This window comes from Actinopolymorpha pittospori (genome assembly GCF_014873875.1).
Classification (GTDB): domain Bacteria; phylum Actinomycetota; class Actinomycetes; order Propionibacteriales; family Actinopolymorphaceae; genus Actinopolymorpha; species Actinopolymorpha pittospori.
On the sequence record NZ_JADBEM010000001.1, the window covers coordinates 857,296 to 1,086,086 of the forward strand.

The 228,791-nt window shown below is 67.3% G+C and carries 219 protein-coding genes and 19 pseudogenes (1 of these 238 running past the window's edge); 123 read left to right on the forward strand and 115 right to left on the reverse strand.

The genetic code is table 11. From position 1 onward, the window contains the following. A protein-coding gene (locus tag HEB94_RS03900; protein ID WP_192748670.1) for an alpha/beta fold hydrolase crosses the window boundary here: on the reverse strand, positions 1-210 show its 5' portion. The gene continues 45 nt to the left of window position 1, outside the view; the window shows 210 of its 255 coding nt (coding positions 1-210); it begins with the start codon at positions 208-210; its stop codon lies beyond the left edge, outside the window. Positions 211-308: 98 nt separating this feature from the next. On the opposite strand from HEB94_RS03900, the gene HEB94_RS03905 reads away from it, so the two are divergent. Then, positions 309-776 carry a hypothetical protein gene (locus tag HEB94_RS03905; RefSeq protein ID WP_192748671.1) on the forward strand — a complete coding sequence of 156 codons (468 nt, stop codon included), beginning with the start codon at positions 309-311 and terminating at the stop codon, positions 774-776. Between the two features lie 172 nt (positions 777-948). Then, positions 949-1,608 carry a DUF4352 domain-containing protein gene (locus tag HEB94_RS03910; RefSeq protein WP_192748672.1) on the forward strand — a complete coding sequence of 220 codons (660 nt, stop codon included), beginning with the start codon at positions 949-951 and terminating at the stop codon, positions 1,606-1,608. 11 nt (positions 1,609-1,619) lie between these two features. Here HEB94_RS03910 and HEB94_RS03915 read toward each other — a convergent pair. Together HEB94_RS03915 and HEB94_RS03920 are read right to left on the reverse strand one after the other, a co-directional pair. Continuing rightward, a pseudogene (locus HEB94_RS03915) lies at positions 1,620-2,277 on the reverse strand (helix-turn-helix domain-containing protein); the annotation flags it as partial. Positions 2,278-2,450: 173 nt separating this feature from the next. After that, positions 2,451-2,684 (reverse strand): IS110 family transposase, encoded by a 234-nt coding sequence (locus HEB94_RS03920; RefSeq protein ID WP_202896102.1) that lies wholly within the window; start codon positions 2,682-2,684, stop codon positions 2,451-2,453. A 982-nt stretch (positions 2,685-3,666) separates the two neighbouring features. Here HEB94_RS03920 and HEB94_RS54310 point away from each other — a divergent pair. Beyond that, a complete protein-coding gene (locus tag HEB94_RS54310) occupies positions 3,667-3,969 on the forward strand; it encodes a hypothetical protein (protein WP_192756218.1) in 303 nt (100 codons plus the stop codon). Between the two features lie 175 nt (positions 3,970-4,144). On the opposite strand, the pseudogene HEB94_RS54315 reads toward HEB94_RS54310, so the two are convergent. After that, positions 4,145-4,531, reverse strand: a pseudogene (locus HEB94_RS54315) (class I SAM-dependent methyltransferase); the annotation flags it as partial. A gap of 147 nt (positions 4,532-4,678) precedes the next feature. Here HEB94_RS54315 and HEB94_RS03930 point away from each other — a divergent pair. Continuing rightward, complete coding sequence (locus tag HEB94_RS03930; RefSeq protein ID WP_420481576.1) at positions 4,679-6,256, forward strand: IS1380 family transposase; 1,578 nt, start codon at positions 4,679-4,681, stop codon at positions 6,254-6,256. 445 nt (positions 6,257-6,701) lie between these two features. Continuing rightward, complete coding sequence (locus HEB94_RS54320; protein WP_420481515.1) at positions 6,702-6,911, forward strand: DUF2188 domain-containing protein; 210 nt, start codon at positions 6,702-6,704, stop codon at positions 6,909-6,911. Between the two features lie 1,187 nt (positions 6,912-8,098). Here HEB94_RS54320 and HEB94_RS03940 read toward each other — a convergent pair. Continuing rightward, positions 8,099-8,440 carry a YciI family protein gene (locus HEB94_RS03940; RefSeq protein WP_192748675.1) on the reverse strand — a complete coding sequence of 114 codons (342 nt, stop codon included), beginning with the start codon at positions 8,438-8,440 and terminating at the stop codon, positions 8,099-8,101. 468 nt (positions 8,441-8,908) lie between these two features. Then, entirely contained in the window at positions 8,909-10,270 is a 1,362-nt protein-coding gene (nhaA, locus tag HEB94_RS03945) for a Na+/H+ antiporter NhaA (protein WP_192748676.1), read from the reverse strand. Positions 10,271-10,493: 223 nt separating this feature from the next. Between nhaA (HEB94_RS03945) and HEB94_RS03950 the strand changes: the two genes are divergently transcribed. From HEB94_RS03950 to HEB94_RS50150, 5 genes and pseudogenes are all read left to right on the forward strand, one after another. Further along, positions 10,494-10,940, forward strand: a complete 447-nt coding sequence (locus tag HEB94_RS03950) for a CBS domain-containing protein (protein ID WP_192748677.1) — start codon at positions 10,494-10,496, stop codon at positions 10,938-10,940. Then, entirely contained in the window at positions 10,937-12,229 is a 1,293-nt protein-coding gene (locus tag HEB94_RS03955) for a sodium:proton antiporter (RefSeq protein WP_192748678.1), read from the forward strand. Before HEB94_RS03950 ends, HEB94_RS03955 begins: the two co-directional genes overlap by 4 nt. 321 nt (positions 12,230-12,550) lie before the next feature. Beyond that, the gene (locus HEB94_RS53305; RefSeq protein ID WP_192748679.1) at positions 12,551-13,327 is read left to right on the forward strand and encodes a metalloregulator ArsR/SmtB family transcription factor; all 777 of its coding nucleotides are present in this window, start codon (positions 12,551-12,553) and stop codon (positions 13,325-13,327) included. Positions 13,328-13,349: 22 nt separating this feature from the next. Continuing rightward, positions 13,350-13,733, forward strand: a complete 384-nt coding sequence (locus HEB94_RS03965; protein WP_192748680.1) for a VOC family protein — start codon at positions 13,350-13,352, stop codon at positions 13,731-13,733. A gap of 47 nt (positions 13,734-13,780) precedes the next feature. Further along, positions 13,781-13,855, forward strand: a pseudogene (locus HEB94_RS50150) (DUF1905 domain-containing protein); the annotation flags it as partial. A 32-nt stretch (positions 13,856-13,887) separates the two neighbouring features. Here the strand turns inward: HEB94_RS50150 and HEB94_RS50155 are convergent. The 3 genes and pseudogenes from HEB94_RS50155 to HEB94_RS03985 all read right to left on the reverse strand — a co-directional run bounded on the left by HEB94_RS50155 (position 13,888) and on the right by HEB94_RS03985 (position 16,459). Beyond that, positions 13,888-14,106 (reverse strand): hypothetical protein, encoded by a 219-nt coding sequence (locus HEB94_RS50155; RefSeq protein ID WP_192757183.1) that lies wholly within the window; start codon positions 14,104-14,106, stop codon positions 13,888-13,890. Next, positions 14,103-15,197, reverse strand: coding sequence for a serine hydrolase domain-containing protein (locus tag HEB94_RS50160; protein WP_192748681.1), 1,095 nt, complete (start codon positions 15,195-15,197; stop codon positions 14,103-14,105). Before HEB94_RS50160 ends, HEB94_RS50155 begins: the two co-directional genes overlap by 4 nt. 61 nt (positions 15,198-15,258) lie before the next feature. Then, a pseudogene (locus HEB94_RS03985) lies at positions 15,259-16,459 on the reverse strand (IS110 family RNA-guided transposase). Positions 16,460-16,960: 501 nt separating this feature from the next. Between HEB94_RS03985 and HEB94_RS03990 the strand changes: the two are divergent. The 4 genes from HEB94_RS03990 to HEB94_RS54325 all read left to right on the forward strand — a co-directional run bounded on the left by HEB94_RS03990 (position 16,961) and on the right by HEB94_RS54325 (position 20,576). Further along, entirely contained in the window at positions 16,961-17,818 is an 858-nt protein-coding gene (locus HEB94_RS03990) for a helix-turn-helix domain-containing protein (RefSeq protein WP_238361412.1), read from the forward strand. A 136-nt stretch (positions 17,819-17,954) separates the two neighbouring features. Further along, on the forward strand, positions 17,955-18,185 hold the full coding sequence (locus tag HEB94_RS03995; RefSeq protein WP_192748682.1) for a TetR/AcrR family transcriptional regulator: 231 nt from the start codon (positions 17,955-17,957) through the stop codon (positions 18,183-18,185). Positions 18,186-18,374: 189 nt separating this feature from the next. Beyond that, positions 18,375-19,664 (forward strand): choice-of-anchor P family protein, encoded by a 1,290-nt coding sequence (locus HEB94_RS04000; protein WP_192748683.1) that lies wholly within the window; start codon positions 18,375-18,377, stop codon positions 19,662-19,664. A 579-nt stretch (positions 19,665-20,243) separates the two neighbouring features. Continuing rightward, positions 20,244-20,576, forward strand: a complete 333-nt coding sequence (locus tag HEB94_RS54325; protein WP_192748684.1) for a helix-turn-helix domain-containing protein — start codon at positions 20,244-20,246, stop codon at positions 20,574-20,576. Between the two features lie 19 nt (positions 20,577-20,595). Here HEB94_RS54325 and HEB94_RS04010 read toward each other — a convergent pair whose 3' ends face one another. After that, positions 20,596-20,796, reverse strand: coding sequence for a hypothetical protein (locus HEB94_RS04010; RefSeq protein WP_192757184.1), 201 nt, complete (start codon positions 20,794-20,796; stop codon positions 20,596-20,598). A 184-nt stretch (positions 20,797-20,980) separates the two neighbouring features. Here HEB94_RS04010 and HEB94_RS04015 point away from each other — a divergent pair, with 184 nt between their 5' ends. Beyond that, complete coding sequence (locus HEB94_RS04015) at positions 20,981-21,271, forward strand: ArsR/SmtB family transcription factor (protein ID WP_337917457.1); 291 nt, start codon at positions 20,981-20,983, stop codon at positions 21,269-21,271. Between the two features lie 105 nt (positions 21,272-21,376). On the opposite strand, the gene HEB94_RS04020 is transcribed toward HEB94_RS04015, so the two are convergent. The 14 genes from HEB94_RS04020 to HEB94_RS04090 form a co-directional block, all read right to left on the reverse strand. Further along, complete coding sequence (locus tag HEB94_RS04020) at positions 21,377-22,366, reverse strand: alpha/beta hydrolase (RefSeq protein ID WP_192748685.1); 990 nt, start codon at positions 22,364-22,366, stop codon at positions 21,377-21,379. Positions 22,367-22,394: 28 nt separating this feature from the next. Beyond that, on the reverse strand, positions 22,395-23,387 hold the full coding sequence (locus HEB94_RS04025) for a zinc-dependent alcohol dehydrogenase family protein (RefSeq protein WP_192748686.1): 993 nt from the start codon (positions 23,385-23,387) through the stop codon (positions 22,395-22,397). A 511-nt stretch (positions 23,388-23,898) separates the two neighbouring features. Next, positions 23,899-24,342 (reverse strand): RidA family protein, encoded by a 444-nt coding sequence (locus HEB94_RS04030; RefSeq protein ID WP_192748687.1) that lies wholly within the window; start codon positions 24,340-24,342, stop codon positions 23,899-23,901. A gap of 321 nt (positions 24,343-24,663) precedes the next feature. Beyond that, positions 24,664-25,689, reverse strand: a complete 1,026-nt coding sequence (locus tag HEB94_RS04035) for an alcohol dehydrogenase catalytic domain-containing protein (RefSeq protein ID WP_192748688.1) — start codon at positions 25,687-25,689, stop codon at positions 24,664-24,666. A 30-nt stretch (positions 25,690-25,719) separates the two neighbouring features. Further along, positions 25,720-26,862 carry an MFS transporter gene (locus tag HEB94_RS04040; RefSeq protein WP_202896104.1) on the reverse strand — a complete coding sequence of 381 codons (1,143 nt, stop codon included), beginning with the start codon at positions 26,860-26,862 and terminating at the stop codon, positions 25,720-25,722. A 94-nt stretch (positions 26,863-26,956) separates the two neighbouring features. Continuing rightward, positions 26,957-28,252, reverse strand: coding sequence for an MFS transporter (locus HEB94_RS04045; RefSeq protein ID WP_273374859.1), 1,296 nt, complete (start codon positions 28,250-28,252; stop codon positions 26,957-26,959). A gap of 6 nt (positions 28,253-28,258) precedes the next feature. Continuing rightward, positions 28,259-29,080: an isocitrate lyase/PEP mutase family protein gene (locus tag HEB94_RS04050; RefSeq protein ID WP_192748691.1), complete on the reverse strand. Its 822-nt coding sequence runs from the start codon at positions 29,078-29,080 to the stop codon at positions 28,259-28,261. Between the two features lie 12 nt (positions 29,081-29,092). Further along, on the reverse strand, positions 29,093-29,479 hold the full coding sequence (locus HEB94_RS04055) for a nuclear transport factor 2 family protein (protein ID WP_192748692.1): 387 nt from the start codon (positions 29,477-29,479) through the stop codon (positions 29,093-29,095). 278 nt (positions 29,480-29,757) lie between these two features. Further along, positions 29,758-30,783, reverse strand: coding sequence for an alpha/beta fold hydrolase (locus HEB94_RS04060; protein ID WP_192748693.1), 1,026 nt, complete (start codon positions 30,781-30,783; stop codon positions 29,758-29,760). Positions 30,784-31,266: 483 nt separating this feature from the next. After that, the gene (locus HEB94_RS04065; RefSeq protein WP_192756221.1) at positions 31,267-31,893 is read right to left on the reverse strand and encodes a TetR/AcrR family transcriptional regulator; all 627 of its coding nucleotides are present in this window, start codon (positions 31,891-31,893) and stop codon (positions 31,267-31,269) included. Positions 31,894-32,057: 164 nt separating this feature from the next. Then, complete coding sequence (gene nhaA / locus HEB94_RS04075) at positions 32,058-33,938, reverse strand: Na+/H+ antiporter NhaA (RefSeq protein WP_192748695.1); 1,881 nt, start codon at positions 33,936-33,938, stop codon at positions 32,058-32,060. 2 nt (positions 33,939-33,940) lie between these two features. Continuing rightward, positions 33,941-35,179: an MFS transporter gene (locus tag HEB94_RS04080; protein ID WP_192748696.1), complete on the reverse strand. Its 1,239-nt coding sequence runs from the start codon at positions 35,177-35,179 to the stop codon at positions 33,941-33,943. 215 nt (positions 35,180-35,394) lie between these two features. Then, a complete protein-coding gene (locus HEB94_RS04085) occupies positions 35,395-35,847 on the reverse strand; it encodes a GNAT family N-acetyltransferase (RefSeq protein WP_192748697.1) in 453 nt (150 codons plus the stop codon). Positions 35,848-36,014: 167 nt separating this feature from the next. Further along, positions 36,015-36,722: an RNA polymerase sigma factor gene (locus HEB94_RS04090; protein ID WP_202896106.1), complete on the reverse strand. Its 708-nt coding sequence runs from the start codon at positions 36,720-36,722 to the stop codon at positions 36,015-36,017. A gap of 492 nt (positions 36,723-37,214) precedes the next feature. Between HEB94_RS04090 and HEB94_RS04095 the strand changes: the two genes are divergently transcribed. From HEB94_RS04095 to HEB94_RS04110, 4 genes are read left to right on the forward strand one after another with little or no spacing between them, the layout of a single operon-like run. Next, positions 37,215-37,811 (forward strand): molybdopterin-dependent oxidoreductase, encoded by a 597-nt coding sequence (locus HEB94_RS04095; protein ID WP_192748698.1) that lies wholly within the window; start codon positions 37,215-37,217, stop codon positions 37,809-37,811. Beyond that, positions 37,781-38,521: a ferredoxin reductase gene (locus tag HEB94_RS04100; protein WP_192748699.1), complete on the forward strand. Its 741-nt coding sequence runs from the start codon at positions 37,781-37,783 to the stop codon at positions 38,519-38,521. Before HEB94_RS04095 ends, HEB94_RS04100 begins: the two co-directional genes overlap by 31 nt. A gap of 2 nt (positions 38,522-38,523) precedes the next feature. Beyond that, positions 38,524-38,817: a DUF6510 family protein gene (locus HEB94_RS04105; protein ID WP_192748700.1), complete on the forward strand. Its 294-nt coding sequence runs from the start codon at positions 38,524-38,526 to the stop codon at positions 38,815-38,817. Positions 38,818-38,839: 22 nt separating this feature from the next. Beyond that, positions 38,840-39,346: a cysteine--tRNA ligase gene (locus HEB94_RS04110; RefSeq protein ID WP_202896107.1), complete on the forward strand. Its 507-nt coding sequence runs from the start codon at positions 38,840-38,842 to the stop codon at positions 39,344-39,346. 572 nt (positions 39,347-39,918) lie between these two features. On the opposite strand, the gene HEB94_RS04115 is transcribed toward HEB94_RS04110, so the two are convergent. Further along, positions 39,919-40,662, reverse strand: coding sequence for an SDR family NAD(P)-dependent oxidoreductase (locus HEB94_RS04115; protein ID WP_337917458.1), 744 nt, complete (start codon positions 40,660-40,662; stop codon positions 39,919-39,921). A gap of 431 nt (positions 40,663-41,093) precedes the next feature. Here HEB94_RS04115 and msrB point away from each other — a divergent pair, with 431 nt between their 5' ends. Further along, entirely contained in the window at positions 41,094-41,573 is a 480-nt protein-coding gene (msrB, locus tag HEB94_RS04120) for a peptide-methionine (R)-S-oxide reductase MsrB (protein WP_192748702.1), read from the forward strand. 9 nt (positions 41,574-41,582) lie between these two features. Then, positions 41,583-42,089, forward strand: coding sequence for a peptide-methionine (S)-S-oxide reductase MsrA (gene msrA, locus HEB94_RS04125; protein ID WP_192748703.1), 507 nt, complete (start codon positions 41,583-41,585; stop codon positions 42,087-42,089). Positions 42,090-42,581: 492 nt separating this feature from the next. On the opposite strand, the pseudogene HEB94_RS04130 reads toward msrA, so the two are convergent. Beyond that, positions 42,582-43,163: pseudogene (locus tag HEB94_RS04130) on the reverse strand (MFS transporter); the annotation flags it as partial. 173 nt (positions 43,164-43,336) lie between these two features. Then, a complete protein-coding gene (locus HEB94_RS04135) occupies positions 43,337-44,389 on the reverse strand; it encodes an MASE1 domain-containing protein (protein WP_192748705.1) in 1,053 nt (350 codons plus the stop codon). Between the two features lie 7 nt (positions 44,390-44,396). Between HEB94_RS04135 and HEB94_RS04140 the strand changes: the two genes are divergently transcribed. Together HEB94_RS04140 and HEB94_RS04145 are read left to right on the forward strand one after the other, a co-directional pair. Continuing rightward, positions 44,397-44,642, forward strand: coding sequence for a hypothetical protein (locus HEB94_RS04140; protein WP_192748706.1), 246 nt, complete (start codon positions 44,397-44,399; stop codon positions 44,640-44,642). A gap of 572 nt (positions 44,643-45,214) precedes the next feature. Then, on the forward strand, positions 45,215-45,598 hold the full coding sequence (locus tag HEB94_RS04145; RefSeq protein ID WP_192748707.1) for a hypothetical protein: 384 nt from the start codon (positions 45,215-45,217) through the stop codon (positions 45,596-45,598). Between the two features lie 12 nt (positions 45,599-45,610). Here the strand turns inward: HEB94_RS04145 and HEB94_RS53310 are convergent, their stop codons facing one another. After that, positions 45,611-46,240, reverse strand: coding sequence for a TetR family transcriptional regulator C-terminal domain-containing protein (locus tag HEB94_RS53310; RefSeq protein WP_192748708.1), 630 nt, complete (start codon positions 46,238-46,240; stop codon positions 45,611-45,613). Between the two features lie 366 nt (positions 46,241-46,606). On the opposite strand from HEB94_RS53310, the gene HEB94_RS04155 reads away from it, so the two are divergent. Next, positions 46,607-46,972: a cupin domain-containing protein gene (locus HEB94_RS04155; protein ID WP_238361414.1), complete on the forward strand. Its 366-nt coding sequence runs from the start codon at positions 46,607-46,609 to the stop codon at positions 46,970-46,972. 146 nt (positions 46,973-47,118) lie between these two features. Here HEB94_RS04155 and HEB94_RS04160 read toward each other — a convergent pair whose 3' ends face one another. Beyond that, complete coding sequence (locus tag HEB94_RS04160) at positions 47,119-47,691, reverse strand: GNAT family N-acetyltransferase (RefSeq protein ID WP_192748709.1); 573 nt, start codon at positions 47,689-47,691, stop codon at positions 47,119-47,121. A gap of 491 nt (positions 47,692-48,182) precedes the next feature. Here HEB94_RS04160 and HEB94_RS04165 point away from each other — a divergent pair, with 491 nt between their 5' ends. The 3 genes from HEB94_RS04165 (at position 48,183) to HEB94_RS04175 (ending at position 50,480) form a co-directional block, all read left to right on the forward strand. Further along, on the forward strand, positions 48,183-49,028 hold the full coding sequence (locus tag HEB94_RS04165) for an NADP-dependent oxidoreductase (protein ID WP_192748710.1): 846 nt from the start codon (positions 48,183-48,185) through the stop codon (positions 49,026-49,028). A gap of 64 nt (positions 49,029-49,092) precedes the next feature. Next, positions 49,093-50,010 carry an NADP-dependent oxidoreductase gene (locus HEB94_RS04170; RefSeq protein WP_192748711.1) on the forward strand — a complete coding sequence of 306 codons (918 nt, stop codon included), beginning with the start codon at positions 49,093-49,095 and terminating at the stop codon, positions 50,008-50,010. Positions 50,011-50,078: 68 nt separating this feature from the next. Beyond that, positions 50,079-50,480: a YybH family protein gene (locus HEB94_RS04175; RefSeq protein WP_192748712.1), complete on the forward strand. Its 402-nt coding sequence runs from the start codon at positions 50,079-50,081 to the stop codon at positions 50,478-50,480. Between the two features lie 330 nt (positions 50,481-50,810). Here the strand turns inward: HEB94_RS04175 and efeB are convergent, their stop codons facing one another. The 7 genes from efeB to HEB94_RS04210 all read right to left on the reverse strand — a co-directional run bounded on the left by efeB (position 50,811) and on the right by HEB94_RS04210 (position 59,679). Beyond that, complete coding sequence (efeB, locus tag HEB94_RS04180; RefSeq protein ID WP_192748713.1) at positions 50,811-52,079, reverse strand: iron uptake transporter deferrochelatase/peroxidase subunit; 1,269 nt, start codon at positions 52,077-52,079, stop codon at positions 50,811-50,813. Continuing rightward, complete coding sequence (locus HEB94_RS04185; RefSeq protein WP_192748714.1) at positions 52,076-53,083, reverse strand: EfeM/EfeO family lipoprotein; 1,008 nt, start codon at positions 53,081-53,083, stop codon at positions 52,076-52,078. The genes efeB and HEB94_RS04185 overlap by 4 nt, the downstream gene beginning before the upstream one ends. A 472-nt stretch (positions 53,084-53,555) precedes the next feature. Next, positions 53,556-55,685, reverse strand: a complete 2,130-nt coding sequence (locus tag HEB94_RS04190) for an alkaline phosphatase family protein (RefSeq protein ID WP_192748715.1) — start codon at positions 55,683-55,685, stop codon at positions 53,556-53,558. A gap of 313 nt (positions 55,686-55,998) precedes the next feature. Next, positions 55,999-56,826, reverse strand: coding sequence for a phosphonate ABC transporter, permease protein PhnE (gene phnE, locus HEB94_RS04195; protein ID WP_192748716.1), 828 nt, complete (start codon positions 56,824-56,826; stop codon positions 55,999-56,001). Continuing rightward, positions 56,823-57,593 carry a phosphonate ABC transporter ATP-binding protein gene (locus HEB94_RS04200; RefSeq protein ID WP_337917459.1) on the reverse strand — a complete coding sequence of 257 codons (771 nt, stop codon included), beginning with the start codon at positions 57,591-57,593 and terminating at the stop codon, positions 56,823-56,825. Before HEB94_RS04200 ends, phnE (HEB94_RS04195) begins: the two co-directional genes overlap by 4 nt. Then, entirely contained in the window at positions 57,590-58,552 is a 963-nt protein-coding gene (locus tag HEB94_RS04205) for a phosphate/phosphite/phosphonate ABC transporter substrate-binding protein (RefSeq protein ID WP_192748717.1), read from the reverse strand. Before HEB94_RS04205 ends, HEB94_RS04200 begins: the two co-directional genes overlap by 4 nt. 29 nt (positions 58,553-58,581) lie before the next feature. Then, entirely contained in the window at positions 58,582-59,679 is a 1,098-nt protein-coding gene (locus tag HEB94_RS04210) for a TIGR03364 family FAD-dependent oxidoreductase (RefSeq protein ID WP_337917460.1), read from the reverse strand. A 237-nt stretch (positions 59,680-59,916) separates the two neighbouring features. Between HEB94_RS04210 and HEB94_RS04215 the strand changes: the two genes are divergently transcribed. The 3 genes from HEB94_RS04215 (at position 59,917) to HEB94_RS04225 (ending at position 63,249) form a co-directional block, all read left to right on the forward strand. Continuing rightward, a complete protein-coding gene (locus HEB94_RS04215) occupies positions 59,917-60,675 on the forward strand; it encodes a GntR family transcriptional regulator (RefSeq protein ID WP_192748719.1) in 759 nt (252 codons plus the stop codon). Then, positions 60,672-61,376 carry a phosphonatase-like hydrolase gene (locus tag HEB94_RS04220; protein ID WP_192748720.1) on the forward strand — a complete coding sequence of 235 codons (705 nt, stop codon included), beginning with the start codon at positions 60,672-60,674 and terminating at the stop codon, positions 61,374-61,376. Before HEB94_RS04215 ends, HEB94_RS04220 begins: the two co-directional genes overlap by 4 nt. Before the next feature lie 457 nt (positions 61,377-61,833). Continuing rightward, positions 61,834-63,249, forward strand: coding sequence for an IS1380 family transposase (locus HEB94_RS04225; RefSeq protein ID WP_192748721.1), 1,416 nt, complete (start codon positions 61,834-61,836; stop codon positions 63,247-63,249). Between the two features lie 808 nt (positions 63,250-64,057). Here the strand turns inward: HEB94_RS04225 and HEB94_RS04230 are convergent. Further along, positions 64,058-64,552, reverse strand: a complete 495-nt coding sequence (locus HEB94_RS04230; protein WP_192748722.1) for a transposase — start codon at positions 64,550-64,552, stop codon at positions 64,058-64,060. Positions 64,553-65,126: 574 nt separating this feature from the next. Between HEB94_RS04230 and HEB94_RS04235 the strand changes: the two genes are divergently transcribed. The 5 genes from HEB94_RS04235 (at position 65,127) to HEB94_RS04255 (ending at position 69,387) form a co-directional block, all read left to right on the forward strand. After that, complete coding sequence (locus HEB94_RS04235) at positions 65,127-65,426, forward strand: hypothetical protein (RefSeq protein ID WP_192748723.1); 300 nt, start codon at positions 65,127-65,129, stop codon at positions 65,424-65,426. Positions 65,427-66,294: 868 nt separating this feature from the next. After that, the gene (locus HEB94_RS04240; protein ID WP_337917461.1) at positions 66,295-66,414 is read left to right on the forward strand and encodes a mycothiol transferase; all 120 of its coding nucleotides are present in this window, start codon (positions 66,295-66,297) and stop codon (positions 66,412-66,414) included. 408 nt (positions 66,415-66,822) lie between these two features. Then, entirely contained in the window at positions 66,823-67,278 is a 456-nt protein-coding gene (locus HEB94_RS04245) for a hypothetical protein (RefSeq protein ID WP_192748724.1), read from the forward strand. Between the two features lie 920 nt (positions 67,279-68,198). Then, the gene (locus tag HEB94_RS04250) at positions 68,199-68,795 is read left to right on the forward strand and encodes a dihydrofolate reductase family protein (RefSeq protein WP_192748725.1); all 597 of its coding nucleotides are present in this window, start codon (positions 68,199-68,201) and stop codon (positions 68,793-68,795) included. Between the two features lie 4 nt (positions 68,796-68,799). Further along, a complete protein-coding gene (locus HEB94_RS04255) occupies positions 68,800-69,387 on the forward strand; it encodes a dihydrofolate reductase family protein (protein ID WP_192748726.1) in 588 nt (195 codons plus the stop codon). 596 nt (positions 69,388-69,983) lie between these two features. Here the strand turns inward: HEB94_RS04255 and HEB94_RS54335 are convergent. Both HEB94_RS54335 and HEB94_RS04260 read right to left on the reverse strand, forming a co-directional pair. Then, positions 69,984-70,118: pseudogene (locus HEB94_RS54335) on the reverse strand (hypothetical protein); the annotation flags it as partial. Between the two features lie 83 nt (positions 70,119-70,201). Then, positions 70,202-70,714, reverse strand: coding sequence for a response regulator (locus tag HEB94_RS04260; protein WP_192748727.1), 513 nt, complete (start codon positions 70,712-70,714; stop codon positions 70,202-70,204). A gap of 23 nt (positions 70,715-70,737) precedes the next feature. Between HEB94_RS04260 and HEB94_RS04265 the strand changes: the two are divergent. Beyond that, a pseudogene (locus HEB94_RS04265) lies at positions 70,738-71,220 on the forward strand (IS630 family transposase); the annotation flags it as partial. On the opposite strand, the pseudogene HEB94_RS50165 reads toward HEB94_RS04265, so the two are convergent. From HEB94_RS50165 to HEB94_RS53320, 5 genes and pseudogenes are all read right to left on the reverse strand, one after another. Further along, positions 71,218-71,438, reverse strand: a pseudogene (locus HEB94_RS50165) (IS630 family transposase); the annotation flags it as partial. The pseudogenes HEB94_RS04265 and HEB94_RS50165 overlap by 3 nt on opposite strands. A gap of 43 nt (positions 71,439-71,481) precedes the next feature. Then, positions 71,482-72,558, reverse strand: coding sequence for a CobW family GTP-binding protein (locus HEB94_RS04275; RefSeq protein WP_192748728.1), 1,077 nt, complete (start codon positions 72,556-72,558; stop codon positions 71,482-71,484). Further along, positions 72,558-73,067 (reverse strand): MFS transporter, encoded by a 510-nt coding sequence (locus HEB94_RS48975; RefSeq protein ID WP_202896110.1) that lies wholly within the window; start codon positions 73,065-73,067, stop codon positions 72,558-72,560. The genes HEB94_RS04275 and HEB94_RS48975 overlap by 1 nt, the downstream gene beginning before the upstream one ends. Before the next feature lie 1,257 nt (positions 73,068-74,324). Further along, entirely contained in the window at positions 74,325-74,543 is a 219-nt protein-coding gene (locus HEB94_RS53315; RefSeq protein WP_337918596.1) for an N-acetyltransferase, read from the reverse strand. Positions 74,544-74,589: 46 nt separating this feature from the next. Beyond that, positions 74,590-74,718 (reverse strand): annotated as a pseudogene (locus tag HEB94_RS53320) (hypothetical protein); the annotation flags it as partial. 205 nt (positions 74,719-74,923) lie between these two features. On the opposite strand from HEB94_RS53320, the gene HEB94_RS04290 reads away from it, so the two are divergent. Together HEB94_RS04290 and HEB94_RS04295 are read left to right on the forward strand one after the other, a co-directional pair. Next, the gene (locus HEB94_RS04290; RefSeq protein WP_192757185.1) at positions 74,924-75,082 is read left to right on the forward strand and encodes a hypothetical protein; all 159 of its coding nucleotides are present in this window, start codon (positions 74,924-74,926) and stop codon (positions 75,080-75,082) included. Next, positions 75,079-75,396, forward strand: coding sequence for a hypothetical protein (locus tag HEB94_RS04295; protein ID WP_238361943.1), 318 nt, complete (start codon positions 75,079-75,081; stop codon positions 75,394-75,396). The genes HEB94_RS04290 and HEB94_RS04295 overlap by 4 nt, the downstream gene beginning before the upstream one ends. Here HEB94_RS04295 and HEB94_RS04300 read toward each other — a convergent pair. Next, the gene (locus HEB94_RS04300; RefSeq protein WP_192748729.1) at positions 75,393-75,731 is read right to left on the reverse strand and encodes a hypothetical protein; all 339 of its coding nucleotides are present in this window, start codon (positions 75,729-75,731) and stop codon (positions 75,393-75,395) included. The genes HEB94_RS04295 and HEB94_RS04300 overlap by 4 nt on opposite strands. Before the next feature lie 93 nt (positions 75,732-75,824). On the opposite strand from HEB94_RS04300, the gene HEB94_RS04305 reads away from it, so the two are divergent. Beyond that, entirely contained in the window at positions 75,825-76,391 is a 567-nt protein-coding gene (locus HEB94_RS04305) for a helix-turn-helix domain-containing protein (RefSeq protein ID WP_192748730.1), read from the forward strand. A gap of 23 nt (positions 76,392-76,414) precedes the next feature. Here HEB94_RS04305 and HEB94_RS04310 read toward each other — a convergent pair whose 3' ends face one another. Then, positions 76,415-77,674: an IS701 family transposase gene (locus HEB94_RS04310; protein WP_192748072.1), complete on the reverse strand. Its 1,260-nt coding sequence runs from the start codon at positions 77,672-77,674 to the stop codon at positions 76,415-76,417. Between the two features lie 144 nt (positions 77,675-77,818). Between HEB94_RS04310 and HEB94_RS04315 the strand changes: the two genes are divergently transcribed. After that, a complete protein-coding gene (locus HEB94_RS04315; protein ID WP_202896111.1) occupies positions 77,819-78,607 on the forward strand; it encodes a transposase in 789 nt (262 codons plus the stop codon). On the opposite strand, the gene HEB94_RS04320 is transcribed toward HEB94_RS04315, so the two are convergent. From HEB94_RS04320 to HEB94_RS04330, 3 genes are all read right to left on the reverse strand, one after another. Further along, on the reverse strand, positions 78,493-79,431 hold the full coding sequence (locus HEB94_RS04320; protein ID WP_192748731.1) for a metal ABC transporter permease: 939 nt from the start codon (positions 79,429-79,431) through the stop codon (positions 78,493-78,495). The genes HEB94_RS04315 and HEB94_RS04320 overlap by 115 nt on opposite strands. Beyond that, on the reverse strand, positions 79,428-80,261 hold the full coding sequence (locus tag HEB94_RS04325) for an ATP-binding cassette domain-containing protein (RefSeq protein WP_192748732.1): 834 nt from the start codon (positions 80,259-80,261) through the stop codon (positions 79,428-79,430). The genes HEB94_RS04320 and HEB94_RS04325 overlap by 4 nt, the downstream gene beginning before the upstream one ends. A gap of 68 nt (positions 80,262-80,329) precedes the next feature. Then, positions 80,330-81,277: a metal ABC transporter solute-binding protein, Zn/Mn family gene (locus HEB94_RS04330; RefSeq protein WP_202896113.1), complete on the reverse strand. Its 948-nt coding sequence runs from the start codon at positions 81,275-81,277 to the stop codon at positions 80,330-80,332. 247 nt (positions 81,278-81,524) lie between these two features. Between HEB94_RS04330 and HEB94_RS04335 the strand changes: the two genes are divergently transcribed. From HEB94_RS04335 to HEB94_RS52215, 4 genes are all read left to right on the forward strand, one after another. Next, positions 81,525-82,010, forward strand: coding sequence for a Fur family transcriptional regulator (locus tag HEB94_RS04335; protein WP_337917462.1), 486 nt, complete (start codon positions 81,525-81,527; stop codon positions 82,008-82,010). 218 nt (positions 82,011-82,228) lie between these two features. Next, the gene (locus HEB94_RS04340) at positions 82,229-82,570 is read left to right on the forward strand and encodes an ArsR/SmtB family transcription factor (RefSeq protein WP_238361417.1); all 342 of its coding nucleotides are present in this window, start codon (positions 82,229-82,231) and stop codon (positions 82,568-82,570) included. A 14-nt stretch (positions 82,571-82,584) separates the two neighbouring features. Then, on the forward strand, positions 82,585-82,884 hold the full coding sequence (locus HEB94_RS50170) for a hypothetical protein (RefSeq protein WP_192748734.1): 300 nt from the start codon (positions 82,585-82,587) through the stop codon (positions 82,882-82,884). A 974-nt stretch (positions 82,885-83,858) separates the two neighbouring features. After that, the gene (locus tag HEB94_RS52215; RefSeq protein WP_273374876.1) at positions 83,859-83,990 is read left to right on the forward strand and encodes a hypothetical protein; all 132 of its coding nucleotides are present in this window, start codon (positions 83,859-83,861) and stop codon (positions 83,988-83,990) included. A gap of 21 nt (positions 83,991-84,011) precedes the next feature. Here the strand turns inward: HEB94_RS52215 and HEB94_RS04350 are convergent, their stop codons facing one another. The 5 genes from HEB94_RS04350 to HEB94_RS04370 form a co-directional block, all read right to left on the reverse strand. Beyond that, positions 84,012-85,322 carry a Dyp-type peroxidase gene (locus HEB94_RS04350; RefSeq protein ID WP_202896114.1) on the reverse strand — a complete coding sequence of 437 codons (1,311 nt, stop codon included), beginning with the start codon at positions 85,320-85,322 and terminating at the stop codon, positions 84,012-84,014. Between the two features lie 12 nt (positions 85,323-85,334). After that, positions 85,335-86,555 carry a copper chaperone PCu(A)C domain-containing protein gene (locus HEB94_RS04355; RefSeq protein WP_337917463.1) on the reverse strand — a complete coding sequence of 407 codons (1,221 nt, stop codon included), beginning with the start codon at positions 86,553-86,555 and terminating at the stop codon, positions 85,335-85,337. A gap of 71 nt (positions 86,556-86,626) precedes the next feature. Next, positions 86,627-87,238 carry a GerMN domain-containing protein gene (locus HEB94_RS04360; protein WP_192748736.1) on the reverse strand — a complete coding sequence of 204 codons (612 nt, stop codon included), beginning with the start codon at positions 87,236-87,238 and terminating at the stop codon, positions 86,627-86,629. Continuing rightward, positions 87,235-88,599, reverse strand: a complete 1,365-nt coding sequence (locus tag HEB94_RS04365; protein ID WP_192748737.1) for an ATP-binding protein — start codon at positions 88,597-88,599, stop codon at positions 87,235-87,237. The genes HEB94_RS04360 and HEB94_RS04365 overlap by 4 nt, the downstream gene beginning before the upstream one ends. Then, positions 88,596-89,294 (reverse strand): response regulator transcription factor, encoded by a 699-nt coding sequence (locus HEB94_RS04370; RefSeq protein ID WP_192748738.1) that lies wholly within the window; start codon positions 89,292-89,294, stop codon positions 88,596-88,598. Before HEB94_RS04370 ends, HEB94_RS04365 begins: the two co-directional genes overlap by 4 nt. Before the next feature lie 168 nt (positions 89,295-89,462). Here HEB94_RS04370 and HEB94_RS04375 point away from each other — a divergent pair, with 168 nt between their 5' ends. After that, positions 89,463-89,771 carry an STAS domain-containing protein gene (locus tag HEB94_RS04375; RefSeq protein ID WP_192748739.1) on the forward strand — a complete coding sequence of 103 codons (309 nt, stop codon included), beginning with the start codon at positions 89,463-89,465 and terminating at the stop codon, positions 89,769-89,771. A gap of 202 nt (positions 89,772-89,973) precedes the next feature. Here HEB94_RS04375 and HEB94_RS04380 read toward each other — a convergent pair whose 3' ends face one another. Further along, the gene (locus HEB94_RS04380; protein ID WP_192748740.1) at positions 89,974-90,480 is read right to left on the reverse strand and encodes a MarR family transcriptional regulator; all 507 of its coding nucleotides are present in this window, start codon (positions 90,478-90,480) and stop codon (positions 89,974-89,976) included. Between the two features lie 61 nt (positions 90,481-90,541). Between HEB94_RS04380 and HEB94_RS04385 the strand changes: the two genes are divergently transcribed. The 9 genes from HEB94_RS04385 (at position 90,542) to HEB94_RS04425 (ending at position 98,507) form a co-directional block, all read left to right on the forward strand. Continuing rightward, positions 90,542-92,374 carry a chloride channel protein gene (locus HEB94_RS04385; protein WP_337917464.1) on the forward strand — a complete coding sequence of 611 codons (1,833 nt, stop codon included), beginning with the start codon at positions 90,542-90,544 and terminating at the stop codon, positions 92,372-92,374. A 61-nt stretch (positions 92,375-92,435) separates the two neighbouring features. Then, positions 92,436-93,380, forward strand: a complete 945-nt coding sequence (locus HEB94_RS04390) for a cytochrome c oxidase assembly protein (RefSeq protein ID WP_238361419.1) — start codon at positions 92,436-92,438, stop codon at positions 93,378-93,380. A gap of 306 nt (positions 93,381-93,686) precedes the next feature. Then, a complete protein-coding gene (locus tag HEB94_RS52220) occupies positions 93,687-93,815 on the forward strand; it encodes a hypothetical protein (RefSeq protein WP_273374878.1) in 129 nt (42 codons plus the stop codon). A gap of 118 nt (positions 93,816-93,933) precedes the next feature. Further along, a complete protein-coding gene (locus HEB94_RS04400; protein ID WP_238361951.1) occupies positions 93,934-95,280 on the forward strand; it encodes a glycosyltransferase in 1,347 nt (448 codons plus the stop codon). 51 nt (positions 95,281-95,331) lie between these two features. Then, positions 95,332-96,204, forward strand: coding sequence for an SAM-dependent methyltransferase (locus tag HEB94_RS04405; RefSeq protein WP_192748742.1), 873 nt, complete (start codon positions 95,332-95,334; stop codon positions 96,202-96,204). A gap of 778 nt (positions 96,205-96,982) precedes the next feature. Then, on the forward strand, positions 96,983-97,408 hold the full coding sequence (locus HEB94_RS04410) for a hypothetical protein (protein ID WP_192748743.1): 426 nt from the start codon (positions 96,983-96,985) through the stop codon (positions 97,406-97,408). Then, positions 97,363-97,686: a hypothetical protein gene (locus tag HEB94_RS04415; protein WP_192748744.1), complete on the forward strand. Its 324-nt coding sequence runs from the start codon at positions 97,363-97,365 to the stop codon at positions 97,684-97,686. Before HEB94_RS04410 ends, HEB94_RS04415 begins: the two co-directional genes overlap by 46 nt. Positions 97,687-97,789: 103 nt before the next feature. After that, entirely contained in the window at positions 97,790-97,948 is a 159-nt protein-coding gene (locus tag HEB94_RS04420) for a hypothetical protein (protein ID WP_192748745.1), read from the forward strand. Between the two features lie 283 nt (positions 97,949-98,231). After that, positions 98,232-98,507 carry a hypothetical protein gene (locus HEB94_RS04425; RefSeq protein ID WP_192748746.1) on the forward strand — a complete coding sequence of 92 codons (276 nt, stop codon included), beginning with the start codon at positions 98,232-98,234 and terminating at the stop codon, positions 98,505-98,507. A 409-nt stretch (positions 98,508-98,916) separates the two neighbouring features. Here HEB94_RS04425 and HEB94_RS04430 read toward each other — a convergent pair whose 3' ends face one another. From HEB94_RS04430 to HEB94_RS04440, 3 genes are all read right to left on the reverse strand, one after another. Beyond that, complete coding sequence (locus HEB94_RS04430) at positions 98,917-100,188, reverse strand: PQQ-dependent sugar dehydrogenase (RefSeq protein ID WP_202896116.1); 1,272 nt, start codon at positions 100,186-100,188, stop codon at positions 98,917-98,919. Positions 100,189-101,555: 1,367 nt separating this feature from the next. Continuing rightward, positions 101,556-102,905, reverse strand: a complete 1,350-nt coding sequence (locus tag HEB94_RS04435) for an LCP family protein (protein WP_192748747.1) — start codon at positions 102,903-102,905, stop codon at positions 101,556-101,558. Positions 102,906-103,783: 878 nt separating this feature from the next. Further along, complete coding sequence (locus HEB94_RS04440) at positions 103,784-106,678, reverse strand: ATP-binding protein (protein ID WP_192748748.1); 2,895 nt, start codon at positions 106,676-106,678, stop codon at positions 103,784-103,786. Positions 106,679-106,961: 283 nt separating this feature from the next. On the opposite strand from HEB94_RS04440, the gene HEB94_RS04445 reads away from it, so the two are divergent. Both HEB94_RS04445 and HEB94_RS53325 read left to right on the forward strand, forming a co-directional pair. Further along, positions 106,962-109,268, forward strand: coding sequence for an ATP-binding protein (locus HEB94_RS04445; RefSeq protein ID WP_238361420.1), 2,307 nt, complete (start codon positions 106,962-106,964; stop codon positions 109,266-109,268). Beyond that, on the forward strand, positions 109,265-109,729 hold the full coding sequence (locus tag HEB94_RS53325) for a helix-turn-helix transcriptional regulator (protein WP_337917465.1): 465 nt from the start codon (positions 109,265-109,267) through the stop codon (positions 109,727-109,729). Before HEB94_RS04445 ends, HEB94_RS53325 begins: the two co-directional genes overlap by 4 nt. Positions 109,730-109,996: 267 nt before the next feature. On the opposite strand, the gene HEB94_RS04450 is transcribed toward HEB94_RS53325, so the two are convergent. Then, positions 109,997-110,824, reverse strand: a complete 828-nt coding sequence (locus tag HEB94_RS04450) for a sigma-70 family RNA polymerase sigma factor (RefSeq protein ID WP_192756232.1) — start codon at positions 110,822-110,824, stop codon at positions 109,997-109,999. A gap of 292 nt (positions 110,825-111,116) precedes the next feature. After that, positions 111,117-111,485: a hypothetical protein gene (locus HEB94_RS50180; RefSeq protein ID WP_238363310.1), complete on the reverse strand. Its 369-nt coding sequence runs from the start codon at positions 111,483-111,485 to the stop codon at positions 111,117-111,119. On the opposite strand from HEB94_RS50180, the pseudogene HEB94_RS52225 reads away from it, so the two are divergent. The 5 genes and pseudogenes from HEB94_RS52225 to HEB94_RS04470 all read left to right on the forward strand — a co-directional run. After that, a pseudogene (locus tag HEB94_RS52225) lies at positions 111,444-111,649 on the forward strand (alpha/beta hydrolase); the annotation flags it as partial. The gene HEB94_RS50180 and the pseudogene HEB94_RS52225 overlap by 42 nt on opposite strands. Positions 111,650-111,718: 69 nt before the next feature. Continuing rightward, the gene (locus HEB94_RS50190) at positions 111,719-112,039 is read left to right on the forward strand and encodes an alpha/beta hydrolase fold domain-containing protein (RefSeq protein WP_238361421.1); all 321 of its coding nucleotides are present in this window, start codon (positions 111,719-111,721) and stop codon (positions 112,037-112,039) included. Positions 112,040-112,156: 117 nt separating this feature from the next. Then, positions 112,157-112,774 carry an alpha/beta fold hydrolase gene (locus HEB94_RS04460; RefSeq protein WP_337917466.1) on the forward strand — a complete coding sequence of 206 codons (618 nt, stop codon included), beginning with the start codon at positions 112,157-112,159 and terminating at the stop codon, positions 112,772-112,774. A 299-nt stretch (positions 112,775-113,073) separates the two neighbouring features. Then, complete coding sequence (locus HEB94_RS04465; RefSeq protein ID WP_192748749.1) at positions 113,074-113,427, forward strand: VOC family protein; 354 nt, start codon at positions 113,074-113,076, stop codon at positions 113,425-113,427. 357 nt (positions 113,428-113,784) lie between these two features. Further along, positions 113,785-114,180, forward strand: coding sequence for a hypothetical protein (locus HEB94_RS04470; protein ID WP_192748750.1), 396 nt, complete (start codon positions 113,785-113,787; stop codon positions 114,178-114,180). A gap of 24 nt (positions 114,181-114,204) precedes the next feature. Here the strand turns inward: HEB94_RS04470 and HEB94_RS04475 are convergent. Continuing rightward, a pseudogene (locus tag HEB94_RS04475) lies at positions 114,205-114,866 on the reverse strand (IS30 family transposase); the annotation flags it as partial. A gap of 519 nt (positions 114,867-115,385) precedes the next feature. Between HEB94_RS04475 and HEB94_RS04480 the strand changes: the two are divergent. The 4 genes from HEB94_RS04480 (at position 115,386) to HEB94_RS04495 (ending at position 121,473) form a co-directional block, all read left to right on the forward strand. Next, a complete protein-coding gene (locus HEB94_RS04480) occupies positions 115,386-118,991 on the forward strand; it encodes a bifunctional YncE family protein/alkaline phosphatase family protein (protein WP_192748751.1) in 3,606 nt (1,201 codons plus the stop codon). Positions 118,992-119,160: 169 nt separating this feature from the next. Then, positions 119,161-120,117 carry an ATP-binding cassette domain-containing protein gene (locus HEB94_RS04485; protein WP_202896117.1) on the forward strand — a complete coding sequence of 319 codons (957 nt, stop codon included), beginning with the start codon at positions 119,161-119,163 and terminating at the stop codon, positions 120,115-120,117. Continuing rightward, complete coding sequence (locus HEB94_RS04490) at positions 120,114-120,989, forward strand: ABC transporter permease (protein ID WP_202896118.1); 876 nt, start codon at positions 120,114-120,116, stop codon at positions 120,987-120,989. The genes HEB94_RS04485 and HEB94_RS04490 overlap by 4 nt, the downstream gene beginning before the upstream one ends. Position 120,990: 1 nt before the next feature. Continuing rightward, positions 120,991-121,473, forward strand: a complete 483-nt coding sequence (locus tag HEB94_RS04495; RefSeq protein ID WP_192748752.1) for a hypothetical protein — start codon at positions 120,991-120,993, stop codon at positions 121,471-121,473. A 283-nt stretch (positions 121,474-121,756) separates the two neighbouring features. Here the strand turns inward: HEB94_RS04495 and HEB94_RS04500 are convergent. Both HEB94_RS04500 and HEB94_RS04505 read right to left on the reverse strand, forming a co-directional pair. Continuing rightward, positions 121,757-121,972: pseudogene (locus HEB94_RS04500) on the reverse strand (phytanoyl-CoA dioxygenase family protein); the annotation flags it as partial. A gap of 58 nt (positions 121,973-122,030) precedes the next feature. After that, the gene (locus HEB94_RS04505; RefSeq protein ID WP_192748754.1) at positions 122,031-122,537 is read right to left on the reverse strand and encodes a DUF421 domain-containing protein; all 507 of its coding nucleotides are present in this window, start codon (positions 122,535-122,537) and stop codon (positions 122,031-122,033) included. Positions 122,538-123,504: 967 nt separating this feature from the next. Here HEB94_RS04505 and HEB94_RS04510 point away from each other — a divergent pair. After that, positions 123,505-124,716 carry a globin domain-containing protein gene (locus HEB94_RS04510; RefSeq protein ID WP_192748755.1) on the forward strand — a complete coding sequence of 404 codons (1,212 nt, stop codon included), beginning with the start codon at positions 123,505-123,507 and terminating at the stop codon, positions 124,714-124,716. Positions 124,717-125,053: 337 nt separating this feature from the next. On the opposite strand, the gene HEB94_RS52230 is transcribed toward HEB94_RS04510, so the two are convergent. The 4 genes from HEB94_RS52230 to HEB94_RS04525 all read right to left on the reverse strand — a co-directional run bounded on the left by HEB94_RS52230 (position 125,054) and on the right by HEB94_RS04525 (position 131,241). Continuing rightward, positions 125,054-125,182, reverse strand: coding sequence for a hypothetical protein (locus HEB94_RS52230; protein ID WP_273374884.1), 129 nt, complete (start codon positions 125,180-125,182; stop codon positions 125,054-125,056). 179 nt (positions 125,183-125,361) lie between these two features. Beyond that, positions 125,362-126,069 (reverse strand): YHS domain-containing protein, encoded by a 708-nt coding sequence (locus tag HEB94_RS04515; RefSeq protein WP_192748756.1) that lies wholly within the window; start codon positions 126,067-126,069, stop codon positions 125,362-125,364. Between the two features lie 194 nt (positions 126,070-126,263). Beyond that, positions 126,264-129,383: an ATP-binding protein gene (locus tag HEB94_RS04520; protein WP_192748757.1), complete on the reverse strand. Its 3,120-nt coding sequence runs from the start codon at positions 129,381-129,383 to the stop codon at positions 126,264-126,266. 970 nt (positions 129,384-130,353) lie between these two features. Beyond that, positions 130,354-131,241, reverse strand: a complete 888-nt coding sequence (locus HEB94_RS04525) for a haloalkane dehalogenase (protein WP_192748758.1) — start codon at positions 131,239-131,241, stop codon at positions 130,354-130,356. A 234-nt stretch (positions 131,242-131,475) separates the two neighbouring features. On the opposite strand from HEB94_RS04525, the gene HEB94_RS48985 reads away from it, so the two are divergent. Beyond that, positions 131,476-131,790 (forward strand): ester cyclase, encoded by a 315-nt coding sequence (locus HEB94_RS48985; protein ID WP_337917467.1) that lies wholly within the window; start codon positions 131,476-131,478, stop codon positions 131,788-131,790. 38 nt (positions 131,791-131,828) lie between these two features. Here the strand turns inward: HEB94_RS48985 and HEB94_RS04535 are convergent, their stop codons facing one another. From HEB94_RS04535 to HEB94_RS50195, 4 genes are all read right to left on the reverse strand, one after another. Beyond that, on the reverse strand, positions 131,829-132,104 hold the full coding sequence (locus tag HEB94_RS04535) for an ATP-binding protein (protein WP_273374887.1): 276 nt from the start codon (positions 132,102-132,104) through the stop codon (positions 131,829-131,831). A 17-nt stretch (positions 132,105-132,121) separates the two neighbouring features. Continuing rightward, entirely contained in the window at positions 132,122-132,256 is a 135-nt protein-coding gene (locus HEB94_RS52235; RefSeq protein WP_273374889.1) for a hypothetical protein, read from the reverse strand. A gap of 314 nt (positions 132,257-132,570) precedes the next feature. After that, positions 132,571-132,885 (reverse strand): hypothetical protein, encoded by a 315-nt coding sequence (locus HEB94_RS04540; RefSeq protein ID WP_192748760.1) that lies wholly within the window; start codon positions 132,883-132,885, stop codon positions 132,571-132,573. A gap of 349 nt (positions 132,886-133,234) precedes the next feature. Beyond that, entirely contained in the window at positions 133,235-133,420 is a 186-nt protein-coding gene (locus HEB94_RS50195) for a hypothetical protein (protein WP_238361423.1), read from the reverse strand. Positions 133,421-133,755: 335 nt separating this feature from the next. Here HEB94_RS50195 and HEB94_RS04550 point away from each other — a divergent pair, with 335 nt between their 5' ends. After that, a complete protein-coding gene (locus HEB94_RS04550) occupies positions 133,756-134,520 on the forward strand; it encodes an ERCC4 domain-containing protein (RefSeq protein ID WP_337917468.1) in 765 nt (254 codons plus the stop codon). A gap of 297 nt (positions 134,521-134,817) precedes the next feature. On the opposite strand, the gene HEB94_RS04555 is transcribed toward HEB94_RS04550, so the two are convergent. Then, positions 134,818-138,159, reverse strand: coding sequence for a DEAD/DEAH box helicase (locus HEB94_RS04555; protein ID WP_192748763.1), 3,342 nt, complete (start codon positions 138,157-138,159; stop codon positions 134,818-134,820). Positions 138,160-138,856: 697 nt separating this feature from the next. On the opposite strand from HEB94_RS04555, the gene HEB94_RS54340 reads away from it, so the two are divergent. Beyond that, a complete protein-coding gene (locus tag HEB94_RS54340) occupies positions 138,857-139,120 on the forward strand; it encodes a putative quinol monooxygenase (RefSeq protein WP_420481577.1) in 264 nt (87 codons plus the stop codon). Positions 139,121-139,208: 88 nt separating this feature from the next. Here HEB94_RS54340 and HEB94_RS04565 read toward each other — a convergent pair whose 3' ends face one another. Then, positions 139,209-139,637 carry a nuclear transport factor 2 family protein gene (locus HEB94_RS04565; RefSeq protein ID WP_192748764.1) on the reverse strand — a complete coding sequence of 143 codons (429 nt, stop codon included), beginning with the start codon at positions 139,635-139,637 and terminating at the stop codon, positions 139,209-139,211. A 103-nt stretch (positions 139,638-139,740) separates the two neighbouring features. Between HEB94_RS04565 and HEB94_RS04570 the strand changes: the two genes are divergently transcribed. Next, entirely contained in the window at positions 139,741-140,682 is a 942-nt protein-coding gene (locus HEB94_RS04570) for a LysR family transcriptional regulator (protein WP_192748765.1), read from the forward strand. 233 nt (positions 140,683-140,915) lie between these two features. Here the strand turns inward: HEB94_RS04570 and HEB94_RS04575 are convergent, their stop codons facing one another. The 3 genes from HEB94_RS04575 to HEB94_RS04585 all read right to left on the reverse strand — a co-directional run bounded on the left by HEB94_RS04575 (position 140,916) and on the right by HEB94_RS04585 (position 143,748). Beyond that, positions 140,916-141,116, reverse strand: a complete 201-nt coding sequence (locus HEB94_RS04575; protein WP_192748766.1) for a DUF2188 domain-containing protein — start codon at positions 141,114-141,116, stop codon at positions 140,916-140,918. Between the two features lie 617 nt (positions 141,117-141,733). Continuing rightward, positions 141,734-143,134 carry a multicopper oxidase family protein gene (locus tag HEB94_RS04580; protein WP_337917469.1) on the reverse strand — a complete coding sequence of 467 codons (1,401 nt, stop codon included), beginning with the start codon at positions 143,132-143,134 and terminating at the stop codon, positions 141,734-141,736. Between the two features lie 167 nt (positions 143,135-143,301). Further along, complete coding sequence (locus HEB94_RS04585; RefSeq protein ID WP_192748767.1) at positions 143,302-143,748, reverse strand: hypothetical protein; 447 nt, start codon at positions 143,746-143,748, stop codon at positions 143,302-143,304. 67 nt (positions 143,749-143,815) lie between these two features. On the opposite strand from HEB94_RS04585, the gene HEB94_RS04590 reads away from it, so the two are divergent. Then, complete coding sequence (locus HEB94_RS04590; protein WP_192748768.1) at positions 143,816-144,277, forward strand: MarR family winged helix-turn-helix transcriptional regulator; 462 nt, start codon at positions 143,816-143,818, stop codon at positions 144,275-144,277. A 147-nt stretch (positions 144,278-144,424) separates the two neighbouring features. On the opposite strand, the pseudogene HEB94_RS53330 reads toward HEB94_RS04590, so the two are convergent. Together HEB94_RS53330 and HEB94_RS04600 are read right to left on the reverse strand one after the other, a co-directional pair. Further along, positions 144,425-144,608: pseudogene (locus tag HEB94_RS53330) on the reverse strand (arsenate reductase/protein-tyrosine-phosphatase family protein); the annotation flags it as partial. A 74-nt stretch (positions 144,609-144,682) separates the two neighbouring features. Further along, positions 144,683-147,478: a bifunctional YncE/alkaline phosphatase family protein gene (locus tag HEB94_RS04600; RefSeq protein WP_192748769.1), complete on the reverse strand. Its 2,796-nt coding sequence runs from the start codon at positions 147,476-147,478 to the stop codon at positions 144,683-144,685. 908 nt (positions 147,479-148,386) lie between these two features. Between HEB94_RS04600 and HEB94_RS04605 the strand changes: the two genes are divergently transcribed. After that, the gene (locus tag HEB94_RS04605) at positions 148,387-148,626 is read left to right on the forward strand and encodes an alpha/beta fold hydrolase (RefSeq protein WP_192748770.1); all 240 of its coding nucleotides are present in this window, start codon (positions 148,387-148,389) and stop codon (positions 148,624-148,626) included. A gap of 307 nt (positions 148,627-148,933) precedes the next feature. Here HEB94_RS04605 and HEB94_RS04610 read toward each other — a convergent pair whose 3' ends face one another. From HEB94_RS04610 to HEB94_RS04615, 3 genes are read right to left on the reverse strand one after another with little or no spacing between them, the layout of a single operon-like run. Continuing rightward, a complete protein-coding gene (locus HEB94_RS04610) occupies positions 148,934-149,980 on the reverse strand; it encodes an ABC transporter permease (protein ID WP_192748771.1) in 1,047 nt (348 codons plus the stop codon). Then, positions 149,977-150,108: a hypothetical protein gene (locus HEB94_RS52240; RefSeq protein WP_273374894.1), complete on the reverse strand. Its 132-nt coding sequence runs from the start codon at positions 150,106-150,108 to the stop codon at positions 149,977-149,979. The genes HEB94_RS04610 and HEB94_RS52240 overlap by 4 nt, the downstream gene beginning before the upstream one ends. A 50-nt stretch (positions 150,109-150,158) precedes the next feature. Beyond that, positions 150,159-150,884, reverse strand: coding sequence for an ABC transporter ATP-binding protein (locus HEB94_RS04615; RefSeq protein ID WP_192748772.1), 726 nt, complete (start codon positions 150,882-150,884; stop codon positions 150,159-150,161). Between the two features lie 87 nt (positions 150,885-150,971). Here HEB94_RS04615 and HEB94_RS04620 point away from each other — a divergent pair, with 87 nt between their 5' ends. Both HEB94_RS04620 and HEB94_RS04625 read left to right on the forward strand, forming a co-directional pair. Continuing rightward, entirely contained in the window at positions 150,972-151,631 is a 660-nt protein-coding gene (locus tag HEB94_RS04620; protein WP_192748773.1) for a response regulator transcription factor, read from the forward strand. Next, positions 151,618-152,691 (forward strand): ATP-binding protein, encoded by a 1,074-nt coding sequence (locus tag HEB94_RS04625; protein ID WP_192748774.1) that lies wholly within the window; start codon positions 151,618-151,620, stop codon positions 152,689-152,691. The genes HEB94_RS04620 and HEB94_RS04625 overlap by 14 nt, the downstream gene beginning before the upstream one ends. 75 nt (positions 152,692-152,766) lie before the next feature. Here the strand turns inward: HEB94_RS04625 and HEB94_RS04630 are convergent, their stop codons facing one another. Beyond that, complete coding sequence (locus HEB94_RS04630; RefSeq protein ID WP_192748775.1) at positions 152,767-154,146, reverse strand: sensor histidine kinase; 1,380 nt, start codon at positions 154,144-154,146, stop codon at positions 152,767-152,769. 23 nt (positions 154,147-154,169) lie between these two features. Then, complete coding sequence (locus HEB94_RS04635) at positions 154,170-154,823, reverse strand: response regulator (protein WP_192748776.1); 654 nt, start codon at positions 154,821-154,823, stop codon at positions 154,170-154,172. Positions 154,824-155,173: 350 nt separating this feature from the next. On the opposite strand from HEB94_RS04635, the gene HEB94_RS04640 reads away from it, so the two are divergent. After that, positions 155,174-155,614: a hypothetical protein gene (locus HEB94_RS04640; protein WP_192748777.1), complete on the forward strand. Its 441-nt coding sequence runs from the start codon at positions 155,174-155,176 to the stop codon at positions 155,612-155,614. A gap of 495 nt (positions 155,615-156,109) precedes the next feature. Next, on the forward strand, positions 156,110-157,222 hold the full coding sequence (locus HEB94_RS04645) for an NYN domain-containing protein (RefSeq protein ID WP_192748778.1): 1,113 nt from the start codon (positions 156,110-156,112) through the stop codon (positions 157,220-157,222). A 13-nt stretch (positions 157,223-157,235) separates the two neighbouring features. Here HEB94_RS04645 and HEB94_RS04650 read toward each other — a convergent pair whose 3' ends face one another. Both HEB94_RS04650 and HEB94_RS04655 read right to left on the reverse strand, forming a co-directional pair. Beyond that, positions 157,236-157,439: a DUF397 domain-containing protein gene (locus HEB94_RS04650; protein ID WP_202896121.1), complete on the reverse strand. Its 204-nt coding sequence runs from the start codon at positions 157,437-157,439 to the stop codon at positions 157,236-157,238. Beyond that, positions 157,436-158,425 carry a helix-turn-helix domain-containing protein gene (locus HEB94_RS04655; protein ID WP_192748779.1) on the reverse strand — a complete coding sequence of 330 codons (990 nt, stop codon included), beginning with the start codon at positions 158,423-158,425 and terminating at the stop codon, positions 157,436-157,438. The genes HEB94_RS04650 and HEB94_RS04655 overlap by 4 nt, the downstream gene beginning before the upstream one ends. A gap of 122 nt (positions 158,426-158,547) precedes the next feature. Here HEB94_RS04655 and HEB94_RS04660 point away from each other — a divergent pair, with 122 nt between their 5' ends. From HEB94_RS04660 to HEB94_RS04695, 8 genes are all read left to right on the forward strand, one after another. Beyond that, positions 158,548-158,865, forward strand: coding sequence for a hypothetical protein (locus HEB94_RS04660; RefSeq protein WP_192748780.1), 318 nt, complete (start codon positions 158,548-158,550; stop codon positions 158,863-158,865). An 82-nt stretch (positions 158,866-158,947) separates the two neighbouring features. Further along, the gene (locus tag HEB94_RS04665; RefSeq protein ID WP_192748781.1) at positions 158,948-159,178 is read left to right on the forward strand and encodes a hypothetical protein; all 231 of its coding nucleotides are present in this window, start codon (positions 158,948-158,950) and stop codon (positions 159,176-159,178) included. A gap of 213 nt (positions 159,179-159,391) precedes the next feature. Then, the gene (locus HEB94_RS04670; protein ID WP_192748782.1) at positions 159,392-159,853 is read left to right on the forward strand and encodes a hypothetical protein; all 462 of its coding nucleotides are present in this window, start codon (positions 159,392-159,394) and stop codon (positions 159,851-159,853) included. 113 nt (positions 159,854-159,966) lie between these two features. Next, on the forward strand, positions 159,967-160,113 hold the full coding sequence (locus HEB94_RS04675) for a hypothetical protein (protein ID WP_192748783.1): 147 nt from the start codon (positions 159,967-159,969) through the stop codon (positions 160,111-160,113). Positions 160,114-160,283: 170 nt separating this feature from the next. After that, positions 160,284-160,442, forward strand: a complete 159-nt coding sequence (locus HEB94_RS04680) for a hypothetical protein (protein ID WP_192748784.1) — start codon at positions 160,284-160,286, stop codon at positions 160,440-160,442. 298 nt (positions 160,443-160,740) lie between these two features. Continuing rightward, complete coding sequence (locus HEB94_RS04685; RefSeq protein ID WP_192756202.1) at positions 160,741-162,021, forward strand: IS701 family transposase; 1,281 nt, start codon at positions 160,741-160,743, stop codon at positions 162,019-162,021. Between the two features lie 158 nt (positions 162,022-162,179). Continuing rightward, positions 162,180-162,647, forward strand: coding sequence for a hypothetical protein (locus tag HEB94_RS04690; RefSeq protein ID WP_192748785.1), 468 nt, complete (start codon positions 162,180-162,182; stop codon positions 162,645-162,647). Positions 162,648-162,713: 66 nt separating this feature from the next. Continuing rightward, positions 162,714-162,947 (forward strand): hypothetical protein, encoded by a 234-nt coding sequence (locus HEB94_RS04695; protein ID WP_192748786.1) that lies wholly within the window; start codon positions 162,714-162,716, stop codon positions 162,945-162,947. On the opposite strand, the gene HEB94_RS04700 is transcribed toward HEB94_RS04695, so the two are convergent. Beyond that, positions 162,944-163,084 (reverse strand): hypothetical protein, encoded by a 141-nt coding sequence (locus HEB94_RS04700; RefSeq protein WP_192748787.1) that lies wholly within the window; start codon positions 163,082-163,084, stop codon positions 162,944-162,946. The genes HEB94_RS04695 and HEB94_RS04700 overlap by 4 nt on opposite strands. Positions 163,085-163,287: 203 nt before the next feature. On the opposite strand from HEB94_RS04700, the gene HEB94_RS04705 reads away from it, so the two are divergent. The 6 genes from HEB94_RS04705 to HEB94_RS04730 all read left to right on the forward strand — a co-directional run bounded on the left by HEB94_RS04705 (position 163,288) and on the right by HEB94_RS04730 (position 167,670). After that, entirely contained in the window at positions 163,288-163,863 is a 576-nt protein-coding gene (locus HEB94_RS04705) for a hypothetical protein (RefSeq protein WP_192748788.1), read from the forward strand. Between the two features lie 254 nt (positions 163,864-164,117). Then, entirely contained in the window at positions 164,118-164,303 is a 186-nt protein-coding gene (locus tag HEB94_RS04710; protein WP_192748789.1) for a hypothetical protein, read from the forward strand. Between the two features lie 81 nt (positions 164,304-164,384). Next, positions 164,385-164,777: a hypothetical protein gene (locus HEB94_RS04715; protein ID WP_192748790.1), complete on the forward strand. Its 393-nt coding sequence runs from the start codon at positions 164,385-164,387 to the stop codon at positions 164,775-164,777. Between the two features lie 4 nt (positions 164,778-164,781). Next, on the forward strand, positions 164,782-165,012 hold the full coding sequence (locus HEB94_RS04720; RefSeq protein WP_192748791.1) for a hypothetical protein: 231 nt from the start codon (positions 164,782-164,784) through the stop codon (positions 165,010-165,012). Positions 165,013-165,784: 772 nt separating this feature from the next. Continuing rightward, positions 165,785-166,435, forward strand: a complete 651-nt coding sequence (locus HEB94_RS04725) for a hypothetical protein (RefSeq protein WP_192748792.1) — start codon at positions 165,785-165,787, stop codon at positions 166,433-166,435. Beyond that, positions 166,432-167,670: an efflux RND transporter periplasmic adaptor subunit gene (locus HEB94_RS04730; RefSeq protein ID WP_192748793.1), complete on the forward strand. Its 1,239-nt coding sequence runs from the start codon at positions 166,432-166,434 to the stop codon at positions 167,668-167,670. The genes HEB94_RS04725 and HEB94_RS04730 overlap by 4 nt, the downstream gene beginning before the upstream one ends. A gap of 44 nt (positions 167,671-167,714) precedes the next feature. On the opposite strand, the gene HEB94_RS04735 is transcribed toward HEB94_RS04730, so the two are convergent. Continuing rightward, on the reverse strand, positions 167,715-168,902 hold the full coding sequence (locus HEB94_RS04735; RefSeq protein WP_192748794.1) for an RNA-guided endonuclease InsQ/TnpB family protein: 1,188 nt from the start codon (positions 168,900-168,902) through the stop codon (positions 167,715-167,717). 92 nt (positions 168,903-168,994) lie between these two features. On the opposite strand from HEB94_RS04735, the gene HEB94_RS04740 reads away from it, so the two are divergent. Beyond that, positions 168,995-169,798 carry an ABC transporter ATP-binding protein gene (locus HEB94_RS04740; protein ID WP_192748795.1) on the forward strand — a complete coding sequence of 268 codons (804 nt, stop codon included), beginning with the start codon at positions 168,995-168,997 and terminating at the stop codon, positions 169,796-169,798. Further along, positions 169,795-171,003, forward strand: a complete 1,209-nt coding sequence (locus tag HEB94_RS04745) for an ABC transporter permease (RefSeq protein WP_192748796.1) — start codon at positions 169,795-169,797, stop codon at positions 171,001-171,003. Before HEB94_RS04740 ends, HEB94_RS04745 begins: the two co-directional genes overlap by 4 nt. Positions 171,004-171,127: 124 nt before the next feature. Here HEB94_RS04745 and HEB94_RS04750 read toward each other — a convergent pair whose 3' ends face one another. From HEB94_RS04750 to HEB94_RS04760, 3 genes are all read right to left on the reverse strand, one after another. Next, a complete protein-coding gene (locus tag HEB94_RS04750) occupies positions 171,128-171,712 on the reverse strand; it encodes a carboxymuconolactone decarboxylase family protein (RefSeq protein WP_202896122.1) in 585 nt (194 codons plus the stop codon). Then, positions 171,709-171,993, reverse strand: coding sequence for a carboxymuconolactone decarboxylase family protein (locus HEB94_RS04755; RefSeq protein WP_202896123.1), 285 nt, complete (start codon positions 171,991-171,993; stop codon positions 171,709-171,711). Before HEB94_RS04755 ends, HEB94_RS04750 begins: the two co-directional genes overlap by 4 nt. A gap of 681 nt (positions 171,994-172,674) precedes the next feature. Then, a complete protein-coding gene (locus HEB94_RS04760) occupies positions 172,675-173,853 on the reverse strand; it encodes an AcrVA2 family anti-CRISPR protein (RefSeq protein ID WP_192748798.1) in 1,179 nt (392 codons plus the stop codon). Positions 173,854-174,016: 163 nt separating this feature from the next. Between HEB94_RS04760 and HEB94_RS04765 the strand changes: the two are divergent. The 7 genes and pseudogenes from HEB94_RS04765 to HEB94_RS54345 form a co-directional block, all read left to right on the forward strand. Beyond that, positions 174,017-174,979, forward strand: a pseudogene (locus HEB94_RS04765) (ISAzo13 family transposase); the annotation flags it as partial. 580 nt (positions 174,980-175,559) lie between these two features. Then, entirely contained in the window at positions 175,560-176,987 is a 1,428-nt protein-coding gene (gene ltrA / locus HEB94_RS04770) for a group II intron reverse transcriptase/maturase (RefSeq protein ID WP_192748800.1), read from the forward strand. A 64-nt stretch (positions 176,988-177,051) separates the two neighbouring features. Then, the gene (locus HEB94_RS04775) at positions 177,052-177,408 is read left to right on the forward strand and encodes an ISAzo13-like element transposase-related protein (RefSeq protein WP_192748801.1); all 357 of its coding nucleotides are present in this window, start codon (positions 177,052-177,054) and stop codon (positions 177,406-177,408) included. A gap of 246 nt (positions 177,409-177,654) precedes the next feature. Continuing rightward, the gene (locus tag HEB94_RS04780) at positions 177,655-177,945 is read left to right on the forward strand and encodes a hypothetical protein (RefSeq protein ID WP_192748802.1); all 291 of its coding nucleotides are present in this window, start codon (positions 177,655-177,657) and stop codon (positions 177,943-177,945) included. 1,019 nt (positions 177,946-178,964) lie between these two features. Next, positions 178,965-179,621: an HNH endonuclease family protein gene (locus HEB94_RS04785; protein ID WP_337917470.1), complete on the forward strand. Its 657-nt coding sequence runs from the start codon at positions 178,965-178,967 to the stop codon at positions 179,619-179,621. A gap of 63 nt (positions 179,622-179,684) precedes the next feature. Beyond that, positions 179,685-179,891 (forward strand): hypothetical protein, encoded by a 207-nt coding sequence (locus HEB94_RS04790; protein ID WP_202896125.1) that lies wholly within the window; start codon positions 179,685-179,687, stop codon positions 179,889-179,891. 702 nt (positions 179,892-180,593) lie between these two features. After that, positions 180,594-180,941 carry an ArdC family protein gene (locus HEB94_RS54345; RefSeq protein WP_420481516.1) on the forward strand — a complete coding sequence of 116 codons (348 nt, stop codon included), beginning with the start codon at positions 180,594-180,596 and terminating at the stop codon, positions 180,939-180,941. Here the strand turns inward: HEB94_RS54345 and HEB94_RS04795 are convergent. The 3 genes and pseudogenes from HEB94_RS04795 to HEB94_RS54350 form a co-directional block, all read right to left on the reverse strand. Then, a complete protein-coding gene (locus tag HEB94_RS04795) occupies positions 180,862-181,377 on the reverse strand; it encodes a hypothetical protein (protein WP_192748804.1) in 516 nt (171 codons plus the stop codon). The genes HEB94_RS54345 and HEB94_RS04795 overlap by 80 nt on opposite strands. 1,074 nt (positions 181,378-182,451) lie before the next feature. Further along, positions 182,452-182,820 carry an efflux MFS transporter permease gene (locus tag HEB94_RS48995; RefSeq protein ID WP_238361425.1) on the reverse strand — a complete coding sequence of 123 codons (369 nt, stop codon included), beginning with the start codon at positions 182,818-182,820 and terminating at the stop codon, positions 182,452-182,454. Positions 182,821-182,888: 68 nt separating this feature from the next. Continuing rightward, a pseudogene (locus tag HEB94_RS54350) lies at positions 182,889-183,305 on the reverse strand (MFS transporter); the annotation flags it as partial. Between HEB94_RS54350 and HEB94_RS04805 the strand changes: the two are divergent. Then, complete coding sequence (locus tag HEB94_RS04805) at positions 183,280-183,528, forward strand: MerR family transcriptional regulator (RefSeq protein ID WP_202896128.1); 249 nt, start codon at positions 183,280-183,282, stop codon at positions 183,526-183,528. The pseudogene HEB94_RS54350 and the gene HEB94_RS04805 overlap by 26 nt on opposite strands. Before the next feature lie 9 nt (positions 183,529-183,537). Here HEB94_RS04805 and HEB94_RS04810 read toward each other — a convergent pair whose 3' ends face one another. Both HEB94_RS04810 and HEB94_RS04815 read right to left on the reverse strand, forming a co-directional pair. Further along, on the reverse strand, positions 183,538-184,182 hold the full coding sequence (locus tag HEB94_RS04810) for an FUSC family protein (RefSeq protein ID WP_337918507.1): 645 nt from the start codon (positions 184,180-184,182) through the stop codon (positions 183,538-183,540). Between the two features lie 5 nt (positions 184,183-184,187). Continuing rightward, positions 184,188-184,355 (reverse strand): annotated as a pseudogene (locus tag HEB94_RS04815) (IS1380 family transposase); the annotation flags it as partial. A 392-nt stretch (positions 184,356-184,747) separates the two neighbouring features. Here HEB94_RS04815 and HEB94_RS04820 point away from each other — a divergent pair. From HEB94_RS04820 to HEB94_RS50205, 3 genes and pseudogenes are all read left to right on the forward strand, one after another. After that, positions 184,748-185,704, forward strand: a complete 957-nt coding sequence (locus HEB94_RS04820; protein ID WP_202896129.1) for an IS110 family transposase — start codon at positions 184,748-184,750, stop codon at positions 185,702-185,704. Positions 185,705-185,910: 206 nt separating this feature from the next. Next, entirely contained in the window at positions 185,911-187,002 is a 1,092-nt protein-coding gene (locus tag HEB94_RS04825; RefSeq protein ID WP_192748806.1) for an IS110 family RNA-guided transposase, read from the forward strand. A 16-nt stretch (positions 187,003-187,018) separates the two neighbouring features. Beyond that, positions 187,019-187,318, forward strand: a pseudogene (locus HEB94_RS50205) (IS110 family transposase); the annotation flags it as partial. On the opposite strand, the gene HEB94_RS04830 reads toward HEB94_RS50205, so the two are convergent. After that, positions 187,289-187,729, reverse strand: coding sequence for a hypothetical protein (locus tag HEB94_RS04830; RefSeq protein WP_420481517.1), 441 nt, complete (start codon positions 187,727-187,729; stop codon positions 187,289-187,291). The pseudogene HEB94_RS50205 and the gene HEB94_RS04830 sit on opposite strands and share 30 nt — an antisense overlap. A 161-nt stretch (positions 187,730-187,890) precedes the next feature. Next, on the reverse strand, positions 187,891-188,289 hold the full coding sequence (locus HEB94_RS04835; RefSeq protein WP_192748807.1) for a hypothetical protein: 399 nt from the start codon (positions 188,287-188,289) through the stop codon (positions 187,891-187,893). Between the two features lie 293 nt (positions 188,290-188,582). Here HEB94_RS04835 and HEB94_RS53335 point away from each other — a divergent pair, with 293 nt between their 5' ends. Next, entirely contained in the window at positions 188,583-190,337 is a 1,755-nt protein-coding gene (locus tag HEB94_RS53335) for a glycoside hydrolase family 15 protein (RefSeq protein ID WP_337917471.1), read from the forward strand. 63 nt (positions 190,338-190,400) lie between these two features. Here the strand turns inward: HEB94_RS53335 and HEB94_RS04845 are convergent, their stop codons facing one another. Next, positions 190,401-190,559, reverse strand: a complete 159-nt coding sequence (locus tag HEB94_RS04845) for a multicopper oxidase domain-containing protein (protein ID WP_202896130.1) — start codon at positions 190,557-190,559, stop codon at positions 190,401-190,403. A 105-nt stretch (positions 190,560-190,664) separates the two neighbouring features. Next, positions 190,665-190,943, reverse strand: a complete 279-nt coding sequence (locus HEB94_RS49000) for a PEP/pyruvate-binding domain-containing protein (RefSeq protein WP_202896131.1) — start codon at positions 190,941-190,943, stop codon at positions 190,665-190,667. Positions 190,944-191,699: 756 nt separating this feature from the next. On the opposite strand from HEB94_RS49000, the gene HEB94_RS04855 reads away from it, so the two are divergent. From HEB94_RS04855 to HEB94_RS04875, 5 genes are all read left to right on the forward strand, one after another. Continuing rightward, positions 191,700-192,617 carry a phosphate/phosphite/phosphonate ABC transporter substrate-binding protein gene (locus HEB94_RS04855; protein WP_192748809.1) on the forward strand — a complete coding sequence of 306 codons (918 nt, stop codon included), beginning with the start codon at positions 191,700-191,702 and terminating at the stop codon, positions 192,615-192,617. Next, a complete protein-coding gene (phnC, locus tag HEB94_RS04860; RefSeq protein WP_192748810.1) occupies positions 192,610-193,461 on the forward strand; it encodes a phosphonate ABC transporter ATP-binding protein in 852 nt (283 codons plus the stop codon). The genes HEB94_RS04855 and phnC overlap by 8 nt, the downstream gene beginning before the upstream one ends. Then, on the forward strand, positions 193,458-194,270 hold the full coding sequence (gene phnE / locus HEB94_RS04865; RefSeq protein WP_192748811.1) for a phosphonate ABC transporter, permease protein PhnE: 813 nt from the start codon (positions 193,458-193,460) through the stop codon (positions 194,268-194,270). The genes phnC and phnE (HEB94_RS04865) overlap by 4 nt, the downstream gene beginning before the upstream one ends. 127 nt (positions 194,271-194,397) lie before the next feature. Continuing rightward, on the forward strand, positions 194,398-195,003 hold the full coding sequence (locus HEB94_RS04870) for an HD domain-containing protein (RefSeq protein WP_202896133.1): 606 nt from the start codon (positions 194,398-194,400) through the stop codon (positions 195,001-195,003). Between the two features lie 33 nt (positions 195,004-195,036). Beyond that, positions 195,037-195,966 carry a YbfB/YjiJ family MFS transporter gene (locus HEB94_RS04875; RefSeq protein ID WP_192748812.1) on the forward strand — a complete coding sequence of 310 codons (930 nt, stop codon included), beginning with the start codon at positions 195,037-195,039 and terminating at the stop codon, positions 195,964-195,966. Between the two features lie 42 nt (positions 195,967-196,008). Here HEB94_RS04875 and HEB94_RS04880 read toward each other — a convergent pair whose 3' ends face one another. Continuing rightward, complete coding sequence (locus tag HEB94_RS04880) at positions 196,009-197,460, reverse strand: multicopper oxidase domain-containing protein (RefSeq protein ID WP_192748813.1); 1,452 nt, start codon at positions 197,458-197,460, stop codon at positions 196,009-196,011. Positions 197,461-197,870: 410 nt separating this feature from the next. On the opposite strand from HEB94_RS04880, the gene HEB94_RS04885 reads away from it, so the two are divergent. Further along, complete coding sequence (locus HEB94_RS04885; protein ID WP_337917472.1) at positions 197,871-198,356, forward strand: ABC transporter permease; 486 nt, start codon at positions 197,871-197,873, stop codon at positions 198,354-198,356. Positions 198,357-198,449: 93 nt separating this feature from the next. Beyond that, entirely contained in the window at positions 198,450-198,776 is a 327-nt protein-coding gene (locus HEB94_RS04890) for a hypothetical protein (protein ID WP_192757186.1), read from the forward strand. 176 nt (positions 198,777-198,952) lie between these two features. Here the strand turns inward: HEB94_RS04890 and HEB94_RS04895 are convergent. Both HEB94_RS04895 and HEB94_RS04900 read right to left on the reverse strand, forming a co-directional pair. Next, positions 198,953-199,259 (reverse strand): annotated as a pseudogene (locus HEB94_RS04895) (ISL3 family transposase); the annotation flags it as partial. Between the two features lie 94 nt (positions 199,260-199,353). After that, the gene (locus HEB94_RS04900; RefSeq protein ID WP_337917473.1) at positions 199,354-199,869 is read right to left on the reverse strand and encodes a VOC family protein; all 516 of its coding nucleotides are present in this window, start codon (positions 199,867-199,869) and stop codon (positions 199,354-199,356) included. On the opposite strand from HEB94_RS04900, the gene HEB94_RS54355 reads away from it, so the two are divergent. Beyond that, a complete protein-coding gene (locus HEB94_RS54355) occupies positions 199,844-200,710 on the forward strand; it encodes a transposase (protein WP_202896134.1) in 867 nt (288 codons plus the stop codon). The two genes, HEB94_RS04900 and HEB94_RS54355, sit on opposite strands and share 26 nt — an antisense overlap. Positions 200,711-200,810: 100 nt before the next feature. Here the strand turns inward: HEB94_RS54355 and HEB94_RS04910 are convergent, their stop codons facing one another. Beyond that, positions 200,811-201,824 (reverse strand): phosphotransferase enzyme family protein, encoded by a 1,014-nt coding sequence (locus tag HEB94_RS04910; protein WP_192748816.1) that lies wholly within the window; start codon positions 201,822-201,824, stop codon positions 200,811-200,813. 91 nt (positions 201,825-201,915) lie between these two features. Here HEB94_RS04910 and HEB94_RS04915 point away from each other — a divergent pair, with 91 nt between their 5' ends. Next, a complete protein-coding gene (locus HEB94_RS04915; RefSeq protein WP_192757187.1) occupies positions 201,916-202,176 on the forward strand; it encodes a hypothetical protein in 261 nt (86 codons plus the stop codon). Between the two features lie 547 nt (positions 202,177-202,723). Further along, on the forward strand, positions 202,724-204,595 hold the full coding sequence (gene pknB, locus HEB94_RS04920; protein WP_192748817.1) for a Stk1 family PASTA domain-containing Ser/Thr kinase: 1,872 nt from the start codon (positions 202,724-202,726) through the stop codon (positions 204,593-204,595). Between the two features lie 378 nt (positions 204,596-204,973). Here pknB and HEB94_RS04925 read toward each other — a convergent pair whose 3' ends face one another. Then, positions 204,974-205,180 (reverse strand): SDR family oxidoreductase, encoded by a 207-nt coding sequence (locus tag HEB94_RS04925; protein ID WP_192756241.1) that lies wholly within the window; start codon positions 205,178-205,180, stop codon positions 204,974-204,976. A 71-nt stretch (positions 205,181-205,251) separates the two neighbouring features. Between HEB94_RS04925 and HEB94_RS04930 the strand changes: the two genes are divergently transcribed. Continuing rightward, the gene (locus tag HEB94_RS04930) at positions 205,252-205,539 is read left to right on the forward strand and encodes a putative quinol monooxygenase (RefSeq protein ID WP_192748818.1); all 288 of its coding nucleotides are present in this window, start codon (positions 205,252-205,254) and stop codon (positions 205,537-205,539) included. 162 nt (positions 205,540-205,701) lie between these two features. Here the strand turns inward: HEB94_RS04930 and HEB94_RS04935 are convergent, their stop codons facing one another. The 3 genes from HEB94_RS04935 to HEB94_RS04945 all read right to left on the reverse strand — a co-directional run bounded on the left by HEB94_RS04935 (position 205,702) and on the right by HEB94_RS04945 (position 210,040). After that, on the reverse strand, positions 205,702-206,814 hold the full coding sequence (locus tag HEB94_RS04935) for a hypothetical protein (protein WP_192748819.1): 1,113 nt from the start codon (positions 206,812-206,814) through the stop codon (positions 205,702-205,704). A gap of 510 nt (positions 206,815-207,324) precedes the next feature. Beyond that, entirely contained in the window at positions 207,325-208,131 is an 807-nt protein-coding gene (locus tag HEB94_RS04940) for an MBL fold metallo-hydrolase (RefSeq protein ID WP_192748820.1), read from the reverse strand. A gap of 214 nt (positions 208,132-208,345) precedes the next feature. Further along, the gene (locus HEB94_RS04945; RefSeq protein WP_192748821.1) at positions 208,346-210,040 is read right to left on the reverse strand and encodes an alpha/beta fold hydrolase; all 1,695 of its coding nucleotides are present in this window, start codon (positions 210,038-210,040) and stop codon (positions 208,346-208,348) included. A 190-nt stretch (positions 210,041-210,230) separates the two neighbouring features. On the opposite strand from HEB94_RS04945, the gene HEB94_RS04950 reads away from it, so the two are divergent. Further along, a complete protein-coding gene (locus tag HEB94_RS04950; RefSeq protein ID WP_192748822.1) occupies positions 210,231-211,622 on the forward strand; it encodes a sensor histidine kinase in 1,392 nt (463 codons plus the stop codon). A 58-nt stretch (positions 211,623-211,680) separates the two neighbouring features. Here HEB94_RS04950 and HEB94_RS04955 read toward each other — a convergent pair whose 3' ends face one another. After that, positions 211,681-213,285 (reverse strand): alpha/beta hydrolase, encoded by a 1,605-nt coding sequence (locus HEB94_RS04955; RefSeq protein WP_192748823.1) that lies wholly within the window; start codon positions 213,283-213,285, stop codon positions 211,681-211,683. Between the two features lie 244 nt (positions 213,286-213,529). Between HEB94_RS04955 and HEB94_RS04960 the strand changes: the two genes are divergently transcribed. After that, positions 213,530-213,970 (forward strand): hypothetical protein, encoded by a 441-nt coding sequence (locus HEB94_RS04960; protein ID WP_192748824.1) that lies wholly within the window; start codon positions 213,530-213,532, stop codon positions 213,968-213,970. Between the two features lie 139 nt (positions 213,971-214,109). Here HEB94_RS04960 and HEB94_RS04965 read toward each other — a convergent pair. The 3 genes and pseudogenes from HEB94_RS04965 to HEB94_RS04975 form a co-directional block, all read right to left on the reverse strand. Further along, positions 214,110-215,538 (reverse strand): annotated as a pseudogene (locus tag HEB94_RS04965) (IS1380 family transposase). Positions 215,539-215,776: 238 nt separating this feature from the next. After that, positions 215,777-216,184: an antitoxin YezG family protein gene (locus HEB94_RS04970; RefSeq protein WP_192748826.1), complete on the reverse strand. Its 408-nt coding sequence runs from the start codon at positions 216,182-216,184 to the stop codon at positions 215,777-215,779. Positions 216,185-216,194: 10 nt separating this feature from the next. After that, the gene (locus HEB94_RS04975; protein ID WP_202896136.1) at positions 216,195-216,722 is read right to left on the reverse strand and encodes a DNA/RNA non-specific endonuclease; all 528 of its coding nucleotides are present in this window, start codon (positions 216,720-216,722) and stop codon (positions 216,195-216,197) included. Between the two features lie 503 nt (positions 216,723-217,225). Here HEB94_RS04975 and HEB94_RS52255 point away from each other — a divergent pair. From HEB94_RS52255 to HEB94_RS04990, 3 genes are all read left to right on the forward strand, one after another. After that, complete coding sequence (locus tag HEB94_RS52255) at positions 217,226-217,669, forward strand: YbaB/EbfC family nucleoid-associated protein (protein ID WP_192748827.1); 444 nt, start codon at positions 217,226-217,228, stop codon at positions 217,667-217,669. Between the two features lie 3 nt (positions 217,670-217,672). Beyond that, positions 217,673-218,008, forward strand: coding sequence for a WXG100 family type VII secretion target (locus HEB94_RS04985; RefSeq protein WP_192748828.1), 336 nt, complete (start codon positions 217,673-217,675; stop codon positions 218,006-218,008). A 61-nt stretch (positions 218,009-218,069) separates the two neighbouring features. Continuing rightward, complete coding sequence (locus HEB94_RS04990) at positions 218,070-218,552, forward strand: WXG100-like domain-containing protein (RefSeq protein WP_475555075.1); 483 nt, start codon at positions 218,070-218,072, stop codon at positions 218,550-218,552. 17 nt (positions 218,553-218,569) lie between these two features. Here HEB94_RS04990 and HEB94_RS53340 read toward each other — a convergent pair whose 3' ends face one another. The 3 genes from HEB94_RS53340 to HEB94_RS05005 all read right to left on the reverse strand — a co-directional run bounded on the left by HEB94_RS53340 (position 218,570) and on the right by HEB94_RS05005 (position 222,329). Further along, positions 218,570-219,793: a histidine kinase gene (locus HEB94_RS53340; RefSeq protein WP_192748830.1), complete on the reverse strand. Its 1,224-nt coding sequence runs from the start codon at positions 219,791-219,793 to the stop codon at positions 218,570-218,572. A 26-nt stretch (positions 219,794-219,819) separates the two neighbouring features. Next, positions 219,820-221,223: a cytochrome P450 gene (locus tag HEB94_RS05000; RefSeq protein ID WP_192748831.1), complete on the reverse strand. Its 1,404-nt coding sequence runs from the start codon at positions 221,221-221,223 to the stop codon at positions 219,820-219,822. A 116-nt stretch (positions 221,224-221,339) separates the two neighbouring features. Continuing rightward, a complete protein-coding gene (locus tag HEB94_RS05005; protein ID WP_192748832.1) occupies positions 221,340-222,329 on the reverse strand; it encodes a helix-turn-helix domain-containing protein in 990 nt (329 codons plus the stop codon). Between the two features lie 178 nt (positions 222,330-222,507). Between HEB94_RS05005 and HEB94_RS05010 the strand changes: the two genes are divergently transcribed. Then, positions 222,508-223,194 (forward strand): alpha/beta fold hydrolase, encoded by a 687-nt coding sequence (locus HEB94_RS05010; protein ID WP_192748833.1) that lies wholly within the window; start codon positions 222,508-222,510, stop codon positions 223,192-223,194. Positions 223,195-223,417: 223 nt separating this feature from the next. Then, complete coding sequence (locus HEB94_RS52260) at positions 223,418-225,187, forward strand: inositol monophosphatase family protein (RefSeq protein WP_192748834.1); 1,770 nt, start codon at positions 223,418-223,420, stop codon at positions 225,185-225,187. 33 nt (positions 225,188-225,220) lie between these two features. Here HEB94_RS52260 and HEB94_RS05020 read toward each other — a convergent pair whose 3' ends face one another. Further along, the gene (locus HEB94_RS05020; protein WP_202896137.1) at positions 225,221-226,975 is read right to left on the reverse strand and encodes a carboxylesterase family protein; all 1,755 of its coding nucleotides are present in this window, start codon (positions 226,973-226,975) and stop codon (positions 225,221-225,223) included. A 259-nt stretch (positions 226,976-227,234) separates the two neighbouring features. On the opposite strand from HEB94_RS05020, the gene HEB94_RS05025 reads away from it, so the two are divergent. Then, the gene (locus tag HEB94_RS05025; protein ID WP_192748296.1) at positions 227,235-228,494 is read left to right on the forward strand and encodes an IS701 family transposase; all 1,260 of its coding nucleotides are present in this window, start codon (positions 227,235-227,237) and stop codon (positions 228,492-228,494) included. The last annotated feature ends 297 nt before the right edge of the window (positions 228,495-228,791 follow it).

The window sequence follows — 228,791 nt, forward strand, 5'->3', positions numbered from 1 at the left end:
GGCCTGCAATTTACGCAGCTGAGACTCGATCGCAATTGTGTGGCTGTTGTCGAACGCCGCCAAGAAACGCTCCAAGTCACGGGTGCGCTGTTCGCTACGCAAGTGCGGCCGAAGATAGGTCTCGATGTCGGTATCCGAAACGTCCTCGGGTCGTTCGTAGGCGACACCGAGTGCATCAGGGGAACGATAATTCGCCTTGTCATCGAACATAGCGTGCGGATTGCGCGCTCGAGCGAAACAAGAACAGCTGACGGAGCAGCTTCTTCCACGATATCTCTCGCGGCATTGACCTACGGCGTCATCGACGCATGGCCCCGGGTACACCAACGGCCACATCGACCGAGGAGGTCGTCGGCGCGGACTGGCACCTCTACTGCGATGAGGAAGCCAAGCTCAAGCGCCTGCCACCGAAGGTCCGCGCGACCGTGCTGGCCCGCGAGCTCGGCTGGCCCCGGGGCGAGGAGCTGTGCGACCCGGCGATCTTCCTCGGCAACGGGCCGGAGGGAGCCGAGGCTGACGTGCCGGGCTTCGTGCTGGAACTTTCGGCGAAGGACGGTGCAACCGAAGGGGGTGACATGAGTAAGGAGAGTGGGGGTCGGCACAGAGCACCGACCTCGCACCGGGTCCGAGCAGAGAAGAGACGGCTGATCCGCGAGTCTGCGGGTCAGCCGTTTTGGCTCTCAAGAGTGTTGGCCGGGCCGTGGTGGCTGATACGCGTCCTGGGCGTGATCATTTTGTTAGCGGGGGGATCTCTTACTGGCGCTGACTGGGGGTGACTGCCTGCTAGCCTCCATCCAGCGTTGACCCGGCTCGGGGAGGAGCCGGTCAACTGGGGGTTTTGCAGGGTGGGGTGCCTTGGTGTGACTACTGGCGGGTTCGATTCCCGCCCACCTCGCGCTGCCCACTCACGGAGAGTGGGAGCACATCTGAGAGGACAGACGGATCACCATGAGTGACCAGACCGCGCAGCCCAAGAAAAAGGGCGGCTGCTTCAGGCTCATCGGTATCGGCGTCGTCGCGTTCGTCGGGCTGATCGTCTTGATCGTCATCGTCTCGCAGCTCGGCGGCGGGGGCGACGACAACACCAGCACTACCGAACCGGCAGCGAGCGAGACCACCGCAGCGACCGATGGTGGCGCACCGGCCGACAACCGGCCCGCCACCACGGACAACAAGGCCGAGGAAGACAAGGGCGACGACAAGCCGAGGACCGCTGGGCTGAACCAGCCCACCAACGACGGCAAGTTCACCTTCACGGTCACCAAGATCGAGACCGGTAAGAAGCAGATCGGCACCGAGTACCTGAACACGAAGGCGCAGGGACAGTTCGTCCTCGTGCATGTGAAGGTCGCCAACAAGAGTGACGAGCCGCAGACGTTCTTCGGCGACAACCAGTACCTCTTCGACACCCAGAACCGTAAGGCCTCGGCTGACACTGAAGCCGCGATCTACATGGGTGAGGAGTCGCAGTCGCTCTTCGAGGAGATCAACCCGGGCAACAGCCTGTCCGGTGTCATCGTGTTCGACATCGCGGCAGACGCCACGCCGGACCACATCGAACTGCACGACTCCGCCTTCTCCGGCGGCGTGCAGGTCAGCCTGAAGTAGGCATCCATGGCCGCGGTCTCATCGGGCAGGTGCTCGGTGTAGACGAGCCGGGAGAACCCGTCAACCGCCGAATGCAGGAACACGTACCCGACTTTGGCTCCACCGTTGTTCTTGGCTATGACGCGCTGCTTGGCGCTGGCGCGCCGGGCGGCCCGGTGGGCTTCGCTGTCGCGTCCATGGGCCCACCAGCCGCCGCCGTCGGGGATCCGGCCGACCTTCTTCACGTCCAGGTGGACCATGTGGCCGGGGTAGCGGGCGGTGATCGTGCCCGGCCGCCGGTTGCTGGTGCCAGTGGGGTCGAGGTCGCGGCGGCGGTTGATGCCCAACCGGACCAGCCAACGTCCCACCGTCGCCACAGAGATCCGATGACCCATCGCGGCCAGCTCGACCGCGATCTTCCGCGCGGACCACTTGTGTTCTCGCCGCCAGCCTTCGATCAGCTCCACCACCTGCGGCGGGATCTGGGACGGGCAGGAGTGCGGGGCGCTGGACCGGTAACCGGTCGGCCAGCCCGGCCTCACCGGCAGCCCGGTAGCGATTCACCCACTTCGACAGACACTGACGTGACACGCCGGCTTCGGCGGCCACGTGAGCGATCGGACGGGACTGGCACCGGGTAACTAGACGCAGCCGGCCGGCAGGAGTCAACGAGGCGCTAGCGTGTGACACGAGGGGTAGGTCCCTTTCAGCGGAACAGGACGGTTGGTCGCACTTCCATCCTGCCGCCGGGTGATCTACCCCTCCCTCACACCCCGACCACCGTCAACAACTTCCCAATCGGGTTTGTCAAGCCGCTAGCGCGACCTGAGTAGGTGGCGCATGGAACTGTTCTCCGTCTCGGATCATTGCCCCACAGGACGTTGAGTTGCCGGCGTGCGAGCGCCAGCAGCGCTTGCTTGTGCATCGGGCCGCAGAAGACCATCCTGCGAGATCTCCAAGACATCGCTGATAAGAGCTAGGAGTTCGCCTTCGTCGTTCTTGACCCGCCGCGACAACAAGCGCTTGCCGTCTACGTCGATGACCACTGCGTGATGATGCGTCTTGCCGATGTCTACTCCGGCCCAGATCTGGGGCACGGCCACCTCCGTGAGCTCGTCGAATTTGCGGACCCGCAGACGACCTCGCCGACGTTGTCCTACAGCAGCGATCGCAGTCGCATATCCCAATTGGCAGTCGAGTCGTCGCGGGGTTCCGGTGGCCAAGTTGTTGGAGCCATCACAGCGGCAACCTCATGACAGCCATGCCCGGAGCCCCTGGGCTCTCCGATCGTACGAAGGACCAGAGCAACCGCTACTAAGAGGTAGGACCTCATGATCCACAACAGCTAGTCACTATTCCGCGCCGGCTCCGCTCACTCGTTGACCGGCAGCTTCCCGACCGGCAAGACTTGGACCCGCATGGTGGTCGCCCCGTCCGCTCGGCCGACTTCTCGATGTCGGAAGCGATCCCGCCCGCCCTCGCCTTCGGCAGCTCTTCGGCGACGACGATCCACTGCTGGTTCGGCGCGTTCTGCCGCCAGACGTTCCACACTTCCCGGTCGCCGTCCCCTGATCGGTGACCAGGCGCAGCCCGCGACCCTTCGGCCGCCACATGGCCTGCCTGCCGAAGGGGTGGCTGGCTGCAGTGAGCGAAGCCAAGATCTACCGCGCTGTCGCCGAACGCGAGGACGGGTGGTGGATCGTCACCGTCCCCGAACTCGCGCCGTGACCCAGGCCCGCCGAGTCGACCAGATCGAACACATGACCCGCGACCTCATCGCCGTGTGGCTCGAGGTGGACTACGACACCGTCGCGGTCGACGTCAACGTGCAGATTCCCTGCCGATGGCAGGAGGAGTTCCGGGTGGTGGAGCAGGCACAGGCCGAGGCGGTGGCCGCTGCGGAGGCTGCGCCTCGTCAGATGCGCCTCCGCGTCCCTCCTCCACACCCAAGGCCTCACCGTCCGGGACGTCGGCTACCTGCTCGGTGTGTCGCCGCAGTGGGTGTCGCAGCTTCTACAGGACTCCCCCGGTTCCGATCAGCTCCCCCGACGCAAGGCGTCCTGACCCCGGACGCTCTACATCCAGCTCTTCTACGCCGGGCTCCTCGATCTCGACGACCTGAGGCACTTCCGCCGGTGGGGTAGCCGCACACCCGGCCACCCCGAAGTCGCACCACCTACCAACTGGGCAGGGAAGTCGGCGCGGTGCGACCCCCGCCACTGCCGGCTGACTCAGCGAAGTTCCACCTCGGTGGATGACCGCGACGTGCCGGCGGTGCGTGCGGCATCCTTCTCTGCACGTTCGGGGCGAACCACCCTCGCGGCCGCCGGGCGCGCCCCTGTGGAGGTGGGGCGGGGCGTCGGAAGGAACCCCGAGCGCTGATCAGCGATCCCAGCCGCACCTGGGACCGCGGTGCCGCTTCACTCAAGATTCGCGCAGTACGCAACAGTCTGTCGATCGGGTCCATGCTCGCGAAGAGGGTCGATCGGCTACCCCGAAGGATTCGGCGTGCGGCGGGCGGCGAGGCCGCCTTGTGGCGTGACGGACGTACCGCCTCGGCCAGCGCCGCCTGCTGATCCGGCACCGAGCACCGCACCATGGCGAACACCACGGCGTGCATGCTCGCATCGGCGGCCGGCAGCAGTTCGGCTGTGCCGGCGTGAACTTCGACAGGCACGGGCGCCCTGGCCGCGGCAGCCTGGGACAACCCACGCAGCTGTACCTCCGGATCGATCGCCAACACCTGCTCGACCGTGGACGGGTAGTGCGCGAAGTTGGCGCCGTCACCGGACCCGACCTGCGAACCTGCCCACGGAGGCCCGCCAGCTGCGTCGACCGTCGGTCGCCCATGCCGCCTGCGTCCATGGCCCGCGCCAATCAGTCGCAGTAGACGACCGACGCCCAGGCCGCGGCGATTGCGCTCGTCGCGTCGATCGGGGGGCATCCGTGGCCAGCGCAGGTCACCGTCAACTAGCCCTTGACCAAGCGTGTCGGCTGGGCTGGATGGCCGTTTTCATAGGCAAAGGCCTTATCTTGCTGGGTTAGCGCTCACAACGCAGTCCGGCAAGAAAAGGCCTTTGTGGTGAAGAAGATATCGCATGTTCAGAGTCGGCGGAACGCGGCGCGTCGACGACGCCGGGTTGCGGCGCGTCACGGGTTGGCGGGGCACTGGGGCGAACAGCCGTCCCCGATGCTGGGCTCGGGGACTGTGTCCTATGAGGTCGGCGGGAACCTCGACGCGACTTGTTTCGGCGGGATCGCCGCGGTGCACCGGCTGGTGACCAAGCTGGGCCTGGTTGACCAGATCAACGAGGGTCTGCACCTGTTGAAGGTGCACCTGCCCTACCACGAGTCCGACCATGTGCTGAACCTGACCTACAACGTGATGTGTGGCGGCACCCGCCTGGAAGACATCGAAGGCCTCCGGCACGACACCGCCTACATGAACGCCTTAGGCGCGGACCTGATCCCAGACCCCACCACGGCCGGGGACTTCTGCCGCCGCTTCGCCGAGACCGATGTGGTGGAGTTGATGGAAGCGATCAACGCGGTCCGCCCACAGTTGTGGGCGGGTCGGGGAGGCGATCTGCTCGGCCCACTCGCCTACATCGACGCCGATGGCACGATCGTCCCCACCTCCGGGCGCCGTAAGGCCGGCATGGACATGTCCTACAACCGGATCTGGGGGTATGCGCCGCTGATCGTGTCGCTGGCCAACACCAAGGAAGTGCTCTACCTGGTCAACCGGCCCGGCAACGCCCCCAGCCACCAGGACGCGGCGACCTGGATCGACAAGGCCATCGACCTCGTGCAACCGCACGCACCACGGGTGTGTCTGCGCGGTGACACCGACTTCTCCCTGACCGCCCACTTCGACCGCTGGGCGGCCCGGGTCGACTTCGTCTTCGGCATGGACAACAACCACGCGCTACGAACCCGCGCCGAGGCGCTGGCCGAGACCTGCTGGACCCGGCTGCATCGAGACGCCACCGCCCAGAACGCCACCGCCCAGAACGCCACCGCCCAGAACGCCACCGCCCAGAACGCCACCGGCCAGAACGCCGCCGGCCAGATCCGGGCTCGCCGGGACAACCACAAGCAGGCCATCGTGGCCGAACGCGGCTACCTCAACCTGGAGCTCAACTACGAAGACGTCGCCTGCTTTGACTACCAGCCCGGCAAGTGCGACCGCTCCTACCGGGTGGTCGCGCTGCGCAAGAACATCAGCCGCAGCCGCGGTGAGCAGGTGCTCATCGATGAGGTCCGCTACTTCTTCTACATCACCACCCGCACCGACCTGAGCGCCGAACAGGTCGTGGCCTGCGCCAACCAGCGCTGCGACCAGGAGAACATCATCGCAAGCCTCAAGTCCGGCGTCGGCGCACTGCGGGTGCCGCTGCACGACCTGGTCTCCAACTGGGCCTACATGGTCATCGCCGCGCTCGCCTGGAACATCAAGTCCTGGTTCGCGATGATGATGCACCGCAAAGCTGACCGCCGCGACTACATCCGCATGGAATTCCGGCGCTTCTTCAACACCATCATCCTCATCCCCGCCATGGTGACCCGCCGAGCCCGCGCCATCACCATCCGACTCATCGGCTACAACCCCGCCCTGGACCGGCTCTTCACCGCCTGGAACACCACCGAACGAACCCGCTTCGGCTGACCCACCCCAACCCCCACCCCCGGCCCGACAGCGCCTCACACCGCCGACCACCACCGGCGGCGACCACGCCTGCCCAGACACCAAAAACCGGCGCCGAACACCCCCACACAGCCCCCGACCAGGCCACTCCGACCCCCCACCGACACCCTCAGACGTCCCACCGACATGCCCGACACGACAGCCGACATGATCAAATCGCCTTCGGCCACCGCCATCGAGCCGACTCGCTTATTTGAGGACTAGCGGTCGAACCGACCGGCCACCATCAGGTCGGCCCGCTGGTCGTGGTGGAGATCCGCGCCGAGATTGTGACCGAAGGGCCGGCGGTGGCGGCACGCTGTCCGAATGCTGCGGGTCCGGGACATCGCCCCCTATGAGGTGTCCCTAGACCTCGACTTGGGGGGTGATTGTGGGGTGACGATGGAAGCGGAGGGGGCGGACTGTTATGGATCATGCTCGGGACAGATACGACGCGAAGCTCTACCGAGTGACGGCCGAGTGCGGGCGGTGGAAGCTCAGTCAAGGGGATGAGGAGATCCTCTGGTTCGACACCAAGGACGCTGCGGTCGAAGAGGGACGGAAGCGGGCCGGCGCGGATCGGCCATGCCAGCTCGTCATTCGTGACGGCACGATTGAGGTCGAAAACATCTTCTAGCCCCTTCATCGACACTCGTTCGAGCCAGAGTGCAGTTGTGGGCGGCAGTGCAGGTGGGGCTGGTCTCAAGTCCGGGACGCACAGTCGATCCAGCGCGCCGTCTACGAACCACCACTGCAAGATCGAAGACGAGCCCGCCCCCAGAAGATCGTCTCCTTCGCATGGGGTAGCGCGTGAGACCGAGGGTCGCGCTGAGGATGAAGACCGGTGTAGCCCCCGCACTCCTGGTGGGAGGGTGCTACACCGGCCGCTGTGAGCGGTGCACCGCGCTACGCCGAGCCCCCACGATCCGCTGGTCTGGCGCGTGTGCGTGGCTGTGCTCGCACCGCTTCTGGACCGACCTGACCGCCGTCGCCATCCCGGCGGGAGCGCGCCAGGTCGGCCTCACTGGGCGGACCCCCGTGAACGATCTCGAACAGACAAGCCGCGAGCGCGTGCCCGGGATCAACCCAGTGACGGTGATATCCGACCCCATGGCACCCTGGGTCCTCGCAAACCGGACCATCCCTCGTTGGGCCCGCAGTCATGCGCTCCCTTGTCGTCTTTCCGGCACTGTAGGCACCGGCACGTGTCTATAGAGCAGGAGACGACAGGCCCGAACCGGCCGGGACGTACGGTGTAAGCCTTTGCGGCCGCGGGTGCAGCCTTGATGAGTCCGCAGGGCAGCAGGTGCCGGGCAGCGGTACGACAGATGGTGAAGGTGCCCCGCCCGCCGACTGAAACGCGAGTCGAGCTCCCTTCCCGCCCATATCCGCCCACCGCAGGCCACCGCTCTTCGGGTCCCGGGCCAAGCGAGGTGTCTAAGGCCTCCGGCCCGGCGCCGACCACGCACCCAGTCTGCGGCGCGGGACGTGAGGAAGGCCGCCAGTCTCTTGGCGTCCTTCTTGGCCTGCGCCGCGGCGGTACCGGTAACGCGGATCCGCCGGCGTGGTGCCGAAGTCTTCGATCGGCGAACCTGCAGGTGGTATGCAGATCGTCGCGTCCGAACGTGCGGCGCTCAGGCGGCAAGTTCGCCGGGTGGGAGCACACTGGCCAGTACGGGATCGGCCATGACCTTGAGCGCACCCCCACGCCAGTCCCAGCCATCTGAGTGCGGCCGGGAGGAAGTCGGCGTAGCTCGGCGTCTCATCGTCCGTGGCGGGGCCGCGCACGGACAGCACGCACGGCCCCACCGTGATCTCCTTCGATCAGACGGCCGGGTCGTGCGGGAACTCGCGGACGTCCTGCGCGCAACGGCAGGCGACCGCGTTCTTTGCAGCCCACTCCAGGGCCGCCTCCTGGGTGGGGACGTCGAGGACCATCATGCCGCCGATGAACTCCTTGCTCTCCGGGTAGGGGCCGTCGGTGATCGTCCCGTCGGTGGCCACCACCTCGTACTCCGCGTCGAGGGGCAGGCCGCCAGCGAAGACGAAGACGCCGGCGTCCTTGGCCTCCTGGACCACCGCGTGGGCGTCCTTGGCCACGTCGGGCAGGTCCTCAGCGGAGACGTCCATCGCCCCGTTGTTGAACGAGATCAGGTACCGCGCCATCTCATGACTCCTTGTCCCGGCGGCCACCTCTACCTGCTACGAACGCCTCGCCCCGAATCCGACAGGCTGCCGATAGAAAACACGGGACCTCCGCCGCCAGCGGTCGCCGTCACGCGCTCGGCGGCAGCTCGACGCAACCGCGGAGCTCGAGCGGATCAAGCTCAATGACGAGGACATGGAGCAGGCCGCGCAGCTCCTCGCGGACCTGTGGATCGTCCTGCACGCGTACGGCGCGTTCGACGGCTGCATGGCGGACGTCGCCAATGTCCCCAAATGGGCGGTCCTGACGACCCAGGCCGTGAGGCGTCACGACCGCGCTCTCGCGGCAGTCGCTGACCCGGCGACCTACAACCCCTTCGTGATCTCTGGCCCCTTGGCGCATCCTGCCGTTGGGCAGACCCGCTCAAGGCCGCGGAACAGGCAGGGGATGGGAAAGCTCAACGGGATCGATGACGCGACATTCCGAGATCAATGTTCGTCGTTCTCTGCCTTCCCGCCGCTCAGGCATCTTTCCTCCGTGGCCTGGCTTGGCTCGTAAACGTCTGGGATGCCGTCGTTGTCGTGGTCAGCTGTTTCGGCTTCTTGAAGGAGGCGGTAGGTGCGGTTGCGCAGGCGGAGGAAGCCCGTCGCGATGAGTGCCGCGGCAAGTGAGCCGGTCAGGACAGCGATCTTGACGTGGTTTTCGCGTTGGCTTCCGATCCCGAAGGCCAGTTCTCCGATGAGCAGGGACACGGTGAAGCCGATGCCGGCCAGGATGGACAGTCCGACGACGTCGATCCAGGCCAGGCCCTCGTCGAGACTGGCTCGTGTGAAGTGGGCTACCAGCCAGGTAGCTGCCAGGATGCCGATCGGCTTGCCTGCGAGGAGCCCGATGATGATGCCCACCGCGATCGGGTCGGTCAGGGATGTCGCCAGGCCATTGATTCCACCGATGGTGACGCCTGCGGACAGTAGCGCGAAGAGCGGCACGGCAAACCCGGCAGAGAGCGGCCGGAAGCGGTGTTCGAAGTGTTCAGCCAGGCCAGGGCCGTCTTCTGGGCCACCGGCCTTGTGGCGCCGCGCGACCGGCACCGCAAAGGCCAACAGCACCCCGGCAACCGTGGCATGTACCCCTGAGGCGTGCACGAGCGCCCAGGTGGCGACCGCCAAGGGAAGCAGCAGCCACCACGAGCGGACCCGACGCTGCACCAGAACCGTGAAGATCACGAGCGGGGCCAGTGCCGCCAGCAATGGGATGGCTGAGAGGTGGTCGGTGTAGAAGATGGCGATGATGAGGATGGCCAGCAGGTCGTCGACGACGGCGAGGGTGAGCAGGAAGGTGCGCAGCGCGGAGGGCAGGTGACGGCCGATGACGGCGAGCACCGCCAAGGCGAAGGCGATGTCGGTTGCTGTGGGGATGGCCCAGCCCTTGCCCGCGCCGCTGCCGGTATCGAGGTTGACCAGCGTGTACAACAGGGCTGGGACGATCACTCCGCCGATCGCGGCGGCGATCGGCACGGCCGCCCGGCGCGGATCGCGCAGGTCCCCAGCCACGAACTCTCGCTTGAGTTCAAGCCCGGCGACGAAGAAGAAGATCGCCAGGAGTCCGTCCGCGGCCCATGCAGCGACTGTGAGATCCAGGTGCAAGGCTGCCGGGCCGAACGTAAAGTCGCGAACGGCCTCATAGGTGCCCGCCCATGGCGAGTTCGCCCAGATCAGGGCAACCACCGCACCCGCCAGGAGCAGTGCGCCGCCGATGGTCTCCTGGCGCAGGATATCCGCGATGCGACGGGCCTCGCCCCACGAACTCCTGGCGAATAGGCGCGGCGAGAGACGCGGACCGTTGGTCATGGAGTCTCCGTTTCGGGGTCGGGACAGCCAATTGCCGACCAGACTTCCCGGCGCACCTGACATCACCCTATGGGACAGGCGCCAACCCACTGCGCGGCGGTGGCGTCCGCGGCTGGATCATGTCCACCGCGGCGAGAGGAGATGGCTATGCAGTAGGCTCCAGCCCTGGTGTGCCGGGAAGTCTGGTCGGCGTTGATAGTGGCGACGGCGAAGGAGCTTTCCGATGCGGGCACGAGATTTGGTCGCGGACTTCCCAACCGTCCGTGTGGATACTCCGGTCCTCGAGGCTGCCCGTTTGTTGGCGGGTCAGGATCTGCCGGGTCTGGTGGTGGTGGATCACAGGGGCAGGCCGGTCACCGTGTTGCCGGGGACGCAAGTGCTGCGGCTGGGGGTCCCGGCCTACTGCCAGGAGGATCCGGCGCTGGCCCGTGTGGTGGATGAGGCGCACGCCGACGTCTTTCTGCGGGAGTTGGCTGATCGAACGGTGGCGGAGTGTCTGCCTGAACGGCCGCGTGAGCTTCCGGTGGTCGACTCCGACGCGACGGTCCTGGAGATCGCCGCGTTGATGGCACGCACCCGCAGCCCGCTCGTCGCGGTGGTGGACCAAGCCGGAGCGCTGTCAGGTGTGGTCACCCTGGATGCGTTGCTGGACCGGATGCTGGCGACGTGAGCGCGACCGCCTGGATCGCGATCGCGGTCTTCGCCCTGGCCTATGTGCTGATCGCGACTGAGTGGGTGCACCGGCTGGCCGCCGCGATCGGCGGTGCCTGCGTCATGCTCGTGCTCGGTATCACCGACCCCGATCACGCTTTCTTCTCCCCACACTCGGGTATCGACTGGAACGTCATCTTCCTGCTGATGGGGATGATGCTGATCGTCGCGGTTCTCAAACGGACGGGGCTGTTTGAGTTCCTCGCGATCTGGGCGGTCAAACGTGCCCGCGGTCAGCCGTTCCGGGTGATGGTCATCCTCGTCCTGGTCACGGGCATCGCCTCGGCGGCCCTGGACAACGTCACCACTGTGTTGTTGATCGCGCCGGTGACGTTTCTGGTGTGTGGTCGGCTCGGTGTGCCGGTGGCGCCGTACCTCATCGCGGAGGTGATGGCCTCCAACATCGGGGGTACGGCGACGCTGATCGGGGATCCGCCCAACATCATCATCGCCTCGCGCGCCGGGCTCACCTTCAACGACTTTCTGATTCACCTGGCACCGTTCGTCGTTGTGGTGCTGGTGGTCTTCGTCGGCCTGTGCCGGCTGCTGTTCCGTTCCGCGTTCGCCGTGGATGCGGAGCGGGTGGCGTCGGTGATGGAGCTTCGCGAACGCGACGCTATCCGCGACGCACGTCTGCTCGTGGTTTCGCTGGCCGTGCTGGGAGTGGTGCTGCTGGCGTTCGTGACCCATACGATCCTGCACCTGGAGCCCTCGGTGGTGGCTCTGGTTGGTGGACTGGCGTTGTTGGCGCTGTCGCGACTGGACGCCGCCGAGGTGGCCCGTGATGTGGAGTGGCCCACGCTGGCGTTCTTCGCCGCCCTGTTCGTCATGGTGGGTGGACTGTCGGCGACCGGTGTGATCGACACGGTGGCCAAGGCGGCCACCGACGCCATGGCCGACCGGCTCGGTCTGGCGAGCATGGTGCTGCTCTGGGGGTCGGCGGGCCTGTCGGCCATCGTCGACAACATCCCCTACGTCGCCACCATGTCGCCGATCGTCGCGGACCTCGTCTCGGCCAGTGACGCCGGAGCACGTGGGCAGGTGCTGTGGTGGGCGCTCGCCCTCGGTGCCGACCTGGGCGGCAACGCCACCGCCATCGGTGCCTCGGCCAACGTCGTGATGCTCGGTCTCGCCGAGAAGGCGGGCCGTCCCATCTCCTTCTGGGAGTTCACCCGCTACGGCCTGGTCGTCACCGCCGTCACCATCGCCCTGGCCGTGCCCTACCTCTGGCTCCGCTACCTCCTCTGATCCCGGTGAGGGCGTACGGACGACGAAAGGTGGAGGAGCGAACAGGGGCACACCCCACACGAGCTACCAGACTCCCTTCCCACTCCCCCTGGGAGGCACCGCAATGTCCGTCCGCACTTCCCGCGACCCGACAGGCCGCCCTCGACACTCGGCTGAGGACTCCCGCTCGCCGACGATGTGTTTGCTCGCGACATCGCGATCTACGCTGCCCAGCTCGACATCGGCTGCGGGAAGCCCATCGGGCGCCGTCGCGGGCCCGCCGGCCCCGCTAGGGAGCCACAGGCTTGACAGGAAACCAAAAGGTTTCCTATTGTGCGTGGTGTGGAGCAGGTGTTCAAGGCGCTGGGTGACCCGACCCGCCGGGCTCTACTGGACGCGTTACTGGAGCAGGACGGGCAGACCCTGCTGGCCCTGTCGGCACGCTTCCAGATGACCCGGCCGGCCGTGGCCAAGCACCTGGGCATCCTCGAGGAAGCCGGTCTCGTGGTGGCCCGCCGCCGGGGTCGTGAGAAGCACCACTTCTTGAACGTCGTACCGATTCGGCGGATCCATGACCGGTGGATCACCAAGTACACCGAGGACTGGGCGGCAGGCCTGTCCGACCTGAAGAGGGACCTGGAGCAAGGCATGGAGAAGGTGTTCGAGATCTACGTCGACACCACGCCCGAACGGCTGTGGCACGCGATCACCGACCCGGTCAGTCGGGCCAAGTACCACTTCGGCGCCGCGGTCCATTCGGACTGGACCACGGGCTCGTCGTTCACCCTCGAACATCCCCACGCGGAGCACCCTCTCGCGGAAGGCGAAAACCTCGTGGTGGATCCGCCCAGGCGACTGGTGCAGTCCATGCGGACGCTGTGGTCGGAGGGAGCGGAGAAGCAGGGCACCACCAGGGTGACGTGGGAGATCGAGGCCGTCGGCGACGCATGCCGGCTCATCGTGACCCACGACCAGCTGGCGGGCGACGCGCCCCCCGAGCTGTACGGCGGCTGGCCGATGATCCTCTCCGGGCTGAAGACGTGGCTGGAGACGGGCCGGACGCTGACCACTCCGGGTTTGCTGATGTACGGCGGCAGCGACCCGTCGAATCCCGCATGACCCGTACCCAAGGAGAAGGCCCATGACCACTATCACCGACGTACGCACGATCGGCATCACCGTCGCAGACCAGGACCGGGCACTGCGGTTCTACCGCGACACCCTGGGTTTCGAGGTCCGCCTCGACGGGATGGCGGGGAAGATGCGGTGGCTCGAAGTCGCACCGCCAGGCGCCGTGGTGTCGCTGGCATTGACCGCGTCCACCGGCGAGGCCAGCTCGAGGCGAGAGACCGGAATCAGGTTCGTGGTCCCGGACGCCACGGCCGAACACGCCTCGCTGCGGAGGAGCGGTGTGTCCCTGGGCGAGTTGCTGGAGTGGCCAGGCGTACCACCCATGTTCACCTTCGACGACCCCGACGGGAACCAGTTCGTGGTCGTGGAACAGGTCGAGGAGGCCGCACCGTGAGCACCAGAACGACGAGAACCCAGCTGGACCACACGTTCACCGCCGTCGTGGAGCGAAGCGACGCCAAGGGCGGGTGGACCTACCTACGCACAGACTGGAGCGCCGAGTTCTTCGGCACCCGCGGTCTGGTCAAGGTGGCCGGGACGATGGATGGTCACCCGTTCGAGGCGTCGTTCATGGCGTTGTCGATGGCTGTGTGGGTCGCCCCCGGAGTGCAGTGCGAGCTAGGCCGGCTCCAGCGCATCTTGTCGCGGCTCCTCTTGGCGCGCAGCGACAGCATGACTTCACGGCCGAGGGCGAGGTCGAACACGGCAGCGGAGACCCACTCGGCCGGTGTGGGCCGCACCCTCACGTGTCGGAGGTCGGTGGTCATCGCTTTCCCGCCTCCGCGTTCTCGGCCTGTGCTTTTCCATTGCCGCACATCGCTTGCTGCTGGAACGTCGACAACGCGTGGTCGATGGGGTGCGGCTGCGGGATCCCCGAGGAGTCCGGCATGTTCCACCTCGCGAGGTTCATCGCGACGGACATCTGCCGCTTGCCATCAGCGCGGGTCCAGGACATCGTGACGGCCCCCCACGCCGAGCCGTCGTGGCCCCAGAGGATGCCGCAGGGGGACGTGGCCTTCGTCAGACCGAGGCCATACTCGATCGGGTACCCTTCCTGGCTGATGACCGAGACCACGCGCTTCATCTGCGCCAGCGACGACCGGTTGACGATCCTGCCGGCAAGCAGCTCGTCGTAGAAGCGGTTGAGATCCTCCATGGTCGAGACCAGACCGGCCCCCATCATGACCCAGGACATGTTGTAGACGCTGTAGTCGCGCGGCGGGTCGACCAAGCCGAAGAACGCCTCGTACATCCGCGAGTGCGGCCCCTTGATGCGGGGCCTGTCCGGAAACTCGGTGTGCTTGAGCCCGGCGCGCCTGATGACGTTCTTGGTGATGTAGTTCTCTGCCGTGGTGCCGGTCACCTTCTCCAGGAGTCGGCCCAGGAGCAGGTAGTTGGTGTTGGAGTACACCCCCGGAGTGCTTCCCGGTTCGCCGGCGGCGGGCGCACTCAGCCCCATCTTGATCAGCTCAGCCGGGTCGAACTGCCTGAACCGGTTGTCGTCCAGGCTCTCAGGGGACATGTCCGGCAGTGAGGGCCACTCCTTGAGTGAGGGGAACGCATAGGGAAGGTATTCGGGGATGCCGCTGGTGTGGTTGAGCAGCATCCGAACTGTGATCTTCACGCCGCGCTGTCCAGGCACCAGCTGCGGCAGGTAGCGGCCGATCGGCGCGTCGAGCTGGATCCGACCCTGCTCGACCTGCTGCATGACCGCGGCGGCGGTGAAGGTCTTGGTGATGCTGCCGACACGGTGCCGCATGTGCGGCCCGACGGGACGGCCGGTCCTCACATCGGCGACCCCGGAAGCGCCGCGCCATACCTGGCCGGCATCGCGCACCTCGGCGAATACACCCGGCATCCCCGCGCGGTGGACTTTGTCCAGTGCGGACGTCAGCTCCGCAGGATTCTCAATGAAGTTGTCAAGCCTCTTGAGCAGTTGGTGGGTCGATTTGAAAGACCCGGTTGTCGCGGAGTAGAGCCCACAAGACGTCGACGCGGCGTCGGGCCAACGCGATGAGTGCTTGGGTGTGTTTGAGTCCCTGTCCACGCTTCTTGAGGTAGTAGGCGCGGTTGGGTCCCTCGCGCATCATGGCCGCGGAGGCGGACAGGTAGAACACTCTGCGCAGCTTGCGTGAGTAGCGCATCGGCCGGTGCAGGTTCCCGGTGCGTCGTCCGGAGTCACGCGGAACGGGTACGAGCCCGGCAGCCGAGGCGAGCCGGCCGGCGTCGGCGTAGCCGCCCAGGTCCCCGGCTGCGGCGATGATCTCGGCGCCCAGGATCGGGCCCATGCCCGGCAGGGACTCGATGATCTCGGCCTGAGGGCGCGCGGAAGGTAGTGGTGATGCGGGCGTCCAACTCGCTGATCCGAGTGCCGATCGCCAGGATCTGGGCGGCGAGGTCGGCCACGATGCTGGCCGCGACGTCTTGCGCGGGCACAACACTCTGCTGAGCCCTGGCTGCGGCCAGGGCAGCGGCTGCGATCTCCTCCGCGCTGCGGACCTTCGCCCTTGACCAGCCATGCCCGCAGCCGCGACTGCCCGATCCGACGGATCGCCCCGGGGATCTGGTAGCCGGTCAGTAGAACCAGCGCGCCACGGCTGTGGGCGTAGCCAAGGACCGTTCCAGGGCAGGGAAGTAGCCACTGAGTACGTCGCGGAGCCGGTTGACCATGCGGACCCGGTCGCCGACCAGATCGCTGCGATGGGTCACCAGCAGCCGCAGCTCGCTCACCAGCGAAGTGGAGACCTCCACCTCCTGCAGATCGCCGCGGTGTCGAAGCGTCTCAGCGATGACATATGCATCGCGGGCATCGGTCTTCGCTTCACCGCGGTAGGCGCCCGCCATCTGGTTCACGGTTCGACCAGGCACGTACCTGCCGCGCTGACCGTGCGCCGCCAACAGTGCCAGCAGGAGCCCCGACATGGTCCCGGTGACGTCGACTCCCCACACGACCTCCTCAGCCCGAGTAAGCACGCTGCCAACCGCGTCGAGGATCGCAGCCTCGTCGTTGATGACCTTCGCCGACCAGGCGGTCGCCCCGTTTTCGTCGATCAGACAGACCCAGTGATGACCCTTGCCGACATCGACGCCCACCCAGCCGAACGGGATCCGCTTCTTCATCAACTTCTCCTTCGAGCACACGAACATTGCCGTGGCCCGAAGGACTCCCCGCCGACAGATCCGTAAACAGCGACCAGGACACGCATCTCAATCAGCAGTCAAGGCGTCCCAGGAGGAGCCGGGCGGCCAATCCATGGGAGCCATCAAGGGCGATCAAGGCTCAGCCACACCCAGCCCTCCCGGGCCAACCAAGAACTTACGGATCGAGGCTGGTCGACGGGCTCGTGCTGGCAGCCAGCACTGCCCCTGTGGCTTTGGGCGCGGGAAGTGCCGTCGCCGTGCCCGCACCAACGCTCAGTAGGGCGACGCTTGCGCATACCAGTCGGATCCTCAAGACACCTGTCCTCTCAAGATCAATGCGTGCAGCGGTGCCGGCGTAGCTCGACGTTGCTCGTTAGTGCCTCCGCATCCGAAAGGGGGACCATGAGCCCACTGTCGCCATCCCGGCGTGCCATGGCTTGGACGAATGTTGCGGCCGGTCGGCTCGCATAGCATGTGACGATGCGGTCCACCGCGCACCAACGCGACGATCCGGCTACGTGGGACGTCGCACGTCCCGAGCGGGCCAGCCGAGTGGCTGGTGTCACCATGGCTGGCTTCGGTGTCCGTAACTTGGCCGCGCTTCGGATGGTCCCTCACCCGGCCTTGACGATGATTCTGGAGTTCGGTGCGGGCCAGCCCATCGTGGATGATGCCGCCGGACGGGAGCAGCGGGGAAGTCTCGTTACCGGACTCGGGTTCGGGTTCGCAGGCGCGGTTCGGGCGCGGGGTGACAACGTCGTGTGCGTGCAGGTGCGTCTGTCCCCGCCGATCGCGCGTGCGGTTCTGGGCGCATCCCCCGCTGATCTGCAAGGCGCCGCGGTGCCCCTGGAAGAACTGTGGGGCCGGGAGGCGACACGGATCCGGGAGCAACTGAGCGAGATCTCCTCCTGGCAGGAGCGTTTCGCGTTGACCGACGCGTTCCTCGCCCGCCGAGGCGAGGAAGGGCCGGCCGTAGACCCGGAGGTGGCCTGGGTCTGGGACCGGATCGTGGTCGGCCGTGGCCTGGTCCGGGTCGACAGCCTGGCGGCCGAGCTCGGATGGAGCCGTAAGCGCCTGTGGTCCCGGTTCCGGTCACAGATCGGTCTGCAGCCCAAGCTCGCCGCGAAGCTGGTCCGCTTCGACCAGGCCGTCCACCGCCTCGTCGCCGGTGAAGGCGCGGCCCAAGTCGCCGCCGACAGCGGCTACGCCGACCAGTCCCACCTGCATCGCGACGTCGCAGCGTTCACTGGAGTGACCCCGACGACCGTGGCCAGCGAACCGTGGCTGACGGTCGACGACACCGCATGGCCAGCCACGCGCGACACCCGCGCTCGCTAGCGCGAGTATGTGCGCTGGGCGCTCTCACCGCGCCCATTCCCCTGCCGAGGGGCTGATGGAGCACGCCTTCCTGCGGACGCTCACCCAGGTCGAGGCCGCAGCCTAAGCGCGGCAGAGGCCCCCCGGTGACCCGACCGTGCTGTCCCGTCAAAAGGTGCTCACCACCGCCCTGGGCCTGATAGACGAACAGGGGCTCGACGGACTGTCGCTGCGGGCGCTGGCCCGCCGGCTGCAGGTGAGTTTTATCTCGCTGTGCAACCACGTGGCCAGCAAGGACCACCCGCTCCACATAATTCACGAGGCGCCCCTCGCCGAGACCATACGGACGCTGGGTGGATCGGCCGCCTCATGGCAGGTCAGGCTCTGACATCTGGCCACTGGCTTGCGCACCCATCCCGCTGCGCTGCAGGCCTAGCTGTTATCTCGCACATCGACGATGACAGTTCCTTCACATGCAGGTGTCAACTGACTGTTGGCGGCTGCAGGACCTGGAACGCGACTACGGTCAGACATTACGCGATTACTCCGCATTACTTCATGTTCCAGGAAGGACACGATGCATCTAGCCACCCTCGCCAGACGTGGCACCGGCGTTCTCGTCTCCGTCGGCATCGCCGCCGCGCCGCTCGTCCCCGTCGCACCGGCGCAGGCTGCCACGGCCAAGCCTGGGTACGTCGCACAGGCATACGGCACCTACGTGTTCAACGGTGCTCAGACGGTCGTGAGCGGCCCGACGGCCTACAGCGACATCGCATGTGGTGCCGCACCAGGCACGACCGACTTCAACAACAGTTCGCTGGTCGTACTCCCGCTCACTCTCGGTCGCGTGTCAGCGCAGTTGACGCGTGTGCAGGCGCTCGAGTCCGGCAACACACGGACCGCGGTCGCGACGTCGCAGACCAACGGGATCAACCTGCTCGGCGGAATCATCACGTCGGGGCTGATCCAGACCTCGACGCGGACGACCTTCAACGGGTCGACCTACAGCGCCGTACAGAGCACCTCGATCGCAGACCTCAGGATCCTCGGCGTCAGCGTCGGCCTCAACCCGGCACCCAACACGAGGATCAACCTCGCCCTTCCGGTCCTCGGCACGGTGGGATACGTCGAAGTCAACCGGCAGATCAACCGGGTCGTCGACGGCGGTCGCGAGGCGATCACGACCGCACTCCACCTCGTCCTGTTGCCGAACAACCCGTGGGTGCCAGGCGCCGACTTCAACGTCTGGATCGCCAACGCCAAGGCACAGTTGACGAAACCCGCGGTTGGCTTCCTCAAGGGTCAAGGCTTTGCCACCCGGATCACCCTCGCCGACGGTGCGGTGAGCTCCGGACCGACCGCACTCGCCAAGGTGCCCTGCACAGGAGGCAACACCAGCAACACCATCGCTTCCATCCACCTTCCCGGCAACGTGGTTGTCACCGGCGCGGCGACCTCGACCGGGGTGGGCAGCACGACAGCCTCGAACGCGTCGAGCACGGTGACCGACACGATCGCCTCAGTCAACATCCTCAACGGCCTCATCCGGGCCGATACGGTCAAGGCGGTTGCCACAGCGACGCGGGCCGGCAGCGGTCCGATCCAACTCAGTGAAGCCGGGTCGGAATTCGTCAACCTCGTGATCGCCGGAGAAGCCTTGTCCTCGCTGAAGGTGAAACCGAACACCAAGGTTGAACTCCTCAACGGCGCCGTCACCGTGAACCTTTTCAAGATCAAGAGGGACGCCCGGACGATCGAGGTCACCATGATCGAGCTCGTCATCACAGGCGCCGGGACCGGTCTCCCGATTGGCTCCAAGGTCGAGATCGGCCGAGCTTACGCCGGCATCACCCCGGCAGCGGGCTAACACGGCCCCACATCCAGTCCCTGCTGACACCCGGCACGGACAGCCCCTGCAGCGGCGGCCCGCACCACCATGGTGCGGGCCGCATCGAGTCTCACCAGCCAGCCGTCGACGGGTTGTCAGTGCCGCCACTTGGCTTCGAACTCCGGCGTGACCAGGCGTTGCCGCATCGAGTTCAGTACCAGCCCAACACGTCGAGTCCTACCGCGGAGGGCCTGGCCCGACGAACCGGTCCGCGAGAATCTCGGTGTAGGTAGGTGCCAGAGGCACCGGCCGCTACCGGTTCAACTAGCTCCACCTGCCCTACGGCGGGTCCAGCTCATTGACGTCCTGGCCCCATCCGCGGTCGAGATATCTGGAGTGTTGGAGTCGCCGGCCGCACCCGCGTGAGGTGGCCGTCGAGGTCGCCGCCCAGCCCTTTCCCTCCCCCGCGTCGTTGACCAGGCACCGGGCAGCGCATCGCGTCGGCGCTCGCGCGGACCGCCTCAGTCATCACCTCGGACGCCTGATCGCCGACGAGCAACGCCGACCCAAGGCACAGACTCGGGGAGGCCGGGATTGGCACTGGTTGTCTTGTCGGTTGTGGAGCAGCGCCTGGACGCGGTGCGGGCGGTGTTGGCCGGCAGGAAAGTCACTGAGGTCGCGTCTCGGGCCGGGGTGCACCGGGCGAGCGTGCATCGGTGGGTGGGCAGGTATCTGGCTGAGCGGATCGGTGGGTTAGCGGATCGTTCACATCGGCCGACCTCGTGTCCGCATCAGGCTGCTGAGGTGGGGAGATCGCGGCCGCGGAGATGCGGCGGGCGCGTCCGCGGTGGGGTTAGCGGCGGATCCGGCTCGGGCTGCTGCGCAAGCCGCTGCGTGGCAGGACGAAGCTGTCGCGGCGCCCTCAGAGCGGACCATCGACCAGAGTTTTGATCCGTCACGGGCTGGCGCGTCAGCGGCCGCGCGAACGCCCGGCGTCCTCCTTCCAACGCTGCCAGCGGCCAGACTCAATGCAGCTGTGGGGCATCGACATCGTGGGTGGGATCAGGCTGGTCAACACCGCCACCGGCGAACTGCGAAAGGCCAAGATCGTCACCCGGGTCGACGACCATTCATGGTTTTGCGTGATGGCGGCCGTGGTCGAGCGGGCCACCGCGCCGACTATTCTTGATCTTGCTCCGGGAGAGGACCGGCTCGTGAGAGTCGGCCACAGGTGGTGGTGCGGCGTCCGTCTGGACCGCATATTCGATGACGGTCGTACTATGGGAGTAAGCCGCGCTGAAGGAGTTCCTGTGCCCCGTCCCCGTACCGCCCCACGGAGTGTGGAGCACCCCCCGGTGCAGGAGGTCTCTCTGCAGCAGTTGCTGGAGGCGCTGGCGGATCCGGTGCGGCGCGGAGCCGTGGAGCAGCTCGCGGCGTCGGGTGAGGACCTGAGCTGCGGGATGTTCGACATGCCGGTGTCGCGTTCAACCTCGACGCATCACTTCAATGTGCTGCGGGAGGCGGGCGTGATCCGGCAGTACTACGTCGGGACGACGAAGATGAACGCACTGCGTGCCCGGGAGTTGGAGGAGCGGTTCCCGGGATTGCTGTCGGCACTGCTGGCTGCGGCCCGACGCGAGCGTTAGGGCACCCTGGCGCAGAGCTGAACCGGAGTGCCCTGTGTCCTCGGCCCGGCGGCGGACGCCCCCAGTGCCGCGCCGTTTGGTCGCTCCTAGTGCCGGGCCGTCGGATCAGGGAGTGCCGAAGGCCTTGTGCAGAGTGGCGGTTGCCAGACTGATAGCGGACTCGGCGGCCTGGGTCTCCCGCAGGGGGTTGAGCATCACGAAGTCGTGGATGATGGCCTGGTAGCGGACCGCGGTGACCTCGACACCGGCCTGGCGCAGCTTGTTCGCGTAGGCCTCGCCCTCGTCGCGCAGCACATCGGCCTCGCCGGTGATGACGAGGGTCCGTGGCAGACCACTCAGCTGCTCCACGGTGGCGCGCAGCGGCGAGGCGGTGATCTGCGCCCGCTCGGCGGGGTCGGTCGTGTACTGGTCCCAGCACCACTGCATGAGGTCACGGCTCAGGAAGTAGCCCTCGGCGAACTGGTGGTAGGAGCCGGTGTCGAAGGACGCGTCCGTAACGGGGTAGAACAACACCTGCTGGACGAAGGTGACATCGCCTCGCTCTTTGGCCATCAGTGTCAATGCGGCGGCCATGTTGCCGCCGACGGAGTCGCCGGCGACTGCGAGCCGCGTCGGGTCCAGTCCCTTGCCCGCCCCTTCGGCCAGGACCCACTGCGCCACCGAGTAGTTCTGCTCGATCGCGACGGGATAGCGGGCCTCCGGGGAGAGGCTGAACTCGGGGAAGACCACGGCGGCGCCCGCGTCCACGGCGAGTTCACGCACGAGTCGGTCGTGTGTATGGGCGTTGCCGAACACCCAGCCGCCGCCGTGGAGGTAGAGAACCACCGGCAGCGCGCCCACGCTCCCTCGTGGGCGCACCAGGCGTACCCGGACTGCGCCGGTGGGACCGGCGGAGACGGTGACCCACTCCTCGTCGACGGCGGGTTTGTCGATCGCGCCCGACTGCACCTCGTCCACGGCCGCGCGGGCCTCGGCGGGCGGCATGTCGAACAGGTAGGGCGGGTTGGCTGCGGCACCCGCGAACGCGGCGGCAGCCCGCTCCAGCACGGGGGCCACCGGAGCCGCGGAACTCGCGGGATCGCTCTCCTGGGACATGACGGTTCTCCTTCCACGGGAGCTGGGGTCAGTGCCGGACGGTGATGACGATCTTTCCGACCTGGGCGTTGGACTCCATGTAGCGGTGGGCGTCGGCGACCTCGGTGAGGTCGAAGGTCTTGTCGACGACGGGAATGAAGGAGCCGGTGGTGAGGCCGGCGTTGACGAATGCGACGCCGCGGGCGAGGCGCTCGGGGTTGGCGGTGACCTCGAAGACGGTGTAGGTGCTGGTGGTCAGCGCGGGGAAGCTCTTGGCATTGGGCAGCGGGGTGGTGCGCGGGTCCAGGGCTCCGTAGACGATGAGGTGGCCGCCGGCGCCGATGCCTTCGGCGATGGTCTCGACGCCGGGGCCGGCGACGGGGTCGAACGCGGTGCGCACCCCGGTACCGCCGGTGATCTCCTTGAGGCGGGTGGGGAGGTCCTCCTCGTCGGTGACGATGACGTGGGGGGCGCCCGCGTCCAGGAGGCGCCGCTTCTTGTCGGCGGTGCGGGTGGTGGCGATCGGGACGGCGCCCAGGTGCAGGGCGGTCTGGATTGCGGCCAGGCCTACCGAGGAGGAGGCGGCCGTGATGAGGACGTGGTCGCCGGGGCGGACGTGGCCGTTCTCGGCGAGTGCGCCGTAGGCGGTGAGGTAGGCCATCCATACGGCGGCGGCCTGCTCGGAGGCGACGGAGGCCGGGCGGTGGACGGTGGCGGCAGCGGGGACCAGGACGTGGTCGCCGTAGGTGCCGTAGTCGGTCAGCAGGAAGGCGGGGACGACGCCGACCGTTTCCCCGGCGGTGAAGCCGGAGACGTCCGGGCCGACGGCCTCGACGACACCGGCGGCCTCGTAGCCCAGGCCGGAGGGGAAGACGGGCTGGTAGAAGTAGGCGCCCTCGCGATACATGACGTCGCCCCGGTTCAGGCCGATCGCGTCGACGCGGATGCGTAGCTCGCCGGCGCCGGGCTCGCCGACCTCCACCTCGCGCAGTTCGAGGACCTCGGATCCGCCGATCTTGTCGAACTTCACTGCCTTCGCCATGACTGTCAGCTCTTCCTTCGTCGCGTTCCGGGGCGGATGCACCTGCGGGGTGCAGGTTCAACTAACCTCAAATGTCGACAGGTGTCAAACTACGACGATCATCGAACTATGGCGTCGCTCGACGAGCACACCGAGGTTGGAACCTGTCCATACCGGACGGTGACCACGACCCGGCATCACCCTGGACGAGATCGCGATCGAAACCTTCTTCCCCGCCGACCCGGCCACCACACACCTACTCCGCTCGCTCGCGGACATGCGGAACGGCATGATCGCCAATCACACGATCCAGGCCGAGGAGCACTGATGGCCAAGACTGCTGCGATGCTCGCCGTCTTGCCGGCAAGCCGACGCGTTCACCTGGAGGTGGCGTGATGCTTCGCCGCCCACCTCGCGACCTTCGGCGGTTCGTGTGCCTGGCGCTGCGGTCCCGCTGGTCGGTGTCCCTGCGCGGCCACGGCTTAGGGGCGGGGGGATGGGCAGAAGGACGCTGTCGCGTTTCTCAGTCCGCTCATACCCGTGCGATCATCTTGATCTCGACAAGCTGCGCGGGAAAGGCCAGCCGCGGCGTGCCGACCAGCGTGCTTGCCACCTGTGGATCCTCGCGTCCGTATGCGGCCTTGCGCACCGGCCCGGCCACCCGAAATGCCGCGTCGATATCAAGCACGTAGAGGACTTCTTCCACGACATTGGCCAACGAGGCTCCGAACCGGCCGAGCAGCGTCTCGGCGTTGCGGTATGCCTGCTGCATCTGGTCGCCCATGTTCTCGTAGTCCGTGACCTTGCCGTGCTCGTCGAGGGGGGCTGGGGCCACGAGATCAGCACCGTCCTGCGCCAGCTGCCCGGAGATATAGATCGTGTCGCCGTGCATGATCGCCTGGACGTAACCGTAGGTTTTCTCGGCGGGAGCACCGAAATTTTCGGTGCGCCTGTTGGGTGCTTGAGCCGCCGGCATGGCTCTCCTTCGTGGTGTCGTGGCCGGAAGGTCGGGCGGCGAGATCGCCGCAGGCCCCGTGCAACCGTTCTACGGCGTCGGCGGCCTGGGCGTACGGCAGGCCCCTGCACTCTTGCCCAAAGATGGCGCTGGCAAACGGGCGGCGCACCCACCGGTAGCAGGTCTGGTAAGACACACCGAACACCCGGCACGCCTGAGCCACACCGACCTGAGCGCCTTGCGGCTGCGGGGCGACGACGCCCATTCCGCCAGTCGGAGTGCTACCGGCGGCTGCCGTTAGGGGCTGCGGGATATGCCCGCGCATGTTGCTGTTGTATCCGTCTAGCTGCGAGCAGGTATGAGGACACCCCGGAACCGCGTTGCTCCGGCGAGCACCTTGTCGAAGGCTTGTGGCGCGTCCTCGAGCGGCGCCTGCTCGGTGATGGCCCGGACCCCGGATTGTGCGACGAAGCGCAGCGTCTCCTCTACCTCCCGTGAAGTGCCGGCGTTATGGCCGCGCAGCGTCTTCTGCCCGGTGATGAGCTGCACGGGGCTGACTTCGATCTTCTCCGGGGAGAAGCCGACGACGACCATCTCGCCGTGGGCGCGCAGGCCATCGATGGCTGCTGTCATTGCCGCCGGGTTTGGCGCGGTGGCCAGGATGACGATGGCGCCACCGAGTGCTTGCAGCGCCTTGGGCACCTCTTGCACGGTGCTGTCGAGGTAGTGGCGGGCGCCGAGTTGCCTGGCGGTCGCTTCCTTCTTGCTACCGCGGTCGATGACGGCGACGTCGAAGCCCATCTTGTCGGCGAACTGGACCGCCAGATGCCCGAGTCCACCGAGCCCGAGGACCGCGACCAGATCGCCGGGCCAGGCCGAGGTGCGGCGCAGCGCATTGAAGACGGTCACGCCGGCGCAGCCCATGGGCGCGGCCTCGGCGAAGGTCAGCTCCTCGGGGATACGGGCCAGCGCGCTGGTCGGCACCACGGTCGACTCGGCGTACCCACCCGGATAGGCCAGCCCGGGCACCTGTAGGTTCACGCAGTTGATCGGGTCACCCTCGCGGCAGGACTGACAGGTTCCGTCGTTGCCGCCGTACCAGCCCACGGCCACCCGGTCGCCGAGCTGCCAGCCCTCGACGCCTTCGCCGAGCATGTCGATACGGCCGGCGATCTCGTGGCCGGGAGTGAGCGGGAACGGTCCGTCGCCGAACGAGCCCTGCACCATGGCGACGTCGGAGCCGCAGATGCCGCACGCCTCGACGGCGATACGGACCTTCCCGTAGCCGGGGCTGGGTTCGGGAAGGTCAACGACACCTAGCAGGGCGTTGGCCCGGCTTACCTGAACTGCGTGGATCATGCTGGTCATAGCGGACCTCCTTGGTGTGGTTTTCCATGACTACTCATCGGGCTGGCTGGTCGTGTTGGTGTGCGGGTTGCGTGCGGCGATGACAGTGAGCAGGGTGGCGAGGACGGCAAGTGCGCCGTACCCGAGCGCGATGTGCGGCACTGAGAAGACGTCGGAGAGTTGAGCGGAGATGAGGCTGGGAATGGTCGCGCCGCTGTAGCTGAGGAGATAGATGACGGCGAAGACCGAGGCCCGGTCGATAGGCCTACTCCCGTGGAGCAGGCCACGGGTGGCGGCGCTGATGGCGATGCCCTGAGCGACCCCGGCGACGATAGTTGCGGCGATGAACAACGGCAGTGCGCCGGTGGTGATCGCTGTGATCATGCCGATCCATCCGACCAGGAAGGCGATCATGCCGATGCGTTGAGCTGCCGCCGGTGAGAACCGGCCCCCAAGGGGAGCGCCCACAGCGCTGGGGCCCATGTAAGCGGCGAACACCAGTCCAAGGACGAGCGAGCTGTTGGTGTGAAGTTGATCTTCGACCAGTGCGGGCACGAAGGCCTGGTAGAAGGCCCCGGTCGCCCAGGTGGACAGGAACACCGCGGCCGCGACGGGGAGCAGATGCTTGACCCGTGCCGGTACGCGAACGCTGGGGCGCAGTGACCGCCAACCGCCCGGCGCCGCAGTCACGGTCTCCGCGCTGACGGCGATAAGCGCGGCAGACAGCAGGAGCAGACCGATGACAACCAGGAAGATGAGGTCACGCGGCCAGGGGCCGAACTGGACCAGGGCACCGGAGGCGACGGCACCGACAGCAAGACCGAGCATGACTGTCTGGCTGGAAGCGACGGAGGCCAGCCAGGCCGGCCTGGCCGGCGCGGCGTCAACGATGTAGGCGGTGAGGCTGCTGCTGGCCAGCCCGGCGCCAAGACCCATCAGGAGCCGACCGGCGATCAGGATGCCGATGGCGTGCACATTCAACAGCAGCAGACAACCCAGTACGAGCAGTCCGAGACTGGCGATCGCAATGGGCCGTCGGCCCACATGATTGGACAGCCGTCCCACCACGAGCAATGTGCCGAGAGTAGCCGCGGAGTAGGCGACGACGGTGAGCGAGATACCGGCGTTGGTAAACCCGTCCTCGGCTCGGTAAATATTGAAAAGAGGGATCGTCGAGCCCACTGCGGCAAACACGGCCACCAGGGAGACCACCCCAGATAAGAAGGCCAGCCGCAGCGTTCGGCGCCGGCTGACCCGATCGGTCGCTGGTGCCACGTCTTGCATCGAGTTATTCCCTCCGGGCGAGTGTGACGAACCGCGCCGCCACAGCGGCGAGCACGGCAGAGGCAAGGACGATGAAGCCCGCTGTGAGGAACACCGTCTGCAGGGTTGTCGACGAAACAAGAATCGCGCCGAGGCCAGACCCCGCCGCCACGGCTATCTGAAGGTTCGTCACATTCACCGCCGACGCGGCCTCCGGGGTTTCCGGGGCCGCGTCAAGTATCCAGACCAGCGTTCCCGGGTTCACGACTCCCCAGAACAAGCCCCACAGCACGAGCAACAGGCCAGCCAGCCAGGGTAAGGTGCCCACGCTCGCCAGCCCGATGAGCAATGCGGCCACCACTGTCGCCGCCCCGGCGAAGCTACCGGTCACTCCGCGCTTGAACAGTGATCCAGCGGTGAGTGAGCCGACGATGCCACCGCAGCCGTAGATGACGTACAGCAGGGAGATCGTGCGGCTGGACAGATGCGTGTGGTCCATCAGGAACGGGGTGACATAGGTCCAGGCGGCGAACTGTCCGATGAACACCGTCGCGCCCGCCGCCATCCCGAACCGGGCGGCCCGCCGCGTCACGACTCCCACGAGATCACGCACGTGCGTACGCCCGTCCGGCGGAATACCCGGCAGCACGACCGTCTGCACAACCACGACAAGCAGTGTCGCCGCCGCCGCAATGGCGAAAGTGAGACGCCATCCGACGAGGTTGCCGAGGAACTGTCCCGCAGGCAGGCCCACCACCGTCCCACCCGAAATACCGGCCGCGATGATGGTGATGGCGCGAGTTCCGCCGGCCCGGCCCACCAGCTTGGGCCCGACCGGTGCGACAACGGTCCAGAACGCTCCGAGGGTCGCGCCGAAGAGCACACGGGCGATCAGCACCACGGCGAAGTTCGGCGCCACCGCGACGACCGCGTTCGACACCAGCACCGACAGACCAAGGACGACGATGACCGAGCGCCGGTTGAAGCGGCCGGAGCGGAGGAAGAACAGCGGCGCCGACACCGCAGCGCCGACGCCCGGCACGAGCACCATCAGCCCCGCGAGGCCGAGCGAGACCTGCAGTCCGCCAGCGATCTGCGGTAGCAGCCCCACTGGCAGCGTCTCCGTCATGACGACGACGAACGCGCCGAGCGCGACCGCACCGACGGACGCCCAGCCCCGCCTGCTACCAGGCTCCGCAGCAGTGGCGGCCGCGCGGCCAGCTGCAGGCTGGCACGGGAGCGCCGCGGCGCACGACGATGCCGTGACCACGCGCACCTGCGGTGCGTGGTGTGTCGGCGTCGCCTCTTCGTTTCCGATCATGCCGTGTTAGCCCTTGATGAGGTCGATGATGTGGCCGAAGTTGAGGTTCGATGCGAGCGCCGTCAGGTCTCCCTTGGCGAGCTTCGCCGCAGCCACCTGTGTAGCCGCGAGGGCGTGGGTGTAGGGGTCGACCCCGAGGCTGATCCGGCGGACACCGAGCCTCTGGAGTTCCGCGAGGGTGGCCGCATCCTGGGGGCTGACGAGGAGGTTGACCGGCTTGGGCGCGACAGCGGTGATGACTGCGCTGATGGAGGCCCTGTCCGGCAGGTTCGGTGCGTAGAGGACGTCAGCTCCTGCCTCCGCGTAAGCGGAGAGGCGGCGGATGGTGTCATCGAGGTCGGAAATCCCCCACAAGAAGTTGTCCGTACGACCGGTCAGGACGATCCGTCCGTGCGCGGCCGCGGCGGCAGCCTCGATGCGGCGAACCGCATCACCGAAGTCACGAATCGGGTTGGCGGGGTCACCGGTCGTGTCTTCGACTCCGATGCCAGCGAGACCACGGGCAATGGCAGCGTCGACAGTGGCCCGGACATCTTCGGGAGTCTCGCCGTAGCCGTCCTCGAAGTCGCCGTTGATCGGCAGGCCACTCACGGAGGTGAGTAGGGCGGCATGGTCAAGGTGCGTGTCACGGCTGACGGCGTGGATGCCGTCGATCCGACCCAGCGTCGCCGCGAAGGCCGCTGAGGAGGTCGCGATGGACTTGAACCCGGCCTCCTTGAAGAGGAGGGCCGACGGGCCGTCCCATGCGTTGGGCATGATGAACGTGTCGGGGCCACGGTGGAGTTCGACGAACTGTTCGTAGCGCGCCTGCGCTGCAATATCAGACATGGCGGCGCGCGGTCAGGCGACCGGGAACGGATCGGGCGCGCAGGCTGCGACACACTCCCAGGTGCCGTTCCGCTTCTGGTACGTGTCCGTGTACAGAGCTTGTTTGGCCACTCCATCGGCGAGCGTGGTGAGTGTGACGCGGGCGTGGATCAGAGCAACGTCACTGAGGATGCGGATGTTAACGTCGTGCACAGCAAGATCCTTGAAGGGGCGCGGCTTGGCGATGTAGTCGAGGTACTCGTCACGATTGCGGGTGACGCCCTCAATCTGAATGATGAAGTCTTCGGCAAGGAATTCGCTGAAGCGCTTGACATCGTTGGTCTGGTCGGAGTGGATGTAGTCATTATTGAGCCGCTCGAGGATCGCCAGATCTTCGGCGGACTGCTTGGTGTCGTTCATTTCTCGCTCCTCCTTCATGTGGTTCGGTGTTCACTGCAGCCGGCTTGTCGTTTCCGTGCCGTGTACGCGGCGCTGGCGTGGACGTTGCTCCGCCTGATTAGTGTCAGGTCCGTCGCGCCGTCTTACTCGGTGGCCGTCCCGTTGTGTGGATCCCCTCGACCGTTCTGCCGCCAGGTCGCGCTGGTGGGATCCTGGTCACCACCAGCGCGACCCCACCGACGTCGGGGTTTTCCAGCCGTTTTGAGGGATCGTCGCGGTCCGTCCCTGGACGGTGACAGCTACTTCTGCAGGAAGGATTGCAGCATGGCCGTCACTTCGTGTGGCTTCTCCTCCGTCACGAAGTGGCCCGAGTCCTTCAGGACTCGTCCGTGGACGTTCACGGCGTAGTCACGCCATTGGTCGGCGATCGTTCCGCCGAAGGAGTCCTGGGCGCCGACCGCGAGGATGGGCATGGTCAGTTTGCCCCGTGCCTGGTACTCCTTGTTCTGCTGAACGTCTGCGCGAAGCTGACGGTAGACAGTCATCCAGGCCGTCGTGCGGCCGGGCTCCTTCAGGTAGTGGGCCCAGAAGTCGTAGTCCGACGACGTGAACGGTGACTTGTTGCCCGCCAGGTACTCAGTGATCATGTCCTGGACGAAGACACGCTCGTGACCGGCGATGAGGTGTTCGGCGAGAGGCAGCTGGAACATGCCGAAGTGCCACGCCGAGGGCTTCTTCGGGTCGGCGTTCAGAACCGGGAAGCTGTAGACGCCCTCATCTGGGATGGGAGCTTCCATCGCAGCCATGCGGCGCACCTCCGACGGCCATTGCGCCGCGTAGTCGTAGCCGACCCACACACCAATATCGTGGGCGACGACCTGGACGCCGTTGTTGAGCCTCAGCTGCGTCAGCAGCTGATGCACGTCCCTGGCCATCTGCGCGGCCTGGTAACCACCCTTGGTGACCTGGGAGCTGCCGGTGCCACGCAGGTCGACGGCGATCACAGTGTGAGTCCTGGACAGCGGGCCCATCTGCTGCCGCCACTCGGCCCACGTCTGGGGGAACCCGTGGATCATCACCACAGGCGAACCCTTGCCGCCCTGCAGGTAGTGCATCCGGAAGCCGTTCACTTCCGCGTACTTGGACCGAAAACCAGCAGGTGGTTGCGATTGCGGGTAACGCGACGACGACTGCGCGGCCCCGGAGCCATGCCCGCGACTCGCGCCCCATGCACCGGAGCTCGAGATCACCGAGACCACCAGGAGGGCTACCAAAGCCGCGATGATCGCGATGAGTCTGTTGGTCTTTGCTATTCCGGTGCCCATGATCCTCCTACCTGGAGTCGGTATCTCGTCATGCATCAAGGGGGCGCAGCTCGACGGCCCCGTTGGGACGTACGGTTTGTCCGTGGAAGTTGCTCATCATGACTTCGGTCGATCTGGACCGATTCGCCAGCCAGGCGACTCGCCGGACAGGTGCAGGCACGCGGATGCGCAGGCCGTTCCGGTTATCCATGACCCCATGGTGAGCACCTCACCAGCGGGGTTGCCACGACCGATCTCCTTGCAGCTGAGAGCCTGTTCCTCATCCTGTTTGGTGAGGCGTCGGCTGGTGATGCGGATCATGGCCCTGCCCTTCGACCATGGCCTCGCGGTGTTGGGGTAGGCGTTCAAAGTCGCGGGCCCGCTGGCAGAAGGACGCCAGTTGGCGTGGCAGGGCAGGCGCCGTGTCGTGATCTTGGACCGATGGGGCGGTCACGACGACGCACAGCAGCAGGCCGAGTGTGTGTCCACGCCGCCAACATGGGCTCAACCAGCAGACAGGCTCTCGATGTGCGCGAGCGCCATGTCAATGGAGGTAGCCATCGGTGTGACATCACGCGCAGTCTGGGCCAGCATGTACCCGCCTTGGAGGGCGCCCATAAGACCAGTCGCGAGCTGGTCGACCGGCGCCTCGGGCGGAAGCGCGCCACTGTCTTGAAGCCTGCGCAACACCCCTGCCAGCAGTCCCTGCCATTCGGTGAACAGGTGCGACAGGGCCCGACGGGCGAGATCGTCATGATCGGAAACCTCGGAGGCCAGCGAGCCGAGCGCACAGCCGTAGGCGCCATGCCGAAGGGCGTTGTTCGCTACCAACGCATCCCGCCAGCGTCGCAGCCCTGGGAGCGTCGAGACATGGCCGAGGGCATCGCGCTCACGCTCGATGACGCGTTGGCCTACGTGGTCAATGACGGCCCGTACGAGCGCATCCTTGCCGTCGAAGTGGTGGTACAACTGCGACTTGCTCACTCCGCTCGCGGCTAGCACTTCGTCGAGCGTGGTACCCCCGACGCCCTGGATGTACATCAGGTCGGCTGCCGCGGTGACGATCCTTGTCCGCGTCTTTGCACCGCGCGCCGTCAGGCGTCTGCCATTGTGCGAGTCAGCGGTCGTCATCACGGGTTCATGTTACTGATCGGGCTACTCCTCCCCGTTCTTGCGGGGATGTCGTCCTCCGGGTGGCGCAAAAGGCGCGAGCGCGACGCCGAGGGCTGAGTTGGGTGGCCAAAGGCCCTACACGATCTGACTCCGCGTGCTCCCTCCGTAACGCGCCGCAAGAGTCAGGCCCGCAGGATGTGTGTGTCGTTCGGGGCCGTCAGCGCTCGTAGCAGCGACTGCGCGTCGTAGGGGCCGACGTGCCGGCGGCCGTTGATGAAGAGGGTCGGGACGGCCGTGATGTTCATGGCCTCGGCGTCGAGTATGTCATCGGCCACTCGGCCGGTGACCTCGGCGGAGATGAGGTCCTTTTCGAACTGCTCGACGTCCATGCCCAGGTCGCGGGCGATGCGGATGATGTCGGACGGCCGCTGGTTGTCCTGGTCGTCGAAGATCGCGCGCGCGAAGTCGAAGAATCTGCCCTGCGCAGCCGCAGCCTCGGATGCCTCCGCCCCTGCGAGCGCGTTGGGGTGGATCTGTGCGAGTGGGGCGTGGCGCCACACGTAGCGGAGTCGGTCCCCGAGTTCGTCGCGCACCTCCAGGATGGAACCCGACGCCTTCAGGCAGAAGCCACACTGGAAGTCGCCGTATTCGACGATCGTGTAGGGGGCGTCCGGGTTCCCGAGTACATGGTCGCGTGCTGGGTCGACCGGGCGAGCCAGTATCTGACCTGAATCGTCGTCGGGGCGCACGGCATCCGAGATCCGGAAGATGATCGTCGCGAGCACGAAGGCGACGACGGATGCCGCGAGCACACCCACTCGCGCTTCGTTCTGCGCGAGCTCGTCGTGGACCGCGAGGTCGACGATGAACAGCGAGATGGTGAAACCCATCCCGCACAGCGCTGCACCGCCGAGGATGCGATCGAGGGTGAGTCCCGCTCCGAACTCGCCAAGTCCCAGGCGCCGGAGAAGCACACTCGAACCGAAGACGCCGAGGAGCTTGCCGACGACCAGGCCCACGACGATGCCCCGCGTCAGAGTGGAGCCGGCCGCCTCGGCAAGGATCTCGGGACTCAGCATGACGCCCGCGTTGGCGAGGGCGAACAGCGGAAGGATGACGTACGCGACGTAGGGGGCGTAGGCGGACTGGAGACGCTCGTTGATCGAGATGGATTCGCGCAGGCTGTTCGCGGCGGCGCGGGCGTACTCGGTGTTGGGTGACTGGCGGAAGGTGCGCACGAGTTCCATCGCGTGCTCGACGTCGGTGCGGTTGGGGCGATACACCGGGACCAGCAGTGCGATCACGACGCCCGCGAGGGTCGGGTGCACACCCGAGGCGAGGAAGGCCAGCCACACCACGATCGCCAAAGATGCGTACACAGGTCCACGGCCGCTACGGAGATAACGCGTGAAGTACACGCCGACGAGCCCGGCGGCGGCGATGAGGAGCGGCAGCGGGGTGAAGTTCTCGGTGTAGACCAGCGCGATGATGCTGAGCGCCCCGATGTCGTCGACGACCGCGAGGGCCAGGAGAAAGACCCGCAGGCGTCCGGGGACGCGCGGACCGATCAGGGCCAGGGCGCCCACGAGGAAAGCCGTGTCGGTCGAGATCACGACTCCCCACGCATGCTCGTTTCCAGAGCCCCTCGCGATAAGGACGAAAAGGAGCGCGGGCACCACCAGGCCCGCGATGGCGGCGACGACCGGCACCAGGGCACGGAACCAGCTCGTCAGCTCCCCGATCGCGAACTCCCGGCGCACTTCGAGCCCGACCGTGAAGAAGAAGATCGCCATCAGCGCGTCGTTCACCAGCGCGTGAAGCGTGACGTCTAGGCGCAGGTCGCCGACGCCGACCATCAGTTGGGTCCCCCAGAACGTCTCGTAGGACGCCAGGGACACGTTGGCCCAAACGATCGCCGCAAGCGTCGCGACGAGCAGGAGCAGAGCGCCGACCCTGTTCTGGCCCATTGAGCCGATCCGCGCGGCGATCGACGGGCGTCGACCAGCGCGGGCGGCGCCCTGCTCAGCATCGAGTGCGGTCTGGATGACGGTGAGGTTCGTCATGATTACTGACCGGGCTGGCTGTTCCCGGCCGTGTCGTTGTCCGGGTTGCGTGCAGCGAGGACAGCGAACAGGGTGGCGAGGACGGCAAGTGCGCCGTATCCCAGGGCGATCTGCGGAAGCGAGAAGATGTTGGAGAGTTGGCCGGAGATGAGGCTAGGGAAGGCGGCCGCGCTGTAGCAGATGAGGTAGATGACGCTGAAGGTCGGTGCCCGCTCGGCCAGGGTGCTGCCCTGCAACAGGCCGCGAGTGGCGGCGCTGATGGCGATGCCTTGACTGGCGCCGGCGACGATGGTGGCGGCGATGAACAACGCCAGCGTGCCGGTGGCGATCGCTGTGATGATGCCGATCATTCCGGCCAGGAAGGCGATCATGCCGATGCGTTGGGCTGCCGCCGGTGTGAACCGGCCCCCAAGGGGAGCGCCCACAGCGCTGGGGGCCATGTAGGCGGCGAACACCAGTCCGAGGATGAGAGGGCTGCGCGTCTGGAGTTGATCTTCGACCAGTGCGGGCACGAAGGCCTGGTAGAAGGCCCCGGTCGCCCAGGTGGACAGGAACACCGCGGCCGCGACGGGGAGCAATCCCCGGACCCTGGCCGGTACGCGAACGCTGGGGCGCAGTGATCGCCAACCGCCCGGCGTCGGAGTCACGGTCTCCGGGCTGACGGCGATAAGCGCCGCAGACAGGAGGAGAAGGCCGATGGCAACCAGGTAGATGAGGTCGCGGGGCCGGGGGCCGAACTGGACCAGGGCACCGGAGGCGATGGCGCCGACGGCGAGGCCGAGCATGACTGTCTGGCTGGAGGCGACGGAGGCCAGCCAGGCCGGCTTGGCGGGTGCGGCGTCGACGATGTAGGCGGTGACGTTACTGCTGGCCAGCCCGGCACCGAGGCCCATCAGGACCCGACCGGCAAGCAGGGTACCGACGTCACGCACGTTCAGCAGCAGCAGACAGCCCAGCGCAAGCAGGCCGAGGCTGGCGATCGAGGTGGGCCGTCGGCCCACATGATTGGACAGCCGCCCCATCGCCAACAGTGCGACGAGGGTGGGCAGGTCGTAGGCGACGACGGCCAGCGAGATGTCGGCGTTGGTGAACCCGTCCTCGGCCCGGTAAGTGTTGAAGAGGGGGATCGGCGCGGCCGACGCGGCAAACGTGGCCGCCAGTGAGACCACCGCGGACAAGAAAGCCAGCCGGAGCGTTCCGCCCCGGCTGACCTGGTTGCTCACTGGCGCCACGTCCTGCATCGAGCCGTGCCTTTCCCTTGTTCTGAACTAGGCCGGCCGCGAACAGGGCCACATGGCGACCCACGCGACATCGGGAAGCGAGAAGGCCAACGAATGGTGTCCTCCGTAGACCCGATCAGTGGCGATCCGTCGCGCAGTCCTACTTACAACGTCACGACTTCGCTCGTTCCTCGACGCCTTCCCGCCGACCACCAACGGGCCTGGAGCAACCAAGGTCATCGGTGGCCTCTGGCTACTCCTGGGTGCTTGGGGTCGATGAGGTCTGCGTACTCGGGGTGGCGCTCGATGAAGGTGTGCACGATCGGGCACATGACGGTGACCGTCTTTCCTTGCGCGCGCACGTCGTCCAGGGCGCGTCTGATCAGCTCGGTGGCGATGCCCTGTTTGCGGAACTCGGGGAACACCGAGGTGGCCAGCAACACGAGTCGGTCGTCGCCGGCGACGTGGTAGGGCAGGCCGGCGATCTCACGGTCGCCCACGATGGCCTCGTAGATGCCGGCTTTCTCGTCGTTGACGACTGCGAAGTCGAGCGCGGGAGCGTGGGGATCGTCGGTTACCTCGTCGATGAGGTCGATCTGATCCTGACTGGGGGTGCCTTTCCCGTCGGGGTATCCGGCCTCGTCGGGGTACTCGAAGGCGTATCGGGCCGGCTCAGTCGGGTCGGTCATGGCGGGTGTCCCTTCGTCGATACTTCGTTCGCCGGCCGAGGCCGCTCGTTCTTGTTCTTGGCGTCAGCCGATGCCGGACAGCTCCGCGTACGGGGGACGCGCTGCGGGCATAGACCGCGCGCCCGGTTGAAGCAGTGAGGGGCCGGCCCCGGACATCTTCGATGTGATCACACCTGCTGCTGTCCAGACAGGTAACCGCCACGGACGAGGGCGGAGCGAAGCCTCTTACGTGCGTCGAACATCGTCTTGTAGATCGCGTTGTGCGTCGAGTCGAGCCGGTTGACGAGGACGTCCATCGGCGTCTCCTCAAGCACCAGGGCGACAAAGACCGCGCGCTGCCTGGCGGTCAGTGATTCGTCGACGGCGTGTCGGACGGCGTTTGCGAGGTCGCGAGCTTCAGCCCAGTCTTCGGGGCCGCCGCCGACACGAGCGGGGAGTGCGTTCCAGTCTCCGTCCTCGAGTGCTATTGGGCCACGTTGCCAGAAGTGGCGCTTCAGCTTGACCGCCACCGCGAAGATCACGAACTTGTACGCCCATGTGGTGAACTTGCTCTCGCCACGGAATGTCCCCACCTTGCCGGTGATGGTGAGCAGCGCGTCTGCTGTGGCTTGATGAGCGAGGTCGTCCACCTCGGGGCCCGCGAGCCGTAGCCGCGATCCGATGCGCCGAGCTTCCGCCAAACTTGTGCGGAGCAGGAGTGCATACAGGCGCCTGCTGGCGCGTTCATGGATGTCTCCGGTCGCGCTGAGCCCGCGTACCCAGTCCTGATTCTCCCGGATGACCTCCGCCGTCCGAGCCCTTGCCCCGCTGCCACCGCCTGCTGTCGGGAAGCATGGCGTATCCGCTCGCGGCGGTCTGTCCTCATCGATCGGCATGGTTTCTCCTCGCACGGCGATCGTCACGTGGAACCCAGCCCGTTCCAGGCGCGCTGGGCCTCCAACGTACATGGACTATTTAGTCCACAACCATCCGGGATCCCGACGACGAGGTCTTCGCTCCCGAGCGCTGTCAGCGGGTCGCAGGACGCGGCCTGACGTGGGTGTATAGACGCGCGCCGCGCACGGAGGCCCCACCCGAGAAGTCGAAGCAACCCGGGCATTGGACGTCGATGTCCGCCGACTGACTGCGACAACGCGGGGCACACGCCGCAACTGGGCTAATCGTCGCCATCTTCTCGCTCGCTGGGGCGACTGGAGTTGCCAATCTGCTGGACTGTATCGTCCAAGTCGGTCGAGAAACGCCGGACATGGAGATCACAGGTGGACTCCACAGTCCACTTCAGTAAGGGTTCACATCGACATCCACCGGTCGGGTGGAGGCAGGAGTGGCGGCGGAATCGCGGCCGCCCGACACGCGAGGAGGGGCACATGGCCGTGATCACGCGCGGTTTCGGCGGCCGCAGACGCGACGACACCGATCTCCCGCCTGGCCAGTACCGCACTGACGACTTCCCGGTGCTGTCGGCGGGACCGACACCGCGCATCGGCCTCGATGAATGGGAGCTCTCCGTCGTCACTGAGGCCGGCGAGCGGAGCACGTGGTCATGGGCGGAGTTCACCGCCCTTCCTGCCGACGAACCGACTGTCGACATCCATTGCGTCACGCGCTGGTCGAAGTTCGACACGAGCTGGCGAGGCGTGTCGGTGGACACGTTGCTGGCCGACGTCGAGACTGCGGCCGAGTACGTCGTCGCCCACTCCTACGGCGGCTACAGCACGAACTTCCCGCTCGAGGACCTTCTCGACGGCCAGGCCTGGGTAGCGTACGAGTTCGACGGCGAGCCGCTGGTGCCGGTACACGGCGGGCCGGCGCGTCTCCTCGTTCCTCACCTGTACTTCTGGAAGAGCGCGAAGTGGCTGCGCGCTCTGGAACTGCGTCTGGACGACGAGCCCGGGTTCTGGGAGACGGTCGGCTACCACAACTACGGCGACCCATGGCGCGAACAGCGGCACTGGGCAGACTGACCTGGCAGCCGGCGACCATCGCCACCATCCGGGCGGAGGCTGCGACGGCGCGGACCCTGGTCCTCGAGGTCGACGGCTGGACAGGTCACGTGCCGGGCCAACACGTCGATGTCCGCTTGACGGCTCCCGACGGGTATACGGCGTATCGCAGCTACTCGATCTCGTCCGCTCCGGGCCCTGACCGGCTCGAGGTTACCGTCCAGGCGGTGGCCGACGGTGAGGTCTCGCCGTACCTCGTCGACGTGGCGGAGCCGGGTGACCAACTCGAGATCCGTGGACCGCTCGGCGGCTGGTTCGTGCGCCGACCCGCCGATCCGCGCCCTGCGTTCCTGATTGGCGGCGGGTCCGGCGTGGCGCCCCTGATGTCGATGGTGCGTGCGGCGACGAATCCCACCAGGTTGGTCTATTCGACCCGATCCCCCTCCGATGCGCTGTTCACCGCGGATCTTGCAACTGCACGAGCCGCTGGCGATGGGCGCGTCGCCGTCACACACGTCTATACCAGGGTCGCGCCCCCCGGCTGGCCGGACCCGCCCCGACGACTGGACGCCGACGCCCTCGCCCGCGTCGCCTGGACCCGCGATGCCGACGTTGTGGCGTTTGTCTGCGGCCCCACTGGATTCGTCGAGACCGTTACCGACCTCCTCATCGACATCGGCCACGATCCCGCGAACATCCGCACCGAACGCTTCGGACCCACCGGAGGATGACCATGACGACCACCAACCTCGGAGCAGACGACGCATTCTGGGTGGACGGTAACGCCCTCGCCGGACCGCTCCGCGAGGTCATGGGGACCGACCTCACCCTTGCCGAGCTCACCTGCGCCGGCTGCCGGACCACCCGTCCGCTGGCCGCGATGCACGTGTTCGACCGAGCGCCCGGCCTCGTCGCCCGATGTCCCGGCTGCGAGGACGTCGTTATGCGCGTGGTGCGCACGACCGACCGCGTCCTGGTCGACCTGCGTGGATCGCTCGTCCTCAGCCTCCCGGTGCCGACTGCCTGAACGCACCGACGAGAGGAATGTCATGGCCACGGTCGAGCTCACCGACACTGTGGAAGGGATCCCCCGGCCGGGCGCACCGTCCTGGCCGACGCCGTGGGGCCCGGCCGGCCCCGGCTGGCACCTGGGGTGCTCGACGATAGCGCCGACCTACCTCGGCCCGACGTTCGACATATACGGCGGCGGCACCGACATCGTGTTCCCGCACCACGAGCGCGAGCCGGCGCAATCCCGCGGCGCAGGTGACAGGTTCGCGCGCTACTGGCTGCACAACGGGCTGCTGAACCTCTGCGCGCAGAAGATGAGCAAGTCGATCGGCACCAGGTTGCTGATCACCGAGCTGGCCAAGCGGTGTCGCCGGTCGAGCTGCGCTACTACCTCGTCGCGCCGCGCTACCAGTCGGCCCTCGGGTACTCCGGGGAGGCACTACTCCACAAGGCCGCCCCGCGCCTTGTCAATGCCCGCCGTGTTGAGCAGTTCCGCCGGGGTGCCGGAGCCCGCATCTCGCGGACGCATAGGTGCACGGGGCTGAGTGTCGTGCCGGCAGGTAAAGCGCCTCGAGAATGGCCGACGCGACCCCGCCCTCGGCGGTGGTGGTCCTCGGCGACGACGAAATGACCGCCGGTCGCTGCGGAGACCGCGACCAGGGTGTCGACGTCGACCGGCTTGATCGAGTACAGATTGATCGCCCGTGCCCGGACTCTTCAGCGGCCAACTCCTCGGCGGCGGCCACGCATTCGTGCACCGTAACGCTCGCCCCAATCAGCGTGACCACGTCGTCGACGGGACCGCACTACCTTCGAGCCGCCTACCAGGACGTCTCGGCCTTGTTGTACACGACCGGGTAGGCGCCACGTGTAGTGCGCAGGCCGCGATAAGCTGCTGCTCGCCAATGACACTCGAGGTAGCGGCCGGGGTAGGCCTTGACGGACTGGCCGGCATGGGTGGAGTTTTTGACCTCACCATCGAGCGCGACCACGTGCGGGTCGGCCGAGCCACGGTCTCGCCGTAATTGCCGGTGGTCCCCCCGGGCGCGGGCTGCGGACGCGTACGGGCACGACCGCAGCCCACGCCGGCGCAATCCCGGCGTTTACGTTTCGGGGGTCAGTTGCGGCCGGCCATGATGCCGCCGTCGACGTCGACGATGGCGCCGGTCATCCAGCTCGACTTGTCCGACAGCAGGAACGACACCGCGTTCGCGATGTCCTCCGGGCTGCCCACCCGCCCCAGCGGGTGGAAGCTGTCGAAGCTGTCGACGGTTTCATCGAGCTTGTCCGCTGGGACGAAGCCCAGGTACAGGGGTGTCTTCACGACCGCGGGCGCGACCGCGTTGACCCGGATGCTGTGCGGCGCGAGCTCGATCGCGAGCGCCTTAGTGAACGAGTGCAGGCCGCCTTTTTGCACGGAGTAGCCGGAGTGCGGCGTCGCCGCGATGCCCTGGTGCGCCCACATCGAGCCGATGTTGACGATGGCGCCGCCCTGGGCCCCGGCGACCATACCCGCGACGACGGTCTGCGTGATGAAGAACAGCGCGCGGTTCAGTTCGTTGTACGAGTCGTAGAAGGCTTCGTCGTACTCGCTGAAGGCCTTCGGGATGAAGAAACCCGCGGCGTTGACGAGCAGGGTCGCGTCGGCGTGCTCGGCGGCGAGCTGCTTCCGGACCTCGGGTACCTGGTCGCGGTCGGTCAGCTCGGCCGTGATGCCCCACGCTTTTCCGTTCTGCGACAACGTTTCGACCGCGGACCGGACCCTGTCCTGGTCTCGGCCCGTGATCACGGCGGTGCCGCCCCCGGCGACGACTTGGTGAGCGGTGGCCAGGCCCATGCCGCTGCTGCCGCCGACGACCACGACCTTACGGCCCTCGAAGCCCTCACTCATGACAGTTGTTCCTTCCCCACCGAATCGAGATTTGGGTTGGCAGAACCGTGGTTCCCCGGGAGTGGCGCGACGTCCGGCGCCGGTTGGTCCAAAGTCGTACAGTTCGTCGCTAGAGGAGCGCACAGTCGGACGACCCGAACCTAGTCCCGATGGAACTGGTCGGTCAAGTCCACTTTTGAGGCCAAGCGGGTGCTGCGGCGAACGCGACGTACTCCAGACCACGTGCCGCAACCACGGCACCGACGCCAGCCCTAGGAACGTCTCCTTTGGACTAAATGGTCCACTAGTGTGGGGGCCCCCGCGGGAATACAACCGGCCCGGAGAGTGTCTGTACATTTACGCGTCCAGGCACGTTGACCTGGCTCCGCAGCTTCGCGCCGAAGGGCGAGGAAGGGAGATCTGTGCCCCAGCAGACCCAGTACCACAAGAACCCGGAAGCCGTTTCGCGGCTCAACCCGGAGCAGTACCGCGTGACCCAGCAGGACGGCACCGAGCATCCGTTCGCCAACGCCTACTGGGACAACCACCAGCCCGGCATCTACGTTGACGTCGTGTCCGGCGAGCCGCTGTTCGCATCTGTCGACAAGTACGACAGCAACTCCGGCTGGCCGAGCTTCACGAAGCCGATCGCCAAGACGAACGTCGTCGAGCGCGAAGACTCCAGCCACGCGATGATCCGGACTGAGGCCCGCTCGCTGCACGGGGACAGCCACCTCGGCCACGTCTTCGACGACGGTCCCGTCGACAAGGGTGGACTGCGCTACTGCATCAACTCTGCGTCGTTGCGGTTCATCCACCTCGACGACCTGGAGAACGCAGGGTATGGCGAATACCGCACCCTGTTCACGAGCGACACCAACCCTGACACCGACGACAAGTAGGGAGACGACGTGACCACCGAGAAGGCGATCCTCGCCGGCGGCTGCTTCTGGGGCATGGAAGAGCTGTTCCGCCACCAGCCCGGCGTCGTGTCCACGCGCGTCGGCTACAGCGGCGGCGACGTCCTCAACGCCACCTACCGCAACCACGGCACCCACGCGGAATCCATCGAGGTCGTCTACGACCCCGAGAAGACCGACTTCCGCGCGCTGCTCGAGTTCTTCTTCCAGATCCACGACCCCTCGACGAAGGACCGCCAGGGCAACGACATCGGCGCCAGCTACCGCTCGGCGATCTTCTACACCAGCGACGAGCAGAAGCGGGTCGCCGAGGACACGATCGCCGACGTCGACGCCTCGGGCCTGTGGCCCGGCAAGGTCGTCACCGAGGTCACTCCGGCGGGTGACTTCTGGGAGGCCGAGCCCGAGCACCAGAACTACCTGCAGACCTACCCCCACGGCTACACCTGCCACTTCCCCCGCCCGGGGTGGAAGCTCCCGAAGCGGGCGACGGCCTGACACCGCCGGCCCGCGGACCCCGGGTTCGCGGGCCGGCCCGGGCTGAGGTGGTCGGCCCGGACGAGGACTCGGCGGACGGGTGCGGGCCCTCCGCACCGGTGCCGAGCGAGACGTGGCCTTCGATGGGCTGCACGAGATGCTGGTGCGCGCGACATTGCGGGAGGTGCACCGGCGCGCAATGCCGCACCCCGGTGACAGGGCCTGGAGCTGACCGCCGTCGCCTGCCAGGCTGTGTCCGGCGCGATGGTGGCGATCCTCGCGAAGCTGGCCACGTTCCGTGGCCAGAGCCGCTTGATCACCTGGGCGTACCGTTTCGTCGTGCTCGAGGTAGCCGGCAAGCTGGCCCGTCTCGCGTCACTATTGGCGGCGCCCGGATGTGGCGCTCGACTGCGAGGAGTGGAGGGCTACCGGACTGGCACGCGCTGGATCCGGGCGCACACATCGAGTCTGCCGAGCTCGTCGCGGCGGTGCGCCGCGCGGTCGACGGCACACTCACACCAGCGGCGGGTGTTCGTCGCGATCGTGGTCGACGGCGTAGCGCTGGACGCGCTGATGGCGCGGCTCGGGGTGAGCCATAACGCACTTTACGAGGTCGTCTTCGACGCTCGCCCCAAGATCCGCTCCACGCTGGTCGCCGATGGGTACCTGGACGAGGGACGTGATGGCCCGTGAGCGGCTGGGAGATGCTCGACCGGTTCCTGACGACGGACCCTCGTGACGTCGGTCATGACCGGCCCTAAGGACACCAACGTCCGGATAGATCGGATCCTCGACGCGATCCGCACACCTGCGGTCGGTCGGGAGCTGCTCGCCGGTCCCGACATTGCCCGCACCGGTGGCCAAGGCGGCGGCGAGCCCGGAGGGCACCCGCGCGGCGAGCGTCATGCCGAGGTCGTTCGAGACCAGGAACAGATTCGCCGCGGCGGCCGCGAGCAACAGCGCGGTGCCAAGTACCGGCCTGCGACCGATCTGGTCGGAAAGCCAGCCGAGAGTGGGTAGCCCTATGACGGCGCCGATCGCGTATACAGCGAAGAGGACGCTGACCTCTACTGGCACGATGCCGTACGACCGCTCGTAGAGGACTAGAGCGGCATGGAATGGTCGAACCGAGCATCATGGTCCACAAGAGGAAGGCCGTGATTCCGCCATGCCCAAGGCCGCCCCCTTCCAACGCCAACGCCGCAGACGACAACGGACGTTGGGCGCCACGCCGCGCGTTCCACGACGCCCGTTGACGGGCGCGGTGGTCAGGTTCCCTCGTCCGCGTCGCTCCGCCGGTGAGCGATGTGTGAGCCGAGGGGTAAGGCTCTGTCGCGTACCCGGTCGAGGTGACCTATGGTGTCGACCAGCTGGGAGCAGGCGGTCTCGATCTCTCGTTGCGCATTGTTGCGTTGGCTGATGGTCACGGAGAGCAGGAGCGCGCTCAGCGCCGTGGCGCCGTTGAACACCTGCAGGGTGATCAGCTTGGTGTAGAGGTCCCCGCCGGCGAACAGGCCGGCGCCGTTGACCTCGGCGACGAGCGCCACCGTCATCGCTACCGTGACACAGGGCGCCGTCCCGGCGAGCTGGAACCGTAACGCTGCCCAGATCAGGAACGGGAAGACGAGGAACAGGACCTTGAAGGAAGTGGAGCTGGCCCACGCCGCGAGGAAGGTACCCCCCACCAGAGCTCCCGCTTCCAGCCATCGGCGCCAGTCGATGTGTCGGGGCAGCCGTGGGCGCCGAACCACGAGCAACAAGGGCACGACGACCAGCACGGCCATCGCGTCACCGGTCCAGGCCACCAACCAGAGGGCCCAGAAATGTGTGGACAGTCCGAAACTACCGAACAGGAAGCTGACCGATACCGCCTCGATCAGCGTGCCTGCGAAGGCTCCGAGGAAGACCAGCGTGATCGCGTCACGAAAGCGGGCGAGTCCGAGACGAAATCCGGCGCGGCGCATCAACAAATACCCACACAACGGAGTCACTACGTTGGCTACCGCGAGTGCGACCGCCGCTAATGGAGGAAGCCCGATCAACAGGTTCGCGGCCAAGGCAGCGACAGCAATACCCGGCCATCCACGCAGGCCCATGAACAGCACGCAGACCAAGGCGATCGCGGTCGGAACGCCGGCCAGGATGCTTGCCAGCCCGGCCAGGCCTATGTGACCGTCACCGATCGCCTCATCGAACTGGCCTGCTGCCGCCATCTGGCGGGTGACCGTCGCGACGATCAGATAGACGACGGCAGCCGTGACATAGGGCCAACTTCGCCAACTTCTAACCCACCGTCGCGGAGAACCTCGGACAGCCATCATGATTCGGATGCGGAACCCCTATTTCGCCTTTCTGAATTCACGTGAGAAAAAGGCGGGCGCGTCAGCCATCGATGCGCACCTGTTCAACTACGGTCTGTGTCGCACGGTTGACGGAATGCTGCAGCCGGGCGACGCGGATGGCCTCGACCACATGAGCGGACTGTTCAACGGCGGCGACTGGTCATGGCCGCGCCCGTTACCCTTTTTGTTAGTCCCTAGCCGGGGACTTCCCGGTCGCCCGGGCTCGGTATGACTTGCCGCCCCTGTCGTAGGCATGATCCAGGGGTGTCGTCGCCATGGCGTACCCGCTCGCGGCGGTCTGTCCTCATCGATCGGCATGGTTTCTCCTCGCGCGGCGCTCGTCACGTCGAACCTAGCCCGTTCCGGGCGCGCCAAGCCTCCAACGTACATGGACTATTTGGTCCACATCAATCAGGGGCACCCGATAACGAGGTCCTCGCTCACAAGCGCCATCAGCGGGTCGCAGGACACAACCTGACGTGAGCGTGTCGACGCGCCAACCGCGCACGTAGGCCACGCCCGAGGAGTTGAAGCACCCAGGGCGTTGGACTGCAACATCCGATAACCGGCCGCGACCGCGTTGAGAACATGGCGCAACTGGGCCGCTTGGCGCCATCTTCTCGCCCACCGGGCGACTGGAGTCGCCACCCTACTGGACTGTACCGTCCAAGTTGGTCAGAGAACCAGCAGACATGGAGATCACCAATGGGCTCTACAGACCACTACAGTCAGGGTTCATCGATGGACCGCGATGCATGCTTGCGCGCACGGGCCGTTGCCGACTCGCCCAGCAATGCCTCGGCCTTGGGAGGGTCGCTACTGCGCAGCCTGGACTCACTCGAGGACCTGGCCCGCTGGCGCGATGAGGTCATCAACCTGCACCGGCAAGCGATCCTCGGCATCTCCACGGTGCCCGATGTCGCCAGCTGCGCGTGCAACGGCACCGGGTCGCGAGTGACGTGTCCCGTCGCGGCCTCCACACTGGAGGCGTTGTTGGCAGCCGGCATCGCCCGAATGCGGGAGAACGGCGAACTGGCGGTCGACGCAGATCCGGCCAGACTGGCGATGGGCTTGACAGCCGCGTTGCGGGGCGGATCGCTGCTGGCGAAGACAACCCGTGACATCGCTCAGCTGGAAGCTGCGCTCGACCTGGCGCTGAGCTGTCTTCGCTCCCATTCCGCCGGGTGAGCACTGCACCTATCAGGCCAGGAGAAACATCCTGACATGATCGAGTGCCATGTCGAGCGCAATCTCCATGGGTGTGACGTCATGAGCGGCCTGGGCCAACAGGTAGCCCCCTTGCAGCGCTGCCATCAGCCCGATCGCGAGCTTCCGAGGGTCGGCGTCGGCAGCGAGTGTCCCGGCATCCTGCATGCGACGCAGGCCGGCCTCGATGAGTTTCTCCCACTCGTCGAAGGTCTCGGCCAGGGCCATGCGGGCGACCACGTCCTGGTCGGAGACCTCTCCGGCGATCGAGCCGAGGACGCAGCCGTATGCGCCCTTTTGCAGTGAGTTGCGCTGGACGAGTGCGTCCCTCCACCGAACCAGACCATTGAACGATCTGAGGCGTTGTAGCGCAGCATGCTCGCGCTCCATGATCTCTTTTGCGCGGAGGAGGACCACGGCGCGGACCAGCTGCTCCTTGTCGGCGAAGTGGTTGTAGAGCTGAGATTTGCTCGTGCCGCTCGCGGCGCGGACCTCGTCCAGCGTGGTCGAGCTGACGCCCTTCACGTACATGAGCTCGGCCGCGGCCTCGATGATGCGCCGCCTCGTCGCCGCACCGCGAGGTGTCCGTCTCGACTCCTCTTCGGCGCTCTCCGACCTGGTCACGAAGGCAAGGCTACCGGCCTAGATGATCGGGGCCGGTCCACCAATCCTCCGCGAGCTCGCCCGCCTCCGGCCGCTGAGGCTGGCGGGGGCGAAGGCGGCTCGCGGATGCTGCACCGACAGCAGCGACACGGCCTTCTCCAGGTAATCTCTTCCTTCCCCCGTAAGGCGTTCCCGAGGCGGGAGCGCAACGGGATTGCCCGTGACGAAATGTCGTCCCAGGGTGGGTCACCTCAGCGTAAACACTGTTGTGCGCCGACCCTGCGGACCGGGGCCGCTCCGGCGAAACCGAGTGCCCGGTGGCGGGCTGCGCGGAGCTAGCCTTGTCGTATGCCTGTTGTTGAAACGAACATGACGCAGAAGGACCTGTTGGAGGTCGAGCCGCCGTTCATCCCGCAGGGTGCGTTCGCGATGGTCCGACGCCTCGACCTGCCGCCGGGGGACCCCGGCATCGCTCCGCACCGTCACTCCGGCCCCGTCTTCGGCTTCATGCTCGAAGGGGAGATGCTGTTCGAGCTCGAAGGTGAGGCTCCTTATCCGATCAAGGCCGGAGAGGCATTCTGGGAACCAGGCGGCGATGTCATCCACTACACCATCTCGAACCTGCTCGCGGACAGCTGGAGCCGGCTTGTCGTCGTGATGCTGTGCGCCCCCGGCGTTGCAATGATCACTTTCGTCGACGACGAGGAGCTCGCGGCGAAGGAAAGCGCACGGATTCCCAGGCAGAGGGCCTGAGCGCTTAGCTACGGACAGCCAGCACCCGTCCAGGGACAGATGTCAGGGACGGACCGGACGGCCAACCCGAGCGTGCGCACGTGGTCGAGGGCCGCGGAGGAGAAGACCCCTCGCCCTGACCTTTCAGCGAGAGGCGGCCTCGCCCGTCATTCCGCCGCCCGTCCCGGGTCCTGGCCAGGCAGTGGTTTATCCAGATCCGCGGCCCACAAGCGATACACATGGAGCCGCAGGTCGTAGTACTTGTCCGTCTCACCAACCCACTCCATCCCGATCCGCCTGGCCATGGCGGCGGCCCGTGTGTTCGTGGGCCGCGCTACCGCGAATACCTCATCCACACCATCGTGCGCGAAGGCATGGTGAGCGACCCGGTGCCCTGCCTCGATGGCCAAGCCTTGCCCCCACACATCCGGCGCCAACTGCACACCGATCTCCAGGTCCTCCCCACCCGGCGGGAGATACTGCAGCGACACTCCGCCGACGACCCGGGCGTCTGTGGAGAGCTCGACCGCCCACCGCCCGGCCGGCGCCGGCGAACGCGCTTCGTCCAGATTCCAGCGCTGGAGTAGCAGCCTCATCGCGCTCACATCCGGCACGCGCTCCAACGCGGGAGTCAACCATCGGGCGACCTCGTTGTCACCGAATATCCGCAGCGCCGCCTCGGCGTCGCCCAGCCGCCAGGGCCGCAGCGTGAGCCTGTCTGTCTTCAGCACGTCAGTCACCGCAGGTCGCCTCCACCGAACCCGTACCGTTCCGCGACCACAATGGCACAGCGGTCAGCGGCCAGGCCGGCCGGGTTAGTTGGACCTGAAGGTCCAAGTTGCTAGAGTGACGGTGCGGCACGCCTACTGCCGTCAGACCTGCCGGTGAGGTGCGGCCGCTCCACAGAATCCCCCAGGCTGTCCCTGCGCGGAGCCGATCCAGGCGGAACTATCGACACCAGAGCGCCCCAGTTGACAACAGCCCACACCGAGACCCCCTAGTGGACCGTAAAGTCCAGTTGCACTCCCGGGGCGCATCCATGAGGTTCGGCCTCTTAGCTGGGAGAAACTCGGTCGTGGCAGCCCCTCTGGTGATGCGCTCACGATGGGGCTATCGACAACCAGAACGGTCTGCGCGTCCGCCTTGGCCTAAAACACCGAGGTCTGGTGCCACTAACACTGGCGAACCGAAAGTGCCGTGCAGGCGAGGACTGGGTAAGGGGAGGCGCCCGATGAAGGCGATTGTGGTGAAGGATGAGGCTGCGGGAACGGCCGGGATGACGCTCGTGGAGACCGCTGAGCCGCCGGCCGCGATCAACGACGTCGTCGTTCAGGTTCATGCCTCAGGATTCGTCCCGACTGAGCTGGAGTGGCCCTCGACCTGGACCGATCGCGCCGACCACGACCGAACACCGACGATCCCCGGGCACGAGATGGCCGGAGTGGTCACCACCCTCGGCTACGGCGCGACCGGTCTGTCGGTGGGACAGCGGGTGTTCGGCCTCACGGACTGGCATCGCGACGGAACGATGGCGGAGTATGTGGCCGTCGAGGCACGCAACCTCGCGCCGCTGCCGGGCGACGTCGACTTCACCGTGGGCGCGAGCCTGCCAATCTCGGGCCTGACCGCGTGGCAAGGGCTGTTCGAGCACGGCCGTCTTCAGGCGGGGCAGAGTGTCCTCGCGCACGGCGCGGCCGGCGCAGTCGGGGCGATGGTGATCCAACTCGCACGCGAGGCTGGCGCCTACGTCATCGCTACCGGACGCACCGCCGACCGTCACAAGACGTTCGACTTCGGGGCGCAGGAGTTCGTCGACCTCGACAACGACACCCTGGCAGACGTCGGCGCCGTCGACCTGGTCTTCGATGTCATCGACGGCGACATCCGGAAGCGGTCCGCAGGCCTGGACTTCGTCGTCGAGTCCGATCGCGCCCAGTTGGGTGAGATCGTGCAGCGGGTGCGGGACGGACGACTGCGGACGAACATCGGCGGCATCGCAGCCCTCGACGATGCTGCCGCGGCCCTCAACCCGGCCGAGCGGATCAGCGGGCAGACGATCATCCACGTTCGTTCGTGAGTGACACGCGCCCATCGATGCAACCTTTCCATCAGGGAGACAAATGACCGAGGAGACAATTCTTATGAAGGCGATTGTGGTGACGGACGAGGCTGCGGGGACGGCCGGGATGACGCTCACGGAGCGGCCTGAGCCGCCGGCAGCGATCAACGACGTCGTCGTTCGGGTTCACGCGTCGGGCTTCGTCCCGACTGAACTGGAGTGGCCCTCGACCTGGACCGATCGCGCCGGCCGTGACAAGTCTCCGTCGATCCCCGGGCACGAGCTGGCCGGAGTGGTCACCGCCCTCGGCTACGGCACGACCGGCCTGTCGGTGGGACAGCGGGTGTTCGGCCTCACCGACTGGCACCGCGACGGCACCCTGGCCGAATACGTGGCCGTCGAGGCACGCAACCTCGCCCCGCTGCCGGGCGACGTCGACTTCACCGTCGGCGCGAGCCTGCCAATCTCGGGCCTGACCGCATGGCAAGGACTGTTCGACCACGGCCACCTCCAGGCCGGGCAGAGTGTCCTCGCCCACGGTGCCGCCGGCGCGGTCGGGACGATGGTGACCCAACTCGCGCGCGAGGCCGGCGCCTACGTCATCGGCACCGGTCGCACCGTCGACCGTCAGAAGGCGTTCGACTTCGGCGCGCAGGAGTTCGTCGACCTCGACAACGACGCCCTGGAAGACATCGGGGCCGTCGACCTGGTCTTCGACGTCATCGGCGGCGACATCCAGAAGCGCTCCGCGGGCCTGATCCGCGCCGGAGGAACACTGGTGACCGTCGTCGGGCCACCCGAGGCGTGGCCCACCAACGGCCGGGCGATCGACTTCGTCGTCGAGGCCGATCGCACCCAACTGGGTGAGATCGTCCACCGAGTGCGAGACGGACGACTGCGCACCAACATCGGCAACATCGCAAGCCTCGACGACGCCGTCGCCGCCCTCAACCCGACCGAGCGGACCAGCGGGAAGACAATCATCCGCATTCGTCCCTGACCACTCGAGAACACGATCGTCGCGCGGCCAGCTGAGAGTTCGACAACCAACACGAAAAGGAGACCGCAATGTCCGATTCCTATGCACTCCCCAACAAACCCGAAGACGTCATCCCGTCGCTGATCGAGCGATTCAACTCCGGCAAGGTCGACGCGATGATGACCTTGTACGAGGGGGCCGTGCTCATCGCGGACGACGGGGGAACCGTCACTGATCGCGCTGAGATCGCTGCCGCACTCGAGCGCGACCTCAGCCTCGGCCTGCCGCTGGAGGCCAACGCGCGCCATGTCTTCGTTGCCGACGACATCGCGCAGATCGTGGTGGACTGGTCGATCGACGGCACGGGTCCCGATGGCAAGCACGTGCGTGTCGAAGGCACGGCAAGCGATGTCGCGCGCCGCGGCGCCGATGGCCTCTGGCGGTACCTGATCGACAATCGCCTTGGGACGGCGGTGCGTAAGCCTGCCTGACACGGGTGCGCCGCGGAAGCTGGCGGCCGGTCCAGCGGGCGGGATTGCGCCGACGGCAGCTAGGCATCGACACCCAGGCCGGCGCACCGTGCCTGGACCCGGTGGTTGGCGGAAGTCGCTCGCTCTGTTGGCTCATCGCGAAGTCGTACCTGGCGGGGTCGCGTGGTCGCGACGGACCCGCTCGGCCTTGGTCAGCGGCCGGCCTGGCGCTCGGCGCGCGTCCTGGTAGGCGAACCACAGTTGCCCCGTGACAGTTCGCCCTCGCGGAGGTCTGCCGGTGCGAGGTCCTTCTCGAGCAGTCGTTCCACGAGGTCCAGGTCGTAGATTCCGTTATCCGTACGAGCTCAACATGCCTCGTCCGAGCCAGTCGTTATCGTCGCGTGCGCCTGGCAGGGCGAAGAAGTAGCCGCCGCCGAACGGTGAGATGTAGTCGACGAGAGGCTCGTCGATGAGGCGCTTCTGAACCGTCACGAATTGCCGGTCAAGGTCCTGATTGAAGCAGGCGAAGATCAGCCCCATGTCGAGCTGGCCGTTGGGGTCGGTCCCGGCGCTGTAGTTGAACGAGCGCCGCAGCAACCTCTGGTCGTCGACGGTTCCGTCATGCGGGTTGGCGAGCCGGATGTGTGCGGTGACCGGAACAACATCGCCGTATGGGTCGTGCCGATAGTCGGGTAGATCGAACTCCTTGCTTCCGGTGAGCGGTGTGCCACTGTCGCGGTCGCGCCCGATCATGCGCTGCTGCTCCAGGACCGAGACTCGGTCCCAGAACTCCACGAACATCCGGATCAGCCGTACGACGTGGTAGGAGCCACCCTCGACCCATGCGGGCTCGTCACCGCCGCCCTTCGTCCACACAATCTGGTCGATGACCTCGGGGCTGTCGAGGACCTCCTTGTTTGCGGTTCCGTCCTTGAACCCCAGCAGGTTGCGTGGTGTGCCTGCCGGACGAGGGGGGCTGGTGAAACCCTCCTTCCGCCAGCGCACCTGCAGGTCGGCGCGCGTCGCGCGCATCAGGATGCGCAGCGCGTGCAGGACAGTGTCGTGATTGTTCGCGCAGATCTGGAGGATCAGATCCCCGTCACAGAAGCTCCGGTCGAGGACGTCGTTGGGGAACTCGTCCATTGGTCGCAGTCGGGCGGGCTTGGCTGACTTGAGCCCGAAGCGCTCGTCGAAAAGGCTGGATCCGACGCTCACCGTCACGGTGAGCCCGTCCGGGGCTATGTCCGGTCCGAGCACACCGTTCTCGTAGGAGGTGGACACCATGCCGTCGTAGGGCACCCCACGTCCGGTCATGAGGTAGCGGATCGTCGAGGTGAGGGTCTTCAGCATCTGCTGCAGTCGCGCGCGATCGGGCGAGGTCACCGTGAACGCCACGAACGCCGACGCACGCTGCGCAAGCTCCAGAATGCCGGACTGGTGCTTCCCCTCGAAGGGGTACGCCGCCGGCGGGGTCACAGGCACGCCGCCGTCGGCGGCCGCGGGGTTGGTGGTGAGGACCGTGACTGCGGCAACGGCGCCTGCCGACCCTGCGACGGCGGCACCGATGAAGCCCCGCCGAGTGACCCGGTCGCTCGGTTCTGGCGTCGGACGCCGGGTCATCGGGTGCCGTTCCGGGGCTCGGTGATGACGGCGACGTGGGACAGCAGCTCGACGGTTTGCTGAACGTCGGCGTTGAGCTCAGCCCGTTGGCCGATGGTGAGTGACGACAAGGGGATCCATCCGTCTCGGTGGTGGTAGCTCTGTACCAGCTGCTGTGTCTTCTTCAGCCACTGCTGGGTCTCGGCCAGGTAGGGGTCCTGCTTCTCCAGCAACGGCAGCAGCGGGTCTAAGGCGTGCCGTGTGCCGGTGAGGTTGGCGTTGACTGTGGCGAGTTCGGAGTGGCTTCCGGCGTCGCCGACACCGTTGAGGTCACTGCCGAGGGTGTCCTCGAGGATTTCGTGGGCGCGGATACCGATGTCGAGCGGTGTGATCGCGTTCGGCTTGATCAGCTCGGTTGCCAGCCGGCCCACCGCGGCGACGAGGGCATCGCCGTGCGGCGCGATCGCCTTCGCTGGCTTGCCCGCCCACAGCATCGCTTCGATCTTTCGGAAGCCTTCGAATTTCACAACCGCCGCCGGGTCGCCCGGCGGGTCGGCGTTGATGGCGTCGTCCAGGTCGCCGAAGGCGCGGTATGCGGCGCCGAGCGTCTCGTAGGTGAGGTGCGCGGTGAGCCAGTCGCGTTTCGCGGCCGCGACGTTGCCAGCGTGGAGGTCGGCCTGGAGCTGCTTCACCTGGCGGCTGAGGGTCGGCAACTGGCTCTGCACCCACGCGACGTACCGATTGATCGGAATGCGGAGGTCCAGCGGCGTCACTGGCGTCACGCCGTGCACCCTCTCGGGGAGCTCGTCGCCGGTGACGGTGACCGGCTTGCTGAACTTGATGGTGTAGGAGGTGATGCACACCCAGCGGTAGGAGGCCGGTGGCAGCGTCGCGGTGACCCGCCGGGTTGCGCCGCCGCCGAAGTTCTCCACCTCGAGGTAGATCTGCTCGGTCTTCACGTCCTGGAGGTAGACCTCCATGTCGTCGCCCTCGTCGTTGTAGACGACGAAGGTGTACGTGCCCATGGGGCCTCCGGCCCAGGCGTCGATGCACGTGGGCGAGCCGGCGTCGAGCGGGATATCCGCTGCTGTGGCCGCGGCTGTGGATGTGGCTGTGGATGTGGCTGTGGCGGTCGGAGGTGTCGCGGTCGGAGACGCTGCGACCGGATCGACCCGCGAACGGGTGTGGATCACTGCGGCTGCCACGGTGACCGCGGCGATTATCACGACCGCTGTCGCGATCCACCCTCGCCGACCCGTGCGCCTACGACCTGCCGCCAGTGTCTTCGGGTCACTCGCATCTTGCATCAGATCGTCCCTTCCGATCACCGCGATGACGCCCCGGCTGGCAAGGCGCCCGAACGTCACCCGGCCAAGGCTCAGGGCCGGCGTCTGAGCCGCGCGGCGGCAGCAGACCGCTGACCACAGCGACGCGCACCGCGTCGCGCCGGTCTGGCACGACGCGGTGGGCCGTCGAATAGTTGGAGACGGTGAGGGCTCAGGCCTGGGCCAGACGGCCGGCGTAGCGCTGGGTCCAGCCGGTTCCGGGGTCTGCGATGAGGATGACGTCGTAGTAGCCCTCTTTGGTCGGCCAGTTGACGACCTTCGAGGTGCCGCCGGCCACGAGGATGTCCAACTTGTCACCGAGGAAGTCGTTCCCGGTCAGCTTGAAGCGCACCGGGCGAGTCCCATCGCTGTGCAGGGTGAACTTCACCTTGCTGGAGGCGCCCCGACCCGTGATCAGGTCGACCTCGACGCGCGGGATGTAAGTGTCGTGCTCGCCCGCTGGGACGATCTGGCCGGCGAACGACCGGACGAACCGGTCCGGGCCGTAGATCGAAAAGGCGTACTTGCCGTCGGTCTGGGTCGCGTCCCAGGTGTAGTGGCGGGCTCCCTTGTTGCTGACCGTGTACGGGGCGCCGTACAGCTCCTGCGGCAGGTACTTGTCGGCGAACACCAGCATGCTGACGGCCTTGCCGTCGGGGCCGCCCTGAAGGCTCATCGACGCTGCGACAGATCCGGCCGTCCGGTCCTCGAGCAGAACAGCGTTGGCCTGGAAGGAAAGCGGGCGCACCTTGAGCGCGCCGTGGTTGGGCTGGACCGGCATGACCTGCTGCCCGACCGGCGGCTGCGGCACGGCCGGCAGCTTGGTGTCAGCGACGACGACGGCGGCGAGGCCGGCTGGCGCGGGCAGCTTCGGGAAGGAGTTGTCGAACCTGCTGAAGTCGATCGCCGACAACATGTCGCCGGAGACGCTGCGACGCCAGGCGCTGATGTGCTGGCAGATCGCCGGCTTGCCCATGAACGTGGTCCACTGCTCGATCAGCTTGATTGTCGAGGTGTGGTCGAACACCTCCGAGTTGACCCAACCGCCGCGCGTCCACGGCGAGACCATGACCAGCGGGACCCGGCCGCCGAAGCCCGGGGACAGGCCGGGCGCACCCTCGCCCGGGGTGCCGTCCTCAGGGACGGCCGGCAGGACGTGGTCGAAGAAGCCGCCCTGCCCGATCCGGTTGGCGCCGTTGGGCTCGTCGTAGTTGAGGATGATCAGCGTCGAGTCCCACAGTTCCGGGTTGTCGTGCACCGCCTTGATCACGCGGTCGACGTAGATGGCGCCGTAGTTCGGGGCGCTGTTCGGGTGCTCGCTCCAGGCGGAGGAGGAGGTGATCCAGGACACCTGGGGCAGCGTCCCCGCGGCGCAGTCGGCGATGAAGTCCTTCAGGACGTAGTCGATGTTGGAGGGGTCGTTGGCCACTCCGGCCGGCGGCTGCGTGTGCGTCTGCAGCACGTTGGCGCGGGCCAACAGACCCTCACCGGGCTTGGAGTTCTCCGGGGTCGCGTTCGCTGGGTTGTACGCTGCGAAGTCGCGCAGCAGGTTGTCCTCGAAGTCGCCGAGGAACCGGGTGGAGATGTCGTTGTTCAGGTACATCTGCCAGGTGATGCCGGCCCGCTGCAGCACCTCTGGGTAGGTCTCCCACTTGAACAGGAACTGCCCGTTCTGGCTGTTGTTGATCCGCGGGCCACCGCCCAGGGTGCCCTGCGGGTCGTTGGTGCCGGTCCAGAGCATGATCCGGTTCGGGTCGGTGCTGGTGTTCAGTGAGCAGTAGTAGTGGTCGCAGACCGTGTAAGCCTTGGCCAGCGCGTGCTGCCAGGGAATGTCCTGCTCCTTGAAGTAGAACATCCGGCTGCTGGTGTTCTGCGCGTTGTACTTCTTGGTGTCCGCGTGGTAAGGCAGCAGGTAGCCCTCCGCTCGGCTGGACGGCTCGTAGAAGTTCGTCTGGCCGTTCTGCCACACCAGTGCCTGCTTGTCGCCGAAGCCGCGGACGCCTGGCAGGTCGAGGGTGCCGAAGTAGTGGTCGAAGGAGCGGTTTTCCTGCATGACGATGACGATGTGCTTCAGGTCGGCCATCGTCCCGGTCCGGCCCTTCGGTGCGGCCTCGGCGGCCTGCTCCGGCTGGCCGATGGTCAGTCCTGTCGCTGCCGCGGCTACGGCGCCGGCCGTCAGGCCCGCGGCCTGCAGAACCCGGCGACGGGACAGCCTCCTGTTATCGGTCACCTCCGCTGCGGCGGCGCCGTCGCTGCTGTTCGACGCGTTCTGGGCGGGGGTTCCCAATTCTTTGTCAGACATGCGTTCACCCTGTCGGTCGTAGGGGTAAAGCCTTCGCAGTCAACTGCGCCGGCTGTGCGGGTTGTAAGCAAGGAAACGTGAACGTAGAAGGAAATCCCGGGCCCGATCAATTCCGGCCGAGTGGGCCGATTGGAGGTCCCTTTCTTCGGCGTCACCTCAAATCACGTACATAATCAGCCGAGCCGGTCCCTTAGCCTCCGTTCGCTGCGTTTACCCGCGGACAGATGGGGCTCCGGCGGTGTTACGGCAGGGCGGGGACTACTTCTCCATTTAGTCGGTGAACCGTGTACCTGGCCGTGCAACACTGACTGGTTCAGGGCCGCGCGAGCCGGTGGCGTACGACACCGCTGAGGAGGTCTACGGCGATGATGAAGACGAGCACCATCAAGATGTAGGTGAGCATCTCGTCGAACCGGAAGAGCGAGATCGACTGGTTGATGGAGAACCCGATGCCTCCGGCGCCGACCAGGCCGAGCACCAGCGAGGACCGCACATTCACGTCGAAGCGATAGAGCAGCAACCCGACGAACTGCGGCACCACACTGGGCAACACCACGTGCGCAGCGATCTGACTACCGCTGGCGCCCGCCGTGCGCAGAGGTTCCACCGCGCCCGGGTCGACCTCCTCCATCGTCTCCGACCACAGTTTGGCCATCACACCGGTGTTGTGGCAGATGATCGCCAGTACGCCGGCGAAAGGGCCGAGGCCGACGGCGGTGACGAAGATCAGCGCGAACACGATGTCGGGTACGGCGCGGAAGAACGACATGACTGCCCGGGCCAGCTGATAGACGAGGGGAGCGCGGGTCGTCGTACGGGCGCCCAGGAAGGCGAGCAGCAGCGAGAACGGGATCGAGAACGTCGTGCCGAGCAGCCCGATCGCCAGCGTGACCACACAGCCCTGCAGACCCTGCTCGACCACAGACCTGCTCAGATCGGGTGGTACGGCGTCGCCGATGAACTCGGCCATGCCGTGCAACCCGCGTGCCAGCTGGTCGAGCGCGAATTCGGTCTCGATCCACGCGACGACGTGGGCGGCCACGATGGGCACGGCGATGACCAGCCCGGCCACCACGGCGACGAGCCGGCGCCGGTTCGGCGGGACGGGAAGCCGGGAAGTCCGTGGCCTGACGTCGGTCACGACGCTTCCTCGGCGCGTTGATCCGGCTCGTAGAGTCTGTCCACCTCGGCCTGGGCGAGCGCGGTCGGCGAGGCGGTGAAGACGACCCTGCCCCGCAGCAGCCCGACGATCCGGTCGGAGTACCGGCGAGCAAGCGCCGGCTGGTGGAGCACGGCGGCAACGGCCATCCCGTCGTCGGCCAACGAGCGCAGGAGCGCCATCACCTGGTCGGCGGCAGCGGGGTCGAGCGCGGAGACCGGCTCATCGGCGAGCAGGACCTGCGCGCGTTGACACAGCGCGCGGGCGATCGCGACGCGCTGCTGCTGTCCACCGGAGAGCCGGCCGGCCCGCTCGTGTGGGCGTTCGGCGAGACCGACCCGGTCCAGGCAGGCCATGGCTTCCTCGCGCACCTCACGCGGAAACAGCCAGGTCGACAAGGAGCGGGTGTACGGCATCCGCGCCACCGCGCCCGCGCACACGTTGTCCAACACGCTGCGCCGAGCCACCACATGGATCTTTTGGAACACCATCGCCACCTGTGGCACCGGCCGCCCGGGTTCCACCTGGCTGCCAGCGACCTCGACCCTCCCGCGTGTGGGAGGCACCAGCCCGACGACGCAGCGAAGCGCCGTGGACTTGCCGGACCCGTTCGCCCCGAGCACGCTGACGAGCTCGCCGGCCCGCAGGTCGAGGTCGAGTCCGGACAGCACCGGCGTCCCGTCGTACTCCTTGACGAGCCCGGTGGCCGACAGCAGCACCCGAGGGGCCGTGAGGGTCGTGCCGCTCACAGGTCGTCCTGGGTCAGGCCGAGCGTGTGGGCGAGTTCGACCACCGGCTGGTAGGTGCTGTCGTCGACCTCCACCATGGGGCTCTTGCCCTTCGCCGGGGTGAAGTCGAGGTACTCACCGATCGGTGCGACCTGCTCTGGCTCCAGGTTGAGCAAGGCTTCCTTGACGGCGGTCTGGAACTCCTTACTCGTGTGCGGCGACACGGTGATCGGGTCGTTGGCGATCGGCGCTGACTTCCAGATCTGGGTGTACTCGTCAGGTTTGAAAGTGCCCTCGGCGGTCGCCGACGCGAGGGTCTGGGAGTTGATCTCGGCGGCGTCGACCTTGCCCTTGGTAAGCGCGAGGAGTGCCTCGGCGTGGCCGCCGGCATAGTTGGCGGTGACCTTCTTCTCGATTCCGGCGTCGACCAGCGCCTTGCGCGGCACCGCGTCGCCGGAGGTCGAGCCCGGCTCCGCCAGCGCCAGGGTGTGACCGGCAAGGTCGGCGAGCTCGGCGATGTCGGAGTCCTTCGGTACCCAGATGCCCCCGGTGTAGGAGGAGAGCTTGCCGTCCTCGCCGGCGAAGGAGACCAGCGGGATCGCGCCCGCCTGCTCCTTGGCGAAGACGAAGCCCAGTGGACCGAACTGGCCGATCTCCAGCTTGTCGTTCTTCATCGCGAGGATCTCAGCGGGGTAGGTGTCGGCGACGGTGACCTTGACCGGGCAGTCGAGCTTCTCCTCCAACGCGGCGCCGAGCTTCTCATAGATCGGGATTAGCTTCGCCGGGTCCTCGAAGGGCTCGACACCGAACCGGATCTGGCCGTTTGGGCAGGTGGCGCTCTCGGCGGTGTCGGCGGCCGAGGTCTCACCGCCGCAGGCTGCCAGGGTGAGGGACAGCGCACCGACGCCGACGAGCGCGGCGATCGTGCGGCCGTTGAGGCCGTTGAGGCCGTTGAGGCCGTTGAGGCCGTTGGCGAACATGACAGTCTCCTTCGCAAGGGCGGGATGAATCAGAGAAGTCCGTCAAGAACGACCGGCGCCAACCCGAAAGCCGTCGTCATGCCGATCCCGGAGGTGACCGACACGACCCTGACGCCCGGGTATGGCGCCGCCACCAGGAAGTCGGTCGCCGGCGCGTCGGCGTACACGCCCACCCAACGCCGACGGACGGTCAGCGGGGCGCCGAGCAGCCGGCCCCCTTCCCGCAGCACCAGCCCGGTGATGTCCTCGTCGTCGAAGGGCAGGTGGGTGCGGGCGTAGTGGTGGGTGTCGCCGAGGACGATGGAGCCGTCCGGACGCTGGGTGAGCATCAGGTTCATCGCGACGTCGACCAGCTCGGGTGCCGACTCCTCGAAATCGCGGCGGACGGCAGCCGCCGACGGCGTCGCCGCCAGGCCGCCGTAGCGGAGCATCGACAACCCCGAGAGCACGGCAGGGTCGATCCGTACGTCCGAAGGCGGTGCGACCTCGAGCATGCGCAACCGGCAGCGGCGAAGGCCGTACTCCTGCGCGATGCCGGGGAAGAGCCGGTCGGCGTCGTGGCCGACCGCGTGGACGATCCGCTCTGCGCGCAGTTCCCCACGGGAGCTGAGCAGCAGGCCGTCCTCGACCGTGCCGACGTGTGTGCCCCACCGGATCTCGACGCCTTCGCCCACCAGCCAGGCGGCTAGGGCAGGCAGCGCGGAGCGGGGATCGACGCGCAGGTCCAGCGGAAGGTGCGCCCCACCCACGACCTCGGCACTCACGCCGTCGGCGCATGCGGGCGGGAACAACCGCGCGAGGCCGGGCCGGTCCAGCAGCCGAACCTGGTCGACACCGCGAGCCGCGGCGAACTCCTCCAGCACGCCCATCTGGGCCGCGCTGCGGGCGACAACCACGGTGCCAGCCTCGGCGACCAAGAACCCGCCACTGGTTCCCAACCGCAGCCAACGTTCCCGGGCCACCCTGGCGTACTCCAGCGCGGCGCCGTCCTGGACGGTGGTGGCGATGTGGCCGAAGTTGCGGATCGACGCGCCGACGGCCCGGTCGTCGCGTTCGAGGACACAGACTCGCAATCCGCGGGCGACCGCCTCGGCGGCGTGCGCGAGCCCGACAATGCCCGCACCCACGACCGCCAGGTCAAATGAGTTCGCGAGGGGAGAAGTGGACGGCATGACCGCCACACTGGCCACCCCCTGGCGCGGTGGTCAACCATCGAGACGTCTTGTATGAACAAGTTTACCGGGCGTTTTCTCGCCCTCCCCCAACACATAGGGCTGTTGGTGCGGCATTCACCCGAGGTCGCCTGGAGCATGTCAAGGTTAGTTGTACAGTCAGCTCCGGGGTCCGCGATGGAGGAGAAGCAGATGGCCGCACCGCTCCACGCCCGAGTCGCTGTGGAGTTGCGGGAGCAGATCCAACGTGGAGAACTCCCGCCCGGCACTCCCCTGCCGTCCGAGGCACGGCTGTCCGAGCGTTTCGCCGCCTCACGCGGAACCATCCGCAGCGCACTCGCCGCGCTACGGCGCGAGGGCCTGATCGGCGGTGGCCAGGGCCGCCCGCCGGTGGTACGCGACACAGCTGTCGGGCAACCGTTCGAGACACTGCTGTCGTTCACCGCCTGGGCGGAGCAGATCGGGAAGGTGCCCGGCCAACGCACCATCGAGGTCGCCCGTCGCGGCGCCTCCACCGCCGCCTCGGAGGTGCTACGCCTCCAGGAGGGCACCCCCGTGGTCGAGGTACTCCGGCTGCGGCTGCTCGACGGCGAACCAGTCATGCTCGAACGGGCCAACTTCGTCCTGGAGGTCGGCCGGCTACTGTTCGATTTCGACCCGGACACCGGCTCCATCTACGCCCACCTCGCCGGTCAGGGAGTGGATCTGCACTCCGCACAGCACACCATGGACGCGGTTGCTGCCGACGAGACCGACGCCGAACTGCTCGGTATCAAGATGGGTGCGCCGCTGCTGCGCGAGCGACGCCGCGCCACCTCCGCCGACGGGGTGCCGCTGGAGTACAGCGACGACCGCTACCGCCCGGACCGGGTCACGTTCACCATCGACAACGCCCGCCCCGCCTCGTCTGGCATCACCCACGATCTGCGGATCCTGAAAGAGACCTCATGACTCCCGCGCCCATCCCAACAGGGTTCGACCTCGCCGCGCTCGACATGGCCGGCACCACCATCGACGAGCGAGGCCTCGTCTACCAGGTCCTCGAAGCCACCGTCGCCGACACCGTGGGCGCGCCAGTACCTGCCGACCTCCTGCAACGCTGGAAAGGCACCTCGAAACGAGAGGCGATTACCGGCCTGCTGACCGGCCTGGGAGCCGATGCCGACCAACCCGCCACTGACGCGGTGTTCGCCGCGTTCACCGAACGACTCCTCGCGACCTACCGCGAGAACCCGCCGACGCCGTTCCCCGGTGCGGTGGAGATGTTGGCGACGTTGCGCGCCGCCGCGGTGAAGGTCGCCCTGCAAACCGGGTACTCCGCCGAGATCGCCGGGGCGATCCTTGCCGGCCTGGACTGGGCGGTGGGCAGCGGCCCCTCCTCCGTCGTCGACGCGATCGTCACCTCCGACCAGGTGCCCGCAAGCCGGCCGGCGCCCTACCTCGTCTTCCGGTGCATGGAGGCAACCGCCGTCAACGACGTCCGACGAGTCCTGGTCGCCGGAGACACCCCCAACGACCTCCGCGCCGGTCACAATGCCGGCGCGGGCCTCGTCGTAGGCGTCGGCACCGGCTCGTTTACCCTCGACCAGCTCGCCGCCGAGCCACACACCCACCTGCTCGCCTCGACCGCGGATCTGCCGGCACTCTTGTGAGCCCGGACCGCCGTCCGGCGAGAGGCAACGGCGTCGCCTACCGACTTCTCGCAGTCGCGGCATCGCACGACGAATTTGTCACCAGCACTCAGTGCCATGAGTAACCCCACCACCTCACGCGATCGAGACTCGAGCGCCGCCCAGTTCCACCCGGCCGACGTGGACGCCGCCGGCGATCGGCCAATGCGCAGCCAGTCGGCCTCCGTCAAGTTCGACTCCCGCAGGTGCGGCAGGTCCACATTGCACTCGGCGGCGACCAAGCGCTCCGACATCCCTAGCGAGACGAACAAGGCGCCCTTGCCCGCGTGAGCTGCGGCCCGAGCCAGGTCGGCCCCTTAGCCTCAATCCGTGGACCGGGTGAGTGGGCCTCGGCGCGGTAGCAGGGAAAGTGCCTTCTGGATCGGGAGAATCTGGAGTGTCTAGGTCCTGATCCAACCCGATCCAAAAGGCACTGATAGTGAAACTACCGTACGGGTGGTCGCGAGCCACGCCGGTCTTCGATGAGCAGAACCTGGTGTCGTGCGCGGGGCTGGTGCCGGTGATGGCGTTGGCGGAGCGGGCGGGCCTGTCGGAGCTGGTGGGCGAACGGGTCGCGATCACGGAGACGACGGTGGCTTCGGCGGCGGCCAACCCGGCGGGCAAGGTGACCTCGATCATCGCGGGGATGGCCGCGGGTGCGGACTGTATCGATGATCTGGATGTGATCAGGTCTGGTGGGATGCGCCGGCTGTTTGGTGGGGTGTATGCGCCGGCGACGTTGGGTCAGTTTCTGCGGGAGTTCACCCATGGCCACACCCAGCAGTTGGCCTCAGTGGCGCGGGCCCATCTGGTCAACCTTGTCCAGGCCAGCGGGTTGTTGCCGGGTATCGAGGATCGGGTGTTCATCGATATCGACTCGTTGTTGCGCCCGGTGTATGGGCACGCCAAGCAGGGCGGGAGTTTCGGGCACACCAAGATCGCGGGCCGGCAGGTGTTGCGCCGGGGCCTGTCGCCGCTGGCGACCACGATCAGCACGATCCAGGGGGCGCCGGTGGTGGCCGGGATCCGGCTGCGCGCCGGACGGGCCGGCTCCGGCAAGGGCGCGGCGAGCATGGCAAAGGAGGCGATCGCCACCGCCCGCGCCGCCGGCGCCAGCGGGCAGATCCTGGTGAGGGGCGATTCGGCGTATGGCAACCACGCCGTGGTCGCCGCGTGCCTGAAAGCCGGGGTCCGGTTCTCCGTCGTGCTCACCAAGAACCCGGCGGTCACCGCCGCGATCGCCTCCATCGCCGAAGACGCCTGGACACCGGTGCACTACCCCGGTGCTGTCGTCGATGACGATACCGGTGAGTTGATTTCGGATGCTGAGGTCGCGGAGGTGGAGTTCACCGCGTTCACCTCCACCAAGCACCCGGTCACCGCCCGACTGGTCGTGCGCAGGGTCCGTGACCGCGCCCGCGACCAGGCCGGCGAGGAGGAGCTGTTCCCGGTATGGCGTCATCACCCGTTCTTCACCAACAACACCGAACCGACCGCGCAGGCTGACATCACCCACCGCCGGCACGCAATCATCGAAACCGTGTTCGCCGACCTGATCGACGGACCACTCGCACACCTACCCTCAGGCCGGTTCGCCGCCAACAGCGCCTGGGCGATCTGCGCCGCCATCTGCCACAACCTGCTCCGCGCCGCCGGCACCCTCACCAGCCCCCGCCACGCCGCCGCCCGCGGCGCCACGCTGCGCCGTCAGATCGTCACCGTCCCCGCCAGGATCGCCCGCCCTCAGCGTCGGCCCGTCCTGCACCTGCCCGAGCACTGGCCCTGGGCGGAACAGTGGAACACCCTCTGGCACAACGTGTTCCGCCCCGCGACCGGCCCACCACGCGTCGCCTGAAACTAGCCACCCGCCGCCAAGGCCCGACCGGAGACCCAAAGGAAAGCTGGGCAGACCAGCAGCCCCGCCTTGCCCACCCACCACCAACCGCGACCCACCCACAACCAAAACCATCAACCCAGCGAGTCCACGGATTGAGGCTTAGGCGGCGCGGACCTGGTTGCACCTGCTTGTGGGGTGCGCGGGGCACAATGGGCGTGTGGATGGTGACTGGGACGCTGTTTCGCGCGGTAGGCCATGGGCGCCGCGCTGGGGCTTTGACGCTCACCCGGTTCCCCCTGGCGGCCGCTGCTACAGCTCCTACCTGTTCCTAGCGGTGCCTGCGCCACCCGGAACCACGCCGGCTGTCACGGCGGAAGAGGCGATCGAGACGACCGGCACTTACATGCCGCATTGGCTTGCGTCCGGGCCCCCGGAGGTCGAGCTGATGATCGAGAACGGCGACTTTGTGAACCCCGACCCGGGTGGGATGCTGGTTGATCGGCTGGTCTGGGTGCTGACGTGGCGAGACGTCCAAGGGGGGAGCGCGATCGTGGACGAAGACTTCGCTCGCCATTGGATGTTCGTCGGGACTGCCGTCGTCGACGCAACGACCGGACAGTTCATCTCGGTAAGCAGACCACCGATCCACGGCCGGAGTAGGCCGCCAGAATGCTCGATGCCACGACCGAAGCTCTGCAGACCGCCGGTTCAGAGATCGTCGACGGACACGAGGAGATGCCCGAGCAGGTCATCTACGACATCGGCGTACGGCCTCCCAGGCCCGGTGCGCGTCTCGGACTTGCCATCACCCATGTCCCACACGACCTCATGACCTTCGACCGTCCGGAGCCTTGTCCTGCTGGGTCAACCGCAGCACCTCAGCAACCACGCCCGCCGGCAACGACGACTTACGACCGCGGCCCTTGGCGATCACTCCCACACCCTCTGGACCGGTCCCGCCAAACCGCCGACGCCACCTAAAACGGCGAGCGACCTCCTCATTGGCGACCACCTTCGGCAGCACAGCAACGCCTTCGCCTGAACCCACCGTTCGCAGGATCTCATTCGCCCGCCGCAGCTCACGATTCTCCCGCTCCAACTCCGCGATCCGGCTCGCGACCTCGCTGCTGCTGCCCGGCCGGACCCCGCCGTCGATCTCGGCCTGGCGCACCCATCCACGCAACGTCTCCCGGTGCATCCCCAACTGCTCCGCGATCCGAGCGATCGCACCCGCCCGACTCGCCGGGTCCTTACGCGCCTCCACCGCCATCCGGGTGGCCCGCTCACGCAGCTCGTCGCCGTACTTCCTCGGTGCCGCCATGACTCTCATCCTCCATGGATTGAGAGCCTCCACCAGACCCGGGGCGCTTCACCTATCAGGAGATCGAGCGCGCCTGTGTCCAACTCGCGGACGTGATGAGCATGCGCGACCGTGCCGCACACCATGCGAAGAACTGGACGGCGTCGCCGCACCGGCCGTGAATCAGGCAGCGAGTCCGGTCGGCCGTCGCGGCTGGGCGCGACAAGAGGGCCGCCAGAAGACTGGCGACGCTCATCAATGTCCCGCTCCGCAGGACCAGTTGCGTGGCTGGTGCCGGGCCGGAGGCTTTAGCCACCTCGCTTGGTCCGGGACCCTACGAGCGGCGGCCCACGGCGGGCGGTTACGGGCGGGCAGCCAGCTGCCCGCCTACGCCGGAAGAGGCTACGGGCCGCCACTCTCCCGGAGGACACCGGCCAAACCCTCCGACCCTTCCAAGCTCACACGGGTCGGGCTCGTCCCGCTGGATTACGTCGTGGTGACTAGTGCGTGACTAACGGTGCCCGTGGTCGTTGGGACAGGTAACGGCGCGCGGGCTCTCTGGGCGCGATCCAAAACGAAGCGAGAGGGGAAGCGAGTGACTAGGGACGAAGAGACACTCCGAGCGGCACGAGCTCGGATCGCAGCGACGCTGGAGGAGACGCGACGCCAGATCGCGCAGCCCGACGAGGAGCACGCGGGGCGCGTACTCGCCGATCTCTGGACGACGCTCGCCGCACACGGGGCGACCGACGACATGCTCCGCAGCGTCGTCAACCTCCCGGCACTCGCGATCTCGACCATCGACGTGCTAGCCCGCCGGGAGCGCGCACTCGCAGCACTCGGCGGCAAGTTGTCCGCCGCTGAACTCCTCGCCAGTCCAGGCCGGGCCACCTGAAGGAAGGAAGCACGACAGATCCCGCTCAGCAGAAGCCCGACCAGGCGCCCACGGCCGGACCGCGTATGGCCCGCAAACGCCGACTCGTCCAACGCCAATTGGAACGCCGGCCCTGGGCGCGATGGCTGCCACCCTTCGGCCAATGCCAGTTCGATCGCCGACGCGACTGTACGTGGAAGCACGACGCCAGCCGACATGTGGAGCCAGTTGCTTGGGTGCGCGCAGGGTAAAGATGCGACCAGGAGCGCACCCGCGTGCTCGGCCTGCTCGACCACGAAGGTCAGTGGATCCCCGAGTCCCTGGTCGTATGTCGGCCCGCCACGCACCTTCCAGCGATAGGCGATCCCACCGATCACGATCTGCCGGGATCTCTTCCTTGCCAGCGCCACGCCGAGACACTACGCCACGGCCATGACGCCACCGGTGACGCCAACCAACCTGCCCGAGCACGACCGCGAAGACACCGATCAAGATCATCACGAGCGTGATCCCGTACCCCGAGCCCGCCTGCCCAGACCTGAAAAGCAAGGTCGGCGGTTCGACCCCGCCCCTGCCCACCGCATTCCTGCAGGTCAGCAGCTTGCAGAGTCTTGAGCCGACAGGCGTCGGGTCCGGAACAATTGAGACCACCAGGGCTGAAACCTGAGACCATGGTGGCGTCATACCTGGTCAGCGGCCTTTCATCGGGTGTGCGCTGCCCGCGACGATGTGCCTGACTTGTACTGGACCGAGACTGACTGACAACGACGCCGACTTCAAGGGCATCGAGCAGCGACGCCGAGGCCGACCTGGACACCTACCGGCGCGAGATCGTCGCGACGCGCAAGGCCGTGGCTGACAAAGGCCTCGATGATGTCGTGCCGTTTCGGTGGGCGGCGCCGATCGCGACATCCGGTGGATCTACATGCACATGATTGAGGAGTATGCGCGCCACAACGGCCACGCCGATCTGATCCGCGAAAGCATCGACGGCGTGACCGGCGACTAGATCCGCCCGGCCCTGGCCGCCACGCCAGCCGTCGCCTGACCGGCTGCCGGGGCGGATGCGCCCGCAAGCCTGACCGCCGCGATGATCTGTCACCATGCCGCGGCCGAGGCATACCTGAAGATCGCGAACGCCTCTGGACAAGCGGATCGGGACCATCCAGCGCTGGCCGAGCAGCCGGGCCCAGCCTCGACCCTTTCGCCTGGTGTATCGGCGCGCAACGCACGGAAGCCCCCGTCCAGCACGACGTTGCCGCGCCTACCGAGCTTTGAAGATGGTGCCGAAGGAAGCGCGGGCTGAGTGCGTCGTCAAAGGTGCGTACCGGGATCGTCTCGGGGTGATTCCCGATGTGGGTGACTGTTGGGCAGACAAGGATTGGTCCGAGCACAGGCTGCCAACCGGAGGTGTCAGGTGAGGGATTCTCGCGGCGGTGTCCTACCCAGCCTCGGCACTCTCGCCAGGACCTGGCCGTGGATCACCTCGGTCATCGCGGCAGCGGTCGTCAACGCAATAGTCGGCACGGCGCGACACTTCGACTACCGCGGGATCGAAGGATTCAGCACGACGAACTACGGCTGGCTCGCCTTCACACTCGTTGGTGGGCTGGTGTTCGCCTGGCGACTGGCTCGACGCCCGTCATGGCTGGGAGCACTTGTCCGACCAGTCATCGCGGCAGCCGTCTCCTACGCCTTGTGCTTCGTCGCCGTCACGACCACGGGCCTGATCTTCCTGCCGGACCAAAGCCTGGCGGAGACACTGACCACGGACGCGCCAGGCCGCTCACTACCGGTCGCCGTGCTGGTTCTCGTGTTCGGCTGCCTTGCCGAACTGATCCGGCCCGCACTGGCCCGAGCGCTACACCGCTGATTCGGCACAGACTGAGTGTGGCGATCCCGTCCTCGTCCGTGCGGCGGCGGTGTTCGAGGCAATCCGCCAGCCGGATTACCTCCCCAACGTTGCTTGACGAGGCACCAGCAACTGCCTTCTCGAACTCACCGCGCGAGTTCCGCACCAGGCGAGCAGCACATGACGTCAGCTTCCACGGCTCCGACTTCAAGGGCATCCCACCACCCCGTCATCGGAGGCATCCACCTGACTTGGAGGTTGTGGACCTCCCGCCGACCCCGGCATGTCACCGGTGGTTTAATCGCCGAGCCGGCTCCGCGCCCGCGGACGTACTCAGCCTGCTCGCTAGCTGGGCCATCCGGCCTCGACACCTCCAGCAGGCCAACCAGATCGAGCAGACGGAACCGACCCGCACGACCACTCGACGGCAATCACGCAGCGTCAACCGTCGCAGACCCAAGACAGCGCCCTCGAGGAGAGGGCAACGGACGGCTCGAATCAGTTCGTTGGACGCGCTGATGGCAGGCCGCCTGTCTGCGCTGCCGGGATTGCTCTTGTCATCGATCACGGACACCAGGTACTGCATCTGAAGACCATCTCCTGGGGTGTCAAGGCAGCGGGGTACGCAGATCGCAGCTGCAGGGGACGGCACCAGGTTCACGCTCGTAGGCGACCTGACCATTCGCGACGTAACCCGGACGGTGACCATCGCATGCGAGTTCCTCGGGATCGACGAGACGGGCCTGCAGGGCGAGCCCCGCGTCGGGCTTTCCGGCGCACGTCGGTACGTCGTTCCGACTTCAACGTGGGCGCGTCGTCGGTCGAAGGCAGCAAGGTGGTCGTCGGTGACACCGCGCTGGTCGAACTCGACATCCAGGCTTTCCTCGACCACTAACTGCACGCGTCACCCCGTTCGACCTACCCGAAAGGACCGATGACCCATGAGCAAGATCGTGCTGCATATGTCGATGTCGGTGGACGGGTTCATCACCGGCTTGGACGACGGGATGGATCACGGACTCGGCGTCAACGGTGAGCGGCTGCACGACTGGCTGCGCGCCGGCGACATCGATCCAGGCTCGCACCGACCTGTCGACGAGACCAACGCCACCGTGTTCGACGAGGCGATGGCCACGGGAGCGGTGATCACCGGTCGGCGCACCTTCGACCACGCGGGCGGCTGGGCCGGCGACCACCACGACGGAGTCCCGATCTTCGTGCTGACCCATACCGCACCCGCCGATCCCGCACCAGGATCGGCGCGCTACGTCACCGACGGCATCGAGTCCTGCGTCGCGCAGGCCAAGGCCGCGGCCGGCGGCCGCGACATCATGCTGCACGGCGCCGCGACCGCGCAGGCGTGCCTTCGTGCCGGCCTGCTGGACGAGCTGGAGCTGCAGCTGATCCCCGTCCTGCTCGGGCAGGGACGCCGGCTTTTCGAAGACCTGCCGCCCGACCACGTCGAGCTGGAACTGCTGCGTTCCCTGGACGGACCTGGCGTGCTTCACCTGCGCTACCGCGTGCGGACGGGAGACTGAGGCGATGGGGATCATCCGGCTGTACATGACCATGTCCTTGGACGGCTACGTCGTCGGGCCGCAGGACAGCATGGACGCGCCGATGGGCATCGGCGGGTTCCGGCTCTTCAACTGGCTCGACCGGCGCAACGAGCCCGGACCGAGCGGTCAGGTGATGAGCGAGGTGAACGCCACCCGTGCCGTGATCTCCGGGCGCCGCACGTACGAACACGCGCGCCGCTGGCAGGGTGACCACCACGATGGCGTACCAGTCTTCGTCCTGACTCACGACGTCCCATCCGATCCGCCGCCGGGCAGCGTCCGCTACGTCACCGATGTGCGGGAGTGCGCCGCACAGGCCCGGACGGCGGCCGGAGATAGTGACGTGATGGTGCACGGTGCCGGCGCGGCCCAAGCACTACTGCGCGCAGGGGAGCTCGACGAACTGGAGCTGCACGTCGTACCCGTCCTGCTCGGGCAGGGACGACGGCTGTTCGACAACCTTCCCGCAGAGCACATCGAGCTCACCCTGAACCGCGTACCAACCACCCCCGACGAGGAGGACCTCGCCCGCCGCGTCACCCACCTGCGCTACCACGTCCGCCGCCAATAACGCACCACAAGGCGTGGCTGGTCTCAGACGTGGTGCAATGTTCGCCGTCGTCCGCCGGGGTCCGTGGATGGCGCTGACCTGCGTAGACGTTCTCCTGCGGTGGGTGGCGGACGCGGATCCCTCGCCCTGAAAAGCGGTGGGTCGGCGGTTCGACCCCGCCTCTGCCCACCGCATTCCCCCAGATCAGCGGTTTAGAGGCTCGCAGCAGATGCCCGTCGGGAGCCGTCGCAGCTGGATCAGCAGCCTCGGAAAATGAGGCCGTGAGCGGCATCGTGCCTGGTCAGCGGCGTCGTTCGCCCCGGACCCGATTCCACGCGACTGCGGCGACCGAATCGGATCAGCCCGAGCTTCGACGGGATCAATAGTCGTCACTCATGTAGCCGGCCGCGGGATCCTCGGCGGCGCCGGACAGCCACTGGTTGAAGACCTCTGCAGCCTGGTCCAGGCGGAGGGTCGTAGATCAGGTCACGCACCCGTATCACCCCGCCGGGCTGCAGCGCAGCCGCGATTCGGGTGAACGCCTGCGTCTTGCACTAGTCCGGCAGTTGGTTCAGCGCGTGCCGGGTGTAGACGCCGTTGGCGGGCTCGCCGGTGTGCTAGGAGAGGAACCCGGCGCGATACGCACTCCAGGTTCGCCAAGCCGCGGCCCGCGCCCGCAGGCTGGCCTGCATCGCCGGCGAGATGTCCACGGCAACGACGCGGCCGAACCGGTTGGCCGCGGCCAGAGCGAACTGTCCGAAGCCGCCTCATGCCACCCGAGGACTACCGACACCAAGCCCGTGACGCGCAACTACCAACTCCGACACCGGGTCCATCAGTCCAGTGGGACGAAGTCGCTCTCGTAGGCACGGATGACTGCCTGGACCCGGTCCCGCACCCCGAGCTTGGCGAGGATCCGTCCGACGTGGGTCTTCACTGTCTCCACGGTCACGTAGATCCGAGCCGCTATCTCGGCGTTCGAGAGCCCAGACGCGATCAGCCGGAGCACTTCGCCCTCGCGCTCACTCAGCATCGGCAGGCCCGGCCGGTCCGGACCGGCCTGCACCGCGGGGGCGACGAGCCGGCGCAGCGCGTCCGGGAAGAGCAGGGAATCACCGCTGTGCACCGTGCGGATCGCTGCCACGACGGACTCCGGGGCGGACCGCTTCAACAAAAATCCCTGCGCGCCTGTCCGCAGCGCCTCCGAGACGTAGGCGTCGTTCTCGAACGTCGTGAGGACGAGCACCTTCGTGTGGGGGTGGCGCTCACGAATGATCCTGGTCGCCTGGATGCCGTCCACCCGCGGCATGCGTACATCCATGCAGACGACATCGGGTTGGTACGACATCGTGGCGGACACGGCTTCGGCAGCCCGGCGTGCCGGCCCGCGCCAGCCACGACTACAAGCGAGCCGGTACCTCCACCCTCTACGCGGCGCTCGACCTCACCACGGGCAAAGTTATCGGGTCACTGCACGCCCGGCACCGAGCCATCGAATTCAAGAAGTTCCTCGCCACCATCGACGCGCAGGTTCCCCCCGACCTGGCCGTGCACGTCGTCTTGGACAACGCCTCAACGCACAAGACCCCGACGATCAAACGCTGGCTGGCAGCCCATCCACGCTTCGTCTTGCACTTCACCCCAACCAGCTCATCCTGGCTCAACCTCGTCGAGCGCTGGTTCGGCGAACTCACCACCAAGAAACTACGCCGCGGTACACACCGATCCCTCCGCGAACTCAACACCGACATCCGCAACTGGATCAAAAGCTGGAACGACAACCAGCGGCCCAACGTCTGGACGAAAACGGCAGACCAGATCCTCCAGACCATCACCCGATACTGCACACGGATCGGCGGGGACCGTGGCGTCGATCTTTGCCAGGAACTTCTTGAACTCTGCGGCGCGGTGACGGCGGTGCAGCGCACTGATCACGGTCCCGTCGGCGGTGTTGAACGCCGCGAACAAGCTGGTGATCCCGTTCCGCACATAGTTGTGGCTAGGCCGCTCGGGCATGCCGGGCATCATCGGCGCACAGGCTGGGACCGGTTCAACGCCTGTATCTGTGGCCGCTACCACGGGCCCGCTGGACAACCTTGCGTCGAGGTGGCTCGGTCAGGCGACCATCCACATGCTGAGTCTGCGGTACTGCTGAAGCCGCCCGTATCCGGCTGCCCGGGCGATGCCGGCAGGCGACAGCGCGTGCTCGAGCCGTCGACGTGCGGTGTCGACGTCGAGTTCCAGACCGACGGCGACGAGTTCGCTGTCGGTCGTGCTCACGGGGGCGCTCACGATGTGAATGGAAGTGCCGACAAGGTTCACGACGTACCCACGTACGCTGCGGCTGGACCGCACGGCCACGCGGCCCTTGATCCGGTAGGCACCCGGTGGCGGGTCCTCCAGTAGGTCGATGAGACGTCCCGGATCCACAGGGCCGGGGGACTGGACAGTTGCCGCGGCTGCGTGCTGGTGCCCGTCGTGGGGGTGCTCCTCACGGTGCGTCGCAAGAAATGGAAGCTCGTCGGGAAGATCCCGCGTCGACGCGACGTCGAACAGCAGGGCTGGGTCGATCCGGCCAGCCGAGGTGCGGACGATGTGGACGTTCGGGTTGGCCTCGCGGACCCGTTGCTCGATACGTGCGAGGGTCGCCTCGCGGTCGGCGGTGGGCAGCCGGTCACACTTGTTGATCACGACGAGCGAGGCCGCCGAGAACCTCGACGGGACCACGTCGCCGGTATCGACGGTGTTGAAGTACTCGACCGCGTCGACGACGTCGATGAGGCCTCCCGGCCGCATACCCTCAGCTGTGCTGAACTGGATCAGCGTAGCCAAGGCGAGAGGCTCAGCGACCCCGCTCGCCTCGACGATCACGACGTCCAGGCCCAGCCTGGGTCGGCTCAGTTTCTCCAGTGCCTGGTCGAACGCATCGTCATCGACCAGGCAGCACAGGCATCCACCGGCGAACGACGCAGGCTCGTCTACCTGACCGCTCACCATCGCGGCATCGACGTTGATGTCACCGAAATCATTGACCACGACGCCGATGCGGGCGTCTGACTGCCGCAGCAGATGGTTCAGCAGCGTGGTCTTGCCCGCCCCGAGGTGCCCGGTGAGTGCCACCACCGGGAGAGTCGATGCACGGGGTGGATTGGCGCTGCCGTGGGTGTTGATGATGCCAGACTCAGTTGTCATCACATTGGTTCCTTACCTGTGCGGGTGGAGAAATGGCGGGCGCTGGGCACCAGGCAGGCGATGGCCGGCGCTGCAAGGCAGACCCACCGCGCACACAGCGAGAACAGCCGTAGCGCCGAAGGCGTCGATGGCGGGTGGGCGATCACCGCGAGACCGATCGGCGGCAGCCCGTAGGACACCAGGAAGTCCAACGAAGAGACCCGTGCCAGCTTGCTAGGTGCGACCTCGCGTTGAGTGGCGGTGAACCACGGCACGTTGAACAACTCGATTCCCATCCCGACCACTACGTAGGCCCCGACTATGAAGGTGGGATGGACCGCAAGCATCAGCACGAGCGGCGTGAACCCGTACAACGCCAGCCCGGCCAGAGCCACCCAGCCCTGGTTGCGCGGCCGCCAACGCGCCATGGTCACCGCGCCGATCAACGCTCCAACGGTGTAGCCGGTCATGGCTCCCGCGAGCACCACCTCGCTGCCATAGCGGTCGCGGCTGACCAGTGGCAGCGTCACCCCCTGTCGCGGCATAGCCGGTGGCGATGACTGCTGTCAACGCGGCCAACCCGGCCAGGAACCACGGATGCCGGCGGGCCTCTCGAACCCCGTCGGCGAATTCGGCGACCAAGCCGACGCGCGCTGGCCCGGCCGCTGCCGCGTGCCGCCCGCGCGGAGATGCGAGCGCGGCGACCAGCCACAGCAGACCAGTACCAGCTAGAAGCGCCGTCGTAGCCAGGAATGCGCTGAGCAGCGTGGCGAGTCCCGGCCCGGCCAGAGTGGTGACAAGTACCGCCAGCGTCATCGCCGTGTTGGCCTGCTGCCGGCGCTCGGCGCCTACGACCTCGGCGGTCAGCGCCTGGAAGGCTGGCTGGAAGGCGCCCTGTCCGCAAACCCACGATGACGGCAGCCACGATCATCAGCCACACCGACCGGCCAACGCCCGCGGCGATCAGGGGGGATCCTGCCGCCGCGGCAAGCCCGGCCCAGAGCACGACCGCACGGCGCGAGTACCGGTCAGACAGCACACCACCCACCGCCACCGCGGCCAGGAACCCCAATGTCCGGGCTGCCAGCACCAAGCCGGGCGCCCACGCCGTCAGGGTGCGGTCGAGCACCCCGAGGCCGAGCACGAACGCACGAGTCCAGGTCGCCAGCCCCGAGGCCGTCGCGCCCGACCACAGCCGCAGGAACGTCAGCTCTTTGAGCACCGAGCGCGTACGGCCAGTTCCGACGCCGGTTGTGACGCGTGATCCTTGCACGCGAACTCCTGGGCTGTTCGTACGACTGACACTTGTTGCAAGCTGTTTGCGGATAGCTACTGGCATGCGTGAAAGCCGATCCTAATGAGAACGGTTTTCATTATACTATCGGACTGTTGGCCGCCTGCTGGCGTACGGGAAAGCTTGATGATGTTTGCCCGTTGCGGGCGATCGTCGCCATCAGTGTTGCGCTGTCCACCCGTTGGCGGCATGGGTCGGTTCAGCCGAGACCGTTGCGGGACCAACGGCGGCATCCCGGGCCGTGACGCTCCTCAGCTGTGGCCAGCGCTGACCTTCGCCCGACCACCGAAGCGCGCGGTCACGCTTGACCTGCCGTCGACCGCAACAGCGGCGGCGCTGGGCTTACCGGGCCTGATGGCCGGGACGTTCGGATGTCGTCGTGCCGTCATTCACCGAGAACTACACCAGGGACCGTGCAGCACCCGGGCCGAACTGTGTCAGCTCGGGTTGCCGCGCGTCGAAGTGACCGAGCAGCGGCTCCGTGCCGGCTGGATCAACGCAAGCCGATGTTCACCCGATCCAGCCGCGGTGAGGCCCGGCCCGACCAGCTGGCCCCGTGCCGGACGGGGAAGTCCCGGGGCTGTCCGCGCGAGGCTCGCTGAGTGCTGTCGACCAGCTGATACCCGTGCTTGCGGTACAGCGAAATAGCGGCCGCGTTGTCGGCCAAGGTAATGACCTCGCCGTCGAAGGTGTCGCCGTAGATCGCGCACACGGAAAATGCCCTGCTCCCTCGCGACCTCGGTGAGCGTGGAGGACCGGGCGGCGAGGTTCGGCTCGAGGAACACCGCGGGCACGCCGAGGGTGTGGATGGTCTCGGTGAGCTTGCGCCGGTCGGCCAGCGACGCCTCGGTGGACGGGTTCGGGGTGACGAAACCCGCCACCTTCATGTGGTAGGCGTCGGCGAGGTAGCGAAGGCGTCGTGCGTCGTCACCAAATACCGGTTGAGTTCGGGAACCTCGGCGACGGCGTCGCGCACGTAGTCGTCGGTGGCCTCCAGCTCCACCAGATAGGTATCAGCTGTGGGCGGGCTGGAACAAGGAGTCGGTCGACTACGGTCTGCTAGAAGGTCCGGTCCGCTGTTCCCTGGACGCGGTGGAGGGGGCGGGCAAGCTGGCCGTCTACCAGATCGGTCTCGCCGGTCCGCAGGTCGTCTTCGACTCCGGTGAGGACCTGCCGCAGCACCTCGACCTGCCGGCACCACCCATGCGCACGCCAACTGGGCCTTCACCGCGGAGGGCATCTACCACCTGAGGTTCAGCTACACCGCTCCCACGACGTCCGGTACGCGTCCGACCGACACCGGCACGATCGCGGTCGCCGTGGGAGGTGAAAGCCGGCCGGCTGGTCGCTCCCACGCACGCGGCATCGTCGGCTTCGACGTCCACGACTGGCACAACGGCCACCTCCACCGCCAACTCGCGTTCGTCGACAACGGCGCCAACGCCGAGCCGCCGCCACCTGGTTCTCGCCCGACCTCGCCGCGGGCGCCTGGTTCAACCAGGCGCCACGATCCACAAGCCCGCCGGCACCTTAGTGGTCGACGTCGTAAGTTCGTCGGGGGTTAGTCGGTGGTCCAGGCGGTCGGGTCGTTGAGGTAGAGGCCGCAGGCGCAGTCGAGGGCTTCTTCTGCGGTGCCGGCAGAGTTGCCGTCGGGCAGGAACGAGTCTTCGTATTTGTCTTTGCTGGCAAGGTAGATGGCGAAGCCCCACTGGTTGGCGTAGCCGCCGTAGCGGAGTCTGCATAGCGGCTGGGTGGTGCCGTCGGGGAGTTGGCCGGTGATGTAGGCGAAACTGCCGTGGAAGCGGACGTCCACGCTTGTGAGGGCGGGCCAGCGTTCACGGGCACGGGCGTGGACCCGGTAGGACAGTGACGCTTTGGTCGATTCCGGCGGTGTCGGCATGGGATCTATCGTGCCGTAGCCGCTTGTTTCGTCGTGCCCTGCGTGTCGTACCGGCTCACGCACTCGCCCCTGCAACATGATCGACGAATTCTGTTGTCGATCACGAAGTGGCTCCTCATCGTGGGTGTTTCCCAGGCCGTGCAGATCCGGCTGTCCGCCTCAGAACGTAACGGGTTGGGGAGGATCGCGCGTGGCCATAAGAGCCCGGTCAGGGACAAGCTGCGAGCTCAGATCGTGTTGGATGCTGCCCGAGGGCTACCCAATACTGTGATCGCCCGCAGGTGCGGGGTGGTGGAGGACACGGTACGCAAGTGGCGTGGCCGGTTCGCGGCGGAAAGGCTGGAAGGGTTGAAGGACCTGCCACGCTCGGGTCGTCCACCCTCGTTCACGCCGGTGCAGGTTGTCGAGGTCAAAGCACTCGCCTGCCAGATACCCGCTGATGCTGATGTGCCGCTGGCCCGGTGGAGCTGTCCGGAGCTGGCCCGCCACGTCGTCGCCGCCGGTGTCGTGGAGTCGATCTCGACCTCGACCCTGCGGCGCTGGCTTAGTAGGACTTTGTCATGTCGATCATGGTGGGGCGAGTGCTTCGATGTGGTCGATGGTGACTTCTTGTCGGCAGGTGGGGCATGCGCCGGCGATGAGGGCGAGCACGATTTGTAGCTCGTGTACGACTGCGTACAAGCTCAGGCCGGCGCATCCTGTTTTGGGTCGAGTCTGACCATGGTGCAGAAAGCTTGGGCGATCGCGACGAGTGTGACGTGGCGGTTCCAGCCGGTCCAGGAGCGTCCTTCGAAGTGGTCGAGTCCGAGCCCGGTTTTCAGTTCGCGGTAGTCATGTTCGATCCGCCACCGGATCTTTGCCAGGTCGACGAGCTGATCGATCGGTGTGTCGGCAGGCAGGTTAGAAAGCCAGTAGTCGGTAGGCTCGTTCGCCTCATCGGGCCATTCGACCAGCAGCAGCTTCGCCGGCAAGGTCCCATCGTCTGCGCGAGGGATGTCGCGGTTGGCCGGACGTACCACGAACACCGCGAACTTCGAGGTCATGGCAGCACTCGGATTACCTTTCGTTTTTCTGGTCCCCTGCCGCCACGCCACCTCCTGGTAGGCATCGCGGCCGGCCGCCATGGCGATCTCGCGCAGACTCGATGCCGGCTTCGGGTAGTGGGGCTTGGGACGTCTGCCACGACCACCGTTACGTGGCGGTCTCACCGGCTCCGCTTCGCCGGGGTGGGCGCTGGTGCCGGCTTTGAGTGCGACCACATAGTCCAGACCACGTTCTTCCACGCCGAGCCGGAACCTGGTGCAATCCCCATATCCGGCATCGGCAACGACGGGAAGCCTCGGCGACCCCCATTCGGTCTGCTCATCAAGCATGTCCAGCGCGAGCCGCCACTTCTCGACATGCCTCACGTCGTCAGGGACTTTGGATTCGGCTCGCTTCCGGCGGACCTTCTCGGCCTGCTCAGGATCATCCCAGGCCTTGTCGTCCCAGCTTTCCGGGCAAAACAACCGCCAGTCAACCGCCGCCGAGCAGGTGTCGTTGACCGCGTGAACACTCACCCCGATCTGGCAGTTGGCGGTCTTGCCCAACGTCCCGGAATACTGCCAGGCCACACACGCCGAGGCAGGCCCGTCCTTGGGGAATCCGGTGTCGTCGATCACGTATGCCCGCGGCCCAATCGCCTGCGCAGCCCACGAGCTCAACCTGCGCCGCACCGCGGTGAAATCCCATGTCGAGGAAGTGACGAACTGCTGCAACCGCTGATGATCCACACCCAGCCGCTCCGCCATCGGCTGCATCGACTTACGCCGACCATCAGTCAACAGGCCACGCAGATACAACTCACCCGTGGCACGCTGATCCGAACGCGCAAGACAACCCAGCATGTCGGCTGCGAACTCGCCAAGCCTCGGCCGCAACTCCGCTATCTGATCAGGAGTCATGCACCGACCATGTCAGAACATCAACCACAGAACACGAAACGACACACCTAACAAAGTACTATTAGGGCTGATGCGATCAAACCCTGGCAGTATCGGTCGTGGATCTTCCCCCGCGACCCCGATTTTGCGGCCAAGGCGGGCCGGGTGCTCGACCTGTACGCCGGCATCTGGGAAGGCGAGTCATTGGGCGAGGACGAGTATGTGATCTCCTCTGACGAGAAAACCTCGATCCAGGCCCGCTGCCGCTGCCACCCCAGCCTGCCACCGGGAACGGCCCGCATGATGCGCATCAACCACGACTACGAACGCGGTGGGGCGCTGGCCTATCTGGCCGCCTACGACATCGGCCGGGCAACTGTGTTTGGCCGCTGCGAACCCTCGACCGGGATCGAACCGTTCATGGCGCTGGTCGAGCAGGTGATGACCCAGGAACCGTACGCGTCGGCGAAGAGGGTGTTCTGGGTTGTCGACAACGGCTCCTCTCACCGCGGCAAGAAAGCGATCAATCGGCTGGCGAAACGGTTCTCCAACGCGGTCATGGTGCACACCCCAGTACACGCCTCATGGCTGAACCAGATCGAGATCTACTTCTCTGTCGTACAACGCAAAGTCGTCACACCCAACGACTTCACCGACCCGGCCGAAGTCGAACACCGCCTACTGACATTCGAAAAACGCTACAACGCCACCGCCAAGCCATTCCGATGGAAGTTCACCAGAAACGACCTCGACGATCTACTCACCAGAATCGACCGGCACCAGACAGCCGAACCAGCCAGGAGGACCTCCGCAACTGTGGCGGTGTCGCGCAGTGGTGGCTACGGCCGGCCGCTGGCGCCGGCCACCTCGCGGGTGCGCGAGCTACGGGCCGCGCGCACCGAGTGCCAGCCGCGGCGGGTACGGCGGCTGCCGATGACGCGGCAGACGACGTAGATCGCGAAGGAGATGGTGGTGACGTAGGGGCTAATGGGGACACTACTGCCGAGCGCGAGCAGGATGCCGCCCACGACCGAGGTGAAGCCGAAGGTGACGCTGAGGATCGGTACCATGCGGGGCGAGGCGGTGACCCGCATGGCCGCGGCGGCAGGGGTGCAGATGATGCTCAGCACGAGCAGCGCGCCGATGATCTGCACCGACATCGCAACAGCCAGGCCAAGCAGGAGCATGAAGATCGTCGACAGGGCACCGACGGGGACGCCGCGGGCGGCGGCCAGTTCAGGATCGGTGCTGGCAAAGCTGAGCGGGCGCCACAGAATCGCCAGGCCGATGATCACGACCACCGAGGTGCCGATCAGCCAGGCCAGTTGGGGTGCGTCGATGGCGACGATCTGGCCGGTGAGTAGCCCGAACTTGTTCGCGGCGCGGCCCTTGTACAGGGCGAGGAAGAGCACGCCGAGGCCGAGGCCGAAAGGCATGAGCACGCCGATGATCGAGTTGCGGTCACGCGCGCGGGCGCCCAGGGCGCCGATCAGCACGGCGGCGAGGATCGATCCTGTCAGGGACCCGATGACGACGTTGGCGCCGATCAGCAGGGCGGCCGAGGCGCCGGCGAAGGACAGTTCGCTGATCGCGTGTACCGCGAACGGCAGTTCGCGCATCATCACGAACGCGCTGATTAGCCCACCGACCACACCGAGCACGGCGCCGGCGATGATCGAGTTGTGGACCAGGGCGAGCAGTTCGCCGTAGTGGGCGAAGCTGAAGATCTGGTGCCAGACGTCCAAGCCTGCCGTGGAGTCGGCCAGTAGGTGGCTCACGGCAGGCTCACCTCCCCGAACGTGGACTGGCCGGTGCCGCCGGGGTGGTGGGTGTCCTCGGGAGTTTCCGGGATACCGGCGACCAGGATCCGGCCGCCGCTGCGCACCACCTCGATGGGGACGCCGTACAGCTCACTGAGCGTGGTGGAGTTGAGCACTTCGTCGACATTGCCGACCCGGAACCGGCCTCCAGCCAGGTAGAGGACCCGGTCGACGTAGGGCAGCACAGGGTTGATCTCGTGGGTGACGAACACGATCGCGGTGTCGTGCCCGCGGCGGCGCTGATCGACCAGTGAGGTGATCGTGCGCTGGCTGGCCAAGTCAAGGGAGAGCAGCGGCTCGTCGCACAGCAGCATGTCAGGGTCAGCTGCCAGCGCCTGGGCGATGCGCACCCGTTGCTGCTCGCCCCCCGAGAGCACTCCGATGGGGGTGTCCGCGAACTGTTCGGCTTCCACCTCTGTGAGGACCTCCTGGATGCGCCGCCACGGCACCCGCCCCGGGCGGCCGAACCCCCATCGGTGCCCATCGATGCCCTGCCGCACGACGTCTTTGGCGCGCAGCGGGGTGAGCGGGTCGATACGTCGCTGCTGCTGGATGTAGCCGATGTGCCGGCTGCCACGTTGCGCCGGGCGCCCGGCGATCAGCAGCGTGCCCGCCGTGAGCGGCTGCAGGCCGAGGATCGCGCGTAGCAGGCTGGTCTTGCCCGAGCCGTTGGCACCCAACACGGCGAGGAATTCGCCCGGATGGACGTCGACGGTGAGCCCGGACCACAACCGTCGCGTGCCGTAGGCGAGCGCGGCGTCGCGGAGTTGTAGAACGGGTGCGCTCACGGTCGACCTCCAATCCAAGCTGTGTTTCCTGCGGTGGGCGGCGTTGCTCGCCCCATCCGGTGGGGGGCTTACCCGAGCGCGGACTGGATGGCCGACAGGTTTCCGCTCATCCAGGTCGGGTAGTCCTTGCCCGCCGGCAACGTCTCGGTGATGGGCACGACCGCGATGTGGTTGGACTTGGCCGCGGCCAGGACCTTCTCGGTCTCCGGACCGGAGGTCTGTTCGTTGTAGGCGAGCAGTTTGACCTGCTTGTTGTTGAACAGGTCCAGGGTGTCCTTCAGCACGGTCGGCGAGAGGTCGGTGCCCTGCTCGATGGCCTCGCTGAACTCCTCCGGTGTCTTGTTGTCCAGGCCGCAGGCTTCCAGCACGTACAGCGGTACCGGCTCGGTGATAGCGACCCCATCACCGGAATGGGCCTGCTTGATCGAGGCCTCGGTCGACTCGAAGCCTTGCAACTTCTGCTTGAACGTCGCGGCGTTCGCCTTGAAGGTCGAAGCGTCGGCTGAGTCTCCCTCCGACAACGCCGACACGACCTGGTCGGTGAGCTTCGCCACCGTCGGGAAGTCGTACCAGACGTGCTCGTTCAGCTCACCACCGGCCGGTGCGGTCTTTCCGGAGATGTCGACGACGTTGAGCACCTTCGCAGAGGGGTTGTTGGCCGCCTTGAGCATCGTGTCGATGAAGTCGTCGTAGCCGCCGCCGTTCTCGATCACGATGTCGGCCTTCGATAGCTCCAGCTGGTTCTGCGTGTTGGCCTCATAGGAGTGCGGATCGGCGTCCGGACTGGCGATGATCGAGGTGATATGCACCTTGTCGCCGGCGATCTGCTTGACGATGTCGCCGTAGACGTTCGTGGATGCCACGACGTTCAAGGTGACCGGCGAGGGGCTGCTCGATGCGCCGCCGCCGTCACCGCCGGAGCCGGTGTCCGACGACCCCGATGAACCACACCCGGCCACCAGCAGGGCTGCTGCGGCCACCCCCGCGCCGAGAACCCCCAAACGACGTGACAGCACGGCTTTCCATCCCTTCGTCAAGCATGAAGTGATAATGAAGTTCATTGCTGGTGCATGCTAGCGCCGCTTCCTGTGCCGCCATCGGATGGGTGCTCCAGAGGGCCGAGCGCACAGGTCGGAGTGATGGGCGTTTGCAGCAACACCCTCGGGCTTAGGCGGGTCGCAAACCCAAGATCGCGACGGCCCCAGGTCCGTGGCCGGCGTACCACGCCTGGTAGGGACTGCCAGGTCAGGTAGCCTGGGGCGCGTGACCAACGCGACATCTGCGACCCGGGGCGGCCGGCGAGGCGGGCTGCCCACGCGCGCCACTGCCCCATCGACGCAGCAGCGCGCGGCAGCGCCGAGTCGATCGACGCGGCAAGGTGCGGCCGTCGAAGGAGCACTGCGCGCCCAAGACGGTTTCCGCAGCGCCCAGGAGATCTACACGGCTCTACGCAGCGCCGGCCAGAATGTGGGCCTGTCGACGGTCTACCGGCATCTGCAGGCTTTCGCCGAGCAGGGGCTGGCTGACGTGATCCACACCGCCGAGGGCGAGACCGCGTATCGCCTCTGCGACCTGTCCGCGGACCGCAAGCACCACCATCACCTGGTCTGCCGTGACTGTGGCCGCGCCGAGGAGATCGAAGCCCGGGCGATCGAACGCTGGAGCAAGCAGGTGGCTACCACCCACGGCTACGCCGAGGTCGACCACACCGTCGAGATCTTCGGGGTGTGTCCCGACTGCGCGGCGTAGGGCGCGCACCGTCGGCCGTTGCCGTGAACGCGAGTCGCCCTGCCCCCGCGGCGCGCTCCACCGGGACTCGCATCGGCCCGCACCGATCCCGGCTGTCGGGCGTGGGATCCCAGGTTTGGTTGGCCACCGCTACTGGCGGGCCTTGGTACTGCCGACTCCGCTGATCATCCCCCGACGGGGTCAGCGAAACGACACCGTCAGCGGCGTTGCATGCATATATGTTTATGCGTTATCGTCGCTCCGTGGGCGATCAAGCGTACGAGCCGGCCAGTGAGCTGTTCCGCGTGCTTTCCGCGCCCTTGCGGTTGTCGATCATCGATCGACTTACCCGTGGACCGGCGCCGGTCCACGAACTAGTGTCAGCGACCGGCCAGTCGCAGCCGCTCATATCGCAGCACCTGCGGGTGCTGCGATCAGCGAAGCTGATCCGGGTCGACACCCAGGGTCGGGAACGGATCTATTCGCTGGCCGACGAGCACGTCGCGCACATCGTGTCCGACGCGATTCGTCACACGCGAGAGCCCTACACCGACACCGGAAACAGCGAAACTGATAGTTGAAGGCAGTGAGCACTATGAGCGCACCCGCACACACCGAGCACGTCTCACACGAACACCAGCACGGCGAGGGCTGCGGCCACGTCGCCGTCCCGCACACCGACCACGTCGACTACGTGCACGAAGGCCACCTGCATCGCATCCATGACAGTCACGTCGACGAGTGCGAGACCAGGGAACACGCCGAGCACGTCGGCCACGATCACCAGCACGGCGAGGGCTGCGGCCACGTCGCCGTCCCGCACACCGACCACGTCGACTACGTGCACGACGGCCACCGACACGCCGGGCACGCGGGTCACTACGACGAGCACTGACCGGCGCCAGACCGCTACCCGGCCGAAGTCGTCAGCCGCCCTGCGCCTGGAGCGTTTCCGCACCCGGTGCAGGCGGCTGACTGCTCATGGGCCCCGCTGTCACAGGCCCCCAGTCATGCCGGCCTCTTGGGTTCGGGTGCGATCGAGCCATTGATGTCGGCCAGCTTCAAGCGGATGCCGCCTCATCACCGGCACGGGCTGTCCCGTCCGCAGGACGGGCCTCGGCAGGACGGCTGCGTGCAACGTTCTGCGGCCAACGCGACCGTCCCCGTAGCGCCCGGACACTGATCTGCTAGTCCGCACCTGCGTGCATCGAGAACGATTGTCGTTCTCTGTTAGGCTGGCGGCTGTGCCGGACTGGATTTCTGTGGTCCCGCTGACCGGGCACCTGGGAGTGGACACGACGACACCGCTAAACCGCGTGCAGCGTCAGCCCGGCGCTCGCCTCGGGGGGACGGTCAACAGTCGATGCGGGCCGGCTCGGCACGATCGGCCACCGGCTGGACGCGTGCCGACGGATGGAACGGATGCGTGGCAGCACCTGTCCGGCGTGGGTCTTCTCCGGACTATCAGGAACCGAGTCCACTCAGCACCCCCGTCCTCCGCCACGGCGGCCGGCACTCCACGATCGGCACGTGACGCTCGGCGACGTCCCACTCGACCCGAACCTGGTCACGCACATGCGCGGGCACACGGCAATGAGTGGCCCCACCTGGAGCACACGGCACAGCTGAGACCTGCTCGGGCCGCTGGCGGAGATAGCCAACGTCCGGCCCATCGATTTGTCTCGAGGCTTGCGAGCAGGCCAATGCCTGATCGTGATCCAGCCCTCTCCCCGGGGACCGCAGGGCTGGCGGACGCCCCGGCTGGCTCGGCTTGGTCAACGAGGCCGAGGTGTCGCGGGTGTTCTGCGGTGAGTGAATGGCGAACGCTGGAGGTCAGAGCAGCGATTGCTGGTGCGAGGAAGCAGACCAGTGCGCAGGGAGCCAGCACTGCCTGGGCCCGAAGGCCTGGACGGCGGGGAGCGGATCTCGCGCTTCGTCGTCGTGACGTCTCGGCTCCGCGATGCCCTGATCAGCGCGGCGGACCGCCAACACAAGAAGTAGTAATTGATTGCCGTCTCTGGCTTAGGTGAGGAGTTCCTCCGCGATGAAGCCGGCGCCCGGAGCGGGTGGCACCGCGAAGATCGCGCTGCCCTCGTGTCGGATATAGCGGTTCAAGGCGTCTCCGCCTTCCGCGAGGTGGCGTTGGATCCGGATGAACCCGGTCGCGGGATTAGCCTGCCAGGCCATGAACAGCAGACCGGCATCACGTTGACCCCGTTCGTCCCAACCCCGGTCGTAGTTATAGCTGCGACGGTAGATCCGGGATCCGTCCACGTTCTGTGGGCTAGACAGCCGGATGTGGGCGTTCGGCGGGATGGCCCTCCGGCCACGGCTGTCTGTCAGGGTGAGGTCGACCGGCGTGAACTCCCCCTTCTCACCAAGCGGCGCGCCGTCCTCGACTCGCCGACCGATCACCCGCTCGCGCTCACCTCGGTCGAGGTCGAACCAAGAATCGAGGAGGATGCGAACACGGCGGACCACAAGGTAGCTTCCTCCGCGCATCCATGCCGGCGTGTCGGGATCGCGGTCGAACACTGTCGCCTCGAACAGGCTCGAACCGGGCTTGGGATTCCCGGTGCCGTCCTTGTGACCCATAAGGTTGCGAGGCGTCGCACCCGGAGAATCCGCGGCCGCGACCGTCCGCACGAAGCCGTCCAAGGACCAGCGAACGCGTGCGACCTCCTCGCCAGCCTTGGCCAACATCTGCGCCGCGGTCGCGCACGCGACAGGATCTTCGGCTCCGACCACGACGACGAGGTCGCCGCCACACCATGCCGGCTTCAGCGCGTCACCAGGAAACGGAGGTATCTCCACAAGCCGGGTCGGCCGCCCCGGCTCGATACCGGCCTTGTCGAAGGCCGACGGTCCGATACCGACAGTGGCCGTCAAAGAGCTGGGCGCCAGACCGTAGGCGGGCGACCCGGCTGGAAGCTCGGCGAGGCCCCCGACGTGGATCCGGGTGATGACCTCAGACCACCGCCGCAGGAGCTGGCCCAGCCTTGCTTGGGCGCCTGGGCGTCCTCCATCGGAGGCGAGCAGGTCGAACGCGACGGTGCGGCTGAAGGCAGTCGGTGGTGTATCAATCCCTCCTTGTCGACCAGGCGTCTCTACCGCGCGAGTGCGAGCACGGGCAAGGCGCGCTCGCGCGGCCTCCTCCAGTTGGTCGCCTCCATGGGAGCCGGTGGTCGTGGCCCCAACTTCCTGGGCGGGCCACAGCGCATGCCCAGCTGCCGTACCAGCACCGATTCCGACAGCTCCACCCAATCCGGCGATCCCAAGGAGGCGGCGCCGGGACACGCGGCCACCCTCGCTGTCAGCCTTGCCCTTAGTCACCGCACTCCCTACTCACCGCGTCTCCTCACCCGCCTGGGCGCGTGCGACGACTGGAAGATCCAGCCGCAGTGTCGAGGCGACCTTGCCCGCCTGGCCGGCGAACCGGAGAGTCAGCGGTAGGCGTCCGCCAGCAGGGACTGGCTGGCGCAGTCCTGTCACCATGAGGTGGTCGCCGCCAGGCCGCAACGTGCGCATGCCGTGGGGAGGGATGCTGATCTTGTCCACGGGTTTCATCGACGCCGCGCCGGCACCGGTGCTGACGGTGGTGTGCAGTTCGACTCTCGTGGCCGCCGGGCTCGAGGCTGACACCAAGTCGATCGCGTGAGACGCGTTGTTGACGATCGATATGTACGCCGCGGTCATCGCCGTCGAACCGGAACGGACCGGCGTGGCCGCGTAGGCCGACTGCACAGTGATCTTCCCGACGGTACCGGTGGCGTAGTTCACCTCATCGTTGCCCTGGCCGTGCGTTGCCGAGGAGTTCGGGGCGGAGCTGGCACCCGCCGCGGCCCCGTATCGAGCAAGGAGCCTCGGCAACTCCTCCACGTAGTTCTGCACCGACGTGCCGGCCTGGAAGTAACCGATCTGGTGACCGCCCGGACGCAGAGCGACCACCTGCGCACCATGTGAGACCTCATAGTCGCCTTTGGTCACCTTGGGGGGCTCGACGCCGACGCCGTATCGATGAGCCGAGGTGACCACCTCCTGGATCGGGGCGCTGATGCCCACGAAGCTCGGATCGAACTGTCCGAGCCAGGACTTCAACTGGCTGTCGGTGTCACGCTTGGGATCGGTGCTGATCATCACTACCGAGATACGCGCACGCTCTGCGCGCGAGAGGGATCCCATGGTCGCCGCCAGGTCTGCCATGGTGGTCGGGCACACGTCCGGGCAGCGGGTGTATCCGTAGTAAAGGAGGGTGAGGTGCCCGTTCGGAACCGAATCGAATGTCCATGCGCGCCCATCAACCGTGGTGAACGACTGTGAAGGCGGCTGCTCCCCATCATCTGGAAGAGCGACGAAGCCGTTCTCGGGGGTGAGGGACGAGCCGCTGCGCTGAACGACAGCCGCTGCCCCACCGCTCTCGGTGCTCGGCGCATGGCCTCCACAGCCGGCCAGTAGGGCCGCGGTGGCGAGCAGCGCGGCGCCTACGCCAAGGGACGTGGACAACCGCGAGAAGGCTAATCTCCTACAGGCGGTAGTAGACATGGTTTCCGAGTGTGCCACACCCATGGCGGCACCGGATGCCCGGCCTCGCCGAAGTCGACGGGGCGCACGGTTCGCTCTTGAAGTGTTGCATTTGGTCAGCGCCCTTTCCCGGAGGCGGCGCTCTGGCGTAGAGCGTCGTAGTCGGCCGCGGTCAGGGGTGCCGACGTTAGGGAGCCGTCGACGAGTGGAGCGTCGATCGCCTGTCCGCCGCGACTCAGCCGAACCCGATCCACTCCGACGACGGAGGTGACGGACAGGACGATCTGACCGACTGCCAGGGTGCTCTCTTCCGCGGAAGGGTCGCGTGGGTCACCGGAGAGGGCAACGGTCGCTGTCCCTCCTCGCAGGCTGCTGACGCCCAGCCGTAGGCGATCCGGGATCGCCGTACTGATGCCGCGAGCTCGTTCGCTACTGCCGGGACCGGCCGAGAGTGCGTGGAGTACGGCCCTCACCCGGTCAAGCGTCGACCCGTCGGGGACGCGACTGGGGAGTTCGGTCAGCGCGTCGCCGTCGACGAAGTAGACCGGCAGGGCGGCCGCCCGAGGACTGGGGCTGGCCGGAGCGACCGATGGTCTGGTGCGAGGCTCCAGGAGTCCGTAGGGCACGGAGGAGGGGTCCAGCGTCTGCGGCTGCCGCTGGACCGTCACGCCGCAGGACGTGAGGACTGTCAGCACGGTGACCACCAGCAAGGCCCGGCGCGCCCTCATGGCCTGACCCGTGGGAGTGAGACGACGAAACGCGCGCCGCCACCGGGCTGGTCCGTGCACCACACCGCGCCGCCATGTGCGGAGACGGTCTCGGCCACCAGTGCGAGCCCGAGTCCGGTACCGGGTGAGGATCCGCGTGCGCCCCCACCGGTGGCGAAACGGTCGAAGATTCGACTCCGGTCGGCGGGTGGAACGCCAGGACCCTCGTCGTCGACGAGGACGAGCACGCGCGCGGCCTCGCCTACCACGGACACCGCCGCGACACCGCCGCCATGTCGATCCGCGTTGTCGAACATGTTGGTGAAGACACGCTCCAGGCCGAACTTGTCACCGCGGATGACAAGTCCCTGACCACCGCTGAGGAGCTCGGGTGGCCGTTCGGACCTGCGGAGGGTCTCCGCGAGGAGTTCGGCGACCGGTAGGTGCTCGAACCGCGACCTCGGGCCGCCGGCCTCGGCTCGGGACAGTTCGAGCAGGTTGTCGAGCAGGCGACGGAAACGCTCCAGCTCGAGCGTGACCAGGTCGAGTGCCTGCTGGGAGCGTGGAGGTAGCTCTGCGCGCCGGCGGTTGAGCACGTCCACGCTCGCCACCAGAGTCGTCAGCGGGGAGCGCAGCTCGTGGCTGACATCGGCGGCGAGTCGCGCGTCGCGTTCGATCCGCTGCTGCAGTGAGTCGACCATGGCATTGAAGGAACCAACGATCGTGGCAAGTTCCGGATCGCTTGTCGGAGGAAGCCGGGTTGCCAGTTGCCCTGCCGCTATCTCGGCGGTGGCACCCGCGACCGAGTTGAGCGGCTGAACGACGGCTCGGCTCACTCGGAGTCCGAGAACCGCACCTGCGGCGGTGGCGAGTACGGCGCCGCCGGCGAGCACGCTGCTCAGAGTGCGCAGCGTGTCGTCCAACTCCGCAAGGGGCACGAACTCATAGAAACTCGCTCCGGCCGAAGCCAGCGGCAGGCCGGTGACCAGCGTCGGGACGCCGTCGACGCGGACCCGTTGTGTCGCGGGCTGCCCAGCCTCCACCAGCGCACGTAGATCCCGCGGCACCGTTTCCCGGCGAGAGGTCAGCGACGAGGCGTACCAGCGGTCGTTCCAACGCAGCACGATGAGGGTCCCGGTCGACGGATTGGCGGCCGTGAGCATCGCGGGCACATCGACACCCACCGTTTCCAGCCGACTGCGAAGGAAGTTCGCGTCCGCGTAGGCCTGCCGGTGCACCGAGCGCTCCCGCTGGTCGAGCAGGTAGCCGTGGGCAAGCAGGTAGGTGGAGCCCGCGAACGTCGTACTGACCACAAACGCGCCGAGGCCGAAGGCGGCGGCCACCCGCGTGCGGAGCGCGCAGGGCGCGAACCAGCGGATCACCGGGGATCGAGCCGGTAGCCCAGGCCGCGTACGGTGACCAGGAGTTCGGGATGGTTCGGATCGTCCTCGATCTTCGTACGAAGGCGACGGACGTGGACGTCCACGATGCGCTCATCACCGAAGAAGCCACGATCCCAGACCAGTTCCAACAGCGCGGACCGGCTGAGCACCCGACCGGGAACTCGGGCGAGTTCGCACAGCAGCCGGAACTCCGTCAGGGTCAGATGAAGATCGTCCGCGCCGCGACGTACTCCCCCACGACGTTGCGACAGCACAAGGGGCCCGGCAGGACCCGAGTCCAGTACGACGTCGTCGGGCTCGTCCTCGCGTGAGCGTCCTCGCCTTCGTAGTGCGCGAAGGCGCGCGGTGATCTCCTTGACCTCGAAGGGTTTCGTGACGTAGTCGTCGGCGCCGGCTTCCAGCCCGGCAACGATGTCGTGCGTGTCGACCCTGGCGGAGACGATGATGATCGGTGCATCGCTGATCCGGCGAACCTGCCGGACATAGGTGAACCCGTCCATCTCACCGAGCATGAGGTCGACGATCATCAGGTCAGGCGGTCCTTCACGAGCCGCTACCAGAGCGGTCTCGGCAGTCGCGGCCTCGACCACGTCGTAGCCTTCGTCCTCCATCGCGAGGCGAAGCGCCGCCCGGATCCTGTCGTCGTCCTCCAGGACCAACAATCGCGCAGCCATCGCACCATCGTGCCAAAACCGGCTCCGCGGACCTGCCACGGCTCGATATCCCGGCGACGCCGTCACACGACCGCAAAGAAACGGCACGGCCGACCTCAACATCGGTAGGGAAGTGTGTACGTCGTGGATGCCCGTCCAAGCCCACCCACGCGGCGCACCGACGCTCCCGTGGCCGCTACCGCCTTGCTGCACGACCAAGTGATCGTCAATCTCACCGAAGACCTCCTCGCCGAGGGCACGGCGGACCTGCGCTGGCAGCTCCATGACCTTGTCCTCGCCGGCAGCAGACAGATCATCGTCGATGTCAGCGCCGTCGACCGGGTGTCCTCCACCGCGGTCGCGGCACTTCTCACCGCCCATCGAGCATGCCGCGCACGTGGTGGAGGCGTCGTGATCCGACGGCCAAGCCGTCGGACCCTCGATCTACTCCACCACACGGGACTGCACCGGATCCTCGAGGTCGAGGAGAACCCGTAGAACCTCGACGCCCACCGCCAGTGAAGCAACGACTTCCCGGTCGAGACGAGTAGTTCGTACCCGCAGCAGATCGGCGACAGAACTGGCACCCTCCGCCGTCGCGCCGGTCACTCACTCCGCCGGGGACAGATGTGGGTCGCGCACGGAGGGGGGCGCGACCCACTTTCACGCTCCCGATCCGCTGAGACACCATACGGCGGTGTCAGGCCCAGATGTTGTCGTGAGGAACTTCTCCGGTCACGACATTTCCGGCCGTGGTGAACGCCGTCAGCGCCTCGATCAGACCGCGACGCTGCTCAGGCGGCACGCGGGCAACGATCCGTGACAGATCCAGCCGCCGACGCCGGGTGACCTCGTTGACGATCCGTGAACCCTCAGACGTCAGATCCAAAACGATCTCACGACGGGACTCGGGGTTGGCCGCTCGGTCGACCAGCCCTCCGGCGACGAGTCGGTCGACTGTGCGTGTCGCCGTGGAGGGACTGACGTCGAGGTGCGCGGCCAAGGTGGTGAGTTTGAGCGGGCCGTTGGTCTGGAGCGCGACGAGCGCCCTGAACTGGGGAAGCGTGATCGTCTCGTCCACGGCCGCGACAGAGCGGGCCGAGACCGCCACCAGCAGACGCGACGCGGCGAGGACAGCATCGGTCACCGCGTCGACGTCGGTCGGATCGACGCGGCCTGGAGGTCTGGCGGCCTGACCCTTGGACACTCTCCACTTATACCGCACTCCGAGAAACCTGTGGCCTGGCCAACTGTTGTACAGTGCAACAGTGTTGCCGACCTCCCTCACCAGCAGACGGACGGCCCTGCAGGTCCGCCCCCAGCCAACGGTCCGCACATGGCTGCACGACACCAGCGGCGGAATGGCCGTGCTCGCGGTCGCGATCGGCGCCGGCGCCGGAGTCGGCGCGATCGGGTTCCGCGCGCTGATCGAAGGCTTCACCAGGCTCTTCTCCGGACACACGGACTATTCGGCAGCAGGTCACGCACTCAACCCCCTGGTGCCCGGACTTGGCGCGTTCTTCGTCGTCGTCTCCCCAGTGGTCGCCGGACTCCTCTACGGACCACTCGTGCACTGGTTCGCCCGGGAGGCGCGTGGACACGGCGTCCCGGAGGTCATGTACGCAGTGGCCGAACGCGGAGGCCGGATTCCCCCACAGGTCACCCTCGTCAAGGCGATCGCATCGGCGCTGTGCATCGGCTCGGGAGGCTCGGTCGGTCGGGAAGGCCCAATCGTCCAGATCGGCTCGGCGTTGGGCTCGACTGCCGGCCGGTTGGTGCGCATGCCCGAACCGAGGCTGCGGGTGTTGGTCGCGTGCGGCGCCGCCGGTGGCATCGCCGCGACGTTCAACGCGCCAATCGCCGGCCCACTGTTCGCGCTGGAACTGATCCTTCGCGACTTCGCGGTCGAGTCCTTCGCCGCGGTCGTCCTCGCCAGCGTCACAGCCAGCGTCGTCGGTCGAGCAGCATTCGGCGACACGGCGTTCCTGACACTGCCCCACTTCACCACCACCAGCCCGGCGCAGTACCTGATCTTCGCGCTACTCGGCCTCCTGGTCGCACTGGTGGGCGTCGGCTTCAGCCGGGTGCTCTATCTCGTCGAGGACCTGTGCGACTGGGCATGGCGCGGGCCTGAGTGGCTCCGCCCCGCGGTAGGCGGCCTGTTTCTCGGCGGCCTCCTGCTCGTCCTGCCACAGATGTACGGAGTCGGCTACCCGGTGCTCCAACACGCGGTCGCGGGTAAATACGCCCTGACATTCCTGCTACTGCTCCTGGTCGGCAAAGTCGTGGCGACAAGTCTGACGATCGGCATCGGTGGATCAGGCGGAGTCTTCGCGCCGTCCCTGTTCATCGGCGCGATGGCCGGCACAGCGGTCGGCGACATCGCACACGAGATCATGCCCACCCTCGCCGGACAGCCAGGGATGTACGGCCTGTTGGGTATGGGAGCGGCCTTCGCGGCCGCGGCACGCGCCCCCATCACCGCAGTCATCGTGCTGTTCGAGCTCACCGGGGAGTACTCGATCATCCTGCCGCTGATGACCGCCATCGTGGTCGCGACACTCGTCGGACGCGCCCTCGGCAAGGACACGATCTACACCCTGAAGCTTCGTCGCCGAGGAATCGACCTCGACGAACACCAAGGAATGCCGCGCCTGGCCGGGATCAGTGCGGCCGCAGTGATGGAGCCGTTACCTGAGGTGCTCCCCGCCGACACCGACCTGGCGACCGCCAGCCGCTCCCTCGCCCTGTCCGACCACGGGATTCTCCCGGTACGGGAGAGTGATGGTCGCTACGAGGGAAGCGTGACAGCCAAGGCAGTCGCCGAGGCACTGGGCGATCCGGAATCGACCAGCCGCACCGTCGCGGACCTGGTCGAACTTCCGCCCGTCATCACGACGAACACACCCCTCACCAGGGCCCTCGACATCCTGGTGTCGGCGCCAGGCACAGGCCTGCCAGTCCTGGATGGTGGTGGGAAAGCGCTCGTCGGATGGATCACCCACCAGGGTGTTCTCGGCACCCTCAACGCGGGAACCGTGCCCAAGTCGCCCATGGGTGCTGGGTCACCAGTGTCCGCACCCAAAGGTCCAGGGACGTAGCGAACTGGACGTCACATCGCCGATCACGGACCCGTCGGGCCACTGGAGCATGCACGGCCCGATGTGGCTGCCCAGCTCAGCGATGAGCTGGACCCGCCTGCTCGCCTGGCACCCCCAACCCATCCCGCTGCTGCTGATCGGCTGCGTACTCGGAGGTGTCCTCTACCTCGCGGGCGCGATCCACCTCCACCGGCGCGGTGTGCACTGGCCCGCCGGCCGCGGCGTGTGCTGGCTGCTCGGCATCGCGAGCATCGCCGCGGCCTGCGGCACCGGCATCGCGGGCTACGGGATGCGAAGCTTCAGCGTGCACATGGTGCAGCACATGACGCTGGGCATGGTGACGCCGATCTTCTTGATCCTCGGCGCCCCCATCACGCTGGCGTTACGCGCACTCCCAGCCCGACCGCGAGGCGGCCGGAGCATGCGCGGGCTCCTCCTGGTCCTTCTCCACAGCCGTGTCGCGCGGATTCTCGCCCACCCACTCGTGACGATCCCGCTCTTTCTGGCCAGCCTGTACGGCTTGTACTTCACGTCACTGTTCGACCTGGCGATGAGTAGCTGGCTCGGTCACTACTGGATGCTCGCCCACTTCCTAGTCGTGGGACTGCTCTTCTTCTGGGAGGTGCTCGGCGTCGACCCGACCCCACACCGCCGATCGCCACCGGTGCGGATGCTCGAACTCGTCGTCATCATGCCGTTCCACGCCTTCTTCGGAATCGCGATCATGATGTCCTCCACCCCGATTCTCAAAGCCTTCACCACCCCGCCCGCCAGCTGGAGACTCGATGCATTCGCCGACCAACACACCGCCGGCGGAATCGCATGGGCATTCAGCGAACTCCCCACCCTCATCGTCCTCCTCGTCGTGTTCGCACAGTGGTGGAGAAGCGACCGTCGGCAGGCCGCCACCCGAGACCGTGCCGTCGAACGACACGGCGACCACGAACTCGACGCCTACAACGCCTACCTCGCGCGACTCGCGGAGCAGGGTAAGGACCACAGCTGACAGTCACTGCGATCGCACCGCGCCGATCGGCAGGTTGATCACAAAGACCCACTGCCACGACAGGCCAGTTGTGATGACATCCCCGCGACCGCGCCGGCCATCCCGCCCACACCGCCCGAGGCAGACCATGCGCCGAACGCCCGGGCACGCGCGTGCTCCTCGGTGAACCAGGTGTTGGCCACGGCCACGGTGGTCGGGGCTAGCTTGGGCATCCCAGGCCCTGCAAGGTGCTGTGGTGGGCGCTGGCCATCGGGTGCTGACCTTGGCGGCAACGCCACCGCCATCGGTGCCTCGGCCAACGTCGTGATGCTCGGCATTGCCGAGAAGGCAGGCCGTCCCATCTCCTTCTGGGAGTTCACCCGCTACGGCCTGGTCGTCACCGCCGTCACCATCGCCTTGGCCGTGCCCTACCTCTGGCTCCGCTACCTCCTCTGATCTGATGCCGCGCCTGATGCGGCCGGTCCGGCCAGCCTTCGCCACACGTCTGGGCACGACGACCGGTTTGCGCCTATGCTGATCGTCGGTGAGCCGGGAAGCCTGGTCGGCGTCGTTCATGGACGCTGCCGGTTGGAGGCTCGTGGTGAAGGTTCTTGTTCTGACCTTGGGTACGCGCGGAGACGTGCAGCCGTTCGTCGCGCTCGCCAAGGGACTGCTCCGCTCCGGTCACGACGTCGTGGTCGCCGCGCCCGAACGGTTCGCCGACTTCGTGGCCGGGCATGGAGTTGCTTTCGCCGCGTTGGATGATGGGCCGCTGAGGTTGATGGATGGCGGTTCGGCTGTCGGTGACGTGGCCTCTGGTGGCCTGCGGGCACGGGTCGCACTCGCCAGGCGATTGCCCGCCATGTTCTCCCGGGTGCTGGAGGACTGCTGGTCGGTGGCCTCGACCGGTACTGGTGCTGGTGCCGATGTGGTAGTTCACAACGGGCAAGTGATCGCCGGGCAGCATGTTGCGGAGAAGTTGGGGGTGCCCGCGGTGTTGGCCCTGCCGTTGCCGATGTATGTCCCGACGCGGGATTTTCCCTGGCCCGGCCAAGATCTTCTGGCCGGGCTGCCGAAGTGGCTCAACCGAACGACCTACCTCGGTATGAAAGGTCCTGCTCTGATGTTCGGCCAGACGGTCGACAGATGGCGGAGGACGTTGGGGCTACCGAGGCGCGCTGGTCGACACGATCCGCTGCGTCGACCTGGCGGCGGTGCGGTGCCGGTGATGCATGCTGTGAGTCGTCATGTCCTGGCGCGTCCGGGAGACTGGCCAACTACCGCGACGATGACTGGGTACTGGTTCCTCGACGACGCCGACCCACATGCCATGGACGCGCCAGCGCCCTCGGGACCCACCGGCCAGTCAGGCTTGCCTGCCGATCTCGAGGCGTTCCTCGACTCCGGCGAACCACCGATCTTCGTCGGATTCGGCAGCATGTCGGGCTCCGATCCAGTCGGCACCACGGAGGCGGTGCTGGCGGCTACGCAGAGGGCGCGCGTCCGTGCCGTGCTGGCAACCGGGTGGGGCGGACTGGTCGCCGATCGAGCGCGTGATGACGTGTTCGTCTTGGGTGAGGTTCCTTACGCCGAGTTGTTCCCGCGGGTGGCGGCCGTCGTTCACCACGGCGGAGCCGGCACAACCGGTGCAGCGGTCGCGGCTGGCCGTCCCCAGGTGATCTGTCCGTTCGTGGCGGATCAGCCCTTCTGGGGCCGCCGCATGCATGTTCTTGGTGTCGCGCCCGCGCCGATCGACCAACGACGGTTGTCGCCGGCTGAGCTTGCAAGTGCTATTCGTAGGGTGCTGGATGAGCAGACCTTCGCCTCCAAAGCCGAAGGGCTCGGGGCGCTCGTCCGCGATGAGGATGGCGTGATGAACGCGGTCGAACTTCTGGAGAAGGTGGACGGATCAACCGGCTGATTGTCGGGCTCTGTTGAGTAGGCAAAGTACGTCGCCGGAAGGGGAGGAAGTGTGAAGAAACAGGTCGCTCAAACCGCGGTCGGTCCGGTGGCCCTGGTTGCCGCGGAGCAGTATCGGCCCGACCATGAGCGTCTGGTCCGGGACGTGCTCGCCTACCAGTTCCTGCCTACCGCGACACGGTGGGTCGTCGCATCGACCCGTTGGCGACCGATGGCCGAGCTGATGGTCAAGGCAACCGAGGCGAGAGGGCGCGGACTGACCGCGAGCCTGCTGTGCCGGAAACGTTACGTCGACGACAAGCTGCAAGAAGCCTTCGCCACAGGGACCGAGGCCGTGGTCATCCTCGGCGCCGGCCTGGACACCCTGGCTTACCGGCATGCGGAGTTGAGCCATCTCCGAGTCTTCGAGGTCGACCTACCTGAGAACATCGAGTCCAAGCGGGCCCGGCTCACCGCGGTCTTTGGTCGAGTGCCCGATCAGGTCAGACTTGTCCCGGTCGACTTCGACACGCAGAACCTCGCAGAGGTCCTTGCCGCACACGGTTACGAGCCGACCCGGAAAACGTTCTTCTCCTGGGAAGGCGTGACGCAGTACCTCACCGACGAGGGCGTGCGGGCGACGTTCGGAGCGCTCGCGAAGGCAGCCAGCGGCAGCCGACTCGTGTTCACCTATGTGCGCAAGGACTTCCTGGAGGGTCGATGCTTCTACGGTGCGGAGCGGGCCTACCAGGACTTCAAGATCAAGAGGAAGCTGTGGCGGTTCGGCCTTACTCCCGAAGAGGTCGGCTCCGTCCTCGCCGAGTACGGCTGGACGGAGCTCGAACAGATGGGGGCTGCGGAGTTCGATGCCTGCTACGTGAAACCGACCGGGCGGGCACTGTCGGTCTCGGAGATCGAAAGATCTGTCCACGCCGAGAAGCTGTGATGTCGAGAAGCGCTGGGGTATGACCTCGCCACCTTCCGCGGCCGGGCAGGACTTGGCGTAGCGGCGGATGGACCAGGCCATCGCCTCGTAGTACCGCGAGCCCTTCAACCCGACGATCTCCACGCCCTTGCCAGGGCGGGGCGCATGGATCACCTGCCCGTTGCCGAGGTAGAAGCCGACGTGGCCGAAGCTGCCGGCGGCGCCGGACCCGTCCTCGCTGAAAGGAGATGACGTCGCCGGCCCGCATCTTGTCCCAGTCACGGGGGACGACACTGCCGCGTGAGTCCTTGCCTTGCCTGGCGGAGTGCGCCAGCTGGACGCCGGTGGCGCTGTGGACCGCGAACAGGACCCAGGCCCGAGCAACCGAAGCCGACCACGCGTCCACCGCCCGTGGAGGAGTAGGTTCCTGCGCACTACCTGCCGCTGTCTTGGCACTAGCCGTCTGCCGCAATGATGCATCCGGCGGTCTCGGTAGGCCCAACCGCGGTCGCGGCACACCTCGCGGCTACAACCGCTCCGTGCCACGAACGGGGCAACCGGCCATAGCTTCCGGGCGGCTTCGTCGACAGACCCGGTTTTGAGGCAGGTTTCCCAAAGACCGCAGGGGGAAGGGGCGTCTAATGATCCGCTCAAATCTCGCACACCGCATGTCCCGCGCCGGCGTGGTCAGCCTCATCGCCGCCAGCCTGGCGCCACTCACGTTGGCCAGTACCGCGAGCGCCGGAGCCGCCGATACCGCACCGCACCAGGCAACACCGGTCCCAGCAACGGAGCGAGCTTGGCAGCTCCCGGACATGTCGCACCGCACGATCAACGTGCGGCGACTCCCCCAAGGCCACCGACCATCCCGTGGATCGCCGACACAGCGATCCACCACGGCGCCAGCAGTATCCCACTCGGCGCGGAGCCCGACTCATTCGTCCAGCTGAACCAGGGATACGTCGTCCGCACCAGGCTCGACGAGCAGGACGACGCCCGGCGTCTGGATTTCGTACGCACGGATGGCGACTCCAGTGACGCGCAGGGAGCGGTGTCGATGCCGGCCACGAAGGGTGACCACACCTGGGTCATGTGGACCCGAGCTGGGTTCGAGCCAGGCGGCGCCAAGGTCGTCTACTACGCCAGTGCCCAGGAAGACGGATCGTCTACGACCCCGGGTTGGGCGTCCTCACCGACGCCGACGACACGCCGGTCGGATTCGTGAACGAGGAGTACGGCTTCCTCATGAACGCGGCCAGATGGACCGATACGGTCCAGGCGTGGGACCTCGGTGGTGGCACCGCGTCTTTTGCCCGCGAACTCGGAGTCACCGCCGTCTCCCAAGCAGGCAACTACGCCTCCCTCATCCGGCGCTATGAAGAGGAAGGCCGGCCCTGCGCGACGATCGTGACCATCGACAGGTTGTTGGTGAACGATCTATGGGAGAGCTGCGAGATCTACCCATCAGCTTCTCCCTCGACGGCCGGTACGCGGTCGCGATGATTCCCGGACGGACGGACTCGGGGCCGAGCAGCCTGGTCATCGTCGACGCCGCCACCGGGAGGCGCCGGCTCACCCTGGACGTCGGGCTGACGCAGCAGGTCAGGTGGGAGTCCGACGGTCGCTGCTCTTCGACGCGTGGATCGGCAACCAGCTCGCACTCCTACGCTGCACGGTCAGCGGCGCCTGCGAGCGCGCCACACCTGTCCGCCAGCATGACGCCGACGAGGATCCGCGCTCGCCGTTCATCCTCCCCCGGCAATAGTCCACCACCGTACGTGCGGCACACCCGCGGCCGCGTCAAGCGCCCGGTACGGCCAGAAGGCCTCCACGTAACACGCCGGCCCACACATGCCTGCGTTGGTCGTACCGCTAGCGATGATGAGTACCGACACCAACTCCTCGTCACGATGAAGGGCGCTGCCCATGTGACCGGGGTGCGGACCTTCTCTGACGGCGATCTAGTCACAGCAAGACCTGCGCACCACATGATCTCCGCTGCGCAGGCGGCTGGAGGTAGCACCACAGGGAGGGGCTCCACTCCAACCATGACCGAAGAGGAAGTCGCCGATCGCGGCGCCCCACACATGACAGGCGAGGAGGTCGCTGAGCGGCGTGCCAAGTGCCGTGAAGCGCTCAAACTCGGCGATCACGTCTGGCTGTACTTCGAGGAGATCCAACGCGAGCACCGGCCGGTGGACGCAGCCGGCCACCCCGCCTGGGTCGAGACGGTTACATGGCGGCCCCGTGAATGGTGGCCCGACGATGTCAACGACTGGGGCGAGAAGGAGAACCAGAAACGCTTCGCCGAGTGGATGCTCTAGGTCGATGGCCGCACGATCAAGACGGAATGCGTCCCGGAGTGTCACGACCACACCTACGCGCTGCGCTGGTCTGCGATCAAGCGACAGACCGGCAGCCCGGGGTGGGAGGCCGCGCCGGTCCACTGGTCTGACGGCGACGGCGAGCTCGAGTTCTGGCTGTAGCCCGCGGCATTGCGCCCGGGCCCCGCCTACACACGGAAGCATGTCGTCCTCTGATCGACGCGCCCCCGGTGCCCGGTTCGGCGGACAAGATCCGGTTCGGCGAAGCCCTCATCAGACGGGCGCGGGCCGCGATCGCTCCCGCGTAGGGGTGACCGCCCGGTCAGAGTAGTTGAAGGTCTGCCAGCTTAGAAGCTGGCAGACCTCCAACACGTCAGGGTCGGGCTCGGCTCCGATCAGCCCATCCCTGTCACCGCTTGCTGAATGTCACCTTGTGCAGCTCACTAATGGATCCGCCGATGGAGTCGGTTCCAGCGTAGATCTCACCGTCACTATCCACCCCGAACGTCGTGATCCGGGCGGGCAGGCTGCCGATTTCCGCGGTCCGGACAGAGCCGTTGGTCCTCCGCTGGATGCCCCAGCTCTTCCCGGTGCAGTAGTCGGTCGCGACGTAGATGCCCGCCGCGATGTCCGCGAACTCCGCGCCGCGGTAGACGAACCCGCCGGTGACCGAGCACTCAGGCGCCGACCCGCCACTCTGGTAGGAGAACACCGGGTCGACGTACTTCTCCCTGTCGAGACACCGGGTCTCGTTGAAGAGGTTCGGGCCCTCCTTGCAGGACCAGCCCAGGTTCGCGGCCCGCTGCTTGGCTGCGAGGCGGTCGACCTCCTCGGTCTGGTTCTGCCCGACGTCACCGATCCAGAGCGAGCCGTCGGCCTGGTCGAAGGAGAACCGCCACGGGTTCCGCAGCCCGTACGCCCAGATCTCGGGTCGGGCGTTCCGGCTCCTCGCGAACGGGTTGTCCCGCGGAATGCAGTAGAGCCGGCCGTCGCAGACGTGCATCACGTCGAGGCGCAGAACCTTGCCGAGCAGTTGGGTCAGATCCTGCGCTGTATCGAACGGATCACCCGAACCGCCGCCGTCGCCCAGACTCCAGTACAGGTAGCCGTCGGGGCCGAACGCGATCTGCCCGCCGTTGTGGTTGCTGAACTGCGCGTGCGGCTGGATGATGAGCACTTCCTCGGTACCGGACGGAACCGTTGACTGTGCCGGGTCGGCGAGCTTGAACCGGGACAGCGTGACCGCTCCGTCGGGAAGCGCGGTGTAGACGATGAACAGCGTGCGCGTCTCGCGGAAGTTGGGTGAGGTTGCGATGCCCAACAGACCGCGTTCGTTGCCGTTGATGTTGACCCGGTTGGTGATGTCGAGGTAAGGCTGCGGGGCCACACCTTCGCCTGGCCGGAAGACGCGGACGACGCCGCTCTTGTCAACCACGAGCATCCGGTTGCTGCCATCGTCGGGTGCGACCATGGCGCTGATCCGCCCCAGGTTGGACGCGACGGCCGTGGTGCTGACCGTGAGCTGGGATGGATCCGGTGTCGTCTTGGCCGTGGAGGGGGTGCTTGCCGAAGCCTGGGCCGCCAGTGCCGAGCTTCCTGCCAGCGGCACGATCAGGGCGGCAAGCGCCGCCGCCATTCGGGTACGTCCGGTGAACCGCCGAGATCCTGAGCTGCCTGTCATGCTGCCTCCAGAATTGGGGACGTCGTGACGTGCAAGAGGGTCCTTCTTGTTCACGGGCAGCGTGCGCGGGAAGTTCGACGCCCCTCCCACTGTCACGGGAATGTGGCCGGACCTGGCCACCAGCCACCGCACCGCGACATGCGTGGGCGGGCCAGTGCTACCCCGGGGTCACCTTTGATGCCGGTCTGCGCAACCCGTCGCGTGTCCACACTCAGGCTGTGTGGCTCGGCGCCGCCTGGCAGGCCCCGCAAGGCGCCGACGCTGTGGGTTCAGGAGCCGTGTGATTGGGCCACTCCGGCCACCTCGCGCCGTGACTTGACCTCCAGCTTGGCCAGGCCTCTGAGAGCTGATGGGAGGTCACCTGAGCGCTCAGTGACCATGGCACGCGCCTGGAAGCGATTCGCAGGTTGGACGTGTTGTAAGAAACGTCTGGCAGCTGCTCCAACAGGTCAAGACGACACGTCTTGCAAGCTCGGCGGTGCTGGGGACCCCGCCGCTTTTTTCGAACTTTTGTTCGAACCGGATGGGTGCGGGCAGCACCGCAGGCACGGGAAGCAGGGCACCGACGGGTACGAGGTGCCGACCGGTGGGCGCCGGCAGCAGCCCGAGGACGCCGTGGACGCCATCCACCTCCATGTGCGCCAGACCGCCGAATCCGGGATCTACTCGGACTCGAAGTTGCCCTTGTCGAGATCGATGGGTTGCAGGATGAAGGTCACGCCACGCATCGTGAGCTGGATCCCGAAGTCCTCGAGCTCTCGGCTGATGCTCTGCGCCGCGGCTGGCCTTGAAACGACCTGAGCCGAGTGTCCGCCGTCCTCTCCGTCGACTGGCTCATTGCGAAGTCGTATCTGGCGGGGACCGGGTGGTCGCGAGGCACACGTGCCGGCTCGGCCTCGGTCAACGGTCGGCCAGCCCGACGCTGGGCGCGCGCGTCCTGGTAGGAGAACCACAGCTGTCCGAGCGACAGTTCGCCCTCGCGGAGGTCCGCCGGAGCGAGGTCCTCCTCGAGTTGTCGCTCCACCAGGTCCAGGTCGGCCGCCTCCAGGGCGGCCCAGGCGTGTTTGTGGCGGTCGTGGGCTTCGACAACGTGGCGATCGCCCGGGCGTGCTACCCCGAATTGACAACCGTCGACCAGAACAACCAACGACTGGCCGAGTGGAGTCTCGCCACTCCTGAAGGCCCTGGAGGGCGACACGAGCCTTCACGCTGGCCGACGGCAGACCGTCGTCGAGCCGCAATTGGTCGTTCGGGAGTCGACCTAGACCATCCCTAAGATCCTCCGGGGAGTGGACGACAGTCCCACCCCGGAAGCGCAGACGAGTTCCGCTGTGGCGATGTAGGAGTCAGTCGTGCACCGCGCAGCCTCAGCGCGGGCGGTAGGCACAGGCGTCGTCGAGTGTGGTTGCGGGGTTGCTTCCAGTTTCGTTGCCCGCTTCGACAACGTGGACTGCCAAGCCACGGCCTGCCGCCTGGATCGGGGCTCGCGCGGCTTCATCCTTGTGCTCGCCGGCCTCGATAGCCTCCCTCGTCTTTGCGCGAATGAAGTTGTAGTCGGGGTCGGAGTGCTTGATGAGGCTGCTGTCGAAGACGAGGTTGGAAATGTTGGCGGTCTTGACTTTGACAGCTAGGTCGACGAACGCCGGCAAGAGGGAGCGCGGCACATCGGTCATCGCGAGATTCCGCGACGCGTCCGCGATCTTCTCGTACCTCGTGAGAAGCCGGGACGGACTCGCTTGCCTTATGATCGCGTGTATCGCGCAACGCTGGCGGCGCATCCGGTCGTAGTCATCTGTACCCCAGCGTGTGCGGGTGTACCACAGGGCACTGGGACCGTCGAGATGTTTGTTGGGTCCGGGGCTGATCCAGCCCAGCGGCGGAGTACCTGATGCCTCGTCGCCCCCGAGAGGAACTGGCTCGTTGACGTTGACCGTGATCCCGCCGAGCGCGTCGACCAGTTTCTCGAAGCCGTCAATGTTGAGTAGAACGTAGTAGTCGATCTCTTGCCCGAGCGCCGCGCCGACTGCCAGCTTGAGCGTGTCCGCTCCGGGATTGTCTGACTTCAGCAGGCCGGGATGCTGCTGTGGGACGTTCTCATAAATGGCAGTGAGCATGTACTCCAGTTCTTCTGCGGAGTTCTTGAACTCTCGTCCCGGGTCGAAGATCCCGTTGGGGTAGGCCTTCGCGAGCTTCGAGTTCTTCGGGAACGGCACCCGCTCGAGGTTCCGGGGCAGGCTGATCAGCGCCGTGTCGCCGGTCTTGGTGCTGATACTCGCGAGCATTACCGTATCCGTGCGTATTCCGGTGCGGTCAGATTTCCCATCACCGCCGAGCAGAAGGACGTTAACCCGATCTCGACCCGCCCACGGATTCCCTGGCGCCACCTGTCCGGGTTTCGTCTCACTCCTGATCTCCTCAGCCTCCTTGAACGCCGAACTCACCAGTTCTTTCTGCGCGCCAGCCAACCGTGACACGTAGGTCAAGGGGACGGCGACCATGACGACGAGCGCACAGACAAGCAATGCGCCGCCGATCCGGAAGGGTAAGGAGATCTGCCGTGGCCGAAGTGAGCGGTAGGTCCCTACGATCGTGACGACCCAAACGAGCAGGATGATCAGCAGAATCGGCGGGAGGCTGTTCAGGACCCCCATGTTCAATGCCAGGTGGATCAGTTCTCGTCTCATGAAGAGGCCGGCATATACCGCTGACAGAAACATGGCAGCAGTGGCACCGAGAACGAGTCCGCCAAGCCGTCGCCGGCCGGCGACAATGAGCCCAAGTCCGGGTAGGACGGTTCCGGCAATCGTGAGTCCGAGAGCGGCGCCGATTCTCCGCTCAGGCCGATCTTTATGTCCCACCGTAATGCGGGAGACGGTTTCACCTTTTGAGGAATGACGAGGCGCGGTCACGGTACCCTCCGGAGCGGTGACGGCACAGCTCGGCTGGTTTCAGACGGGACATTCTGCAATACATTTGTGCGTGGGCCGCGCGACAACCACTCCGAACGGGGAGCGTCGACGGCGGCCGTGATCTCGTCTTCACCGATGTCGGACTCGGCGAGCGGAAGTGTTGGCTTGACCATCAGCCCGGATACCTCTCCTGAATGCAGTAGTTCGCGTATGCCCATGGCGACCTGACCGGAAACTACGGCCTGCCGGCCTCGTACCAGGTCATCCTTTCCGAGCATTTGCGCATGCTAAGTAGCAGGCGGGAACTTCTGCCGACACCTGGAGCGCTTCGAGCACCGTCCCACCACAGGACACCTTGATAAGGAGTGGCGACCGCAAGGAGCCGCGTCCTCTCCGCGCCTGCCGGAATCACCGATCCCCGTCTACCGACACGGGGCCGAGGAACCGGTGTGGCACATTGACTCTGGAGGCAGCCAGGTCAGCGCGGTGCCCTGGGAGATCTGGGGAAGACGGACAGCCCCGCTGTCCCGGCGCTAGCTATGAGTAGGGTCAGTGCCGCGTCCGCCTGCCGCCACGCCGCGTGGGCGTGCTGTGGGTGCTCCCGTCATGCCCGTCGTATATCCGCACTCAGGCTGTGTGGCTCGGCGTCGCCTGGCAGGCCCTTCAGGGTGTCGAGGAGGGCGGGCTCAGGAGCGGTGCGCTTGGGCCACCCCGGCCACCTCGCGCCGTGACTTGACCTCCAGCTTGGCTACGATGTGGGAGACGTGGGTCTCAACGGTGCGCCGGGACAGGACCAGGGCGTCGGCGATGTCGGGATTGGACAAGCCCGCGGCGACCAGTTCGGTGACCTTCTGTTCTGTGTCGGTCAGTGCGATCCATCCGGTGCGGGGGCGTCCCCGGGCACCGCGCACTCCGAGCCGCACCCCGTGGACGCGGAGTCTGGCCGCGGCGCGGCGGGAGTCCCATACGGCGCCGATATCGGTGTAGGTCAGCATCGCGTCGTTGAGCGCGTCCCGGGCTGGGTCGCCCTGCCCGGCGCTGGCCAGAAGGTCCGCGGCGTCCTCCAGGGCCTGGGCCATCTCGGCCGGGCGGCCGACCTTGCGGTAGTAGCCGGCGGCGTCCAACACCAGGGCCGGGTCGAAACCCAGCAGTCCGTGGCACCACATGCGGGCCGCTGCCACCCGCGGCAGTCGGCTTCTCGCCTCATCCGCTTCGACACAGGCGACGGCGCGCTCGGCGACTTCGCGGTCACCCGCGGCCAGGGCGAGCCGAACCAGCAGGGGAAGCACCCTCGCACGGTCCGCCATCACCTCATAGGACGAATCGAGGACCTCCTGCAGGCCGCTGAGAGCTGATGGAAGGTCACCCGAGCGCTCAGTGACCATGGCACGCGCCTGGAAGCGATACGCAAGGTTGGCCTTGTTGTAAGAGGTGGCGGGTAGCTCCTCCAACAGGTGCAGATGATGGCGCGCCACCGCCTGCTCGTCGCGGTGCGCGGTAACGACGGCGGCGACGCCGTGCGTGAGGGCGACGAGCTGGCGATGCGTGGCGTCGTCATCGGACAGCGTGGCGAGTTCGGTGAGCGCATCGTCCCAGCGTCCGGTGTAAAGGGCGAGTTCTCCGGCACGTACCGTGCTCGGGCCGAGGCGGGTGTTACCCGTCCGTTCCGCCAGAGCGCGCGCGTCGGCGAGGACCTCTCGGGCCTGGGTGAACCGGTCCATGTCGAGCAGCAGCCCTGCCTGGTTGCCCTGCATCAGCAGGCGCAGATCGAGCAGTTCGGGGTCGGAGCCGGTCAGGGCGATGCCGCGGGTGAGATGGTCGAGGGCACCCTCCAGGTCCTGACGGTTCCACTGCGCGACCGAGAGAATGTGGCGGGTGTAGGCGATGGACATGGCGTCGGACAGCTGGGTGCCGACGACCAGGACGGCAGCGGCCTCGGCGGCGGCCTCCTCGGATCTGCCCAGGTGCATCAGGGCGAAGACGACGAAGACGCGTAGACGTGCGTGCCACCTTGTGTCCGCATCCAGACCCGCCGCCACCTCCTGGACGATGGTCATCGCCTTCTGGTAGTCGGTCATCGCCTCTTCCGCCCGCGCGGTGCGTAGCAGGGCGTAGCCCAGAATCCAGGCGGCCCGCCCCCTTTGCTCCGCGTCGCCGGCGTGGGCCAGGACTCGCTGTGCGGCACGCTTGGCCTGCTCGTAGTCGGCGGCGAGGAAGGCTGCTGAGGCGAGATGGTCCAGCAACACCAGGGTGCGCGCGTCGTCGGTACGGTGCGCCACGGCGCGTTGGAGGAGAGTCACCGCAGCGTCGGGAGCCCGGCGAGTCAGGGCTGCCGCATTGTCCGCCAGCCAGTCGACCTCCCACCCGTCCGTCGCATCCGCCGCTGGCAAAAGCTGCTCGGCGACGCGTTCCACCGAAGATCCCCGGGCGATGAGTGCCTGGGCGGCGTCCCGGTGCAGCGCGATGCGCAAGGCGGCAGGCACCAACGCGTACAGCGCCTGTCTGATCAGCCCGTGCCGGAAGCGCAGTCGGTCCCCGTCGGCCGGTTCGAGCACACCCGCGGCCACCGCCTCCCGCACCGGTGCGGTCAGGACCACCGCCGGACGGCCGAGCAGCACCGTCATATCCGTGATCGCGAAAGCGGGAGGGAGCAGGGCAGCGCTGCGCAGCACGTCCCTGGTCTCGGCGCTGAGAAAGGCCAGCCGGTCGGCGATCACCTCCGACAGCGACATCGACTCGAACTCGGCCCCACCGCGTTGACTCTCCGGTCGGGGCGGCGCCGTGGGACCCAGTTCGGATTCCTGCCCGTTGTCCTGCAGGGCCCCGGCGCGGATCAGGGCGTCCATGATCTCGCGTACGTAGAGGGGGTTGCCCGTCGCCAACTTGAGTCGGCCGAGCAGTCTCGGTCCCGCCGTACGTCCGCTGATCCGGCGGGCCAACTCGGCCACTTCGGGCTCCGACAGGCGTTCCAGGGTGAGAGTGGTTCCGGCGTGGTCGCGTACGTCACGGCGCAGAAGGTCAAGCTCGGCCCGCTGCGGGACCAGTCGGCAGGCGCCGATGAGCAGGAGGGGCCGCTGGAGTGCGGTGCGGCACAGCCGACGCCACACCAGCAGGGTCGCCTCGTCGGCCAACTGGAGATCGTCAAGCGCCAGCACAACCGGTCCCGCGGCGCACAGACGGTCGACGAGCACCAGCAGTTCCTCGGCCGCGGCGGTCACCGGATCGCCGGCGACGAGCCGGGCTCCGTGGTGGCTGCGCGCACCCTCAGATGTGGCATGAGCTGCCACCGCGTCGGTGTCGGCCCGCTGCCGGCCAGGCCCGAACACGTTGGCGAGGGTCTGCTGCACGACGGCAAGGGACAGGCGCTGATTGAGTTCGTCGCAGACGCCGTGACGGACGTCGAGTCCCTTGTCCAGGGCGTCGGCCAGGGCTGCGGCCAACAGCGCGCTCTTGCCGATCCCGGGTTCCCCCTGCAGCAGGATGACGCCGCCGAGCCCTTTGACGAGTTCTTCCATAAGGGAGGAGATCAGTTCCATGTGGTGCTGGCGCCCCACCAGAGTCTCCGCGACGCCGGAATGCATGCCTAAAAGGCTAGCCGCATATGTTTGCGTCGTACAAGCATATGTCTGGTGGCCGGGCCGGCGCTCTGTAACCTACGTGAGGCCGCCGGATGTTCATCGGCGTGGCCGACGGAACGATCGTCTTTACGCGATTCGGCGAGACGTGAGGCGATGCGCGGCATGAACGTCACCCAGCGTAGCGATCAGACCAGTACGCCCCCACGGCCACCGACGCCGGGCGTAGGCCCGGTCGCCCTCACTCGGCGCCCATCATCATCGGTATACGGTCAGCGGGGGTGTGGCGATGGCAAGCAGTGATCCTGGGTTGCGGCTGCGTGGCCGGCAGAGTGAGTGCGAGACGCTGGACCAGTTCGTAGCTACTGTGCAGGCCGGTCACAGCTCGGTCCTGGTCCTGCGCGGCGAGGCCGGCATCGGCAAGACGGCGCTGCTGGAGTACCTCCGGGGTAGCGCGTCCGGCTGCCGGATGGCCAGGGTGGCAGGCGTCGAGTCGGAGATGGAACTCGCTTACGGCGGACTGCACCAGCTGTGCGCCCCGTTCCTGGATCATCTCGGTCACCTGCCGGGCCCCCAGCGCGACGCGCTCGGGACGGCGTTCGGCCTGAGCGCAGGGCCTCCACCGGACCGGTTCCTGGTCGGGCTCGCGGTACTCAGCCTGCTCGCCGACGTGGCCGAGAAGGAGCCGCTGGTCTGCCTCGTCGATGACGCCCAGTGGCTTGACCGGGTCTCCGCGCAGACCATCGCCTTCGTCGCGCGACGCCTACTCGCGGAGCCGATCGGGCTGGTACTCGCCGTACGCGAACCCGGCCTCGTGCATGAGTTGACGGGGCTGCCGCAGCTGCAGCTGGGGCGACTCAGTGACAGCGACGCTCGCGCGCTGCTGGACTCCGTGATCCCTGGGCGACTCGACGAGAGGGTCCGGGACCGCATCGTCGCCGAGACGCAGGGGAACCCGCTCGCCCTGCTCGAGCTGCCCCGGGGCCTGACGCCGGCGGAGCTGGCGGGTGGGTTCGGACGACCCGACGCGCGGCCGCTGGTGAACCAGATCGAGCAGAGCTTCCTGCGGCGGGTCCAGTCGCTGCCGGCCCAGACGCAGCAACTGTTGCTCATCGCAGCGGCCGAACCGGTTGGTGACGTGACCTTGCTGACCCGAGCGGCAGAGCTGCTCGGCATCGACGCGGCCGCGGCGGCGCCGGCTGAAGCGGCGGGACTGATCACCATCGGAACCCGGGCACGTTTCCGCCATCCACTCGTACGCTCGGCCGCCTACCGCGTGGCGGCACCGCAGGACCGGCATGACGTGCACCGCGCGCTGGCCGAGGCGACCGACCCCCACTCCGATCCCGACCGTCGAGCATGGCATCTGGCCAACGCGGCCGCCGGCCCCGACGAGACCGTCGCCGCCGAACTCGAGCGCTGTGCCGATCGGGCGCAGGCGCGAGGCGGAGTCGCGGCGGCAGCCGCCTTCCTGGAGCGGTCGGCCGAACTGACCCCCGATCCCCGACGCCGCGGACACCGAGCCTCGGCCGCGGCACGGACCAAGGCTCAGGCCGGCGGTTACGACGCCGCGCTCGAACTGTTGGACGCGGCCGAACTCAGCCCCCTGAACGAACGCGAACGTGCCCAGTCCGACCTGCTGCGCGGGCAGATCATGTTCGCCTCCACAAGTGCCGGCGCCGCCCTGCCTCTGCTACTCAAGGCCGGCAAGCACCTGGAGCCGCTGGACCCCGCGCTGGCCCGCGAGACCTACCGCGACGCGCTGTACGCGGCCATGGCCGCCGGTCGCCTGCCAAACGGTGCCCAGCTGATGGACGCCGCGAAGGCCGCGCTGGCCGCACCGCCGGGACCACCACCACATCGCAAAGATCTACTCCTGAACGGCCTCGCTGTGATGACCACTGAGGGGTACTCGGCGGGCGTGCCGATGGTGCTGCAAGCCCTGGACGCGTTCCGCACCGAAGAGGTCTCCAGGGAGGAAGGTCTTGCCTGGCTCCCGTTCGCGTCCGGCATGGCCTTCAACGTGTGGGACTTCGACAGCCATTCGGCACTCTCGGCGAAGGTGGTCGACCTGGCCCGCGAGACAGGAGCCCTGTCGGTGCTGCCGCAGGCGCTCGTACATCTCCTGATGAACCGGGTCCTCGCAGGCGAGCTTGCCGTCGCGGACTCCCTCGCCGCCGAGGCCACCACGATCGGTGAGGCGACGGGCAGCCGCTTCATGCCACAGTATGTGCCGCTGATGATCGAGCCGTGGAGAGGCCGGGAAGCCGCGACACGCCAGGCGATCGACGCGGTCACGCGCGATACCGCCCTTCGGGGGAAGGGATGGTGGAGACCGCCACCCAGTGGGCGAACGCCGTGCTCTACAACGGCCTGGGCCGTTACGAGGATGCCTACGCCGCGGCCGAGCGAGGCGTCGCGCACCCACAGGAGCTCGGACTGTCCACCAGGTCCACCGTCGAACTCGTCGAGGCCGCCGCCCGCAGCGGACGCCCCGCCCGCGCTGCCGAGGCCGCTCAACGCTTCCACGAGCTGGCACAGGCCAGTGGCACCGACTGGGCACTCGGCACGTCGGCGTGCCTGCGTGCACAGGTGAGTGAGGGACCGGCCGCCGAAACTCTGTACCGTGAGGCGGTCGAGCGGCTCGGCCGCACCGCGGTCAGGCTGACGTTCGCCCGCGCCCGCCTGCTCTACGGCGAGTGGCTGCGCCGGGAGAACCGCCGCGTCGACGCCCGCGAGCAACTGGGCATCGCCTACGAGATGCTCAGCGAGATCGGGGCCGAGGCGTTCGCCGAACGCGCCCGACGCGAGCTGCAGGCCACCGGCGAGACGATCCGCAAGCGCCCCGCCGAGACAGGCGCCACACTCACCGCCCAGGAAGCACAGATAGCGCGCATGGCCGGCAACGGCCTGACGAACCCCCAGATCGGCGCCCGGCTCTTCATCAGCCCACACACCGTCGAATGGCACCTGCGCAAGGTGTTCGTGAAGCTCGGCATCGCCTCCCGCAAACAGATCGGCACCACGCTGCTCCAAGGCACGCCAGCTTCGGCCTGACGCTCCGCGATCGCCCGGCGAGGCCATCGACGCGGGACATGGACGCTCGGTCCCGGTCGGGACAGGTGAACGTCCGCGCGCCTGGTCACCCGTCAAGACAGACCGAGCAGCGGCGCGATTCGGGACACCCGCACCGGGCCACCGCCTAACGAGCGCACGGCACGGTCGGCCCGCCCGGATCGGGGTGGACACATCCAGCGGTCCGGCACGAACCGGCCCGCCGTCCTGTCTGAGCCGCAGGACCGAACGTCCACGGGGCTACGAGGATCAGAGAGCAGGTCGAAGCCCGGCATTGACCGCCGCCGCGACCCCGACTCGCTCAGCTCTCACCGGCGCCGTGGACGTCCGTCGACAACGTGACCGGTCAGCGCACCGACGATGGCTACTCGAGGTCGACCTCACCCGCGAGCCGCCGTTCGCGGCAACGTCAGCGACGAGAAGCTCCTCCAGTTCGGCAAGGTCGCCGCTCTGCGCCGCAGCGAGGAACGTCCGCACGAGGCGCCGATGCGCGACGGCGTCCACCGGCTGACGTCGCTCACCGACGATGCGTTCCTGGGCGCGCCGCACGAGTTGCCGCGTATGGTCGGCACCCAGGTGAAGGATCTCCGAGATTCGCCGGTAGGGGTAGTCGAACGCTTTGCGGAGGAGATACGCCGCCCGCTCAGCAGGCGTCAGTGTCTCCAGGAGCAGCTGGACCGCCACATCGACCGCCTCATGCCGTTCAGCCGCCGTCTCGGGACCGACACCCCGGTCCACCTGCTCGGGAAGGAACGCGCCGGCAGAAGTCTCCCGACGCCGTCGGGCGGTCTGGGTGACGTTGATGGCGAGCCTGCTGATGGTTGTCGCGAGAAACGCGGACGGACTGAGGACGACCGAGCGGTCGGCGCGTTCCCACCGCAACCACGTGTCCTGCACCACGTCCTCGGCCTCCCCCACGTCCTCCAGCACGCGGAGCGCGATCCCGAACAGCCGGGGCCGCGCGGTGACGAACACCGAAACGGCCGCGTCCAACTCGCTGATCAACCGGTCACCAGCCGCGTAGACCCTCAGGCTGGTCTGCGCCGCGTCATCGCTGTGGGCCTCCAAAGGGTTCATGGTCACGATCTCGGCTCCGTTCACGCACAGCATCCGGCGATGCCACTGCGACCACACTCGCTTCCCGAACCGGTCCGTCGCGCCCTTGGGACACCGTGGTCGATACCGTGGTCCACGGTCGCGACCGTGGACGCGACGGTGGTGTCCCGGCCCGAAGACGAGCGTCGGTGTGACGATCAAGGGCCACGGCGGCATTGCGCTGCGTACTACGCCGCATCCGTGTGGCCGTCCGTCCGCGCAGCGGTGTCGGAAGCCTTGCCTGGATGGCGGCTGATCCCCTGACTGGCCTCGGTCATGGCTGCCAGGGCGGGAAAGCGCGACTGCGGTGACGGGGGATGAACCAGCTTGGGCGGACGACCCGAGCAAGGTATTCGTGCCGTCTCGTCACGAACCCGAGAGCTGCGCTGTCTTGCTGACGACACCACAGAAAGGCAGCACCATGAGCAAGCACGTTCTGGAGGCGGCGGCGCAGAAGTTCGCCGACGCCGCCGAGCCCCCCTTCCTGTACGAGCTCGGGCCCGAGCGGGCCCGTCAGGTGCTCGACGACATCCAGGCCGCTCCGATCGACAAGCCCGACGTCCAGGAAAAGTGGATCACCGTCCCTGCCGAGGTCGGCGAGGTGCGCGTCCGCATCCTCAAGCCCGTCGGCGCCGAGGATCAACTACCGACCATCCTCTACGTCCACGGCGGTGGCTGGATCCTCGGCGACGCCGGCACCCACGACCGGCGCGTCCGGGAACTGGCCGTCGGGGTGAACGCCGCGGTCGCCTTCGTCGAGTACGACCGCTCGCCCGAGGCCCGCTACCCGGTCGCGATCGAGCAGGCATACGCCAGGGTCAGGACAGCGACAGCTACCGCGAGTTCGCCGACGGCCCGCACCTCACGGCCAAGGCCATGGCGTGGTTCTGGGACGCCTACCTGCCCGAGAAGGACAAGCGCGACGAGATCACCGCGTCGCCGCTGCGGGCGACCATCAACGACCTCGCCGGACTACCCGAGACCTTCCTCATCGTGGACGAGAACGACGTCCTGCGCGACGAGGGCGAGGCCTACGGCCGCAAGCTCACCGAGGCCGGCGTTCGCACCACCACGGTCCGCTACAACGGCACCCTCCACGACTTCATGATGCTCAATCCCCTGCACGGGTCCGCCGCCACGACCGGCGCGATCGAGCAGGCGATCCACGTCCTTCGCAAGGCCCTCGGCCGCTACTGATCAGAGAGGCAGAATCATGGCCCAGCAGAAACCGACCGTCGTTCTCGTGCACGGCGCCTTCGCCGAATCCGCCAGCTGGAACGGCGTCGTCGAGCAACTGCAGCGAACGGCCTACCCGTGGTCGCCGTCGCCAATCCGCTGCGCAGCCTGCCGGGCGACGCCGCCTACCTACGCGATGTGCTCGCCGGTATCGACACGCCCGTGGTCCTAGTCGGGCACTCCTACGGCGGCATGGTGATCACCGAGGCCGCCGGCATCGACAAGGTGGCCGGCCTCGTCTACGTCTGCGCGTTCGCGCCCGAGCAGGGCGAGTCCGCGTTCGCGCTGTCGACCAAGTTCCCCGGGAGCACCCTCGGCGAGGCGCTTACCGCCTACCCGGTCACGACCGGCGGGAACGAGTTCGCCATCCGGGCGGACGCCTACCACCGCCAGTTCGCCGCCGACGTACCCCCCGGCCAGGCGGCCGTGATGAGCGCGACCCAGCGCCCGGTCACGGAGATCGCCCTCGCCGCAGGGCTGCCAACGGACACCCCGGCGTGGAGATCTATCCCGTCGTGGTTCGTCTTCAGCGACGAGGACCTCAACATCCCGGTCGCCCTGCACAGCTTCATGGCGGACCGGGCCGGCGCCAAGGGGATACGCGAGGTGCCCGGCGCGTCCCACGCGCTCAGCGTCTCCCAGCCCGAAGCCGTGACAGCCTCGATCCTCGAGGCCGCGCACGCGGTCGCAGCCTAAACAGGTCCAGCGGTGAGGTCCCCGGCAGCGCCACCAGGGACCTCACCCAACAGACGTGGCCGTATAAGGGCCATCCGCCCACGAGCGGAGCCACATCTTTCAGGCCAGGGCTTCTCCGCGTACCGCTAAGGGGCTCGACTTCGCGGCGGATCGTCACCGCACCTGTCGGCGTTTGCCACATCGAGCATCCGACCTCCGGTAACCGTATCCAGGGAACATGTTGACGGGTGAGCACGAACGTCCGAATGCTGACCACTCGCATGCGGGCCCGGATCGAACTGCACGGTAGGAGCAATGACATGAGGAACAGGTGGAGCGGAGTGACCATCGACTGTGTCGACCCGCGGCGGGTGGCGCTGTTCTGGAGCGAGCTGCTTGGCCGCGAGGAGGGGCATTCCGAACCCGGGTGGGTCTACCTCGGTGACCGGTCCGACGTTCTGCCGAGGCTGGTGTTCCAACCGGTTTCCGAACCCAAGCAGGGGAAGACCCGGATCCACCTGGACGTCTCCGTCGAGGACATCGCCGCCGGGATGGAGGAGGTCGTGTCGTTGGGTGGATCGTTCACCGGTGAGCGGCACGACTACGAGGCCGGTGTCGTTGTAGTGATGGCCGATCCGGAGGGCAACGAGTTCTGCCTGGCCCAGTACTTCTGACGTCCCTGGCTGAACGCGCGTCGCATCGCCATGCCGGCCCTGTCCGAGGCCCCACTGTCTGAGTCATCTGGCCTCCGACCTGGATCTGTCCAGCAGCCAGATCTGCCGCTTGGCACCAGCCGTCCGCGGCAACCAAGCATCAGCCGCCACGGAGGTCTCGGTAGGCCCACCCGCAGTCGAGACACGCCTTGCGGTTGCAACGGCAGATTCAAACGATCAGCGCAACGAACTCGGCCCTCCGATGATGACGGTGGCTGGCGAGGATACCCTCGGTCAATGCCACCGTGCCTGGATGTGTACGTATGGGTCAACCATGCGGGTCGGCCTGTTGGCCTGAAGCGGTTCATCGAGCGCTATGTGGACCGTGACGACCCTGGCGATGCGCGGCTCGCCGCCTTCGAGAGGGTGCATCTCCTGGAGGCCGGAACCGGTGACGACCGCGAATCCTTGGCAGAACTACGCCGAGACGATGCGTCTGGCGAGGAATCCTCGCTGTACTTACACGGCCGGCACCACCACTCGGCGACCATCACGCTGACCCGTGAGGGCGCGGTCGTGCTTGGGCTCAGCCTTGATGACCCGTTCAACTCACCGGATGTGCTTGCTGAGGGAACGCTGCTTCTGCGGCGCCTGTGCCAGGAGTTCTCAGCGACGGAAGGCTTGGCCGGTGTGGAACTACCGCCCCCGCAGTCGTCGTCGGAGTGGACACAGGACGCCGAAGTGCTGGTGAGGCTCGGGCCGACCGACCTGTGATAGCAGGCTCTCGGACCGCCAGCTTCACACCGTCACTGCGACAAGTTCCTTGAGCCGCTCGGCTGGCTTAATGTAGCCGAGGGTCTTGCGTGGCCGATCGTTGAGGCTGTCGGCGATGCGGGCGAGGTCGTCGGCGGTGTGTACGGACAGGTCAGTGCCCTTGGGCATGTACTGGCGGAGCAGCCTGTTGGTGATCTCGTTGGAGCCGCGCTGCCAGGGACTGTGCGGATCGCAGAAGTAGATCGGGATTCCGGTGGCGACAGCGAACTTGGTGTGGCAGCCCATCTCGCCGCCCTGATCCCAGGTGATGCTTCGGCACAACTGGCTACGGAGCGTGGCGATCGCCCGTTGGAGCGCCTCGCCCACGCTGTTCGCGTCGCGCCCGTCAGGCAGAGGTAACAGCAGCACGTACCGGCTGGTCCGCTCGACCAGAGTGCCCACCGCCGACCGGCAGTCCTTGCCGATGACCAGGTCGCCCTCCCAATGCCGGGCACGGCACGGTCGGCTGCTTCGGCGGGACGCTGGCTGATCATCACCTTGTCGCGCAGCCAGCCCATGGCGTGGTGCCGCTGGCGGGGCCGTCGCTTGATCCGCCCGGTGCGCAGACAGCGAGTGAGTTCACGGCGTAGCTCACCGCAGCCCTGGACGAACAGGGCCTGGTAGATGGTCTCGTCACTGACGTGCATCATCCTGGTGGGCAACTACTGGTAACCATCCCACCACTCCTGCCGACCCGGAGCATCCGGTAGGCGCCGGGCCGCGGCAGTGGTCGTCAAGCTAGATGTTGAGGACGACGTTGTCGACCGCAACGCCGAACCTGGCTTGCGCCCCGCGTCGTGTGCGCGAGCAACCCGGACCGCTCCCCAGCGACCGTCCACCGCGCCTCCCAGCCCATGGGGACCGGGCTCGCTAATCGGTCCGAAGAAGGCCTACGGAGGCGTAACGGCGCCCGGGCCGAAATCGTCACGCGGCATCTGGTCCGGGCGTCAAGTAACGGCGAAGCCGAAGTAAAGGCGGTCTCAAATAGGGAGGTCAGGCGCATCGCATACCCACATTCTCAAGGTCAAGAGAGTTCCCGAGACGGCCCTGTCAGGACAACGTTGCGCCAGGTGTTCATCCGCCGATCCCGCGAAGGTCATCAGGGGGCCCCAAATCTCGACGATTCGCGGCGCAGGGTGTAGGGCGTCATATCCGTCTATCAGGAGATGGACGCCTTGCGTATCCCCCGCTTTCGCGTGATCGCGGCCGCGGCCACTGCTCTCGCGATCGGTACGGCAGCAGCCGCCTACGCCGATCCGAGTCTGCTCTGGCTCGGCACATCCAAGGTGGGCCGCCAAAACGACGGCTCCGTCATCACCAGCACCGGCCAGCGCGTCACACCGGCCGGCGCAACGACCGAGTTCACCGGCCGGCCTGTCGATGAGGCCATCCGTCCCGACCACAAGACCGCGACCCTGCTCAACGCGCAGGGTTCGCTGCTGGTCGTCGTCGACCTGGCCACCCACAAGGTCCTGCAGAACCTCTCCGTGTCCGGCCAGAGCGCGTCGTTCGGCGGCGTCGCCTACAGCCCGGACGGCAGCCAACTCTTCGCCTCCGCCGCGAACGGCGCGATCGTGCGCGCCAGCGTCAACGCTGACGGAACGCTCACTGCGGCCAAGGCCATCGCGCTTCCCCAGACCAACGGCAACCCCTACCCGGGTGGCCTCGCGGTCTCTCCCGACGGCAAGTCGCTTTACGTCGCGATGAGCCGCAACAACACCCTCGGTGTGCTCGACCTCGCCACTGAGAAGATGTCCCAGCAGATCCCGGTTGGGAACGCGCCGCACGCGGTCCTCGTCAAGGACGGCAAGGCCTACGTCACGAACCAGGGTGGCCGCCCCGCGCAGGCGGGCGACACGACGGTCGACTCGGCGGGCACGAAGATCGTCGCCGACCCGGTCACCGGTGGTCCGTCCACGGGTACCGTCGCCGTCGTCGACCTCACCACCGCCAAGACTGTGGGGACGATCCCGGTCGGCCTGCAGCCCACGGGCGAGGCCGTGCACGGCGACGCGGTGTTCGTCACCAACACCTCCTCCGACACCATCTCGGTGATCGACACCACGCAGCGGCACAAGACGCAGACCATCGACGTGCAACCGCTGCCCCACCTTCCGGCCGGCAGCCAGCCCAACGGTGTGACGTTCGTCGGCGACAACCAACTGGTCGTCTCTCTGGGCCGAACCAACGCTCTCGCGCTGTACAAGTGGGCGGGCTTCGGCGGCGCGGCGGAGTTCCAGGGCATGGTGCCGACCGGTTGGTACCCGACCGCGGTCCTGCCCGCCGACGACGGCGGCTTCGTCGTGGCCAACGGCAAGGGCGTGGGGGCACTCGGCCCCGCCAATGCCAACGGCGGCCGCCGGGTCCAGGCATTGATCGGGTCGGTGCAGTTCGTGCCGAAGCCGACCACGGAGCAGCTTGGCACCTACTCCAAGACGGTGCTCGACAACAACAACCTGTCGGCATCCTCGGCCTACGACAACGCCCGGAAGAACCAGGCGCCTGTTCCGGTGCCCGAACGCATCGGTGAGCCGTCGAAGATCAAGCACGTCTTCTACATCGTCAAGGAGAACCGCACCTACGACCAGATCCTCGGCGATGTGGGCAAGGGTGACAGCGAGCCGAAGCTGACGGAGTTCGGTAAGGACGTCACCCCCAACCAGCACGCCATGATGGATCGCTTCCCGCTCATGGACAACTTCTACGCCGACGGCGACCTGTCCGCGGACGGGCACCAGTGGGCGATGCAGGCGAACGTGCCCGATTACCTGGAGAAGGCGTTCGGCAGCTTCGTCCGCAGCTACCCCTACGACGGCGGCGACTCGATGGCCTACCTGCCGACCGGGTTCATCTGGGGGAACGCGCTCAAGGCCGGCAAGACGGTGGCGGACTTCGGTGAGTACGTCCCGAGTTTCACCGGGTCGGGCACCTTCGGCCGCTGGGCCGACTGGTACCACGACGCGCAAGTGATGGCCGGTGAGGCCACCGGTCCGCTCCACGCGCCACCGCACACCTTCCAGGCGAAGGCGGACGTGCCAGGTCTCGACCCCCTGCTCATCCGGGACTACCCGAACTTCAACACAGGCATCCCCGACCAGTACCGCTACCAGATCTTCAAACAACAGTTCACCAAGTGGCAGGAGGACGACAACCTGCCCAACCTGACGATCATGACGCTGGGGGACGACCACACGTCCGGTTCCTCGGCCAACGACCCGACACCGCGCGCGCAGGTCGCCGACAACGACCTGGCCCTGGGCAAGATCGTCGACGACATCTCCCACAGCAGGTACTGGAAGGACTCGGCCATCTTCGTGACCGAGGACGACTCTCAGGCCGGCACCGACCACGTCGACGGGCACCGCACGACCGGCTACGTCATCAGCCCCTGGGCCACGTCAGGCGTCGTTGACAGCCAGTACTACACGCAGGTGAACATGGTGCGGACGATCGAGCAGATCCTCGGCCTGCCTCCGATGAACCAGATGGACCTGGCGGCCCCGCCGATGACCAGCCTGTTCAGCACCCGGCCCAACTTCGCTCCCTACAACGTCATCGCCAACAAGATCCCGCTGGACGAGATGAACCCGGGCAGCCTCCCATCCGGGTCGCCGCCACCGGTCGTGCCGGCACTGTGCTCCTCCGCCGCTCCCTCAGCGGCGATGACCAGCACCGCACCGGCGGTGAACGCCTACCGTAGCGACGAGTCCGACTACCAGGCCGGCGACACCTACGGCGCGGCGCGCAACGGCTGTGTCGAGGCCAACGTCACCAAGCGGGTCGGGGAGAACAACAAGCCCGGGACGTTCCAGCCGGGCTGGCCCGCCAACGTGACCTTGCGGGACGGCACTCATGTGGAGACGCTCGACTGGAGCGAGCTGATCCTCTCCACGAAGATGAACGATCCGGCCGTTCCGTGGCACCGCAGCGGCGAATGGCTGACGCTGCCCGACGTCGCCGCGTCGGGCTCTTCGGTGGTCTCCTCCGGCGCCGCGCAAGTCAACCCGGACATCAAGGCGACGTTGACGACCTCGGCCGTACCCGGTCAACCCGTCATCAAGGAGTCCCTGCAGCTCCACAACGCGGGAAGCACGGACTTCAACGGCTACTTCCAGTACCTGCTTGATCCCGACAGCGTGGAAGACACCGCGGTCCTTCCCGGCGTCTCCGGCACCAACAAGGGCTTCGTCACCTCGGGCTGGACGAAGAACTACGTCTACGACGGACCCTCGACGGCGATCTACAGCCCCGCACAGGGCATCGCCTGGGACCCGGACAACAAGCCGACCGGCATCATGTCCGCCGGCTACATCGTGGGCACCTGGTTCGACGCCTCGGTGCAGGCCGGCGGCGACCGAACGATCACGTGGTACCACGTGACGGACTACCCGGCCCAGGGTTCAGACGTCACCGCGAACATCGCCCGGTGGGCCGACGCCATCGCAGGAGGACCGGTTCCGACCGGCGGTTCCGTAGCCGCCGCCAAGACGTTGAAGATGGTTCAGCCGACCGGTATCGAGAAGCAGTGGCTCGACGCCAGCAGCGCGATGGGGTTCAACGACCCGACGACGCCTCCGGACGCAACAGACCGCAACCTGCTCAACCACGCGATCTGGTACGCGACTGAGGGCTACGACACGCCCTACCCGGGGGAGCACCGCGTCCTCACCCCGAACGAAGTACCACGGGTCGAAGGGATCACCGATCCCGAGGACCAGTTCATGCAACCGTTCCGGATGAGCCCGGAGCAGGAGACCGCTGGCCGGCCCTGACCCATCAGTACAGCTCCGACGTGTGCCGGTGTGGGTCGCCTGACCCACACCGGCACACCCACACGTACAGGCCGGCCCCTGCACCCCGCGCAGACCCGGGCAGACCCGTGCAGTCCTGATGCTCCGCCCAGAGGTGAAGTGAAGATCTCGTCAACGACAGGTGAACATCGTGCTCGCAGTTGAAACACAAGGCCTGGCGAAGAGGTTCGGGGAGGTCGTGGCCGTCGACGCCGTCGACCTTCAGGTGAAGGAAGGAACGGTGCACGGCCTGCTCGGCCCAAACGGTGCCGGCAAGACGACCCTGCTGGCGATGCTCTTCGGACTCGTCCGCCCAGACGCCGGGTCGATCACCCTGCTCGGCCGGACCCAAAGCCACCTCGGGGCGCGGAATCTCGGCGGCGTCGCCGGGTTCGTCGACGGACCCCGCTTCTACCCCTACCTCTCGGCCCGCCGCAACCTGGAGTTACTCGCCGCGCTCGACGGCGGCTCCGCCCACACCCGGATCGACGAAGCATTCGAGATCGCCGGCCTGGCCGAGCGGCACACGGACAAGGTACGCGGCTACTCCCTCGGCATGCGGCAGCGCCTCGGCATTGCCGCCTCGTTGCTGCGGGACCCGAAACTGCTGGTACTGGACGAGCCGACCAACGGCCTCGACCCCGCCGGCGTGCGCGACATCCGTGCCCTGATCAAGAACCTCACCGACAGCGGCCGCACCGTTCTGCTCAGCAGCCACAACATGACCGAGGTCGAGCAATTGTGCGGGGAGGTCACCGTCATGCGGGCTGGAAGGATCGTCTTCCACGGAACCATGGACGAGATGCGCGCCCAGGCACCCGCACCGTCCTACCTGCTACACACCAGCGACAACGATCAGGCCGTCGCCCTGGCCGCGTCCCGCCCGCAGGTGTTGGTCGACCGCGGCCCCGACCGCGCCCTGCTCGTCCACGCCCGACCAGCCGACATGGACGCCTACGCCATCGCCCTTGGCAAGTCCGACATAGCGATCCGCGGCTACGCGGTGCGACAGACCTCGCTGGAGAACCTGTTCTTCCAACTGACCGAGGACCAGGACGCCATCCCGGCAGACCAGGTCGAAGCAGACCTCGCAGAGGCGGTCGCGTGAGCGTCACAGACACCCCGATCGAGGCCCAGGAAACACCGACCAGCGAGATCGGCGGCCCCGGCGGCGCGTGGGTCGTGTACGGCACCGAGCTCCTCAAGCTCACCAGCCAGCTGCGCACCCGGCTCGCCCTCGCCCTGTGCGTCCTCGCGCCGTTCGCGTTCGTGACCGCGCTCGCCATGCAGGGCGCCACGCCGGACGACACGTTGTACGGCCGTTGGGTGCACACGTCGGGATTCGCAGTGCCCCTGGTCCTTCTCGGGTTCGCCGCCCAGTGGGCGTTTCCAGCTCTCGCCTGCATCGTCGCGGGCGACATGTTCGCCGCCGAGGACCACTTCGGAACCTGGAATTCGATCCTCACCCGGTCCAGAACCCGGGGGCAGATCTTCGCCGGCAAGGCACTCGCCGCCATGACGTACTCGATCGCCGCGGTCGTGGTACTCGGCGTGTGCAGCCTCCTGGCCGGCATCCTGGTGGTCGGACACCAGCCACTCGTCAACCTGTCGGGCATCCTGGTCGAACCAGACCAGTGGGTGCGGCTCGTCCTCGCCAGCTGGGCGAGCGTCCTCCCACCGGTCCTGGGCTTCACCGCCATCGGGCTGCTGATGTCCGTGGCGACCCGAAACGCGCCGGCCGGCATCGCGGCACCCGTCGCGCTGGGCCTGCTGATGCAGCTCTACTCGCTGGCCACCGGACCCGACCTCGTGCGAAACCTGCTGCTGGCCCCTGCGTTCAACTCCTGGCACGGCCTGCTGACCACCGACCCGTTCTACGGCCCGCTCGAGCGGAGCCTCCTGGTCAGCGCTGTCTACGTGGTCATCTGTCTGAGCGTCGCGTACGTGCTACTGCGTCTCCGCGACATGAAGGGAAACTGAGATGTCGCGGACCATGACCCTGTGCACACGGGCACGGACTCCTCGCATACTCCTCGCCGCGCTCACGACCGTCCTCCTCGTCACCGCGTCCAGCTGCGGTGCGGCCGGTGTCACCCGGGCCCGGGTCGAGGCTGCCATCGGGCCAACCTTCGCCAACCTGTACTCGCTCCAGCGGTACCAACAGGGTTACCCCAAGGTCAGCGGCGACAAGATCCCGTCCAAGGCGACGTGTGACAAGGGTGGAGCCGCGCAGCCCGACGAAGGACCAGGGAACGACTGGATCTGCACCATCGTCTGGCAGGTCGCGGGCCCCGGCACCTCGGCCACCGCGGTCTACAACCTGCACATCCAGACCACCGGCTGCTACAGCGCCGACGGCGACAGCCCACCCGCGATCAACGGGCAGCAGATGCTGGACTCCTTCGACGGCACCCCGTTCCTCAACCCGCTGTGGGAATTCGAAGGGTGCTTCGACAACGGCTGAGCATCTAGGAGCGTGGGTCAGTAACGCGCCAGCTGGGCTGTTGGTCGACTCGGTCGCGGTCCCTGACTGCCACCGGCGTCACGGTCTTGGGCGGCGCAGGCAGCCGCGGTCGCTGCTCCCGCGGCCCCGAGACCAACGAGTTCCAGCAACCGCCGTCGGGACAGTCCCCGCACCGATGAGTTTGGCGTCGTCATCATTCCCGCTCCTCAACCTCGGTGGTTCTCGCATCGCAACTGCCTCAGCGCAGGCCCTTCAGGTCGCACCCACTCACGCGGTCCCGCCATCACTCCTTCGAGTGCCGTGCACGCTGGGCTCGTGGTGTCGTCTGCTGCCCTTCCCGCCACGGGTACACCGCCGGATTCGCCGCCGGCGTACGCGCTGCGCTGCCCCCGATGATGTAGGCCCGCCGGTAGTCATCGGACCTGTTGGCTGGCATGTAGTGGACCGTCCTGCTGTCGTGGATCGTGGCGCCGCCGGGCGGGAGGGGACATGCCACCGCGGTCGAGGCCGGGGCCCATCGCCGACCAACGAGAAAGGTAACGGGCGCACTCCGTCATTCATGCCAGATCACGCAGGAGTTCGGTGTCGGTGGTGGCGCTGCGCCGCACGACCGACACTTTGCCTCGTTGTTCGAACACCACGAACCTCACCGAGGCAAGCTCGTCGACGCCCTTCTCGCGCAACAGGCCGTACAGGTCCTGGCGGGTCAGGCCGCAGCCGCGAAGCTCCTCGTCCAGCACCTTGCCGTCGGCGACCAGCAGTCGCGGTGGGTGGTCGATCAGCTTGGCGAACAGCGGCCGAAGGCGAAGCCGAGCGGTGAGCCGGTGGGCGAGCAGGACCGTGACCAGGGTCGCCGCGCCGGCCAGGTAACCCGCATCATGGGCGTTGGGCACCCGACCGATGATGGCTCCGGCGGCAACGGCTGCAACGAAGTCGAACGCCGACATCTCGGCCAGAGTACGACGTTCACTTATACGGAAACAGACCACTGCGGTGAGATAGAGCAGCAGGGCCTTGACCACAACCCACCACAGGTCGTACACAGATCCAAACACTATCGACATGACCCTCGTTACCCGATCCGAGCGCACGACAAACACCGCACGGCCGCCGGGTTGAGCGCCAGCGTCCGATGAGCTGATGCATCACACCAGCCTCAGCCGATCGCCTGACAGCCAGGCCCGGTGGCACGCGAGCGTCAGAGGCCGTACTGCTCCAGCAGGTGCAGCCTGATTTCGCTGACGGTCGGTATCCGCTACGCCGCCGTGAAACCCCCCCAATGATGCCGCCACGCCGCCACGCCGCCGAACTCGCGGCCACGGACCCCGGCCCCCTGGTCTTTTCGACGTAGTGGAGACCGCCCAGGACGGCGACCTGCGGCGGGCATCGCTGCGGGAGCGTCGTGGCGTACTACGGCGGCCGTTCCGTCGCGTACCCGCCCGATCACCTCTGACACTGGCGATGCACACGCCGGACCCGTCCGTCGCGGAGGAGTGGTTCGACTTGATGGTCGCGGCTGGAGTCGAGAGCCTAGTGATCCAACCGGCGAAGTGAGCAGCCCGTACGTGTCAGGGGCGGGTCTGGCTGAAGTACAAATCAGGGCCGACCACGGACACAGTGGTCGGCGGGGTAGCCGGCAGCCCCCACCGGCCGGCCGCACTGCTGCTGGGCCGGTACGCCTCCGACACCGGCTGGCTGCACTACGCGGGCCGGGCGACGCAAGGCCCGGCCCCCCTTCCGTTGAACGCCGTTCGAGTGACAGCGCGGCTGCGGCCAGCAGCGTAGAGACGGGAAGGACGTCCACGGGTACGGGGGTGCCAACCGGCGGGCGCCGGGCTCCAACACCTGGACCTCACCGCAGAACCTAACGAAGCCTATTACACTTTCTTGCAGCAGGCTTCTCACTCTCGGCGCCCGAGTCATAGCGAGCCCGGTCGTACAGGTGGCCACAAGCGAGGCTGTAGGCCAGACCATGGGCGGCCCGGCGGGAAACAAGTGAGCCACAGTTGCAGCACGTCGGAGGAGGCCGCCATGTTGTCAGATAAGTCCCGGCCCATTATCAAGGCGACGCTGCCGCTGGTCGGTGCGCACATCCAGGAAATCAGCAGGCGCCTATACGCACACCTGTTTTCTACCCACCCAGAATTTCTGGATGGCATCTTCAACCGCGGCAACCAGGCACAGGGCACCCAACAGCAGGCGCTCGCCGGATCGGTAATTGCTTTCGCCGGCGCCTTGGTGAACACGCCTGACCGACTGCCTGAGAACCTTCTGGCCCGCGTCGCGCATAAGCACGCTTCGCTGGGCATCGCGCCGGACCAGTACCAGGTCGTCCACGACAACCTGATGCGGGCGATCGCTGACGTGCTCGGAGAATCGTTGACCCCGGAGATCGCAGCCGCGTGGGACGAGGTGTACTGGCTGATGGCCTACACGCTGATCCATGTCGAAGCCGGGCTGTACAGTGCGCGCGCGGTGAGGCCGCAGACGGTGTGGCGGCAATGGGAGGTCGAACAGAAGATCCGGGAGACCGACGATGTGGTGACCTTCGTCGTCAAGCGCGTTGACGACCGGCTCGTCAAGCCCTCCCTTCCCGGCCAGTACGTCACCGTGCAGATGCCATTGCCGGACGGCACGCGGCAGCCGCGCCAATATAGCCTGAGCCGGGCCGATAACGGCGAGTACCGACAGTTCACGGTCAAGAGGGTGCATGGCGCCGGGAAGCCTGAGGGACAGGTCTCGACGTTGCTGTACACCCAGGTCAACGTCGGCGACGTGTTGACCGTGTCTGTCCCGTTTGGCGCTGTGGTGCTCGATGATGCCGCCGGGCGCCCGATGGTATTCGCCAGCGCGGGGATCGGGATCACCCCGATGGCCGGGATGCTGTCGCATCTGGCCAAAGCCGGGTCGCGTCTGCCGATCATGCTGCTGCACGCCGACCACGACGAGGACTCCTTCGCCCTCCGCGGCCAGATCCTCGCCGACATAGCCGCGCTACCCGACGCCTGCACCTACCTGTGGTACGAGCGGGGCAGCAACAGCCGGCTGCCGGTGAACGGCGTCTTCCCCGGCGAGATGGACATCGCCCAGGTCAGCCTGCCCGACAACGCGACGTACCACCTGTGCGGCCCGATCCCCTTCATGCACGAAGTACGCAAGGCCTTGATCGAGGACGGCATCCTGCCCCGGGACATCCAATACGAGGTATTCGGCCCAGAGCTATGGCAGGCAGACTACGAATAGACCCGGCCGGGCTATTACGGCCCCGGGTGAGATTGATGTCTGCGCCTGAGTGCGACCGTCACGGCGCTTCTGCGATGCTCCCGGTGGGCGCCCGCTGCCAGCGCGCCTATCGAGTCGCGGGCCGAGGGTTACCCGCCGGTCTGCGGGGAACCGGTATCGACGGCACGTGAGAACTGACAGTGAGGATGATCGGGGGATGCCGTCGAGGTGGTCTGACCCGAAAACTGATCGAGGCCTCGACTGTCATGAGTTGGCGATTTGCGCAAGCGCGGCCCGGCTCGAGGCCGGAGCGCTGCCAGTGGCTGCCATCATGTCCAACGCAGCCCCTCCCGGCAGCTCAAGCTGCTGGCGAGGTGATCGGCGAGCACCGGTCGGCGCTGGTGTGCAGGAGTGTGATCTTTTCGGCGACCGCACGGGTACGGCGACCGAGGTAGGGCTGGGCGATCACGTCGAAGACCCGCCGCACTCGAGGAGCAGACCGTCGTCTTCCCCGGCGCCGCCGCAGCCCAGGCCGTGCTTCCACGACTTGCCGAGAGCCCGAAAACCGTGCTGGCAACGGAGTGGGACGGCGAGCCCGCGAAGCACGTGGTCGGCCGGTTCCCGTGGCGGATCTCGCGTCCCAGGCGGTGTGGCGGATCCGGCAGATCACCCAGGGAGCCTGGCGGCATCCTGTTGGTCGGCAAAGTGCCGACGGCAGGCGCCGCAGCAGAAGTAGAAGGTCTGACCGTCGAGCTCCAGGCTCACTGCCTGGTCGTTGATCGGTACGGTCATGCCGCAGACCGGGTCCAGGGCAGATCCCGCGGGTGCGGGTTTCACGGTCTCACCCACCGCCTCGTGGATCATGTCCAGCAGATCGGACTCACCGATCGACCGCCCGAAGGCGCCGTATCCACCCTCGGGCACGCCCAGCACATGGACCTCGGCGTGCGGCTCGCGAGTGAGCCGCTCGGAGTCCCCCTCGGCCTGCGAGAGCGCGCGGGTGATGCTGGTGACGAGGAAGCCGGTCAGCTCCTTCCGCCACCGGCCGGGGACATAGGCCCGCACGAAGTACCGGGTAGGTCCGTTCCGGTCGAGCGGTCGCCCGCCCACGACCCAGGTCGCGACCTCGTGGACGACAACGTGCGTGATGGACTCCAGCAACGCGAGCACTGCCGGGGGCGTGCTTGCCGGTGCGGGCGCCTCCGCGGACGGATCTGCGCCCACGTCTACTTTCGAGTCTGTGCCGGCATCAGATTCCAGCGCGGTGTACTGCTCCAGCAGCCCACCGAGCGTCAACCGGGCGGCGAGCCCGCTCAGCTCTTCCGCGCTGAACCTCTCCTTCGGAACGAACAGTTCGACGAACATCATGGTCATGACCTCCGTGTGTGCTGCGGATACGCCCGCACCCACCCGCCGAGGTCGCTCGCGCCCCGACGTCGCGAGCGGTGACGGCGAGACTTCCCGCCGCTCCTGTCAGACGGCACACAGATGCCTGTCAGGACGCGGCACCGGTCCGTCGGGTCGCACCCTGCAGTGCGCGTGCGCGGGGAAGGGTGCTGGTCAGGCACTCACCTGGTGGGCGGTCTGGTCAGCGGCCAGCACCGCAGCGGCGCCCCGACCACGGCGAGTGCCTGGTCGCGGCCGAGGGACCGGCCGCGTTCGTACGCCTCGTCGTAGGCGTCCGCGCCGAGCTCACCCGTGAGCTGGCGGCGCAGGCGTACGACATCCGGGTGGAACGCGTCGGGATCTCCCCGCAGGGTGTGCGCGGCGCCCAGGGTCCGGGCCGCACCGAGCCCGTCGGTTCGTTCCCACCGCAGGTCAGCCGCGCCCACGGCGACCGCGGCCGCCAGCGGCAGGTCCGGCAGCTCGACGGCCTGCGTGAACGCCACCGCGAGATGCTCCTCGGCCGCGTCCAACTCACCCCTGGCCAAGGCCAACTGCCCCACGCTGGCCCGAAACAGCGCGTCCTCGAACGCGTCGTGGCCCCGCTCCCGTGCGGCCAGGTCCAACTGCCGGCCAGCCTCGCCCAGGTCGCCACAGTGTCGCGCCACATCCGCGAGCGCCAGTCGCGCCAACGCCCCGTGGAGTCGGAAGGAACTCTCCTCCAACAGTGCCAGGAGTTCTGCCCGGGCGGTGTCAAAGTCGCCGGCGGACATCCGGACCCGCGCCAGCCAGACCCGTTGGAGATGGTCGCTCGACCCGAGCTCCCGCGCGAGTGCGGCCGCCTCCGTCAACCCGGCCACCGCCTCCTCGAACTCACCGACGATGTTCTGGAGCACCCCGAGGTAGGTCAGGCAGGTGACGAGTCCGCACCTCTCGCCGACCTCCCGGAAGCCGGCCACTGCCTCGGCGAGATACCGGCGCATCAACGCCGCCTCGCCGGCACTGCCGTGCAACATCGAGCGCACGAACGCCAGCATCGCCCGCAGCCACGGATCCGCCGGCGGAGGGGAGCGGTCGATCGCCGTCAGTCCGGCACTCACCTGGTCATCGACCAACCCGAAGAGCGCGTCGAGCACGGCCGACCCCGAGCGCTCCGGACGTTCCTCCCGCAGCCGGCGGGTCAGGGTTCTGGTGGAGTCTGGATGGCCGGCGAGTACGGCGTTGAACAGGTACGCCGCCGTGGCGGCCAACCTGGCATCCGCGGGTGCGTGACCGGGGACGTCCAGGGCAGTGCGCAGCCGGCTCGCGGCCTCGGCGTGTCCGTCGTCGATCGTCCAGAACAGGCTCAGCGCCGCACCGAGCCGCGCGGCCGTGGCCGCGTCACCGACAGCGGCGACGTGATGGAGGGCGGCCAGTAAGTTGTCGCGTTCGGCCGTCAGTGCGCGTAGCCACCGAAGCTGCCCGGAGCCCCGCAATCGCGGAGCCATCTCCTCGGCGAGTTCCAGGAAGTAGGCCGCGTGAGCAGCCTGGGCGCGCTCCACCTCTCCGGTCGCGGCGAGGTGACCCATGGCGTATTCCCGGATGGTCTCCAGCATTCGGTAGCGCCCGTCGACCAGCTGGAGGAGGGACTTCTCGACCAGAGTGTCCAGTGCCTCCGGCGGAACACCGAGCCCGGCGGCCGCCTCCTGGCTGAACGCCGCCGGAAACACCGCCAGCCAGCAGGCATACCCACGCAGTACAACGTCCAGCAGGTCAAAGCTCCACGCCACCACCGCGCGCAGCGTTTGGTGGCGCGGCAGAGCTGTCCGGCTGCCGCCGGTCAGGAACCGGAAGCGGTCGGAAAGGCGCGTCGTCAGCTGCTCGAGGGGTACCGCCCGCAGCCGGACGGCAGCCAACTCGATCGCGAGCGGGAGCCCGTCCAATCTTCGGCACAGCTCCGCGACCTGCTCGGCGTTGTCCGCGGTAAGGGCGAAGCCGGCGGACGCCGCGGCGGCTCGATCGACGAAGAGCCGCATCGCGGGACTCTCCTCCCAGGCAGGCACTCCCGCCTCCGCCGGCCGGGCAGATCGTAGCGGGAGGGACGGCACCACGCAGAGTGCCTCGCCCGCCAGGCCGAGCGGCTCACGACTCGTGGCGATCACGGTCAGCCGCGAGCACCGACCGAGGAGATCCTCGACCAACCGTGCGGCAGCATCGAGGAGATGCTCACAGTTGTCGAGTACGACGAGTGTGTCGGTGGCGCCGATCGCCTCGACGAGCCGGGTCACAGGATCGCGCTTGTGGTCGTGCCTGAGGAGTTCGCGCAGGCCGAGGGTGGTGGCGACCGCGTGGGGTACGTCGCTCGGATCCGCCACTACCGCGAGGTCCACCAGCCATGCCGCGTCGGTCACCTCCGCCGCCACGGTCGTCGCGAGCCTGGTCTTCCCGACGCCACCGGGCCCCACGAGCGTGACGAGCCGCGCCTGCGCCAACCGGACGCGGATGTCTTCTCGTTCCTGCTCCCGGCCGACGAAGCTGGTCAGCGGCAACCGTAGGTTGCCGCGAGGGCTGAGTGGGCGCGCCTTCGGGGTGGACGTCGCACGCAGGACGGCGAGATGCGCCTCCCGCAGCTCCGGTCCAGGATCGGCACCGAGTTCGTCGACCAGTCGGCGGCGGAAGTCCGCATAGGTGGACAGCGCCTCGGCCACTCGGCCAAGCGCGTGGAGCACTCTGACGTGCAGGCTCAGCAGGCGCTCCCGCAATGGATGCGCGGCCGTGAGTTCCGCTAGCTCGGCCGCCATGTCCGGGCTGGCGGCACCGAGCAGCAGGTCGGCCTCCACCCGGTCCTCCACGGCGGCGAGCCGTAGCTCCTCCAACCGGACCACGACCGCGGCGGCGTACGGCACCTCCGACACCTCCGCCAGCGCCGGCCCGCGCCACAACGCCAGCGCTTCCCGCAACCGTCGTCCGGCGAGACCAGCCTCGCCAGCACGCAGTGCGCGTCGCCCCTGCGACGCCAACCGCTCGAACCGATGGACGTCCACGTCGTCGGGCCGAACCTCCAGCAGATATGCGCCGCCCTCGAAGCGCAGAGCGGTGCCGTCGGGCAGCGCCTGCCTCAACCGGGAAACCGCCGAATACAGCGCCGCACTCGGATTCGCCGGCGAGCGCTCCGGCCACAGGGCCCGCACCAGGGCCTCCGGCGGCACCGGGCGCCCGGCGTCCAGCGCCAACCGGATCGTCAACGCGCGCAGCCGGGCACCGCCGAGCTCGACCAGACAGTCGTCGGCCCTCACCTGCAGCGGTCCTAGCATCGCGACGCGCATACGGTCACTGTGCCAGCATCACACCAGCCGACACACTGTGGAGGGCCGGAACATCACGCCCGCAGGAAGCGCAAGATCCGCTCGGCAATCACGGGATAGTCACTGCCAGCCAGATGAAGCGAGTGTCGGCCTCGCTCGTCCCCCGTACGGCGTTCGGGATGCGGGCGACCAGTCACGACATGGAGCTGGCCACATCGTGGGCCACTCGCCCTCGCCTCCCCCGCGGCCGCGGTGCGGCGGTCCTGCACCGCATGCCAGGGCGCCTTGTCCGTCCAGGGAAAGTCGGTCTCCAGCGACACCGTCTTGGCGTTGGCCCTACCACGCTGCGCCAGTGCCCGCGGACCTTCAGCAGGTCACCAGGCTTGACACTCTCCCGGCCGGAGTTGCTCGCCACACCGTCGCTGGCCCGCACCAACCGCCACTGCTCTAGGTCGCCCGAGCGATCGCCAGACGGTCCAACAGCCCCTGCGATACCTGCTCTCCGGGCCTCCCTGCCCCTGGTCGAAACGCCCGAGCCCGCGCCTGGCGGCTGGTCAAGACGCAATTGACTTGGCGCCTCCTACGTTAGCCGGCGCCCACCGACATCTCGAGGTGCTCGGCATCGGATCGGCCGGCATGGGGTCCCGTGTCCGGGTCCTGTGGAGCTGGCGCGTGGGTGGTGTGCGAAGGGACTGGTGAGAGGTTTCTACGGTCAGCGCGTGGCGACCTGTTCGTCTCGCCGGGTTGCCCTGTCCTGCGATCCGCAACTGCTCCTGTAGCTCGCCCTGGCGAGCGCAATGCCGGAACATTTCCTGAGCTCGGAGTCGACATGGAGATGGCTGCGGCACGATGACCCTCGGCTGATGTAACCAGACACGAGTGTCGTCGCTGCCAGACCGCAGCACAGCCGACTTACGAGAACGGACAAGCCATCCTGATCGCCGAGCGAGCTGTACGGCGTCACGCCATCGTGGCCCCCGCATGGCCTCCGTCAGCCCAACGTCCCCATCCAGCTGGCGATGGCCTCCCCGATTTCGTCCGGCGAGTCTTCCTGGACGAAATGGACTCCTGCGACCGTCACCTCGGCCTGCGCTGGCCACCCGCGGACGAAGTCGAGCAACCAGTCGCTGGCGAGGATCGCACCTGGCTCAACCTTCACGAACAGCTTGGGCACATCGCTCGTCGCCAGCCAGTCCGCGTAGGCGGTCGCGATCGCGGTCACGTCGGCGGGCTCGCCCTCGATGGGGATCTCCCGGGGCCACGTCAGCGTCGGCCGTCGTCCCTCGCCCGGCTCGGCGAACGGCCGTCGGTACTCCGCCATCTCCTCGTCAGAGAGGGTGCGCAGAGCGGCCTCCGGCAACACCTGCTCGATGAACAGGTTGTCTCGCAGGATCATCTCCTCGCCGGCTTCGGAACGCAGTGCCTGCAAGAGTGAACGCTTACCCATCTTGTCCCAGTGGTCCCAGGCCTGCGGCCGCACAATCGCCTCCATGTAGGCGATACCCTTCACGGCCTCGCGGTGGCGATTGGCCCAGTCGAAGCCGAGGGCCGAGCCCCAGTCATGGACGACGAGGGTGACCCGCTCGTGCACACCCAGGGCCTCCAGCAGGGCGTCGAGGTAGCGGCGGTGCTCGACGAAACGATACGAGCCAGGGCCACTGTCCGGCAGCTTGTCGGAATCACCCATGCCGATCAGGTCAGGTGCGATGCAGCGACCTCGTGGCTGCAAGTGCGGCAACACGTTGCGCCACAGGTAGGACGAGGTGGGATTGCCGTGCAGCAGCACGATGGGGTCGCCCTCTCCCACCTCCACGTACGCCATCTCCCGGCCAAGGACCTGGCGCCGCTGCTTCTGATACGGAAATTCCCCAGAGATCATGTTCGCTTCTCCCTCCTTGTAGTACCCGACTCCCAGACTTGGACGCCGATAGTTGCAGGGGCTTTCTACCCTGGACTAAACCGCGATTAGGCGTTGATATTTTTCGAATCCGGATCGGGAAACGAGGGATCGGCTCGTCCTCGATGTCATCGAGCGTGACCGACTCCCTGCCCGCCAGCCGTTGCCCGACCGGGAGGCGGTCTCGCCCCTGCGCACTGGGGGCGTCCCGGAGGGGTGGAAGGCGAGCATCGTTCACTTCGCGGTGTCTTCAGCGACTTGACCATCGAGATCGAGGACGTCGTCGTGAACGGGGACAAGATGGCGGTGCGGGCGGTCAACCGCGCGAATCACACCGGCGAGCTGCTCGGCGTCGAGGGCACCGGCACCGGCACCGAGGTCGACCTCCGGGCGGCCGACTGCGCATCTGGCACCTGGAGGGCTACTTCACAATTGCCACCCAGGACTGGGGCTCATCCCCGGCGGGTCGCTGTCGCGTACCTGATCGCCTCGGCCACTGGGAACTCGTGCGCTGGGGCACTCTCCCGGTAGGCGCAGCACAGTCACCGGAGATGAGCGGGAAGACGACCTCAATCTCCAGCCCGCCGGCTGGCCTGGAACGCGCTCACGGCGGCGTGGTGGGTGGTGGCGATGGCCTGGAGGATGGACAGGCCGAGGCCGTGTCCCTCGGTGTGGCTGGTCCGGTCAGCGCCGAGCCGGTGGAAGGGCTCGACGAGCCGGTCCACCTCCGCCGGTGGGACGAAGGGGCCGCTGTTGGTGACCAACAAGACGGCCTGCCCATCGCTGATGCGGGTGGCGACGCGATCCAGCCGACGCCTCCTATGACCGTGATCTGCTCTTTGCAACGACCGTCATGCACGATCTAGGGGTCGGTGACCTCGCGCGCGGCGATACGCAGTTGGAGGTGGAGGGCGCGGATCTCGTTGCCGCGCTGCTGACCGAGCACAGTGTCGACACGGGAGACGTGGACCGGGTGTGGGAGGCGATCGCGCTGCACACCTCTCCTGGGATCGCCGAAAGGCGCGGGCTGCTCGCCTACCAGACTCGTGAGGGCGTCGCTATCGACCTCGGTCGTACACGAAGATCGTCGCGACCTGGGAGAGGAAGATCCACGCAGCATATCCGCGGCTGGCGATGGCGGGGTCGCTGACCGACGCCATCGTGGAACGGGCCGCCCGGTCCGCCGTGGCGACAACCTGCGGGCACCAGACCTGGCACCCAGAGCACTGCCGCGCCGGCGGGCAGACTCCCCCTTCACAGCCGCCGGCATGCGACGAGCACCGGCGGCCGTGGAGTGGCGCTTCTTGTAGGTCAGGCGCATGTAGGGCCCGAGCGCGCGCGCATCTCCAGGCTCATGGTCCCCTCGGGCAGGTGCGGATTCTCCACGGTGTAACCTCGCTCGGCGCTGAGGAGAATGTCGAGGCATTCCTGGTCCATCATCTCGAACACGCCAAGCTGGCCGTCGTCGTAACGCTTGCCGCCGACGTGGCGCCGGCAAACGGTACTTGGTTCGTCAACGGCGTGTCCGGCGGCCTCGGCCGCGAACTGCTCGAGCAGGCGCTGGGACCCGGTGACCGTGCCGTCGCAACGATGCGGCGGCCCGAGCAACTCCTTTTCCGCCGCCACTCGAGCACGCTGGTGGACGTTCGGACGCCCCGACGCGGCCGAAGGAGGCCAGTGGCGCACCGTCTCTGCGGCGTGAGCGCAGTGGTGGACTCCTGTCGGGCTGCAGTCGCGTACCTGACGGGGTCGATTCCGAAGGTGAGCGCCTCGATCAGCTGCTCCTGCTGCCTACCAGGTGCGAGGACACGTCGTTGGCGACCCCTAGGGTGCATCTCCCCCAGGGCGTGCAGGCTGTCAGGTGTCGACGTACTCCCGCCAACTCAAACTTCTGGCGGAGCTCAACGCTCCGGTGGTGGGTGGCGGTCAGCTCAGCCGGGCATCGGAAGGTCGGGCCGACGAGCGCTCGCTGCTGTCAGGCCTGCGCGAGAGGAGTTCCCTGGGGGCAGGACACCGACGTGGTGATCCTGCCGCGCAGGGTGACTATTACCACGCTGACGAAGGTCTCGATGAGGCGCACCCTGAGCGTGGCGAAGAGCCGCTCGGGGCCATCCGGGGCCGTCGCGGTCGCGGCGGCCCTGCACCGGTCGACGTTCCGCAACGTGGCTCGACGCGGGGTAGCGACTACCGGCAGGGGTGGTTACCCGGCCTAAGCTAAGGCTGTTTACGTGGCCTGAGCTAAGCGGGCAAGTAAGCGGAGGTGGGCGCATGGACCTGTTGATCGCACGCAACCCGGATCCGGATTCTCGGCTTCCGTACCTGTTGCGTGTGCCGTTGGGGCAGGATGAGTTGGTCTTTCGTGTGGGTGACCTCTGGCCGCGGACCAATGCGGTCTACTGCCATCCCGTATCTGGTGATGCATGGCCGGCCGATGCCGAGATCGTTGAGCGAGTACCCGTGCGTTCTTGTGTACGCAGAGGCGCTGCGATCGAGCTGGTGCTCGACCGCAGCAGGGAGAACCGCTCCCAGATCGTCTACACCCAAGCCCGTGGCCGCGACGTCGTGTTCTGGCAGTCTGCCCGTACCCGTAAGAAGGCCAGGCCGAACGTGCGTACACCACGCGCGCGGGCCGCTGGCCTGCCCGAACTAGAAATCCTCGTCGACTCCCACGAGCAGTACCCCTACAAGTTCGCTGCCAAACCAGTACACGTCCTACGCCGAGCCCTTCCCTGCGGCGACTACGGAGTGGTCGTCGCAGGTCGGATGGTGGCAGCGGTTGAACGGAAGTCGCTGGCGGACCTGGTGTCCTCGCTGACCGGGGGCAAGCTCGCCTACCAGCTCGGCGATCTGACGACCCTTCCGCGCGCCGCGGTTGTCGTCGAGGACCGCTACAGCGACCTGTTCAAGCTGGAGTGGGTTCGACCAGCGGTCGTCCTCGATGGGCTCGCCGAGGTGCAGATCCGCTGGCCTGAGGTGCCGATCGTGTTCGCCGAGACCCGACAACTCGCTGAGGAGTACACCTACCGCTGGCTGGCGGCGGCACACACGTGGGCGAGTGTGGACGACGCGTCGGCCGGCCTCATCGATCCGAACGGGCGCGCCGAGACCGCCAAGGCTCCGTCGGCGCCAGAACCGAGCACTGCCGAAGTCCGTGCCTGGGCCCGCACCACTGGCTTGGAGGTTCCACCTCGAGGCCGGCTCCGCCCAGAGATATGGCAAGCCTGGCGCGACGCCCATCCCCCGACTGAAATGAGCTCATGACCCCGCTTGGCCCCGGCTCAAGTTACGACGCGGTCTCCACCGCATCTTTTGAGTCACCGAGGCCTACGCCGATGTGGGGGTGGGGTGGCGTTGCGGGGCCGGTGCGGGGTGGCTGGGCGCACATGTGGTCGCGTACACAGGTCATGAGGTCGCCGAGGTCGCCAAGGTCGCCGTTGGAGAGGGGTTGGAACAGGAGCCGGTGGACACGGGATGTGGCCGGACAGGACGCGAAGGAAGAGGGCCCCGCCGTCCTCGGTGGTGAGGGACCAGGGTGGCGCGGTTGTCGTCGATGCTGGGTTAGGTGAAGAGCCCACGAATATCTTCGGCTTCCAGGCTGGTGCCAAAGATGTTGCCGTCGTCCATGACGCTGGAGAACAGTTCGGCCTTCTTCGCTTTCAGCGCCATTACCTTCTCCTCGATGGTGTCCTTGGCGATGAGGCGGTAGACCATGACGTTCTTGGTCTGCCCGATGCGGTGGATCCGGTCGACCGCCTGCGCCTCTGTCGCAGGGTTCCACCACGGGTCGAGGAGGAAGCAGTAGTCCGCCTCGGTGAGGTTCAGCCCGACTCCACCCGCCTTGAGGCTGATCAGAAAGACCGGGGCCGCACCGTCCTTGAAGCGCTTCAATACGGAAGCCCTGCTCCGGGTCCTTCCATCCAGGTAGCAATATTCCACACCCTCCGCGTCCAGCCGCTCACGCAACTTGTGGAGAAATCCAGTGAACTGGCTGAACACAAGGGCGCGATGTCCACTTCCAGTCACATCACGAAGTTGCTCGAACAGTGCATCGATCTTCACAGAGGGAATGTTCTGGTGCCGGTCGTCGACCAGTCCGGCATGGAGACTCAACTGCCGCAGTAACGTTAGCGAGCGAAGAATCGTGAACCGGTTCTTGTTCACGTCGTCGATCAAACCGAGAACCTTCTGTCGCTCCCGTTGCAAATGAACTTGATAGATTTTCCGATGTCGCGGATGCAGGTCCACTGAGAGGACATGTTCCTGCTTGGCCGGGAGGTCAGCGACCACCTGTTCCTTGGTGCGGCGCTTAACAAGTGGTTTGATCCGCCGCCGCAACTGCGCGAGAAGCTCGGTATTGCCCTGGGCTTCGATGGGGCGACTGTAGTAGTCGAGGAAACGAGACGGATTCGGAAACAATCCGGGTGCGGTGATCGACAGCAGGGACCACAACTCCATCAGGTTGTTCTCCATCGGCGTACCGGTGATCGCCACCTTGAACGGCGCCGAAAGCCGCCGGGCGCACTGGTAGACCCTCGACTTGTGGTTCTTGACGACTTGGGCTTCGTCGAGGAACAGACCCGACCAGGCGACCTCGGAGTAGGCATCGAACTCGAGCCGTAGGAGCGTGTAGGAGGTGACTACCACATCGGCACCCGTGATGATCTCGTCGAGGGCCTGACCGCGGCGCCGTTGCGTGTCGGAGATCGGCACCACCTTCAGTCCTGGCGCGAAGCGTTCGGATTCGGCTGCCCAGTTCGACACGACACTCGTCGGTGCGACGACCAGGAACGGTGGGAGGGCACGCTTGGCCCTTTTGGCATGGCAGATCAGCGCCAACGCTTGCAGGGTCTTGCCGAGCCCCATGTCGTCGGCAAGGATGCCGCCGAGCTGAAACTTCCACAAGAAGGCCAACCACCGGAATCCGTCCACTTGGTAAGGGCGCAGCTGCGCCGCCAGGGTGGCCGGTGGGTTCTTCGTGCCGACCGAGTCGATCGACAACAGACCGGCTACCTGCTGCTTCCATGCCTTCGCCTGGCGGTCGACCACTCCCAAGTCGGCCAGCTCTTCCCATAGCCCGGCCTGGAACCGACTGATCTTGAGCGCTCCGTTGGGTGAGTCCTGCAAGGACTGTGCCTCTTCGATCAGCCTCCGCAGCGCCTGCAGGTCTGGCTTGTCCAAAGAGAAGTAGGCGCCGCTGGGGAGCAACAGGTACGACTGGCCGTTGCTGAGGGCGAAGAACACATCGGTGAACGGAACCTCCTGTCCCTCCACGTTGATCGTGATTCCGAGGTCGAACCAATCCGTTTCGTCCGCCACTTCGTCGGTCGACACGCCGATGCGCAGCGAGTCGCCCACTTCGCGGTAGTCGGCGGGCTCTCCGCTGACCTCGACAGCAACCCCAGGCTGGCCCGCTAGGAGCGGCAGCATCTCCGTGCTGAAACGCATGGTGTCGATTCCGCCGAACTCAGCATGCGGAGCCAGGGTTTGCTCCGAGGTGATCTGATCCGAATCGGGTTGAAGGAGCCCGAACTGGCCGAGCGGGAGGTCGATGTTGGCCAGGATGTCGCGCTCTTGGCCCAGATCCCGAAATGTCGCCTCTGACTCAACCGGCTGCAGTGGCACGTGTAGCCGTGCGTCACCAACCTCGTACGCCCATTCCCAGGCGATGTCGAGGGCGTGGTCAGGGCCGTAGGCGGCGCGAAGTAGCAGGGTGGGATCGGAGATCTCGGGTGGGGTGAAGGATCCGTCAGAGGAGATGAGCGTGGTCATGTGCCGCAGCCGCGGGTAGTACTCCTCACGAAACCGGGACTGGTCGGCGGTGGGAACTTCCAGATGCTGGCTCTCCAGCGCCATGCGCTGGAGCGGCGGTGGCGCCGACTTGGCAAGCTTGGCCAGCCGGAGGCGCCAGTGATCGGGACCGTCGCCGCTCTGCGTTTCGGTGTGGTCGACGTAGATGACGCCGTGGCCCTCGGTGCCGATGAATCGGATCGGCGTGGCGCCGATATCTGCCCCGTCGACGCGAATCACGGGGCTGATCACGAGCGATTCAGACCCTTCACTGCGGGTGACGTCAAGGCATAACTCGCCGGTGACGTAGGGGTCAACAGCGCCGAGCCGCTTTCGTCCGTGAACCATCCGCAGGCCGATCGCTTCGGCCTCGTCCAACATTGACCAGAGCTGACGGCTGTCGAACGCCGACAGGTCGATCGACTTTTCCTCACCGTAGGTGTAATGCACTGTGCTGGAGGACTGATAGAGAGCATAGAGCTCCTTCAGCAACTGCACGTGCGCGGCGGGGTATTCGGGGTAATAGTGCAGGGAACCCAGCTTGGTCCAGCTCAGCCCGCCGCTGACCCAGCCGTTTCTACCCGGTCTCACCAGCCGGGCATGGAGCCGCACGGCGGGCGCTGTTGGCGCCGCCGCGGCGGCCCGCATTTGCCTTGGGCGGCTGGGCACGGACAGGGTCAGTTCGATGGCTAGCGGCGTCGTACCTGGTGGACTCGCGTGGTCTACTGATGAGCGCTTGATCAGCGCTCCCAGGGATTGTTCCCATGGCTGGGGTTGTGAGTTCAGACCCAACAAGATCGGTGAACGCTCGGCGTCGATAGTCGTCAGCACCAACGCCACGACATGCTCACAGTTGAATGCGGCCCGGCAGCTGCACTGGCCTAGCTCGAAGTCCATGGGCAATCTGTCGGAGGAAGAGAAGTGCGCCGTCGACGTGTGGGAGTCGCCGTTCCTGCTATGCACAGTCCCGTGGAGCGCACCGTCCGAAGGATCCCACCGTAGCTCGGTGACCGCATGTTGCCGTGCGTGCTGCAAACCGGTGGCATATGCGGTGGCACCGACAGCTTGGAAGACGCTCTCGTGATCGACGGCGTTCAATGCTACAGGCAGCATGCGGAAAGGCTATCCGTTGCCGCCGACACGCTTCGAGCGACACACCTGCATTGCTGTTGATCATGTCTGGTGGGCGACAGGTCCAGAGTGGACCATTAGGTTCGGATGATCTTCGTCCGGCGAACTTGCGGACAGGTGGGCGGGGTGTTCGCGCAGATGGCTGTGGCGCTGCGTATCCGGCTGCCTTGACGTTGCGCGAGAGAGGCGCCCCTATGAGTGACTCACCTGCGGACGCCCACCTTGAGTGATCTGGAGGCGGGGCGCCCGGCCTCGCCGGCTATGGTCGCTCCGAGCTGACAACCCTGGCCCGCCCCTGCCACGCCGACCACGGCGCCTGGTGCCACACCAAGGCAGGTCGGACACTCGACCACCTCGACCAGCAGCACGTCGCTCGCAGGCTGTCCGGTCACCCTTTGTAGGACCGCGGCCACGGCTCCGCTTCATACGATGGAGAGCGGGAGCCACCTCCACGAACGAGCATGCTGCGCTCGACCGGAGTTAGCAGGCCGAGACGCGTGCCCGGTCCACGCCGCCCAGCGTCGGGACGCCGCGGCCTGCCATGGCTGGGCTAGAGCCAACGCCGAGGGTCTGCCCCGCGATCGCAACGGCGAGTTGCGAGTTCCGACTACGTAGGGATTCGGTCCAGTTGGATGGTCGAGAGTCGGGAGGGAACACCATGGTGATCGTCGCCGGATAGATCTTCGTCGAGCCAACCCAGCGGGAGCACTCCCTCGCCGGCTGCGTCACCGGCTTCGAGCAGGCACGCCGCGCACCGGGCGGCCTCGACTTCTCCATCACCGCCGTGATCGACCCAGGACGGATCAACATCTTCGAACGGTGGGACAGCCAGCAGGCCGTCACGACCTTCCGCGGCAGCGGCCCGAGCCAGGAGCAGAGCGCGGTGATGCTCGCGGCGTCGGTATCCGAGTACGCCGTCGCCGATGCCCGCTCACTGACCTGACGTGGGCCAGGCGGTTATCTCATCCGCGCAGCCGATCCCTATGAGAACCGATCGGGCGCCTTGCGGGGGCGCGACCTGGACGGGCGGTTCAGGTGAGCCGCTCAGGGAGGGGTGCCAGCGTGTAGTTGTCCCAGACGTACGCGTCCATGTGGTGCTGGTCGCCGGAGAGGTTGATGACGCGGTCGACCTTGCCTTCGGTGTTGAAGTGCCATACCAGGGCCCAGGTGGTGTCGACTTTGCCTACGCCCTCGGTGGTCCAGCCGCGGTGGATGTCGACTACGTACTCCTCGTTGGCCTCCAGGAACAGCGGATCGGCTTGGAAGCCGGCCTTGGCGAGCTGCGTGAAGAAGGCCGCGACCTCCTCGACGCCACGCTTGATCCCTGACAGCGCGTGGTGGCCCGGGATGGTCCACTCGATGTCGTCGGTGAGTACCTCGCGCATGGCCTCGAGGTCGTAGGTGGCGTAGGCGGCGAAGAACTTGTTGATGGCGTCGATTTTCGAGGTCTTGTCGCTCATGGTGTCGGCTTCTCTCGGTGGTTGCACTGCTTCCTGCTTGCGTGCTCAATCCTGGCGGGGCCCGCCGCGACCCGTCCAATACCTGGATCCATAACCTGTTGGCATGGATATCGATACGCGGCTGCTGCGCTACTTCGCGGCCGTTGCCGAGGAAGCGCACCTGACCCGGGCGGCGGAACGGCTGTTCATCTCCCAGCCGGCGTTGACCAAGCAGATCAAACAGCTGGAAGCCCAGCTGGGGGTCGAGCTGTTCACGCGCTCCCGGGCGGGCATGGCGCTCACTGAAGCCGGGCGGGCGCTGGCCGAGCGCGTGCCTGATGTCCTGGAGGAGTGGGACAGAACGTTGAGGGAGACCCGCGGCGTCTCCAGCCGTGCCTCCCATGTGCTGCGTGTCGGGTTCGTGGCCAGCGCTGCCAACGAGGACACCCAGGAGATCATCGGGTCGTTCGCTCGCCGCCGTCCCGGCTGGCGGGTGGAGATGCGGCAGACCGACTGGTCCGACCCCACTGCGGGACTGGCCGACGGACAGGTGGACGTGGCGCTACTGCGGTTACCGTTCCCAGGGCAGGACAAGCTTCGGGTGGAGGTGCTGATCACCGAGCCTCGCTGGGTGGGCATCCCTGCCTCCCACCCGCTCGCGGGGCTGGCCGAGATCCCGTTCCGGGAGCTGTGGGACGAGCCGTTCATCGCCACTCCGCCCGAGTCGGGCTGGTGGCGCGAGTACTGGCTGGCCACAGACGAGCGCGAAGGTCGTCCCGTCAGGATCGGTGCGATCGCCCGTAACCCGGATGAGTGGCTGACGGCCATTGCCAACGGTTACGGCGTCAGCCTCACCCCCCAGGCCACCGCGCGCTTCTACCAGCGGCCTGGAGTCACCTACCGTCCCGTCACCGGCGTCGGCCCCAGCCAGGTCGGAGTCGCGTGGGCCCCTGCCGGCGACGACGACGAGGCCGTCGGCGACTTCGTGCTCGCCTGCCTGCGCCATCGCACGTCCACCGCCGAACCCGGACATGGGAACACTGGCAAAGCGGTCGACGCCGGCTGATCAGCCCCAAGGGATCGCCTGCTGATCACCAACGACCACCCCTTTGGATTCGACCGGATTAGAAGGGACCGACCTGCTGACCCTCGCCTGGAGCGGATCCGGAACGGTGTCCACCCGCGATCGGGGACGTAGGCGGAGCCGTGCATAGTTGCCCCTTCGCGACGGCCACCGCGCCACAGAGCGGCGCTGGCTTGTCACCGTCGGGCTGACACTGCGTCGCATGGGTGATTTATCTAATAGATCGACTCGACCTCCACCATGGCGCCGCGATCATGAACGACGAGCTGGCTAGGACGCTCGGCACGCGCCAGCTTCCTGCCCTCTTCGACCGCCTCCCCCTTGGTTTCGAAGCGCTGGAGCAGCTCGTCGTTCCGGCTGAGCCTCCACTGGCCTCGCTCCGGCTGGACGCGGTAAACCGGCCGAGGATCGTCCATGGGTAGTCCTCCATCTGCGCCCGAGCCTGTGTCGGGCGCTTCGTCCATCCTGGCCAGATCAGCCCGCCAGATCGAGGTCAAGCGGCACCTCATCCGTGGCGACGTCCTGCACCCGGAGCATCCGCACCGGTGCCGCCATCGGCGACCCTGGTCGGTGGCGAAGTCGGCGCGGATCTCCACCCTGCGAGCAGCGCGACCTGGCGGTAGCCGGTCGGTTTGGATCGCTAGTTGACTGTGACTTTCGGCGGCCACGGGTGCCCGCCCATTCCGGACCATTTCGCGCGGTTTCCAGCACGTCGAACACGACCAGGTGGCTGGGCTGGGCGGCCGCGAGCTCGGTCGCCTGGCAGCGCTGAGCGTAGCGGTAATTGCAGAGCGTTGTTGAAGTCGAGCCGGCTGCGTGGCCACAGGGCGATCTGCCCGTCGTGCCTTTGTCGAGTGCTCGGGTCTGAGGCCCACCGCCCCTCCGAGCCTGCGAGGAAACCGGGCAGCCCAGACAGCCGACGTGCGCCCGACTCGCCCATCTGGTCGACCCTTCGGCGGACCACTGGCGACACCCTTGGGGGTGCGTAAGGTCCCCAGCGCCGGGGCCATCCGAGGAGGTATGTCCCAGCACCTCAACTGACGGTGGTGAGGTTGCCCATCATCGCCATGTCTTCGTGTTCGAGGTTGTGGCAGTGAAAGATGAAGCGCCCGGCATAGTCATTGAAGGTGACCAAGATCCTCGCTTGCTCTGCGGGGCGTAGGTCGATGGTGTCCTTGGGTCCGTGGTCGTAGGGGCCTGGTCCGCTGGTTCCTCGGGACAGCACGTGGAAGTGCCCGAGGTGCAGATGGATCGGGTGGTGGAAGTCTGAGGTCAGCTGCCAGGTCTCTGTGCTACCTAGTTTCGGCCGGGCCACGCTGATGTTCGGGTCGAATGGTTGGCCGTTGATGGTCCAGCCCGCCATGCCGTTGACCTTGTCGTGGCGGAAGTGGAGGGTACGGCTGGTGGCCGCGTCCTTTTCTTTGGGGATGGCGCTGCTGGTGAGTTCGTCAGGGATCCGGGTGTCGTCGGCTGTGCGATGGGTGATCGTGAAGCGCATGATGGGGATCGTCGAGCCGTCGCCGAACTCGTTGCGCAGGGTGACCTGCTGCCCTGGGCGGTAGCGGCCGAAGTCCACCACCACGTCGAAGCGCTCGGCGGGTGCGATCTCGATCGCATCGTGGGTGACGGGTCGCTGGAGGAGTCCGCCCTCGCTGCCGATCTGGATCAGGGCGTTCCCACCGGTTGGGGCGGGGTCGAGCACCAGGCGGTAGCGGCGGGCGTTGGAGGCGTTGAGCAGCCGAAGCCGGTGTCTGACCGCCGGCACGTTCGCGACTGGCCACGGTACGCCGTTCACCAGGATGACGTCACCGAGCACTCCGGATCCGTACGGCTCGTGGACCCCCGGTGTATGCAGGAGGGTCGGGTCGAGGCTGGGGTAGAGGAGCGTTCCGTCCGCCGCGAACGATCGATCCGTGATCATGATCGGCAGGTCGTGCTTGCCCGAGGGAAGGCCGAGCCTTTGCTCGTCGGGGTCGTGGAGGATGTGGAACCCGGCGAGCCCGCGCCACACGCTCGGGCCGGTGAAGTCCATGCGGTGGTCGTGGTACCACAGCGTCGCCGCTGGCTGCCGCAGTGGGTAGACGTAGTCTCGCGTGCCATGGGCGACGTTTCCGGCCATGTTGTTTGGTCCGGCCATGCCGGGGCGACGCATTGTGGCGGGCGGCCCGGCAGGGTAGAGCAGATCTGTGGGGTAGCCGTCGTGCTCTGCCGGTGTGTGCCCGCCGTGCAGGTGGACGACGACGGGAACGGGTAGTTGATTGCGGTGCCTGACCACGGTGCGTCGCCCGCTGGTCGACACGATGGTGGGCCCCGGGAAGATGCCGTTGTAGCCCCAGATCGGGGTTCGTACTCCTGGCAGTATTTCGGCGATCGACGCCTTCTGGATTACCTCGTAGTAGGCGCCGGTGGCGTCGCTGCTGGTGGGCCTCAGCACCGGAGGAACCCGAAAGGGAAGGGTGAACGGCCGCGGCAACGGCAGCTGGCTGGTCAGCAACTCTCCCGTCGACGAAGAGCCGTGCACCCCGGATGCCAATGGAACTCCGACGACTGCGGCGGCACTGAGGCCGCCTAGCACACCAAGGAACGCCCGCCTGCTGACCATCACGAGCTGGCCGCTTCTTCGGCGAGGTTCGCGTCCTTGGGTGCGACCGCGGCGCCTGGTGCTCGGCTCGGCCCGTAGCGCCAAGCCCAGATCGCCAACCCCACGGCGAGAGCGATGATTGACACACCGAGCGGTATGTGGATCGTCAGAACCCGGGCGAACCCGAGCGCGATCTGCAGGGCGATCAACCCGAACAAGCCCAGGCAGGCAAGGCACGGCCACAGCGGCCCGCGGCCAGGCCAACGCAACAGCACAGCGCACGCTCCCGCTGCGAGCACGGCGAATGCGGCGGTGGTCGCGTTGGCTCGATGGGTCTGCAGTGAGCCGAACGTTCCGGACAGGAACTGGCCAGCGAACACCGCCTGGTCGAACAGGAGTAACGCCGCGACGCTGATGACGATGCGGAACGGCCAGTGGGCCCATCCAGGCCCCATTGCTGCGATCACATCCGCGAGCGTAGCACGAGTACTCTCTGATGAGACTTTCTCATTTGAGACTTTCTTGGCTGAAGATATGCTGGCGGACGTGACTGTTTCCCGCTCTGCCGGGGCCGAGATCGGCCTACTGCTACGCCTGGCGCACCAGCGCGCGGCCAAGGCGTTCACCGAGGCGCTGCAGGCGCTCGATATCGAGGGACGCCATTACGGAGTGCTGACCACCTTGGCGCGTCTTGGTCCGGTGACGCAGGCGCGGCTGACCCAGGAGCTCAACAGCGACAAGTCCGCCATGCTGCGCACGGTGGACGAGCTCGAGCAGCGCGGGCTCACCGTCCGGCAGCCAGTGCCAGGGGACCGGCGCGCCCGAACGATCGCACTGACGGCCGAGGGAGAGAAGCGGTTCGCCGCGGCGAACAAGGTGGCCGAGCAGGTGACACAGCAGCTGTTCGGCTGCCTCACCAAGGCAGAGCAAGCCACCTTCCGCGACCTCCTGACCCGCTTCGTCAGGAACGGGTCCGAAGGATCGGGCCCGAGCTGAGGCCGTCGCTGGGCGAGGGCAGCAAAAACTACCGGGCAGCTCAGGCGGCACGGCGTTTTGAGTGGCCCCGGTAGCAATGCAGCAGAGTCCAACGAGCCCGCCTGGCCGGGGGGTATCTGAGTTTGGAGGATGCCTGACCATCTCGGTTTCGCCGCATCCCATGGTGATCACCACGTCGGAGGCTCGTACGTCGTCGTTGTCGAGCAGGCGGGGCCAGTTGCCGGTGATGTCGATGCCGACCTCGGCCATGGCTTGCACGGCGACGGGGTTGATCTGGTCGGCTGGCGGCGATCCGGTCGGAGCGGACCTGGATACGGCCTGCGGCCAGGTGTCCACACCCCTGGGGGAGTGCTCGAGGCTGACGGCCCGCCGGGGATCCGGCGGGCCGTCGTGTCGTGCGGCGGGTCAGCCGTCGGAGTCCGGCGACGGCAGGTACCTGCCGGGTACTTCGGCCGGGGTCAGGACCTTCTGCTCGCCCGGGTAGGGTTTCGCCCAGCCGTGTGCCTCGTACCAGGTGAAGTGGTCCATCTGGTCGGGGTTGGCGGAGTCGAGGACCGCGTTGGGGCCGGTCAGGTGCTGCTGCTTCTGCCAGGCCTGCCAGAGTTCGGCGACGTGCTTGTTGTCCGCGGGCACCGCCGGTGCCGCGGCTTGGGCCGGGGCGAGCGGGGCGTACTTCGCGGCCACGGTGTCCGCGCCGCAGGCCGGCGGGGTGGACAGCCCGTAGGTCAGCGGGACGCGGTTGGGCACGGCGTTGAACGGCGTGTTGTCGGCCGCTTGGGTGAAGGCGCTGCGCATCGGGGTGGCGGCGCTGTCCTTCTGGTTCATCGGCTGGATCCCGAGGATCTGCTCGATGGTGCGGATCATGGTGATCTGGGTGTAGTAGTGGCTGTCGACCGTGCCGTGCTTTGCCCACGGGCTGATGATCTGCACCGGGCCGCGGGCGCCGTCGACGTGGTCGACGCCGTTCTGGGTGTCGTCCTCGATGACGAAGATCGCCGTGTCCTTCCACCACTTGCTGTGGGAGATGGTGTCCACGACCTTGCCGACGGCGAGGTCGTTGTCGGCGACCTGGGCGATCGCGTTGGGGGTGCCGCTCCCACCGGTGTGGTTGACAGGCAGCGCCATCAGGTTGAGGTTGGCCGGCCCGTTCGCCTCGAAGTCACGCTTCCAGAGCTCGTACCGGTACTGCTCGGAGACCGAAGTTCCCCCCCTCGGGAAGGCATGCACCGTGATGTCGTTCAGCGACGGGATCGGCGAGGAGGTGGTCGTCTTGATCGTGGTGTCCTGACCGGTCGCCTCCATGTTCTTGGCGTCGCAGTAGTAGTCCTGCCACTTCGTGCCGGCCGGGGCGGTCATGGACGAGTTGTACTCGCCGAAGACGCGCGCGGACTTCCCGGCCGCCGCGGCGCCGGTCCACAGGAAGCCGGACCGTTGGTGGCCCAGAGCGTCGTCGTTGGAGCCGTAGCTGCGCTCGTACTCCCCGGCCTGGGACTCGACGTACTCGGGGTTGTCGGCCTGCATCAGCCAGTTGTGTCCCTCGGCGGAGTTGGTGCCGACGTCGTAGGTGTTGTCATAGAGCCCGAACTGCCGCGCCAGTGCGTGCTGGTTCGGGGTCACGTCCTGGCCGAACTGCGCCAGCGAGGGGTCGCCGTTACCGCGCGGGTCGTCGCCGAACACCTGGTCGTAGGTCCGGTTCTCCTTGACGATCAGGAAGACGTGCTTGATCGTCGATGGGTCACCGAGTCGCTTGGGGACCGGCACGGGCGCCACGTTGGCGCCGCTGCGCGCCTGCACGGAGGTGTTGTCCCAGCCGTTTTGGTGGAAGACCGTTTCCGTGGCGGCGGCGATCTTGGAGTCGCTGGGTAGGGTGAACCGCAGCAGCGTGCCGGTCGCGTCGTGGGTGTTGTGGCCGGTGGCCGGCGTGGTGCCGGGCCCCTTGTCGATGGTGCGCTCGGGCCCGCGCGCGCCGATGCCGCGCAGGTTGGTGACGAGCACCTCCTCGCCGACGGTGGTCACGTTCTCCGGGTAGTAGTCCATGGGCAGCAGACCGACGTAGCTGACCGGCTCCTGCGGGCTCGTGTAGCGGTAGACGGCGACCGCGTTCGCCCGGCCGAGGGTGACCAGCAGGTGCCCGTCGTCTGTGAGGGTGACGCCGTTGGGGTGGTAGCCGACAGTGGCCTTCGGCCACGGCTGGGTCGCGATGGTCTGGACCACCTCGTCCTTGGAGGTGTCGATGACGCTGACGTCGTCGCTGCCGGTGTTCGTGACGAACAGCGCCCCGTCGGCGGCGTGCAGCGCGGTCGGGTGCACGCCGACGTCGATACTCGAGACGGCGGCGGCCGGGTCGGTCACGTTGATGACGCTCACGGTGCCGGTGGTGGTGGCGCCGGTGTCCGGGTCGGCGGGCACCTGGGTGCCGTAGGAGTTCAGCGCGGTGTCGCCGTCCTTCGCCGGGCGCCCGCCCTCGTTGCTCACGTACAGCTTCTTGCCGACCAGCACCGTGTCCCGCGGCGCGTTGCCCACCGCCCAGCTCTGCTGGATCGCACCGGTCGCGGGATCCATCGCCACCACACGGTTCTGGCCGTTGACGGCGGCGTACACGGTGGAGCCGTCAGGTGAGAAGACCGCCTTGGCGGGCACCGCGTGCTTCGACCCCTGCGCCGCGATTGTGATGAACGTCGGGGCGCCGAGGGTGCCGTCGGCGTTGACCGGGAAGCGGTCGTAGCCGTTGATTTGAGCCATCCACAGAGTCTTGCCGTCGGGAGAGTAGGTCGGCCCCTCCTGCCCGACGTTGTTGTTGTCGACGTGCAGGCCGGCGTCCGCGGAGGTCCCGGCCTGCTGCAGCACCTTGTAGTTCTTCAGGTCGACGATGGTGAGAGCGATCGACCGGTCGGTGGTCAGCGCCGCCAGGTAGCGGCCGTCCGGGCTGACCGTGGAGGAGAGCAGCTTTCCGTTGTTGACGAGCAGCCGCTCACCGACCGGGGCGATGGCTTGGTCGCTGGGCAGCAGCAGGCCCTGACCGGTCGACTCACCGACGCGGTGGGTGCCGAACGCCTCGGTCGAGGCGTAGGCGATGCCCCCGCCGGCGACGGCGAGAACAGCCGTGCCGGCCGCGAGAACGCGAATCCGACGGCCGGCGCGTCCAGCGAAGAGCCCAAGACGGCCCTCGGTGACGCGTCGGCGCTGTCGCGTGACGTGCATGAATCATCCCTTCCGGGAACTGGCGAGCAGGTCGACGTTCCCGTCGAACTGCCACAGGGTTGAGGAGCTGCCAAGGGTTTGGGTGCGTCCCCGGCCGGGGTCCGCACCTGGAACCAGCCGTTCACTCCTTCGGTCCGTCGCCGTCGGTGATGTACAGCCCGTCTGCGGTGACGTTGAGCCTGGTAGATGGTGGTGCGGACGGCCTCCACGCTGGGAGAGATCCTGGATCTGCGTGGTGGCGCGAGTTTCCGGTCGTCGGCGACGTTGGTGAGCCCGCCTGTTCCGGCTCGTCGTGCGAACATCGCCGAAGGACTTCGCGGTGCCACGAGCCGGACCGCGGAGTTCTGTCCGTTTCTGTCCCTTTTAGCCTTTTTGGCAGCAACAAAGAACGTAGAGATCGCGGTTTGCGTTGAAGGCGCGAGCAGACGAACGTTCGGCAAATGCCGTGCGACCCGCGGTGAACTCCCCTGGACAACAACGTGAGGTGTCGGCGACCCCAAACGGTCAGAGGACGGCGCCAGCCATTTGGCCGGAGACCAGCGGGCCGCCGATTCCGATGGGCGTGGTGGGCAGGCCATCGGAAGTTGTGGCCGGCGTGGAAACTCGGTGGCGCAAGCTGTCTGTGGCCTCAGCGCTGCAGCCGGCAGGCGGCATATCCATTGGCCCGCCGGTAGTCGTTATGCCATGTCCCGAAAGGTCGATCGGTGCAGCAGCGCCGCCACCGTGACGGTCTCCGACGACCCTGAGCGATTCTTGGCGACGATCAGGTAAGCCTCGCTTGTCGCTGACCAGAGGCCTGGCAGTCCCTCGTGAGATAGGGCAGTGAGCCGTTCCCGAGAGAGCGCCCGCGCGAGCGCCCGCTGCAGCGGCGCAACGACGCGGTGAGGCCGAAGGCCATCGCGTATCGATTGCACCCAAGCGCGGTTGAGGCTTTCCGCGACGCGCTGGAGCGCATCGCACGCCCGTCGTGGTTCGTCTTCAGCGACGAGGACCTCAACATCCCGGTCGCCCTGCACAGCTTCATGGCGGACCGGGCCGGCGCCAAGGGGATACGCGAGGTGCCCGGCGCGTCCCACGCGCTCAGCGTCTCCCAGCCCGAAGCCGTGACAGCCTCGATCCTCGAGGCCGCGCACGCGGTCGCAGCCTAAACAGGTCCAGCGGTGAGGTCCCCGGAACCGCCACCAGGGACCTCACCCAACAGAACCTAGACGACCGACCTGCGTGGTCAAGGACCGTCGATTGGCCGCCGCTCGGGCGGCGAGCCGGTTGGACGTTGCCGAACGGCCGCGGATCGCGTCTTGGGTTCGCTGCCGAACTCACCGTCGCCATCAACAGCGACGAGCTCGACCCTGGCTCCGTATCGAGGACCGGCCGGGCCGGGCGATGCTCCTTGGTGGTCGGGTAGCTGCGGCAGGTGCCGGGTCGGGCACAGCCTGACCCGGCATCGGTCGTGCATCAGCTGCGGAAACGGCGGATGCGGTAGAACGCGTACCCGCACAGGAGCGCCGCGACAAAGGCGTACACGGCAAGCTCCCACCATTGGAACGTCCAGTAGCGGCCGCCCGGCAGGTAGGTGACGACCTCGTGGTAGGTCGCACCCACCCCGGCGACGCAGTCGTGCATACGCTGCATGGCCTCCGCCGGAACCTGGCGGGCCGGGCCGCCGCCGTTGCCCTGCCCGATCGTCGGGCAGGTCGCCTGCAGCACCTGGTCGGTGAGCGGATGCCCGGTGGCGTCGACAATGCGGACGGACCGGATCCACGCGTTCGGGATGTTCGGCGGCTCCGGCTGCAGGGTGGCCTGCGGGATACCCAGAAGGATGTTCCCGCCCGAGCCGTATCCGGTCCTGTCAGGATCGAGCTCCATGGTCGCCACCTGCCTAGCGACGGCCAGCGGCCGGATCCACTGGGTCACGATGATCCGGACGACCAGCAGACCGGCCAACGTCAGGGCCATCGCCGCCAGTGTCCGGCGAGTGACCAGACCGGTGGTCACGCCGAGCGTGAAGGCGAACAGCGCGTACCCGACCGGTACGACGTCGCGTTGGTCGAACGTGCCGTACACCGCCGCCGCTGCGTGGTCCAGCGGAGCGGCCCACCACGTGACGAGCGCGCTGAGCGCTCCGGTGACCACAAGGGTTGCGGTACCGGCGACGGCCAGCTTGACCGCCAGCCAGCGGGTCCGGCTGATGCTCTGGGTCCAGACCAGCCGATGGGTACCGGCTTCGAACTCCCGGGCCACCAATGGCGCGCCCCAGAACGCGCCGATGAGGGCGGGTGCAACGATCACGAGGAGACCGAGCGCAGTACGCAGGGCCGCATCGCTGTGTGCGAACGCGGCGAGAGCCGTGCAGCCGGGATCCGATCCGCAGGCACGCCGTGCGGCGGCGGCCGCAGCGGCCACATACGGCCGGGTCGCCAGGACCACGACGGCGACGGCGACGAGGCCGATCGCGGCGGTCCAGGTCGAGGCCCGGAACTGGCGAAGTGCAAGCCGGATCATGCGATCTCCCGGGTTGTCGTGGCGATGATGATCAACTTGATGCGGACAGCTGCCGAGAACCGGTGCGGACCGAGCCGGATCATGCGGCGGGCGGTGACCCGGAACGGGCGGCGACCGGCCAGGGTCATTCCGCCAGCCGAAAGCTCACAAGGGGCGGGCGGGCGGCGACAGAATCGGATCATCGGGTCGCGTGCCCTTCCCCAGATGCCCGGCCGAGCTCGTCGAGGACCACGCGCTCCAGCTCGGCCGGGTTGGTGCACAGCTCCGCGATCGCGGCGGCAAGACGGATCCGGCCGCCGGCGAGCACCACCACATGGGTACAGACGTGGGCCAGGTCGGCGACCAGGTGCGTGGAGAGCACGACCGCGGTACCGGTGGCCGTGGCCGCGGCCGCCGTCTCGTCCAGGAACGCGCGGCGCGCGAGCGGGTCGAGGCTGGCCACCGGTTCATCGAGTACCAGCAGGTCGGGCCGTTTCGACAGGGCAAGCGTGAGCGCCAACTGGGCACGCTGGCCACCAGAGAGCCGGCCGGCCCGCTGCCGCAGCCGCAGTCCCAACCGGTCGACCCGTTCCGCCGCGGCGGGCGCGTCCCAACGGTGCGGGTTGAGCCCACCGCCCATGCTCAGGTGGTCGGCGACGGTCAAGCCGGCGTACGTCGGAGCGTCCTGCGCGACGAAACCGACCCGCCCGGACCGCATCGCCGCGTCGGGTGTCCCGCCGAGCACCCGGACGGCACCCGCCGTCGGGCCTAGCAGGCCCACGATCAGCTGCAGCAGCGTCGTCTTACCGGCGCCGTTCGGCCCCACAAGACCGACGATCGCGCTCTCCGGCACGGCCAGCGTGCAGTCATACAACGCCCACCGCCGCCGGTAGCGCTTGGCGAGGGCCTCGGTCTCCAGGATCATGCGTCGAGTTCTACGCCGGGACCGGTGACAACCCGGTCACAAGCCGACGTCACCCCGCTGTCACCGGCGGGCTGACATGCTGGGCCGATGCGGGTACTGGTCGTCGAGGACCACGAGTTGCTCGCCCGGACGATCGGAACCGGGCTGCGCCATGCGGGCATGGCCGTGGACGTCGTCACCGACGGCGGCGAAGCGTTGGAACGACTGGACCTCGCGCCCTACGACGTGCTGGTGCTCGATCGCGACCTGCCCACCGTCTCCGGTGACGACCTCTGCCGGCGCGTCGGCCAGCGTGGGCTACCCGCGCGGATCCTGATGCTCACTGCGGCCGGCGCGCTCGCCGACCGGGTAAACGGCCTCGATCTCGGTGCGGATGACTACCTGACCAAGCCGTTCGATTTCCCGGAATTGGTAGCGCGGGTCCGGGCGCTGGGCCGCCGATCCGGCCCACCGGTACCGCCGGTGCTGCGCTGCGCCGACGTGGAACTGGACCCGGCCCGCCGGACCGCCACCCGCGCCGGGCGACCGGTGGCGCTCAGCCCCAAGGAGTTCGCACTCCTGGCGTACCTGCTGGCTCGCCCCGGTCGAGTGGTGTCTGCGGAGGAACTCCTCGACCACGTCTGGGACGAGGCCGCCAACCCGTTCACCACCACGGTCAAGACCACGCTCGGCCGGCTGCGGGCCAAGCTCGGCGAGCCGCCGATCATCACGACGGTCCGTGAGGGCGGCTACCGTGCCGGCGACTGACCGGCCGCGGCTGCGCACCCGGCTTGCGCTGCTGTACGCCACAGCGGCGGTCATCCTCGGGGCCCTACTGCTGGCCGTCGTCGGCCTGGGCGCCTGGAGCGGCCGGTCCACCCACGAGGTCGGCACCACGGTTGGCGCAGTGCCCGCGAACAACACCGGGACTGTGCTGATATCGGTCGTCGTGGGACTGATCGTGGTAGCGCTCGCCGCCGGTCCGATCGGGTGGGCGTTCGCCGGGCGGGCGGTACGCCCGCTCCGGGAACTCACGACCGCCGCCGAGGACGCCGCTGCGGACCGATTGCCGGGTCACGGCGAGCTCGGCCGATACCAGGAGTTCGCCGACCTCTCCGCCACCCTGACCGGCCTATACGCCCGGCTCAACGCCGCATACGCCGCACAACGCCGCTTCGTCGCCGATGCGTCGCACGAGCTGCGGACACCGCTGACCGTCCAGCGTGCGTTGATCCAGGTCGCTCTCGCCGATCCGGACGCCGACGCGAGGTCGTTGCGCGCCGTGTGCGAGGAACTGCTGCGCATCGGGGACCAGCAAGAGCGGCTGGTCGCGGCGCTGCTGGCGCTGGCGCAGGGCGAGCAGCGTCCGGTCGCCACCGAACCGGTCGATCTGGCTGTGCTCGCCTCGGAGGCCTTGACCACACGCGGGTCAGCGGCAGCTGAGCATGACCTCACCATTCGTACGAACATCCAGCGAGCCGTCGTGGCACGTGCCGATCCGATGCTGCTCGCCAGCCTGATCGGCAACCTGCTGGACAACGCGATCCGCTACAACATCGACGGCGGCGGGATCGATATCGCGACGCGCCAGGTCGGGCCGCGTGCGGTGCTCACGATCAGCAATACCGGTCCGATCGTGCCGACGGACGCGGTCGACCGGATCTTGCAGCCGTTCCAGCGCCTCACTGCGCTCCGGACGCAGAACGAGAGCACCGGCCTAGGTCTGGCGATCGTGCGCGCCATCGCCGGCAGCCACCAGGCGGATCTGCACGTGCTTCCGAACCCGGACGGTGGGCTCACCGTGAGGGTCACCTTCGCCACAGCCTGATGGCGCCACCAGCGTTCGCGGAGGCGACACACTCCCGACGGGCGCGGTGGGTCGTCGCCGAAGTCAGGTGCGCTGTCAGTGGGTCGCGGTCGCGTACCCGACGGCCTCAGCCCCTAGGAACTCGTCGCGCTGGGGCACTCTCCCGGTGGGCGCTGGGCCATCGCTGGAGATGAGCGGGAAGACGACCTCGATCTCCAGACCACCGGCCGGCCTGGACCGCGCGGTCACGGCGGCGTGGTGAGTGGTGGCGATGGCCTGGACGATGGACAGGCCGAGGCCGTGCCCGTCGGTGTGACTGGTCCGGTCCGCGCCGAGCCGGTGGAAGGGCTCGACGAGCCGGTCCACCTCCTCCGGAGGCACAAAGGGGCCGCTGTTGGTGACCGACATGACGGCGTGCCCATCACTGATACGAGTGGCCACCGCGATCCAGCCGGGCGAGATGTTGTGGCGGATGGCGTTGTCCACCAGGTTGGCGATCAACTGCCGGACCAGACGCCGGTCACCGGCCGCGAGCGCGGGACGGAGCCTGGCGTCCACGTCGAGCCGCAGCTCCCCAACAGCCGCCTGACGCGCCACCAGAATGTCGTCCGCGAGCGCCGCGAGGTCGAACGTCTCGTACCTGTCGAGACCCACCTGCCCCTTGGCGAGAGTGAGGAGCGCCTCGATCAGCTGTTCCTGCTGCCGCCCGGAGGCGAGGACCCGTTCGTGGGCAACCCGGAGGGTGTGGAGGCTCGCATCGGGGTCGGCGAGGGCGACCTGGGCGAGGACGCGTTGCCGGGCCAGCGGGGTGCGCAGTTCGTGGGAGGCGTTCGCGACGAACCGGCGTTGCGCCTGGAACGCCGCCTCCAGCCTGGCCAGTAGCCCGTCGAAGGTGTCGCCGAGCTCCTTCAGCTCATCGTCCGGGCCATCGAGGGCGAGCCGATCGTGCAGGCTGGTCGCGGAGATGTTCCGCACGGTGGTGGTGATGGTGCGGAGCTTGCGGAGTACACGGCCGGCGATGAACCAGCCGAGCACGATGGAGAGTACGGACATGACGGCCAGGGCGATCCCCGACTGGGTTAGGAGCCTGCGCAGTTCGGCGTCGTGCTGGTGGAGCGCCTGCTGCTTGAGCTGTGCGGCCTGTGCCTGGGCCTGCTGCGGGGTGAGGCCCTCCAGGTTCGGGCCCTGAATCTGGATCCGCTGCTCGGTCGGCCCGCCGCCCTCCTGCGACGTCGCCCCCTTCCCGCTGTACATGCCGCGAAGCGCCAGGTCACCGCTCTGGCCCTCGAAGATGATCCCGGCGGTGGCGTTGACGACGAGCAGGTACGTCACGGCCAGCAACGCGGCGCCCGAGACCAGGAAAAGCCCGCCGTAGAGCATGGTGAGCCGCAGCCGCACCGTACGCCGGGGCAACCGTGCGAGCCCGGCCCCGGCGAGACGGGCGAGCCGTCCGGAGATCCTGCGGTGTCCAAGCATGACGGCTCCTCTGGCTGCGACCTTCAGATGCGGTAGCCGGACCGGGCCACGGTCTGGATGACGGACGGGTCACCGAGCTTCGACCGCAGCCGGCTAACTGTGATCTTCACCGCGTTCGTGAACGGGTCGGCGGCCTCGTCCCAGACCCGGTCCAGAAGCTCCTCCGCGGAGACGGCACGCCCTTGGGCGGCGAGCAGGACCTCGAGGACGCCGAACTCCTTCGGCGCCAGGTCGAGGAGCCGCCCGTCCCGCCAAGCGCGGCGTTGAGCGGTGTCGACGGCGAGGTCACCGTGCCGCAGTACAGGTGGGATCGCGGGCTGGGCCCGACGGAACAGCGCGCCGATCCGTGCGAGAAGGACGGGGAAGTCGAACGGCTTGGGCAGGTAGTCGTCGGCGCCCAGCCCGAGCCCGTCCACCAGGTCGTCCATGCCCGCGGCGGCGGTGAGCATCAGCACCCGGCTCCGACACTGCGCCGCCACGAGCTTGGCGCACACCTCGTCGCCGTGCATGCCGGGCAGGTCGCGGTCGAGCACGATCACGTCGTAGTCGTGGAGCAGCGCCCAGTCGAGTCCGGTCGGGCCGTCCAGCGCGACGTCGACGGCCATCTGCGCCCGCCGCAGCCCGATGGCGACGGTCTCGGCCATCTCCTGGTCGTCCTCGATCACGAGTACCCGCACCGTCGCCTCCCTTCCTCGACCTCACGCTCCCATCGACTGCGACGCCGACGAACCCCGCGCGCCGACCGAGCCTTGACCGCCAAGTCTCCCTCACCCGGGGGTTTCGCCACGGTTTCACTGCTCGTTCGGCGCTCACCAGCGACGCCACGGGACCGGAGTTGAGAACCGGTCCGCTCGGGCTGCCCCAGGCCATCGGCGAGGACACCGGCACCAGCAAGGGATCCAACGTGCGCCCGGCCTCCTCGATGAACTAATCGCGGAAACACGGACCCCGAGTCACCTGGGCAACCAGAGCGGAGTTACCCCCACCAGCAGATATGGGTGACACTACGAAAGGCAAGAGATTCACTATGCGCAACGGTTTCAAGCGGGCCAGCGTGATCGGTATCGCAACGGTGGCCCTCGCGGGTGCGGGCGTCGCGTCGGCTGCGTGGATGGCTGAGAGCTACCTCAACGCGAGCGGCCAGACCGCGACGCTCGCTGCGGCCACCGGTTCGGCGACCATCGAGACCGACCTGTTCCCCGGCGAGAAGGGCGACCTGACAGGCTCGCTCACCAACCCGAACCGGGTTCCGGTTAAGGTCGTCATCGACGGCGTGAGCGGTGTCGACTCGGAGTGCACCTCTCTCGCGGGCGGACCTGGTGCGCTGGGTGTCTTCGAGTTGAGCGCGCACGAGACCAAGACGGTCCAGATGCTCAACGTCGTCAAGCTCGCTGACGACGCACCGAACACGTGCCAGAACGTCTCGTTCACGGTGAGGCTGCACACGCAGACCACCGCCGGGAACTAGCCCGATCTGCCGATCTGCCCCCTCGCCCACCGGGTGAGGGGGCAGACTGCTGTCCCCCATCTGAACAGCTCGGCGCATCGGGTGGCAACACGTCCAGACATGAAGGCGGGCCACACGCTCGCGGATGCGCGGTCTGCGAGATGGCGCAGACGGCGTCTAGCGCCGATCGCATGACCGGCAGCGCTGAAGGGCGATATGTCCGTTTCCCGAGGCGTTAGCGCTCCGACCTGCAACGATGCGACAGAGCGTCGCGGCCATGTGCTGAAAACGTGACACTTCGCAACTGATCGTGCGGAGTTGGCCTAACAAGCGGCCCGAAGATGGCCCCAGAAAGGAATGCGGCCCCCGAAGGGGCCGCCTAACCGGCCGTAACCGATTTCGTATGTCGTGAGCCTAGCCGAGGTGCGTAGAAGTACGCAAAGAAACGCCGAAGCACGCCAGTGCACGCCACAAGACAGTCGCCGCCTGGCTCGCTGATCACGAAGGAGCCAGGGCATGGACGTGGTGACATACGTCGACGGGTTCAACCTCTACTACGGCCTACGCGCGCGTTACAAGCATGCCTACCTCTGGCTGGATCTGTACGCGCTCTCACAGAGGATGCGCGCGACAGACGACATCCTCGCTGTGCGCTACTTCACTGCGATCGTGAAAGGCGACCCTGACGGCGCCCGCCGGCAGGAGACATATCTGTCAGCGCTGACCGCGCACAGCCCGCAGGTCACCGTGGCCCGCGGCCGCCACAAGCCGCGCAAGCCGGGCCCATGCACGAAGTGCGGCACCGCGTGGCACTGCGACTGCCCTCGCGAGTACCGCACCTACGAGGAGAAGCTCACCGACGTGGCCCTAGCGTCGACCATGATCGAGGACGCTGCGAACGGCTACGGCGACGCAAGCGTACTGGTCTCCACGGACTCAGACTTCAACCCGGCGATCGAGGCAGTCCTCCGCATCGCCCCTGCCAGGCCGGTCTTCATCGCCTGCCCACCCGGCCGCCTCAAGCAAGCCGCCCACTTCGGGTCAGCCGTAACACCGTTCCACATCGACGAGGCGTACCTCAAATCCTCGCTCCTCCCCGACATGGTGACGGGCAACAACGGCCGGGTCTACGCCCGGCCCCCCCAAGTGGCACTAGAGCGCCCACGCGTTCTCGTCGTACAGCTATGGCCGTGGCTGCGGCTTCTGCCCTGCGCGCAGCTGGCGCCGCGGTTAACGGCCTCCTCGGCCGCGTCCGTCCACTTCCGCCCGGCAGGCCGAGCCATTCACCGAGCCCTTGCCCGCGGTAGGCGAGCCACCGCCCCGGACAGGGCGCCATCATCGGCAACAGGCCCCTGGACGAGGTCGACAGTGTCGCCGACGCGCGCCGTTGGGACCACCTCGAGTAGACCCGCGCCGATCCCGGCGTACGGGCCGTCAGGGATGTGCGAGCGTGTGAGCATGCGGGGACATGTGTCGGGCCCGGTAGCGCCTGTCGTGCATGTCGGTCCTGCGCGGGCCCTCCGCATCTCCGTGAAGGCCTCACGCTCCCTGCTGGTTGGAGCGCACACAGGTTGCTGGCGGGCGAACAGAAACGGGCCCGCCGCTGAGGCGAGGCCCGTATCCGGTTAAGGCTGGATGACGCTCAGGACAGGTCGAACTTCCCCGCCTTCACGTCATCCAGAAATGCGGTCCACTGCTCGGCCGGTACGGCGATGTGCCCGCCGTCGCGGTTCTCGGTGTCACGGACACCGGCAAAGCCCGGCGCACTGCCGATCTCCACACAGCCAGATCCGTTACCTGACGCCTGGGCCTTCTTCCAGGCGCTAAACTCCAACTTGCTGTTCACGACATGATCCCTTTCATCATCTCGTCAGCGGCTTTCTCCAGCAGGCGGGCGCTCTCATCGGCCGGGAGCGCCGCCCGCTTCAGCCTGGCATACAGGACCTCGTACGGTTTGACCCCTTCGGGGTCGTTCAACACGAGGTCGCTTGTCACGCAGTCCTCGAGCACGATCGTCCCGTCGCCAGGGTCGGCGTAAGTGAACAGCGAGAACGACGAGCGTGGCACGCTGTACGCGTCAATCAAAGCCTTCTTCGGGAGCACGTACACAGTGGTTTTGTCACTCACGGCCGCCAGGTGGCGCAACTGCGTCGCGAGGATTTCCAACGGTGCAGTGGGGCGCATCAGAACGCCCTCGTCGATGACGACCTCGTAGGTAGGCCCGTCTGGTGCCTGCCTCATCAGCTGCCTTTGGGCACGGCCCTTGATCATCACCTCGGCGTCTAGCTCAGCCTTCAACACCCCAGGCAGGGTGAGATCGTCGTACCGAGTGAGCGCCCGCACGTAATCCGGCGTCTGGAGCAGACCAGGTGCCCAGGTCTGTTGGTACTCACGGATAGTCGCCGCGCCGGACTCGAGGTCAGCGTGCACGGCTTGGCGCTCGCCCATGCGCTTCGCCCGGCCGACCCACCAGCCGCGATGAGCCGCGTCTCTAGCCATGGCGCGCAGTCGCGCGAACTCATCGCCGGATACCTCAAGCGCGTTCAGGACTGCAACGACCTCGGACTCGTTGGGCCGCACGGCGTCGCCGTTGAGCAGCCTCGTGACCTTTGAGCGATCCCAGCTGAGCTGCCGCGCGAGGTCCTGCTGACTGCGGCGCGACGCCTTCAGCCGAGCGCTGAGTTCCTGCGCTAGCCGGAGCCGGCGGACGTAGGGACTGGCCATGTTGATGTCTCCGTCCCCATGGTCGCCGACCTTGCACCTGGCATGTTGCGTGCACATCGTACCTCCACGCACCGATTCACCACCCTGGGTGATTTTCCGGTTGCTCATGGACACCGCAGTTTAATCCGTGCAAATCTGGTGACCAGTGAGCTGTACGTGCACCGTGCACGTTCGAGAGGGACGCAAACCCGCACAAACCGGGTCGAGCACCTCGACGGGGAGGCGCAACCGTGACTATCAACGACGCGCTAGGAGCAGTGGAAGCGCGCCTGGCTGCGCGTCGCGAGACCAGCGAGCAGTACGCACGCAAGCTGGAGGCCCGACTAGCCGGCCTCTACAAGACCAAGCTCTACGAGCACCGGGACACCTGGGCGGTCCGTGTCCTCTACCCCGAAGACCGCACCACCTGGTTGACGATCCGGTGCGTCATGTACGACGACAAGCCGCGGTGGGAATGGTCGCGTTGGCTGCGTCCGATCGCCGCCGGCGACGACTTCGAAGGCGTCGTTGTCTACCTGCGCCGGCTCTTCGCCGGTGAGCTGACGTGATGGGGGCGCGCGCGTGGAAAGCGTTGGAGTTCTTGCTGGCCGCCATCGTCGGTCTCGTCTACGTCGCGGCGGTGTCAGGGCGGTGACGAGCGCATGGGCTCTTCGGAAGCAGCGGATCTACCTCCGCCTCGCTGACCTCGAGCGCGCCGTCAGTGAGGGCGACCGGCCACACCGGAGCGGCTGGGAGCTACGCGAGCGCATTTTGCAACTGCTCGAACGCCTACCTCGCGGCGAGATGGACGCCTGGCTCGCGGAGCACCGCCAGGTCCGCGAGTTCGTCGAAGCGCAGCCACCGCCGTCGACGACCCCTTAGACCATCTCCACCGAATGGATCGCCCCTCACCACCCGGCCGAGTCCCCGGGGGCGGTCCCGGCGGGTGGCCCGGTCGCCAAAGATGCCGGTCGGGCCACCCCCCCCGCAGACGGGCGGGGCGCCGGTAGCTGACAAGTGGGAGCCGACGTCCCGCCCTTCCAACCGCCGCCAACGCGGCGGAGCAGAACTTCACAAGAGAGACCCAGGACAGCAATGAGTTGGGCAGATACGACCGGCGCGGCGGCCTTCGACGATGTGCTGCTACCGCTGGAGTTCGAAGACCTCGCCCGCAGCAAACCCCGGCCCGGCAGCTCGGTCGGCTACCGGGCCGCGTGGCTGCTTCGCAAAGCCGCCCTGTTCGACCGGCTCGCCAGCACCGATCCCACCCGGGCCGACACGGCGACGGCGGCTGCTCGCCGCGCCCGCGAGGCCGGCCGACGACTACAAGCCCAGCTCATCGACGCGCTGACCCCCGAACTGGTGACCTGCGACGAACGCCCGGCCAGCCTGACCTCCTGCCCAGGCCAGCGCGGCGACATGTCCAAGCCACGGGAAGAACCAGCCCGCCCCCGCCTTGGCCGCTCGACTCGGTCCCTGATCCGCTCAAACGAAGACCCGGTCGGCCGTGGACCGCGCCTGGCCGACCCGCAGGTGTCCCGCCACCGCGAACCCTGACAGAAAACTCGACAACAGGACCGGAGACGGGCAGCAGAAAGGCAGGCGCCCGGGGAGGACCCCGGCAAGGAACCCTGCAACCCCGGGCGCCGCACTCACAGAAAGGTACCGCCATGAAGCCTGGCAACGGCAACGGCTCCTGCAACCACAGCAACAACTACGACCCGGGGGTCAAGGTCGGCAACGAGGTCCCGCGCTCCTCGGATGCGCTCCCGCAGCCGGGCCAGATCGAGGCCCTGAAGCGTCCCGACCCGGCATAGCCCCCGCAAGTACGGCCCGGGAGCGGCTCGCGGAGGACCGCCAGGTCCGCGAGTTCGTGGAAGCTCAGAGCCCGCTGACCCCCTAGACGGTGGGGTGCCGGTGGCCGACAAGGGAGAACCGGCATCCCGCCTTCCGAGGACACATCCCACGCAAGGAAGCAGGTAGCACCATGCTCCACACCCCCGGCAATGGCAGTTCGTCCGGCAACGGCAGCTCGGGCGGCGGCAACAGCAACGGGAGCGCCGCGGACGACCAGATCCCGACGGCGTACTTCATGTCGACGGCCCACGGCGACCCGATCCAGATGGCGCTCGAGGAGAAGTTCTGACGTCCCGGCAGTAGCGACAGCGGGGTGGGCCCCGGCGGCCACCGGAGCCCACCCCTGACCAACAACCACACGGACCCTGAGGGAATCAACATGCAGAAGTGGCTACGAGCCACCCTAGTACTACAGCCGTAATTCGTGATCTCGGCTGGTCGGCGGAGTTTTGATGCTCGGCGTGTTGCTGTGACAGCGCGCGGCCGCCGCGACATTGTCTGCGTTTGTGAAGACGATAGACATTGAGGCGGCGGCCGCTGCTCTCAGCGTAGAGGTCGCTGGGTGGGAGCGGGAGTTGGACGCGCTGATGCGTCGGGTTGGGTCGTGCTTTGTCCGGCCGGAGACCGCTCGGACGGCGCGGGACGTGGTCGACGGTCTGCTTGCGGGCCTGCCCAGGGCTAACTGCTGGACGCTGGCTGAGCATGCCGGGCACCGCAGCCCGGATCGGATCCAGTATCTGCTCGGCCGTGCGGTCTGGGACGACGCGGCGGTGCGAAGTGAGTTGGCCGAGTACGTGGCGGCGAACCTGACCGACGGCGTGGATCCGGATCGGGTGGTGCTGGTGTTCGATGAGACAGGGGATCAGAAGAAGGGCAGCCACACGGTGGGGGTGCAGCGGCAGTACTCAGGCACGTGTGGTCGGATCGAGAACTGCCAGGTCGCGGTGTTCGCCACCCTGGCCAGCCCGCGCGGGCACGCGTTCATCGACGTCGGCCTGTACCTGCCCCAGTCCTGGACAACCGATCCGGGCCGGCTGGCGGAGGCCGGCGTGCCTGAAGATGTGGAGTTTCAGACCAAACCGCAGCTGGCGCTGGCCATGACCGACCGGGCGTTGGCCGCCGGCATCCTGCCCGGGTGGGTCAGCGCCGATGAGGCCTACGGCGACAATCCCCGACTGCGACAAGCCTTCGAGGAACGACACCTGAACTACGTCATGGCAGTCTCATGCGACACCCAGATCCCCACTCCAGCAGACACGAGCACCGGCACAGGCACCGGCAGAATGCGAGCCGATGAGTTCGCCGCGCAGTTACCGGCAACCGACTGGCACCTTGCCTCGGCCGGCAAAGGCAGCAAAGGCGAACGGCTCTACCACTGGGCCCTCACCCGTCTGGCAAACCTCAGCCGAGCTGGCTACCGGTGGCTGCTGGTCCGCCGCCATCCGGCCACCGGCGAACAGGCCTACTTCCTGTGCCATGCCACCACCGACGTCAGCCTGGCAAGACTGGCCACGGTCGCTGGAACTCGCTGGCGAATCGAGGAGAACATCCAAGTCGGCAAAGGGTGCGCCGCACTGGACGAGCACCAAGTCCGTACCTGGACCTCCTGGCACCGCTGGACCACCCTGGCCATGCTCGCCCACGCCTTCCTCGCCGTCCAAGCAGGCCCAGACAGCCATCCCGACCCCAGCAGAGCAATGGTTCCCCTAACCTGCAACGAGATCCGGCACCTCAGAGCCACCATCACCCACCCAAGCCACCCCCTAACCCACACCATCCGATGGAGCCGATTCCGCCGCCACCACCAACACCACGCCCGACTCTGCCACTACCGACGACGAAACCAAGATTACGAATTACGGCTGTAGTACTAGTCAGCGCCGCCGCACTCGGCAGCCTGGCCGCGGCCGCCTCACCAGCCGCCAGCGCGGCGACCGGTGAGGCGACCGCCCGATCCGACGTCCTCGCGGCCACGGCCGCAGCGGACGCGGCCATCCCGCACAAGACCGTCGGCGAAGACAACGCAGTGAGCAGGCCCGAGGTGCGCCCCGCCTCGGTGTCGGCGACGTCGCAGCCAGCGTCGAAGTGGCTCGTCTGCTGGGCGAGGCCACACGCCCCGCAGGAGGCGGCGGACTACTGGCTCTACTCGGCGGTCTACTACGGGTGCGACACCGACGACAACCGGCTTCCGGCCTCCCTTCGCGAGGAGGTTCGGCTTGAGGTCTGGAACGGGTCGCTCAAGCGGTGGCTCACCGTGAAGAAGACGGTCTCGACCAAGCCGCACCTAACCCCTGAGGTTCTTGACACCGTCGAGATCGGGCCGTGCCGCTCAACCCACCCGTGGCACACCTTCCGGACCTACACCGTCATCACCGGCACCATCGTCGGCGGCAAGCCGGACAGCGACGACGGCTACGCGCCCAGCCAGGGCAGCAAGGAGGACTACCCCTACGGGCGCGGCGTCCGAATCCGCTGCATGATCCCGACCAGCTAGACGCCGTAACGACCGACCTGCCCCCTCGCCGGCCGGCGAGGGGGCAGACTTCTTCCGGGAGGCAGCATGACCGAGAACGAGAGCGTCGTCCGTATCTGGCGACAGGCCGGCAGCGAACTTGGCGACCCGGGCGTGTGGTGGGTGGCCCGCTGGAGGTGCGGCCGGGAGGGCAGTAGCCGCCAGGCGCAGGACCGGGAACTGGTCCTGGCGTGGGCCCGGGACCAGGAAGCGGACACCAAACTGATTCAGGACCCCGACACGGGCGAGTGGTCGCCTTGGACGCCGGAGACAGACGGCTAGTACCTCGCGTACAGCTCGTTGAGGTACGCGCGGGCCGCCGTGTCGTCGAGCCCCTGGTCCCGGGCAAGCTTCACGAACGCCGAACCCGCACGGGGTGACGAGTAGCCCCGACCGCCAGCCTCACCGAGGGGTTTCACCACGGTTTCCCTGTCGGTGGAACGGGAGGGGATGGCAACTCAGGGCGCGGGCCGTGTATCCCCCACCGCGGTCGTGTCGAGGGCACTGTCTCGCCCCATCCACCTGCCGGTCATCAGAACAGCGGCAAGGGTTGCGATCTGCTCTCTCGTCGTCGGGTACGAGGGCAAACTGCGTTCGGGGCGGGCCATGGACCTGGAGAATCATGAGCACCAACGACTGTCGGCTGTCCGTAGTCCCGGGCCGGTCGGACGAGAACCCGGCCGGCATCTACAGAGATCTTGAAGACGCCATCCGCGAGCTGCACGCGGTCAGCAACCGGGCCTTGTTGCAGGCCCTCAAGATGATGAAGATGATCGACCCGACGTACGCCCGTCGACACGAACTGCACGGCGAGGTCGGCGAGCCACCCAGTCCGCCGCGTGAGGCCCGTCTGGCCTACGAACAGATGACTCGACTCCACGACATCCGCCAGGCGATCAACAGCGAGGTCGTCGAACTCGACAAGCGGCTCTACGGGGAGACGATCACGCCTCCGGGGATCCTCGACAAGCGGCCGGTAAGCCTGCGGATCCGCCGTGTTTACACCAACCTCATGGGCGACCCGGGCCCGTGGTGGGAAGCGAGGTGGAGATACGACAACGGCACCGGCAGCACCAGGCAAGCCAAGGACAGGGCCGATGTCCTGGCCACTGCGGCAGGCGAGCCCGCCCCGGACATGCAGATCCAGGACCCCGAGTCCGGCGAGTGGTCGCCGTGGACCCCAGAGGCAGACGGCTAGTACCTCGCGTACAGCTCGTTGAGGTACTCGCCTGCTGCCGTGTCGTCGAGTCCCTGGTCCCGGGCACGCTCCACGAACGCCGCCTCAGAATCCGCCCCGCCCGGCGATGCACTGGATTCCCGTCCCCCCGCGCTGCGGATGTGGGCACGGCTGGTTCGCGATGCCGGTAAGCCGGCACGGCGGTGAAGTCGTCCGCCGTGCCACGCCAGCGCTTAACGCGGTCTCGGGCAAATGACCGAGCGGAACCCAGCAGCATGACGATGATGGCAGCGTCGGGCTACAAGGTGACGTCCACTGCGTTCATCGTGGACAAGCAACTCGCGTGCGCGACCGCGCTTCTGCTGCCCAACAGCGACTGGCGGACCAAGGCGTGGGTCAAGTACAGGACGCCGCTGCTCAACTGGGTCACGACCGACCCGGACTACAGCGGGTGCTGCTGAACCAGCGCCGCCTGTAACGAACTGAGTCAGTCTGCCTCCTCGTCCTGGGTGAGGGAGCAGACTGCGCGTTTGGGAGGACGAATGAGTGACGACGAAGCCAAGGCCCGGGAAGCCCTAGCGGCCGGGCGTATCGACGAGGCGCAGGTGTACGCAACCCTGCACCAGGCGGCGGTACAGCAGGGCATCCATCAACGCCTCTACACCGTGCTAGTGCTGAGCAAGCGGACGATGGTGGCGGCCGAGGCCGCCAGCCCGCGCGGCATCATCCTGATCCAACGGTCAGGGGTCGAGCCGGAGGAGGCCGACGTCTGGACGGCTGTGCTCAACGACCGCGACGCCGGTGTATCGAACATGTCCGGCCCCAAGGCCGTTGTCCTCGAATGGGCGCGGTCGCGGCCGGCCGACATCTGCATGATCCGAGACCCGGAGACCGGCGACTGGTCGCAGTGGCTGCCCGACAGCGAAGGGAGGTGAGAACATGAAGAGGAAGAGGATCGCGATCGCAGCGGCGACCATCCTGGTCGGCGCGGGGGTGGCCGGGACGCTCGTCGCGTTCACGACGGGCGACCCCGAGCCGAAGTCGTGCGAAGAGCTGCTGAAGAACCCGCCCGAGGGTCCCTGGACCTGCTACGGCCCGCCGCCAAAGGAGTACGGCGGCGACTACGGCTGGACCGGTGACCCCGCCACCAGCGTGTTGGTCCACGAGTAGCCAGATCGCTGCGCTGGTCCTAGCCGGCATGTCCGGCTCGGACCAGCGCGGCGCCGAGCGGAACAGCAGCAACCGAGTCGTCTCGACGACCTCCATGTCAGTACCTCGCGTACAGCTCGTGCAGATTGCCTCGAGCGCCTGGTCGTCGAGCCCGTTGTCCCGAAGGAGCTTTACGAACGCAGCCTCGGACTCCGTCCCGGCTGCGGTGATGCACTGAGCTCACATACCCCGGATCACGTCCGGGGCGACAGTGACCTCCTCCGAGCCAAGTCGGAACACAACGACCCGGGTTCCCGCGTCGAGTCCACGGCAGACTTCACCGACCACGTCGGCCCGGTCGCGGACTGCTCACTGGGAAAGTCCTCGAACGCTTCGAGGGGCAGAGCGGTCGTCGTCGGAGTCGTTGATCATGCCCGCACGGTGCCGATCACGCGCGGCCTAAACGCTGACCGGGCCGACGACCTTGGCGCACGCGATACAGACGTCCCCGATGATGCCGGGCTCACATTCGTTCAGCGCCTCGCGCGGTAGGTACGCGGAACAGATGCAGCACCTCACCCCACCGTCGGTGAGTTTGGTGAGCTTCACCCATCTGGATCCATCCGGTAGCTGAACCGTCAGGAAGTCGACTGGCTGGGCTCGGGTCCGCGCGGCGTTCACCTGCCCAGTCTGACGTGCTTTGGCCGCGCGCACCGATACGTTCCCGAAACCGCCCGGTCCTTACAACGGACGCAGAAGGTTTTCTCATCCGCTGACTGCGAAGGGCGTCTCCATGAACCACCTTCCCGCCATCCGTACCGCCACCGCTGGCCCGAGACGGGCGGTCCCGTTTCGCCGAACCGGGTCCTGGGCCGCGGCCCTGATCGCGGTCGCCCTGATGTCTGTGGGCTGCGCCGCGGAGCAACCGGCCAGTACGGGCGTGGCGAGCATCGGGGACACGCCGGCCCCCTCGGCCGCCGCTGACAACACCGACACCTCCGGCGATGGCAACGGCGGCCGTGACGCTCAGGTCGCCTATTCCCAGTGCATGCGTGAGAACGGGGTGAAGGAGTTCCCCGACCCCGACGGCGAGGGACGCCTGACGCTGAGGGCTCGGCGGGGCAGCAGTCTCGACCCGGACAGTCCGACGTTCAAGGCCGCCCAGGAGGCGTGCCGGGGGCTGCGGCCCCAACCGGGAGCCGCGGAGCGGGAGCAGAACCGGGCGGCGAGCCTGAAGTACTCCCAGTGCATGCGGGAGCACGGCATCAAGGACTTCCCCGACCCGAACCCCGACGGCGGCATGCGGATCGAGATGCGTCCCGGTTCTGACATGGACCCGCGGAACCCGAAGTTCCAGGCCGCCCAGGAGGCGTGCAAGTCGTTCCAACCCGCCGGGAAGGGCCCCATCGGAGGAGCGGTCACGGAGGGGAAGTCGGGTTCATGAGCACCGTCCGTCCTGACACCGACGCCGCGACCGACCTCGACCGCGAAACCACCACGGCCGAGTTCGCCGCCGCGCGGCACAGCATGCCGCTCCCGCCACCGCCCAGGCGTCGGCTCCGCCGGCGGCTGCTGCTCACCGGCGCGGTCGTGGTCGTCCTGGCCGGCGGTGTGGTCGCGGTCGACCAGTTCCGCCCGTACGGCATCGACCTCGCCCACCCGCTCGGCACCCGGCAACCGGCCGCCGCCCCCACCCCCGCCGCCACCACGAGCATCACGGCGGCGGTGACCCGCCAGACCCTGTCGGCCCGCACCACCGTGGACGGCACCCTCGGCTACGCCGACAGCCACAACGTCATCAACCAGGCCCGCGGTGTCCTCACCGCCCTGCCGACGATCGGCCAGGTCGTCAAACGGGGCCAGGTGCTGTACCGGGTCGACGGGGAACCCGTGATCCTGATGTACGGGGACATCCCCGTCTACCGCGACCTGGCCGCGGGTGACGACGCCTCCGACGTGACCGGCCAGGACGTGCAGCAGCTCAACGCCAACCTGGTCGCCCTCGGCTACGCCAGCTCCGACGAACTCGACCCTGACTCTGATGAGTTCGGCTGGCGTACGACGAACGCGATCGAGGAACTCCAGGACGACCTGGGCCTGGAGGAGACCGGCAAGCTCACCCTCGGCCAGGTCGTGTTCGCGCCGACCGCGCTGCGGGTCACCGCCGTCCCCGCCACCCCGGGCACCCCGGCCGGGCCCGGCGCCACGATCCTGCAGGCCACCTCCACCGCCCGGCAGGTCAGCGTCAACCTCGACACCGCCCAGCAGTCCCAGCTGAAGGTCGGTGACCAGGTGAGCATCACGCTGCCGGACAACCGGACCACGCCGGGCCGGGTCGCCGAGGTGGGCAGGGTCGCCACCACACCACAGGACGAGCAGGAGTCCCCGACCATCGAGGTCACGATTACCCCGACCCGTCCCAAGGACACCGGCACCCTGGACCAGGCGCCGGTCGAGGTGGCCGTCACCACTGGGCAGGTCAGCGACGCGACCGTCGTACCGGTCGAGGCTCTCCTCGCCCTGGCCGGCGGCGGATACGCCGTGGAGGTCGTCGCACCCGACGGCACGCATCAGCTGGTACGGGTGAGCCTCGGCCTCTTCGACGACGACGCCGGGGTGGTTCAGGTCACCGACACCGACCTGGCGCTCGGGCAGCGTGTGGTGGTGCCGTCAACTTGACGTCCTCCAAGGCGTGAAACGCCTGGGATTCCAACCGAACGTTCCTATGTGGAGAGGAGGACAGGTTGAGGTTCGCGGTTCAGCGGCTCACCCAACGGCGAGCCTCCCCACGCAGTCACGGCACGTCCTGCCGCGATGTTGCGTGCCGCGTTCACGTCAGCGTGGGCCACATGCCTGCAGGCGCGACAGACGAAGACCGCTTGGCTCTGACGGTTCTCCGCGTAGCAGTGCCCACACGAATTGCAGGTCTGAGACGTGTACGCGGGGTTGATCTTCTCCACCCGGCCAGGAGCCTTCTGCTCCAACCGGGTCACCAGCCGACCCCACCCAGCCGCAAGGATGGACCGGTTGAGTCCAGCCTTGGCCCGCACGTTGGTCCCGGGCTCCTGCACGGTGCCGCGCGCCGAAGTGACCATGTTCCGGATCTTCAGGTCCTCCACCCGGATCACATCGAAGCGGCGAGCCACATCCGTGGAAGTCTTCTCTACCCAGTCCTTACGACGGTCGGTCTCACGAGCCTTGATCCGCGCGACCGCGGCCTTGACGTTCTGTCGCCGGTTCGAGCCACGCCTGGCGCGCGCCAGCCTTCGTTGCAGCCGCAGCAGACGCTTCGCCTCGGTCTCCCGCAGCCCAGGCGCGGACAGCAGTTCACCCGAGGACAGAGCAGCAGAGGTGGCAACACCCCGGTCCACTCCAACGACCGCACCCGTCCCAGGTGCGGGGACCGGCTCGGAGATCACAGCAAACGCCACATGCCAGCGGCCGACCCCGTCCCGGGTGACCCGAAACGACCTGACCCCATCAGGGAGCTGGCGAGACCAGCGGAAGCGAACCCAGCCGACCTTCGGAACCCACACCTTGCCCACCTTGCGGGAGACCCTCCGCACATTCCATTGGCGGCCGCGCCGCCCGACGATCCGGAACCCCTCATGTCGTCCGGCCTTCCGCCACGTCGGCCGACGGTGCGTCCCAGCGAAGAAGTTCGCCATTGCCTGGGCGAAATCCCGCAACGCCTGCTGCTGCACCGTCTGCGACCCCGCTGCCAGCCACTCGAACGCCTTCCTCGCCTCGGTCAACTGACGGCACTGCTCCACATAGCCCGGCGCACTAGACCGCCCGGGCCGCCAATGCTGCTGCTGCTCACACGCAAGATTCCACACGAACCTCGCGTGCGCGCAGTGCCCAAGCAACACCCGCTCCTGGGCGGGCGTAGGCACAAGACGAAATCGCATCCAAACACGCTATCCACCACCACCGACATCCCAAGGAGGCAGCGGCGTCTCCTGCCCGGCCTGAAGCCCAGGGTCTCCACGCCGCCAATAAAATGAGCATTCCCACGACCACCCCAGAGACCACCAACGACGGATCCACCGCAAGGCAAGGCCCGGACGGGAACGGCGCCCGCCCTGTCCTGGAACTCGACACGGTCACCAAGATCTACCCCAGCGAACCACCGGTGACCGCTCTCCACGGCGTCAACCTCACCATCTGGCAAGGCGAACTCCTCGCCATCGTCGGCCCCTCCGGGTCGGGCAAGACCACCTTGCTCCACCTGATGGGAACCCTCGACCGTCCCAGCAGCGGAACCGTCCGCATCACCGGACTGGACGCCTCGGCGATGAGTGACCGCCAGCTGTCCAAACTCCGTGCCACCCGGATCGGCTTCGTGTTCCAGCAGTTCTTCCTCGCCGAACACGCCACCGTCCTGGACAACGTCGCCGACGGACTCCTCTACGCCGGAACACCCCACCGGCACCGCCGCGAACTCGCCGCCCAGGCCCTCGCCGCCGTCGACCTCGACACCCGCCTGCACGCCCGCCCCACCCAACTCTCCGGCGGGCAGCGACAACGCGTCGCGATCGCCCGCGCCCTGATCGGCCGCCCGGCGATCGTCCTGGCCGACGAACCCACCGGCAACCTCGACCACGCCACCGGCCAGTCGATCCTCGCCCTCCTCGACGCGCTCCACGAGAACGGCACCACCATCGTCGTGATCACCCACGACCGGGACATCGCCGCCCGCATGCCACGCCGCGTCGAGGTACTCGACGGACGGATCGTCACCGACACCGCCGCCCCGGGCCACCCCCAGACAGGCAACCCAACGACGGGAGGGCGACCGGCATGACCAGCACCCTCGCCCCCACCACCGGCCGGCTCCGCCCCTCCGACCTGGCACGCGTGGCCAGCGTCGGCATGCGGACCCGGAAACTGCGCGCCGGACTGTCCGCCCTCGGCATCGCCATCGGCGTAGCAGCCATCGTCGCCGTCCTCGGCCTGTCCTCCTCCTCCCAGGCCGGGCTGCTCGCCCAGATCGACAGCCTGGGCACCAACCTGCTCACCGTCACCAACGGGCAGACGATGTTCGGCGAGACCGCGGAACTCCCCACCCAGGCACCCGCCATGATCGCCCGGATCGGACCCGTCACCCAGGTCCAGTCCACCGGCACCCTGGGCGACGTCCACGCCTACCGCAGCCCACTCATCCCCGACATCAACACCAACTCCCTGTCCGTGCGCGCCGCGACCCTGGACCTGCCCCGCACACTCGGCACCGGCCTCGCCCAGGGCCGCTACCTCAACGCCGCCACCGCCCAGCAGCCCGTCGCGGTGCTCGGCGCCACCGCCGCGCAACGGCTCGGCATCGCCAGAGTCCATCCCGGCCAGCGCATCTGGGTCGCCGACCGATGGGTCTACATCACCGGAATCCTGCGCCCCTCCGTCCTCGCACCCGAGATCGACACCGCCGTCCTCATCGGCTTCCCGGCCGCGCAGAAGTACTTCGACTTCGACGGCCACCCCTCCACCATCTACGTCCGAAGCGACACCAGCCAGGTCGACGCCGTCCACGCCGTCCTCGGCGCCACCGCCAACCCGAAGGACCCCAGCGAGGTCAACGTCAGCCAACCCTCCGACGCCCTCGTCGCCCGAGCCGCCGCCCAGAGCGCCTTCAACTCCCTCTTCCTCGGGCTCGGCGCGGTAGCCCTGCTGGTCGGCGCGGTCGGCGTGGCCAACACCATGGTCATCTCCGTCCTCGAACGACGACCCGAGATCGGACTACGCCGAGCGCTCGGCGCCACCAAGGGCCACATCCGCATCCAGTTCCTCGCCGAGGCGATGCTGCTGTCCTTCCTCGGCGGCACGGTCGGCGTGGGTGTCGGGACCGCCGCGACCGCCATCTACGCGAGTACGAAGGACTGGGCGGTCGTCGTCCCCACCATCGCCTGGGCCGGCGGCCTCGCCGCCACCGTGCTCATCGGCGCCGTCGCCGGACTACTCCCCGCGCTGCGCGCCGCCCGCATGTCACCCACTGAGGCACTGTGGACGATCTGAATCCCGCCCCCGACCCTTCCCGCACCAGGTCCGTGACCCGCAGCAGGTGGTACGGCCCGGAGGTCGACATGCTCGAGGACCGCACGAGGGAGGTCGCGCGTGGAAGCGGCCGGCGCTGCGTGGGCTACCGGTAGCCCCGTTTGAGCAGATACTTCGCTCCTGCGTCGTAGCCTTCGGGGCTGAGCAGTTCGAACCCGAACGCGTCGGCGAGCCGGCTCGTCGTGTTGAAGGCGGCACAGACCGCCAGCGCGTCCACGACCTGCTGGGGCGAGACGCCGGCGGACAGCACCGCACGCATGTCCTCGGCCTTCAGCTCACCTTCGGCGGTCAGCTTGCCGAGCATCCGCAGCGTCGCCCGGAGCGGCTCCTCGACGGGGGCCGACTCCAAATCGGCGAGCACCGCCGCGACCCGTGGCCCGTCCTGGTACGCCTGGCTTGCGGTCGCGGTGTGCGCGCCGACGCAGAACGCGGACTCGTTCACCTTGGACACATACGCCGCCATCAGCTCCCGGTCGCCGATCGACCAGCTGGACGGGCCGCGCATCGCCTCGTGGGTGAACTCCTTCGCCCGGGCGCCGTAGAAGTCGGGCCGGTAGAAGGTCAACTTGGCGGCGTCGGGTACCGGGTGCCCGGAGAACAGCCGGATGAGCGCGAACAGCAGTTTGGTTCCGGGGCCGTAGCCGCCGTTGAGGATGTCTAGGCGCATCATCCGGCGTCCCCGTTGCCCGTTGCTTCGGCCAGGGCCGCCAGGCCCGCTTCGTAAAGCCGGGCCGAGTGGCCGACCGCAGCGCAGATCACCAGCTCGAATAGCTGGTCCTCGCTGAAACCCGACGCCTTCGCCGCAGCCAGGTCCGCCTCGCTGACCTGCACCGGCCCGCCGACGACCTTGCCGATGAGTGCGTCCAACGGCGGGGAGAGACCCTCGTTGCCGAAGGCGCCCGCTCGCTGCTCCGCGGATGCCCTGCCCTCCCCGTTCAGCACGCGATCCACCAAGGCTCGGTGCGCTGCTCGCTTCCTGTCCTCATCCGGCACGGCGCCCTCCGTCTCCTCTACAGCTCGGCGATCTGCCTCCATGTACAAGACGACTGGCGCGCCACCGAACACGACACACCGCCAAAAGAAAATCAACCACAAGATGCCTCAGCGGGCCAGGCGGAGACTTCCCTGACGGTTGTCTCATGCACCGCTTGGACGATCCGGGCGATCACCGGTACCTGTACCGCAAGACGCCACGACGACGGGCCCCCCGTTTACCCCAAGAACTGGATCAACCTCCGGAACCCGATGACTCTGCACGACGGAGCTCGACGGCCTCGTGGGCGCGATGACATCCCCCACCACAGCCGGTCTCGTGGATCACCGCCATCGCATCCTCGGCTTCTGCCCCTGTCGAGTAGAGCTGCACTGTCAGGTCCCCACAGTGGGCAACTGACGCGAAGGGGCCATCTCCGCTGATCCACTCCGCGCGCGGCCAGATACATTCCGCGAGGCTCCTCCAGCTGCGGTGCTCGCGGGGGGCAGCTGTGCTTGTTGTAGATCTTCACCTTGTCCTCGTCTTATCCGGGTCCTTGCCGACGTTCGTTTCGTGCTCCTGGCCAGTCCGCACGCAGCTTCCGCCACTCACGATCCAAGTCGTGAAACCGGAATGTCTGCGGGTTCCAAGAACCTCTACTACCGGCTGGCAGTTGAGGTGTTTGGACGCCCATTCCCGTCCACTCCCGGCAGCCGGTAGACCTGCCAGCCCAACGGACCGCTGTGGGCGTTGACAACCGTTGGGGGTATGCGCACCCATTTGATGTCCCGATTCGATGGTCCGTAATGCTGCCGGCGCCAGTAACCACGACGTCGGTGAGGGCGTAGGCGGAGCCCCGATGGCCCGCCGTCGTGCGCGGAGCGACCACGGATACTCCGGGCGTCGAGTACGTGCACCCCAGATCCCCGATCCGCCGACTGCTCCCAGATGCCGTCCGCACGCGTCTGCTGGTCTGATTCGTCTCGGTGCCAGTCGGCCCAGGACACGACGGCGATCATGTTGTCAACAATCGTCCGATGAGCCGTCAGCGATCGCCGACCGAAGACGAGCTCCCGACCTAGGATCCGGCCTGAGCCTGGATCTGTCAGCGCGAGGCACCAGGCAAAGTCATCCGTTGGAACCCCGTCACGGTCAGCAAACAGAAGGAGCGCCTCAACAGCAGCTCCGTAGTACCTGATCAGACTCCACACGCTCGCAAGTGAGCCTTTCCGCGTCGCGGCATCCTCCGCGGTGCGGACTGTCCTCATCATGACGCTATCCCAGGTGAGGCGCCGCGGATCCATGTCGGGACCGGGTACGGCCGCGGTCGACCGAAGCAGCTGATGCTGGATCCCCTCGGGAGGGGACGCTTCTATCGGCGGCATAAGGAGTGGATCCGCGAAGCAGAGCAGAACGGTGCCGAAGGGTAACCGCAGGTCCGTCGCAGCGTCGTCGGCGAGCGGCTCACTGTCGGCGTGTGCGGCCGCATGGCCCGGCGGCAGCCAGTAGATCGCTGCGTCATGAAGGCCATGGGTGACACGTTGCGCGTGGAATGCAGCTGACCTGGCCAACGGAAGGGTCTGCTGGGCCCACTCCTTCTCGTTGGCGTAAGGAAGCAACTCAACAAGGGCATGGATATTGCACCAGTCACCAGCGGCAGAGGCGCGGTACCAGTAGCGCAGCGCCACAGCATCGGACGGTCGGGTGTAGACGGGTCTGCTCGACCACGGCGCGAGGAGCCGTCCGGACTTCTGGATCAGTGAAATATCCGTCTCCCAGGCGGCCTTCCACACCTTCAGCCGACTCTGAGGATCGGCGAGATCGGCGTCGCTAGACACGGGCAGAGGATCTCCGAGTAGGCCCAGCGCCGGCCGAAGCGACGCAACGTCTTGGTCGTCGGCGTGTTCCGACGTCAGCCATGGAGCTGTGAACCAGGACGCTAAGGGGGCGTCCGTAAATTACATGGGCGTGACTCTTTCATGATCTACTCGTTGTGAGGGCATGGTTACAGAACGGGGTCTTGCCGAGAAGCTTGCCGTGCTCAAGCCGCACCTGGACGAGCGGCAGTGGCGGTTGCTGCTGGGGGCTGAGGCGGAGGCGATCGGTTGGGGCGGGATCGCGTTGGTGGCGCGGCTTTCTGGTGCGTCGCGTTCGACGGTTCAGGCTGGGGTGAACGAGGTCCGTGCCGGTGCCGAGCCTGATGCGCGTGTGCGTGCGCCTGGTGCGGGGCGCCCGGCGACTGAGGATGCCCAGCCTGGCGTTGCCGAGGCGTTGGAGGAGCTTGTCGCGCCGGAGACCCGTGGGGATCCTTCCTCTGTGCTGCGGTGGACGACGAAGTCGGCAGCCCAGTTGGTGAAAGGCTTGACCGCCAACGGTTTCACGGTGGGCAAGACGACCGTGACCAGGCTGCTCAAAAAAGCCGGGTACCGGCTGCAGTCGACGTTCAAAACCAAAGAAGGCGCCTCGCATCCGGACCGGGATGCCCAGTTCCGGCACATCAATGACACCGCGGCCGAGTCTCTGGCTGCTGGTGACCCGGTCATCAGTGTGGACACCAAGAAGAAGGAGTTGGTGGGTGAGTATGCCAACAACGGTCGGGAGTGGGCCCCGGCCGGACAACCCGTGAAGGTCAACGGTCATGACTTTCCCACCGGTGTGCCCAAAGCGATCCCCTACGGTATCTACGACCTCGGCGCAGACGACGGTTTCGTGTCCGTGGGCGTTGACCATGACACGGCAGGGTTCGCGGTCAACGCAATCCGCACCTGGTGGGAACACGTCGGCCGCGAACGCTACCCCAAGGCCAGCAGGCTGATGCTGACCGTTGACGCGGGCGGTTCCAACGGCTACCGGCTGCGAGGGTGGAAAGTCGAGCTGGTGAAACTGGCGGCCGAGATCGGCTTGGACATCTGGGTGTGTCACTTCCCGCCCGGCACGTCGAAGTGGAACAAGGTCGAAGTGCGCCACGAGGCGTCACCGGTTCGGGAGGGGGTGCAAGACCCCTTCCCCTGTGTTGTCGCAGCAGCGTGGGGAAGCTGAGGGCAGCCACGGCGCGGAGACACGCGGCGGGGTGGGAGCAGCCCTGACAAAGCCGGGGCGGGCCAGCACTGTCAGATGGCCCGGGTCCGGCGAGCAAGACCGGAAGGTGGACGAGAGAAACCAGTGTTTGAAGCCTCGTAAGTGTTCCACCGGCTCGAATCTGACGGATGTGGGCCGGGATGCAGCGCACGCCGCCTGCGGGCGGCGACTTCGAAGCCGGTCTTTCGATGCCGGTGGGAAGGCCACGCTGAAAGTCTGCGGCGTAGGCGTGGCGATGCTGCCGGGGTAGAGCTGGCCGCCTCACCGGTCGACCGAACGGTGATGAACGTGGGAAGCGACCCGTCGTTCCCTCCCGCTGCGGTGGTGGGTAGGTGTGTCGTCCGCCGATGGCGGCGGGTCGTGGCGGAGGTCCCGTAGTAGTCCGAGCGTGCGAGAGGCACGTACATGGCGAAGGGGACCAGCAAGTCGGCAGTCGAGGAACTGGAGGACCAGGAGGATGTCGCCGGTGAATACCGACGAGCTGGAGTCGGCACTGTTCCGGGCCGAGCGAAGGGTACTGGAGATCCAGACGAAGCTGCACCGTTGGGCTCGTGACGAGCCTCACCGCAGGTTTGATGATCTGTTCAATCTTGTCGCCGATCCCGCGTTCTTGTTGGTGGCGTGGGATCGGGTGCGGGGCAACAAGGGTGCCCGCACGGCCGGGGTGGACGGGCGCACCGCTGTGTCCATCCAGGTCGGGCAGGGCGTCGAGGAGTTCCTCGACGAGCTGCGGACCTCGTTGAAGGACCGGAGCTTCCGCCCGCTACCGGTGCGGGAACGGATGATCCCGAAGGCGAACGGCAAGCTGCGTCGCCTCGGGATCGCCACCATCACCGACCGGGTGGTCCAGGCATCCTTGAAGCTGGTGTTGGAGCCGATCTTCGAGGCGGACTTCCACCCGTGCAGTTACGGGTTCCGCCCGAACCACCGGACCCATGACGCGGTGGCCGAGGTGCGCTTCCTGGCAGCCAAGTCGTATGAGTGGATCGTGGAAGGCGACATCAAAGCCTGCTTCGACGAAATCTCGCACTCGGCCCTTCTGGACCGGGTGCGGCGACGTGTTGGAGACAAGCGCGTCCTGGCCCTGGTGAAGGCGTTCCTCAAAGCGGGCATCCTCGGCGAGGATCGCCTGCTGCGGGAGAACAACACCGGCACCCCGCAGGGGTCGATCCTCTCACCGCTGCTCAGTAACGTGGCCCTGTCGGTCCTGGACGAACACATCGCCCAGGCACCCGGGGGTCCGGCGGCCAGCAGGTGGGAGCGCGTTAAGCGGCGACGGCACGGTCTGCCCACCTACCGCCTGGTCAGGTTCGCAGACGACTGGTGCCTGATGGTCAACGGCACCAAGGCCGACGCCGAAGCGCTCCGCGAGGAGATCGCCAGGGTCCTCACCACGATGGGCCTACGCCTGTCGCCGGAGAAGACCCTGATCACCCACATCGACGAGGGTCTCGTCTTCCTCGGGTGGCGGATCCAGCGCCGCCGGAAGCGAGGCACCAGCCGGTACTACGTCTACACCTACCCCTCACATAAGGCCCTCACGGCCGTGATGGCCAAGGTCAAGACGCAGTGCCGCAAGACAGGCACCAGCCTGCCACTGGACACCCTGCTCATCGAGATCAACCAGATGGTGCGGGGCTGGTGCGAGTACTTTCGCCCCGGCGTGTCCAGCGCGACCTTCCAGTACCTAAGTTCCTACGTGTGGAAGCGGGTCATGAAGTGGCTCAAGCGCAAACACCGCAGAACCTCCTGGAAGGAACTGCGTCGCCGCTACTGCGGCGGCCGGTGGTGGCCAGCCAGCAACGAACGGGAGCTGTTCGACCCAGGCAAGGTACGCACCACGCGCTACCAATACCGGGGAACGAAGATCCCATCGCCCTGGCCAGTCGGGTGAGGCAGAAACACGGCCGTGCAACGGGGCCTGCGGAGCGCCCGGTGCCGGGAGACTGGCACGCCGGGTGCGGGAATGCGGCCTGGGGAAACGGGGCGGTCGAAAGACCGCAACCGCGCCCCCGGCCGACTTTCACCATCGGCTGTTCTCGTTCATCTCGATCAACTGGCGTGGCCGGCCGTTGACCGACTATCAGGTCATCGTGGAGACGATCGGTGCCACAACCACCAAGACCGGGTTCAGAGTCGAGGCGATCCTGGACACCAACACATACCCGACCGGAGAAAAGATCACCAACGCCCAGATGAAGACCGTCCCGATCACCCACAACGACTTCCACGGCGAATGGAACTACACCATCCACTCTCGACCAATCCCGGAAGCCCTTCAAAACAACGAAGCCCGCCACGGAACGACCAAGTAATACTTGGACGTCCCCTAAGGCGAGGGCATCGACGTCGTACGGCGTGCTCACTTCGAGCTGGTCCAACGCCGACCACTGAGCGCGCATGGCCTCCGACAACGCGTCGGGCAGCTGTCGCCGACGTGCGGAATCAACACCGTCGGTGATGCCCTTCACTCCGGGCGGTTCGAACTCTCGCGCCTGGAGCCCCACCGTACGCAGCGGTTCCGGCAGCCATGGCGCGTACCACGTGAGGGGACTGAAGGCGTGGGTAACATCGCCTGCCACTTTCTGCCCACGTGCAGCGGCCCGCGCCACGGCGACCCGATTCGCCGTTTTGTATCCACCCTCCGCCAGGACGATGGTTGGTACGCCGCGCAGCAGGGACTGGAGCGCCGCCGCGCCACCCAGTCGCGCCTTCAGCTTCTCCCTACAACGCTGCCAGTCACGATCGACGGCCGCCTGCGTCCGTTCAACGTCGACAACCAGGGGCCCCAGTTCGTCGAGGAGGCGTGTCAACGACTCCTCTTCATGTACGGTCGAGGCCCGAAGCGCTGAACGTTCGACCTCGACCCTGTCTCTCGCCAGGCGAGCCTGCCGGGCACCAGACCGTGCCCGCTCGACATTGACCTGCTCACCGGCTATCTCGGCCCGGAGCGCGGCAATGGCCTTGCGGTCACGAGTCGCGCGTCGTCCCTTGTACTTACCCCTCCCCACCGGCACGCCCTCCAGAGACAGGTCGTGACCGCGGAGACGATGAGAACGAGCCCATCACCGCTGGCGGGAGGTGCTCACTCAGGAACCCCTGCAGCCGTTGGCGCGCTCCATCGGCATCCGACAGGGCCTTGAGAAGGCCAGGGGTCGAGCCGACCAGGTCATCATGCCCCTCAGCGCTCACCCGCTCGACTTGGAAGCGAACGGTGTCGACGCCAGCAAGGGCGGTCCGAGCCCTGTCGACCAGGGACTCCACCCTGCCGTGAAGGCGTTCCAGCTCCGGAGTAAGGCCCGCGTCTGAGGCTCGTCGAACGTTAAGTAGGGCACGAAGGTGCACTTCCAGCGCCTGTGCTTCTCGCTCCAGTTGGCCACGCAGTCTTCGTGTCGTCTTGAGCTCGTCCCGCGCCTGCGCGAGCCCGTCGTCCACCGATGGAGTGTTGTTCTCAGGTGCGATGTCTGGGTGATCAGCCACAGCCGGAGCGTAGCCGTCTGCGCGCCAGGATGCAGCGCAAGACAAGCGCGGCAGCCAGACACGAGCCGCTTACGTGGCCTGCGGGTTCGGCCTGATATCGCGGGCGATGACGGCGCGTCGAGAAGCGTCGCAAACTCGCGGCATCAAGGTTCCTCCGACGTACCTGCGGTCTACGCACGCAGCCGGACACGGTCCACCCAGGCCAGTTCGGCTACCTCGTCCTCCGCGGCGAGATCCGGCTTCATCCGGCAACAGATTCGTGGGCCGGCCACCTGCCGGTTGCTTGCGGACTCCCCGGTCTTCTACTAACCGTCACGGCACGGTCACGTAGCGATCATCGTCGCCCGGCACGGTCAGACGAGTCACACCCTGTCACCTCCTGGGAGGACCCGTGTTCGGATCAACTACCGTGCGCCGCAGGCTCCAGCTCGGTGTGGTCGGCGCCCTGGGCGCCGCCGTACTGTCGGTGACGCTGACGTCGCCGGCCAACGCCAGCCCGCCCAACATCCCGAGCAAGTCCACTGCGCAGTCCGAGCTCAACGCACTGACCATCGGTTCAGAAGGCTCCATGAGCGGCTACTCGCGCGACCTGTTCCCCCACTGGATCACGATCTCCGGCAGCTGCAACACCCGGGAGACCGTGCTGAAGCGGGACGGCAGCAACGTCCTCGTCGACGGCTCCTGCTATGCGACCTCCGGCAGCTGGTACAGCCCCTACGACGGCGCCACCTGGCACAGCCCCGCCGACGTCGACATCGACCACGTGGTGCCGCTTGCCGAGGCGTGGCGTTCCGGCGCCAACAGCTGGACCACAAGCAAGCGACAGTCATTCGCCAATGACCTCACCAACCCGCAACTGATCGCGGTAACCGACAACGTCAACCAGGCAAAGGGCGACCAGGACCCATCCACCTGGCAGCCACCGCGGACGTCCTACCGCTGCACCTACTCCAAGATGTGGATCCACTCGAAGTATCGCTGGGGACTCAAGCTCCAGTCGGCAGAGGAGTCAGCGCTGCAGAGCATGCTCAACACCTGTTCCTCATGACAAAGAGAGCTGCACTTCATGACAGAGCTGAGGTCACCATTCACCGCGTCACCAGGCGGAGTGATGACCGAGGAGGTAGGCGTGATCACCGGTGAGCTGGAGCTGCGTACCGTCTGCACCGAAGACGGCTCGGTCCGCACGCTCGTCCGCTACGCCGAAGCCCTCGACTGGTACACCGTCCGCGGCGCAGACGCCCGGCTGCACGACCCACGGGACCATGAAGCATTGCACTCGACGCTGGTGAACGTGCTCCACCGGCCGCACGGCTGAACCCCCAACGGCAAAACGGCTGAACGGCGTACGCCAGGGAGGCCGGCCGACCCATCTGGTATGAAGGGACCCCTCGTTCAACTGGTTCGTATGAGGGGTCCCTCCATGCCGGGGGGATGCCCGTCCCGGCAGCGATGAGCCGGACGGAGCACGCCATCCGGTAGAGGCCGGCCAGGCGCGTGTTGGTCTCATACGCCGACCCGACCGGGAAGCGGTCGAAGACCTACGTCATGGCGCCTCAAAGGCGACGAATGCCCTTCGATCGGCGGGGACAAGGGCGGCAGCACTACTTCGTCGTGAGGTTGTTGACGCTGCCCGGGCCTGGAGGGGTAGCTCATCCGGCTGAGGGCAGGAGGGGCACGTGGTGAGAGGGATTATCACGCCACCGGCGATGCCGAGGAGGACTGATGCGGCCTCAGCGACGTACGCGGTCATGGCGGGCCAGCGTCCCTGTACGGCCTGTGCCTCGGCGGGAAGGCCCAGGCGCGTGACCTGGAAGGCGGACGCAAACCAGCGCGGCAGTAGAAGGCCGAGGCTACCTTGTTCGCGACGGCCAGGGCCGCGAGCCAGGTGTGCCCGCCGCCAGTTGCGGCGGTGAAGACCTCGAGGAGGGCGCGACCGCCACAGCCATCAGCGGGTATCCGACCTGGCTTCCATCGCCACCGCCCGCAGGAGCTCGCGACCGCGGAAGGTTGGCAGCGGATGCTCACCGGGGCTGCGGCAGGTCTGTGGCGATACAGCTTGAACAACCAGCTCCTGATCCTCGCGCAAGCCACCGAGCGAGGGATCAGCGCGACGCAGGTCGCCGGCTACCAGACCTGGCGCTCGCGCGGGCGGCAGGTCCGCCCCGGGGAGAAGGGCCTGGCCATCCTCGCGCCCACCGGCAGGTTCCTGGTGGATCTCGACGAGACCGAGCACCTCGGCGAGGGCCGGATCGTAGAGCTGCCGGACCGCACGAGAAAACGCGAGATCATCCTCTACGGGACCACCCCACGTCTGGGACATCAGTTACGGCCCCGACCCCCCTTCGGGGAGGACGGCTGCCGGTGACCTTGACGGCGATCTGTTTGCCGACGTCGGTGGTGACGGGGACGTAGGTCGATTCTGTGGCGCCTTCGATCGGCTCGCCGTCGCGGGTCCATTGGTAGCGGAACTCGGTGCCGGGGGTCCATCTGCCTGGCTTGACGGTAAGCGCCTTGCCCACCCTTCCGTTGCCGTTGATCTGGGGGGTGTCGGAGTCCAGTGTGATCAGTGTCCGGGAGGTGCCGGTGAGCGCCAGGGTGGTCCTGGTGTTGGGGACGTTGCTGTTGACCACGAGCCGGGCCCTGGAGGTCGTGTCGTCGTGGGAGGGGGCGAACCGCACGCGAACGGTGCAGGTCTGGGTGGGTGTCAGGGCCTGGCCGGTGCAGGTGTTGCCGCTGATGAGGAAGTCGTCGGCGGAGGCATTGTCGTCGTCTTCGGTGAAGACCTGCCCGATGTGCAGCACGTTGGAGCCGGCGTTGGTGAGGGTGATCGTCTGGGCCGGCCCGATCGTATTCGCTGCCTGGTCTGGGAAGGTATCGGGGCCGTTGAGCGCGGCGATGCTGCCGGCGGGGCCTTGCAGGGTGATGACGTCGGTGCGGGTCTTGCGGGTGTAGTTGTTGGTGTCGTCTTTGTTCTCCCCGCTACTGCACCTCGGATGGCGGCGGGCCCTGAGCCCGGCGGCATCCGTCGTTTCTCGTCACCTCAGGCGGTTCGAAGTCCCTTCTCGGGACTGTGGATCTAACGGTGTTTGGGGCCCGACACGCTGGATCCTGTTACAACCACTGCGGGCCGCGCTGCCTGTGAGCCGTGCCCGGAGCTTGTTCCGGGCCCCTCGGCCTTGTCTCCGTGCGCTGCCTCCAGGCCCGCGGCGCGGGACGACAGGCGAGGTTCCCTCCGCGACGTCGACGGCCTCACCCTTCGAGCCGGGACCGCCGGTCGGCAGTCCTCGCGCTCTCCACCCTTTTCACTAAAAGGAGCGCGAGATGGATGACACTCATCCGGGTGGCGTTCCTCCTTGTCGTAGTGGTCTTGATCGGGGTGCAGAATCGCGTCGGCGATGAATTCACCCGGGTTCCAGTGCTCGCCGATCGCGACCACACGCGCGTCGCCGATGATCTCGCGCAGCGGTTCCAGGTCATCGAGTGGCGCCGCCGGGTCGAGGTGGCTGAGCAGGACGGCATGCTCGCCAAGCCAGTCGGAGAACGAATGGGGGTGGGACGAAGCGGGCGTGCTGATTGCTCGACTCCTCAGTGCTTGGGACTCTGGAGTACGCGAACCCTGACGTGCGGGAACCCAGAGGCGACGATCGCTGCGAGGCCGATGCAGACGGGTATCACCATGGACCGGTGTCGAGCCAGAGGGCGCGGCACGGAGCATCGATGGCTCCGCCGGTGCGACAAACCCCGCAAGGGTTACCCGCCTGGCCTGTCCGTTCGGGTGGTCCGAGAGGCGAGGCCTGGGATCTCAGGATGACCAAGGTCGGGTAAGCCGCATGGACATGCGCCCACGACGACGCCGCATGACAGCATCCGCCGGATCATGTGGGCGCCACGGACTCACCGCCGCCGGGACAAGCGGCAGCCGAGGGGCCGCGGGTGCCGACCACTCTGCCGGTGCGTGGCGAGAGCACCAGGACAAGCAACCCGACCGGGAGCAGGCACCCTCCGGCTGCCAGCGCCGACATGCTGCGCACATCCTGCAGGTACTGGGTGGTCACGAACAGGGACGCGCTGAACCCGCACAGGGCCCCCAGCGCCATCAGGATCGCCGAGGTGAACGGCACGTTGCGGAACAGGCGCAGCTCCAGCAGCGGGTCGGCGCGGCGCGGTTCGTAGCCGAGGATGCCCAGCACGCCGAGCACGGCGACGGCGAGCAGGCCGAGGATGACCGGCGAGGTCCAGCCCAAGGACTTGGACTCGATGAGCGCGTAGACCAGGCTACCAGCACCAGGATCATCAGGGCCTGGCCCACCGGGTCGAACCTGCGCACCCGGGCAGCGCGGGACTCGGGCACGAACAGCGCCATCAACACGATCGCGGCCACGACGATCGGCACGTTGATCCAGAAGATGGCACGCCAACCGACGCCGTCGACCAGGGCGCCACCGACGATCGGACCCAGCGCGAGCGACAGGCCGGACATCGAGCCGAACACACCGATCGCCCAGGCCCGCTCGGCAGGGTCGGGGAAGACGGTGGCGACGATCGCCATCGCCACCGGGTCGAGCATCGTGCCTCCGACAGCCTGCAGCGCACGCGCCGCCACCAGCCACCCGATACTCGGCGCCAGGCCACACAACAGTGAGCCGAGCCCGAAGGTGGCGAGACCGACCTGGAAGACCCGACGGTAACCGGTCCGGTCGGCAGTGGATCCGGCCAGCACCAAGAACATCGGGCGCTACGCCCAACTCGTCGCCACCGGATACGGCAACGAGCAGGAACGACTTGCCCTCCTGGAAGAGCACCGCGCAGGAGTGGCCGCCAAGCTCGCCGAGGTACAGGAGAACCTCAAGCTCATCGACCACAAGATCGACGTCTACCGAGGCCGGCTCGATGCCGGCGACGCCGACCAACTCTGGGCACCCAAGCCTGAAACCTCCTCCCGTCGCGCCTGACCAGGTGGTTCAAGCGAACACTTGACCCCGACATGACGCTAGGAGTTCGCCAGGCACGCTGCGATCGGCAGCGGCCAACGGCCTCAGCGCGCAGAGCCGACCCGTCGATGATGCTGTGGCACAGGCGCGGCGATCGCCCGGTGTCGTAGAGATCAGCACTCGCCGGCGCCAGGGACGTGTTAGGGCACGTATCGCCCGCTGCGACCGCCCGCACGCCGCTGCACACGCGACGACCGCGGGGTACCACGAGGTCACATGGCGGCTCACCGGGGCAGGTTCGGCTAGCGCGCGCTGGAAGACCGCCCGCAGGTCCGACAGATGGCTGTACGCCTGAGTGTGCAGCTTCACAGCCACCGCATCCTCGCCAAACGCTTGGCCGAGGTAGTGACTGATCGCGCTCACCCCGTCGGCGAACTGCGGCCCGACATGGGCGTACCAGCTGCTCGGCCAGAGCGCGAAGCCGAGCACGAGGACGACTGCGCAACCAAGAACCGTGTCGAACAGCCGTGCCTCCGCCAACTGCCATCCGTCAGGCTCCAGCAGGTCGATCAACACGACGATAAGCGGGGTGAGGAAGACGGTGAACAGCCCGTAATTGCGGTTGATGCCGTAGGGGAGAAGGAACGCCAGGACCGCGATCACGATCAGGAGCAGCGGTCCGTGTTCGCGGCGAACCGTCCTGAGGGCAGGTGCGCGAGTGGCCCATCGATCAGGTCAGCGAACACCGTTTCGATGATTGCGTGCCGGCGGTGAGTGATGTCAGCCTGTGCGGTCGGTTCGGTGTTGTTGGTGAAGAACGGGTGATGACGCCAGACCGGGAACAGCTCCTCCTCGCCGGCCTGGTCGCGGGCGCGGTCACGGACCGCCCTGGATCGTGCTGATCGTGGTCGCCAGCGGCGACAGGCCCCGGCGCAACACCTGCCGGCCGCCGATCTTGGTGTGCCCGAAACTCCCGCCCTAATGAGAGCTACCGGGTTCGTCGTTGAGGCAGACTCGGTGCTTGGTAGCCGCTGGCAGGTGAGCACTCTCCCGCCCTGGATCTCGGGAGTCCTACAAGCAGATCGTGCCCCTTGCCGGTGGTCGGAAGAGTCGACCGCTGATGGGATGTCGTGCCCGCTGCTCATAGGCGTGAGCACTTGATCATTAGGGTGCTGGTGGTTCTTCCGCGGGCTACGTCAACCTGATCGTTGTGCGGGACACGGAAGAACGGAGAACGGGGTTGCTGTTCGTCGGAGACGACTGGGCCGAGGACCACCACGACATCGAGGTGCAAGACGAGACGGGCCGGCGGTTGGCCAAGGCCCGCTTCACCGAGGGGTTGGCCGGCGTCGCTCAGTTGCATGAGTTGGTCGCCCAGCACCTGGACGAGGACGAGGCCGACCAGGTCGTGGTCGGTATCGAGACCGACCGTGGTCCGTGGGTGCTCGCGTTGATCGCCGCGGGCTACCGGGTGTTCGCGATCAATCCGCTGCAGGTCGCTCGTTACCGCGAGCGGCAGAGTGTCTCCGGTGCCAAGAGCGACGCCGCGGACGCACACGCCCTCGCCGACATGGTCCGCACCGACTCTCATCAGCTGCGTTCGGTCGCCGGTGACAGCGACCAGGCCGAAGCGGTGAAGGTGGTGGCCCGCGCCCACAAGAGCCTGATCTGGGAACGCACTAGGCATGCGCAACGGCTACGTAACGTGCTGCGGGAGTTCTTCCCCGCGGCGTTGCAGGCCTTCGATGATCTGACTGCCGCCGATGCCCTTGAGCTGCTTGCCAAAGCCCCCGATCCTGATGCGGCGGCGCGGCTCACCATCGCGCAGATCAGCGCGGCGCTCAAGCATGCCCATCGACACCACGCCAGCGACAAGGCCCGGGTGATCCGCGCGGCGCTGCGCACTGAGCAGCTGCGTCAGCCCGCCGCGGTGACGACCGCCTACGCGGCCACGGTCCGTGCGCAGGTCGCCGTCATCGGCACCCTCAACGCGCAGATCAAGACGATGGGAGCGCAGGTCGAAGCCCATTTTGGTCAGCACCCGGACGCTGAAATCTACCTCAGCCAGCCCGGCATGGGCCCCATCCTCGGCGCCCGGGTGCTTGCCGAATTCGGAGACGATGACCACCGCTACGCCGACGCCCGCTCCCGCAAGAACTGTGAGGATCATGGCGTGTCGTCCCAGGCCGTGGCCTGACCCGCGCAAGAACTGGCCGTGATGCCTTCGTGTAGATCTGTCGGCCACGGCCTGGGACGGTGCGTGCGGCCGCCGGACCGGCGGGGCGTGTCCCGATAGGGGCCTTGCCGTGAACAGGGCACCATCACAGTTCTGACCGCCCACGCCTGGACCGGCGGTGGCCTTCCGTCCCCATGGCGATCAGGAGTCAGACGACCATGCCCAGCATGTCCCAACCCGTGCGGCGCGACCAGGATGAGACCAACCTAGACGACGTCGTCGTCGGCGTGGATACACACAAGAACACGCACACCGCGGCGGTGGTCACGCTTCTGGGTGCGCTGCTGGCCACCGCGACGTTCCCCGCGACCACCGCCGGCTACCGGGAGCTGGTGGCCTGGACGCGTGGTTTCGGGACGCTGCGGCGGGCCGGCATCGAGGGCACCGGCTCCTACGGCGCAGCGCTGGCCCGGTACTTGCGCTGCAAGGGTGTCGAGGTGATCGAGGTAAATCAGCCTGACAAGGCCACCCGCCGCCGGCGGGGCAAGACCGACGTCATCGACGCCGAGTCGGCCGCCCGCGCGCTGCTGTCGGGCCGGGCCACGGCCGCGGCGAAGACCGGGGACGGGCCCGTGGAGATGCTGCGGATGTTCAAGCTGGCCAAAGCATCCGCCCTCAAGGCTCGCACCCAGACGATCAACCAGCTCAAAGCCGTGCTCGTCGCCGCCGACCCGGCTCTGCGGGAGGCGATGTCCGGACTGAGCAACACCGCCCTGGTCCGGCACTGCGCAGCGCTGGAGGCCAGCACGCCCGACGATGTCGTCAGCGCCGCGGCCTACACGCTGCGCATCCTGGCCCGCCGGATCCTCGCGTTGACCACCGAGATCAGCGACCTGGAGCAACGCATCACCGAGGCGGTCAAAACCCGAGCACCCAGGCTGCTGGACCGGCCCGGCATCGGCCCCGACAACGCCGCGACCCTGCTGATCACGGTCGGCGACAACCCCGAACGGCTGCGCAGCGAGGGATCCTTCGCGTCGCTGTGCGGTGTCAGCCCGGTCGAGGCGTCCTCCGGGCAGACCACCCGCCACCGCCTCAACCGTGGCGGCGACCGCAACGCCAACGCCGCGCTCTACCGCATCGCCCTGTCTCGCCTGCGCTGGGATCCGGCCACCCGCGACTACATGCAACGCCGCATCAGCGAAGGCAAGACCCGACGCGAGGTTCTGCGCTGCCTCAAACGCTACATCGCCCGCGAAGTCCACCAGATCATCACCAAGTCCACACCAGACACAACCGCCAGTCCCGCAGCGGCTTGACATCCATAGGGGCATCTACGCCGGCACAAGCCCGATCACCCGCGCCTCGGGCAAGAAGAAGACCGTCCTCGCGCGTTACGTCCACAACAACAGACTGATCGATGCACTCGGCCAGCAAGCGTTCAGCGCCCTGACCGGCTCGCCAGGCGCCCGCTCCTACTACGACGAACTCCGCCGGCGCGGGACCGGCCACCGCGCCGCACTGCGTCAACTCGCCAACCGCCTCGTGGGCATCCTGCACGGCTGCCTCAAGACCGGCACCGTCTACGACGAAGCGGCCGCCTGGTCACACCACACCCACACCGCCGCCGCTTGACAATATTTCGCCATGGGATGTCTGCTTGGCGTGCCCATACACCGGGCGCAACAACGAGTCGATATCGATGAACGCCTGATCCTCGATACCCGGCAACAACCCGCTGGCCTGGACAAGGTTGACCAGATGGGCCCGCGCCACCGAGGCCAACTGCTGGGTGTGGCCATGGGTGAACTCCCGCAGAAACTGACCCAACGTCGCCGGCGCATACACGCCATCGAACAGCCGGCGCATCCCACCCGAGCGGATCACATCCAGATCATCGATACAGTCCGCGCCCGCGGCCATCCCCGCGATGATCGAGGCCAGCTTGCCCGCCGGGTTGGCCGCCGCCGAAGCCACCGTCGTCTCCGTGATCGCGACCCGTTCGCCCACCAGCTCCGACAGGCCCGCCCGCTCCGCCAGCGCCATCACCGGCACCAACCCCGCGCACGACACCAGATTCTGCTCATCGAAGACCGGCGTGGCCCGCGACCACCCATACGGTAGTTTCACTCTCAGTGCCTTTTGGATCGGGTTGGATCAGGACCTAGACACTCCAGATTCTCCCGATCCAGAAGGCACTTTCCCTGCTACCGCGCCGAGGCCCACTCACCCGGTCCACGGATTGAGGCTGAGCCAGCGTTGCCGCCGACCGTGAGCGCGGCCGACAGGAGCGCCAGCACCATGAATACCAGAACGACCAGCCAGCCTTGGCCCCGGACGAGCAGCCCAACCGTCAGGCCGAGCCCACCACCGAGGACACCGACCGTGGCGACCCGCTTCCCCCGGCCGAGATACGGACCACCGCGCTCGACAAGTGAGCTGGTGAAACCGCCTAGCGCGATCGGCAGGCCGATGCCTATCTGGCCCGTGAAGATTCCGAATGCGAGCGGCAGGCAGATCGCGATTGGGGTACGGATCATCCGTGCCCACGGCATCGGCACAGGCTTGAGCCGCACCACCTCGACCAGCCAGGCCGGCGCCGTCAAGCGGCCACCATCCCTCTCGATCCGGCGGGCTGGCGGCCCGCGCCTGGAACCGCACGACCCACCGTCGCCGACGCCTTGGCCAGCGGACCGCCTTCCCCATACCCGGCCGGGCGCCGCCGGGGAACCTGTCCGTGAAAACCGGACAGCACGCCGCGACCGTCGGCATGGGGACAATCGTCTTTGCCAGCTCCATCGGCCGGTGCCCCCTATATACGATGATGTGGCGTCCGAGGGCAACTCCTCACCTGAAGCCACACCTGTGATGCCGCGGTCCGGCGGGTAGCGTGGTGAGTGTGCGGATCGAGGACTACGCCCTCATCGGCGACACGCAGTCGGCCGCTCTCGTCGGTCGCGACGGATCGATCGACTGGCTGTGCCTCCCCCGATTCGACTCACCCGCATGCTTCGCCAAGCTTGTCGGCGACGACTCCAACGGATTCTGGCGGCTGGCCGCCGCCGGACAGGAAGTTGCCACGCGCCGCGCGTACGGGAGGGACACGCTGATCCTCGAGTCCGTCTGGGAGACCTCCACCGGGACAGCCAAGGTCATCGATTTCATGCCTCCCCGGCAGACTCACCCAAGGCTAGTCCGGATCGTGGAGGGAATGTCCGGGACGGTGGACATGACCGCAGAGATCAGCATCCGGTTTGACTACGGCAGAATCGTTCCCTGGGGGCGCCGCTTTGACGGCCACCTCCACGTCATCGGCGGGCCGGACTCGGTGTGGATCCACGCTCCTCTCCACTTGGAGGGCAGTGGCGAGCTGTACACCGGCACCTTCACGATCGCCGCAGGGGAGCGCCAGGCGTTCGTGTTCACGTGGCATCCCTCGCACCAGCCCGAACCAGACACCATCGATCCCAGCGAGCAGCTCACCGAGACCAGGCTGTTCTGGGAGGACTGGATCTCCCCCTGCCGGTTGGCAGGCCCTTGGCGCGGCGCCGTAGTCCGCTCACTCATCACGCTGAAGGCGCTCACTTACAGCCCGACCGGTGGAATCGTGGCGGCTCCCACCACGTCGCTGCCCGAGCTTCTCGGCGGTGCCCGTAATTGGGACTACAGATACTGCTGGCTCCGCGACGCTTCGCTGATGCTCGATGTCCTGACCGACTCCGGGTACATCGAGGAAGCGGGCGCCTGGCGTGACTGGCTGCTCCGCGCGATCGCAGGCCGCCCGGAAGACCTCCAGGTCATGTACGGCGTAGCCGGTGAAAGACGACTTCCCGAGCAGCCGCTCGACTGGCTCGCCGGATACGAAGGATCCCGGCCGGTCCGAACCGGCAACGGCGCGGTTTCCCAGCTCCAACTCGACGTCTACGGGGAGGTGCTCAGCTGCCTCTACCGGTCCCGCAAGAAGGGCGTGCCGCCCCACGACTACGCGTGGTCCATCGTCTGTAGTCTGATGGACTACCTCGAGCGCAGCTGGAACCAGCCCGACGAGGGCCTGTGGGAGGTGCGCGGCCCACGGCGGCACTTCGTCCATTCCAAGGTCATGGCATGGGCAGCCGCCGACCGAATGGTTCGGGCAGTCCAAGAGCTCGGCCGCAGCGGGCCCGTCCATCGCTGGCGTACCATGCGGGACAGGATCCACGCCCAGGTCTGCGACAAGGGCTTCGACTCCCAGCGCGGCACGTTCACCCAGTCGTACGGTTCTCGCGAACTCGACGCGTCGCTACTTCTGATTCCGATCCTGGGCTTCTTGCCACCCGAGGATCCCCGGGTGGTCGGCACCATTGACGCGATCAAAAGCGAACTGATGACCAACGGCTTGGTCGTGCGTTACCCGATCTCTGACAGCACAGACGTGGACGGGCTCCCTGGAGCCGAAGGCGCCTTCCTCGCCTGCAGTTTCTGGCTGGCGGAAGCGCAGGCCCTCCTCGGGCGCAAGGACGAGGCCACGGAGCTGTTCGAGCGATTGCTGTCCCTCACCAACGACGTTGGCCTACTCGCCGAGGAGTACGATCCCATCCAGGGACGCCAACTGGGCAACTTCCCTCAGGCGTTCACCCACATCAAGCTGATCCGTACAGCCCAGGCGCTCAGTTAGCTGGTCACGCTGACTGGCAAGAATGAGCGGACACCCGGCGGCGAGTGGACCTGCAGGCGTACCTCAAGGTTCGTCTTTCTTCACTGTCTCGAGTACGCCCATCATGCCGCCGTCCTCGTGGTTGAGGATGTGGCAGTGGTACACGGTCTTACCGGCGTAGTCGGTGAAGTGAATCCGGATCACGATCTTCCCGTCCTGCCCGACGGGGGGGGTTCGCTGCATCTTGCCAGTTCAGCGCGTGGTGAAGCTTGCCGTTGATGCTCATCAACTGCAAGTGCTTTGCGTGAACGTGGAACGTGTGTTCCTCCTCGGCCAAGACTCCGGTACTCACTTGGGGTCCTGCGGTCGCATTCCCGTCCCCGCACCGCGTCCTGCGGGAGATCGAGGCGGACTACGGCTGGCCGAAGGAACGCCGGAACCAGTCCTGTGCGCCGCTTCGAGCGACCCTGCACGCACTGCCCGTTCCTCGGGGTCGGTACCGTCCAGCACGTAGTGGTCGGGCGTGACCGCGCCGTCGACGACGGCCGTGCCCAGTCCGGGAGCGGCGTCGACGACGGACGCTCCGCGAGCCGGTGAGCGGGTTGGCGGTGAACAGCACGCCGGCAACTTCGGCCTCGATCATGCGCTGGGCGACCTCCTTTTCAGTACAACTGCAACGTATCCGGAAACAATGCAGTCGCAATGTAAAGTGGGTCAACTGCTCCGCAAGGTCAAGCGCGAGCGCCGTGAGCTGCTCGCCGACGCCTTGATGTGGCTGGCCGCCGCGCGCGGCCTCGATGGTGCCCGGGTTGGAAGAGTGGTCGGAGCTCGGAGGCCGACATCTGGCAGGCGGTATTCGACCGCCGCGACCCCGGCTCGTCGAGCACGTCCGGCCCCAGGCCGCTGCCCTGGAATAGGCACAGGAGCAGCCCACCGACATCCGCGCGATCCGAGATCGCAGACAGGCGCGCGACGACTCGATGCTGTTACGCGGCTAGCGATCGCCGGAGTTCGTCGTCGCGGTGCCTGCGATCTGGCCGGGGGCGCGGCCAGGATGGGCACCATCTGCCCCGACACGGCGCCCCGCGCCGCGGGGTCACCTCCGCATCCCGCGGGTCGATCGTCGGCGTCAACCGTGGCTGCGACCTCGCGATATGGCGTGATTTCAAAGACGATCAGGCGAGGGTCAACGGCGAGTAGACGGCCCACGATGGGCCATCCGAACATCCAGGCGCCGCTCGGCGTGCCCGAGAGGGCGCCTTCAGCTGGTTCGCGGAGGCCATGGGAACTGTTCGTCCGCGGGGAAGGAGCGGTTCACGTGCGGGTCACGGACGACCGATCTGCTGGCTGAGGAAGTTATCTAGACAAGCTTGGGAGTTCCCGATGCGTGTTCGACGAGGCTTCGCCGTCGTCCTGGCCCTTCCGCTCGTCCTGACCGGCTGCTCCTCCACGGGAGCCGTTTCCGACCACACTGAGGCAACAAGTGGCAACTCCTGCTCTGAGCCCGTCCGATTCGGTGTCGAACCTTACGAGGCGACGGCGCAGCTCCTGCCGGCGTACGACCCGCTCACCAAGGAGTTCGGCAGCCAGGTTGGCTGTGAGGTGAAGCTCAACATTCCCACCAGCTACAACGCCGAGATCGAGGCGATGCGTAACGACGAGCTCGAGATCGGCCAGTTCGGACCGCTCGGCTACATCCTTGCCAACAAAGTCGCGGACGCCGAGGCGGTGGCAACCTTCGCCGACGCCGACGGCAAGCCATCCACCTACACCGCGAGCATAGTGACACCGAGCACGTCGAACATCAAAAAACTGAAGGACTGTAGGGACCAGTCGTTCGCCTACGCGGATCCAGCTTCCACCTCCGGGCACCTGTTTCCCGCTTATGCGCTCAAGAAGGCCGGGATCGACCCCGACAAGGGCGTGAAGGGACGCTACGCGGGCAGCCACACCGCGAGTTACGAAGCGCTGCGCGCTGGTCAGGTGGCCTGCGGCGAGCTCAACTCCGAGCAGATCGAGGCCGCCAAGCAGGCCGGCCAGTGGAAGGCGTCGGCGTTCCGTACTCTCTGGCAGTCCGAACCGATCCCGGTCGACCCGATCGCCATCCGCGGCGACCTGCCCGAGAAGACGAAACAGAAGTACGTGAAGACCCTGCTCGACCTCGATCTCAGTAAGCTCCCCGAGAAGGAGCGGTCCGTCCTCCCCAGCGACCACATCGTCGCCCAGAAGGACTCGGCCTACGACGGCATCCGCGACCTGGTCAAGACCCTCAACCTCGACCTGACCAAGATCAATGGCTGACCACTCCACACCAACGGCACAACGTGAAAGGCACACCCGGCACGGCCAGGCAGCATCGCGCGTCAACGCCGGCACGGAGCCCCTCCTCGACATCCGAGAACTCAGCATGCGCTACCCGAACGGTCACCAGGCACTCAACGACGTGAGCCTGCAGGTCCGGCCGGGTGAGATGGTGGCAGTACTCGGTTCGAACGGCAGCGGCAAGTCGACCCTGCTGCGGTGCATCACCAGGCTGGTGGCACCGACCTCCGGGCTGGTACGGGTCGACGGCCAGGACCTTGCCGCACTGGAGGGCGCTCAGCTTCGCGCCGCCCGTCGCGGGGTGGGAGTCGTCTTCCAAAGTCCTGCGCTGGTCCGCCGACGCAGCGTCATCGCGAACGTCATCGCCGGGGCCCTGGGTCGCAGTCGAGGGCTGGGCTGCCAATTCGGACGGCTGCCTCGAGACGAGCTACCGTTCGCGGCGGAGTGCCTCGAGCAGGTCGGACTGCTGGACTTCGCACACCGGCGCGCGGACACCCTGTCCGGCGGGCAGGCGCAGCGTGTGGCGGTTGCTCGTGCACTGTGTCAACGCCCGGTTGCGCTGCTCGCCGACGAGCCAGTCGCGAGCCTGGATCCGGACGCGGCCGTCGAGGTGATGCAGATCCTGCGCCGCCTCACCGACGAGCAGCAGCTGTGCGTCGTGGTCATCTTGCACCAGCCGGAACTCGGGCTGTCCTACGCCGACCGGGTGGTCGGTCTGCGCGCCGGGTCGGTGGCCTTCGACAGTCCCTGCGATCTCGTCGATGAGGCACGCGTACGCGCGCTCTACCGCTCGGCACCAGAGCCCCAGGGGGTACAGTCGTGACTTCGCACACACTCCTCAGAGCAACTGCCGCCACCCGACCGCGCGCGTCTGCCGCACGGTGGTTTCTGCGCCTGGTGGTCGCCGTCGCCGCCGTCGGCGTGATCTACCAGGCCCTGGTCGTGACCGAGGCGCGGTTCGGCAAGCTGATCCACGGCGTGTACGGGATGGCTGACCTGTTGCGCCGTGCAATGCCACCCGACATGGCACAGACACCTGGCGTGCTGCCCGCAGTGCTGGAAACCGTCGACACCGCACTGCTCGGCACGCTCGCCGCGGTCGTCATCGCGGTGCCACTGGCATGCTGTGCCGCGGACAACATCACGCCGCACCGCATCGTCTACTACGGGGCCCGGACGTTGATCGGACTGTTCCGAGCGGTACCCGACCTCGTCTGGGCTCTGCTGTTCGTCACCGCTGTCGGCCTTGGGCCCTTCGCGGGGGTCCTCGCTCTGGCGGTGCACAGCATCGGCATGCTGGGTCGCCTGATCGCCGAAGCCATCGAGGACGGTGAAGCCCTGCCGGTGCAGGCGTTGAGCGTGACCGGCGCCAACCGGCTCCAGGTCATCACCCATGCCGTCCTGCCCGGTGTGCTACCCACGGCCGTCGGTATCGCGTTGTACCGGCTCGACGAGAACGTTCGCGCCTCGCTCGTGCTCGGGTTCGTCGGTGCCGGGGGGATCGGCTTCGAGCTCCTGACCTCGATGAGCCTGTTCAACTACCAGAAGGTGGCGATGCTGTTGATCGTGACCTTCGTCCTGGTGCTCGGAGTCGAAAGGGGCAGCGCCGCCCTGAGGCGACGGGTCGCCTGACAGGCAGGACACCCATGGTCACGCTCACCCGTCCAACGTCACGATCGTCCTGCCTCCGATCGTGCCCCGCAGTTCCTGAAACGTGCAGGCGCCCAATAGCCGCACCGATTATCCAGAAGGGATACCCATGAGTGCCGACGCTAAGCCCGCCAGGACATCGCCAACGTCCCAGCCGCTCACCGCGACAGAGTTGGTGGAGCTGCTGAACCAAATGGCCAACCGGCCCTACGACACCGAAGGGTCCCTGGTCCCCGAGGAGGTCGTCGACGAGCGGACACATGCGCTCCAGGCGGCGGAGCTGGCCCTGACCAGCGGCGCGGACGACGAACTCGTCCTCGCCGCCGCGCTCCACGACGTCGGACGCGCCGAGCAGGTCCGACGGATGTACCCGAACCTGCCCCATGAGGTGGCCGGCGGTGCTTTCGCACGGGATCGGCTCACCGAGCGTATCGCGTGGGTGATCGAACAGCACGTCCCGGCCAAGCGCTACCTCGTGGCGACGGATCCGAACTATCGGTCGCTGCTCAGTCCCACCTCTGTCACCACGCTTGGGCTTCAGGGTGGGCCGATGTCTCCGGCCGAGGTGATCCGGTTTGAAGGGCACCCCTGGCACGGGCAGGCGGTGATCCTGCGGCGATGGGACGACCAGGCGAAGGATCCCAGTCGGCCGGGCATCACGATGGACGAACTGGCGGCGGTCCACCACCGATGGGCGTCCTCGGTTCGACGCTGAACCGGACAGGCCACAGGTGCCCCGCGTGGCGGAGTGCTTGCCTCCCCTGAGGTCGCCGGTTCGCTAGGGCTTATACGGGCCGTCCTCACCGCCGTCAGTTCCCTGCACGGTCATCTGCGCGAGCACCCCGCCCATGTGTCCGGCTGGGCGTTCGGCGGGGTTAGCGCCGGCATCGCCTTGTCCGATCTGCTCGTCCTCGCCCTGCGGTCGGTCGCCGACTGGCGGGCCGCCTGGTTGGCCTCGGCCGCCCTCGCCGCGGTGCTCACCCTCGTTTCATGGCGGTTGCGCCCCGAGCGGGCTCCGGTCACCGCCTCGACGCCGCCCGGGATCGGCGGGCGGAGCATCCGTACCCGCCGCTGGTTCAGTGTTCTGTTCGCCTCCTACACCCTGGAAGGCATCGGCTACATCGTGGCCGGGACCTTCCTCGTCGCCGCGATCGAACAGAGCTCTCCGGGCTGGATCAGCAGCGGTGCGTGGGTGCTGGTCGGTCTTGCTGCCGTACCGTCCTCGGCGCCGTGGACCCGGCTGAGGCGCCGCTGGTCTTACCCCGACCTGCTGGTCGCGGCGCTCGTCGTCCAGGCGGTCGGCATCGTGCTGCCGGCGCTGATCGCAGGTGTGACCGCCGCCCTCACCTCCGCGGTGCCGTTCGGCGCCACGTTCATCGGCGTCAGCACGCTCGCCCTTGCCGCGGGAGCTCACCTGCACCTCCCCCGCGCGGTCGCGCTGCTGACCGCCGGATACTCCGTCGGCCAGATCCTCGGCCTCCTGGCCGTCACGCCCATGCTGCGCCACGGCTACCACCAGGCGCTGATCCTTGCCGCCATCGTGGTCCTGGCCGCCGGCACGGGCGCCGCCATGCTGCGCGTCGGCGTCCCACACGAAGGGGCTCTGCCGCGGGAGGGCACTCCTGTACAACGGCCCTCACCCGCGGAGGCCACTGCCGACCCCGGCAGCGGCGACTGACGGGGGAGCCGCGCCGTGCCCGCCAGAGCGCGTCCACCTCTCCTATTTCGTCGGCCTGAGGACTCGAATAATAGCCATCATGCCGTCGTCTTCATGTTCCAGAATGTGGCAGTGGTAGACGAAGTCTCCGGGTTCGGCTCGACGGAAGTCAAGACGGACTTTTACGCTGGGATACGGGCCGGTGCCAGACCAGGCGGGAATGTCCACCGAGTCAATTGCTTGCCGCTCCAGGACAGGTGCGGGAGCACCGTCGCGTTCCAGCAGCATGTAGTGGATCTGATGTATGTGGAAGTCGTGGAGCTCACGCGCCCGGTTTTCGATGGTCCAGTCCTCCACTGACCCCTGCGTGGTGGTGATGGACGGCGGGTTGGTCGGGCTGAACAGCATTGGCTTGGCGCCTTCTTCGGTGATGAAGAACTGGTTCTTCTCGTCGTCCTCAGAAAAATAGAGGCGGCGCGCCTTTGTTGGCGGAATGGTGAGGAGTAGATCGAAACGTTGCGGGCCAGGTGGTCCAGATTTTGGAGGCATCACAGACGGCTCCGCCGCGTGTGGGTCTGTTTGGATGGCGATGAGGGGACGGGTCGGGTCGCTGTCGCCGTCCGGGCCCGTGTCAACTTTTCGCGTGACCAGCCGAGCACTGTTCACGTTCGAGGATGGTCCATTCACAATGAACTCTGCTCGTGCCGCAGGTGGCATGACAATGTGTTTCACCGGTATGATCCTGCCCTTCCTGGTGCCCTCCTGCGATCCCGTCGGAACACCGTCGCGGCCCACGAGTTGCAACTCCTGCGGAGCACCGTCGTACTGCAACTGCAGGTCCAGAACCGTGTCCGCGGATGCGTTCGTGACCCGCCAGAATTCTTTTTTGTTGGGTTTCACGGTGAGCTTGGCAGGTGGATAGTCCGGATACGGAACAGGGACATAGTTTACGGACAGATCCTTCTCCGGCACGATAGGCGGAGTTACGCTTCCTTCTGGACTTCCATGCGGAAGTTTCTGGTCGCGGATGGTGAGAATGCGTTCAGGCAGCCCTCCTACCGCTGGCTGCAAGTCTTCTATCCCTGCGACCACAATGACTCCGCTCGCGCCGCCGAGCACTGCCGCTTCTGAGAGGCCGTGGACGTGGGGGTGATACCAGTAGAGTCCGGGAGGCTCATCCTGCGGAAACCAAGCATCGTATGTGAAGGTCTCCCCAGAGTTGATGAGCGTTTGAATGACTTCGTCGGAGTGGCATGCCGGCGAGACGTTGGTGCCGTGAAAGTGAATATTGACGGAGGATTCGTTTGCCCTGGTAGCGCCACAGACCCGCGACGGCGACCTGTCCACTACCATGCTGTCGGCAGCGCCGGGTTTCGGCAGGTTGTTCTTGACGGTTATGATCAAGTGGTCACCCGGAGAAACGTGGAGAGTCGGGGACTGTTTGCCGTCCGGTGTGGTGAAGCAGTACAGGGTTCTACCGGCGGCGTCCTTGACGGTGTCGTAAGAAAGATCCACGAAGAGGAATCCGTCTTTGCTGTAGAGGTCCGGAGCTGGCGCGACGGTGCTGCCTGGGGAAAATCGCGGACAAGGGCCGGGGCCGGCTTGTTGACATGCTTGGAGCGCAAGCCCAGCCAGACCCAGTAACAAACAGATCCCCAGGGCGGAAAACTTGCTCCGCAACGTCATCATCACTCCGTGAGTCAAGCCGCGCCTGTCGCGTGCGACAAATAGGCATTACCCCGTAGCGCACCGATCAAGCGGCCATGCGGCGCGCCTGTCCGCCTGTCCGAGGCGGGGCATGCTGGCGGTGCGACCACCCCGACCACGCGAGTTGCGGCGGATCACGTCGATACGTTCCCGAAACCGCCCGGTCGCTGGAACGAGAGGCAGAAAGGCTTGCCCGCTGACTGCGAAGGGCGTCACCCATGACCCAGTTCGGTGCCACCGCCAACCCGAAGGACCCCAGCGAGGTCAACGTCAGCCAACCCTCCGACGCCCTCGTCGCCCGAGCCGCCGCCCAGAGCGCCTTCAACTCCCTCTTCCTCGGGCTCGGCGCGGTAGCCCTGCTGGTCGGCGCGGTCGGCGTGGCCAACACCATGGTCATCTCCGTCCTCGAACGACGACCCGAGATCGGACTACGCCGAGCGCTCGGCGCCACCAAGGGCCACATCCGCATCCAGTTCCTCGCCGAGGCGATGCTGCTGTCCTTCCTCGGCGGCACGGTCGGCGTGGGTGTCGGGACCGCCGCGACCGCCATCTACGCGAGTACGAAGGACTGGGCGGTCGTCGTCCCCACCATCGCCTGGGCCGGCGGCCTCGCCGCCACCGTGCTCATCGGCGCCGTCGCCGGACTACTCCCCGCGCTGCGCGCCGCCCGCATGTCACCCACTGAGGCACTGTGGACGATCTGAACCCCCGCCCCCGCCCCTTCCGGCCAAGACAAGCCGCTTTCAGGTTATGGCCACGACAATGCTTACTGCCGCCCACGCAGAGAGGTCTGAGCCATGAATCCGACCCGCAAGGAGTTTCTGAGATTCGCTGCCATCGCCGTGGGCGCCTCTGGCGTCGGCAACGCACACAACGGCCACGCAGGCAACGGAACTGGCGGTGGTGAGCTCAAACGCGTTGACCCTTTCGGAGCTGTCCTCAACACCGCGGCCTGGTACCCACTCGTGGGTCTGGGCGACCCGCACATGTCCGAACGGTTTCACGCCTTCGTGCGGTCGCTGATCCAACGACCGGTGCTGCAGCACAGGCTCAACGACATCGTCGTCGAGTTCGGGGAATGGTCCCTAACAGAACATTGCCGACCGCTTCTTTCTGGGTCTTGAGTCCGTCGGCGACGCCAAGCTCTCGACCATGTGGCGCACCACGATCGGCGGTCGGGTCTACTGGGACGCTCCCGTTTACGGGCTCTTCCCAGTTGAGGGTGTAGCGATCGCTGGAGCGTCGATCCTAGGTGGCGGGCGGCCGGCGCCTTTGAGGACATCGATCGGGATCGACTGTTCGCCGCGCTGGTGTCTTGGTGCCACACGGGTCCGCAACCGCTGCACCGGTAACGGCGCACGACGACCTCGAGCACCGTGGGGCGCCAGCTCAGCGCCTGTTGGGTCCAACCGCCGGACCACCGTGTCTCGCGGGACGCGTTCGCGGACGTATCGTCGACACCACTGATCGGGCTCGACGACCCGGCAGGCAAGTCGGGGGCTGAGCCTCTGCCCGATGACCTCGGGATCGAGCTCATCAAGTCGGCAGAACGTGGTCGGGTCAGAGCAGGCGAGGCCCGCGGAACGGGTAGCCCTCGATGCCCTCAGCCTGTCGTGGCGCCGGAACCCGGTGGGCTGTCCACTCTCACGGACCGGACAACGACGGTCACATGGGCTGACAGGGCGTGCCACGGTTGGCGGTTCAGTCCTTCTTCGCAGGGGGCTGGGCGACGCACAAGATGCCCCTGTTGCCGTCCTGGTCAGCGATCACGGTGAGCGACGGCGCGTCGCTGTCATCGACGACGGTCCCACCCACGGCGACGGCAGCGGCGATTCGTTGCTCGGCTACCTCGGGCGCCACATAGACCTCGACGTGGAACCGCTGACGCGGGGACCCGTGCTCGTCGCCGTCCCCGAACCACAGGTTCGGTACCCGTCCCGTGGCGTCCCGGATCTCGTCGCTGGGGGACCCGTAGCCCTGGGACTCGGCGTTCCCGGTCAGCAGGGCGGCCCACACCGGGGCGATGGTCGCGGAGTGCGCCGTGTCGAGGCCGAGCTCGATGACGCTCACCGAGGCCGGGTCGGCGTCGACCTTGTGGTCGGCGGCGATCTCGCTGATCCGTCGGGCGAGGTCGACGTCCTGCTGGGTCACCCATTCAACGACGTGTTCGATTCCCTCGTCGTCGCGGTAAATGGCGTGCGAGTTCAGCTTCTCCACCGAGTCGACCCCCACCTATGTGGGGATCGCCGACGCGGTGGACGAGCAGCTGTGGGCGACCGCGATCGAAGACGACGGGATCCGTGACGGTGCCATGGTGTTCGAAGCCACACACTGTGTGGATCTGTCGAAGTGGCCGCAAGGCACCCGGCTGATCCTACGCAAGGAACGCCCGCATCCGGGCGCCCAACTCCAACTGCACAACACCACCAGTGACGGGATGCGGCTGACCGCGTTCATCACCGACACCCCGGCCCGTGTAGTCCCCCACCAGATCCAGGGACTGGAGCTACGACACCGCCAGCACGCCCACGTCGAAGCACGGATCAAAGACTCCGGCCACCTCGGCCTGGGCAACCTGCCGCTGGACGCGTTCTGCCACAACCAGGCCTGGTTCGAGATAGCGCTCGCCGCCGCGGATCTGATCAGCTGGGCGTGCTCTGGCACATGGCCCCCCGTCCCTACGGCAGCAGCCATCACGTGCGCTACCGGCCTGATCCTGCTCGTGGCTGTGCGGCTGTGGCGATCGCCTGTGAGCGCCCGATTCTCCGCCCCAGTCGCCGGAGACTTCTCAGCCCGGTGCGATGTCAGCATGCGCGGTGGTGGGAAGCTTGCCGAGGTCGCGGTAGATGGTGGGTCGAGTGACGCCGAACTCGGCGGCGATCTGCGTGACAGTGTGCAGCCGTTGGCCCCCACCTCTTCGTACATCTCCCGGGCGATGCACGCTCGCCGCGGGGTCAGCTTCAGCTTCTGCCCACCGGTGCGCCCCCGGGCCCGGGCGGCTGCCAGGCCGTCCGGTGGAGGCATCGAACTCCCGAAGCTACGGCCAGGGGTCATATAGCCGTGGGGGCCGTCCGGGTCGCGCATATCTCCGACCCGGACGGCAACTCCGGCAACCGTCAACCTCGCCCAGCCTTTGATCTCGAGTGGCGGGAGTTGGCTCAGAGACGGTCGATCGCGGCGCGCAGGAACGCGTCCCGGCGAGCGGTCACCGCTGCTGCGTCCAGCGGCCGCCCCTGGTCGTCGTAGCCGGGCCAGCCATCGAGGACGGTGGGTGTGTCCAGCGCGGCCACGGCGTCCCAGTACGCCACGTTGGTCGCTCGCATGCCGGCTTCGCGCTCCCACCCCTCCAGGACCGGATCCGGGTCCGCCCCGTACGTGATCGCCATTTGGAACCGGAACCCGCCGATGTCGACTCCGGGACTCCCGGCGCCGGAGTCCTTCCAGTCGATCAGGGCGAGAAAGGTGTCGCCGTCCCATCGTGTGTTGCCCCACCACACGTCGCCGTGGACGAAGCCGGTCGGGCTGTCGGGTCGGCCGTGCTCTCGTACACAGTCGTCGGCCCACAGCAGCAGTGGGGTCGGCAGCGGCTCGTTCACCCACTGTCGGACCCACCTGGCCGGCACACCGGTCCACTCGCACAGCGCTTCGACGACCGTGGCCTTCTCCTCGTCCGGGCAGGCGCGGTACAGCGCGGCCCAGCGGCGGCTCCGCGCGCGGTCGTAACCTGAGACGGGGTAGGTGGAGTGGTGGCGCAGCGGCAGGTCGGGGCGGGGGTCGAGCGGGATTCGGTGTACCCGCGCGAGCGCGGCTCCAGCAGCGTGCAGCTGCGCCAGCGACACCCGACCCGGCAGCCGGCTGCTGCCGGGCAGGGCCGTCTCCAGCGTGGCTGGGGCCCCAGCGACACTGCCGTCGAGATCGGTGGCGAGCAGCCGTGGAGCCGGGAGTCCGTGCTCCTCGGCGTACCGCAGCGCCGCCGCACCGGTCACGATCTGACTCGTGGTGATTCGGCCGCCGACCCGCAGGACCACGTCCCGCGTACGGTCCGACTGATCGACGCGCAAGAGCCACGGCCCACGGCCGACGTTCAGGCTCTCAACGGAATGCACGCTCGCGTCCGCACCGAGCGCACGATGTGCCCAGGCCAGTGCGGCTTCGCTTGGCAAGTGAGTCATCTTCAAGGTCCCTTCGACAGCGATGTGTACGAAGGGGAGCGGTGCGAAGACCGAGCGCTCTAAACGTCGTGCTCGACCCTTCCCGCCCACCATGAGCCTGACCGACCTCCCCGCCCACGTCAAGCGCGTTGCAGAGGCGCAGCAGCATGGTGAGCCCGAGAACGCCACCGCGGCGACCCGTCCGGATCAACCTCTGGGCCAGGATGACGTTCCGGCCCTACTGCGTCGGGTCGCCAACTCGATCGAGGAACACGGACAGGTGTGGGTCCAAGACCTGGTCTTACACAACGAGGTCACGGCCGATGAGGACTGGTACTCAGTCACCGTCTACTTCCGCGAGGAGTCCGAGTAACGCCAACTCGCCCCACGACCCGGCGAATCACCACGACCCCTCGCTTGTAAGTTCTAGGCGCTTCGTCCGGCGGGATCCGTCCGCGTCCGCGACCTCGGGCAACTGTCCGTGCCCGGCGGCCGGCGGCTGGCCTTGTCTTGGCCCGTTGCTGTCACCGTTGCTGTCGACAGCACTCAGCCCGCGTCCGGTGGCCGTCCACGAACCGAGACTAGATGCTTGATGTTGCGCGAAGGGTGAACACCTGAAAGTGACCGACCTGCCGACCTCGCCCGGAGTGGATCTGGACGGGTGTGCACCCGCCGTCGGAGACGCAGGCGGAGCTGTGCGTGGTTGCCCGTTCGCGAGGTGCCAGGACGGCACTACGAGACGGCGTCGGTTTGTCACCGTCGGGTAGGTTCTGCGTCACCGGGGTGTTCTAACCTAGACTGCCCGAGCGGCATACCGGGTGTGCGGCAACGTCTGGTTGCTGCCCGCTCGCGGGTGGGGGTTGTGTTGTGTCAGCGACCGACCGCTCAAGGTGAAGGCCGAGGATCGGACAGCAGCAGGAATGAATCCCAGCCACCGCGCCGACTCAGGCTTCTCCAGCGACGCAGAGCGCATCGTTCAGTCGCGGCTTCTGGCGGGCCGATACGCCCTCGACGCCGAACTCGGCCGCGGTGGGATGGCCGTGGTGTGGGTCGGCACCGACCAGCGCCTGGGGCGAACTGTGGCGGTAAAGACGCTGCGTTCGGAGCTGGCCACCGACGAGACCGTCCAGGCCAGGTTCCGCCGGGAGGCGCAGTCCGCGGCGGCCCTGAATCACTCCTCGGTCGTCGCTGTCTACGACACCGGTGAAGAGGTCCTCGACGGCGTGTCGGTGCCCTACATCGTCATGGAGTACGTCGAGGGTCGCACGCTGCGCGATGAACTCGGCGATGCGCGTGACGATGGTCAGCGGATGCCACCCGGACGGGCGCTGGAGATCATCGCCGACGTCCTGGAGGCGTTGGAGTACAGCCACCGGGCCGGCATCATCCACCGCGACATCAAACCGGCGAACGTCATGCTCACCCCGGCCGGTAAGGCCAAGGTCATGGACTTCGGCATCGCCCGCGCCATGGCCGACGCCTCGGCGAACCTCACTCAGACCGCCGCCGTCCTCGGCACCGCGCAGTACCTCTCGCCCGAGCAGGCCCGCAGCGAGCCGGTCGACGCTCGCAGCGACATCTACTCCAGCGGCTGCCTCCTTTATGAGCTCCTCACCGGCCGCCCGCCCTTCGTCGGGGACCCGGTGTCGGTGGTCTACCAGCACGTTCAGGAAGAGCCGCAGCCGCCGTCCACGCTCCAACCCCAGGTGTCGGCCGAGGCGGAGAGCATCACGCTCAAGGCGTTGCGGAAGGACCCCCTCGACCGCTACCAGAGCGCTGCGCAGATGCGGGCAGACGTCGACCTGGCTCTGGCCGGGCACAAGCTGGGCCCCGCCCCGCCCCGGCCACAAGAGGCGACACCCCCTCCGCTCCCGCCGACCACCACGATGCCCTCGCCGACCATCGACGGACCGGATACGAACGGCACCGAGTCCCACCACGGTCGAACTCGGCCCCGGATGCGGTGGTACGCGTTCGCCGCGGTGGTGCTCGTCGTACTCGGGGCCGCGGCTGCGGTCGGTTCCTGGATGTTCGGCGGACGGACGGACACGGTGGCCGTCCCCACACTGACCGGCACGACAACCACCCAGGCCAGGATGGCACTGGACTCGAGCCAGTTGGAGCTGGGCAAGACGTCGCTGACGGCCAGCGACGAGGTGCCGAAAGGGCAGATCATCGCCCAGCACCCCGAGCCGGCACACTCGGCCGCGGTCGGCAGCACTGTCGATGTCACAGTTTCCAGCGGGAAACCCAAGGGCGGAATCCCCGACGTCATCGGAGAACGGGTCGCCCAGGCACGCACCACCCTTGAGACCTCGGGCTTCCGAGTCCGCGACCTGGAGGACACCGACTCAAGGAAACCCGCGGGCGAGGTGACAAGGGTCGACCCGCCGGGCGGCTCGGTCGTCCCCAAAGGCTCACTGGTGACGCTGTACCACTCCACCGGTCTGATCAGCGTGCCCAACGTCCGGCACAGAAACGAGGCCGAGGCGCAGGCGATCCTCACGGCGGCCGGCTTCAAGGTCAACAAGATTCCCCAGGACAGCGCCGACGCGGATCCCGGCACAGTGACCTTTCAGATTCCCGAACCTGGCACGCACAGGTCGGCCGGCACCAGGGTGAGCATCGTGGTCGCACACAAGCCGAAAAGGGCGCCCACGCCCACACCGGAGCCCATCCCATCGCCCGCGCCCACATCCAGTCCGGTGCCGCCACCCGGTCCCTCACCGACACCCAGTCCCTCGCCGACAGGCCCATGGCTACCGTTACCAGACCTGCCCGGTCCGCTCTGACCGTGCGCTGAACGGTCGATTTCAGGTCTGTGGCCAGGGCCGGTCATCCTCGCCCGCGCACACCGGCCGGTCGCGGTGGCGGCCACCACACAGCCAGCCAGACCTACAGGACACCAGCCAGCACAATGACCACGGCCAGCGGCCAGACGACGCCGGTCGTCGTGAGCCCATGACCGAACCCACCGACCAACACGGGCAGGACGACTCCCGGCAGCGCGATCCCGATCGCCCGGACTCGTTGCCGTCCAGCGGGCGGGGGCACATCCGACCCCGATGAGGCTGAACGCGACCACACAACCGCCCAGCAGCCAGCGCGTCGCGGGCTCGACGCAGGTCGAGGACCACCCCAAGGGCCCACAGCCACTGGCGAGGTCGGGGTCAGGTGGGGGTTTCGCCGCCGTCGATGGTGATGATCTGGCCGGTGACGTAGGTGTTGGCCATGAGAAAGAGGCCCGCGGCGGCGTCTTCCTCCGCGGTGCCGAAACGGCCGAGCGGAGCAGTCGATCCGGCGGCGCGATCGGGTCGGAGTTCATGCCTGGCAGTGAGCGCAGGAGCGGGCTGCCCTTGCCCGCCGGGCCGGGGCAGCTAGCGCGATGAGTTCTGACGCCACGGGCAGTCTGTGCTGTTGGATGGTCAGGACTTCGAAGGGAAACGCCATGGTGATCGTCGCCGGACACATCGTCGTCAAGCCAGACCAGCGGGAGCGCTACCTCGCAGGGTGCGTCAGCGTCGTCGAGCAGGCACGCCGCGCACCCGGCTGCCTCGACTTCTCCATCACCGCCGACCTCATCGACCCGGGCCGGGTCAACATCTTCGAACGGTGGGAGACCCACGAAGCCGTCACGACCTTCCGCGGCAGCGGTCCAAGCGAGGAGCAGGGAGCAGAGATGCTCGCCGCGTCGGTAGCCGAGTACGACATCGCCGACGTCCGTTCACTGACCTGAGCTGCTCCAGGCGACACGCTCCGCCTCCTGCCACGTTGGCAGGAGGCGGTGTCCAGTGGTGCCGTGTCGGCCTGCCACGGCAACCACTTTCGACGGCACCGCGTCGGCTCACAGGGACAAACAAACCTGTGACGGCTGGAGCAACGAGGCGCTGCTGTCGCACTAACGCACGGAGCAGCTCGGTCCCAGGCTCGCGAGATGCAGCCCCTCCGCAACGAGGTCGACAGTGGTCCCGGTGATCTGCGACAGGATCTCGCTTCGGCGCCGAAGCTCGGCGGCGTAGTCGCCGAACTGGTACAACGCCGGATCAGCTCTGGCACAGGTCAAAGCGTCGTCGATTCCCAGCCAGAGGATGGCATCCGCCTGATCCTGGAAGGTCGAGTTCGGATCAAGAGCGCGGTCCGGCATCGTTTGACGTCCCAGCCACGTGCCCGTCAGGGCCGTGAACGACGGCACCGGCCACGACGCCAGCGTCTCTTCCACCCTCGCTGGGGTACCTACCGGCAACGAATAGATGTCTGCGTTGAAGGTTGCGAACGGGAGTATGACGAAGAGCGACCTTCGATGATGATTGGCGAGAATCGTGCCTGCGCTCGGCTGATTCGGGTCCACCGGAGGGACCAATCCTCCGGAAGTCGTGCGGATTCCGCGCCGCAGATGGTTGCCGCCGGCGACGAGGAGCGCGCGGCGCCGTTTCGCCAGGACTTCTCGCTCGATGACACCGGCATAGAACGTTTCTCGCTGGTCACCTGTGGGCACCCTGTCCGCGTCCGCGGCGCTTCGGATACGCGACCAGTCGACGGGGACGTCGCCAAGAATCACACGGATGCGCCGCTTGCGTGGAAGCGATTCGTTGACCGAACGCACGGTCCGATAGAACTGCTCGTAAACGGGAGCGTCCCAGTAGACCCGACCGCCGATCGTGGTGCGCCACATGGCCGAAAGGTCAGCATCGCACACAGAATCAAGATCCAGAAAGAAGCAGTCGGCAATGTCTTGATAGAGACCATTCCCGAACTCGACGACGATGTCGTTGAGCCGGTGCTGCAAGGCAGGTCGTTGGATCAGCGACCGCAGAAATGCGTGAAACTGGTCGGACATGTGCGGGTCGCCGAGACCCACGAGTGGGTACCGGACCGCGGCGTCGAGAACAGCCCTGAACGGGTCAACCTGTCTGAGCTCGCCGTCGCTGGCATCGCCGCCCCCGTTGCCGACACCAGAGGCGCCCACGGCGATGGCAGCAAACCTCAGAAATTCCTTGCGGGTCAGATTCATGGCTCGCACCTCTCTTCGAACACGAGTCGCGGACAGAGTCGCTCGCCGGAGAAATGACCTACGTGGCACGTACCGCCTTTCGGTTCCACTGAACTGGTGAGCGGAGCATGCGGTGGGCGCAAACCTCGTCGTGGCCATCACGCAGGGACAGCAGACATAACCGTGCCCGGCGCGGCCGGGGTGGTGCATGCTCGACCATGCCTCAGCCGAGGTTTCGGCAGGGTTTCGTCTCGATGAGTTCCGACGCGGCGGGCAGTCTGTCTCGGTCAACGTCTTCCAACGGTGGAAGAGCCATGGAGCCGTCACAACCTTCCGCGGCAACGGCCGAGCGAGGAGCAGGGCGGAGATGCTCGCGGTGCCGGAGTACGACTCGCCGACGTCCGCTCACTGACCTGAGGATTCCGCCCGCCGGACGGGCGGCGACGAACGTGCTGGTCAGCGGGACCGGACGATCCCGCTGACCCTGACGACCCACCTTGGAGCCGGACCCGACACGACTCCCGGGCGGAGCTAGTCCGGAAGACGCTGCTCCTCGATGCCAGGCATGATCGTCTGGCGGAACGTCTCGCTCGTGTCCAGCTTCAGGCCGGGCTCGCCGGCCGGCACGCCGGTGACCGTGAGCCGGTAGTCGTGCACGTACTCGACCTTGCCATTGGCGTCGATTCGGAACGGTAGGTCGTGACCGGGGTAGATGACATCGCCGATCGTGACCAGCTTGTCGATCGTCTGGGTGGCCAGCTCGTCGCTCCAGAAGACCAGAGCGTTGCGGCGTTCCCGGGCCACCGTGCTGTTCTGGATGGAGTCCCCGGTGAGCACGGCTGCGCCGTCGTCGCCGGCGACGGCCACCGCGATCGTGCCGGCCGAGTGGCCCGGGGCGTCGACGATCTCCACGCCGGGCAGCAGTTGTACGCCCTCCTCGACCTCGCGGATCCGGTCGTCGTACCGCTCGAAGACGCTGCCGATCCACTCTGGACACGCGTGGTCGTTGCGGTGCGGGCTGCGCAGGTACCGACGCTCGTTGCGGTGCAGGACGATCCGAGCCTGGTCGAAGATGTCGATGTTCTCGACGTGGTCCCAGTGCGCGTGGGTGCACACGACCATGTCGATGTCGCCCCGGCCCAATCCACGCCGCGCCAGCGCCCGATCCAGATCAGTCCTCCGGCCGGTGTGGCCCGTGTCGACGATGATGCGCCGGATCGTGCCCTGCTCGTCGGGGCCCTCGACCAGGTTCACCGCGCAGAAGGCGACCGCCCCCTGATCGGTGCCCAGCCGGTAGCCCTCAAGCAGCGTCTCGACCCTCGGTCTGGCCAGATCCATGGCACGACCCTCCACATCCTTCGGTGACAGCAGCCTGAGGATAAACCCGCGAGGTTGGGGTGTCAGCCGTGAGCTTCGAACAAATGCTGGGATTCCGCACGCCAAAACCCGGATCCACGTGTGCCGTCGGGCGCACGTGGATCCGGGCCAACGGGCGTCTGGTGGATCAGGCCGGCGTGTGCGAGCTGTCCGTGATCCACCCGCACCCACAGGGCTAGCGGCCCGCCAGCGTCGCCGGCCTCAGCGACTGAGTGTCCGCGAGCCGAGCCTCACCCGGCGGCGTGGAGTCCGGGCCGGTTGGTACCGGCACACCCTGGCATCCGCTGGCACCAGGGTCTCCAGTGGTGAGGTAGGCGACAACGTGGGTGGCGCAGTTGGGTTCCATCAGCGCCGAGCCGTGCATGTCGTCCTCGACGGTGAACACCTCCCCGCCGACCGCGTCCTGCATGTCACCGGTCCATTCGTACGCCGAGACCGACTCATAGCGGTGCCCTGACAGCTGCAGCGAACCACCGTTGTGCCGGAGCCGGATGTGGTCGACCGGCAGCGGCCAGCCCGCACACGTCGGAATGGGGAAGCCCAGCACGCCGGTGACCGGGTATCGCGCCAGGCCGTCCTGGTAGGCGGCCCAGGCGGAGTCGAAGTCGCGTGCACCACCGTCGCCGTTGCAGAAGATCGCCTGGTTCGCCACACGGTTGTCCCTCTCCGGCGTGCCAATCGGCGGTGGGGTGCGCTCACCCTCGAACGCCTCCTGGATCGTGGGCGGTGCGGTCGGGCCGGTCGCGTCCCGGAGATCCGCGAGCAACTGGGCGGCGAACGGCCAGCCAACGGACGGCTGGCTCGCCGCGATGGCGACAACGAACCCGTCCATGGGCATAGGAATGTCAGTGAACTGCTTGGGATGAGCGTCGAGGTCCTCTTGCAGCTTGACCAGCGAGGCCTGGACCTGCGCGCCCGTCGTGCCGAATCCGTAGGTGTCGTTGAACGGCGCCATCCAGTCCGCCATCCGAGAGAAGTCCATCGCGGTGGCCTTCGCCCGTCCAGCTTCGAACGCGTCCATCCGCGGGTCCGGAGGCGCGACGCTGTCGACCCACATCCTGCCAACCTTGCCGGGGAACAGGCTCCGATACACCGGACCGAGCCAGCTGCCCCAGGAAACACCGAGGTAGCTCAGCTTGCGCTCACCCAGGCCGATCCGGATTCGGTCCAGGTCGCGGGCGATGTTGCCGGTCGTGAGCGCTCCGATGAACTTCGGATCAGTCTGGGCGCACTGCTGGTTCGCCTGCACCTGCTGGGCGTACATCTGCCGAGCGTCCTCCTCGGTGATCGGCCCGGGCGGTGCACCCTTTGCCTGCGCGCCCTGCACTCCCGGCAACTCCTGAACCCCGCGCAAGCCCTGCGCCCCTACCGCTGCGGGCTTTTCTCCATCGTCACAGTTGATGGCCGTGCTGTAGCCGACGCCGCGAGGGTCGAACCCGATCATGTCGTAGCGCTCGTTCAACGTCGCGGTCGGCGCCTCGGGGCGGATCAGGTCGATCGGCATGAGGTAACCGCTGCCGCCCGGACCGCCGGGGTTGACGGCGAGACTGCCCAGCCGGTGTGCCTGGTCGGTCGCCGGGAGTCTGGTCACCGCGACCGTGATCCATCGACCGGACGGTTTGGTGTAGTCCAGTGGCACCCTGAGTGTTCCGCAGTCCATCCGGGTCATCGTCGCCCGGAACCACGCCTTGTCGCGGAACCCCATCCAGTCCACAACGTCGTCGGAATACTCAGGACAGGATTTCCACGTGATGGTCGAATCGCGGGGCGGCGCAGCACCGGCCGCGGCCGGTCCGGCTCCAGCCGTGGTGATGGTGCCGAGGACGGCCAGCGGGGCAGTCACGCCAGCGAGAAGTCTTCGCAGATTCATGTGGACAAGCTTGCAAACCGGCGGGCCGCCAGACATCTGTCCGCAGGCATGAACCTCCACCTGTCCCGCGACACGTATCGGCAGCCACCACCAGCGTTCGACGACCCCCAGCCCCTGACTCTGGTCATGGGCGTGACCCTGTCTTCAGGCAGAGTCGGAGGCGCCTGCGCGACGTTACCCTCGCGTTGGCATGTATGAGCGCGCAGCGGCCCTCTGGGACCGGTTACGCAGGCCGGCGTTCCAGGATGCCGGCCTGGCTGTCGCGCTGTTGGCCAGCACGCTCGCGGTTTACGACGCCGGTGTGGTGTTGCGTAAGGTCAACGGTCTCGGTTCTGACGGGCCATGGCCGGTCCAGCTGTGGATCTGGTGGCTGGCGACCGGGATGTGCGTCGCGGCCGTGCTGGTCCGTCGCCGGTGGCCGGTTCCGGCGCTGATCGCAGCCACCGTTGCCGCGATAGCCCAGATGGCGCTGATGACGGGACCGGTGCCCGCGGACCTGGCCGCCCCTCTCGTCCTCTACATCATCGCCGCCCGGTTCCGCCGCGCGACGTCACTCGCCCTCCTGGGCATCACTGTGCTCGTGGCGGCGGGCTGGTCCCTCTACGTCGGACTCGACGGACGACCGGACGGCTGGGCCTACCACAGTCCCCTTGAGGGGCAACACAAAACTGAGGTTCGGCCCGAACCCGCCGAGCCGCCCGAGCCGGGTGCGGCCGTGAAAGTTCCCATGGACGTCCTCCCTCCGGACCCCCTCGCCCCCTCCCCTTCCCTCATCGCCAAGAAGGAGGGGACTGAGACTTTGGGTCCGACGAGCTGGGGAGGCATTCCTCTCCTCGGTCCGCTCCTGGTGGTCGGCTGGGCCATGGGGTCGGGAGTCCAAAGCCGCAGGGCGTATCTTGACGAGCTCACCGCGAGGGCACGCGACCTCGAACGCGAGCGAGACCAGCAGGCCGCGCTGGCCGCGGCCGCCGAGCGTAGTCGGATCACCCGAGAGTTGCACGACGTGGTGGCACACGGCCTCTCCGTGATCGTCATGCAGGCTCAGGGCGGTGCGGCGGCCCTCGACAAGCGGCCCACGGACACCCTCGCCGCGCTGGCCACCATCGTCGAGACCGGGCGGGCCTCCCTCGCGGACATGCGCCAGGTCCTGGCCGCTGTCGGAGCGGTCGACGGCTCTCCCCATCCCGTACCAGGCCTCAACCGCCTACCACACCTCATCGACCAGGTACGTCAGGCCGGCACCCAGGTCCAGTTGCACATCGACGGGCCACCTGGCGTGCTTCCCACCACGGTCGACCTGGCGGCGTACCGAATCGTCCAAGAGGCCCTGACCAACACCATGAAACACGCCGGCCCTGGCGCCTGCGCGCAGGTGACCCTCACCTACGGAAGCAACGACCTCCGGCTGAAGATCAGCGACAACGGCGCCACGGCGGCCGAACCGGACGGTATCGGCAGCGGACTCCGCGGCATGCGCGAGCGAGCGGAACTGCTCGGAGGAAAGCTGTTCGCCGGCCCAGGACCGCACGGCGGTTTCGTCGTACAGGCCCGACTCCCCTTCGTCGAGAGAGCGGTCGAATGAGCCGCCCTCTCGACGATCGGTCTGCGTGGTGGGAGAGTCCCACGCAAGGCGCGGCGGGTCAGCTGCTGTCCGCGCAGGAGGTGCCCGGCGGGGGCGTGAGTGCACTGACCAGGTAACGCTGCTCCTGTTCGCGCACACATGCGGAGTTGAAGTAGGCGATGTGGGCGTCGCCTTCGTAGGTGAGCACCACGCTGTCCTCGATCTGGTGTGCCACCCGCCGCGCGAGCGGGTACGGCGCGAGCGGACTGTGCCGCGTGGCGACGAGCAGGATGGGCGCGGCGCCCCGGACCCGAAGCGGATGGTCAGGCGCGGTCGACGGGTACGGCCAGCCGACGCATCCGCTGAGGTAGTCCCAGGAGTCCGAAGCGCCCTTGGTGTGGGGAGCCAGTCGTACGACGTCTCGGCGCAGCGCCTGGAACTGCTGGTATCCGCTGACCCGGTTGGGAAAGTCCAGGCATCCGACCGCACGGTAGGGGTGGTAGTACGGCGGCGCGAGGGTGTTCGCGTACCCCGGCGCGTAGACCGCCGTGTTGCCCCTACGAATCTCGTAGATGCCCTGGGCGAGATCGGACCAGCCGCCGAGGGTGGCGGGAAGGTTGCCGTTCTGCAGCGCGTACATCGAGCTGAACGAGAGTTCCTCACCGGTGATCGGGTGATCCACGCCTGGGACCGGGATCGGTTCGCGGTCGGCCTGTGCGATCAGGTCGTCCAGGGCCTTGCCGGCGTCCTCCTCGTGGAGCGCGCAACCCTCCGCCAGCCTCGGACCGGTCTCGCCGTCAGGATCGACGTACGGCGTGCGGGCGCACCAGGCCACGAACCTGCGGAACGCCTCGTCGGTGCTGCGGGCCTGGAGCCGCAGGTAGGTGGCCGCGGGCACGGTGTGGTCGAGGGGGCTGTCGATGACCATCGCGCGTACCCGGTCGGGGTAGAGGTGCGCATAGGTCTGGGCGACCAGGCTGCCGTAGGTCCAGGCGAACCAGCTCAGCTTCGACTCACCCAGTGCCGCCCGCAACGCCTCGGCGTCGCGGGCCTGGCTCTCCGCGTCGAGGTGGCCGACCAGTGCGCCGCTACCGGCGACACAGCTATCGGCGGCGGCACGATTGTGCGCCACCAGCCGGTCGTAGCCCGCCCGGTCCGTGGGGAACCGGGTCACCGCCGGATCATTGAACGGCCGCGCGCAGCCCAGCGACTGACTGTGGACGGCCGCGTCGTGCCAGCCACCGCTGAGGTCGAGTCCACCCCCGCGCGGGTCGATGCCGACAATGTCGAAGCGCTGAGCCAGCTCAGGCGCCTGCCCCAGCCCGCCTGTGGTCGGCGTGGCGACCTGGTTGACGGCCGAGACTCCCGCGCCGGGCAGGAACATCAGGGTCCCGACCTTGTTCGCCTGGTCGATGGCGGGGTGACGAGCGACGGCCAGTTCGATCTGCTGGCCCGTGGGGTCCGACCAGTCCAGGGGTACCCGGAACATCGCACACTGCGCCGCCGTGTCGATCTTCGGCCCGCACGATCCCCAGTCCAACGACTGTGCGGTGGCCTTGCTCGTCGGGGACGTCTGCGATGCCTGTGGCGCGGCGACGGCGGTCGAGGTGAACATCGCCGTTGCCAGTGCGGTGATGCCGAGCGCAGTGAAGGCGGTCCGGCCCCTGGTTCGGCGGGCGGCCATGGCCTCACGTGGCGGCGTCGATGTGGTCGATGAGCGAGGCCTGGCCAGGGCGGCACGAAGGCGTGACATGAACACGGCAGCTCTCCTTGAGTAGGCGATCTACGTATGCACGCCTTGAATGTAGGGACCGACATGGAGGAGGGCTACATGCCGCACGAACAACCAGGGGGAACCCTGGGGGATCGACCTCACCGGCCCCGGACCACGCGTCCCCGATTCATCCCCAGCACTAGGGTCTCCTCCCATGGACGAGCACCCCACCGGTGCGACGGCAACGGCCACCACACCTGCCAGCCGGACGCGGGAGCTGAGTCGATTCCTGCCGGTACTGGGACTCCTCACCGTGGTCGTCGGGCTTGCCGCCGCCAACCTGCCGACCCGGCCCCTGCCCATGTGCGAGGAGACGCTCGACCTCGCCCGGTACCAGTCGCTGAGTCATGCGCTGTGGTGGACCACCGGGGGCGCCGTGCTCGTCGCGCTCCTCGCGTTCGCCACTCTTTTCACGAAACGGCGGGCGCCGTGGATGACGCTGGTCCGGGTGGGGTTCCTGCTGGGCGTGGTGGTCCTGGTCGGGGTACAGGACCGGGCCGGCGACGAGTTCACCCAGGTCGCTGAACAGCTCTTCGACTCCCAGACCTGCGACTATCCCAACACCCTGATCGACGCACCCGACGGGTTGTTCTAAGCCTCAATCCGTGGACTCGCTGGGTTGATGGTTTTGGTTGCGGGTCGCTCGTGGTTGGTGGTGGGTGGGCAGGCGGGGCTGCTGGTCTGCCCAGCTTTCCTTTGGTCTCCGGTCGGGCCTTGGTGGCGGGTGGGTAGTTTCAGGCGACGCGTGGCGGGCCGGTTGCGGGGCGGAACACGTTGTGCCACAGGGTGTTCCACTGTTCCGCCCAGGGCCAGTGCTCGGGTAGGTGCAGGACGGGCCGGCGCTGTGGGCGGGCGATTCTGGCGGGGACGGTGACGATGTGGCGGCGAAGCGTCGCGCCGCGGGCGGTGGCGTGGCGGGGGCTGGTGAGGGTGCCGGCGGCGCGGAGCAGGTTGTGGGTGATGGCTGCGCAGATGGCCCAGGCGCTGTTGGCGGCGAACCGGCCTGAGGGTAGATGAGCCAACGGCCCGTCGATCAGGTCGGCGAACACGGTTTCGATGATCGCGTGCCGGCGGTGGGTGATGTCAGCCTGCGCGGTCGGTTCGGTGTTGTTGGTGAAGAACGGGTGATGACGCCAGACCGGGAACAGCTCCTGATCGCCGGCCTGGTCGTGGGCTTGGTCGCGGGCGCGGTCACGGACCCGGCGCACGACCAGCCGGGCGGTGACCGGGTGCTTGGTGGAGGTGAAGGCGGTGAACTCCGTCTCGGCGACCTCGGCGTCCGAAATCAACTCACCGGTGTCGGGATCGGTGACCGCGCCGGGGTAGTGCACCGGTGTCCAGGCGTCCTCGGCGATGGAGGCGATCGCGGCGGTGACTGCCGGGTTCTTGGTGAGCACGACGGAGAACCGGACCCCGGCCTTCACACACGCGGCGACCACGACGTGGTTGCCATACGCCGAATCGCCCCGCATCAGGATCTGCCCGCTGGCGCCGGCGGCGCGGGCGGTGGCGATCGCCTCGGCCACCATGCTCGCCGCGCCCTTGCCAGAGGCGGCCCGCCCGGCTCGGAGCCGGATCCCAGCCACCACCGGCGCCCCCTGGGTTGTGCTGATCGTGGTGGCCAGCGGTGACAGGCCGCGGCGCAGCACCTGCCTGCCGGCGATCTTGGTGTGCCCGAAACTCCCGCCTTGTTTGGCGTGCCCATACACCGGGCGCAGCAGTGAGTCGATGTCGATGAACACCTGATCCTCAATGCCGGGGAGCAGCCCGCTGGCCTGAACAAGACCGACCAGGTGCGCCCGGGCGACCGATGCCAGCTGCAGGGTGTGGCCGTGGGTGAACTCCCGCAGAAACTGACCCAACGTCGCCGGCGCACACACCCCGCCGAACAGCCGACGCATCCCACCGGATCGGATCACATCCAGGTCGTCGATACAGTCCGCGCCCGCAGCCATCCCCGCGACGATCGAAGTCAGCTTGCCCGCCGGGTTCACCGCCGCCGACCTGACCCTGGTCTCGGTGATCGCGACACGGCTGGAGACCAACTCCGACAGGCCCGCCCGCTCAGCCAGCGCCATCACCGGCACCAAGCACCGCACACGACACCAGATTCGGATCATCGAACACCGGCCTCGCACGCGACCACCCATACGGTAACTTCACTACCAGTGCCTTTTGGATCGGGTTGGATCAGGACTTCGACACTCCAGATTCTCCCGATCCAGAAGGCACTTTCCCTGCTACCGCGCCGAGGGCCCACTCACCCGGTCCACGGATTGAGGCTAAGACCCCCGGGCACGCAATCCCCTTCTCCTGGACGGCTCGGCCGAACGTCTGGACGCCATCCTGCACGCGAGGGCAAGGCCTGCGGAGGAACCTCGACCGTGTGTCGGGTGGAGAGCTACTGGGGCGGGTTCGGCAGCCAGGCGGGGATCAGGTCCGGATCACGTGGGAACTTCGCCAGGTCGTCGCGCCAGGCCTGGTCCGAGGGCCACAACCGGAACGCGGGCCGCCCCTCGTAGTCGAAATCCACGCTGAAGCGCCCGGCATCGTCCAAACGGAAGACGGCGGTGTACCACGCACCCTTGCCGGGCTCGTACAGCAACGCGCGCAGGGCGGCGAAGTAGTCGTCGACCTCGTCGGGGAGCGCGAACTGGACCTCCTCACCGGTGGCGTCGGTGTAGGTGCAGGTGAACTCGGACGCACGATTGATCATGGAGCAAACGACCTCCGTCGCCACCCAGTCCGACGGCAACGAGTCGGCGAGGGCCTGACCGATGGACTGGTACAACTCGTCCTGCTCCGGCATTAGCTACCTTTCACGCGTTGGGGATGGTCCTTCGGACCCTCTGGATCACGAGCTTCCCGTTCTCGTCGACGGACCGAATAGTGTAAGAGATCTCGAACTCGTGTGGGCGATGTGTCGAATCGTTTGGATACTTCGGCACGACCTTGACGTACACATCCTTGTCGGCCTCCAGCGCGTCCGCCCAGTCTTTCTCCATCGCCTGCCAGTCGCCGCCGCTGTTCTGCCGGGCGGCCTGGGGCACCATGTTGAGGCCCTCGCCGGCGCCACCGAACTGCGTACCGAAGAGATGCCCGCCCGCGTCGTTGTCGCGAGGGTTCGGGTTCTGGTAGATCCGGTCACCGCCTCCGGAGTAGACCTGCTGCGCCTTGTTGCGGTGCCCCGTGCGCAGGATGAGCTCGCCTTCCGCGTGGACGACCCGCCCCTCGAGTCGGTCTGGTAGACGTAGTTGCTCTGGGTGTCCCGGTTGTTGACGTGGTAGGTGGTGTCCGGTTTCCAGTTCGGTTCTGTGTACGGCGCGGCCTTGGCCGTCCGCTTCCACTTACGCTTGGGAAGGCTCGTCTCGTCGAGAGCGCGGCTCATCTCGTCGTTCCAGCCGCGCGCGTGACTGCCGGCCGACACGGTTCGAACTCGTCTGCCGGTCATCTTCTCCAGGCGCTTGGCCACGATCCTCGCGAGCCGGGTGCGCTCCACCCAGCCCCCGTGCCTGCCCGCCGCCCCCCGCGTCATGGCTCCCCTCCTGCGCTCCGTGAACGTCGACGAGCGTCCGCTCGATGTGCTGGGAGATCTCGCCTACCGGTGATCTGGTGCAGGCGGCGACGACGGCCGTGGCGATGCTGGTTGTGCAACGCGTCCGGAGCCGCACCTCGTCTTCTCGGTGGCGACACGATGATCTCCTCCCCGTTTGCATGTAAGTTACGACAGGGAGAGGCAGATCGGCGAAACTTTGTCTACAGACGGCGGGCAACCAGTTGGAGAACGCTGTCGTTCGCGGTTGAAGTCGCGAGCGAGGCCCTGAGTTCTCGACGTCCGGGGAGGGCGGCAGTGACCGATGTCAGCGCGAACGACTTCGACCGGCTGTTCAACGACGCGCTGACGGCGTTGCGGCCCCTAGCCGACCAGGACCCGACCGCCGAGCGGGACCCGACCGTCGAGCAGGACCGAACCGACGAACCGATCCGGGGAGTCGGAGAGGCCATGGACGGCTTCGTCCGGGTCACCGCCACGCCCGGCGGGCAGCTCGAGCGGGTCGAGCTCAACCCGCGGGTCATGCGCTCGGACTCCGAGTCCCTCGCCCAGGCATTCGTGGCGGCCTCCAACGCCGCGCTGGCCGATCTGCAGCAAAAGATCAGCGCAACCCTCCCACCGCTGGCCGACCAGCAGCAGCTACTTGAACGCCTCCAGGAGTTCCAGAGCCAGTCGGTGTCCCAGATGCAGCGCTACCTCAAGGCAATCACCGACGTCCAGGACCGGATCGACAGGGACTGAGTGATGGCAGGCGACGACGTCGAGGTCGGCTGGGAGAAGATCCGTGCCGCGGCCGGCGATGTGGACGGGGTGGCCCAGGACCTGGGTCGGGAGCTACAGGCGCTGCAGTCCGAGATCGCGACCTTCGTGGACGGCTTCGGTGGCGACGATCTCGGCATGCTCATGGGTGGCACCCACGAGGTGATCTCGCAGTTCACCATCGACAAGCTCTCCGAGCTGCTCGAGGACCTCATGTCCCATTCCAAAGCCCTGGACGGCGTCTCGGCGACCTACCGCGACAACGAGGAGGGCGGCCGACAGATGTTCGACCAACTGGGTGACGGGGTCGAGGCCGTCTAGGACGGCAACGACCAGTTGGTGCGCGTCCGAGACCCGTCTGAAGGAGAGACACACGGTGGGAATGCAGCTGCCGGGCGAACTCGTCACGGTCCTCGGCTTCCTCGGCGTCGACTGGCCCGAAGGCGACGAGGAGAAGATCTTCAAGGGCGGCAACACCTGGATCAACTTCGCCACTCGCCTCCAACACGTCTCCGGTAACGCCCTCACGGCCGCCGACAAGGTGTCGACGGGCCACAAGGGCCCGACCGTCGAGGCCTTCCAGAAGATGTGGGAGAAGTACGGCGGCAACAAGAACCTCGACATCGCCGCCGCTGCGGGGACCGGCTTCAGCGTCGGCCTGTTCGTCTACGCCGCCGTCGTCCTCGTCCTCAAGATCAACGCGATGATCCAGCTGGTGATCCTCGCGATCCAGATCGCGCAGGCGATCGCCACCGCGGCGGTGACCTTCGGCGCCAGCCTGCTGGAGATCCCGATCTTCCGGCAGATCGCCAAGACCATCATCGAGAACCTCATCTGGATGGCGATCGGCGAGATCATCGGCTGATCGCCGAAGCCTCGAGCTTATGAGGCCGCTCCGCCGTTCACTGGCAGGGCCGCGAGGACCTCGAACCCGCCCACCGCTCGTGATCCGGTGCGCAGGGTTCCTCCGTTCAACGTGACGCGTTCGCGCATGCCGACCAGGCCGTGGCCCAGCCGGTCCGGGAGGACGGCCCGCGCTGTGACCATGGATCGCTTCCGGTTGCCGTCGTCGGTGACGCCGACGACGACTGCCTCGGGTTCGTAGCGCAGCAGGACGGCGGCTCGGGTGGGGCCGGCGTGCTTGAGGGTGTTGGTCAGTGATTCCTGGACCACCCGGTAGATGGCCAGGTCGAGGCTGGAGGGTAGTGGCCGGGGTTCGCCGACCACGGTGAGTTCCACCTCCAGGCCGGCTTCGCGGGCGCGGTCGAGCAGTGGGGCGAGTTCGGCGACACCGGCCTGGGGTGAGAGTTGCCCGGCTGACTGGGTGTCGCTCTGGTCGACGCTGCGTAGGGCTCCGACGATGCGGCGCATCTCGTCGAGTGCGGCCCGCCCGGTCTCCTCGACAGCCTGCATGGCCTCGACGCTGCGCTCGGGCACCCGAGGGAGCATCCGTCGGGCGGCGGCGGCCTGGACGGTCATGACGCTGACGTGGTGGGCGACCACGTCGTGGAGTTCGCGGGCCATCCGGGCACGCTCCTCCGCGAGGGCGGCGCGGACCTCGGCGGATGCCGCGCGTTCCAGGCGCGCCGCGCGGTCCTCCAGATCGCCGAGGTAGAGCCGGCGGGCGCGGACCGTGCGAGCGAAGCTCCACACCCCGAGGTAGAGGACCACCTGCGCGCCGACGCTGAAGTAGTCGAAGCTCAGGTCAACCGCGGAGAACATGTCCAGTTTGACTGCGAGGTAGGCCAGCGACCCGGCCAGAGTGGCCAGCGTGACGAGCAGGCCACGCACCACCGTGCTGTGCACGCCCACGGTGTAGATCATGAGCATGGTCGTCCCCGAGCCGACGAGGCTGCTGAAGTCCCAGAAGGCGAGCCCCATGAAGGCCCCGATGGCGACCACCGAGACGGTCACCGGATAGCGCCGGCGCACGGCGATCGGTGCCGTGGTCAGCACGGCCAGGACGACGCCCCAGACGTTCGGCGCGCGGAACACCGCACCGTAGTAATCGGTGGACAGGCCTGCGACGCTGGCCACGGTCAGCAGGGCCGCGAAGACACCATCGACCAGGTCGAGGTGGGATCGCAGCCACGCCTTCACACTCACGCCGTATCGCACCGTTGACCCACGTCCTACCTGGCGGTGAGGCGACAGCGGAGCGGACCGGTCGCCTGGAGCGTGATGCCCTGGGAGAGCGCTACGTCGGTGTCGATCGCGGCGAGTTCGTATGCCTGCAAGACGATGGACAGGGCCAGGACGGACTCGAGCATCGAGAAGTGCTGTCCGATGCAGGCGCGCGGACCACCGCCGAACGGGAACCAGGCGTACCTCGGCCGGGCCGCCTCCGCCTCCGGCGAGAAGCGCTCGGGGTCGAAGCGCTCGGGATCCTCCCAGTAGTCCGGGTGCCGGTGGGTGACCCAGGGGCTGACGAACACGTTCGCGCCCGCGGGAACGCGGTAGCCATCGACCTCGGTGTCGGCGACCGCCCGTCGACCGATTGCCGGCGCGGCGGGGTAGAGCCGCATGGCTTCCTTGAGGACCTTCGTGACGTACGGAAGCGCGTCGATGTCCTTCGCGCCCGGTCGTCGTGTCCCCAACACGCGGTCCACCTCCTCCCGGGCAGTGCGCTGTGCATCCGGATGGCGCGCGAGGAGGTGAAGCGCGAATGCCACCGACGTGGCGGTGGTCTCGTGGCCGGCAAGGAGGAAGATGAGCACCTGGTCGCGGACTTCGCTGGCGGAGAGCCGGTCGCCGTCGGCGTCGCTCGCGTCCGCCAACAGGCCGAGGAGGTCGGCAACCCCGTCCCTGCCGGCAGTACCGGCGCCCGGCCGGTCGTCGCCGTGATCGTCCTGGGCGCGCGGGTGCAGGCGGCGCCGCTCAATGATCTCGTCGCACAGGTCGTACAGCTCGCGTCGGGCCGCCGCGGCCCGCCGGTTGCCGGGTGTCGGCCAGTGCCGTGGGAGGGTCACCGGAGCGAATCCGCGCTGCCGGGTGTAGTCGTCGATCAGCGGGAAGTTGCGTCGTACGACCTCGACGGCTGCCTCCACGTCAGCGCCGAACAGGATGCGGGAGACGGTCCGCAGGGTCAGGCCGGTCGATTCCACGAGCAGGTCGATGACCTGGTCGGGTGCGTTGTGCCAACGCTGGACCGCGGCGGTCGCCTCGTCGCACATGGTTGCGGCGTAGGTGTCGACCCGGCGGCGGGTGAACAGTGGCTGGACGAGCCGCCGCTGCCGGAGGTAGTCGGCGTCCTGGCTGGTGAGCAGGCCGTCGCCGACCGATTCGCGGACCTCGAGGTAGAACTTGTTGTCCTTGCGGAAGTTCGCCGACTCGGTGGCCAGGACCTGCTGGGTGCCCTCGGCGGAGAACACGCCGTAGAGCTCGACTCGGAACCCGGGCGGTCCGGCCACGAAACGTACGACGTCGCCGTGCTCCCGCTGAGCCCGCAGGAAGGCGTTCAGCGAGTCTCGTTGCAGGTCGAGCAGCGATCCGATCACGGGAAGCCCAGCTGCGGACGGTGCGAGCACGGCAGTCATGCGTCCTCCGTGATGTGGTCCGGAGAGTTACTGGGGACCTTGCTGCCGTCCAGTATCCAGCCGGCGTACGACCTCGGCCAGGTCGATGCCGACGTGCAGGCGTTGGCCGCTCCCCGTCAACGACCGTCCCGGGAGGCCATGGGAGGGGACCGGAGATCAGCTCGGCGTCGTAGGTCGCTCGGAGTGCTTCCGTAGGCCGCCTTGAAGGTGCGGTTGAAGCCGCTGAGGTCGCCGAAGCCGCAGCCATGCGCGATCTCGGCGACGCTGCGGTGAGCGAGCCGTGGGTCGAGCAGTTCTTGTCGTGCACACCGCAGTCGCAGATCGCGCAGGTAGAGGGTGACGGTCTGATGTTCGGCCTCGAACAGCTTGTGGAGGTAACGCGTCGAGATGCGGACGGCCGCTGCGATGTCGTCGGGCGTCAGGCCGGCGTAGCGGAAGTGCGTTTCGATGTGCCCCTTGATGCGATCGAGCATGGTGCGATGCCGCGCGTCGGCGTACTCGGCCTTGACGGAGGTGGCGAACAGCGAGATCGCAAGGTCGGTCGTATGCGCGAGGATGCGCTCCGACTGGCCCTCGGGAATTTCGGATGCATGGCGGGTGAGATCCAGAACGAGCCGTGCCACCACACCCGACAGGCCGGTCTGCCCAGAATGTCGCCGCGCGCTCATGGCTCGCCGCTCTGAGTCGGTGAGGCTGACTGTGTCGCTAGGGATCGACAGGACCGTGACAGCCCAGGAGTCGGTGAACGTCCACGTGAACGGTCGCGAGTTCTCGTAAACAACCAGGTCGCCGGGGCTGAGCTGTGCGAGCCGCCCCTCTTGCTCCAGCGAGGCGGCACCTTTGGTCAGGATCGCCGCCTGGAAGAACATGGCATCCGCTTGCCGGATCTGTCGCGGCGTCCTCCGGTGCACGTGAGGAGTGGCCTCCAACTCGGCGAACAGCAGCCGCCCGCGCCGTGTCGCGCTCAGCTGGGCGGCTGGTTCCAATCCGTGACCGGTCCACCGCTCGAGCTGAACCGCGGCGAAGGTGTCGGCGAGCACGTGATGCCAGAAAGCCTCTCGCTCGGACCGTTCGACCGTGTCGGTGCTGACAACTTCCTCCCCCAACGCCCCTCCTCGACGAGCCCAGTAGACCACCACGTTCGACCCGCCACGTCTGAAGGGTGTGCGCTGTGATCCGCAATGTGTGCGCCTTCATCCGCGACTCACACCGGCGCTCGCGCAGATGCTGACGGCAACAGGTCGTCAGTGCGCGGACGTCGCACTCCTGTGACGAGGAGTCACCATGAGCAGTCCAACGGTTGTGCTGGTGCACGGCGGTTTCGTCGACGGGTCGGGGTGGCGAGGTGTCTATGACCGGCTCCGCTCCCAGGGACACCGCGTCGCGGTCGTCCAGAACCCCACCGTTTCCCTCGAGGGCGACGTCGCAGCGACGACGCAGGTCCTCGACGACATCGAGGGGCGTGTGCTCCTGGTGGGTCACTCGTACGGCGGCGTGGTGATCACCGAGACCGGGAGCGACCCCCGGGTCGCCGGACTCGTCTACATCGCGGCGTTCGCCCCGGACAAGGGCGAGTCGGTGAACACCCTCATCGCCGACCCGCCGCCCGGGGCACCGGTCCCGCCGATCCTGCCGCCGCGGAACGGCTACCTGTTCCTGGACCGCGACAAGTTCCACGGCTCCTTCGCCGGCGACCTGTCCGCCGACGAGGCAGCCTTCATGGCCGACTCTCAGGTTCCGTGGGGGGTCGGTGCACTCGACGGCAAGGTGACCGAGCCTGCCTGGCGATTCAAGCCGAGCTGGTACCTCGTCGCCAGCGAGGACCGGATGATCCCTCCACCGGCACAGCGGGCCATGGCCGAGCGGACCGGCGCCACAGTCCGCGAGATCGCCGGCAGCCACTCGGTCTACATCTCCCAGCCCGACGCGGTCGCCGACCTCATCCACACCGCCGTCCAGTCCCTGATCTGACCACGACGCTGGACTTCACACTGGCCGAGCTCGCCTTCACTCCGCTCGAGGCTGCCGACGCCGCGGCGGCCTCGTGCGCTGACCCTTCGGGTCGGTGTCGGGCTTGCGTGGCGGCGTCGGCGTCCGGCGTTGGCCTTCTACGGTGCGGACATCGCTGCCCTGACCGCGTCGGCGCCGCTAGCTTCGATCCTGGATCCGCCTCGGTGGCCGGTCCGTCGAGGAGGTGCTCGCGATTTCAGCGTCGATCGATGCCGGAGTGGTGGCCGCGCTCGGGCTGGACGGCCCGGACGCCGAACCGATCGCCGGCGGACGCGTCAGCAAGGTCTGGCGGGCCTACCGGGACGGCGCGCCGGTCGCGGTGCGTCAGTCGCCGCCCTTCCGCCGCCTACCTGAGGTCGCCTACGAGTGCGACCTCCTGGTGACCCTCGCCAAGGTGGGCGCACCCGTCGCGGCCATCCTCGCGGGACCGACGCTGGTGGACGGCTCGATCTGGGTGGCGTTCTCCTGGGTCGACGGCGCACACCCGGTCGTCCCGGTCCACAACCCGGCCAGCTACGGCCGTCTCCTCGCCGAACTCCACGACCACACCACAGCGCCGGTGACTCAGCTCGGGCAACGACCGGGCTGGGGACGCCTCGATGAGTTCCTCACCCTGCCGCGCCCCGGCGGCGGCACGATGGCGGAGGTTCTGCCGGACTTCGCCCAAGCCTTCGGTACGGCGGGCGCGTGGCTGCGGCAGATGGCCGAGGACGTCCACGGACGCCTGACCGCAGCGGCGATCGAGTCGTTCCCGCAGGTCGTCGCCCACGGCGACTTCGCTCCGGGCCAGGTGCTGATGCGCGAGGACAGCGTCGGCGCGGTCCTCGACTGGGACTTCGCCCACCAGGACCTGCGGCTGGCCGACGTCGCGATCGCCGCGTCGATGGCGCGGCCCACCGTCGCCCGGGCGGCAGAGTTCGTACGCGGCTACTTCGACGTAGCGGGCACCGACATCGGCGACCTCGACCTGCTCGCGGATCTACGCCGCGCGTTCCACCTGACCAACCTCGGCAACTACCTCTGCGCACGCTTTGCCCACGGAGCCGACATCACACCGCAGGTGAAGATGCTCACCGAACGCCTCGAACGCGAGCAGTGGTGGGGCCCGACGCTGGTCGCCGCGGCGCACGAGGCCGCCGGTACCCGGTCCACGCACGCGAACCCGCCGAGCAGCCCACCGGTCACCCGCGCATCGTCCGACCTAGAGGTGGCCCACGCCCTCGCCGACCGCGCGGCGGTGGTCGCACAGCACTACTTCGAGCGCGGGGTCACCACCCAGACCAAGGCGGACGCGAGCCCGGTCACCGAGGCGGACCGAGCGGTGGAGCAGCTCCTGCGGGACGCACTCGCCGAACTGCGGCCCGACGACGGGGTGCTCGGCGAGGAGTTCGGCGGCGACGGAACCGCCGACCGAATCTGGATCCTCGACCCGATCGACGGGACGGGCGCGTTCGCCCGCGGTGAACCGCACTGGCGGATCCAGATCGCCCTCGACAGCGGCGGCGAGATCGTCGTGGCCATCGTCGACGCGCCGGCGTTGGACGTCCGCTGGTGGGCGGCGACCGGCACCGGCACCCACGAACGCGTGGTCGGCGGGCCCGACCAACGTCTACGCGTCTCGGAGACGGCGAGCATCGACGACGCGCTCGTCGCCGCTCACCCCTGGCCAGTCGGGCGCCGGCTACCGGCCGGAATCCGGCAACCAGCCCCGACGCCACTCCCCCTCGTCGAGCTCATCCGCGGCGAACTCGACGCCTACCTCGTGCAGTGCTGCCACACCTGGGACCACGCACCCTGGATCCTGCTCGTCCAGGAGGCTGGTGGCTCCTTCACCGACCACAGCGGCGGGACCGCTCCGGACCAGCGCGGTGGGCTGTACTCCAACGGCCGGATCCACCACGAGCTGCTCGGCGGCCTGACACCGCCGCTCACGCCCAGGGAGACCGTTCAATAACCTCGCTCACCCGGCCCTTGGATGCGGGGTGCTTCAGCGGCCGAGCGTGGCCCAGAAGTCGTAGTGGTGGTCTCGGGCGAGGTCGGTACGCCGGATCCCGCCGTTGCCCGGTGCCAGCGACTGGACGTACCGTGACCGGCTGTCGAACCGTGGCCAGGCCGGTGTCTTCGCACTGTTCGGGTTGCCGGTGTGGGCGAACCTCGCCCAGTACTCGATCATCTGGCCCGACAGGCGCCGCTGACCGGCGTCCAGCGGGTCGGCGTACCCGACGGTGAAGAGCGTCTCCGGCTCCCCTGCGAAGAACGGTGCCTTCGGGTCGGCGAACTCATACGCGTAGGTCGCCACGTCCCGGGCGAAGAGGGCGTCGGCGTCCAGGGCGGGTCGGACGTACTCGTAGTCGGTCATCGCCGCGGCCAGCGCCTCACTGGCGGACCCGTATTCCTCGACCGGATAGCGCGCCGCCACGGCGTTGGCCCGGTCGCCGAAGACGGCCCGGAGCTGCTCGGTGTACTGCGCGTCGGTGAGGGGGCAGGGCTCAGGCTCAGGTCCTGCTTGCTCGTCCGGGCAGTTCATGCCGGTCCGCTCCATGCCCCACAGTTGCGCGCGATATTCGTCGTGGGTGGTGCCGATCATGACGGGTACCTTGTGGATCCTTCCGGTGGCGAGGGCCCGAGCCGGGTCGACCGGGAGGACGGACCCGCCCGTGACCGGGCCCGGGTTGAAACCCTGTCCAGGAAAGCCCGCGGCGGCGATCAGGGTCGCGGCCGACTTCTTCCGCAGGCATGCGGCTGTCACCGCCGGGTCAGGGTCGGTGCACCCGAGTTTCGCCGCGAGTGCAAGGCCTTCCTGCTCGGCTGTGTCGTAGGCCGGTGTGGGTGCGGTGCAGGAGTTGCTCTGCATGATCGCGCGGTCGAACAGTCCGGCCGAGCCCGGCGCGGCGAGGTGCGCGCAGACGCTGGTGGCGCCGGCGGACTGGCCGAAGAGGGTGACGTTGTTCGGGTCACCTCCGAAGGCGGCGGCGTTTCGCCGGACCCAGCGCAGCGCCGCCTGCTGGTCCTCCAGACCGAAGTTGCCCGACGTGTGCTCGCCGGCACCCACGCCGGCACCCGTGTCGGCACCTGCGTCGCCGTCGCCGTCGGCGTCGAGCGCGGGGTGGGCCAGGAAACCCAGCGGTCCCAACCGGTAGTTCATCGACACCACGATGACGTCGCCACCGGTCGCGAGTGCTCCACCGCCGTACACGTCGCCTTGTCCGAAGGTGAAGTGGCCCCCGTGGATCCAGACCATCACCGGCAGCTTCCCCTTGCCGATCTCCTTGACCCGCTTGGGACCTGGCGTGGTCACGTTGAGATACAGGCAGTCCTCGGCCTCACTCGGGTGGTCCGTCGGAAGGCCCTGCAACTGTGCGCACCCGGGGCCAGGCGCCGTCGCGTCCCGGGTACCTGACCAGGGCTCGACCGGCGTCGGAGACCGCCACCGCAGCACGCCCTCCGGCGGCGCGGCGTAGGGCACACCCAGGAACGACCGGTGGTCGGCTGCCACCACGCCACGGACCGCTCCACTGTCGGTCCGGACCACGGCGGGATCCCTCCGCTCGCTCCCCACCTTGAGCCGACCGGCCGCGACCTTCTCGCTGGGCTCGCCGAAGGCGACACTGCTCGTCCCGCAGGCGCCGACGCCCACCACCGCGGTAGCTGCCGCGATGGCTGCGAGGATTCGCGTACTTCGCCGTCGGGGCGGCGCCGGCACGGGATGGCGGGCTGTGGTGGGGGAAGCGATCGGGTTCACTGGACTCCTCCATCGCGATGGGAGCTCGATGGACGTCGTACCTGGAACGCGTACGCCGTACATCCGCTCGCGGACGGGGTAACCGTGCACCCGCGACGACGAGTTCGGCCAGCGCGTACTAGTTCACCGCAGCGCCCATCGGAAGCATCACAGCTCTGGCCGCGACAACAGACGAGCGGATACGGTAGTGCGCCCTAGTAGTACTTTGTTAGGTGTGTCGTTTCGTGTTCTGTGGTTGATGTTCTGACATGGTCGGTGCATGACTCCTGATCAGATAGCGGAGTTGCGGCCGAGGCTTGGCGAGTTCGCAGCCGACATGCTGGGTTGTCTTGCGCGTTCGGATCAGCGTGCCACGGGTGAGTTGTATCTGCGTGGCCTGTTGACTGATGGTCGGCGTAAGTCGATGCAGCCGATGGCGGAGCGGCTGGGTGTGGATCATCAGCGGTTGCAGCAGTTCGTCACCTCCTCGACATGGGATTTCACCGCGGTGCGGCGCAGGTTGAGCTCGTGGGCTGCGCAGGCGATTGGGCCGCGGGCATACGTGATCGACGACACCGGATTCCCCAAGGACGGGCCTGCCTCGGCGTGTGTGGCCTGGCAGTATTCCGGGACGTTGGGCAAGACCGCCAACTGCCAGATCGGGGTGAGTGTTCACGCGGTCAACGACACCTGCTCGGCGGCGGTCGACTGGCGGTTGTTCTGCCCGGAAAGCTGGGACGACAAGGCCTGTGATGATCCCGAGCAGGCCGAGAAGGTCCGCCGGAAGCGAGCCGAATCCAAAGTCCCTGACGACGTGAGGCATGTCGAGAAGTGGCGGCTCGCGCTGGACATGCTTGATGAGCAGACCGAATGGGGGTCGCCGAGGCTTCCCGTCGTTGCCGATGCCGGATATGGGGATTGCACCAGGTTCCGGCTCGGCGTGGAAGAACGTGGCCTGGACTATGTGGTCGCACTCAAAGCCGGCACCAGCGCCCACCCCGGCGAAGCGGAGCCGGTGAGACCGCCACGTAACGGTGGTCGTGGCAGACGTCCCAAGCCCCACTACCCGAAGCCGGCATCGAGTCTGCGCGAGATCGCCATGGCGGCCGGCCGCGATGCCTACCAGGAGGTGGCGTGGCGGCAGGGGACCAGAAAAACGAAAGGTAATCCGAGTGCTGCCATGACCTCGAAGTTCGCGGTGTTCGTGGTACGTCCGGCCAACCGCGACATCCCTCGCGCAGACGATGGGACCTTGCCGGCGAAGCTGCTGCTGGTCGAATGGCCCGATGAGGCGAACGAGCCTACCGACTACTGGCTTTCTAACCTGCCTGCCGACACACCGATCGATCAGCTCGTCGACCTGGCAAAGATCCGGTGGCGGATCGAACATGACTACCGCGAACTGAAAACCGGGCTCGGACTCGACCACTTCGAAGGACGCTCCTGGACCGGCTGGAACCGCCACGTCACACTCGTCGCGATCGCCCAAGCTTTCTGCACCATGGTCAGACTCGACCCAAAACAGGATGCGCCGGCCTGAGCTTGTACGCAGTCGTACACGAGCTACAAATCGTGCTCGCCCTCATCGCCGGCGCATGCCCCACCTGCCGACAAGAAGTCACCATCGACCACATCGAAGCACTCGCCCCACCATGATCGACATGACAAAGTCCTACTAGTGCACTAGTCCTCAAATAAGCGAGTCGGCTCGATGGCGGTGGCCGAAGGCGATTTGATCATGTCGGCTGTCGTGTCGGGCATGTCGGTGGGACGTCTGAGGGTGTCGGTGGGGGGTCGGAGTGGCCTGGTCGGGGGCTGTGTGGGGGTGTTCGGCGCC

Coding starts and splice junctions, on each gene's coding strand:
- HEB94_RS03905 (WP_192748671.1), top strand. CDS start 309: ATGGCCCCGGGTACACCAACGGCCACATCGACCGAGGAGGTCGTCGGC.
- HEB94_RS03910 (WP_192748672.1), top strand. CDS start 949: ATGAGTGACCAGACCGCGCAGCCCAAGAAAAAGGGCGGCTGCTTCAGG.
- HEB94_RS54320 (WP_420481515.1), top strand. CDS start 6,702: ATGGATCATGCTCGGGACAGATACGACGCGAAGCTCTACCGAGTGACG.
- HEB94_RS03940 (WP_192748675.1), bottom strand. CDS start 8,440: ATGGCGCGGTACCTGATCTCGTTCAACAACGGGGCGATGGACGTCTCC.
- nhaA (WP_192748676.1), bottom strand. CDS start 10,270: ATGACCAACGGTCCGCGTCTCTCGCCGCGCCTATTCGCCAGGAGTTCG.
- HEB94_RS03950 (WP_192748677.1), top strand. CDS start 10,494: ATGCGGGCACGAGATTTGGTCGCGGACTTCCCAACCGTCCGTGTGGAT.
- HEB94_RS03965 (WP_192748680.1), top strand. CDS start 13,350: ATGACCACTATCACCGACGTACGCACGATCGGCATCACCGTCGCAGAC.
- HEB94_RS50155 (WP_192757183.1), bottom strand. CDS start 14,106: ATGACCACCGACCTCCGACACGTGAGGGTGCGGCCCACACCGGCCGAG.
- HEB94_RS50160 (WP_192748681.1), bottom strand. CDS start 15,197: ATGCCGGGTGTATTCGCCGAGGTGCGCGATGCCGGCCAGGTATGGCGC.
- HEB94_RS03990 (WP_238361412.1), top strand. CDS start 16,961: ATGCGGTCCACCGCGCACCAACGCGACGATCCGGCTACGTGGGACGTC.
- HEB94_RS04000 (WP_192748683.1), top strand. CDS start 18,375: ATGCATCTAGCCACCCTCGCCAGACGTGGCACCGGCGTTCTCGTCTCC.
- HEB94_RS04020 (WP_192748685.1), bottom strand. CDS start 22,366: ATGTCCCAGGAGAGCGATCCCGCGAGTTCCGCGGCTCCGGTGGCCCCC.
- HEB94_RS04025 (WP_192748686.1), bottom strand. CDS start 23,387: ATGGCGAAGGCAGTGAAGTTCGACAAGATCGGCGGATCCGAGGTCCTC.
- HEB94_RS04030 (WP_192748687.1), bottom strand. CDS start 24,342: ATGCCGGCGGCTCAAGCACCCAACAGGCGCACCGAAAATTTCGGTGCT.
- HEB94_RS04035 (WP_192748688.1), bottom strand. CDS start 25,689: ATGACCAGCATGATCCACGCAGTTCAGGTAAGCCGGGCCAACGCCCTG.
- HEB94_RS04045 (WP_273374859.1), bottom strand. CDS start 28,252: ATGATCGGAAACGAAGAGGCGACGCCGACACACCACGCACCGCAGGTG.
- HEB94_RS04050 (WP_192748691.1), bottom strand. CDS start 29,080: ATGTCTGATATTGCAGCGCAGGCGCGCTACGAACAGTTCGTCGAACTC.
- HEB94_RS04055 (WP_192748692.1), bottom strand. CDS start 29,479: ATGAACGACACCAAGCAGTCCGCCGAAGATCTGGCGATCCTCGAGCGG.
- HEB94_RS04060 (WP_192748693.1), bottom strand. CDS start 30,783: ATGGGCACCGGAATAGCAAAGACCAACAGACTCATCGCGATCATCGCG.
- HEB94_RS04065 (WP_192756221.1), bottom strand. CDS start 31,893: ATGACGACCGCTGACTCGCACAATGGCAGACGCCTGACGGCGCGCGGT.
- nhaA (WP_192748695.1), bottom strand. CDS start 33,938: ATGACGAACCTCACCGTCATCCAGACCGCACTCGATGCTGAGCAGGGC.
- HEB94_RS04080 (WP_192748696.1), bottom strand. CDS start 35,179: ATGCAGGACGTGGCGCCAGTGAGCAACCAGGTCAGCCGGGGCGGAACG.
- HEB94_RS04085 (WP_192748697.1), bottom strand. CDS start 35,847: ATGACCGACCCGACTGAGCCGGCCCGATACGCCTTCGAGTACCCCGAC.
- HEB94_RS04090 (WP_202896106.1), bottom strand. CDS start 36,722: ATGCCGATCGATGAGGACAGACCGCCGCGAGCGGATACGCCATGCTTC.
- HEB94_RS04095 (WP_192748698.1), top strand. CDS start 37,215: ATGGCCGTGATCACGCGCGGTTTCGGCGGCCGCAGACGCGACGACACC.
- HEB94_RS04100 (WP_192748699.1), top strand. CDS start 37,781: ATGGCGCGAACAGCGGCACTGGGCAGACTGACCTGGCAGCCGGCGACC.
- HEB94_RS04105 (WP_192748700.1), top strand. CDS start 38,524: ATGACGACCACCAACCTCGGAGCAGACGACGCATTCTGGGTGGACGGT.
- HEB94_RS04110 (WP_202896107.1), top strand. CDS start 38,840: ATGGCCACGGTCGAGCTCACCGACACTGTGGAAGGGATCCCCCGGCCG.
- HEB94_RS04135 (WP_192748705.1), bottom strand. CDS start 44,389: ATGATGGCTGTCCGAGGTTCTCCGCGACGGTGGGTTAGAAGTTGGCGA.
- HEB94_RS04140 (WP_192748706.1), top strand. CDS start 44,397: ATGCGGAACCCCTATTTCGCCTTTCTGAATTCACGTGAGAAAAAGGCG.
- HEB94_RS04165 (WP_192748710.1), top strand. CDS start 48,183: ATGAAGGCGATTGTGGTGAAGGATGAGGCTGCGGGAACGGCCGGGATG.
- HEB94_RS04170 (WP_192748711.1), top strand. CDS start 49,093: ATGAAGGCGATTGTGGTGACGGACGAGGCTGCGGGGACGGCCGGGATG.
- HEB94_RS04175 (WP_192748712.1), top strand. CDS start 50,079: ATGTCCGATTCCTATGCACTCCCCAACAAACCCGAAGACGTCATCCCG.
- efeB (WP_192748713.1), bottom strand. CDS start 52,079: ATGACCCGGCGTCCGACGCCAGAACCGAGCGACCGGGTCACTCGGCGG.
- HEB94_RS04185 (WP_192748714.1), bottom strand. CDS start 53,083: ATGGGCACGTACACCTTCGTCGTCTACAACGACGAGGGCGACGACATG.
- HEB94_RS04190 (WP_192748715.1), bottom strand. CDS start 55,685: ATGTCTGACAAAGAATTGGGAACCCCCGCCCAGAACGCGTCGAACAGC.
- HEB94_RS04205 (WP_192748717.1), bottom strand. CDS start 58,552: ATGTTCGCCAACGGCCTCAACGGCCTCAACGGCCTCAACGGCCTCAAC.
- HEB94_RS04215 (WP_192748719.1), top strand. CDS start 59,917: ATGGCCGCACCGCTCCACGCCCGAGTCGCTGTGGAGTTGCGGGAGCAG.
- HEB94_RS04220 (WP_192748720.1), top strand. CDS start 60,672: ATGACTCCCGCGCCCATCCCAACAGGGTTCGACCTCGCCGCGCTCGAC.
- HEB94_RS04230 (WP_192748722.1), bottom strand. CDS start 64,552: ATGGCGGCACCGAGGAAGTACGGCGACGAGCTGCGTGAGCGGGCCACC.
- HEB94_RS04250 (WP_192748725.1), top strand. CDS start 68,199: ATGAGCAAGATCGTGCTGCATATGTCGATGTCGGTGGACGGGTTCATC.
- HEB94_RS04255 (WP_192748726.1), top strand. CDS start 68,800: ATGGGGATCATCCGGCTGTACATGACCATGTCCTTGGACGGCTACGTC.
- HEB94_RS04260 (WP_192748727.1), bottom strand. CDS start 70,714: ATGTCGTACCAACCCGATGTCGTCTGCATGGATGTACGCATGCCGCGG.
- HEB94_RS04275 (WP_192748728.1), bottom strand. CDS start 72,558: ATGACAACTGAGTCTGGCATCATCAACACCCACGGCAGCGCCAATCCA.
- HEB94_RS04300 (WP_192748729.1), bottom strand. CDS start 75,731: ATGCCGACACCGCCGGAATCGACCAAAGCGTCACTGTCCTACCGGGTC.
- HEB94_RS04310 (WP_192748072.1), bottom strand. CDS start 77,674: ATGACTCCTGATCAGATAGCGGAGTTGCGGCCGAGGCTTGGCGAGTTC.
- HEB94_RS04340 (WP_238361417.1), top strand. CDS start 82,229: ATGTTTATGCGTTATCGTCGCTCCGTGGGCGATCAAGCGTACGAGCCG.
- HEB94_RS50170 (WP_192748734.1), top strand. CDS start 82,585: ATGAGCGCACCCGCACACACCGAGCACGTCTCACACGAACACCAGCAC.
- HEB94_RS04355 (WP_337917463.1), bottom strand. CDS start 86,555: ATGGGTGTGGCACACTCGGAAACCATGTCTACTACCGCCTGTAGGAGA.
- HEB94_RS04360 (WP_192748736.1), bottom strand. CDS start 87,238: ATGAGGGCGCGCCGGGCCTTGCTGGTGGTCACCGTGCTGACAGTCCTC.
- HEB94_RS04370 (WP_192748738.1), bottom strand. CDS start 89,294: ATGGCTGCGCGATTGTTGGTCCTGGAGGACGACGACAGGATCCGGGCG.
- HEB94_RS04390 (WP_238361419.1), top strand. CDS start 92,436: ATGTGGCTGCCCAGCTCAGCGATGAGCTGGACCCGCCTGCTCGCCTGG.
- HEB94_RS52220 (WP_273374878.1), top strand. CDS start 93,687: ATGCTCGGCATTGCCGAGAAGGCAGGCCGTCCCATCTCCTTCTGGGAG.
- HEB94_RS04400 (WP_238361951.1), top strand. CDS start 93,934: ATGGACGCTGCCGGTTGGAGGCTCGTGGTGAAGGTTCTTGTTCTGACC.
- HEB94_RS04425 (WP_192748746.1), top strand. CDS start 98,232: ATGACCGAAGAGGAAGTCGCCGATCGCGGCGCCCCACACATGACAGGC.
- HEB94_RS04430 (WP_202896116.1), bottom strand. CDS start 100,188: ATGACAGGCAGCTCAGGATCTCGGCGGTTCACCGGACGTACCCGAATG.
- HEB94_RS04435 (WP_192748747.1), bottom strand. CDS start 102,905: ATGTTTCTGTCAGCGGTATATGCCGGCCTCTTCATGAGACGAGAACTG.
- HEB94_RS04440 (WP_192748748.1), bottom strand. CDS start 106,678: ATGCATTCCGGCGTCGCGGAGACTCTGGTGGGGCGCCAGCACCACATG.
- HEB94_RS04445 (WP_238361420.1), top strand. CDS start 106,962: ATGGCAAGCAGTGATCCTGGGTTGCGGCTGCGTGGCCGGCAGAGTGAG.
- HEB94_RS04450 (WP_192756232.1), bottom strand. CDS start 110,824: ATGAACCCTTTGGAGGCCCACAGCGATGACGCGGCGCAGACCAGCCTG.
- HEB94_RS50190 (WP_238361421.1), top strand. CDS start 111,719: ATGGCGTGGTTCTGGGACGCCTACCTGCCCGAGAAGGACAAGCGCGAC.
- HEB94_RS04465 (WP_192748749.1), top strand. CDS start 113,074: ATGAGGAACAGGTGGAGCGGAGTGACCATCGACTGTGTCGACCCGCGG.
- HEB94_RS04480 (WP_192748751.1), top strand. CDS start 115,386: ATGGACGCCTTGCGTATCCCCCGCTTTCGCGTGATCGCGGCCGCGGCC.
- HEB94_RS04495 (WP_192748752.1), top strand. CDS start 120,991: ATGTCGCGGACCATGACCCTGTGCACACGGGCACGGACTCCTCGCATA.
- HEB94_RS04505 (WP_192748754.1), bottom strand. CDS start 122,537: ATGTCGATAGTGTTTGGATCTGTGTACGACCTGTGGTGGGTTGTGGTC.
- HEB94_RS04510 (WP_192748755.1), top strand. CDS start 123,505: ATGTTGTCAGATAAGTCCCGGCCCATTATCAAGGCGACGCTGCCGCTG.
- HEB94_RS04515 (WP_192748756.1), bottom strand. CDS start 126,069: ATGACCATGATGTTCGTCGAACTGTTCGTTCCGAAGGAGAGGTTCAGC.
- HEB94_RS04520 (WP_192748757.1), bottom strand. CDS start 129,383: ATGCGCGTCGCGATGCTAGGACCGCTGCAGGTGAGGGCCGACGACTGT.
- HEB94_RS04525 (WP_192748758.1), bottom strand. CDS start 131,241: ATGATCTCTGGGGAATTTCCGTATCAGAAGCAGCGGCGCCAGGTCCTT.
- HEB94_RS04555 (WP_192748763.1), bottom strand. CDS start 138,159: ATGCTGCCTGTAGCATTGAACGCCGTCGATCACGAGAGCGTCTTCCAA.
- HEB94_RS04565 (WP_192748764.1), bottom strand. CDS start 139,637: ATGAGCGACAAGACCTCGAAAATCGACGCCATCAACAAGTTCTTCGCC.
- HEB94_RS04570 (WP_192748765.1), top strand. CDS start 139,741: ATGGATATCGATACGCGGCTGCTGCGCTACTTCGCGGCCGTTGCCGAG.
- HEB94_RS04575 (WP_192748766.1), bottom strand. CDS start 141,116: ATGGACGATCCTCGGCCGGTTTACCGCGTCCAGCCGGAGCGAGGCCAG.
- HEB94_RS04590 (WP_192748768.1), top strand. CDS start 143,816: ATGCTGGCGGACGTGACTGTTTCCCGCTCTGCCGGGGCCGAGATCGGC.
- HEB94_RS04600 (WP_192748769.1), bottom strand. CDS start 147,478: ATGCACGTCACGCGACAGCGCCGACGCGTCACCGAGGGCCGTCTTGGG.
- HEB94_RS04610 (WP_192748771.1), bottom strand. CDS start 149,980: ATGATCCGGCTTGCACTTCGCCAGTTCCGGGCCTCGACCTGGACCGCC.
- HEB94_RS52240 (WP_273374894.1), bottom strand. CDS start 150,108: ATGACCCTGGCCGGTCGCCGCCCGTTCCGGGTCACCGCCCGCCGCATG.
- HEB94_RS04615 (WP_192748772.1), bottom strand. CDS start 150,884: ATGATCCTGGAGACCGAGGCCCTCGCCAAGCGCTACCGGCGGCGGTGG.
- HEB94_RS04620 (WP_192748773.1), top strand. CDS start 150,972: ATGCGGGTACTGGTCGTCGAGGACCACGAGTTGCTCGCCCGGACGATC.
- HEB94_RS04630 (WP_192748775.1), bottom strand. CDS start 154,146: ATGCTTGGACACCGCAGGATCTCCGGACGGCTCGCCCGTCTCGCCGGG.
- HEB94_RS04640 (WP_192748777.1), top strand. CDS start 155,174: ATGCGCAACGGTTTCAAGCGGGCCAGCGTGATCGGTATCGCAACGGTG.
- HEB94_RS04645 (WP_192748778.1), top strand. CDS start 156,110: ATGGACGTGGTGACATACGTCGACGGGTTCAACCTCTACTACGGCCTA.
- HEB94_RS04655 (WP_192748779.1), bottom strand. CDS start 158,425: ATGAGCAACCGGAAAATCACCCAGGGTGGTGAATCGGTGCGTGGAGGT.
- HEB94_RS04670 (WP_192748782.1), top strand. CDS start 159,392: ATGAGTTGGGCAGATACGACCGGCGCGGCGGCCTTCGACGATGTGCTG.
- HEB94_RS04675 (WP_192748783.1), top strand. CDS start 159,967: ATGAAGCCTGGCAACGGCAACGGCTCCTGCAACCACAGCAACAACTAC.
- HEB94_RS04680 (WP_192748784.1), top strand. CDS start 160,284: ATGCTCCACACCCCCGGCAATGGCAGTTCGTCCGGCAACGGCAGCTCG.
- HEB94_RS04685 (WP_192756202.1), top strand. CDS start 160,741: ATGCGTCGGGTTGGGTCGTGCTTTGTCCGGCCGGAGACCGCTCGGACG.
- HEB94_RS04695 (WP_192748786.1), top strand. CDS start 162,714: ATGACCGAGAACGAGAGCGTCGTCCGTATCTGGCGACAGGCCGGCAGC.
- HEB94_RS04705 (WP_192748788.1), top strand. CDS start 163,288: ATGAGCACCAACGACTGTCGGCTGTCCGTAGTCCCGGGCCGGTCGGAC.
- HEB94_RS04710 (WP_192748789.1), top strand. CDS start 164,118: ATGACGATGATGGCAGCGTCGGGCTACAAGGTGACGTCCACTGCGTTC.
- HEB94_RS04715 (WP_192748790.1), top strand. CDS start 164,385: ATGAGTGACGACGAAGCCAAGGCCCGGGAAGCCCTAGCGGCCGGGCGT.
- HEB94_RS04720 (WP_192748791.1), top strand. CDS start 164,782: ATGAAGAGGAAGAGGATCGCGATCGCAGCGGCGACCATCCTGGTCGGC.
- HEB94_RS04725 (WP_192748792.1), top strand. CDS start 165,785: ATGAACCACCTTCCCGCCATCCGTACCGCCACCGCTGGCCCGAGACGG.
- HEB94_RS04730 (WP_192748793.1), top strand. CDS start 166,432: ATGAGCACCGTCCGTCCTGACACCGACGCCGCGACCGACCTCGACCGC.
- HEB94_RS04735 (WP_192748794.1), bottom strand. CDS start 168,902: ATGCGATTTCGTCTTGTGCCTACGCCCGCCCAGGAGCGGGTGTTGCTT.
- HEB94_RS04740 (WP_192748795.1), top strand. CDS start 168,995: ATGAGCATTCCCACGACCACCCCAGAGACCACCAACGACGGATCCACC.
- HEB94_RS04745 (WP_192748796.1), top strand. CDS start 169,795: ATGACCAGCACCCTCGCCCCCACCACCGGCCGGCTCCGCCCCTCCGAC.
- HEB94_RS04750 (WP_202896122.1), bottom strand. CDS start 171,712: ATGATGCGCCTAGACATCCTCAACGGCGGCTACGGCCCCGGAACCAAA.
- HEB94_RS04790 (WP_202896125.1), top strand. CDS start 179,685: ATGACCGAGGAGGTAGGCGTGATCACCGGTGAGCTGGAGCTGCGTACC.
- HEB94_RS54345 (WP_420481516.1), top strand. CDS start 180,594: ATGCTCACCGGGGCTGCGGCAGGTCTGTGGCGATACAGCTTGAACAAC.
- HEB94_RS04825 (WP_192748806.1), top strand. CDS start 185,911: ATGTCCCAACCCGTGCGGCGCGACCAGGATGAGACCAACCTAGACGAC.
- HEB94_RS04830 (WP_420481517.1), bottom strand. CDS start 187,729: ATGGCGCTGGCGGAGCGGGCGGGCCTGTCGGAGCTGGTGGGCGAACGG.
- HEB94_RS04845 (WP_202896130.1), bottom strand. CDS start 190,559: ATGCAGCGAACCCCCCCCGTCGGGCAGGACGGGAAGATCGTGATCCGG.
- HEB94_RS04855 (WP_192748809.1), top strand. CDS start 191,700: ATGCGTGTTCGACGAGGCTTCGCCGTCGTCCTGGCCCTTCCGCTCGTC.
- phnC (WP_192748810.1), top strand. CDS start 192,610: ATGGCTGACCACTCCACACCAACGGCACAACGTGAAAGGCACACCCGG.
- HEB94_RS04870 (WP_202896133.1), top strand. CDS start 194,398: ATGAGTGCCGACGCTAAGCCCGCCAGGACATCGCCAACGTCCCAGCCG.
- HEB94_RS04885 (WP_337917472.1), top strand. CDS start 197,871: ATGACCCAGTTCGGTGCCACCGCCAACCCGAAGGACCCCAGCGAGGTC.
- HEB94_RS04890 (WP_192757186.1), top strand. CDS start 198,450: ATGAATCCGACCCGCAAGGAGTTTCTGAGATTCGCTGCCATCGCCGTG.
- HEB94_RS54355 (WP_202896134.1), top strand. CDS start 199,844: ATGGCGTGCGAGTTCAGCTTCTCCACCGAGTCGACCCCCACCTATGTG.
- HEB94_RS04910 (WP_192748816.1), bottom strand. CDS start 201,824: ATGACTCACTTGCCAAGCGAAGCCGCACTGGCCTGGGCACATCGTGCG.
- HEB94_RS04915 (WP_192757187.1), top strand. CDS start 201,916: ATGAGCCTGACCGACCTCCCCGCCCACGTCAAGCGCGTTGCAGAGGCG.
- pknB (WP_192748817.1), top strand. CDS start 202,724: ATGAATCCCAGCCACCGCGCCGACTCAGGCTTCTCCAGCGACGCAGAG.
- HEB94_RS04930 (WP_192748818.1), top strand. CDS start 205,252: ATGGTGATCGTCGCCGGACACATCGTCGTCAAGCCAGACCAGCGGGAG.
- HEB94_RS04935 (WP_192748819.1), bottom strand. CDS start 206,814: ATGAATCTGACCCGCAAGGAATTTCTGAGGTTTGCTGCCATCGCCGTG.
- HEB94_RS04940 (WP_192748820.1), bottom strand. CDS start 208,131: ATGGATCTGGCCAGACCGAGGGTCGAGACGCTGCTTGAGGGCTACCGG.
- HEB94_RS04945 (WP_192748821.1), bottom strand. CDS start 210,040: ATGAATCTGCGAAGACTTCTCGCTGGCGTGACTGCCCCGCTGGCCGTC.
- HEB94_RS04950 (WP_192748822.1), top strand. CDS start 210,231: ATGTATGAGCGCGCAGCGGCCCTCTGGGACCGGTTACGCAGGCCGGCG.
- HEB94_RS04955 (WP_192748823.1), bottom strand. CDS start 213,285: ATGGCCGCCCGCCGAACCAGGGGCCGGACCGCCTTCACTGCGCTCGGC.
- HEB94_RS04960 (WP_192748824.1), top strand. CDS start 213,530: ATGGACGAGCACCCCACCGGTGCGACGGCAACGGCCACCACACCTGCC.
- HEB94_RS04970 (WP_192748826.1), bottom strand. CDS start 216,184: ATGCCGGAGCAGGACGAGTTGTACCAGTCCATCGGTCAGGCCCTCGCC.
- HEB94_RS04985 (WP_192748828.1), top strand. CDS start 217,673: ATGGCAGGCGACGACGTCGAGGTCGGCTGGGAGAAGATCCGTGCCGCG.
- HEB94_RS04990 (WP_475555075.1), top strand. CDS start 218,070: ATGCAGCTGCCGGGCGAACTCGTCACGGTCCTCGGCTTCCTCGGCGTC.
- HEB94_RS05000 (WP_192748831.1), bottom strand. CDS start 221,223: ATGACTGCCGTGCTCGCACCGTCCGCAGCTGGGCTTCCCGTGATCGGA.
- HEB94_RS05010 (WP_192748833.1), top strand. CDS start 222,508: ATGAGCAGTCCAACGGTTGTGCTGGTGCACGGCGGTTTCGTCGACGGG.
- HEB94_RS05025 (WP_192748296.1), top strand. CDS start 227,235: ATGACTCCTGATCAGATAGCGGAGTTGCGGCCGAGGCTTGGCGAGTTC.